Here is a 230,686-nt window from a genome sequence, read left to right on the forward strand (position 1 = left end):
CCCAGTTCATGTGGAGCTCTTTCAAGCCGTTCTTCTGTTTCCAGAGAGGAGTGAATATCATCTAGTGTATGCTTCTCTAATAGTTTCTTTATACCTTTAACCCTTGCTCGGGTTTCTTCCGGGTGTATCGTCAGATACGCTTGAACCCTCTCAGGCAAATATTTAAAGAATCGTGAATACTTGACAGACCGAGGCTTCTTCTCCCAATCTATTAAAATATCATTCCATGGTATCGCTCTTGTTGTATTCATATAAGGGCGGTCTTCCTGGTAAACAATTTCTCCGCCATTCGTAAAACAGGTGAATCGATCCCATTCCATTTTGAGGACCAATCCTTGTTTCATTTTCGCTTTGTGGATAACAATTTTTTCACCGTCAACTTCAATTTCCCCATATTTATTAACCTTTGTGGATTTTACAGAATAAATCGGAAGATCCGTTAAAGGCAAGGCTTTCAAATGTTTTTTATCCTCTTTCCACAACTCATCAATCAACACATTTTTTTCATAGTGGAGGCGTTGCCGATCCTTTTCCATTCCCTCCTTCAACCAGTCCGCTAATTGTGGAAAACTCTTCATTATCGGTGCTGTTGTAAATAGATTATTCCTTGTATAACCAACCTTCTTTTCCACATTTCCTTTCTCATGCCCGCTTGACGGATTACATGGCTGCACTTCAAAACCATAATGGCACTTGAATCTCAAAAATGCGTCAGTGTAGGTCCGTTTGTCCCCTTTGCCAATTGAAATTACTGCCGCAGACAAGTTATCAATACGTAGATAGGTTGGGACCCCTCCAGCCTGGTGAAACAACTCCTTTAGCCCTTCAAGGAAACACTCCGTATTTTCGCTTGGAAGAGGGTAGCTAAATCCAGCATTACTATGTGGAAAACTCAAGATTAGGGCTTTGACATCTTTATACGCTCCGTCTTTTACCACAGTCATGTTTCCGAAGTCCACTTGTGCTTCACCCGGAGGGTGTTCTAAACGCTCATGTCTTTCAACCTTGGCTGCTTTGAGTTGGGGCTTTCGGTGTTGGATATATTCGCATACGGTCCGATACGAACCTTTAAAATCATGGTTGTTTCTAAGTTCTTCATGGATCTTCTTGCTAGTTCTTCGGTTTTTTCTCTTGAGTTTCATGTCCTCCTCAAGCCAACAGTCAACAATTTCTCCGAACCCCTCCTCATACATCATTCCTCTTTTAGTGAACTTGAGTGTTTCTTGAAAACTTTCTCCATCTGCGTATTTTTTAACAGTCCTCCAATTACAACCAGTTTTTCTTGCAATCTCGTTTATAGATAAATCTTCTTCTTCTCTTAAATGTTTGATATAATTTACTTCAGGCATCGCTAGCATCCTTTCATGTCCTCCTACTGTTGTGGTCTCTCAATCAATACAGTAGGGAATTATTATGGGGCTGGCAAGCCTTTTTTTATGCAGTTGAGTTCTGCACAAATTTCTCGCAAACCTCTGTACTTTTATTTTGCAATAAACAAAGAGTGAACCATATAAACAAAAATTAATATCTGAAGAATGGTTTGATTTAGATAGTGAACAATTTAATTTAGTAAAGAAGCTTTATAAATATTTATTTACCAACGATACTCATTATAGCTTTACCAACGATTTATATTTTGATGATACAGTGGTGTTCGAAGCATATTTAGAATGTATAGCTCAATATGATGATTTCGAAGATTATAACAAAGTAGAACTTGCTAATCATAGCAAAAATCATTTAAAGATATTTACAATAAAAGCATCTAATAAATTTGCTGACATGGATAAAGATGAACAACAAACAAGAGAGATATGTGGAAGTGTTCGTGAAGGGATATCACAAGGTTTAGTTCGCCCGTTGTAAATATTTACAATCAAATAATAAAGATTGCTAATTTATTACATATATTGATGAACCTTTTGAAAAGATCATTCCCTAATATGGATAAAGCCTTCCTTAGCTATCACAAAGGTAGTTTATGAATATCAAGTATGGGTAATAAAAAGCCCTGGATACATTAAATTAATCAATCTTTTTTATAAAAACATCTATAACACCAAAACTAAACCCACACATTTTGATCAATCTTTGTTCAAAATGCGTGGGTTTCTTCTATTATAAAATCAACGATTGCTACATATCTTTGATCAAACTTTATTTCAAAGCTACATTTGTTGTGTTTTATAAAAAAATTGATCATTTAAAATAAAGATTGATTAAAATAGCTTCTGTGGATCTTATATCCATAAGAAGCTATTTTTTCTTTTACCTAATATAAAAGCCATTATTCAACTTATTTCTATTAGTTGTATTTATTAGCTACGGTGACATTTTAAAAGGAATTAATCGAACAATCCTTTATAATATCCACCCAAAGAACAATTCATAGTAGAGAAAGAATCATCTCACATAATAAAATGACATTGCTATTGCTACAAAAATTTTGTCCAATAAGCAAAATATTCGTCGGGAAAGGGGAGAAGAACAGTGTATCAAGCCGTTATTTTTGATATGGATGGAACATTGTTTCAAACAGATAAAATATTAGAATTATCACTTGAAGATACCTTTGATTTTCTAAGATCTCAAAATAAATGGAATACAAGAACGCCCATTGAAAAGTACAGAGAAATTATGGGGGTACCTTTACCGAAAGCATGGGAGACTTTGTTACCTAACCATTCCATTGAGGAAAGACAGCAAGTTGATTCATATTTTTTAGATAGATTAGTGGAGAATATAAGAAGAGGAAGAGGAACATTATATCCTAACACAAAAGAAATTTTTGAATATCTACAAGAGATTGATTGTTCTATATTTATAGCCAGTAATGGATTAACTCAATATTTAAGAACCATTGTTAGTTATTATCATTTAGATAAGTGGGTTACGGAAACATTTAGCATTCAACAAATTGAATCATTAAATAAATCTGAATTAGTTAAATATATTCTAGATAAGTTTGATATGCACGAGGGAGCAGTGGTAGGAGATCGTTTATCAGATATAAAGGCTGCTAAGGACAATGACTTAATTTCAATTGGGTGTCATTTTGACTTTGCTCCAGAAGAGGAGCTTTCTCAAGCTGATTTTGTCATTAATGATTTAATAGAACTAAAAGATATATTTCAGGGCCTAAATAAGTAAGCTTCATTAAAGTTATTTCAAAAATTTACATATATACGCTGTATGATAGTAACAGTAGATTATTAAAAAGTTTAAGCCGAACTTACTGATAAAATCTTTATATTCTAACTAAAGGCTTTATTAAACTCCGTCCTTACCGTAGTAGAGTTTTTATGTAATAACTAGTTACTAATAATAAAACTGAATTAGTGCCTCCATATAGAAACAAATTAAAAGCAGCCTGTTCCTTAGCCTGGTACAGGTTGCTTTCTGCCATACAATATCCGTAGAATAACACCTTCAAAAGCTGAGCCTCTTCATTTAATTATGATGAGAGTTCGTTTGATTTTTAGTGGCATAAGCTATTTTAAGTTCTTTATTGGTTTTATAAAAATTGAAAACACTTATAATCATAAAGATGGCCGCTAGAATGACAAAATAGATAGTTGTTAGTGGCGTACTAAATAGCCCAATACTAATGGCTCCTAAAGTCATTCCTGTATATCTAATAAAATTGAATAAACCTAAAGCTGCGCCTTTCAAATCTGTAAATAGGGTTGAAATGATTGTAGACATTAAAGCGGGCGCGATTCCGACTAAGAAACCTAGTGAAAAAGTTAAAATAGCCACAACAAATAAGTTTAAGAACTGTAATAACCCAAATAAAAGTAGAACGATCGGGAAAGCAATCAATAATGAATTTAAAATTTTACTATACATGATTTTTTTAGCGATCTTTTTATAAAAGAGGCTGCCTAGTATCATACTAACAGTCATTGGTAGAAATAGTAGGCCTATAATTGAAGTAGAGATATGATAAGTACCACTTAGTAGCACCGGTAAATAAACTAAAATTGAAAAGTAAGCAAAAAATACAAAGAACCCGAATAATATGATTAAGCAAAACTTTTTATTTTTGAAAAATTGAGCATAATGTACTTTACTCGTTTTATTTGAGTTTTCTTTCTGAATGTTAGGTAATTTGAGTATAAATAGTATGACCAATAAGATGAGTGAAATGATTGATAAAAGTGAAAAAATTCCTGAGTAGCCATATTTATCGCCGATAAAACCACCAATTAAAGGGGCAATAGCTGGAGCACATGATAAAAATATTTGATAATTAGCCATGCTATTGGAAAGACTATTTTGTTCAGTTAGTTTAGCAATTAAAGTAATGCTAATTAAAGGAAGCATGCCACAGCCGATTGCCTGCACCAGTCTGAATAAACTAAAAACGACAAAATTTGTCGTGAATGAGCAAATGATATTAGATATTAAAATAATAAATAAACTAACAATGAACATTCTCTTTTGATTTTGAGAATCAACGTATTTTCCCAATATAATTTGCATGATAGCTACGATAAAAATAAAGCCACCTACCGTAATATTGATCCAAAATAAGGGAACATCAAAAACCGATTGCAGCTCAGGAATAATCGGTGTATAAATATTTTGAATGACTGAAGCGAAGAAAGACAAGAAATATAAGAAAAATAACAGTATAGAATGGGAAGACCGTTCTTCTGCAAGATGCATTATATTTTCCTCCTTTTACTCTTTAAGACTTTTCGTCATACTATCAAGGAAATCAACAATTGTATCAAGCTGATCATTTGTATAATGAGATAAAATCTCGTTGTATTTATTGACAGCTCTTTGATGCAATTCCTCATGAACATGGGCATATTTTTGACCCATTGGAGTTAACGAATAATATCTTTCCTTTTTGTTATCCTTTAGATAAGATTCATCCACAAGCTCTGAAGAAACTAATTTTTTAATAGCCTTGGATATGCCAGGTGCTGAAATATTAAGCTCTTCGGATAATAATTTATTGTTTACTTTTTTATTTTTATCAATAACTTCTATAATGTGAAATTGGGTTAATGATAAATCAAATTCATTATTTTCACTTTTTTCATATATCCTTTTTTTATTAGAATTTTCTCTTTCGATAATAAAATTTTGCAAAGATTGAATAACCATTTCTTTTGTTGCCATAATCCTTCTTCTCCTTTTTGTTAACTGGTTAAGTGTATTAAGCACTAAAATAAATTGATTGCCAATTAAAAAACGATTTCTCCATTTACATTATGTTGATGATTCATAACAAAAATCCAAACAAACACGAGACGATAAGCATATCACTTTAGGAATCAGTCCATTTACGAGTCCTTATTGTAAAGACCATATCATTTAATTAACCGGTTAACAATATTAAACACTAAGATGAATTGGTTGTCAATAAAAAATTATCTTTTATTTACATTATATTGATGATTCATAACAAAATTCCAAGTGAATATGAGACTATAAGCATATCATTTTAGGAATTAGTTCATTTATGAAAAAGCGGTGTAAAGACCATCGGAAATAATTAACCGGTTAACAATATTAAACAACAAAATAAATTGATTGTCAATTCTAAAAATATCCTTGATTTCCATTATATTTTTTGTTAACCTATTAATTGTTAACCGGATAACTTTAATTTTTCTTTAATAATAGGGAGGGGTTATAGCATTTATGGAAGTTGCTGCATTAAAAACCTTTGAAGTTGATTTTTTATCAGAAAATTCAGAAAGAATATACGAGACTAAAGAGCATATCACTTTAGGAATCAGTCCATTTACGAGTAAGTATTCAAAAGACTATATTGATAAGCTTATTACATGGGCAAACGAGAACTTCGCTAATATAACTGTATTATTGGCAGGAAAAGAATCGGTAAATATACTTGAAGGTTTGGGAGTACCCGAATTAAAGGCTGGTAGAAAAGTACGAAAAGAATTGAATAGGCAAAAACGATTTTGCGAAGAATCCTTGATTAAAAATAATTGTGATCCTAATTGCATTTATACTTTTTCGGACTTTGAGGATAACAATGTATATCAAAATTTATATCAAGAAGCTTCTATATGTTTTGATAATGACCCTTATTTTAAAGAATCATGTTTAAAAATGTCTGAGCAAGCGATGAAAAGCAAAGCAAGAAATATGGGTGTATCGGAGGATATCATTACAAAAGAAAAAATTGAATATGCTGCAAAATATGTGTTGGCCGAATTACCTTTTTTCCTAAACGCAGCACCTATATTCAATGTTAAAGAAACCATTCTGTCTTATCATACAGATTGGGAGCTTGGTGAAAAAATTAATAATAATGAGTTCGATTTGAAACTTAGCGATACACAAGGCTACATCACTTTAAAAGATATGGGGGAATAAATCATGCAAACAAAAGATTATAGTATTTTTAATCCTGATTACGAAAAAAATCCAATAGATACTTTTAATTATTTACGTGAAAACGACCCTATTCATTTTGAAAAAGAAATTAATGCATATTTTGCTAGCAAATATGAAGATGTGGAATATATTCTTCAAAATGATGAGATTTTTACTACTAAAACTTTGGCTAAAAGGGCAGAACCTGTAATGAAGGATAGAGTATTGGCTCAAATGACTGGGCATGAACATAAATCGAAGAAGGCTACTATTTTGAAAGGAATAACTGGGCAAAACCTCGAAAGATTAATGCCGCTTATTTCTAAAAGAGTTAATGATATTATTGAACTATATATGGATACAGGTGAAATGGATCTGGTAAATGATTTTGGTAAAGTGTTTGCAGTACAAAGCTCAATGGATTTGCTTGGATTAAATGTAGAAGACCATAAAATTATAGGGGAGTGGCATCATGGTATTGCCAAGTTTATAACCTCCTTTAATCTTACTGAAGAAGAAATCAAATATTCCTTAGAGTGCAGTGATAAATTAGAACAATATTTGATGCCAATAATAAGAGAAAGAAAAAATTCTACTGAGAACGATTTAATTTCTCTCTTACAACAATCAAAAGACGACGAAAATAGTATTACAGATAGTGAGATATTGGCTTTGACTCTCAATATCTTATTGGCTGCCACGGAGCCGGTAGATAAAACTCTTTCATATCTTTTTTATAATTTGTTAAGTGATCCGGAAAAATTTAAACAAGTATATGAAAATAGAAAACTACTTAAAAACTCTATTCAAGAAACTTTACGACTGCATTCACCTGTACAATTTATCCCAAGGGAGCTTAATGAAACCGTTGATCTAAAAGGGACAACATTAAAAAAAGGTGATGTCATAATTTGTATGATTGGTTCTGCAAATAGAGATCCAAAAGCATATAGCAATCCAGATATATTTGATATCCATAGAGGGGAAAAAAATAAGCCTTTTACATCGCATTCTCAGAATTTGGCTTTTGGAAAAGGTGCCCATACATGTGTAGGGGCTTCGCTATCTTTAATCCAACTTGAGATGGTAGCTAACATTCTACTAGATAAACTAGACAATATAAAATTAAAAGAAAATAATCAGCTGATCGAAAAAGGGCTTTATACAAGAGGACCTGAAAAAATGGTAGTACAGTTCAATTAGATTATTTATATTTTTAGTGATAGATACAGATAATTGTTAGGGCATTTATTTGTGATATGCAAAGACAAATGTCGCTTAAAAACCACTTAATAAGACTAGGAGAAAAAGGCTTGCTATAACAAGGTGAAAATTTAAAATCACTTTATTTTGCATAAATATATCAAGCGTGTTGATTATCCAGTCTTTCTTATAAAATATAGCGAATTTGCTGATTTTCGCTCCGGCTTGCTCGCTTTCCTGCGGGCGAACGCTGGCGACAACAGGATGTTGGTCACGGAGTCGTTGCCACAGGACGTGGCGCCCTTAGACTCCGCCCCTTTATCGCTTCGCTGTGGGATCTCAACTATTCGCTTTTCCTGCGGGACATTGAATTTTCTTCCTTGAATCACACCGCACGAAGGAAATGCTTGCATTTTCGAGGAGTCGAGCAAGCCTTCGCTGCAATCTATGGAAATGGAGCCTAAAATACAGATCTTTTTAGAATTATAACAAATATTCATCCTAAATTTTCCCTAATCGACACGCTTGTAAATATATAATTGAAATCAAGCCACTTTACGATGATTTTTTAGATTCATTGAAACTTTTAATAACGCCATATAAAAATAACCCCTACGTATTTGTGTAATCTTTTTTCAAAATACGTAGGGGTTTGTATTATATTTTTACAGGCGTGTTGATTATCCAATTTAATCCATGAAAATAGGGGGATTTGTTGATTTCCGCTACGGCTTGCTCGCTTTCCTGCGGGCGAATGCTGGGGCAACAGGATGTTGGTCACGGAGTCGTTGCCACAGGACGTGGCGCCCTTAGACTCCGTTCCTTAATCGCTACGCTGCGGGGTCTCATCTATTCGCTTTTCCTGCGGGACATTGAATTTTCCTCCTCGAATCACACCGCACGAAGGAAATGCTTGCATTTTCGAGGAGTCGAGCAAGCCTCCGCTCCAATCTATATAAATGGTCTTAAAAATACAGAGTTTTTCAAAAACTATACCAAACAGACACCCCCAATTTTTGTCAAATCAACACGCGTGATATTTTTAATCACTTTATATTATAAGCCGGTCTTAAGCCGCGATGTTTATAAAAAGTTTCACTATTTTGCCCCTTTTGATGTACTTTGCCTATAGGAAATTTTATGGTAAAAATAATATAGTGATCTTCCATAAAAGGATCATTTTGAGAAATGTATAATTCAATCAAATAATCAGTAACTAGAGAGGAATCAATAATGAAAAAATTAATAAGTACAATTTTAAAAACAGTGATCTTTTTTGTGGGATGGGCAGTTTTAATTTCTTTTACGCCTGATATACAAACCAATAATCAGGCATTATTACGACTATGGTGGGAATTTACACCACTTGTTTCGGTCGTTTTATTTTCTGTTATTTTTGTATGGGTAGTAGAAAAGGGTAAAATAAAGATTCCCATAGCTTCAAGATTTCTTAAAAATTTTTTAATAGGTGCCGTCATAGGCGTCTTATGGCTTGGTACCGTGGTAGCTGTTCTTTTACTTACAAAGGCAATGAATATACAAGGTCAAAACAATATTGATGATATATGGATTTGGATTTTGGCATCACTATTAAATGTTGCGATGCAAGAATTGTTGGTGAGAGGTTATCTATATCAATTATGGAAACATCAATATAATGTGATAGTAGCCACCGTTTTAACGACTATTTTATTTTCTATGATGCACGGCGGGACATTTGAGGCAGGTATAATCCCAGTGCTTAATGTGATTTCAATGAGTATATTTGTAACATTATTATTAGAATATACAGGCACAATAGTAGCGCCAATAATTGCTCATTTCATTTGGAACACAATTGGGGCGATTATACTTGGTGGTGTTTCTTTGGCGAGCGATTATCCAAATCTCATGAAAAGTACATTTCAGGGAAATCCATTCATATCAGGCGGCACCTATAAAATTGAAGGTAGTATGATCGTCTTAGTGGTTAATTTAATTCTGATTACATACTTGGTTATAGTAAATAAAAGAAAGGCTAGCTCAAAATGATAATACATAGGTGTAACGTCATTTAATTGAAGGGCTCAAGCGATTTCAACGTGATCATCTTATCCATCAAATACTAGAAAAAACATCTATTATTGAAAGTAAAATGAAGGATGACTATTGACAATTGCGCCAAAAGCAATATGAACAGTTTGAGATTAAAATAATAAGAGCTTTTTTGCCCATTTTTTAGAAGTAGATAAGGAACGTAGATTACTGAACTTTAAAATTTTAAGTTTTAAAGTTCAGTAAAAATATTTTTTATAAAATTTTATTGGAAATAATCATAATGATGTTAATTTTTTTGTTCATTTGGATTACTCCTTTTTATTCGTATTTAAGTGCTTCAACTGGATTTAACTTAGAAGCTCTAAATGCTGGAATAAATGATGCAAGAACACCCAATAGACCACTAAATATGATAATGATAATAAGTTGATAAGCTTCAAATTGAAATAGTTGAAGCGTAGGTTTATTGAATCCCTCTTTAATAATAAAGTTTGCTAATTTACCCAGAATCATTGAACCTATGACACCAAAAATACCGCCTAGAGCACCAATCATAAAGCCTTCAGTTACAAAGATACGTCTAATGTCTGACTTGAATGCACCGAGAGCCTTCAATGTTCCAATTTCGCGTGTTCTTTCCAATACACTAACGTATAGAACAATACCTATCATAATTGAAGAAACTACTAATGAGATAGCAGATAATAATCCAATTGCTACACTAGCCATTGTTACGTAATTTGAAATTTCTTTATTACTATCTTCTTCTGTTTCAGCTATATAACCCTTTGTTTTAAGCTTATTAATAATAGAATCTACTTTATCAATTGAAGAGGGGATAACCGTATATTGCAACGCTTTATTTTGGGTTTCCGGATTTTCGTTTGTTACTTCCATTGCCAAAGGATATGAAAAGCCAGCTGAATCTGTTATAGGGATAGCACTGTTAGCGACAGTACCTGTAACTGTTGCTTCAGTTTGAACAGTTTGATAGATCCCTTTCATTGCCATGAGCTGTGAAACAATTTTGATCTTTTTCCCAATCGCCTTTTTTAGATTATTTCCAAATAATTTTTGTGCAGTGCGTTCAGGAAGAACTAATTCATGATTTTTAGTAGGATATCTCCCGTTTGTTATATAAGAATTTCCATATATCTTTTTATATTTTGGAGGTACTAAAGTATCTGCTGAAACAGTTTCTTTTTTCTCGTTTTTTGATTCAATACTAATTGAAAAGGGATTATATGTATATACAGCTTTAACATCTTTCACTTTTTTAATCTCTTCTGCAACTTTGGGCGATAGTAATTCAGTTCCTTTTTTATAAACACCAATTGAAGAATTGGCCGTTTTTAAATCTAAACTATTTTTAATTTTTTCATTGATCCCATTTCCCAATGCTCCAATAAGTACAATTCCCAAAATTCCAATCGAAGCACCAATCGCCGTTAATGTGTTTCGCCATTTCTTATTTTTTAAATTTCGCAAAGAAAGTTTAACAGTTGTTCCCCAATTTAATTTTTTAGGTTTATTTGAATTCATTTTTTCTTTTTGGATAGGTGAATCATTTTTCACTGTTATTTGCTTAACTTCATTTATTGTACCATCTTTCATTTTGATCACTTTATCTGCAAAATGTAAAAGTTCTTGTGAGTGCGTAACAACCAACACAATTTTTCCTTGCTGAGAAACCTCTTTTAAAATTTTCATGATTTGTTCAGAATTTTCAGAGTCAAGTGCACCTGTTGGTTCATCTGCTAAGATAATATCGGGATTATTAGCTAACGACCGCGCAATGGCCACGCGTTGCTTTTGACCTCCACTGAGCTGATTGGGGAGATGACTTGCTCGGTCTTTAAGACCCACTAATTCTAATAATTCTAAGGCACGTGCTCTACGGTCTGTTTTTGAAAAGCCGTCTAGAATCATACTCATTTCAATATTTTCTAGTGCTGTCAAGTGCGGAATCAAATTAAAAGTTTGGAATACAAATCCTATTTTATTCCGTCTGAAGTATGCCCAATCTTTTTCTTTGAAATTAGTTACATTTTTTCCGTCAAATATATATTCACCGTTGTCGGCTTTATCAATACCACCAAGAATATTGAGCAATGTAGACTTGCCACATCCAGACTCTCCCAATAAGTAAGAAAGTTCTCCTGGATATAATGCTAGATTGATATTATTTAAAACTTTAACAGTTTGATTACTTAGATGATAACTTTTTTCAATAGATTGTAAAGAAATCATTTTGTACTTCCTTTCTTTGGTGAAGTCTTTAATTTAATGATCTTATATAAAAAGGTGCTAAAGATGAAGTCAAAGTATATGTCGCTATTTTATTTTCATAATTATTTATATTAAAATCATTTAGTTTTCTACTTTTTTATTTAACTTACAGAATATGCAATCATTTAATACGAAGGTATAAATCCTCTTAGATAGCTATTCATCGTGCATACTCAGTAAAGGTGCCCTTATTTTTTATATTCAGGCTTATGAACAATCGAATTTATTTTAGTTTGAGTAAATAGATGATTTTTATTTTCTAACATAACTTGTCGTTCGATCTCTTTATCCATTTTTTCATTTTCTACAAAAAGCCCAATAAGATCACGAACAATATTATAGCCATAATTAAAATCTAAAAATTTAGGAGAATAAGGATTAATCATGATGCTTCCACCTTGTTTCTCTATAATATGCTCAACGTTCGGGCCAGCTGGAATATCATTTTGCCAAGTAACCACTACTTCCTCAACGTCTACCTTTATCCCTCTTTGGCGAATAACCTCTATTACATCTGTTACAACTTGACCATAGCGAATCGCATTCTTTTCAGAAATTCCTTTATATCGAATGGGGATTTGTTGAATGTCTACCTCTTTATAATTAGCAGCAACCATCTTCTTCTCGATTTGCCATTGACTAAAAGGAACGAATAAATAGCTTATGATTAAAATTCCTCCTACTGTATATAAGAGGATTTTCTTGTTATGCTCCCAATCGTAGTATCCTCGTAAATAGATGCAAAACATGATTATACTCACTAGGGTAACGGCTATCATATTGGATATGTTTGGATAATCAGGGTACATAAAATTTAAGGTAGGGGCAATGTACACAATACGCTCAAGTTGATAACCATGCATGACAAATAAAATAAAATACACAAGCACACAACAAATCATAGCGTAGTTAAAAGGTAGTATTGCACAGGCACAAGCAAAAGTAATCGCAAAGAGTGTAAGTAGGACTATACAATAAATTAATAAACTGTTCGGTGTATGAGCATACAAGCGTTTTGTTAATACAAATAATAAAACAATCGCTGGTAATGCGCAGATTCCGCAAAACAGGAATTGATGTAATCCCTCCCGAAATGGATGAGTAGACATGGAGCGAACTATCTTTTTCATATGAAATCGGTTATGTAGTCTTAGAATTATTAATGTCATGACGGAGATAAACAATCCGTAAAATGGAATCATCGCCATCTGTTCATTTAATGTAAAAAATAACTGACTAATAAATAAGGCAATTAGGACTAAATAATAGGCCCAAAGATGTTCACTTTTCCAAAGAACAGCAAACCAGGTTTTCCATAGACTAATCATGATGACACCACCTGTCGCACAAATAGAGCTTTAGATGTTAAAAGTAAAATAATAATCCAGCAAAGTAGTGCAAAGCGTTGTATTAAAAAAGAAGGTTCTAACATCATCTGTTCGATAAAGTCTGGATTAAACCAAAGTGCAAACATAGATGAACGAATAAATTGAATGCTAATGATTAAATATAAAATCATTAATATCGTCCCATATATTGTTCGTTTTAATAGAAGTGACAAAAGGCCAGCTAGAGCTACCGCAAACGCTAATGTTAGTATAATTTGTACGATAGTGGAATACCATAGAGTGATAGAAATCTGATCAAACAGTAGCAACCAAAAAACCGTATAAAATAAAACTAAAATACTGCTTATAACAAAACACACCGCAAATAGCTTAGCCATATAATATTCAAAGGGTTTATGTATATGATAAAGAATTAATTGTTTTTCAAATAATTGGATTTTCCCTTTCCAAATACTGTGTAGGATAATCGGTACAATTAACACCGCAACGATCATTTGAAGATGCAATATGGTATACCATGCCTCCCTTAAAGAAAGCCCACTTCCATTTAATGATACAAGAATAAGTGGGACGGCGATAAGTAGAACAAGCATAGCTACGAATATACTTCTTTGTTTCAATAATAATTTCAGTGAAAATAAGATTTGGATATTCAATTTGTACCCCTCTTTCGATTGGTATAAATATACGCATCTTCTAGTGTAGGAGAAACCAATACGCTATTTGCAATCTTATGCTCTGCAAGAAATCGCACTTCAATACCAGTATCTGTTGGGTGTGAACCTATAATAATGCCCTGCTGTTGTATTTCTTTTACTATACTATCTCCTTTATAACGCCATACTTTCCCGCGAACTGATTCAATTAGAGAAGAAATATGCCCAAAGTAATTTACTTTGCCCTTATGAAGAACTAGCACCATATCACTGGTCATTGCTACATCTTCAATAATATGTGTGGATAAAATAATCAGCCGCTCCTGCGCTAAGCTAGAAAGTAGCTGACGAAAAGCAACTCTTTCATGTGGATCAAGTCCTACAGTTGGTTCATCCACTAATAAAATTTTAGGGTTTCCAATCAATGCCTGTGCGATTCCTAATCGCTGTTTCATCCCGCCAGAAAGCATACAAAATTTTTTCTTTTTCTGCTCCTCTAACCCTACTTGTCGTATTTTTTCATCAATTTCTATGGCTCTTTGTTCTTTATTATTGATCCCTTTTAATTTACAGATATAGTAAAGTGCTTCCTCTACTGTTAAGTTCGGAAAAAAATCAAACTTTTGCGGCAGATATCCAATCTGATGCCGAATTTTATATAAGTCATTTTCAAACGTAAAGTCATCATAATAAACGGTACCATCAGTTGGCTTTATTAGCGTTGCAATGATCTCTATGAGTGTTGTTTTTCCGGCTCCATTTTCTCCAAGAAGTCCCAGGATACCACTCTCAACTTCAAAAGATATTTGATTTAAAACTGTATTCTTATATTTTTTACATATATTAGATAAGATCAATTTCATCGTATTCACCCGACCTTGGCAATTTATATGAATAAGAGGGAAAGGAGAGATTTTTCTGCATAAGTTTTGTCAGCTAGATATGAATCGCAACAGTTAGTATACGTTATTAAAATCATTGAACTTGCAACCGGCTTATCCTTTAAACATGATCAATTGAATTCTGCATTAACAAAAGTCAATGATTTTTATGTTATTTTCATGATCAATACTGATAATAATGCCGTCTTCTTCATTAATATCTCTTTTATACTTTCTTAGTTCCTTTTTTTGGTATTTATTGATAGGTAAAATGACTAGTTGTTGTTTTTGTCTTTGTTGATTATAAAAATCTTCATAAATTTTTTTATAATCAAATATGTTTTCTTTGTCTCTTGGATTTTCTTTTGCATTAGTATATATAGCTTCTCGGAAAGTTGTATCTTCTTTTTCTATATGGTTGTAATTTAAAAAATCAATAATGTAGTCGGTTATTTTTATGCCATTCTTGATTTCTAGATCTAAATACATGGGCATACTATTGCATTCAAGCAGGTAAAAATCTCCTCGACTTGTTAATTTAAAATCTAAACCAGAAAACTCAAGACCTAATATTTTTACGGCTTCTATACACAAAGATTGTATTTTTGAAGGAAGATTAATATTTTTATAATTTAAGTGACCATTTTGAAATAAAGGATCTGTTCTATAATCAACTGTAGATTTCTTAATATTGCTTTGAATTTCATGAGCAGATATCACTTTCCCATTTAAAACATAAACTCTAATGTCTTTTCCTTCAATAAATTCCTGGAAAATTACAGGCTCTTTAAAAATTGAGGCTTCCATATTTAACAAATCCTCTTTACTAAATTTTCTACAAAAATATCCACCAGTCAACGGTTTATATACTAATGTTTCCCCTACAGATTTCATAAATATCTCTAATTCTCTATAGGAATTTGTAATACATGTTTTAGGAATAAGCAAATTAGCATTCATAAGTTTATACAGCTGAAGGTATTTAGCGTTTTCTTCAGGAGGATTGATCATTCTAACTCCATTGAGTTCCATAATTTTAAGCCAACAACGTAAATTCTCTATTTGACTTTTGAAGCTTATGTATTCGTTATATGTATCTAAATAAGGAGCATCTAAGTTAGTAGGTGTAAATAACATATTGCCTCTTATATATATTGAACTAACATTTTCTATTAGTTTACCATTATAAATTAATTGATTGTCCCTAAAAGAATATTCATTACAATGTAAAGAGCCTAATTCTATAAAGGGTATATGTCTTTTTTTTAATTTGTATATTAGATAATTACAATGGAAATCATTCACAGGATTAAATATTAATAAAGACATATTATTACACTCCTTATGTATTAGAAGAGGTTATTCCAGATCATAATTCATTACATTCACGGAATTCCTTTTTTATGAAAGATTCGATTTTCATTAATACTTGATTTCGATACCCAAATTACAAAGCCATAAAAGATAAGCTGACTCATATTGAGCAATATTTGCCTTTTTGAGTCAGCCTTTTAAATTATAAATTCCAGAAATGCTCTTCTCCAAGAGCTAGAGTAGTCATAAATCCAGCAAGAGCAGGTTGATCCAGTTCGTTTGTAACTAGTTGAATTTTGTTCAAAGTCAACCCCCCGTATTCTTTTGGATTAATGCAATTTGTTCTTTATCTAGATTAATATTCATGGTAACAACTCCTTTTATAGATTTTCAGGCTATTACATGTATTTGAAAAATTACAATAATTAGCTTGTAATAAAAGATTACCACTCATCATTTCGACATCGCACCGACAAAATTTAGACGGTATACCGACAAAAATATGTCCTTGTTATTTGGTGGTTTTATACTAAAATGATTAAATATGAATAATTGTAAAGATATATTTTTGCAAATTTATTGAAATAAAACTCATATTAATAAAAAGGTTTTTCAAAAAGCTGTTAGTTTCCTAAAACCCAATAATATCTTTTGTTGGCTTTGAAAGACGTATTATCTAATTTTAAATTTTATAGGAAAGAAACTAGAGGAGCTTAGAAAGGGATTGACGAGGAAAAAAGCTTAGTTATTGTGTGTGGCATTTCAGAAAAAACAATAGAAAATATCGAAAAGGGGGATAATATACACCTAATTTACAAACTTTAGTAATGGTGTTACAGACACTAGAGACTGATTTTACTAATTTTTTTAGGAGATTATAAAAAATGAGAAAAAAAGAAGAAAATTTAATTTTATTAATGTTTATAGTATCGTTAATAGCAACACTTGGAAGTTTATATTTTTCGGAAATCAAAGGATTTGAGCCTTGTAAACTTTGTTGGTTTCAAAGGATTTTAATGTATCCTATGGCTATAATTTTATTTATATCCCTAATTTCTAAGAATATTAATATATGCTTATATACACTCGTATTTTCAACTTTAGGAGTAATTTTATCTGGAATTCACAATTTAATAGTAATTTTCCCTTCGTTAATAGAAAAAAATATTAGTTGTGGTTTAATACCTTGTAGTACAGACTATATCTCGTATTTTGGCTTTATTAATATACCATTGATGAGTCTAGTAGCATTTCTAATAATATTTATAATCAGTATGTACATATTTAAACTTAGACAGGAGAAACGCATATGAAAAAGGTCATTTTCTTTACTTCTCTTATAATAATATTTTTTTTGATATTAACATTAGTACATTTTAATAGAGACCAAGCTAGGCCTTCTAGTAACCCATATGGAAATTTAAAAATATCAGATGCTTCTAAAAAATTATTAAAAGATAAAAATTATGATAATGTAATATTGCCTAAAGAATTAAAACAGATTAAAAGTACTTCTGGATATGTTTATTTTTTTAGTCCGTTATGTATTCATTGTAGATACTTTACTCCACTAGTTAATAACACTTTTAACCATCAAAATATTAAAATAAAAAAATTTAATATTTATGAATTTAAAGATTTGGCAAAAACCTATAATATACAAGAAACTCCTACTGTAATTTATTATAAAAACGGGAAAGAAGTGAAAAAAATAGTGGGAGAAACCGATGGAAAGTCCTTATTAAAATGGATAAAAAGTTGAAATGTCTAATTTTAGCTAATTTTTTATGAAGGATAGTTACGTGCAAATTTCCATAAAGTGGTCTTTGAATATCGACCGATTTGTAAGTAGTTGTACTGATTTTTCATTTAGAGATCAGCCTTTAAACAATTCATGATCATAATGATGTGGACTTGATTATGCACCACTTGTTCCTGTACCCACAAAACTTTTTGATGTTCAAATGCTGTTTCCTCTATTTGAAAAACAGTTCAATTACCCAGTGGGGATTGTGAATATCTTCTTTTTAACCCATCTAGACCTGGTTGATTCATTAATAAATACAGTTCATTTCGAATACTTCTGATTGACCATGACCGTGTTCGTTCGCATTGGTAATGCATAGCCCCTTATTGAGGTTTGAAAAAATAAAATAACAAGAGATAAAGAGCTTTTTAGAAGTTGATAAGGAACGTAGATTACTGAGCTTTAAAACTTTAAGTTTTAAAGCTCAGTAAAAATATTTTTTATAGAATTTTATTGGAGATTAATCCCCCAATACCAATGATAATTAAACTTAATATAGGAAAAATAAATAAAGTTTCTGTATCTACAGTTGTGATATCTAAAAATAATAAAAAAATGATTACAAAACTAATTAAAACAAATAAAATAGGAGAAATAACCGCTACGTATGTAGTGATTATTTTTTTACTTCGTTCATCATAAAAAGAAACATCACTTTCTTTTTTTCTTTCATTAATCAAAAAGTAAATAAATAACACTAGGGATCCAACCAACCCACCGAGGATAACAGAATAGTTAACCTCACCTGTGATAAAATTCATTAAATATGCACCAGCTACACTTGTAAGAAATAAAGCTAAGACATACATAATTTTTGTTGAAAATTTCATCATTTATCCTCCTCTAACCAAAATAATTTATCCATAGAAATAGATAAATAATTCGTTAATTTTAATGCTAATTCCAAACTGGGGTTATATTTTCTTTTTTCAATAGCAACAATTGTTTGGCGAGACACTTTTAAATCTAAGGCCATCTGATTTTGAGTGATCCCCTTAATCTCTCTAAAGTATTTAATCTTATTATTTACACTCACAAGTTCTCTCCTCCGTTATTGTTGTTATAAACATAATAATATTTTTAATGCTGAATGTAAAGATATCTTTACATTCAGTGCAAAAAAAAGAGGTTAGAACAAAAAAACTTTTAAAATGAATAAACCGCATAAAATTGAATTTAAAATCCTTGACTTTATGCGGTTTTATTTCATGATTTATCCTAAATCAATTAGTTTTCTACTTATACCTAACCTTTTTTATTTAACTTACAGAACATCCAGCTGCAAATGCTAATTCACATGCTAGACCGGCTGCTATACCAACACCTGGTACAACAGCTGCTAGTCCTCCAAAGGCAGCTGCACATGCTATTATTCCAGATACACTACAAGCAAATGAAATTCCACTAAATTTGAATTTTTTAGCTTTCATAAGCGTTATTTTTGATGGATTATTTTCAGGTTGCCATTCAGTAATTTTATCATTTTTATTGTATTTTTCTAGATCTTCCGAAGATGTATCGTAGACTATTTTAGCATTTTTTAAGTTATTAGTATATTTAACAACTTGATATTGAAGTGGTTCATTATTTTTTAAATCAACTACTACGAAAAATTTATAGAAACTTTTGTTATTCTTTTTAATATAAAAAGCGTTTAAGATACCTACTTTTTCATAGGTTTTACCATCATCATGAGTATAATTTTTTAATATTAAATATGAATTTGCTTCTTGTTTAAATTCAAATCCTTTTTTTTCTATTGCGTTAATACTGGATTTAAAATAATCTTGTGTTTTTATAAAAGAGTTTTCAAGTATAGTTTGATCTTCTTGATTTACATCAAAAATAACATCTGTCCCATCTTTTTCAATCTCTTTAATCAATTCATTAGATCTAATTTCACATTGATTGCAATCATCTTCTGTTGTCTTAGCTTGAACAAAATTACTGCCCAATGTTGATATTGCAAAGACAGTAATTAAAAAAGTAAAGAATAATTTTTTCATTCAATATAGACCTCCCTATAAATTTTAAGGTTTCCATGTACTTGGAAAAATACAATTGTTTGCTAGCAATTAAAGCCTACCATCCATCATTCCGACATCGCAACGACAAAATTCATACGGTATACCGACAAAAATATGTCCTTGCCATTTGGGTATTTTGTGCTAAAATATGTAAATGTAAATAATTATAAAGGTGTATCATTTTTGGTAATAGTATAAGTATATTGAAATGAATTTCGTGATTCCGTCGTTCAATCAATCGAGGATGACATAGAGGATTCAGTGCTAAATACTTTCATTGACTTAGAAACTTTGGAGGAAAATTGCAGAGATCTAATGTGTATCGATATCATGACAAAAAATTAGGTAGTTCTTCACATACACCTCCAGCAAAAGGTTTCGAAAGAATGATAGTAGATTAATATTTAGAAATATATGGATATATTGTATTGAAATTCGTTTTTTAGCCTTTCAAAATGGTATGAGCTATGATATATCAACTTTTATCCTGCGTAACGGGCAAGTAAGACCCCGGACCTCAAGGTTTAGAGAGAAACGAGAAAATAGGTGGGCGATCAACTGCCGCATGAGCCCGATTGGTTCGACCAACAAGATGTTGGTCCCCTCAGGTGTTGCCACAGGACGTGGCGATTTTAACCTGAGTTCCTCTATTTCAACGGGGGATGAAAACCACCCCACTGATGGAAGTGTCATTTTACAGAGAAATGGAGGGATTCAATGGATATTGTTGTCATACAGAATAAGATTAATTTTTTTTAGAAGAAATCATCCAAAATGATAAAGATCTTGAAGAAGACTTAAAAGTATTAATCTCTAACTATGTGCGTACTAAATCTGTAGAGGAACGTCCTTTTGGCACTTTATGTGTGCTCCATTTTGAAAGTTTTTCACAGGAGAAAAATTTAGAAATTTATCTAGCGGCTGCTGCCATTGAAATGCTTATACTATCTTTGGATATCGTGGATGATTTACAAGATCAGGATTCTCAAGAAATTTGGATGAAAAATCCTTCTCATTCTTTGAATACCGTTTTATATATGTTGCATAAATGCATGCTGGTTATTTTAAAAACATCTTTCAAACACAAACACCAAGCATTAGAGATTATATGCAAATATGTCATGCGTAGTATAAATGGACAACAACTAGATTTACAAAATGAGGGCAAAAAAGAAGAGGTTTATTTGAAAATGATTGAAGATAAATCGGGCTCTTTGACAACTCTCAGCTGTCTTACTGGCAAAGTATTAGCGGATGGTCACATTGACGATCATTGTATATCTTATAGTATGGCGTTAGGGGCAATACAGCAAATTAACAATGATATGCATTGCTTAAAAACATGGGATGAAAAGAATGACTTCCTAAATGGGCGATTTTCTCTCCCTATACTCTATATTTTAAACAGATATTCCTTTTTCACTGAATATTTGATTAATGTTTATAAGTGCAAAGGAAAATTATTTATACCCTATAGCAATCCAGTAGATATATTTAACAATAGCTTAGCTTTTCAATATGCAAATCTAATAAAAAAAAGCTATCAGATAAAGGCTACTAAAAATTTGAATCAATTTGATTTAACCTTAGAAGCTAAAAGTTATATAAACAATTTTATAAATAATATAGGAGGAAGGAATTAAAATGTTAGAAATAGTTCAACATATTGAGGAAAACAATTTATTAGAAATTCTAAAATGCGGAAATGCTTCATTAATTGGATATACTACAGATGAACTCAATGAAATTATTAAAGTTCTTGAACTAAGTGATTTGGATATTTCATATGAATCTTATTGGAAATAAAATCTCACTAAATCAAATGATTAAAATTTTCTTTTACATATCTCTAAGTGTGTATATGTTAACCTTTGCATATACACATCCCTATTTAGGAATAAAGCTTGAAAATGTAAATAATTCTTGGCACTTCTCTAAAGACAATAAAGCGGATATATACGCTTCTTGGCTTCAAAAGAATCATATTAAGTATGAAGATGAAATTATGTTGGTAAATGGACAACGTTTAAACCACTCATCACCCTATTTAAAAAATGATGAATTAATGACAGCTTCTACTTTAATTTTGAAAGATAATGAAGGGGATTTTTATTCTGCAAAACTCCAGCCATTTGATATACTCTATTGGTCTTTGTTCACAGTTATAGTCCCAACATTCTATGCGGTATTTAGTTTAATTCTTTCTTTATATTTAATGTTTAAGAAAAAAGAAATTCCATTAATGGATTACTTAATAAATTTTTTACTAAGTACATCTTTAGCTTATACTAGTTCTCATTTATCCAGTTTAGGAAATATACTGGGGAGTATACTTATTTCCAGTTTTATGGTTCTTTCTTTAGCGATACTATGTAATTTCTTGATCCACTATATAAATCTGATTAAAAAAAAGAACTATTCTACTCTATGGACGAGATTGTTATATACCTTGTCGCTAATTCCTTTAGTGATGAATGTGGTTCCTTCTTTAAAAAGAGATGAGCCATCCGTTACTCTAACGATTTTTTTAATTTTGATCGTTTGTTTAATCACTATTACCTTTTATGGCATGTTCTATTTGAAAATACGTCCAATGTATTATATGTTCATAGGCATGTTACTTCCATTTGCACCATTTGTATTTTTTTATATATTACCGTATCTGTTAAATAAAAAGGATATTTTAAATCCCGAATATTGTGTAGTTTTTTTATTGCTTATTCCTTTTAATATTATAGCTTTACATATTGTAGAACAATTGTTCAATTTAACATATTATATTGCTCGTATAATGTACTATAGCTGGATTAGTTTGTTTTTTGTAATTTGGATTGTTTTGGGAACTTCAGTATTTATAAAGTTAGCCTTTTTTAAGGTTGCTTTATTTAGTATTTTCATATACTTTTCTACGATGATTTTCTTATATTTAAAAGAACACTTAGATTTTAAAAACAGAAGTGTTTTATTTACGATGAAGGGGAATCATATGCATGATTTATATAAAAATATTCGTATATTAAGCAAGAGCTATACATTGGAACAATCTTTGCAAAATGTAAAGCAAGTTGTGGAAAAATATTTACATATAAATGATGTGACGATTAGACAAACAGACACCTCCTGTGAAGAAGGCCACCTAGTTATTGGGAAGATGATAATCGAAAAAGAAAAGTACACAAGTTTGATTCATTGTGAGCATTCCAATTCTCTATATATTGATATTCCTAAGAAGTCGATTCATCTACAAAATGAACAAATCGTTTGGCTAGAGCTTTTTTATTCATATGTTGATAATTTTCTGACTAGCACGAAAATTATTGAAGAGCTAATGGAGCAATTACAAAAAGTATCTACAAAAAATGATTTTTTACCGAACTGGCTTAAGAAACTTATTTATATACGGGTGGATGAGGAAAAGTATAAAGTGGCGCAAGAATTGCATGACACCATACTACAAAAGTATTACCATATTGCACGGCAATTAAATATGGTCGTATCTTCTCAACCAGAGTTGAGTTCTATCTATCAGCAATTCATCGAAAGTATTACCAATTTACGTACTTATTGCGAAACATTAAAACCTCCACTTCTTGCAAAGCAAGGATTGCAGCCCGCACTTGAACAGCTTGCAAGAAAAATGGCTCTTGAAAGCGAATTTGATTTGGATTATTCTTTTGATCGGCTCTATTTAGAAAACGAAGATTTACCATTAACCATTTATCGCATTATTCAAGAGCTATTAAATAATGCTCAAAAACACGCCTGTGCTACGAAGATCATGATTCACTTAGAAGAGCTGGAAAATGGATGTATGATTCACTATGAAGATAATGGTGTTGGATTTGACAGAGAGCAGGTGAAAAAGGGCGAAACATTTGGATTGCAAGGAATTCAAGAACGTGTAGAAGCTTTTAATGGTTCAATGGACATCATGACTAAGCGATCAGAAGGAGTTAAAGTGCATATTGTATTTGAGGAGGAGTTTATAAAAAATGATTAGATTGCTTATTGTTGACGATCATCCACTTATTTTAGAGGGGACAAGAGCACTCTTTCAAAACGAAAAAGAAATATGCATATCAACGCAAGTCAATCCCCAAAAAGTCTTATCTCAAATGGCAATCGAAAAATATGATGTTTACCTTGTAGATGTTAATATGTCACTCATTGATGGTCTAACATTAGCTAAAGAAATCCGAGAATATCAACCCCAAGCAGCGATCATCTTATATACAGGTGATGATATTTCCAATTATTACTCATTTGTTTTAAATCAACAAGTGAATGGCGTTTTATCGAAAACGGCTTCCCAAAAAGAATTAATACGAATGGTTTATGAGGTGATGGACGGGAATATCGTCATTTCTAAACATTTTTTAGAATTTGTGAATCATCAGTTAAATCATGCTCAAATGAAAATGAATCTATCCAAAAAAGAACAACAGCTTCTAAGGTATTTAAATCAAGGATACACAAACAAACAAATTTCTGAGAGTTTGTTTGTTGCACAACGAACTGTAGAACGTTATCTTCAACAGTTATATTCGCATTTACAAGTTTCAGGTCGCGACGAAGCCATACAAAAAATGCATCAAGAGAAGTTACTTAAGAGTATGTAGTAAAAGCATTAAAAAGAGGTAAGCATTGAATAATGTCTGTTTAGGGAAGGGGTTTAGAGTTGAGGAATCTATTGAAAATTGCTTTAAAAGTTAGTTTCGGTATTTATTTATTTGCACTAGCAGTCATTTTGTTTATGAGTTCAAGGGGATTAGGATTCGCACATGAGTTGACTTTACTTGAGTATATAAAATATAGTTCAAATTTTGTTCCTTTTAAGACAATTAATACCTATATCAATGCTCTTCAAGATGGAACCATGAATCGAGATATTCCCATTAAGAATTTGTTAGGCAATTTCGTATTATTTTTACCAATGGGAATTTTTCTACCTATTCTGTTTAAGCGTTTAAGTATTTTTAAAAAATACATAATAACAATCATATTGGTATTACTATCAATAGAAATTATTCAAGTCATAACTAGATTAGGAAGTTTTGATATTGATGATTTGCTATTGAACTTACTAGGTGCTATTTTGGGATTTAGCATTTATAAGTTACTTGTACAATTGAAGATCATTAGGTAGGACAGTAACAAAAATCTAACTTAAAACTACTCGTAGAAAATGAGTAGTTTTTGTTTTGGTTCAAGTTTCTTTTTGGCATTCATAAAAGCCCTTGAATTTACCTCCCTCACACCCTTCCTATATTTTTGATGGTATGCATTTCCTTCTTTCTTATCAAGGCTAATTGATGTAATAAAAATAATAACGTCAATTGTATACGGTTGTTAAACTTGTTTTGGTGCTTGGCACGTTTGCTGTTAATGTCAGTGAAATAGTCATTTTACAATTTCTAAAGAATAAATTGAATTATGCGATTGAATCCGAGAGGAGAAATAGTCATGACTTATTTTATATATCCTTATATCGGGTGGAAGAAACAATGTAACAATGTTCCTGTTGTCTTTCCACCGCAGCATCAAGATAGACATCCGGGTTTTGAGTATTTGATGAATCCCCGTCCTTTATCAGAAAATCCTACTTATTTGGGGAGTCAGAAGCTGAAAAATAAGGTGGCGATTATTACGGGTGGGGACAGTGGAATTGGCAGGGCCGTAGCTATAGCGTTTGCCAAGGAAGGTGCTGACCTCGTCATAGCTTATCTAGATGAGCATCAAGATGCGGCAGAAACGAAACAAATCATTAACAATTTAGGCCGTCAATGTTTACTTATCTCTGTAGATTTGAGACAGGAGAGAAACTGTTATGCTGTTGTAGAAGCAGCGCTAAAAACTTATGGAAAACTGGATATTTTAGTAAACAATCATGGTGTTCAGTTTCATCAAAAAAGCATTATGGATATTACAAAAGAGCAGCTGATGAATACATTCCAAACTAATATTATTTCGTTTTTTGATATGACGAAAGCCGCTTTGCCTCATCTTCGTGTAGGAAGCTCCATCATTAATACGACCTCCGATACCGCATTTTCAGGTATGGCCAATATGATTGATTATACGGCTACCAAAGGAGCAATTGTTTCCTTTACCCGCTCTTTATCCCTTTCACTTGCTGATCAAGGCATTCGAGTAAATGCAGTAGCACCGGGACCAACTTGGACGCCGTTAATTCCCTCTGCATTTACGGCAGAAGAAGTAACCACATTTGGAACGGAAGTGCCATTGAAACGCCCAGGTCAACCGTTTGAGTTGGCTCCTGCATATGTTCTGCTAGCCTCAGAGGACTCGTCATACATATCAGGACAAATTATTTTCGTAAATGGAGGTTCCATCGTTACCTGATAAATTATTGGAGTGTATGGGGATTGAAAAAGCCAGGAGTAAATAAATTGGTCAAATTAATTGTTTTGTTGCTTAGCACAGTTTCAATGGAATGATCATAAGCCCTCCCTAAAAAGGATAAGGGGGCTTGTCAATTATAAATGAAATATGGCGTTATCACGTTTGACTAGCCACACTGTTTGATTTTGTTTTCAAGAAGATACCTACTCCAAAAATAGCGAGAACACCACCTATAGTTTGTAATAGGGTGATTCCTTCTCCTAATAGTAAATAGGCTAGAATGATCGCACCAATTGGTTCCCCTAAAATACTCATTGAAATGGTTGTAGCATCTACATATTTCAGTAGCCAGTTGAATAAAACATGACCAAAAATATTAGGGATGAAGGCAAGCAACAGAAATATAATCCAATCATTCTTAGCGTAATGGATCAATGAAACGTTATTAGCAAGATTGTAAAAGAGCAGAATAGTGCCCCCAATCAGGAATACAAATGTGCTATAAATGGAGGGTGGGATTTTTCTGCATAGGTTTTGTCCAGCTAACATATGGATCGCAACAGCTAGTGTACCAAGGATAGAGAGAAAATCGCCATATAAAGCAGTAGAAGATAATCCAATATCTCCAGAAGCGATAATGATCGATCCAGTAATGGCTAAACAGACACTGAATAATCCGATGGGGCTTGTCCTTTCTTTAAAGAGAAAGTATGCACCAATCATTACGAAGACGGGCTCAAGCGTTGTTAAAATCATGGAGCTTGCAACCGTAGTATGTTTTAAAGAATCCATCCAAAATAAAAAGTGAAGGCCTAAAAAAATGCCCGAAATAAAAAGCAACGTCCAATCCTTTATTGTTAGTTTTTTAGAGATATGTTTCATTTGCTTCCAAGGTAGAAAGGGGAAAAGAATGATGATTGTGAAGAACAATCGATACATACCTAAAATAGAAGCAGGGGCTTCAGACCATTTAACTAGAATGGATGAAAAAGAAATGGCAACAACACCGATTAATAATGGTATTGTTGGAGAAACAGGTAACTTGTTTTCAGTCATTTAAATCCCCCTCAATAATAAAGGCGATGCTGAAAACACTGCCTTGTTTTATCTAGCTTTAACGGACAGTAAGACCCCCACCTCAAGATGAAGAGAGAAACGAGAAAGATAGGTGGGGGGCAACTGCCCGTAAAAGTCCGATAGGTTCGGGCCAACAAGATGTTGGTTCCTCAGGTGTTGCCACAGGACGTGGCGCTTTTAACCTGAGTTCTTCTAGCTCAGTGGGGGATGAAGAAAACCCCTACTGATAGAAGCTTCACTTTATTTTGATTTTTAATTATTCTATCGTTGTTGATCTTCCATAAAATCCAGATTTTCTTTAATCCCTAATAATATGATTCCTCTTTTAAGCCATCGATCCTAGTGATCATTGTACTTAGCTTGGAAGGCCTTGTAGTATCTTTTTATTTACTCAATTCTAACATATCATGTATAAATTTGACTCCTATATCTACAGGTAAAAGAAAAAGTTCAATTATTAGGTCCATTAAAATCAATCTCCTCAGATATCCAATCTGTAAGAGGTTGTTTTTTATTTTTTAATAAAGGTACCTGAATCAATTTCATAAATCATTTTCTTCTTAAAAAATACGAACATTTAATAATAACTAATTTTGATAATTGTGGAGCGGAAGACGGCGACTCCTACGGGAAAAGCTTGAGCTGAAAGCCCCGCAGGAACGTAGTGACGAGGAGATTGAAGCCAAGCCCGTGGAAAGCGCCGTCTGGAGTGGAACAAAAACTTCTGAATATTAATGTTCATGTTGATTATAAATGTTCGTGTTTTTCATCTGGATTTTGCATTATGAAATTGATTTACCTAAAAATGCAAAGTTATTTTTAGATAGTGAGTACTAGTCCTAGTCAGCCTAATTAGAATAAAAACCTTCAATTACATGCTATTGTCAGATTTTTTAAGTATCTGACATAGATTCTGTCATTGACAATAAAATTAAAAACGGGTATTATATTTGAGAATGATAATCATTTACATGATAGAGCAGGGGATGATTCTCCATCTAGTTTATGTTTCATTGGTTACCATCACAAATGAAAACTAGAAAGGAATTAGATTACATATGCAAAAAAAACGAAAAGTACCCTTCATACTAATGTTAGTATTTTCAATAGTGGCTATCCTATCATTAGTAGGTTGTTCAAACGATTCATCTAAATCAGATGACAATAAATCTGCTTCTAAAACGGATTCTGAAGCAGCAGATGCTGAATATCCAATTACCATCAAACACGCTTTTGGCGAAACCGTTATTAAAAGTAAACCAAAACGAGTTGCTACGATTCAATGGGCGAACCAAGATGTAGCTTTAGCACTTGGCGTTGTACCTGTAGGTTTCTCGGCAGCTAACTACGGAATTAAGGATAACGACACAGGTATCTTACCTTGGACACAAGAAAAATTAGATGAACTCGGTGCTAAAAGCCCGAATGTTTATCAAGATACGGACGGTCTAGATTACGAAGCAATTGCTGATTCTAAACCAGATGTAATTTTAGCTGCGTACTCTGGAATTACAAAAGAAGATTATAAAAAGTTAAGTGAAATTGCTCCCGTAGTTGCATATAAAGATCAACCATGGGTAACTTCATGGCGTGATCAAGTGAAATACGATTCAATGGGTATGGGTATGGAAAAAGAAGGAGAACAATTAATTAAAGATACTGAAAAATTAATCGCGGATACTGCTGCAAAATATCCAGACATTAAAGGTAAAAAAGCCGCTTTCGGTATGTTCAATACAACAGATTTATCTAAATTCTACATCTACACACCATCAGATCCACGTGGGGAAATGTTAGAAGAAGTAGGGATGGAATATCCTGAAGGTATTAAAAAACAAATTAAAGATGATAGCAGTTTCTATCTTGAATTAAGTGCAGAAAATGCAGATGCATTAAATGATACAGAATTATTAGTTGTATACGGCAATAATACAACATTAAAAACGCTTCAAAAAGATCCTATTTTAGGTAAAGTTCCAGCTATTAAAAAAGGGAATGTTGTTGTCATTGAAGACAATACACCTCTAGCAGCCGCTGGTACACCAAGCCCATTATCAGTCAAATACACAATTGATGACTACTTATCTAAAATCTCAGACGTGGCAAAAAACGTTAAATAATTATGAAAAATATTCCTGAAAAAGGAAATAAGCAAAGGTTACTACCAAAGCATTTAGCAAAGGTAGTAGCCCTTTTGCTCATTTTACTTATTGTTAGTATTGGCATGTCTCTTGCATTTGGTTCTCGTACAATTAGTCTAGAAGGGCTTATAGATGGCTTGTTTCATCCTTCTGTAGAAAGTCATGAAGCAAGTGTTGTGCGGCAACGTATCGCAAGAACAATATTCGGTTTAATTTGTGGGGCAGCTCTCGGTGTATCTGGGGCACTGATGCAATCTGTCACACGAAATCCAATTGCAGATCCGAGTATTTTAGGTGTCAATACGGGTGCATCTTTATTTGTCGTTTGTGGGATTGCTTTTTTAAGCATTCATTCTCCAAGTGAATATATTTGGTTAGCTATTGTTGGTGCGATGTTGACGGCAGTATTTGTCTTCGGAATTGGATCGATGGGAGCAAGTGGCGCTACACCACTGAAACTCGTATTGGCGGGAGCAGCGACGACAGCCATCTTGTCATCACTCGTTACGGCTATTTTAATTCCACGCACGAATGTCATGGATCAATTTCGTTTTTGGCAAGTTGGGAGTGTAGGATCTGCTAACTGGGATTCGGTACATATTTTTATTCCATTTTTCATGGCAGGTATTGTTATTGCGATATTAGTAGCACCTGCATTGAATGCGTTGGCACTTGGTGATGAAGTAGCGACAGGCTTAGGTGTGCGAACAGGAGTTATTCGCATGTTAGCGGCTTTTGCCGGTGTTTTACTTTGTGGGGCAGCGACGGCACTGGCTGGTCCAATCGGATTTATTGGTTTACTTGCTACCCATTTGATTCGATTGGTCGTAGGACCAGATGTTCGTTTCCTGATTCCTTTAGCGGCAGTGTCTGGAGCCATCATTTTATTGATTTCAGACGTATGCGGACGTTTCCTTGGTAGTCCAGGGGAATTAGAAGTAGGGATTTTAACGGCCTTTATTGGCGCACCAATTTTAATATTAATTACAATGAAAGCGAAAATGCGTACAATATGATGAATGAAACGATGAATAAAATTATAAAAGCAAGAAAAAAACGTCGAAATCGCTATGTCGGCATCACGATCATTTTAGCTATTATTACCATTGTTTTATGCTGTACGATGATGATACTCGGGAATACGATTTATCCGGTAGCAGATGTCATCGACGTTTTACTTGGTGAGACAATTCCAGGTGCCTCTTTTGCCATTAACGAAATTCGATTGCCACGAACAGTAGCTGGGTTATTTGCGGGATTTGCCTTTGGAGCTGGGGGCTATATTTTCCAAACAATGCTACGTAACCCATTAGCTAATCCAAATGTTATTGGGATTACAACAGGCTCTAGTGCAGCTGCAGTTTTTTGCATTATCGTTCTGCATACAAGTAGTACGGTTGTTTCGCTTGCTGCAGTTGTCGGAGGACTCGTAACGGTTGCTATCATTTATGGATTATCAAAAGGAACCTCTTTTTCTATCGGTCGATTAATTTTGATTGGTATTGGTATTCAAGCGATGTTAAATGCATTTATTTCGTATTTAATGCTAATTGGAAAAACGAATGACTTACCGAATGCTTTACGTTGGTTAAGTGGGAGTTTAAATGGGGCAGAGCTTGAAATGACGTATCCATTAATCATTGCCGTCGTGATTGTAACACCTGTGCTCATTTATTTTGCGAAACAACTTGAAATGCTAGAGCTAGGTGAGCAAGCGGCGACTTCTTTAGGCGTTAATACGAATAAAACTCGCGTCATATTAATGATTAGTGCGGTATTGATTATCGCTTTAGCTACAGCAACAACCGGCCCAATTGCGTTTATAGCCTTTTTAGCAGGACCTATCGCTCAACGTGTTGTTGGGGTTGGGTTTTCAAATATTCTTCCAGCAGGTTTAATTGGGGTTATTTTAGTGTTAGGTGGGGATCTAATTGGTCAGTTTGCCTTTGAAACCCGCTATCCGGTAGGTGTTATTACAGGGATTATCGGTGCACCATATTTAATTTACTTGCTAATTCGTATTAATCGAAAGGGAGATATTTAATGACAACTCATACATTTGAAACGAAACATATTCAATCCGGATATGACAATAAAACGATTTTAAACGACGTCAACTTATCGATTCCAAGTAATCAAATTAGCATCATTATCGGTGCTAACGGTTGTGGGAAATCAACACTACTAAAAACAATGGCACGTTTAATAAAGCCAACGGGTGGGGATGTGCTATTAGACGGTAAATCCATTCATAAAATGGCACCAAAACAATTGGCGAAAGTATTAGGACTGCTTCCTCAGTCCCCAATCGTCCCAGAAGGCATTACGGTAGCAGATCTCGTCGGTCGCGGCCGTTTTCCACATCAAAGCGTCATGAAGGGCTGGACGAAAAAAGATTATGAAGCAGTAGCAGAAGCATTAGAAATGATGAATATTACCGAATTTGCAGATCGTCATATCGATGAATTATCAGGTGGTCAAAGGCAACGTGTTTGGATTGCAATGGCTCTAGCGCAACAAACGGATATTTTATTTCTTGATGAGCCGACAACGTTTTTAGATATTACTTATCAAGTAGAAATTTTAGATTTACTCACAGATCTTAATCGAAAATACGGTACGACCATTGTAATGGTTCTTCATGATATCAATCTATCAGCTCGTTATGCGGATTATATTTTTGCAGTGCAAAAAGGACAACTCGTGGCAGAGGGCAAGCCATCTGATATTATTACAAGTACATTAGTGAAGGATATTTTTGGGTTGGATTGTGCTGTGATTAATGATCCTATTTCAGCTACCCCTTTAGTGGTGCCAAAGGGGAGATATCATGTTAAATCGTAGGTTTTAATGCAAATAGCCTTTACCCATCTTGATTGAGAAAAATAGCTAAACTGAAGAATGGTGTTCTTCGAGCTTAGCTATTTTTAATTTGGTTTCTTGTATATAAATAGATACTTCACCAAAAGTAGGAGTTGATATTTTAACACACGTGTTGATTTTACAAAAATTAGGAATACATATTTGGTGTAATTTTTAAAAAACTCTGTATTTTTAAGACAATTTATATAGATTGGAGCGGAGGCTTGCTCGAGTCCTCGAAAATGCAAGCATTTCCTTCGTGCGGTGTGATTCGAGGAAGAAAATTCAATGTCCCGCGGGAAAAGCGAATAGATGAGACCCCGCAGCGTAGCGATTAAGGAACGGAGTCTAAGGGCGCCACGTCCTGTGGCAACGGCTCCGTGACCAACATCCTGTTGCCCCCAGCATTCGCCCGCAGGAAAGCGAGCAAGTCGGAGCGGAAATCAATGAATCCCCCTATTTTTATGGATTAAATTGGATAATCAACACGCCTAGTATTTTATAAAGTATGAATTAGAATGGAGCCATTATGATGCTTAGGAGATTAGTGCCTAGATAAAACGAGACCTTAGATTAAACGCAGCGACACCTCTGAAAAACGATAGAATCATCATTTTTCTTCATATAGGTCTATCTTGTTTTTCATTTTAGTCGTCAGTCTATATTTCTGTTAAAATAAAAGGAAAAAGTGAGACTGAAATAATGAAAACTTTTCAATTAAAGTTGCAGCATTTAATCATTGGTGTTGTAGCATTGGCCTTTATTTTAACTATTGCAAGTAGTCTTTGGAGTAGTTATCGCATGAATAAGCAAAATTTAATGAACAATACATTAGAAACTAATCGGGTATATGCTACTAAACTAGCAACTACAGCCACAAATTATTTTGATGAGACGCTGCAAACCTTAACGGTAAACTCAAAGATACTTGCTAAATACATGGATAATGAAAATCGCCTTCTAGAGGAAGCGGATCGCTTAAAAAGGCAAACCAATACATTTAACTCCATATCAATTGTTGATGCAAATGGAGAAGTTCTAGCAACGTCCCCTCAAACGATCAATATTAAAGGAAAAATTTTAACATCTAATGCTATTAAAAATGCATTAAAAAAACAAACACCTATGATATCGGAACCGTATAAAGCTATGACAAATCGTGAAATTGTGTATATATCAGCACCGATTTTCGATAGAACGGGTTGCGGAAATTTTGCGTAAGAGTCTTGAAAATACACCAAGTCCCACAGGTGAAAGTATAACAATTTCTGCTGGCATAGCGGAATATCCAATCACAGAAAATACACCTACTAAATTGATTGAAAAGGCTGACCAATGCTTATACCAAGCGAAGAAACAAGGAAGAAATCGCGTAATCATACCTTAAGGACTTTAAACCAAAAATCATAGAGTGTTGAGATGTTATGAAAGTGACATTTTGACACTCTATTTTCATGGATAAAATAATAGAGTCAATATGGTTTTTTATATGAATCAATTTCATAATACAGAATCTAGATAGAAAAAGGTTTATGAAATTGATTCATGTAACAAAAATTACGGTACTTGATAAACAAATCTTAAGAAATTCTTCAGTTTTTTAATAAGAAATTATTAAGATATTCCATTTATACTGATTGTTAAAAGGGGGAAGATCTATTTGATACATATACAAAATGTCAGCCACACATTTACAATTGGTAAAAAGGGAAGCGAGAAAAAAATTCCCGTATTAAAGAATATTTCTTTTGAAGTCGCTAAAGGAGAGATTATTTCGATTGTTGGGAAAAGTGGTTCCGGTAAGTCGACATTACTCAATGCGGTAGCAGGATTTTTAAAGCCCGAGGAAGGGTCAATTATCATACAAGGCAAAGAAACCACTACACTGACAGAATCAGAGTATGCAATATTTCGTTCTGAGAACATTGGTTTTATCTTTCAAAACTTTCAGCTGATGCCGGGGCTAACGGCTTTCGAAAATATTGAATTGCCGCTGAAGATCCAAGGTATAGATAAGCATAGACGTTTTGAAATAGTGAATAAGATCATTAGAAAGGTAGGTTTGGAAACTGTTTTTGATCATTATCCGAATGAACTATCAGGAGGTCAACAGCAACGTGTATGTATTGCAAGAGCGCTTATAACAAATCCACCAATCATTTTAGCAGATGAGCCGACTGGAAATTTAGACTCGGAAACAGAACAAGAAATTTTACAGTTGATCGCGTTATTAAATGAATCTATGGATATTACGTTTATCATTATTACACATGATGAGGAAGTAGCCAATATAGCACATAGAAAGTTTCTTATGCATGATGGTGTATTAAAGGAGGTTGTGCAACATGCTGTTTAGAGATCAGATTGATTTTGTCAGACAACATGTCAAGAGAAACCGTATGCGTGTTTTTACAACCATACTAGCTACAACGATGGGATGTGCCTTTTTAATCGTATTGGCATCCATTGCATTTGGATTACAGGAATCTTTAAAAAATGACATCTTATCTGATAGTGCTGTGACGAAAATTGAAGTTTATGGGAATGATGAAAAAGGCATTGATCAAAAAGCTGTAAAGGCTATCCCAAACGTTCAAGCATTAGTTGAAACAACACAATTCAATGAGCCGCTTACGGCAAATGTGAAACTCGAAAATCGCTCCGGATCTGGTGAAATGGTATTTACAAATTTTAAAGAACAACAAAAGGCAAAAATCAAATTATCGGCAGGTACATATCCGACAAAAGCAGATGAAATTATTGTAGGGTATAACTTAGGACAAAACTTATTGACGAAAAAGGAAGAACAGAGTGCGAAAGAGGAAGGGAAGAAGGAAGAAAAAAATAACAAAGGTTACCAGCATTCCTTATTAGGTAAAACAATTTCCTTATCCTTTACACTGGAGAATGAAGAAGAGCATACAAAAGTACGACAATATAAAATCGTTGGGATTGGTGAAAAGCCTTCTAAAGAATGGGCTATGGATACCAGTATACAAATCAGTGATGCTATGAAATCCAATATTTTAAATGATTATAATGGTATTGTTGATAAAAAAGTGCAAGAAAAAGACTTTTATAACGTAAGTTACAATGCCTATGCAACTGATATGGAGGCAGTTAAGGGTGTACTGAAAAAGTTAAAAGCGATGAATTTATCTGTCTATTCAGTAACAGAACAATTAGATCAACTCAATGTATTTTTCTTAGCATTAAAAGTGGGGCTTATTTTTGTAGGAACCATTGCAGTGCTCATTGCTTCTATCGGTATTTTTAATACAATGACGATGGCCGTTACGGAACGTACGCGTGAGATAGGCGTCATGAAGGCGATTGGTGCTGGTCCAAAGCTGATTCAGCGATTGTTTATAATGGAAAGTGCGTATATTGGTGTGTTGGGGACGGTTATTGCCATTATTATTTCTTATATCATTAGTTTTTTGGCAAATCTAGCATTGCCGAAAATTTTAGATGCGGTGATATCTGATGGTGGAATTGAAGAGGCAGGAATTCGCTTTTCAACAATTCCTTGGGAGCTTGTAGTCATTGCTTCATTGATCAGCATTGGTGTTGCCGTTTTAAGTGGTTGGCGTCCAGCTCGAAAAGCGACGAAAATAGACGTCATTCAAGCATTACATCAAGAATAAATGTATTTTACATGATGAATTGAGCCCTTATACAATAGAGATTTTCCTGCTCACGAATGCAAGGGCAGCTTTCATCTGAAATAGAAACCCATTTGAAAATATTAAAAGAGATTGGGGCACAGCCCTTTTAAAATAAACCGCATGAAATCAAATGTAAACACCATGATTTCATGCGGTTTTATTTTTAAGTAGCTATCAACTCATGTCCGCGTGCCTCTTTTTACTTTTGGAAAGCCCTTATCTACCTCGCCTATTTATGTTGGGTAATTCCGTTTACAATTTGAGTAAGTGCCTCTTTGATCGGTGTAGCTGGGCGACCGAGGATTTTTTCGAAATCATGGCTAGCGACATTTAATGAGTCTTGTCGAATACTTTTTTGAATGTCAACAAGGATAGGAATAACGAAATCTTGTATTCCTGCAGCCTTCATTATATCGGCGTAAGTGGCATCATCAACTTGTTGAATAGGGACTTCTTTGCCCAATACATCTCCAAGGATAGAAACCAATTCTTCCTGCGTCAAAGGTTTTCCAGAAAGCTCGTAAATCGTATTTTCATGTCCATTACCAGATAATACTGCAGCCGCTGCTTCAGCATAATCTTGTTGTAACGCCCACCCTACTTTTCCATTTCCTGCTGATGTTACCCAAGGAGCTCCTGCTAAGACACCTTGAATGCTTGGGATTTCATTTTCCAAATACCAATTGTTGCGTAAGAAGGAATAAGGAATGCCCGTTTTTTTAATCGCTGCTTCAGTAGGTTTGTGAGCTGGGGCAAATAAATTTTTACTTTCTTGTGCATTCGCTATGCTAGTATACGCAATGAATCGGACGCCTGCTCTTTCTGCTGCTTCTACCGCATTGGCATGTTGGCGGATTCTTGTTTCATTGTCGCCATCCGCAGAAATGATTAATAAGCGGTCAACACCTGCAAAAGCAGAATCCAATGTTTTTGGAACATCGAAATCTCCATGTCGAACTTCTACTCCACGAGCCTGCAAATCCTTCGCCTTTTCTGGATTACGAACACTGACAGCCAGTTGATTTGCTGGTACAGTCTTCAATAACGTCTCTACAACTTTGGTACCAAATTTTCCTGTTGCACCTGTTACTAATAATTTCATGATGATCTCCTCCATTTTTTTATTTCATTTTTAGTCTTAATTTCATATTATAGTCTTAGATGTTTTTTTAAAAGTAGTCATTTTTTTATAACATAGTCGCAAAAATAGTACTATTAAGAAGGAGACGTAGTTATCATGGCACGAAGTCGGTTCATCGGTGATCCCCCAGAGGAACAAATAGAGGTTTGTCCAGTTACACAAGCCCAGGACATCATCGCGGGAAAATGGAAAATCATCATCCTATGGCATTTAAGCAAACAGACAAGAAGATTCAATGAGCTTCAAAGGTTGTTACCTAAAATTTCAAAAGGAATTTTGACAAGGCAATTGAGAGAATTGGAAGAAGACCAAATGGTTCACAGAGAGGTTTATAAAGAAGTGCCTCCTAAAGTAGAATATTCGTTAACACCTTTAGGGCAAAGTTTTATTCCTATACTGGATAGTATGGGCGAGTGGAGCAAAAAACATTTAAAGAGTAGATAAAGTGAAATTTCCATCAGTGGGGTTTTCTTCATCCCCCACTGATGGAGAAGAACTCAGGTTAAAAGCGCCACGTCCTGTGGCAACACCTGAGGAACCAACATCCTGTTGGCCCGAACCAATCGGACTTTTACGGGCAGTTGATCCCCCATCTATCTTTCTCGTTTCTCTCTCAATCTTGAGATGGCGGTCTTACTGCCCGTTAAAGCGGGATAAAGTGAAATTCCACACAATGGAGATTTTCCATATCTCATTTTTAAATTTGTATTTTTAGGAGTTGAAGAAAATGAAGGATTCAGCCCTTTGTCGTTTTGGGGTATCGATGGATAAAAAATTGTTAACAGAGTTTGATCAATTAGTGATTAATAAAGGCTATTCAAATCGTTCGGAAGCTGTCAGAGATTTAATTAGGGAGGCACTAATTCTTGAGGATTGGAAGGACCCTGAACAATTCGTGGCAGGTTCCATTTTACTGTTTTATGATCACGGGCAAAAAGGATTATTAGAACAGTTAACGGCTATTCAACATCATTATCATCATGAAATATTAGCTACTACCCATTTTCACTTGGATGAGCACAATTGTTTAGAACTGATCATTGTTAAAGGAAAAGCTGGTAGTTTGCAAACATTAAGTGATCAACTAGTTTCGATGAAAGGGGTCAAATACGGTAAATTTACCGTAGCACCAGTAAGTGATTTGAAATAATTATTCAGGTATGTTGCCAAACAGGCACTCCTAATTTTTGTAAAATAACACGCGTGATAATTATTCAAAGTATTGTCATTTTTCTTTGCGTGTTACGAATCATCTATTTTGTAACACATGCTATAATTGTCTTAAACAAAAGGTAATCAAAGATCAACTTCATCAATAGATTCAACCTGTTTACCCATCTGGTTTGTAAAGTTTGAATATTAATTATGAAGGAGGATAAATGATGCATATTCCAGATAATTATTTGAGTCCATCTACTTGCATAGTCATGGGGGCAGCAATGGTTCCTGTGTGGGCTATTGCCGTACATAAGGTAAAAAAAGAAGTAACAAGAAGTAAAATCCCGATGATTGGTATTGGTGCAGCATTTTCATTTCTTATGATGATGTTCAATGTCCCACTTCCTGGTGGAACAACGGGTCATGCTGTAGGAGGCACTTTATTGGCCATTCTACTAGGCCCCTATGCCGCCTGTATTGCTATAACTGTTGCTTTATTAATTCAAGCATTACTGTTTGGTGATGGAGGAATACTGTCATTCGGAGCGAATTGTTTTAATATGGCTTTTATCATCCCGTTCCTCGGTTATTTTATTTATAAATTTATTAAAGACCGAACTAAAAGTGAAAAAGGTGAATATGTAGGAATCATAGTGGGATCTTATGTTGGTATTAACATGGCTGCATTGGTGGCAGCTATAGAATTTGGCGTTCAGCCACTTCTTTTTACCAATTCACAGGGACAGCCTCTTTATAGTCCTTATCCGTTATCGATATCTATTCCTGCGATGATGATTCCACACCTCTTGGTTGCAGGTGTTGTAGAAGTTCTGTTTACGACTGCTATCTACACTTTCATCAAAAAGGTTTCTCCCGGCACCATATTTGAAGGGGCAAAACAAAAGATTCATACAATCTATGGCTTGATTGTTGCTTTAATTTGTTTGACGCCACTGGGTCTTCTTGCTACAGGTACAGCTTGGGGAGAATGGGGAGCTGACGAAATCAAAGATGTGGTTCATGGTGGTAAGCAATTAGGCTATACGCCGGCTGGTATGAAGAATGGATTCAGTTTTAATGCGATTATGCCAGACTACTCAGTAAAAGGCCTACCAGAAATAGCGGGATATATATTATCAGCTATTGCCGGAGTCGCTATTATGGTTATTATCTTTAAAATCATTAGTAGTTTTAGTAAAACAAAACCTAAGGACATTTCGAATGAATCATAAGGAAAATCAAAGGAACCTACCTGACTGGCTATTAAAAGATGAAAATTATATTCCTCAGTCAGATAAAGATCAGTTTATCGGCAAAAGTATCCTGTCTATATTGAGAATCCTGTCTAAAATAAAGAGCCAAAGTGAGTATAAAACTGATAAATTTCATGTAAATGCAGCTTTGAAGGTTGCATTTACTTTTTTACTTGTTATCCTTCTGTCGTTATCAACGAGTTATACATTTATATTTGTGGTAGATGTATATCTGCTTGTCGTTCTCAGTTTTATGGACGGAAAAGAAATTATCAAAATTTTGAGCGTCAGCTTGGCTATGGCATTTTTTACATTCATTATTCTCTTTCCATATATACTTTTAGGGAATACTTATACGAGTATGATCATAACTTTGAAAGTACTTTCGACATTGATCGCTGTCAATATTCTATCTCATTCCACAAGATGGAATACGATTACAGGTGCATTAAGAAGGTTTTATGTTCCAAATATTTTTATCCTTGTCTTAGATATTACGATCAAATATATTTCCATGCTCGGGGATTTTTCTCTGAATATGCTTTATTCATTAAAGCTCAGATCTGTAGGTAAAAATAATAGCAAATATGGATCGATTGCAGGGATCGCAGGGACAATGTTTATGAAGTCAAAGGAAATGGCTGAGGAAATGTACGCTGCTATGGAATGTAGGGGATTCACAGGAGAATATACAGTTCGAAGCAAATGGAAATTAACCATTGCGGATTTTATATATATGCTATTAACAATCGGAATGATTGCTGCATTTATTTTATGGGGAAGGATTTAACCTATGATAGATCTAAAAGATGTTTCCTATTCATACGAAGGGATCAATGCCTTGAACAATATCAATCTTCATATTGAGAAAGGTGAAGCTGTGGCATTAATGGGAGCAAACGGCACCGGTAAGTCTACTCTACTGAAATTGATGAATGGGCTTTTGTCCCCAGACCAAGGTGTTTATCGATTCGATCAGGAGGAGATAACGCCCAAAAAGCTTAAAAATACAAAGTTCTCAAAGGCCTTTCATCAAAAAATTGGTTTTGTGTTTCAAAATTCTGATACACAGCTATTTTGTGCGGATGTATACGATGAGATTGCTTTTGGCCCTAGACAGATGGGGATGAATGAAGATGATGTTGAGAAAAGAGTCAATGATTGTTTAGATTTATTAGGTATTCAAAATTTTAAACATAGACAACCTTATCATCTATCAGGTGGCGAGAAACGGAAAGTTGCGATTGCTTGTGTTTTGGCATTAAATCCAGAAGTTTTAGTCCTTGATGAACCGATGAATGGATTGGATCCCAGAACGCAAAGATGGCTGGTTAATTTTCTAAATACATTAAATCGATCTGGAAAGACATTAATAATATCCACTCATAATCTCGATTTAGTACAAGAACTATCCAAAAGAGCCATATTATTTGATGAAAACCACAGCATTGCAGCTGACTTACCAAGTGAAAACTTATTCCAAGAAATCGATCTGCTAAAAAAGATTAATCTCGTTGATGAAAATTATCAACATTATTGATTGAATTAAAGAATTTAAGGAACGGAGTCTAAGAACATCACGTTCTATGGCAACGACTCCGTGACTAACGTTCTGTTGTCCAGAAGCGGTTCATCGGACGTATCTTGGAAACCAACTGGCAGAGTACAAGTTACAGCGATAAACCGCTATTCATGGTATTGGTATTTATCCCGCTTTAACGGGCAGTAAGACCCCCATCTCAAGATTGAGAGAGAAACGAGAAAGATAGATGGGGGATCAACTGCCCGTAAAAGTCCGATTGGTTCGGGTCAACAAGATGTTGGTCCCTCAGGTGTTGCCACAGGACGTGGCGCTTTTAACCTGAGTCCCTCTAGTTCAGTGGGGAGGAAGAAAACCCCCACTGATGGAGTTTCACTTTATTGAATATTTTTCTTCTTTTGGACAAAAAATAATAGGCCATATAAGCAACTCAAGGCAATTGTAAAGAATATAAATACATCTTTAATCCCCTTTAAAATGCTGATTTTGTCTTGATATGTGTCCAAAGTTAGCCATTCTGTGACAGGAACAATAGCAGAATAATTGACGATCGCTATTCCAAGTGCTGTGCCAATCACCATTCCTAGATTTCGTAATAATGCTATAGTCCCGCCAATTTCCCCCATTGCATATGCTGGAACGTATTTCATGATCAGATCATAGTTTGGAGAAGTTAACAATCCCATGGAAATTCCCAACGTAGCTAAAATGATAAAAATAAAATATAAGGAAGTACTCATAGATATCATTGATAAAACTCCAAATGTTCCAATCATGAGCAATAAAGCCATTTGCACAGATTTAAAGGAGCCAAATCGAGCAGTTAATCGCCCGCTTAAAGGTCCGAATATAGACAAAAATAAGGGATATATCATTAAAAATAAACCGGCAACAGTAGCAGAAGTTTGTAAAACACCTCTGAAATAAAAAGGAAGTACAACGATAGCTGCAAAACAAGCTGCATAGCTGCCTATAATAATGAAAGAACCTGATTTAACGATAGGATGCATAAACATTTTGATATCTATAAAAGGGTTTTTATTTGTTTTGGATCTATATAAAAACAAAACGAAACAAATAATCCCCAATATAGAAATCATCAATTGATTTCTGTAAAATACACCTTCACCGATTTCGTTAAGTATATATATAATGCATACTAATGATATGCTGAATATGGATGCTCCCATTAAATCAAATTTACTCTTTTGAGTGGGTGCATCTTTAGGAATAAAAAATATGGCAATTATAAGCACTGTTAAAATAATGGGCAGCTGAATAATAAACAAGGTATGCCAGCTGAACCAACCTATTAATATTCCCCCAATAGGAGCGCCTAAAAAGCCGCCCATTCCAACAGCTGTTCCTATTAATCCTAATGCTTGTACTCTTTTTTCTTTAGGGACGTTATCGACAATGATGACCATGTTTACAGACTGCAACATGGCGGCACCGATCCCTTGAATAATTCTCGAGATTAAAAGAAATACAATGGATGTAGATAAGTATGAAAATAGAATACCTACCCCAAACATAACATAGCCCATGTTATGAATATTTTTTCGACCAAATCTATCCGAAAACTTCCCCATTATGGGCAAAAAAATCATGACAGAAAGTAAATAGCCCGTAACAATCCACTGTGAGAGACTTAAAGAAATATTAAGATCTAATGAAATATCAGTAAGTGCAATATTTACTAATCCTGCAGAAAAGTGTGATAAGAAGGATCCAGGAATAACAGCAAGTAATATAGGGTATATCGAACCGTTAATTTTCTTTTTAGAAAGTGTGGAATCCATTCCTAAAGCGTCAATGGTATTCCTCATAGATAATAACACCTCTTTGTCTTAAAAAATACGAATCATTCTATGGATGATTGATATTTTCATTCACTTCTATACTTGAATAATTGATTTATTGGATTTTATCAATTCTTCGATAACTGAATCAGTATTTGCTACTTCTCCGAAAAAGTCACTGATTGTTTTTAAGGTCATTTCATGTGCTTCTTTTGAAAATGCAGCTGTTCCATCTTCTAAAACAGTTATTTTATAGTCGCGCATAAATCCATCTCGAATAGTACTGTCGACACAAACATTAGTAGCTACACCTGTTATGTACAGATGATCTATTTTTAAGGTTCGTAGTACAGAATCGAGCCGAGTATTATAGAAAGCACTATAGCGATGTTTGTTGACTATGATATCTGTAGTATCTGGAGATAATTGATAAAAATCACTTCCCCAAGTATCTTTACGACAAACACTATTATGTTCTGTATCATTCGATTTTCCTCGAGTTAACCAAACTTCCGAATCTGTAGCATCTTCGTGAATGGTTTGAATAAAGATAACCGGCAATTTAGAATTATGAAATGTAGAGATTAATTTTTTTATATGAGGAATGATGCGATCAACACCTGATGTATCTAATCCTTGACTACCTAAAGCCCCTTTTTCATCACAATAATCATTTTGGACGTCCACTATGATAAGGGCTGAATGTTTGTTTGTGTTTAACATATTTTTCACTCCAGTTATCTATTTATTCGTTTTGTTCACAAATTGCATATCTACTAAATCATCATAGGAATAACCTTTTTTATAAATACCTGTTTTCTTAACAACATCCAATGGTTTAGCGACGGATTCTTTGCTAATAGATCCATCTTTACTCCATAATTTATCTTCATAGGCTCTATCTAAAGCTGCTTGTAAACTTGCTTTATCTGTAGTTGAAAATTCTTTTTGTAAAACTTCCATAGCGATATCATGATCATCATTTACAACTTTTAACGCTTTGACAATTGCGTCTACAAAAGCTTGTACAGTTTCAGGTGATTTTTTTATAGTAGATTCTTTGACGCTTAAAACTGAATAAGCATAATCCCCTAAATCTGTAAATTTATAAAATGGTTCATTCCAAGCACCTGAATCAAGCCCATTTTTAATTTGAGGCTCGGCTCCATTTGCTATATCTGCTTTACCAGATTTAACGAGAGATACTACAGCAGCTGGATCAGCAGGTTCCTCTAACTTTACATCTTTATTTGGATCTAATCCTATATCCATCAATAGCCATCTAGTCAATGCATTTAGACTCCCACCGTATCGGCCAGCAGCAATCGTTTTTCCTTTCAAATAACTTTTCAACTTTTCAGGATCATCTGTTGGTTGTAAATTAAGAGAAGTTGCTCCCATCAAATAGACATTGGCTCTATTAACGACATTTACTACAGACTTGATAGGATCTGAACTTCCTGAATTCCCCATCGCATTAGATTCTGGACCACCTATATTTCCCCAAGCATCACCACTAACAACGGATGTCACATGTCCGCCACCAGTAGCAGTCATTACTTCAACATCAAGACCATTATCTTTAAAATAACCTTTTTGAATCGCTAGATATAATGGAAGATAGCCAATTGAATGTACTGGCTCAGCAATTACGATTTTTTTTGAACTTTTTCCTGTGCCCTTCGAACTTGAATTTGTTCCACAAGCTGCTAAACTTATCACCATTCCCAAACATAATAAAGTTATAAGAATTTTCTTTATTTTTTTCATAAAAGAGTCCCCATTCTATTTAGACTTAATTCCTTTAGTTAAAATTTTTTCTAAGTATATAGTTGCAAAATACATGGTTGTTGATAAAACAGATAGCGCTACTACGCCTACCCAAACTAAATTTGTATCCATTATTTGTCCAGCATATAAAATCATTCGACCAACGCCATAGCGTGAAGAAATAAATTCACCAACAATGGCACCAGCCAATGCTAAGGAAATATTGATTTTTAAGCTGTTCACAATCCATGGCATAGCAGAAGGAACAACGACTTTTGTAAATACTTGAATTTTCTTAGCGCCTAAAGAAAATAGCAACTTTTCAAGATCCGGATCGATAGACTTCACGCCGCTATAAGCAGCTATTGCTGTTACGATGACAACCATTAAGAAAGCAAGTACCACTTTTGAAGAAAATCCGATGCCTAGTAAAATAACTAGAACAGGAGCTAATGCTAATTTGGGTACAGCATTAAAAGCGATTAAATAAGGCTCTGAAATGCGGGAATATAGAGGCGACCACCAAAATGATAATCCTAATAAGGCTCCAACAATAGTTCCTAAAATAAATCCAAGTATCGTTGCTCCAGAAGTGTATAGCATATCAATGAATAGATTTCCTTCAGTTAAAGAAATCCATCCTGTTTTTAGAATCGTTGAAGGCTTACTCCAATAATAGGAATCTAAAATACCTAATCGTGTCAGGATCTCCCATAACAGAACAAATAAAATTCCTATAGAAATTTGTCCTATAATGGTTTGTTTTCGTTGCCTTTTTTCAAGGACTTCTTCATCTTCAATTTGGATGCTATTTTCTATTTCATTCGTAGGGCTATTAAAAATAGGTTTTTTAACAGTTATCTCTGCTGGATTTTTCATATTTATACCTCCTCTAGATAATCCTTTGTCTATTGTCTTCTGGATTATCCTCATCTTTAAGTAGTGCCAATAATAATTGTTTTAGCTCTACATAACTTGTAGATGACATCGTTTCTGCTGTACGCGGTCTAGGTAAATCTACTGTAATTTTTGTTTTGAGACGCCCAGGTCTGGGTGATAATACATAAATGTCATCTGATAGATAAATAGCTTCATCAATATCATGTGTAACAAATAAAATAGTCTTCTTTAAATCAGCCCAAATTTGTAATAGCCAGTTTTGCATCATTAAGCGAGTTTGAGCATCTAAAGCTCCGAAGGGTTCATCTAAAAGAATAATTTCAGAATCATATAAAACGGTTCGTAATAAAGCCGCACGTTGTCGCATTCCACCTGATAATTCATTTGGATAATGATTTTCAAAACCTTTTAATCCATATTTATTAATAAGCGGCATGGCCTTTGCAATATTATCTTTGCGCTTGCCACCTTTAACCTCCAAGCCTAATACGATATTTTCTAATATGGTCCTCCAAGGTAAGAGCAGATCTTTTTGAAGCATGTACCCAACATGTCCTGTTTTTCCCATAATATCTTGTCCATCTAATAAAACCTGTCCATAGGTTGGTTTAGTTAAACCAGCTATGATATTGAATAGAGTTGATTTGCCACAACCACTAGGACCGATAATGCTAATAAAACGACCTTCTGGAATTTGCAATGTAGTATCTTTTAACGCAACAAATTCTTTTCCGTTCTTTTTGAATATTTTCGTACTGTGCAAAATTTCTAATTTGTACGGATTCTTCATTAATCCATTCCTCCTTGTGTTATTTTTTATAACATGTGATAAGCTTAGCATAGGCTCTCTTATTTTGAAATTTCATAATTTTTATATATTTTATTCAAAAATCGAATAAGAAAGATAGAATGTTAGATGATAGACAATTTTATTGTGAAAAAATATAACATTAAAAGGGGCGGGGAATATGGACATAAGATATCTGAGCCATTTTATAACGATTGTTCAAGAAGGGGTAAATATGTCAAAGGCAGCTAGAAAATTGCATATTTCGCAACCCCCATTAAGCCAACAAATGAAGATCATTGAAGAAACATTAGGAGTTAAAATTTTTGAAAGAAGGGGGAAAAAGATTAGTTTAACACCAAGTGGGGACATTCTTTATAAACGTGCTATGAATATCGTGAATTTATATGAAGAATTGCAACTAGAAATGTTTGAAATGGGGCAGGGAGTAAAAGGACATCTCACTATCTCTGTTTCTATATTTTATAGTACGATTTTTCAGTCCTCTATCGTATTTGACCGCATCAAAGCCTTTTGCAAGGATTACCCAAATGTCAAAATAAAGATCGTTCATACAGATGGCACTCGCTTGGTAGAGAGAATGGAAGTGAAAGAGATTGATTTAGCGATCCTCAACTTGCCGATCCAAGAGGAAATTTTTGATTTCATCCGTTTGGAAAAACAAAACTTTTCATTTATTATGCCTGCTAATTTGGATCATGATCATTATAACGATCAATTGAAGTTTGAAGATATCGAGAAGTATCCTTTGATTCTATTAAAAAGAGATATAGGTTACGGACTTTATGAAAAAGTATTGGAGCATTGTGCGAAATTTGGTTTTGAGCCTAATTTAGTAGCGGAAAGCAATAATATTAATACAATTATTTCAATGGTGGATGCAGGAATGGGTACAACCATTTTACCAATCAGTACTTTAAAGCAATTTAAAAGTAAGAACTTAAAAGTAATGGAATTTTCAGATACACAAATATTTTCTGAATCTGTTTTAATGTATCTAAAAGACCGATATCTTTCCAAAACAGCATCGGAGTTTCTGAAATATTTTTAAAAATGGTGTTTTTATGCGCGTATTCAATTCATATAGACGAGAGTTGATAATAGGGGGGAGTTTTTCTGTTTATACTTATATATTTATCCAGGTATGTTGATTATCCAATATGATCCATAAAAATGGAGAGATTCGTTGATTACAGCGAAGGCTTACTCGCTTTCCTGCGGGCGAGCGCTGGGGGCAACAGGATGTTGGTCACGGAATCGTTGCCACAGGACGTGGCGTTCTTAGATTCCGTTCCTTCAATCGCTACGCTGTGGGGTCTCATCTATTCGCTTTTCCCGCGGAACGTTGAATTTTCTTCCTCGAATCACACCGCACGAAGGAAATGCTTGCATTTTCGAGGACTCGAGCAAGCCTCCACTCCAATCTATATAAATATTCCTAAAAATGAATTAATTTCATAATGCAAAATTCAGATGAAAAACACGAACATTTCGAATTAACATGAACATTAATATTTGGAATTTTTTGTTTCGCTCCAGACGGCGCTTTCCACGGGCTTGGCTTCAATCTCCTCGGGTCGACACGATGTTGACCCCGAAGCCGTTGCCACAGGACGTGGCGAACTTAGGCTTTGTCCCTTAAATTGTTCCTGCGGGGCTTTCAGCTCAAGCTTTTCCCGTAGGACTTTGAATAAGCCTCCTTGAACTCACACCGCACGAAGGAAATGCGCATGCATTTTCGAGGAGTCGCCGTCTTCCGCTCCACAACTATCAAAATTAGTTATTCTTAAATGTTCGTATTTTTTAAGAAGAAAATGATTTATGAAATTGATTCAAATACAAGTTTTTTAAAAAATTACACCCAGCAGGTACTTCTATTTTTTGTGAAATCAACACGTGTGACATTTATCCTCACTACCGTCAAATAAAAATAATTTGAATTTTCAGTATTTTTATTTTGCCTTTTAAAAGAAAAAACGAAGGCGCGCAAACGAAGATAGCAAACATCCATTTTTTTACTATATCCTAAAACGAGTGCAACAGACAAAACCTTATGGAACGCTCTCTCCTTGGACTTTTTGGAGCCAAATGTGAGCCACTTCCATAAAGCCGACTTTAAATACGGTTAAACAATACGTGATCATGCGATGTAAAATTGATTAGCACGGCTTGTTCGCTGTAGCCATCAAACTTCTTGATGTTCAAATGTTGTTTCATCCGTTTGAAAAACAGCTCGATTGCCCGTGAGGCTTGTAAATCTCTGCGATTTCATCTGCACTTAGATCCGGTCAATTCGTCAATAAATACAGGATGTGGCCTTTCGAATCCAAGACTTTGATCAAACGAAATACATTTTCAGAACGAATTTTGTGCCTTGCCAATCACGCTGATTTCTTCGGATAGCGCCCTTTGAATCACACGTTTGGCGACGTTTTTCCGTAAATGGGTCAACGAAAAAATACCCTTCTTCATCGGTCATTCGATCGAATCGCTTATAGTCTAAATACCCGCGATCAAACACGTACATGCATTCTTTGTCATCGATGAAGATTTCTAATTGGCCATGATCATGTTCATTCGCATGGGTGAGCACCGCCTTGTCGGGATACGAACACCCTTTTTCCATATAGGCCGAGCGCAGCAAGAGTTTCACCTCTGATTTGGTCGGGCGAAATATGACCTATCGATGGTTGGTCAGGTTGAGTGGTAACGTACTCGAATCAATCATTTTCAGCGGCGTCGTCGTTTTTCGACGGATTTCAAAATCCGTCTTTTGATGAATTCGCGCCACTAAATCAAGAAAAATCGTTTAAAAAAATTCCGTCGGCACTTGATTCAATCATCTTCCTAATTGAGAGAAGCTAATGGAATAAAGATTTATTGTCTTCCGAGAACAGGCCATCACTCAAAGCCCGTAGACTTTCTGTTTCATGAAATTGTGCAAACAACAATAGTTTCAAAAATGAAGTCATATAAAGCTTCTTCGTATAGCGGTTTAATCCATGTTTTTGTACTTGTTCCTGCAATAGTTTGGAGGAAATCGGAGAAAACCATTGTTCAAAAGCTGTTTTTTGTGTAGACTTATCCATGTGTATTTCCTTTATTTTGGATTTGGATGGTTTACTACCTCCAACCATCATAAAGGATTTTTTATGTAAAAAATAAATGACAGAAAAATTTGTTTATACAGATAAAATAAGTTATTTTAATGTGACGTAGTGTATTTCAATATTTAAAAAAGAATAGGATATATATATGGAAAACAAAACTAATCAAAATAACCAAAACTTAAATGAGTTAAGCAAAAAAATAATGCAAAATACAACGGATTGGGTGATGAAATATAAAATATATTGCATCACTCTTTTTAAGCATAACTGTATTGACGATTATTTATCACACCATTTTGATGACACAAAATGCAATTTCAGCCGCAATATTTATGGCTATGCTTGAGTCAATCGTATCATTTATGACCGATGTTGCAACAGTGCTAGGTTATACACTATATTAATAGCTAATAAAGAGAAATTCTTCTTGAAAATTAATTATGGTAACGAGAAAAATGGAAATGATTGTTCGAAATCAGTCAAGTACTGAGGAAGGTAATAAGATTTATCTTTTAGACTATCCAAAAAACGCCTCCTATTTATATAATTAGAGAAAGGGGCGTTTTGAATTTTTTTGCACTCCACATAATGATCTAAAATTCAACTTCTATCAACTATCTGTAATATACTGCATGTGTATTTGGATGAAAAGAAAATTTCTTTTCTTCAGATAAAGTAAACTCAACACCACTTATTGAAATAGATGGAGTAATACCTATAATAGATTCCTGATGAGCATATTGTCCATATGCATCTAAGTGTTTTGTAGAAGTTTCTGTATATACCGTATAATACATATAACTAGATAATTCAACGACATCTTCTGTAAAATAAGAATCGTTATTCGGTAAATTCATTTTTAGTGCATAACCACCTGTACCCTTTTTCCACTTATTACTATCAGTAGTGTAAGTAGCATCTCTATTTCTATATGTTCCGAAATAATCGAGTGTTTTCCAATTTTGTTTACCATATTCACTATCTTTTCGCGGAAACCAATAACTTGAGTTAATTCCAATACCACTAACATCTATATTTCTAGTAAGTGGAATCTTACTCCAAGTAACAGAATTTTTCACTCTAAAACTGACTGAGGATAATTTCGTAATAGTTGTAACCATTTTTTTATAAGAAGTAGATTTGTCATCTGAAGAAAACGTATTAAAAGATGTTTCTGCTACTTCTTTATTGTATTGATCTTCGCTAAGTTCAATTACTTGAAAATTCGGATTTTTATTCGTGTAATTTAATGAATTTCGATTAGATGTTGTATCTTCTATTACCTTTACATATTTTACAGATTCGGACACAACTTCACCATCTAAATTTTTGTTCATCTCATATTCTTCTTTACTCATATTTTCAATTTCATCCTTGGTAAAACCTAAATTACCTAATCTCTCAATTTCTTTTTCACTTAAGTTAAGTTTTACAATTTCATTAGCTTCATCCTCATTCCCTTCAGCAGCATGAACATTTAATACTGGTAACGAAAATGCAATCAAAAAACCTAAAGTAACTAAGACCTTAAAAAATTTTTTTAACAAATAAACAGCCTCCTCATTTTTAATGATATAATCATAACATATATTTAATAAAAATGGATTTTTTTTCATAAAACAAAAGAGAAAGTTGGATTGATTCTATGCAAAATAAAAAAGCGAGATATTCAAAATGGATTTTAATTCTATTATTGATTATTATCATTATTATCAACTTAATTTTCCCCTATAATTTTGTGAGTATTAACAAATCAGTTGGTATTAAACCTAATAGAGATTTAATTAACAATAACATAGAATTATTGAATTCTATGGAACAAAATAAAAATATAAATAATCAAGAGAAAGTTGTATTGGAACAATTAAATACCAAATTCACCAACCAAACTAAAAAAATTAATATAACCAAAAATGATTTAGAACAATTATCTTACGACTTAAAAGAAATGCGCAAAATTATAATCAAAAATTTTTCGTATAACAATAACGAGGATAATATTTACCACTTAAATGTCATAATAGGATTAATAGTGGACTTAGAATTAGATATACAAAATATAAGAAATAGAAATTTTGAAGATGTTTGGTCATTAAAAAGAGAGTTGAAGCATGTTCAAAATCAGTTAAATCAAATTTTAGATACTTATAATGATTTAAAAAAATGAGGTTGGGACAAAAGTATTTTAGCTAAAAAAATCCGAACAATAACGTGGAATTCTATTTAAAATTTCACATTTGTTCGGATTTTCTTATTATTATTATTCTATTGAATCTATTTCATAATGAGGAATTTGTACAAAAAGCATGAACATTTAATATATATTTTTTCGTAACATTCAGTTTTGTGTTCCGTTCCAGACGGCGCTTTCCGCGGACTTGGCTTCATTCAGCTCAAGCTTTTCCCGCGGGAGCATTCCTGTTTAGAAAGTTTTCAAGGTATTGCAAATAAAAATGCCCTCTAGTAGAATGCATGTGTATCAACCATCACATCAATCACATACATCTACTGGAGGACATATATGAATCGTAATATGAATGAGAAAATTAATCAAGTCAATGAAGATACTTTAGTGATCGGAATTGATATTGCTAAGCGTAAACACTATGCTTGTGCGATGGATGATCGTGGACGCGTGTTACAAAAATCGTTTCCTTTTCATCAATCAAGTGATGGATTTATGCACTTTTTACAGCGGATCGGTACTTTACAGACAACACACGCTAAATCTAATATCCTTGTTGGCTTTGAGCCCACTGGTCACTATTGGATGAACTTAGCGGACTTTTTGATGGTAAATGGTATCCCTTTTGTGATGGTTAATCCGATGCATGTCAGTCGCACCAAAGAATTGGACGATAACCTTCAAACGAAAAACGATGCGAAAGATGCCCGTGTCATTGCTCAACTCATCCGTGATGGTCGATACAGTTTTCCACGAATTCTACAAGGCGTGGAAGCAGAGCTTCGCAATGGCTCCTCTTTCCGCTTAAAATGGCAGGAAGATAAGCTGCACTGAAAAATCGCATCATTCGTTGGACAGATCGTTATTTCCCTGAATTTCAATGGGTCTTTAAAGAAATAGGGAAAAATGCTTTAGCTGTTCTGGAGCAAACCCCTTTTCCAACAGATATGCAAGATAAAAGTTTAGAGGAATTATTGCAACTCTATCGACAAGTAGAAGGATTAAAATATCCTTCTTCTCCAAAAATAAAACAATTACAACCATATGCCCATACCTCTATTGGCCTATCTGAAGGGCATGAAATGGCTCGTTTCGAGATTCACTGTCTTCTCGAACAATACAGACAATTACAGGCACAATACGAGGTGTTAGCTGAGCGTTTAACACAATTAGCTAAAGAAATGACGGATTACGAATATCTTCTGTCTATCCCTGGTGTCGGTGAAAATACGGTAGTCGAACTACTAGCTGAAACAGGTCCTCTCACAAATTACAAGCACCCACGCCAATTATTAAAACTAGCGGGGTTAACTTTACGAGAGAACTCTTCAGGACAACATAAAGGACAAAAGAAGATTTCTAAACGTGGTAGAAGAAAACTACGTGGCCTCTTATTTCGAGCCATTTTACCCATGATTCGTTATAACGTTGCCTTTCAAGCCTTGTACGAGTACTATATTACACGCCCTAATAACCCATTGAGAAAGAAAGAAGCGATGGTCGTTCTTTGTGGGAAATTACTAAAAATCGCCCATGCGCTTTGTCAGAAAAAGGTGTACTTTGATGCGCAAACCATGATGAAGGACCTCACTTGTCTGGAACCGTTAGCGTAACTTTTCTTCAAGAAAATTCATGACAATAAGATGACACAGAGAAGCAGGCGCTATAAACGACAATAGACCTTGAGTCCCAGCGGGAGCAAACCACCCGCCTCTGCCTTATGAATAGACCGAACGAAGGAATGTACGCGCTAGACGCCAAGAGACATGGGAGGGTACGTCATCATAAGCATCGCAGAGATCTAATGTGCATCAAATAATGGCAATAGAGTTAATTCATTTCCAATTAACTTTAGCGTAGCGTACACTGACATTGTTATTTATTTAAACAAATGGGAATATCAAACTGGTTCTCACTCTATCTTGGCCAAGAAAAAATTTTTTTCACACGAAAAAACTCTAGCAAACGTTGATATAACAACATTTTAAGAGGGAGTCGTCGTCCTCCACTTCACACCATTCTAAATGATGTTCATCATCGAATAATCGGATTTTCTTAAAGAAAGACGCTTTGTGAAATTGATTTTATTAAGTTCAATTATTCGGTTTTGGGTAAGACCAATTTTGTTCTGTCCCAGCCTCAAATTATTCATAGATTTTCTGTCTTTACCATGAGTATACAGCGTGTGTATTTGGTTTGTGTATTGTAAAACTACTACTAGATGAAATTGAGAATGATGAACCTGATAATGAAAAGCTAGGTACTGCAATGAGATCTTTTTCTTGATGTGCATAATGTCCATATGCATCTATGTGTTTAGTTGAATTTTCTTTATATGCTGTATAATACATATAGCTTGATAACTCCCATACATCCTCTGTATATTCACTATCATTATTAGGAAGATTCATTCTTAGACCATATCCGCCTTGTTTTTTATCCCACTTATTATTAGCATCTGTATAAGTTGCAGAATAGTATCTACTTTTACCCCAGAAATCAACTGTTTTCCAGTTTTGTTTTCCATACTGACTGTTAACTGGATCTACGTCAAGTTTTTGGACACACAAAAGTTTATTTTTGGGTTCTGCGCAACCTCCATTTTGGAGTGTTCCACATCCCAAGTAGGTGGTCAAAGTGAAAAGAGCCTTTGACCATACTTGGGATGTGAAGCGAATAATTCATAAAAGTTGCGCACCAAAATATGGGTAGGGGTTAATCGTTTGCCTTAGTTATTACGCTGAAAGTCGGCATATCTTTTCGGATTCATCTGGATTAAGATAATCAATTCCACTATAAATCCGCTTGTGATTATACTAACCTTCCATATATTAAAATAATGCGGTTCTTGCCTTTTTAAAGGTTCTTTTTTTAATTTCTCCTTTAATATCTATTAATAGGCTAATTGTAAAAGCCAATAAAGAAACAATTATCAGACCAAGTGAATTTACAGAGCTTAAAAAATTACCAGCAATAATTAAGTAAACAATAATACTGGAACAAACAATTAATATTGATATAATTATATTCCTTTTCATACATTATCCTCCTTTTTTAATAATATATCATAGATAAATTGATTAATATATATCATGCTACCGTTGTATATTAATTGAATAATATCTAAAATGCACTTATATCAATACAGTATAAAAATAACTTTGTTGAGTAGGTAATTTGAGAAACTGTATATCGAGTAGTATTTATGGGAGCAACCGAATTTTTACGATATTCAAACATCTATTTATTTAAATGGATGAATGAGGAAATCAAGCCATAGAATATAGAAAGTCAGAGGTCAAAGAAGCGTCATATCACGAATAAAACTAACTCCTCAACCAATTGTGGAAGAGGCGATTTTTTTACAATGGCTGTACTGCATTACCAGAAGCTTCAAGGGTTTTTAATAACAATGGTGACATCTGAATTAATACATACCCTAGACCAACATTCATCAATATACGGTCCTGGATGTATTAAAAATAAGTGTCTAACTTGATATTGTAATTTTTTATTTCTATTTTTTACCTAATTTTAAAGAATTGATAAAGCCTATTAAAATTGAGATTACACCCAAAATAAAACACGCAATTGCATAATAAGTAAACCTGTAATCTTTTAGAGCAACAGCCTCTATACCATGAACTAATTCAGAATTAGCCGTAAAAATGGCAGTAGAATAGAGGATAATAATACCTACTAAAATAGCTACTCCACCAAAAATAACATATCCTTTTTCCATAGTTTCATCTCCCTTTAAAATTAGTTGTTTATAACTTAGAGTATCTGATCATAAAAATCCTCACTAAAAGGATGTAAAAATAAATTAGATCTTCATAAACCGAATAATTTACCTTTATAGAATAAAAAAATTTAAACTAATTTAAAATCCTAAGTGGAATTTTAAATTGGTCTGGATTTCTAGCTACTGAAATACTTTTGCATTAACCTTCTATTTGGCTAAACGCTAATAAATAAGCCATACTCCATATGATCAATAGAAATGATATAGATAGCCATAAAGTGTTTTTTAAAATCTCTTCATTTTTATTCACTTTTTTTAATATAGATACTAGATTTATACAGAACACAATACTTAAGATAGGCGTCAAATATATTGCGATGTATTGGAATAATGTATACATATTCCCACTCCTTACTCATTAGTTATATTTGTTTAAAGAGGTACTTAAATTTAAACATTGAAACAACATAAACTGAGGCTGAAATTACGAAGATAAGTACAGATATTAAACCGAATTTCCTCTCCATATACATTCTCCTCTCTCTATATACTACTATAAACAAAAATGTAAAATATGTTTATAAACATTGGCGTTCTTTCGTGCATCTGTGCTGAAAATTATATTTATGTTGTAGATAAAAGTAATGATCTAAAGTGGTATTTAATTGCTGAATGAGCTCGGTGAATATTCTAACATTGAGAAGAGGGATTCTCTTTTTTTATTATCTGTATAATCCGTAACCGGTAGTGATCAAAAATTTTATTTATGGATCCCCAATGTAATTACCAATAATAATTACCACACCAATAAATAATAATAAAAGCAGTATTATTACAAAATCTCTTTCTAGTTCTTTCTTTTCTTGTAATCGTTTCCTATAAAGATTTTGAATATATTTATTGTACTTATTTTTCATCATAATTTCTCCTTTCTATACGGTTATTGATAAATATCATCCCTTTATTTCTTTTAATATATCTTTTTCATCACTATAAATGCGTAATTTGTAGTTTGAGCTTTTCATCATTTTCTTAGTAGATTTTTTTGAAAAATATTCCTTAAGGGCTTTTTCCATATTATTTACTTTCATTAGTGAATCTTTGTTATTACCTAATTTGGTATATATTTTAATCAATACAGCATTTTCCTCTTCACTGTAGCTTATGCTTTTGATTTGATAAGTTTTTTTCCCTCCTAAAGCAATATATATATGACTGACGATTTTAGGCCATTGAATATTTTGAGTAGGTTTCACTGTGGTGCTTTTGTTTTTGATACTTATATTCTTTTCCTTCATTGACTTCTTTTCACTAATGTTGATTTTATAATCATCAATATGTTCCTTTTCTAAGAATTCATGAATCTTAGGTAATAAAACTTCCTTCTTTTCTTCTAAATTAATTTCAGACGGAATAAGTACAATCCCAAGTGTGAACGGGTTTGGTGATATATTCACACTTTCATAGTCGTAACCCGATTGCTTTATCAGTTTAATGATATTTATATCTATTCTTGATTGCTTGTCATTATTGATATTAATAGGGATTATCTTTTCTACAAACTTGGCAGCTGTAGAGGAATATAGAGGAGATGTTATGATTAAAAGTAAGATACTCACAACCAGACTTATTTTTAATTTGTTTTTCTTTTTTGTAGGTTTTCTCTTTTTAATAGCAGAAATAATCTTTCCTTTTTGCTGCTCACGAACTTTTGGCTTTAGTTGCAATTCAAAGTGTTCTAAATTTGTATTTAGTTTATTTATATCGTTGGATTTCTTCATAATTGAATCCTCCTCTAACCAACTGTTCTTTTAATTGTTCTAAACCTCTTTTTAAATTTGTTTTTACCTTACTTTCGGACCATCCTAATATACTAGCCGTTTCTTTAGTTGAAAAACCCTTAATTTTTCTTAATAGAATAACTTGACGATAGTCCAATTTAACTTTTTGTAATGCATAGTACAATTGTATTTCGTTTTCATTCAATTGAACCACTTCGTCTGGCAATGGTTGTGTGTCTTGTATATTGAATGTGAGTTCTTTAAAATACTTAAAAATATTTTTCTTTCGAAGATAATCTACAGTCGTATTTTGAGTTATTGTAAAAATCCATGTTTTCAAACTTGATTTCTCCTTAAATTCCCCGTAATTTTTATATGCTTTTATAAATACTTCTTGAAGTATATCTTCTGCTAAGTAGTAATCTTTGGTGTTGAAATAAATATATGTAAATATGCTATTTCCAAATTCTTCATACCAATTTGAAATTTGTTCTTCTAAATCCAAACGATTCATCTCCTTTTATAATCGCTCTATAGTATTTAGACGGAATTTGCTCGAATCGGTGACAAAAATAAAATGAGACTCAGAACCATATAAGTAGTAACACTCTAAATATTCTGTTGGATGCCAAGCAAAGACCATTGCCTGGCACATATTGTTTTTAAAATAGAAGGAATTTAACTATCGATTATCCAATTATATTAAGAGAGATGCCCATCGAACTTTAAAAAGGCAACCACTATCATTGCAAATTTTACTTGATTCCACTTGAAAAGCAGTATAAAACAAATAGTTTGAAAATTCACTTATTTATCGTGTGACTACTACATTTGTATAAAGAAATCATGATGGCAGAAAACATATACGTATCAATAAGGGAGGAGGATTTGGTAAAGACATTCTGCTGTGTATGTAGGGAGATGAACTTATGAAGCTGACAGCAAGAGAGCAGGAAAAACTAATGGTCGTACTGGCAAATGATTTAGCAAGGCGACGTATGAAGCGGGGATTGAAATTAAATTATCCAGAAGCAGTTGCCATTATTACGTATGAGGTCATGGAAGGAGCGAGAGATGGAAAATCGGTGTCAGAGCTTATGCAATATGGCAGGCATATTTTAAAAAGGGAAGATTGCATGGAGGGGATACCAGAGATGATCTCGGATATTCAAGTCGAGGCGACCTTTCCTGATGGGACTAAATTAGTAACCGTGCATGACCCAATTCAATAAGACTATAGAAGAGAGGGTGGAAGATGATACCAGGCGAATATAAATTAAAACAAGCCCCTATTATTTGTAACGAAGGAAAGCCATCTATTCAAATAGAGGTATTAAATAGAGGAGATAGACCTGTACAGATTGGCTCCCACTTTCATTTTTATGAGATTAATAAAATGCTTGATTTTGATCGGGAAAAGGCATTTGGAATGAGGTTAGATATTCCAGCAGGTACGGCAGTGCGGTTTGAACCGGGAGATAGCAAAGAGGTGCAGCTGATCCCATTTTCGGGCGAGCGTAAAGTGTATGGTCTGAATAATTTGACCAATGGTGTGTTAGATAAGGAGGAATAAACATGAGTTTTAAAATGTCTCGCCAGCAATATGCTGATATGTTTGGACCGACTGTAGGCGATCAAGTAAGATTAGCCGATACAGAACTGTTTATTGAAATTGAAAAAGATTATACCACTTATGGGGATGAGGTAAAGTTTGGCGGCGGAAAGGTAATACGAGATGGGATGGGCCAACATCCACTAGCGCTGCGATCTGAGACAGTCGATGTTGTTATAACGAATGCGATGATTGTTGATTATACAGGGATCTATAAAGCGGATATTGGTGTGAAAGATGGCATGATCGCAGCAATTGGCAAGGCAGGGAACCCACTATTAATGGACCATATAGACATAGTGATTGGTGCATCGACCGAGGTAATCGCGGGAGAAGGAATGATTTTAACAGCAGGCGGAATCGATACCCACATCCATTTTATTAGCCCGCAGCAAATTCAAACAGCGACTGAGTCAGGTATTACAACGATGATTGGCGGCGGAACAGGTCCTGCAACGGGGACAAATGCAACGACTTGTACACCGGGAGAATGGAATATACACAATATGCTAAAAGCAGCGGAGGCATTTCCGATGAATATCGGATTTTTAGGAAAGGGGAATTCTTCTGGTAAGCAAGCACTTATTGAGCAAATAGAGGCTGGTGCGATCGGGTTAAAACTGCATGAGGATTGGGGGTCAACAGCTTCCAATATTGACACTGCATTATCCGTTGCTGATCAATATGATGTTCAAGTGGCTATACATACTGATACCCTCAACGAAGGCGGTTTCGTAGAGGATACGCTTCGTGCCATCAATGGACGTGTGATTCATACCTACCATACAGAGGGGGCTGGAGGCGGACATGCACCAGATATTATGAAAGCTGCATCTTTTCCAAACATACTCCCTTCTTCAACAAATCCAACGAAACCATTTACCGTCAATACCATTGCAGAGCATCTAGATATGCTGATGGTCTGCCATCATTTAGATCCATCCATTCCAGAAGATTTGGCGTTCGCCGATTCAAGAATTAGAAAGGAAACCATTGCCGCAGAAGATATTCTTCATGATCTTGGGGTGTTTAGTATGATCAGCTCTGATTCTCAGGCGATGGGAAGAGTGGGCGAGGTCATCATCCGAACTTGGCAAACTGCGGACAAAATGAAACGTCAGCGTGGGGAACTCGTTGCTGGAGAAACAAATGATAATGCAAGGGTCAAAAGATATATAGCGAAATACACCATCAATCCCGCGATTACTCATGGAATAGCTGATTATGTAGGTTCGGTAGAAGTAGGAAAATTAGCGGACTTTGTACTATGGCAGCCGGCCTTTTTTGGTGTTAAGCCAGAATTGATCATCAAAGGCGGCATGATCGCATGGAGTGTGATGGGCGATCCGAACGCTTCCATCCCAACCCCGCAGCCAGAGATCTATCGTCCGATGTTTGGCAGCTTTGGACAGGCGAAGCATACGACATCATTTACGTTTCTTTCAAGGGCAGCCTATGAATTAGGGATACATGAAAAGCTGGGATTGAAGAAGCGGATCGCTGTTGTCCATAATACGCGCCAATTAACAAAAAAAGATATGAAATTTAATAGTGAAACACCCAATATTGAAGTGGACCCGCAAACTTATGAGGTGAAGGTAAATGGTGAACTAATCACATGTGCACCAGATGCAAAGGTTGCTTTAGCGCAAAGATATTTTTTATTTTGAGGTGATCCAGATGATAATTGAAAAAGTAGTGGGAAATATTCATAAACTCGATAAACCAACAACGCATATCGAACGGGTATATGTAAGAAGTGACGATTTGCTAAAGAAAATTCTGCGAGTAAAGACCGATCATGGCAACGAATTAGGCATTCGTCTAAAAGAAGGCTCAATACTAAAGGATGGAGATATTTTATATCAGGACGAAAGGAATACGATCATTATCAGTGTGTTAGCGGATGATGTACTCGTCATTAAACCCACCAATCTGACGCAAATGGGTGATATCGCTCATCAGCTTGGCAATCGCCATTTACCCGCACAATTTGAGGATGATGAAATGATCGTGCAATATGATTATTTAGTAGAAAAGCTATTGCAAGATTTAGAGATTCCGTTTGCTCGAGAAAACCGTAAAATGAAGAAAGCCTTTAAACATATAGGACATGCCCATGACTGATCGACTGTTTCAATTACTGCAAATTTGCGATTCCAATTTTCCGTCAGGGATTTTTTCGCATTCTTTCGGGCTAGAAACGTATATTCAAGAAGATAAAATGACCGATAAAGAGTCATTCTTATATGCGTTAAAGCAATATGTTTATAGTCAATGCATTTATACAGATGGTTTGGCTTGCCGCTTAGCCTATGAAGCGATTCAAGAAAATCAATTCCAAAAAGTATGGGAGCTTGATCAAGCCTTATATGCACTGAGTGCTGCGAAAGAAACTAGAGAAGGCAATAAACGAATCGGGCGGCAATTAGCCAAAGTGATGAATGCACTTTATGACATCGAATTGCTCCAACTATATGAGTCGAAAATAAAACAAAAAGAACGACATGGTCATAGTGCGATCGTTTTTGCTATTGTGTGCGAGGCGTTGGAAATCGATCTAAAGACAACGCTATCTGTTTATTTATTCACGACGATATCCTCGCTTATCCAAAATGGAGTAAGAGGTATCCCACTTGGACAAACGGATGGACAAAAAATATTACTGGAAATGCAGCCGTTTTTAAGAAAGCAAGCAGAAACGATTTTACATGCAAAAGAAGAAGACTTTGGAGGTTGTGCACCAGGGTTAGAAATCGCTCAAATGAAACATGAACAACTTTCTGTCCGGCTTTTTATGTCGTGAATTATCAAACGAAAGGATGAAAATTATGGGGGAACCTATCCGAATTGGTATTGGAGGGCCTGTTGGGGCTGGAAAAACACTTTTAGTCGATCAATTGACGCGTGCATTAATGAAGGATATCGAGATCGCCGTTATTACGAATGATATTTATACGAAAGAGGATGCCTTGTTTCTGATAAAAAATGGAGCTCTGCCAGAAGACCGCATTATCGGGGTAGAGACAGGTGGATGTCCACATACAGCTATTCGTGAAGATGCTTCGATGAATTTCGCAGCGATAGATGAATTGAATGAACGTCATCCCCATCTAGAGTTGATTTTTATCGAGAGTGGGGGTGATAATCTTGCTGCGACCTTCTCTCCAGAGTTAGTCGACTTTTCCATTTATATCATTGATGTTGCTCAAGGGGAAAAAATCCCGCGAAAAGGCGGACAAGGGATGATCAAGTCAGATTTATTTATTATCAATAAAATTGATCTAGCCCCATATGTAGGAGCAGATCTGGAGATTATGAAAAAAGATACAATTACGACGCGTGGCGAAAAACCGTTTATTTTTACAAACTTAAAGGATGGTACAGGGGTTGCCGAAGTCGTGGAATGGATTCGTCGTGAAGCATTTCTTATGGGATTAGAAGCATGACATATACAGGCTATTTGCAAGTAGAAGTAGGAAATAAAAACGGTAAGTCGATCATGACCAATAGTTTGTTTGATGGGGTATTCAAAATCACAAGGCCCGTTTACTTATCGAGCGGTATGCCGCTTCTCATCTTGATCCATGTTGGCGGCGGCTATGTAGATGGTGACATGTATCATACAGATATGACTGTCCATGAATCCGCTCGCCTTGCCATTACGACACAAGCTTCAACCAAAGTGTATAAATCAAAAAACTTTGGCGTTAGGCAATCGACCAATTATACGTTAAAAAACAATAGTGAATTATTTGTGAAGCAAGATGCATTGATTCCTTATAAAGACGCAAATTTTATACAGCAAACCCATGTACATATGAGCTCTTCTGCTACGTTCTTTTACTCGGATACCATCACACCTGGATGGGCTGAGGATGGTAGGATGTTTCAATATGAGAGGGTCACATCCAAAATGCAAATCTTTGTTGATGACACGCTTGTTGTGTTTGATCACCTGTTATTAGAGCCAGACGAAAAGTTTGAACAGCTAATGTATTTAGAAGAATATTCTCATATCGGCACACTTTTTTTCATTCACCCCAAGGTCAATGAGCACTTTGTGGAAGATCTTAGAGATAAGCTCGAAGCTTTTTCAAATCAGGCTAGGATTGGCGTAAGTGTGCTAAGTGTGAGGGGAATGACCATGAGAATTTTGGCATCCAGCACGACGATGATCGAGAAAATATTTGCAGCTTGCGAAGAGCTGATTGGCGAACGTTTTTATGTGAATGATGTGATTGAGTGGAGAAAGTGGTAATGGGTTCTGGGAGTTGTGGTTTGCACTATAAAAATATTTTCAGCCTTTTCCCCTTATTTTCTAATAAATTTCAACAAATAAGAATATGAAGATATGCCTATGGCGTGAAATGCAATAAATAGATCGTAAACGTTGAATGAGATGTTGATATTAACGTTCATGATCCAAAAGCTAACGTTTAGTATATAAAAGCAGGATAAAAAATCATGATCGTATTAAGTGAAGCTTTTATTTGTAGTTGCTTGTGTAAACATGCTATTATATTGATTACATATTAAGGAATTTCTATAAAATATTGATTAGTGACGTGTGATCTATTTTAAAAAAGTAAAAAAAGATTCTTCAATGCTGAATTCTAAGAAGGAGGCAGGGGACGGTATGAACAATCACTATATAAAATGGAAACAAGCATTCAATGTAATTAGCTTGATGGTTTGGAGCGTCTGCATTACGGCAATCATTGCTAATTATCAAGCTTTACCTGATCAAGTGCCAAGTCATTATAATGTATTTGGTAAGGCTGATGCATGGGCACAGAAATGGTTTATCTTTTTTATCCCAATAATAGGATTGGCACTTTGGATATTCCTTCATCAATTAGAAAAACACCCAAAATATTTTAATATGCCAGGGTTTGGACCGAAAGCAAATGAAGCGCAAGTAGCGAATGTACAGTTAATGGGTAATGTCATAAAGAATGAAACGCTCCTGTTATTATCATCGTTTTCACTAAAGGATACATATGTATTACTTGGAAACCGCTTATCTTTAGGGATTTGGGAGATAATCATCTTTCTAGGCGTCTATGTGATCACGATCGTTTTCTTTGTTATTCGTAATGTACGATTAAGATAGTGCAATCATAAAAAGGATGTTAGCAGCTGGGCTAATACGCCTTTGTGCCTGATTATATAGATTGAACTATAAAGCGGGAATTAATGAAATCATTGAGATGGGATATGGATGAAAACGAATCATCGTTTTAATGGCAAATGTTTCAATGACTTGTGCAAACGCATAAAGATCCAAGTACGGTTTGAACCCCGAACTCAGATCTGAGAAACTGCCCGAAATGATGTGCTTCATCTGATTGAGTTAGACCATGATCTTTGCGCGAACCCTACTTTTTCTCGTTCATTTAAATACAACTGCCATTTAAGGGCGTGATCATCAATCATCTTGCTTCGTCGATCTTATCATTTTGCTTTCACAAAATTATTTTGAAATAACGTGGTACCCTTCATACGAATTACAACAATGATGTTCGTATTGGTCTAAGCGAGCACTTTCGTTTTCCACTTGGATGGTCGCATGTTCTAAACCAAAAATATCGTGTAATGCTGTCAACGCTTCCTTTAGAACAACATCATGTTGATCGCTGGAGATCACCAAATGACAGCTGATTGATGGAAAGTCAGATGTAATATTCCATATATGAAAATCGTGAATGCCTACAACGTCAGGTATTTGGAGTAACCTTTCTCGAATCATTTTTACATCTAAATGCTCTGGTGTGCCTTCCATTAGCACATGAACAGCGTCCTTTGATACACCGAATCCGCCTTTTAAAATGATGAGTGCTACGATTAAACTAGCGATCGGATCGGCAATTTTCCAATCGAAATACATGATCAGCAAAGCGGCGATAATAGCACCAATTGAGCCGAGTAAATCTCCCAATACGTGTAAGAATGTAGCTCGCATGTTGATATTCTCTTTTGTATCAGCCCTCAATAAAATCCAAGCAACTAGTATATTCACTACGGCTCCAATAGTAGCAACAACTAACATACCATTACTTGACACGCCTTGCGGATTACCGAATCGCTGAATTGCTTCCCACATGATCAATATAGAAATGACGATCAATAAAACACCATTGAATAAAGCTGCTAAAATCTCCATCCGCTGATAACCAAATGATTTTCGTTCATTTACAGCTTTTTCCCCGAACTTAAATGCTAGCAAGCCTACTCCCAATGAAATTGAATCACTTAACATATGCCCGGCATCTGAGAATAATGCTAAACTGTTAGTCATTACTCCGCCGATAAACTCTATGATCATAAATGCTGTAATAATGAGAAAACTCATCAGCAATGCTTTTTTATTTTGCATATGATGTTCCATACATCATCCATCCTCCCAAATTCAATCTCTCCGAATTTAATTGATCCCGCTTTAACAGGCAGTAAGATCCCCATCTCAAGATTTAAAAAGAAACGAAAAAGATAGCTGGGGGATCAACTGACCGTAAAAGTTCGATTGGTTCAACTAACCATCAGTGGGGGATGGAGAAAACCCCCACTGATGGAGCTTCACTTTATCGATTTAATGCTTATAGTAAGAAGAAAATATGGAGAAAGTATGGAAAATATAAAATATGGCACTATTTTTTGGGCTTAGGTAGAATAAATTGGTAGCCTAATCCCCAAACGGTTTTGATAATCTGTATGTCTGGATCTGTTTTTTTGAATTTTAATCGGATATTTTTGATTTGTGAATCTACAGATCGTACATCTCGAAAATCTTTATCCGCCCAAATGTGATCAATTAGTTCTTCTCGTGTAAATACGCGTTCTGGCGATGCTGCCAATAATCCCAACACTTCAAATTCCTTTGCTGTTAATGCTATTTCCTGTTGATTGATAGAGACTGTTCTTCGATTGAAGTCTAATACAAATGTGCCATGATCATACGTAATAACACGGTTTGTATCTTGTTCTCTAGGTGTTAGCCCTGTTCGATGTAATAATGCTTTAATCCGCGCTTGTAATTCTAAAAGTTCAAAAGGCTTCTTTATATAATCGTCAGCCCCTAATTTGAACCCTTTCAGTAGATCCGCTAATTCGGTATACTCTGAAAGTAGAATGATGGGTGTTGCAAAACGTTTTCTCACTTTCTCACAAACGGTCCAGCCATCAATATAGGGAAGTGTGACATCTAATAATATCAGGTCAAAATACTGTTCATCTATTATTTTTAAGGCTTGTATTCCATCCTCAACAAGTGTTAGATGATACATTCTTCGAAGGTGGATATTAAGTAAAGTCCTCGTTTTCTCTTCATCCTCTACCATTAATATACGTTTCATATGATTCCTCCTAGCTGTGCAAAAAATATTTCAAAAGGTTTTAAGTTTATTTATTTGTTATATTGTAAACATGTAAAATTGAAAGATCCTCTATTTTTTTACTTATCTTTGAAGATTTCGTTCAAATTTCACATTTGTTTTATATAATGATACTGCTTTTCAATTAGTTTTACCTCTCAATAACAAGCAGCAAGACTCTAGTCACCAGCACAGAGGGTAAAGTGAAACTCCATCAGTGGGGGTTTTCTTCATCCCCCATTGAAATAGATAGAGGAACGAAAGTGAAAAACGCCACGTCCTGTGGCAACACCTGAGTGACCAACATCATGCCCGCCCGAACCAGTCGAACTTTTACGGGCAGTTGATCCCCATCTATCTTTCTCGTTTCTCTCTAAATCTTGAAATAAGGGTCTTACTGCCCGTTAAGGCGGGATAAATAGGATATAAGATGCCTATATATGCCCATTTGGTTTAGCTAACTTCCAGTGGGATCACTATGGGGCTTATTGGAAAATCAATTTTCATGAAAGTGATTTGTACCAGCTATTGCTGATTTAGGAGAGGGCTAGAAAGGATGTGTGGCATGTTGTCAATAGACAACGGAAAATTTTCAAATAGAGCGATAAGGATGAATGGTGATGGCCGATGTCCACAGTGAAAAGTAAAAAAAATAATTTTTATCGATTAACCAGTCTAATTGGTTTGTTCATGCTGTGTATATATGTAATAACCTTATTTCCAAAGGTAGCATTGGCACACGCTTTTGTCATAGAATCAACCCCTGCGGAGAATGAAATCTTATCTACTTCACCATCAAGCATTCGCATTCAATTCAACGAATCGCTTCAAAATGGTTTTCATTCCATTATTGTGCTAGATTCTTTAGGAAAGAAAGTGCCATTACAGAAATCACAGATCAACAAGGAAAATCAGTCCATTATTGGGACGAAGATAATTAAAAAACTTCCCAAAGGATCCTATACGATGCAATGGAAAGTTGTTTCAGCAGACGGTCACCCAGTACAGGGTGTCATCCCATTTAGCATTGGCACCTCTCACAACAGTTTAAGTATGGTGAAGGCCGAAACTTCGAACTACATACCAAAGTCTGATATGATTTTCCTGCGATGGCTCCTGTTCAGCAGTTTAGCATTATATATCGGAGGCATTATTTTTAATCTTTTCGTTTATCAAGCAAGGCAAGATGAGGTTTTTCAATCCATTCGTTCATGGAGTAAAAAAGTGATTTGGCTATCATTGCTTGGAATGTTTATCAGCTTGCTGTTGAATCTACCATTGCAGACAAAGATTGATGCAGGTGTATCATGGTCAGAGGTATTCAATGTGGATTTGCTAACAGAAACATTGAAACAAACGTCATTTGGTTTTATGTGGGTCATCCAAATGGCCTGTATAGTAGGGCTTTCAATCACGACCTATTTTGCTAGCCGAAACAAATCTTTCTATTCATACAAAAATGGGGCTCTTTGCATACTCTTTTTCATAGCCTTACTTATTACAAAATCTTTAACAAGCCATGCTGCTGTTTCTACGCATAAAATAATGGCTGTTTCGATGGATTTCCTTCATTTATTGGCAGCATCTATTTGGATAGGAACACTTTTCTATTTAGTTTTTCTTTTACCAAAGAGACGTAAAACAGCAATGGATCCAATCGAAAAAGATAGCTATTGGCATGTCATCAATCGATTTTCATTTTTAGCTATAGGAGCGACTGCCCTTATTTTATTAACAGGGATTTACGGCAGCCTGTTATATGTCCCTACATTCTATTCCTTGTTCCATACTTATTATGGGAAGGCATTGATCGGCAAAGTCTTATTGTTTTTGATGATGCTTATTCTAGGTGGCCTCCACTATATGAAAAGTAAAAAACGTGGCAATAAAGATCTTACACGTACAATAACTGTTGAATTTGGAATCGGCTTGGTGGTTATGATGGTGGCAGCAATATTAACAAATCTACCAACATCTATGTCATCACCCGGACCTTTCAAACAAACGATTGCCCTGGATAACGGAGATACGGCAACGTTACAGATTAGTCCTAATATTGCAGGCGTCAATGCATTTAAAGTGGTATTGAAGGATTCAAAGGGTAAATCGGTTACTGATGTTGAAAAGGTACAACTTACATTTACCTCTTTAAATACAGAGCTAGATGCAAGTAACATCGATGTTCCCAAACAAAGGCAAGGCGTATTTCAAACAAAAGGTATGTATATCAATATAGCTGGCAAGTGGAAAATAACCGTGCATTTGTTAACAACATCACTAGACAGCTATGATATCGATTTTAGTCCCGTTGTGGGCAGCCAATAAATTAGTTGTTTCTTATTACTAATATACGAGGAGAGAAATAAAATGAAAACAGTATTTAAAAAATGGACAGCAGGCCTTATGTCATCAGGTCTAGCTTTAATGATCTTTGCGGGAACAGCGAGTGCACACGTAACTGTCAAACCAGAAGTTTCTGCACCAGGAGCATGGGAAACTTATACAATCAAGGTTCCTGTGGAGAAGGAAATCAATACAATAAAAGTTACGCTAAAGGTTCCCGCAGGCACTGAATTTGAATCATATCAACCTGTACCAGGATGGAAGGTTACACTAGCTAAAGATTCATCAGGAAAAACAAAAACAGTTACTTGGCAAGCAACTAATGGAGGAATCACAGCTGGTCAATTCCAACAATTTTCTTTTGTTGCGAAAAACCCTGAAAAAGAAACAGAAGCTGCATGGGATGCCTATCAATACTATAAAGACGGTACTGTTGTAGAATGGACAGGTGACGAAAATGCAGATACGCCTCACTCCATTACTCAAATTACAACAGCAACTGATCATGCGGCCCCAGCAAAAACGACTCAAGATGATACAAAAGCAGAAGTAGAACAAACAAAAAAAGCCGAATCTGCTACTGAAAACGAAAAATCTGGATCCCAAACTACTACCTTAACATTATCAATAGTTGCACTCATTCTTGCTATTATTGCGGTAATTAGATCATTTACAAGAAAAAAATAATTAGAAAAGACCAGCTATTATAGTACAGGTACAAGACATTATCTGATCGTTATATGATAGGCTACCATTCTCCAAAATCTAGTTGGAAAGTGGTAGCCTATTTTTAATGCGAAACTTGTCTTAGCAGTTGCGAATATAGAATGAATAAAATAAGCAAATTGGTTTCATAATTTCTTATTCAAAAGGATCAAATGTAAAATATAAATCCTTGATCTACAAAGAAGTTGATGAGAATTTGAAAAAGATGACTCAAAAAAGAGCCATTTTTTTAAAAGAAAAATGTGAAATTTCATATGATTTTTGGATATCATTTAGTAAAGGTATCAGCAGTTGGTCATGTAACTAAAGACAAAGGGTGAAAAATATGATATTTCTTAAATATGATATAAATGAAGATGAGATAGCAATGTTAAAAAAGGTGTATCAATCTGTTGGATGGATGAAGCATGATGAAAAAATCATAAAGAAAGTATTTGATGCAAGTACACATCAAGTATTTGCAGTAAACAATCATCAAGTTATTGGTTTCGCAAGAGCTTTGTCTGATGGTGTGTTTAATGCTGCGATTTATGATGTCGTTGTACATCGGGAATTTCAAGGACAGGGAATTGCTCGAATGCTTATTGAAGATATGCTGCAGCAGTTAGATTTAGTATCTTGCATACATCTGATCTCAACGGTTCATAATGATACTTTTTATAAAAAATTTGGTTTTAGAAAATTGAAAACCGGAATGGAAATTTATAAAAACGAACAATTAGCTAAAGAATATTTAGATTAAAACTGTAATTTTTTTACGATTCATAAATATGATGATAAAGAAAGTGTGTTAGTGATTAGGCTAACGCGCTTTTCTTTTGCACAGGAATTCATTCAATATAAAGGGTAGCGGAGTGAGGAAAGAGGGATTATCGGATGTGTTGAAAGGGATTTTGTGATTGAACATCCGGTATTTGTTACTTTTGAGAAGGCTAATAACAAGGAATTTAGGGCTTTAATTGTTCGGCTATTGTCAGAATTGTTTGGGTGCTTGGTATGTGTTGTGAACAAACTGTGAAAGTGTATAAAAAGACTTGCCATTTATAGAAATCCGAGTAGAATAAGGATTAGAAAATATGTTGTATAACAGATTGCAAAAGTCATGGGGAAAATAATGATTGTTTTAATACACAATAAATAAAAAGGAGAAATGAAATCATGTGGGTAGTCACTATCTTTAATGATATTAACGACATTCGTATGTTTGAGTACACTAATAGAGAAGCTGCAACAGCAAAAATCGAAGGCTTAGACAATGCCATTTTATCTTATACAAATTATTAGGAGATACCTTATCCAGCTGTAGATAAAGTAGAACTATTGAATAGAGCATCTTTTGAAGTGAAATATTAGAAATTGAAAAGGCGAAAACGTGTTCAATCGACGTTTTCGTCTTTTTTATGCCAAAGTTTTTAACTAAAATGATCCATTTAAAACAATGGCACTTTATTTTTATTAAATTGCGATCAAACCACGAGAGTAAAGATTATTGTTACTTTAAGAAATGCACTAAAAATGCCCTCAGGAGAAATTCTCACTGGGGGCATTTTTGTATCTATGAAAGGAATTATGCTTGCACGGGTTCCTTTACATCAGAACGAATCATATAATCGAAAGCACCAAGAGCGGCTGTTGCACCAGAGCCAATGGAGATGACGATTTGTTTATAAGCTGAATTTGTGCAGTCACCAGCTGCAAAAACACCTGGCATGCTTGTTGCACCGTGTGGATCAACAATAATTTCATTCAATTTATTTAGTTCGAGTGTACCTTGTAAAAACTCTGTATTTGGCAATAAACCGATTTGAATGAATACACCTTCTAGTGTAAGATGGTGTTCCTCATTTGTTTGACGATCAATATATGTTAAACCATTGACCGTTTTATCACCGGTAATTTCCTTTGTTAAAGCATTCGTTAAAATTGTTACATTTGGTAAGCTGCGTAAACGATTTTGTAGAACAGAGTCAGCCTTTAACTCCGGACCACGTTGCAATAATGTTACATGATTGACAACACCCGCAAGGTCAATAGCAGCTTCTACACCAGAGTTACCGCCACCAACAACTGCCACATCTTTTCCTTTGAATAATGGTCCGTCACAATGTGGACAGTATGCGACACCTTTTGTCTTGAATTCTTGTTCACCTGGTACACCTAGTTGACGATAGCGAGCACCCGTTGAAAGAATCACGGTTTTACTTTTTAGGACACCGCCATTTTCTAATGTCACTTCTACTAGATCATTTTTGGCTACTTTCACCACACGTTGGTCTTTTATGATATCAACTGGATAAGCTTCCACATGTGCCTCTAAACTTGCTACAAAAGCAGGGCCTTCTGTTTCTTTAATGCCAATAATATTTTCAATCGCTAATGTGTCATTTACTTGCCCACCGAAACGTTCTGCTACAAGACCTGTGCGAATTCCTTTACGTGCTGTATAAACCGCTGCACTTGCACCAGCAGGGCCACCACCAACAACAAGAACATCAAATGGTTCTTTATCATTAAATTCAGATGGATCAGACGCGGCACCTAATTTATTTAAAATTTCTTCAAGTGACATACGACCACTTTCGAAAAACTCACCGTCTGCATAAACAGTTGGAACACCCATAATATCTTTTTCTTGCACCTCTGATTGATAAGCTCCTCCCTCAACCATCGTGTGTGTAATATTAGGGTTTAACACAGACATAATATTCAATGCTTGAACTACATCTGGACAGTTATGACATGTAAGGCTGACATATGTTTCAAAATGGACAGGTTTCGTAATAGCCTCAATACGCTTAATCGTTGTATCTTCTACTTTTGGCGCACGACCTGATACTTGTAAAAGTGCTAAAACGAGCGAATTAAATTCATGACCAAGTGGTACACCGGCAAACACGACGCCTGATTCTTCAGAGCCTGCTTTATTGATGCTAAAGCTTGGCGTGCGTTCTAATTGTGTATGTTCCACCGTAATCCGTGGTGATAATTCTGCTAGTTCGTTGACAAGTTCCAATGTTTCCTTTGAAACTTTATCATCTCCTACACTCACTTTTAATACTAAATCGCTCTCAAGAAGTGCAAGTAATTGCTTTAATTGACCTTTAATATTTGCATCTAGTGCCATTATCATATCGTCGTTTTACTCGTTGTGCCAGTATCGATGCATGTATTCCGCAATGCTTCATGCTATCGTACAAAGTCACGCATGATGTATTCTCGAAACGACGACTTCTCACCTCTCTTTTATGATTTACACAGAGAATCATGTGCCTATTTTCATGCTCTTCTCTTATAAATAGAGCGACAAATACTAAGGAATCCCTAGTAATTGCCGCCCGCTTGATTGATATATTGCTGTGAAGTTACATTAGTGATTTAGAAAGAAACGAATCAGTCGAATTAGATTTTACCTACTAAGTCGATGCTAGGTGCTAAAGTTTCGCCGCCTTCTTTCCATTTAGCTGGGCAAACTTCACCTGGATGATTACGTACGTAAGTAGCTGCTTTGATCTTATCGATTAATTGAGAAGCGTTACGACCGATACCATCGTTATTGATTTCTAATGTTTGAACAACGCCATCTGGATCGATTAAGAATGTAGCACGTTGAGCAGCACCTGCTTCTTCATCTAATACGTCGAAGTTACGAGAAATTGTATGGTTAGGGTCACCAATCATTGTATATTCGATTTTAGAAATAGCTTCTGAATGGTCATGCCATGCTTTGTGAGTAAAATGAGTGTCTGTAGATACAGAATAAACTTCAGCGCCAAGAGCTTTTAGGTTTGCATATTCAGATTGTAAATCTTCTAATTCAGTTGGGCACACGAAAGTAAAGTCTGCTGGATAGAAGCAAACTACAGCCCATTTACCTTTTAAAGTTTCGTCTGTAACTGTTTTGAATTCACCATTTTGGAATGCTTGTGCAGTGAATGGTAAGATTTCTTTGTTTACTAATGACATAATCGAATTCCTCCTGTATACGTTCATTTTTTCAATAATTATTTTTTAATTAGAATAATTATTGTTTGTACTTAAATTATTATACGAAAAAGGATTTCTGTCAACCCTTTTCCCTTATAGTATCAAATTTCTGTATTATACGTCCAGAAATGTTGATTTAACAATGTTTCAGTACCATTCTCTTTTATAGCATCCAGCCCTATAGCAGCATAATGAAAAATAAAATAAAAAGCTAAAAAACACACCTCATGTATATAAAATGCTACAAAATCATTTTTTTATGTTATAAAAAAGAAATAATAGATTTTATTTTCTCAATCGCTGTCATAATTTTTTCATTTTTTCAATTAAATTTCGCATTTCTCAAAGCAAAAAAGTTGACAATGGAAAAAAGAGTTATTCTATCAATATTTTTATAAAAAGTTCAACTACCACAAGTATAGCTTTGATTAAACACCTTAAGGTCTAGAGCAAATGCTGAATTTTTGAATTCATTATAGATTGTCCAATCTTTGAAAATGCTATACAATCTAACCGTTGTTCATTACTGGAAACATAATAATTCGCCATCTGAAGTATAGTAATCTATTGTTTCTTATCCTGCCTAATGGAAGTTAGATATTACTGTTGGATGTGCACAATTGATATAGAAAAAATATTTCAATATGAGTATGAGAGAAAAAAGGTAGCTAATTTGTATAGATAGGATGTGTAGCATGATTTTGGTCAGTTCTTGTTTAGCCGGAAATCCGGTAAGGTATAATGGCACTTCTTGTATGAATGATATCGTTCAAAAATTAATTGATGAGAAGAAAGCAGTTCCAGTTTGCCCAGAGCTTTTGGGTGGTTTTGTGATACCAAGAGAACCTGCTGAAATTATAGGTGGAGATGGGTTTGATGTTTTAGATGGCAAAGCAAAAGTTATCGAATGCTCAGGGAATGATGTAACAGAATTATATATAAATGGTGCTAGAAAAACTTTAGAGATGGCGAAAGAAATAGAAGCGACACATGTAATATTAAAAGAATATAGCCCCTCTTGTGGAAGTCAAAAAATTTATAATGGAGAGTTTATGGGGAAAAGAAGAGATGGTGCTGGAGTAACAGCCGCTTTGTTAGCAATCAATGGCATCAAAGTTATATCTGAACAGGAGTTAGAAAATTGGAAAGATGAAGTCTAGACAATGATGCCTAACTCTTTGGCTTTGAAATGAGCAAACTGATGATCCTCTAAAAAGGCAAAAGTTATTTTTTATGTTGGTTTTGTATTTTTATCTTTATCTTCATCTTCATTCAGTAGAGAACACTCACAGGTGAACGATATAAATGTGTCCCCATTGTTCACTGAATGAAGGGAAGGTCTTATAAGAGTAATTGTACAAGCCTATTCAAATCCGGATGCAATTACACCAAGGGACAGTGAATAATCAAGCATCTATTTTATGTGAATCAATGATTAAATAATAATGGCACTCCGTGTTTAAAAGGTTTACAAATCGATGTTTTAAGTCTGCCTCGTAATAGATTGAATCCCCTTTTTCTAAAATATAACTTTTGGGTTCCTCGCCTAATTCGATTTTCAATTTTCCACGTGCTACATAAATATGTTCCTGAACACCTCTTTTGTGAGGAGGAAATGTACCTGTCTCTTTTAAAGGGGGAATGATATTTAAGATAAATTCTATACCAATGGCTGAAAAAGATGGAGACAAAAGATGCCTTTCTACACCTGTAGTTTCATCTCTGTAGATCAACTGCTGATTGGAACGGATAACAATCACCTCATTTTCCTGCTGTTCACCTAATAATTTTGAAATAGTTACTTCAAGACCTTCTGCAATTTGAGACGCCACTTGAATGGTCGGGTTTTTTTCACCTCTTTCAATCATGGATAGCATGGATTTACTCACATTGGATCGTTCAGATAATTCCTCTAAAGTAAGCCCCTTCCGCTTTCTTTCTTTTTTAATATTGTAACCAAATTCCATTTTTTATAGCCCCTCTTTTTCACTATAGTAAATTTCTTTATTGACTTTTGACAGGTAAATCAAATAATATAAAATTTACTATAGTGGATTTTTGTTAACTAAATCATAACAGGAAGGGAGAGGATTCACCAGATATAGGGTATGAGCAAATAAAAGTGAGGGACAAAGAAATAGTGGTCCCCACTGGGGGAAGTTTCACTTTATCCCGCATTAGCGGGCAGTAAGACCCTCATCTCAAGATTTAAAGAGAAACGAAAAAGATAAATGGGGGATCAACTGCCCGTAAAAGTCCGATTGGTTCGGGCTAACAAGATGTTGGTCACTCAGGTGTTGCCACAGGACGTGGCGCTTTTAACCTGAGTTCTTCTATTTCAGTGGGGGATGAAGAAAACCCCCACTGATGGAGTTTCACTTTATTGAAATGGAGGGATTTTCCATGATGCTTTTAATGGCTATAATACCGATTTTAAGTGTTCTTATCTTCTTGTTTTTTTTAAAACAGACATCATTACGGGCAGGGGTTTTTTCGCTTATGGTAGTTATTATGATTACTTTTCTCTACCATGGCTATAAGCTTACACCAGAAAATATGGTTCATTCATCCCTTAAGGGGTTATTCATTTCATTTATAGCTGCATACGTTCTCTTTTTTGGCATATTGCTTTTCCACTTCATTGATGGCGTAGGGGGAATTCAATCAATAGCTTCCTTCATATCTCAGGCAACTAATGATCATATTATACAAGTTTTGATCCTAGTGGCTGGCATTTCTCCGCTTATTGAATCAACAAGTGGATTTGGAATAGCGTTTATGATAATTACACCAATATTTGTTGCTCTAGGATTTCACCCTGTAAAGGCTGTTCTATTAGGGCTTGTTAGCTTGCTAGCTGTTCCTTGGGGAGCATTAGCTACAGGGACAGTCATTGGCGCACAATTAGGAGGGATTTCACTTCAAAAACTAGGAACTGGAACGGCTCTTATAAGTATTCCTATTTTTATCTATTTTATGGTTATTGCCGTTTACATAGCTGGAGGGTTCAAGGATATTAAGGCAAAATGGAAAGAGTTAATGCTGTTTTCTATTATTTTTTCTATCTCGATTCTTCTTTTTAATACTTATGTAAGTGTTGAATTGGCAGGTGTATTAGGTGCATTGGTTACAACTGGGATAGGTTTAATGATCATTAAAATTTCTTCACTAAAATTAAATAAAGAAGATAACAATACAGTTATTTCACAAGTATCGGCATCAAAAGAAAAGTACACTAAGGTAAGTATGCTGAAAACAATGAGCCCCTATATCATCTTAACTGTTCTTATCTTCATTTCCCGTTTATGGGCACCCTTTAGACAATTTTTAGAGTCTCATTTTGTTGTGACATTACCGTCTTATGACTTTTCGATGGCTCTACTTTATTCACCAGGCTTTTGGTTATTCGTTACTTGTCTATTGACTATTTTTATCTTCAAAATTAATAAAGATAAGATATTCATCTCATTGGTAAAGACATTCAAACAATGGATACCATTTGTCATTTCAACTGCCGCCTTTGTTTGTATATCTGAAATCATGTCGGAAGCTGGAATGATATCGACTCTTGCTAATACAGCAGGGAATATATTCGGAAATAGTTTTTTATTGATCGCTCCTTTAATAGGAGGAATTGGAGGTTTTCTCACAGGAAGCAATACGGGGTCTAACGCTATGTTTATGAAATTACAAGTTCAAACGGCACAACAAGTTGGACTATCATCAGACTTCATTACATTTGCACAAAACGCGAGTTCCTCACATTCAACTATGGCAAGCCCCGCCAGAGTAACATTAGGTGCAGCACTATGCGGTATTCCATCTCAAGAAAATAGAATATTGAAAAGTATATCTTTCATTGTTTTAGGGTCAATAGCCTTAATTATAATCGCTGTTCTTTGTCTATCGATATTAAGGTAGATGACATTAAAGGTCAATATAAGAGCATGATCCCAAGCGTGTTAAAGGTCCAATTTTATTCCTTAAAATATAGATAATTGGGTAAGATTTCATTTCAATTCATATAAATGAAAGTTAACAATAGGAAATTTACACATTCATGTTCACATGCTTAACTTAATATTTTCCAATCAACATGCGTAATCTTTTTATGTAATAAATCTATTTCACTTTTATTTTATTCAGAAGTAATAATTCGAAAACATACTTGACCACTTAGTTTTATATACATTATAATTGGAATACATTTTCATTATTGGACTGACTAGACAACTAGAGGCCTTCTAAATATTAGAGGGCCTTATTTTTTTTATAGGAACTGACTGGAGTAACGAGAGATTCTTAGAAGAAAATTTAAAAGTGAATTTTTGTTGTTATTGTTTAGACGTTCAAAAGTCTTTTAAGTTCAGGGAAGGGGTGTCCAAAGATGGTTCAACAAAATGAGCTGCAGACAGCAAAAGAACAACCACTGAATAAACTACCAGTGAATTTAAAAAGGAATAAGAAAAAGAGTCTTAAATTTTGGAAAATAGAAACCTTGATTACGATCACTACTTTTTTATTGATCGGGATCATCTGGTTTTTAGTAACGGAGTTTAAAATGGTATCGCCGTTAATTGTACCTTCACCAGCAATTGTATTACATAGTTTTCAAGAGGTATTGTCGACTGGATATAAAGGTATTCCATTATTGGTGCATGTCTTCGATAGTATGAAACGTTTATTATCTGGATATGTTCTAGCAGCCATTTTGGGGGTGCTATTGGGATTAGCGAGCGGATATAGTAGCAAAATCCGTGCTGTTTTTGATCCTATTGTTGAATTCTATCAATCATTACCACCACTTGCCTATTACACCGTATTAATTATTTGGTTCGGCATTGGGGATGTATCTAAAGTGGTATTGCTATTTTTAGCCGCTTTTGCACCTATGTTTATTTCATCTATGGCAGGGGTGAAGAATGTTAAAACGGAGTATATTCAAGGGGCTTTAAATTTAGGCGCTAATCAATGGAAAACTTTTTATTACGTTATACTACCCGCGAGTTTACCATTTATTTTTACAGGTTTACGAACATCGATGGTCGCATCCTATAGTACACTTGTGGCGGCAGAAATGGTAGCAGGTGCAAGTGGTTTAGGCTGGATGGTAATCGATGCAAGTCGATTCTTACGAAGTGACATTATTTTTATGGGATTAATCGTTATGGGGATTATCAGTATTATTTTAGATCGTACATTACGATTTGCAGAAGTAAAGATAGTTCCTTGGAAAGGAAAAGATTAATAAGCAAGGAGCGATTAGATGGTACAGGTTGAAGTAAACGAAAATGTGTTAGAACTCAAAAATATTCAATTAGCATATGAAACACAGGGGGAAGATGTACTAGCACTCCAAAACATTGATTTAAATATAAAGGAAGGCGAATTTGTCTGTATTTTAGGACCATCAGGTTGTGGAAAAAGCACATTGTTGAAAATCCTAGCTGGTTTTATAACGCCGACGGAGGGCTCTGCAAAAATTGATGGTTCTGAAATTAATAGTATCGATTGGAATCGTGGTGTTGTCTTTCAGCAAGCGGCGCTATATCCATGGTTAACTGTTGAACAAAACGTGAACTTTGGATTGAAGATGAGAAAAAAGAAAGATGCTACGACCGTACGGTATTTTTTAGATAAGGTCGGGCTATCACAGTTTAGCCATAACAAGCCATATGAATTATCGGGAGGAATGAAACAACGTGTTGCCATTGCTCGTGTATTGGTAAACAATCCTCGGGTCCTATTGATGGATGAACCATTTTCTGCGCTTGATGCGTTAACGCGAGAACAAATGCAAAACTTGCTTAGAGATATTTGGAGAGAAACGAAAAAAACAATTATTTTCATTACGCATGATGTGGATGAAGCTTTACTATTGGCGACAAGAATAATTGTCATGTCTAGACGCCCAGGCCGCATTGCAAAAGAAATAGATGTAGCTTTTACCAATCATATTACGACTGAAGATAATAGTGTTCGTTTTACCAAAGAGTTTCAAGAAGTTCGGGAACGAATTTTACAGATCATTAATAACCAATCATAAAGTGAAACTTCAACTAGTGGGGGTTTTCTTCATCTCCCACAGAACTAGAGGAACTCAGGTTAAAAGCGCCGCGTCCTGTGGCAACACCTAAGTGGCCAACATCTTGTTGACCCGAACCAAAAATAGGGGTTTTACAAGCGGTTAACCTGCTGTTATTTGGGGTGGGGATAATCGTCCTGCCTGTTACTGCAAGATAAGAAAACTCAGGAGGCACAAAATGACGAATTCGAAACATTGGATAACAATAACTTTTTTAGCTTTAATGACTATACTATTAGTTGCATGCAATAATTCAAAATCCGTGGGTACAACATCTAAAGCCGAAACAACCAACACAGCGGCTAAAGCAGGTGCTAAAGAAGAACTACCGAAAACTGTGAACATCGGTTTTTTTGAATATATTGATGACAATTTAATCGTAAAACAACAGGGATGGCTGGAAGAAAAACTAAGTAAATTAGGAGTCAACGTCAACTGGGTAGCTTTCCAAGCGGGACGTGATGCGAATAACGCATTATTATCAAAATCTATAGATATTCAAATCGGTATTGGTGGTCCACCCGTTAGTATTGCTGTATCCTCAAAGATCCCATACGAAATTTTTTGGGCAGGCCAGACAGTGGGTGAGGCGGAAGCATTAGCCGTTAAAAAGGATAAAGGAATATCAAAAATAACAGATTTAAAAGGAAAACGTATTGCAACAACATCTGCATCTACTTCACATTATAGCTTATTGAGTGCTTTAGAAATTAACGGTCTAAAAGCTGCGGATGTACAAATCATTGATCTGACCCCGCCTGAAATTTTGTCGGCTTGGAAGCGCGGTGATATTGACGCAGCATATACTTGGGATCCAGGTCTAACTGAATTATTGAAGGATGGGACAAAACTTATTTCAAGCGCTGATTTAGCAAAACAAGGTCATCCGACAGGGACTTATGGTGTTGTCCGTAAAGAATTCGGAGAAAAATATCCAAAAATCATTAAATTATATATAGAACAGTTGATTCGTGCACAAAAATTATATGCAGAAAATCCAGATGAAGCAGCAAAAATTTGGTCAGAAGCATTACAAATTACAAAAGAAGATGCGGCAAAACAAGCAAAAGGATCAAATTGGTTAACACCACAACAACAGTTATCCGATACGTTTTTAGGTACAAAAGATAACATTGGAAACACTGCAAAATCATTAAAAAAGATTGGCGATTTTTTAGTAGATCAACAATCGATACCAGCAAAATCAGAGGTGCCTTCATATGAAGCGATTATTAATCCTACTTATTTAGAGAGTGTCATAAACAAATAAAGGGGGTGTTAATGAGATGGTGAAAAAACGATTAAAATTAGGCGTATTCTTCATGTTACCAGGACATCATGTTTCAGCATGGCGTTATCCGGGAACGAAAAAAGAGCATTTATTTAACCTGAAGTTTTTAGCACAACAAGCAAGGCTAGCGGAGAAGGGAAAACTTGATATGATCTTTCTAGCAGATCAGCTAAATAGTGATGATCCGACAGCTGCAGGCTTTGAACAAACACTAAATCTTATGTATGAACCATTTACACTATTAGGGGCATTAGCTGCTGTGACAGATAAGATCGGATTAGTAGCGACTGCTTCTACTACACATAACGAACCATATAATATTGCGCGTAAATTTGCGTCACTTGATCAATTGAGTGAAGGACGTTTAGGCTGGAATGTTGTAACGAGTGGTTTATCATTGGAAGCTCAAAACTTTAATAACCAACCATTAGAACATAGCAAACGATATGAACGTGCAGATGAATTTGTTGAGGTCGTCAAAAAACTTTGGGACAGCTGGGAAGAAGATGCCATTGTTTATGATCAACAAAATGGTGTAGTAGTTGATGCCTCTAAAGTACATACGATCAATCATAAAGGTGATCGGTTCTCTGTACGAGGTCCATTACCAGTGCCAGCATCGAAGCAGCATCGGCCGATTATCGTTCAAGCAGGTTCTTCACAATCAGGTAAAGAACTAGCTGCAAAAACAGCAGAGGTGGTTTTTACTGCAGCACAAAGTATTGAAGATGCTCGACAATTTTATACTGATTTAAAAGGGCGTCTAGCCAAATATGGGCGTCAACCGGATGATTTGAAAATCATGCCAGGTGTATTTCTAATCGTTGGTAAAACAGTAGAAGAGGCACAATGTAAAAGACAACAATTACTCGATTTAATACCGGAAGAAGCCGGTCTAGCAAGACTGAGCGCACATTTAGAATTTGATTTGACAGGCTATCCCTTAGATGAGCCATTACCACCATTGCTACCCATTGAACAGGTCACAGGAACAAGAAGCCGCGTAGAGTTATTAAAAAAGGTAGCAGACGAAAACCATTTTACCATTCGTCAATTGTATCAGCATATTGCGGGCGCACGTGGTCAACGAGAGCTTGTTGGGACTCCTGGGCAAATCGCAGATGACTTACAATTATGGCTTGAAACAGGCGCGGCTGATGGGTTTAACATTTTACCATCCCATTTTCCAGATGGTTTTCAAGATGTCGTGGAATTATTGATACCTGAACTTCAACGACGAGGCCTTTTCCATACAGAGTATGAAGGTGATACATTACGCGAACATTTAGAACTCAAGGCTCCTACACATTATTATGCGAAAGTGCCACAATCATAGTAGCAGCAATTGTCCTTAGGTGCTAATACTCAATATTGAAATAGATATTCTCGTAAAAATTCTAATATCATTTATAATGAAGAAAAACAAGTTATGCTTCATATGAAAGAATAGCTATCAGGAGGTGTTCACTTGGATTCTCGAAGTGAGACAGCTGAAAAAAAAGGGAACGCTTAAGGCAAGAGGAATTAAAAAATAATCCTTCTGGTACGTTGAATGATGGAGTGAATCGTACTGAAAATGGAAATTTGGTAGATTTAGCCGGCAGTTTAGGATGGAAAGGAACTGGTATCTTAATATTAGTATTGTTTATAGGATATGTAATCTATAAATTATTATTTTAAAATTTGCTCCCATTTAAACAAGCAGTAAGCCGTCACTGCAAGGCTTAAAGTAGGGATAGTTTGGAAGATGAAATCCCCAGTATGTAGAGCTTTACTTTATACATCATTAAAAAAAGCGTATTCAACATAAAACTCGAATACGCTTTTGATTTTGAGGGAAAACAATAACAAAGCTTCATAAGGCTTAAAAATCATACATAAACAAGTTTTATTGAGTTTGTCTGCAGTTTGAGACGAGCATTATTTTGATTTTAAAAACTGAAGCTCACACATCATTTCACATGTGTTGATTTTACAAAAATTAGGAATTTTTATTTGGTGTAATTTTTGAAAAACCTTGTATTTTCAGGACCATTTATAACGATTGGAGCGGAGGGCTTGCTCGACTCCCCGCGGGAAAAGCGAGCAAGCCGGAGCGGAAATCAACGAATTCTCCCTATCTTCATGGAGAAAATTGGATAATCAACACGCCTGATATGATAAAAAACAATAATCAAATGGGCATATAAATAAGATCAATGATAATTTGATAAATCATGAGAAGTCAGCAGAGATCATAGTAATTTTTAGAATGTATGACCGAATGATCTAAATCTTGAAAAACAAGAAGACCACTCCACAATCTAAGTGGCCTTTTTGTGATTGTTTAACTTAGTTCATTAATAATCCAAAATTTTTTGTACCATCAATAAACAGTCCTGTGATATTTGAAAAAAATATCGCTATGTTTCAAGAAAATTTAGATTTTTGCCTGAATGTTTTACAACATGTTTCTCCGGAATGACTCGCTTCTTCTTTACGATTTTTAATGTCAAAATCCTGAGAAAATTCCTCTTTACCGTACTTTGATAGATAATCCATGTCCACTGTTATTTTACTCGCTCCACATATATTTCCTTTTGCGTGAAAAAAACAATTTGATACTGTGCAGTTAACTTCTACGTTTGGCATAATACTCCTCCTGAAAATTGGGATCTGAAAAAGAAATGTTCTTAATGTCCCATGATAATTTGCTCTTATCTAAAATGAAATTTGTGATCTGTCTTACTAGTATTTTTTACAGAAAGGGAAAAAATATAACTAGATCTTGACTTATTCATGGAAATTTAAGAATTCATCTTTAAACATCAGTATTAAAGGCTTTCTCGGTACTTTGACTTTTCACTAAATGAATGAAGATATAATCTATTTATGCTAATTTTTAGGTAATAAAATAAAAAGGATTCTTTATATGGTTACTCCAACGAAAAAAAGCTCAATCAAAAAATTAAATGATTGAATGATGGAGGTTCCCTTTCTTCTAATACAGCAGTTACGCGGGGGATGAAGATTATCTATTAAGAATCCCGTATTGCTGTGAATCAAAGGGTCCATACTTCTTTTTTTAAACACACGTGTTGATTTGACAAAAATTAGGGGTGTCTTTTTGACATAGTTTTTGAAAAACTCTGTATTTTTAAGACCATTTATAAAGATTGGAGCGGAGGCTTGCTCGACTCCCGCGGGAAAAGCGAATAGATGAGACCCCGCAGCGTAGCGATTAAGGAACGGAGTCTAAGGGCGCCACGTCCTGTGGCAACGACTCCGTGACCAACATCCTGTTGCCCCCAGCATCCGCCCGCAGGAAAGCGAGCAAGCCGGAGTGGAAATCAACAAATCCTCTTATTTTTATGGATTAAATTGGATAATCAACACGGTTGTTTTTTAAATGTAAAAGTTTATTATGAACTTAGAAATAACAATCTTTTGATAAGAAAGAACGAAGTTAATAAGAAAGGGAGTATTTAGATGGTCCCATCATTGTTTATTGGACATGGTTCACCATACTTAGCAGTTACTCAAAATGACTATTCAGATTTTCTAAAAGAATTAGGCAAACGTATTAAACCAAAAGCAATCGTCATCTTTAGTGCACATTGGGAAAGTCAAACATTATCACTAACGTATACAGATGATATTTTAGATACAGTGTATGACTACTATGGTTTCCCGGAAGAAATGTACAAAATAAAATATCCTGCAAAAGGATCTAAAATGGTAGCAAATATCTTAGAAGATCGTTTTGAAAAAGCTGGCATACAAACAAAACGTGAAGAAGTTCGAGGCTTAGATCATGGTGTGTGGGTTGCGCTTAGTCATATGTACCCGGATGCAGATATTCCAGTCGTCGAATTATCAGTCAATCCATTCCTATCACCAAAGGAGCAGTTTAACATTGGAGCAGCATTAAAAGGTATTGAGGAAGAGAATATACTAGTAATCGGTAGCGGTACAACCGTACACAATTTCCAATGGATGTATCCTGAAGCAACAAGCCCAGTCAAAGAAGCAGTTGAATTTGATAATTGGATTTTTGATCAAGTCCAAAAAGGTGATATCGATACTTTAGATCAATATCGAACTCTAGCACCAAATGCAACCCTTGCAGTGCCAAGACCTGAACATTTTGTTCCATTATTTATCGCAATGGGGAGTGCAAGTGATAAAACAACAAAACCGATAAAAATTAACCAAACATATGATTTTGGAACAATGAGTAATATGTGTATAGAGTTTTAAAGTAGTAAATGTTTGGATATAAAAATTATTAAGTGATTAAAATAAATAGCAACCGATAGAAAAAGGGGCTGTCCGAACAGTTGATTTTTGTCGACTTTTTGGGACAGCCCATTAATATTTATCAACTCAACTTCAGGAAACCGAGCAAGCCGTAGCGGAAATCAACACATACACTATATTTTGTGGAAAATTGGATAATCAATACGATTGATTTGCTACTTCTTAAAGAAAAAAGCCTTATAGATTAAAATAATCGTATACGGTATGATTAAATATAGAATTTTCCGTTTATGGGGGTGAAATAGTATGAATGCAAAGGAATTCCAAGATTGGATTAACGATTATTATCAACAACGTGGCTGGCATGATTTAAATATTTTTATTCGAATTGGGTTTTTATCAGAAGAGACAGGAGAAGTTGCTAGAGCCATCAGAGCACTTGAAATTGGAAGAGATCGACCAGATGAAGCAGATGAGTCATTCGAAGAAAATAAGAAAAATTTAGTGGAAGAATTAGGGGACGTATTAGGAAATGTAGCAGTTATAGCAAACAAGTACGATATTAGTTTAGAGGATATTTTTTTACAACATAAGAATAAATTATCAAAAAGATATGACTGAAAGAAGGTAATTTACGAATGATGCAAAATGTAGCAGTATTTTGTGGTTCAAGTATCGGTAAAGATCATATTTATCTAGAAAGTGCAGAACAGCTAGGAAGGGAATTAGCTGTTCATGGTAAAACCCTTATTTATGGCGGCGCACAAGTTGGATGTATGGGGGCTATAGCTAATGCGACTTTGGAAAATGGTGGACAAGCGATAGGTGTCATACCACAAAAATTAAAGGATGTCGAAATAGCGCATGAAAATTTAACAAAATTATATATTGTTAACTCTATGCATGAAAGAAAAGAGAAAATGGAGAAATTGGCAAACGGTTTTATTGCTCTCCCGGGTGGCGCAGGTACATTAGAGGAATTGTTTGAAGTTTTTACTTGGGCACAATTAGGCTACCATAAAAAACCATGCGGCTTATTAAATGTAAATGGCTTTTTTGAACCGTTGCTGTCGATGTTGGATTATATTATTAGTCAAGAATTCATGAAGAGTGAATATAAAGAATTGTTTATTGTTGATTCGGATCCTGAAAGATTATTGAAAAGAATGGACAGCTATCAACCAACCGTTTTAGCAAAATGGTCTTAATTACATAAGAGGATAAGTAGAAGATGAAGAAACCCTCATTAGGTGAAGTTGCACTTTATAAACACTAATTATTTTAGGAGTGTGTTGTAGATGAGTCATCTAGCTAATACATTTAAAGTACCTTATTACGCAGTGATCTTTGCTTCGGAACGAACAGAGGGGGACAATGGACATCGCGTTATGGCATCAAAAATGGCTGAACTAGCTAGTCAGCAAAAAGGTTATTTAGGAGCTGAAAGTGCAAGAGGTGACGATTTAGGAATTACGGTTTCATATTGGGAACGCTTGAAGATATTGCTGCATGGAAAGACCATGCAGCTCACCAAATCGCTCAAGAGCGTGGTAAAAAAGAATGGTATAGTCGTTTTGCATTACGTGTATGTAAAGTAGAGCGTGATTATGTGTTTGAAATGTGATCATGGAAGTTTCACCAAAGAGATTATTAGATTTTTTTCTTCAATAACGGGACAATTTTTAGAATAAAATATAAACCTTCTCCTAGTTCGAAAAATAGTTGTTTTAAAATAGGGCACTGAAAAACTATAGAATCACCATCTTTATTGATAAGAATCCACCTTTTCTTTCATTTTATGATCTGAAAAAGTTGATTTTTACTATATTTTTGAAGATGAATGGACTTTTTCAGTGACCGCGTTTTAAAATAGGGGTTTTTTAATCGCATGAATGGGCAGTAAATCTTTACTTCAAGATTCTATTAGAAAGCAGGAGGATAAGTTGGTAGGAGCAGCTGTCGTAAAAGCCCCGATTCATTCAACTAACATTCGGTGGGAGATGAATAAACCTTCCACTGGGTGAAGGGTTATTTATAAGATCATATAATTGTTATACAAGATCACCTCAAAACACCGCTTTGCTCCGTCTCTCCATGATGATAGTATCTTGCCATTCCCCATCGCGTCTGGCGATTTTTTCTCTAGTGCCAACGACTCGAAATCCTACTTTTAAATGAAGAGCTAGGCTTGCTTGATTTTTGGAAGATATTGATGATTGCAATGTCCAATAGCCGGCTTCTTCGCTTTTTTGAATCATTTTATTCATAAGTGCTGTTCCAATGCCTTTTCCACGAGCTAACTCACTGATATAAATACTAATTTCCCCTACACCACAATATGCCTTTCGATTGGAGACTTGAGAAAGTGCAATCCAAGCAATAATTTGGTCATTCGTTTCTGCAACAAAACGTAATGTTTTATGGTGAGATGCGTGCCAATCTCCTTTTGTTGGAACGATTGTTTCAAAAGTAGCAATTTTGGTTTCTAAACCTCGCCTATATATTTGAAGCACTTGTTCTAAATCAGAATGTTGCATTTGTCGTATGATCATAGTAATAACCTTCCCTAAGACTTGCTTCTATTTTTATCCCGCATTAACTGGGCAGTAATACTCACACCTCAAAATTCAGCGAAAGTAAAGAAGTTAGGTGGGAGATAAACTGCCACATGCGTCCGATTGGTTCGGGTCAACAAGATGCTGACCAATCAGGTGTTGCTACCACACGACGTGGCGCTTTTCACTTTCGTTCCTCTAGTTCAGTGGGGGATGAAGAAAACCCACAGATTAAAGTTTCACTTTATCTTGCTTAACAACAGCCGCCAATGCCGCTATTACATACACCTGTTTCTGGGAGATTTAATTCCACATGCCTTGAACTATCGATATCACCAGTTAGGTAGGCAACGATTGAGCGAACTTGTTCGTAACCTGTCGCCATTAAAAATGTAGGAGCTCGACCATAGCTTTTGGAACCTACCACATAGAAGTTTGATTCAGGTTGCCGTAATTCAGCTTCACCATGTGGTTTTACGGTTCCGCAGCTATGCTTATTTGGATCAATTAAAGGAGCCAGTGCAGATACACTCTCAGTAGTAGCAGCTATGTCAAAACGAATTTCTGCATTGATTGAATAATCTGGACGATTGCCAGTGTTAACGATTAATCGATCAAAGCCTTTTAACGTATGAGCTTCGTTACATTTTGTACCGATAATTGAGATTTTATCTTCTTCTTTTTTCAAAGAGGAGATAAAGAAGGGTGTTACAACTTGGATTTTATCTTCTTCAACTAATTGCCGAATATGCGTTCCAAGAGATCCACGTGCAATAAGTTCGTCTTTCTGCTCCCCACCATATGCCATTTCAATATGCTCTTTACGTAAAATCCATGTAATGTCAGTTGCTGACTCATCTTCTTTTAATGCAGCCAAATTTAATAAGGAATTAATGGCTGAATGACCACCGCCAATTACCGCTATTTTTTTATTTGCATAAAGAGAATGTTTTTTTTCTATATTGGGTATATGGTAATCAATGTATAGCTGTAATGCCTTTTCACTAGGGAGCCATACACCATTTCCTTGTGCAGGATTTGGATTTCCCCAAGTACCTGTTGCATCTAATACAGCACGTGCTTCAAAAGATTTGATTCGGCCATCTACATTTACATAAAGTACAAACGGATTTTGACTGCGATTTTTTGATTTCATTTTATCACTGAATTTGCGTGTAATTGCAATGATTTGATGGTTTGTATAGATAAAAGGCTTCAGTTCTTTTAATGCGGCCAAAGGTTTTAAATATGAATCAATTAGTTGGTTACCTGTTGGAATATCATCTGCATGTGGCTCTTGCCAATCCGTTTTTTGCAACATTTTTTTTGCAGCGGTATCCATGTTATATTTCCATGGGGAAAATAATGTAACATGCCCCCATGTACGAATATTGGCCCCTACTTCCTTGCCTTTTTCCAATAGTATAAATGCTTGTTTTTTTGAGACTAGCTGTGCCGCTGCGGCTAAACCGACTGGACCAGCACCAATGATGGCTACAGGTAATGTGGATTCGGCAAATGTACAACAATTACTTGAAGGATCGCAACAGGCCGATTGGTTTAAAATTTTCAATGTTTTCATGGGAAAATGCCTCCTATTCATAAGTATCTGCTTATATATATTTTAAAAAAATATTTGAAAATGGATTTTTAAGCAAATCAAGATGTTTCTGTAGCAGTCATCATCCTTGACTGTAATCAAATTAAGAATGTGAAAATTTAGTTTCTAAATAGTGTGCAAGTTTTTTAACAACAATGCGGTACGTAGCCAATTAATAGTAAACCGATTTCGCCATTTTCTTCTTCAGCATGAATGGTTACTTCTTCTAACTCATTCTTTACGAGCGGATCAATCGCTAATGGAATACCGTCAATTGTTAGAACTTCATCAGTAGGATGTGCATCTTCTAAAACTATGCCTAGATTGATACTGCAGCATCCTTGTATTCCATAGAAACGAAGTGTTTTTACTTTAGATTTTTCCAGGACTTGTGATAAATACTTTTTTCCATCAGGTGAAATTTTCATTCGTCAAGCTCCCTTACAAACTGTTTTACACGTTTACCAATCGCATCTCGCACCTCCTGAAACACTTGCCATTTTTCCTGCTCGTTTCCCTGTGCTTTGGCAGGATCTTCAAAGCCCCAATGTTCGCGTTTGACAGATGGTGGTGTCATAGGGCATTTATCCGCTGCATCACCACAAAGTGTGACAACGAGTGTAGCATGTTGCAATGCGTTTAGATCGATAACATCAGAAGTATGGTGAGAAATATCGATGCCAATTTCTTGCATGGCTTTAATAGCATTTGGATTTACGCCATGTGCCTCAATACCAGCGCTCTTAACAGTCCAATCGGAAGGGAGCAGTTTTTCTGCCCATCCTTCTGCCATCTGGCTACGGCATGAGTTTCCTGTGCATAGAAAATACAATGTTTTTGTCATGAGAAGACTCCTTATAATTTGATGGTTTGAAAATATTTTTTCTGCCATTTTAGTGCAACACGAACAAGTCCGATTAATACGGGTACTTCAACAAGTGGTCCAATAACCGCGGCGAATGCCTCGCCACTATGAATACCAAATACAGCGACGGCTACAGCGATGGCTAGCTCGAAATTATTGCTTGCAGCTGTAAAGGATAAAGCAGCTGTAACAGGATAGCTCGCACCTACTTTACGTGAGGCAAAGAAAGAAATGACAAACATGATGAAGAAATAGATCAACAAAGGTAATGCGATACGAAGCGCGTCAAATGGTAATTCTATGATTTGATCGCCTTTTAATGAAAACATCATCACGATCGTAAAGAGAAGCGCCACTAACGTTAATGGTGAAATTTTCGGAATAAATCGTTCTTGATACCATTTCACACCCTTTAATCGGATACCAATCATACGTGTTAAAATTCCTGCAATAAATGGAATTCCCAAATAGGTCAAGACACTTTTCGTAATTTCCCACATAGAAATGGATATGGATAAATTCTCTAAGCCAAACCATCCGGGCATGATATTTAAAAAGAAATAGGCAAATACAGAATAGAATAAGATTTGAAAGATCGAATTGAAGGCAACCAACCCAGCTACGTACTCGGCATCACCTCGTGCTAAATCATTCCATACAATAACCATCGCGATGCAGCGGGCAAGACCTATCAGTATTAAGCCAGCCATATATTCTGGATAATTGTGAAGAAAGAGAATAGCTAGGAAGAACATTAAAAAGGGTCCTAATAACCAATTTTGGATAAGAGATAGTAATAATACTTTCCAATCTTTAAAGACACGCCACATTTCCTCATATTTCACCTTTGCTAGAGGGGGATAGAGCATAACAATCAAACCAATAGCAATGGGTATAGATGTTGTGCCAACAGATAAAGCATCTAAAGTATCTTTCAAATGAGGCGCGCCCACACTTAGTAAAATTCCTAGCCCCATTGCAAGGAAAATCCAAAGTGTCAAATAACGATCTAAAAAAGATAACTGTTTTGTTAAGGATTTTTCCATTATTGATGACCTTCTTCTGAGCAGCAAGAGGGCCCGCAATGATGAATGGATATGGGTTCCAACGTATTAAGAATACTTTGAATATAAGGAGACTGCTTTTCATTTAGTCGGTAATGCTTCCAAGTACCCTTTTTTCTTTCCAAAATAATGCCAGCTTCTTTTAGCTTTCGTAATTGCTGACTAACTGCTGGTTGTGAAACTTCTAATATATCTACTAAATCACATACACAAACTTCGCCTTGCTTTAAACAAGCCAAAAGCTTTAAGCGGTTCGTATCACTAACAGCCTTTAGCTGCTTTTCCATGTTTAACAACGAATCCATGAGAACGCTCCTTTTATATAATTATTTTATTATATAACTATATACTTATATATAGAAGATGGCAACAGATAAATTAACGTCGTTGTTATTTATTTCGTATTAACAGGCAGTAAGGCCCCCCCACACTCACTACAAGATGTTGGGGGAGCTACCTGTAAAAGTTCGATTGGTTCAATTACAATCCCTGTATGAGATCCCACTAGGTGAGGGTTTATTTTGAGACAGGTGTGCGGCTTAAGAGAAAATCAGAGTGAAATTGGATAATCAACGCGGCTGATTTTTATTATTACTTTAATTTTTAAGCTCACACGTAAGCTGATTTATCAATTACGTAATGGCTGAAATTTTTAAGACAGATGATATGCGCGATTTTAAGATGAAAGGAATCTTTAATTAGCAACATCCGCATCTGTAGTGAAGGCACTTTTATCTTTCAATTTAAGTATACTCCGTAAATTTTCACTTACTTGTTGCAAACTGCTCTGTTGTGGGATAAAGTATGAGCCGCCATCTACAGTTTGATCGGCTCCATCAATTTCAAGTGTACTGATAGATGGGTTTTTTAACTTTGAGTATTGTTTTTGCAATGCAAAAATATCCTTTGCACTTAAATCTGTTTCTACATTTTTACCGAGAATATCTGATATTTGCCCAACTTTAAAAATCGTTTTGGCAGACATGGCTTGATCAATTACCGCTTTTAAAAATTGTCTTTGTCTTTCATCTCTAGAATACGTGGCATTCACGTCTCTTTTTCGCATACGTACGAAAGCAAGAGATTCCTCCCCATTTAGAAGAGTTTTTCCCTTTTTGAATTCTATTTTGGAATTATCATAGATATTTTTTTCCCAAAAACCCTCTTTGACATCAATTGTGACACCACCTAAGGTATTAACAATATCGCGAAGTCCATCGAAATTTACTGCAACAAAATGATCGATTGGGATATTAAGGAGCTTTTCGACTGTTTCTATTTGTAGTTTGACAGCCCCATAGCCTGTGATATCTCCATAGGTATAAGCAGCGTTTATTTTATGGATACCAGAGTATTCTCCAGCATTTTCAATACGAACTCTTGTATCCCTAGGTATGGTGACTAAATGGATTTGCTTGGAATTAGGATCTAGCGTAATGACTATTTGGGTATCTGCTCTACCGCTATCTGTATCTTTGGCATAATCTTCAACCCCTATTAACAAAATAGAAATAGGGTCTTTACTAAATGTGATATTATTTTCCCTTAACTCAGATTTATCCCCCTTCCTACCTAAGTCTACCGTTGAATGATCCAAGGCGCTTTTCACCTGTACAAAGGTATAGATCCCATAACTAGATGCAAGTAAAACAATTATTATAGTCGATAATAAAAACCATTTTAGAATTCTTTTTTTAGGTTTCTCTTTTGTTATTTTAGTTCTATGTTTTCTCATAGTATGATCCTCTCTCGAATGAGCTGAAAATAATGTAAAAGATTCATTTAAAAAATATAAACTGAATAAAATAGAAGCCCTTTTTAAATCCAAACGTCTTTTAGAGGTAATATTTGCTGGTATAAATGAAGTCTATCAATCTTCATAGATCGCTAAATAAAGTCATAGCTATGACCTGACCAATCTTCATCTGAAATAAATTAGTTTGAATCTTTTTTGGGCTATTTTTCAAAATAATATTTCATAAATTTATATGATACATGACGCCAATAATGTGCCCATTGTTCCAACAATAAAACTTTTGCAAATAAAAGCATAGCTAAGCCTTTTTTTGCATATTTTAATAGCTTTCAAAAGTGCATTTCTTTTGTTTAACAAGATTTATCCCACGTTAACAGACGGTAAGGCCCCCACCTCAAGGTTTTAGAGAGAAACAAACGAAGAAAGATAGGTGGGGGAACAACTGCCGCATGCGACCGATTGGTATAGCTAACCATGGGGGATGAAGAACCCCCACTGATGGAGTTTCACTTTATTTAAGAAATGATTTCCAATCATGATGGGAGAAAATTAGAGAGGCTAGGATAGCAGTCTATAATACAAGGGAAAGAGAGAAGAGGGATTCTAGTAATGATTTGTCTTATGGGAGAGTGAGTATTGTTTTATCGATAGAACGATGAAAAGACAGCTGTTCAGCTGCCTTTTTTCTTTTTATATTTTTTTTGCTAGCCGTCCTTTTTTGACGTCTCAGTGTATAAATGGCATCGTAAAAGAAATCAGCACATAATGTAAAATGCGGTTCAGCATAAATGACGCAAGCGTTTGTCCTGCTTGTCTACACTATTAAAAGTAGTCCATAATCGTGTCAATATTAAATAAAAAGACACTGGAAGATAAAAATTTCAACCCTTTTAGATCAATTCAGCGACTTTGCTCTGCTTGTTAACAGTTTAAATATGGAAAAAGAGGTGTTGCCGTGAAATTCTACTGGTATAGCTGCTGAATCGATTTTCGAGAATTTGATGAAATTGAATTTATCTCTTTATTATGAGATAAATCGAAAGATAGTGCCACAAATTCATTATAAAAGGATCTATCTTTACACAAGTGATGATTCAAATTGAAAACTTACGCTACTTTTACAAGAAGCCTCATCCAAAACCTGCAATCAGTGAAATTCAGTTCATCAGAGATGAAGCAAAATGTGTTAAGTTTTTTCGCCTATAAACTTAACGAATTAGCTTGAATAGATCATTACCTAGAGTTACAAGTAGAGTAGTTTATGATGAATCGTCTTCATATGAACCACTGTGTAAAAAAATTTATCTTCTCAATGTAAATTTCTTCACATCCCTATTGTAACAACTAAAGCCTTAGGAAAACGATTTTAGTCGTAAATTGCAATAAATTGATCTTAAACGTCAAATTGCTATCATACCGATGACGATTATGATGAAAAATCTAACGTTTATGATATGACGGAGTGGGATGATTTAATTTTTAGAATAATTTTCTAACAAAAGATGTTTTACTTTCTTAAATAATTGTTCTATACAGTTTCTAGGACTCGCTTCTCCTAAAAATCCTTAAAAATTTAATTTCAATAAGCACTATATAGAAGCGGAGTATATGCATTTTTGATAAGTCGAGTAACCTCTGTTTCAAACAAAACTGGTGTTAAAAAAAGAGTATTTCTACGCTTCTATTCAGATAAAACTCTCTTTTTCAAGTGTCCTAACTACAGGTACCATTTTAATGTTCACCCTATTTGTTTTTTAATCAGCACGTACAGCTGAAGAGTTTGTAGTATATTTATTGTAAAATTCTAACATTGTTTGACATAAAAGAAAAGCTACTTCATAATAAATCTATTATGTAGAAACTGGAAAACAAGACATATATCTATATTCAAACATAATATAAAAATTATTTTATATTATGTTGAAGCACTTTTTTGAGGAGGATTTTTTGAATGAAGTTAAAAAGCCGAATCGCAGTTTTTTTCTTGATCATACTTGCTTTATTTGCATCAATGGGCATGACGATTACCGGAATCTTAAAAGATATTAATCTAGGTCTCGATTTACAAGGTGGCTTTGAGGTTTTGTATGAAGTACAACCACTAAAAGAAGGTGGACATGTAACGGAAGAGGATGTAAAAGCAACTAAAGATGCGATCGAAAGACGTATTAATGTTTTAGGGGTATCTGAACCAAGCATTAATATTGAAGGAAAGAATCGTATCCGTGTACAACTTGCAGGTGTTAAAAACCAAAACCAAGCACGTGAGGTTTTATCAAATCAAGCAAATCTAACATTTCGTGATTACAATGATCAGTTATTACTAAATGGTAAAGACTTAAAACAGGGTGGAGCAAAAGCTGGATTTGATGAACAAAATAAACCGATGGTAACATTAACACTAAAAGATGCAGACAAATTTGCGAAAATTACATCAAAGCTATCTCAACGTCCCTCTCCTGAAAATATAATGGTCATTTGGTTAGACTATCAAAAAGGAGACTCATACATAAAAGAGGCACAAAAAGAAAAACCAGCTTATGCCTCAGCAGCAACGGTTGACCAAACATTGAACACAACGGACGTTCAAATTACAGGTAACTTCACTGTCCAAGAAACGAAGGATTTGGCAGGTATTTTAAATGCCGGCGCACTTCCAGCAAAACTGGTTGAAGTTTACTCCACTTCTGTTGGTGCACAATTTGGCGATGACGCGTTAAAAGCAACGGTATTTGCGAGTATCATTGGTGTTGCGGCAATTTTTATCTTCATGTTAGCAGTTTATCGATTACCAGGTTTAATCGCTGATATCACATTAACCGTATTCACATTTATCGTGTTGTGGATTTTTGAGATGATCCATGCGGTCTTAACGCTTCCTGGTATTGCAGCACTTGTTCTTGGGATTGGGATGGCTGTAGACGCCAACATTTTAATGTACGAGCGAATCAAAGAAGAATTACGCGTTGGTAAGTCATCGAAAGTGGCTTTTAAAGCTGGTTCAAAATCTTCATTCACAGCTATTTTTGATGCGAACATTACAACACTTTTAGCCGCGGCTGTTTTATTCCATTTTGGTACAAGTAATGTAAGAGGATTTGCTACAACATTAATCATCAGTGTCATCGTAACATTTGTAACAGCTATTTGGGGGACACGTATTCTATTAGGCTTGCTCGTTAATTCAGGCTACTTGGATAACAGACCTTGGTTATTTGGTGTCAACAATAAACGCATTCACAAACTATCAGAAGGTATCGATACGCTCGATTTAAAAACAAAGTTTGACCGTTTTGATTTCGTCCACAGCCGTAATAAATTCTTCACATTATCAGCTGTCTTGATTTTAGCGGGCATGATTATTTTAGGTATTTTCAAGCTAAACCTGGGTGTGGATTTTACAAGTGGTTCACGTGTTGAAGTACAGACCAATCAAACATTAACGTCTCAAGAAGTTGAAAAAACAGTTATAAGAGATGGATACTCACCAAAAGATATTTCAATTGCTGGTGAGAAATCAGAAACGGCTGTATTACGTTTTACAGATAACTTCTCAAAAGACCAAGTAAAAGATTTTAAAGCACAAATGCAAAAAGAATACGGTGAAGATATACAAATCGCAGTCAGCACAGTATCCTCAACCGTTGGTAAGGAACTCGCAAAAAATGCGATTTATGCATTATTGATTGCAGCGCTTGGTATCATTATCTATGTGGCAGTTCGTTTCGAATGGCGCATGGGTGTTGGAACGATTGTGTCATTACTCCATGATGTATTCTTTATGGTAGCTATCTTCAGTTTATTCCGTATTGAAGTGGATATCACGTTTATTGCTGCAGTACTGACGATTGTCGGCTATTCTATCAACGATACGATTGTTACATTTGACCGTATTCGCGAGAATCTTCATCGTAGCGGCATCATCAAAAACAAAGAGGATTTAGCGAATATCGTTAATAAATCCCTACGTCAAACACTTGGACGTTCTGTTAATACAGTCGTTACGGTATTAGTTGTCGTAATTGCATTAATGTTTTTTGGTGCATCAGCAATTCAAACATTCTCATTGGCGTTACTAATCGGCTTAGTTACTGGTGTTTATTCGTCTATTTATATTGCCGCTCAAGTTTGGTACGTACTTAAAGTGCGCCAAATGAAAAAACAAAAAGGTAAACTAGATGTAGGTAAAAAAGAGCGCAAATGGGGTTCAGACGATCCAGTCGTTTAAAATATAGGGTGAACACCTATTTCTAATTCATTTTCTAGCGCTGTATAAGTAAGTCTAGATCTATCATACCTCCTAATCATTTACTTGTTATGTAATCACCACAGCAAGATTCAATGATTAGGAGGTTTTTAATGTCAACAACATTCCTTCTATTTGTATCTTAAAGGATTCAAAATGACTTTTTTAGAAACGATTTTTGCCGATATAAACGACGCGATGAAAAAAAGCCACTTAATAAAATCTTAGTTACAGCTTGATAAAGTTCCATTTGGAATAGATTAAAATGAATTTGTTCAAAAACCTTTTTTTAAAATAATATTGAGTGTTTCACAAAGTCTCCATAATACAATGACAGCGATTGTCCTGCCTAATGTTCCAATGGCAAAATCCTCACAGATAAAAATGCGGCGAAGATCCTTTCTGTATGCACCAATAGTTTTCAGAATTATTCATTTTACAACATTCACATAAAGAAATAATACCAATCATGATAAAAAACGATTAAGGAGATGACCAATAACCAGCTTAGAAACAAAAATAAATATTTTGATATATTAGTAAATTATATTAAAAATATATATAAATATATCTAATGGATATTTTTAAAAATATTACTATTCTATCGATTAAAATTCCTAAAAAGGGTTTTTTGTAGTAAAATGTAATTAAATGATCATAAACGTTAAATGACTTCATTTTTTACAACGATTATGAATAAAAAATTAACGTTTATGATAAAGAAAAAAAGAGGAAATAATTAAAAAATACCGACTAGTATTGTAAACATTTTAATTTTTTATAAAAATTAGTATGGAAATGGTTGCATATAGTAGATTTGGTGCTATTTTATTAATAAGTGGGAATTTTTATAGTGTTTTTGATGGATAGTGATTGCTGGATTTTCTGTGATTTCAGAACTTCGTAGTGCAACGGTCATATGTCCTGTCAATTAGTATAAAAGGGGATGAAACACATAAATGTCTGGGATGGAGTCCGCTATTGTAAATGCGCTTATTAAGCAACAAAATTATACATCCTTAGATCAGGCTAAAATCCGATATGGTGTTCATATTATTTTAAGTGAACTATATAAAGCAATTATCGTTTATGGAGTTGCTTTGTTGCTCCACTGCCTAGTGCCAACTTTGATTGCACATCTAACGTTTTTGGTACTCCGTCAAAAATCATTCGGCTATCATTTTGCGGGCAAGTTAAGCTGTATAGCATGGAGTATTATTGCATTCCCTTTTCTAGCTGCATTTTTAGGTATTTTCCAACTTCCATATGGGCTTATGCTGGGGATTAGTATGGTTTCAGCAATCATTATTTTTGCATACGCACCTGCTGGAACTTTAAAACATCCTATTGTCAATGATAAACATCGTAGCTATTTAAAAAAGCATACACGCATACGATTATTGGCAATTATCCTATTAATCATTGTTTTACCTTCATCTATCCAACTATTTGTTGTTCAAGGTTTATGTCTTCAAAGTTTAGCGATTCTAATACAAACCATTAAAGGAGAAGATTCAAATGAATGTAAAATTTAAACCGTTCCAATCCACTAAAAGTTTTGTTCTTACGAAATTGTCCAAATTGGCTATGATTGTAGGAGGTCTTGCAGTAGTAAATATTTGTACTTTTTTCTTTCATGAAGAAGAAATACCGAAAGAACTTAAGGAAAATCATCCATTTCTAAAATAAGCGGTAGGGAAGTGTTGGATAGATGAATCACTTCTTTTCTCCAGTAGTTGAATTTTGTGTCATATTCCTTGCCTTAGTTTATACATTAAGGATTCGTATAAACCTTCGAGAAGTTTTGCTTTTTATAGGTCTTGTGGTTTTACCTACAATTAGTGTTTATGTATTTGTTACAAGCTGGGTGGGAATAATAATGTTATTTTTTACCACGGGCCTATTCTTTTATAGGATTTCGGGAAATTTTCGAGCATTGCTAGATGTATGTATTGTCTTTTTTAGTGGTATGTTAGCAGATCTTCTTGCTGAACTTATTGGGCGTTCTTTTATAGCAAATAATATGAATACGTATTTACACTATGTCTTATTTAGTATTTTTTATGTGTTATGTATTTATGTCTATAAAAATATAATAATCGATAAAGTATTGGCTCGTATAGATATTCCGCTACTCATACAAATATCCATTTTTTTGATTGTCAGTGCCACGATTCTTGTTTTTTATTTAAATATCTTTGTGCCTGATAATCGGGACGAAATAGAATTGTTGAAAATCAATTTAGCGATCCAATTGAGCTATTTTCTGTTGATGCTTCTGTTATTTGGTCTCCTTTTGTATGGCATCAAAAAGGAAAATCGCTTAAAACAGCGTGCGATGGAGATGAAGCAATTCTCCATGTATGTAGAAGGGCTCGAACAGATCAATCGTGATATGCAGAAATTTCGTCATGATTATGCAAATATTTTGCTGACGATGCAAGGCTATTTAGATGAAAATAATTTAGAAGACTTAAAGGAATACTTTCAACAACATATTTTAAAAGTAGAGTCGAATACTTTATTTAAAAATAAGGTATTGGCGAATTTGGATAATTTAAAAATAACAGGACTAAAGGGGCTTATAGCGACAAAAGCGCTGCAAGCAAATGAGCAGGGAATTGATGTAAGTATTGAAATACCCGATAAAATCGATAACATCCATATGAATATCATTGACTTAACGCGAATGATAGGCATTTTGATTGACAATGCGATTGAAGCAAATCAATCAGTAGATCATAAAATAATGAACATCGCTTTCTTTAAAACAAATACGGATTCTTTGATTATTATCATTCGAAATACAATGGAAAAAAAGATCCTAAACGTAACAGATATTTATAAAGAATCTTTCTCTACAAAGGGTAAAGGCCGTGGCTTTGGTTTGGCAAATGTTAAGCAGATTGTCGAAAGGTATCCGCAAGTAACGATGAATACAAGAATCGAAGACAATTGGTTTATTCAAGAAATTGAAATTCAGAATTGGGGGCAAATAAATTGAAGGTAATTATTTGCGATGATGATGAAAGACAACTTCAGCTTATTTATACAAAGTTAAAAAATTATGCACTGATTGAACACCCCAGTATAGAGTTTGTTTTAGTAACTTCTAAACCTGAAGATGTTATCACTTATATAGAAAAGGAACGAGCGGATTGTTATTTTTTAGATATTGAACTGAGCAGCCAGATCAATGGGTTAGAGTTAGCAAACAAGATTCGCCAATTTGATCCGCAGTCGAGTGTTATTTTTGTGACAAGTCATGCAGAAATGCTTCAACTCACATTTACATATAAGCTAGCAGCACTCGATTATATCGTGAAAAGAGAAGGGGAAGAGTTAAGTTATCAGCTAGTCACTGCGTTAGAAACTGCATATCGGAGATACGAGCAATTAGGCGCTGTTGATGAAGGTCATTATTTTCAAATTAAAATTGGCGAGTTGATCAAAAACATTCCATACGATGAGATTTATTGCTTTTTGACATCTACTCAAATCCACAAGCTTCAATTACAAACTAAAAATGGGCACTATGAATTTTATGGGAACTTAAAAGATATTATTGAACGTCTCGATGAAAGATTCTATCGTTGCCATAAAAGTTGCATTATAAATACAGAGCATATTCAGCAAATTGACAAAAAAGGTCGAATGGTAACAATGGCTAATGGCGAGATTTGCGCGGTTTCTTTTAGAACTATGCGGGGTTTACTCGAAAAAGTAAAGGAAAATGAGACTATAAGGGTATTATAGATGTAAAGAAGTAGAGTGTCATCTTTGGAAGCGTACATAGAAATTTTTAAAAGTTATTAGATCCATTTATAATACAAAATATATATAGAAGAATGTACTAATGTTTTTAATATAATATTTCATGAAGCTAGTTTTACCCGCGAAAAGTAAAACTAGCTTTATATCTATTTAATGAGTAAAGCATACTTTACATACAGTAAGATTTATATTATTAGTGGGGTGACTACATGAAAAACCGTATAAAGGAGTTCAGAGTTCAAAATGTTTTAACACAAGATCAGTTGGCAGAAAAGTTAGGTGTATCAAGACAAACGATTATTTCTTTAGAAAGAGGACGATATAATCCTTCTATTATACTCGCTTTCAAATTAGCAAGTATTTTCCAATGCCAAATGGAAGATTTATTTATATACGAGGAGGGGAGATGAGGGATGAAAAAAGCACGTGAAAATCAGATGATATATCTATTTGTAGGTGTATTATTAACGGGAGTAGGGACTTATATCAACTATGATGATATCCTACATCTTCGCTTTCCAGATGGTATGATGAGTTTGTTTTTAGGAACCAGTTCATTGATGATGGCTTATTTATCGCCACATTTATTTCCGAGGGATGAACGGACAAGTGAGATTATTGGAAAAAGCATGAGTGTAAATTATTTTGTATTATTTGGGACGATACTGATACTATTTTTAGTTACGGGATCGCTTGGCCCATTATCGCTTACTGCCACACAAGTATTAATAGTTCTATTTTGTGTAATGATTACTTCTATACCTGCGACGATGATTGTTTATTCTAAACGAATATAAGGGAGGAATTCAGTTATGAATCAGAAACGAAATATAGTAGCGTTTATTGCTGCAAGTCTAGATGGTTATATTGCTACCAAAAATGAGTCACTTGATTGGTTATTTAAAGTAGAAGGCGACGGGGATAACGGATTTTCTGATTTTTATGAAACAGTGGATACGATTTTAATGGGAAGAAGAACTTACGATTGGATAATGAAGCAGGACTTAAAAGGATTTCCTTATAAAGGTAAAGAATGCTACGTTTTTACGAGAAATTCTATCGAAGATACGGAAGATGTAAAGTTTGTTCATGGTGATGATTTAACTAAACTTGTAACTAAATTAAAAGGACAACATGGCAAGAAAATATGGATGGTTGGTGGGGGAGAGTTGTTACACACTTTTATCCAAAATAAATTCATGGATGAATTCATCATAACAATTGCCCCAACGATACTTGGGCAAGGGATTCCATTATTTCATGAGGAGGCTGAAGAGCTAGATCTTATATTGAAAGGAACTAACACCTTCAATCAATTTGTTGAATTGTACTATGAAGTGAAAAAATAATATTTTAATAAAATATATAGGGCACGTTAATCTTAAATAAGTACATGTAATGAGAGAATGTCAATGAATTACAACAGCTCTACAACTGGTAATAATGTTCAGATTTACACGTTAACATATACTTTTCTTTTTAAATATTATATGGTGATAATTATTAAAAATAGAATATATATCCTGAATATTAATAAATTAATTATAAAAGTTTGAAACCAATAATGTATACATTCCATGAACTTTAAAATTAATGACTAATCTATACTATTGTTAAATGGATATACTATTGAAAAATGAATGACGTTAAGGGGGGTATCATCATATGAAATTGGTTCAATCCTCAAACAGATGTATTATTTTACTCCATGAGATCTATGGAATAAATGAACATATGAAATTCTATGCCAATTATTTTTTCAAAAGAGGTTATGATGTTTTCATTCCAAACTTACTAGGAAATGAAGAACCGTATCGTTATGATCAAGAACAAGAAGCCTATCAACATTTTATAAAGGATATAGGATTTGAAAAGGCTTATGAGCAGGTTCTTGAATTGGTTCACCAATGCTATGATAAATATGAAAATGTACAAATTGTAGGGTTTAGTATTGGTGCTACTATTGCATGGCTTTGTAGTACAGAAAATAAAATCGCAAAAATTTTCGGCTTCTATGGTTCAAGGATTCGCCAGTATATAACTATTGAACCTCGAACGGCGACTTTTTTATTTTACGGTAAGCATGAAAAAGCATTTAATTCCGAAGTATTGGCAAAGGAATTAAATCGCAAAGAGCTTGTTTCAGTATATACTTTCGATGGTACTCATGGATTTGCAGATCCTTATTCTACAGCATATTGTGAAGCATCCACTCAAGAAATTTTGACAAAATATTTAGTATTGTAACCAGCCTTTTATGGATTTAATGAAAAATTCCTCAGATCATGTCATTAAGTAAATGTATTTGATATTTATCCCGCTTTAACGGGCAGTAAGACCCCCACCTCAAGGTTTGGAGAGAAACGAGAAAGATAGGTGGGATTAACTGCCCGTAAAAAGCCCGATTGGTTTAGCTGACCATCAGTGGGGGACCACTGATGGAGGCTTCACTTTATTGGTCAGAATAAAGTTTTTTCAGGATGGGAGGGGGAAAATTATTGCTTGGGATGAAGGAAGAAATAGTGGCTCACTATTTTAAAACAATTGAATGGGTGAAGGAATTAGAGAATTTATCCGAGACTGTTTGGAGGACCCCTATCCAAAAGGATAAATAGACAATTGCAGAAATAGTTGGTCATTTTAAAGTGTGGGATACATTTGTTCTTTATCAACGTTTACCATATATTTTTGGAGAGAAAGAGCTGCCGAAAGCTCCAAACACCAATGAAGTAAATGCAGAATCGGCAATTCTAAGTAGAAAAAAAGCTATAGAAGTGACGAGTGCCGAATTTATAAAAATTAGAAGAAACCTTATTACAGCGATCATCAATTTAGAGGATCATCTTTGGAATAAAGAATTTTATATAGGTAGCAGTGAATACACTTTGCAAAGGTATTTTAGAGGACAGATAGAACATGACCTGCATCATTTTGAACAGATTCGATGTCTATTAGAGAAAAAAGGATCTTTTGTGGATGGCAAGCTCACTATGGATTAATTTCAACATTCAATATTACACTGACCAGAGAAGTAACATGTGTTTTTTCGCTGTCGATAAAGAAAAAGGTTCACCATTGAAGGTTTCGATGAAGAAATTTTTCATTGCTATTTTAATTATATTATCGTTGATTGCAGTAGGATCGGTGTTTATCTAATATAAATAATAGGCTGTAGTAGAGTGCCGTGAGTTTACGTTTACATAAGAGAGGAAAAAATATATGATAACGATAAAAGCGCCCTTTCTTTTTACTTTTCTAGTAGTATTAATAGTAGTGCTAATAATTAATTTTATAACCTGGACTTATCTAGTAAAAAGAAGCAGTGATAAAAATGAATGGAAAACTTTTATAATAATAGTATTAATTCAAAGTGCTTTAATCACTTTGTTGCTGAACTGGTTATAAATCTTGTCAATATAATAAGATTCATTGAATTGGTTTGAATCACTCATATTTTGCATATATAAAAGGTGGAGAAATGCCATGGGCTATATGATGGATTTGCGGAAAAAAGTAGGGACGGAACCACTGATCATGGTTGGCGCTTGTGTCATTATTCTGAATGAAAGCCATCAACTATTAATGCAATTAAGGGAAGATAATCAATGCTGGGGGCTTATTGGTGGTTCAATGGAGTTAGGAGAGTCGCTCGAAGAAGCAGCTATTCGAGAGATGAAAGAGGAAAGTGGATTGATTCCTGATCAATTAGAATTACTACATACTTTTTCTGGAAGGGATTTTTACTATCAATACCCTCATGGCGATGAAGTTTATAATGTGGTGACTGCCTATACGTGTAGAAAATATAGTGGGAAATTGCAAAATGATGAAGATGAGGCGATTGATTTAAAATTTTTTAGTTTAAAAGAGCTTCCGATAAATATTAGTCCTCCAGATAAGCTTGTTTTAGATTATTATTTGAACACTTCGAAATAAAAGTTGGATCAATTGGATACGCGTACTGTTTAAATAACCTACTATCAATCAAGATGACAATAGGCTATCTGTATGGATAAGAATCGTGAGGGAAAAGATGGTCATCTTCAGTAATAAAGCATGATTATAACAACTGTTTGTTTCCATTTTGGTAGCAAAGTCATTAACAACAAGGTGTTTAGAAAGCTACTTAATGACGTGTTTGATTCACCAAAGATTGTAGCCATCCATTGAGCCATTTTACCTCACTCAATACTCGTGAGTCTGATAGTACATCGCCGGGACGGTTGCCTTCAGCTAAAATATAATGTTCAAATGATGTACCTAGAAACTCAAAAATGTATTGGAATTGTTGAATCATAGGCAATCCTTTTATTGTTGGATTGTCTCCGCCTACAGCTAATACGATTGCTTTTACTGTTCTTAAGTGCTCTGTTAATTGTGGGTAGCGTTCGTCACGAATAGCTTGGCTTAAGCGGTCAATCATGACTTTCATCGTGCCGCTCATACTATACCAATAAATAGGTGTAGCAAAGACAATGACGTCACTTTTTAAAATCTGCTGAATGATTTGATCATAATCATCATCAGGTAATGAAAATCCTTCGAGATCATGCCGTTTATGGGACAATCTTCATATTTTGCAAATGAACCGCTTCGAAATTCAGTCCATTTAATACCTTATTCGCTAATAACGAGCTATTGCTATTTTCTCGAGAACTTCCGTAAAATACAGTAATATTCATATAAAACATCCCTTTCACTTCATTCGCATGGTCAAAATGAAAAAATATTAACTATGGTGTTGATTAGTGGAAAATAGCGTAATCATCACATTTAAAAAATATATCATTGCTATATCTGATATTTATCATAAAAGTTGAAGTTAGAGACAGTCACATGATCCTATTGCTGTATTGCAATCTCAATCATAAGACTAAATTTTTGAGAGGCTTAGTCACAACTATATTACTTTATCACTAAAAGACTATGGTTTATATTCTTCTCCACTTTCAATATATTTTGCGATAAAAGCAAAGGCAGATTCTAATGAGTGGATATCGTAGTTATCTTTTCTTTGGTGTCGATCGTAAGGCACATGGTGATGATGATGTGGTTCGGAATTTACCTTATATTCTTCGGGTGTACTTGGATGATCATGAGGTTCATTTTCCCATGCAGAAATATGACTATAAATGATTCCATACTTTGGAACAAGCACTTTCCATTGATAGTGATATTCTTTTACATAACCATTGTCATCATATTTCTCAGTAGCTTGCAAACCTGTAATTCCATGAATTGGATGTTCCTTTAATGGAAATAAAACGGATAGTTTATCCCGCATTAACGGGCAGTAAGACCCCCATCTCAAGATTGAGAGAGAAACGAGAAAGATAGATGGGGGATCAACTGCCCGTAAAAGTCCGATTGGTTCGGGCGGGCAGGATGTTGGTCACTCAGGTGTTGCCACAGGACGTGGCGCTTTTAACCTGAGTTCCTCTATTTCAGTGGGGGATGAAGAAAACCCCACTGATGGAAATTTCACTTTATAAGAATAACATTTTGGTAATGTATCATATCTATACTTATTTTGCTAAACCTTTGTAAATATGATCTAAATTCCATTTCATCATAGAGTAATAGCTATCGCCATCATTCCCTTTTTCTGCAATGGAGTCTGTAAAGATTTTTGCATAGATTGGAATGTCAGTGTCTTTCGCTACCATCTTCATTGGTCGGTCGTCTACACTACTTTCGACGAATAGTGATTGGACATCTGTTTTCTTTAATTTATCTACAAGATTTTTGATTTGATCGGGTGTTCCTTCTTCTTCCGTATTGATTTCCCAGATATAAGCAGATGGTACATGATAGGCTTTTGAAAAATATTTGAAGCACCCTTCACTTGTGACGATCATTTTCTTACTATCAGGGATGGAGTCAAATTTTCCTTTTGCGGTATTGTCTAACTCAGTCAGTTTTGCAACGTACTCTTTCAAATTTTTCTTGTAAAATTCTTTGTTATCAGGGTCCTTTTCCGATAAATATTTTTCGATATTTTGTGCATAGATCATACCGTTTTCTAAATTCAACCAAGCATGTGGATCCTCTTTTCCTTCCTCGCCTTTTCCTTCTAAATGTAATGCCTCTACACCTTCACTTACAGCATAATAATCTTTGTTTTCTTTTTTATTGGCATTTTCCATTAATTTTGTGAACCATGCATTTCCGCCTGTTTCAAGATTGAGACCATTAAAGAAGATCAGGTCTGCGTCGGTTGATTTTTGGATATCCTCAGGAAGCGGCTCATATTCATGTGGGTCTTTTCCGACTGGTACAATACTGTGTAGGTTAATCTTATCTCCTGCAATGTTTCTAGTCATATCCCAAAGAATTGAATTTGTGACAACAACGTTTAACTTCCCGTTTTTGGATGAATCATTCGCACTTTTCCCATCTTTTGTTCCACATCCAGCTAATAGAAAAAGTGCGGCCATAACGATACTAACGAAAAATGTAGATTTTTTGAATATACTCATACACTTAAAACCTTCTTTCTTAAAATTTGTTGTTTTGGAGAGATAAAGAAACTGATCAAAAATACGATGGCTGATGTAATCACAATGCTTGAGCCAGCCGCAATGTTAAATGAATAACCGATAAATAATCCTATGACAGATGTAGCTCCTCCTAATAAGGATGATAGGAGAATCATTGAACTTAAACGTTTTGTATATAAATAAGCAGTAGCTGCTGGTGTAATAAGCATGGCAACGATTAAAATAGTCCCTACGCTCTGCATAGCAGTAACAGAAACAAGTGTTAGTAAAATCATCAATAAATAGTGGTATGCGTTGACGTTCATCCCAAATGCTTTTGCCATCATAGGATCAAATGATGTAATCAATAGTTGTTTGAAGAAAATAGCGATAATGGCAAGAACGAGAACTGAAATACCAATTGTTAGCCACTTATCAAAATCTTGTACAGCCAATACGTTCCCAAACAGAATATGGAATAAGTCGGTCGAACTGTTGGCAACACCAATCAGTATGACCCCTAATGCCAGGAACGAACTAAAGGTAATCCCAATAGCGGTATCGTTTTTAATCGTACTGTTATTCGAGATAAAGGTGATGATAATAGAGGCCAGTAATCCGAAAGCGATGGCACCTATAAAGAAGTTCATCCCCAAAATATAAGAAACAGCAACACCTGGTAATACGGCATGTGAAATGGCATCTCCCATTAACGACATACCCCTTAAAATAATGAAACATCCAACTGCACCAGAGACAATTCCAATGACCGTCGCTGTGACAAGTGCATTTTGGAGAAAGTGATACTCTATTAACCCATCTATAAATTTGGTAAACATTGTTTTTCACTGCCCTTCACGATAATGGAGCTGCCATAAGCTCTAATCAGATTCTCTTCTGTGAATACATCTTTTGTAGCGCCGCAAGCGATCAAGCGTTTATCGATAATCACGAGTTGATCGAAGTACTGTTCAACTTTGCTCAAATCATGATGAACAATCATAATGGTTTTCCCTAGATTTCTAAAACCATAAAGAATATTCATAATAATCTTTTCACTGGTTGCATCGATACCGACAAATGGTTCATCTAAAAAAATCAAATCTGCACGTTGGATCAGCGTTCGAGCGATTAAAACCCTCTGAAATTGTCCGCCAGATAACTCTCCAATTTGCTTGTTTTTGTACTCCAGCATTCGAACTTTTTCCAATGCTACATCTACTTGTTTCCAATCGGCTGTACTAATTTTTTGAAACATTTTTTTGGAGGGATAGAGACCTAAAGAAACACATTCCTTCACGGTGATCGGAAAGGTGTAATCGATAGCGCTCTTTTGTTCAACATAGGCAATTTTTTTCTGTACTTTTTTAAGAGGAGAATTATTGTAAAAAGTTTCTCCCTGACTGGGAATCAATTTTAAAATTCCCTTGATCATCGTTGATTTTCCTGCACCATTTGGTCCAAGGATTCCCACTAAAGATGGTTGATCAATACGAAAAGATACATTATCGACTGCATTGGATAAACCGTCATATGTAACGGTGATATTTTTGACTTCTAACATTCGTATTACCTCCTAATAATCGTATTTTTAATCGTTTAAAGACGTACTCAGATGATAAATTTCTTGGAATGGTTTAAGTGATGGTAAAGGTAAAAGCAACTCCCAGGAATAATGAAATTTTCTAAACAAACTCCTTTTTTTAAATAGTTTTAGTAACAGTCACGATGTAAGTAAGGTACAGGTATTGACTTTCTTTAAAGACAAAAAGTTTCTTATATACTTTACTTTTTCTTTTATAAAATAAAGTTTCCTTTAGGAAAGTTAAGGATAGTGTACTATTAATCTTTTTATTTGTAAAGGGATTATTGATAACTATTATCATGGAATATTATTTAATTTTATCCATGATAATACAGATCACAAACGGATAAGATGAAGTAAATATGAGGTTTTCACGCATAAGCTATATAGTTCATGATTTTGTCCGGATCAGCACATCTGAAATTCCGTATTTCCTTTGAAGGGCAATATATTTTGCTGTTAGGTAGGGACAGATATTTTTTGAGGAGAATTGGCGGCAGACCTATGCACATGAAACGGTATGAATTCTGCCACAAGGCACAAGTAATAAACAGGGGTCCATTGTCTGTAAAAGAACGATTTGTTTTCAAGAATACACATTGCAGAATTCAGTCTGAAGCTTCATTTTATAGTTAGATGGTCAGCGGAGGATGGTAATTTTGCGATCTATGTGGTAAATATATAAAAACATGTACGGGATGACTCTTGTTATAAAAAAATAAGAAGCACCAGATAGGCACTTCTTAATCCTTCATTATTTTTTAGTTGAACAGGTATTTATTCCGAATATAGTATATAATGGGCAAAATTTAATGAATGCTGTAAGCAAAAGAACGATACCTACTAAACCAATGTACTTCCATCCACCATCTAAAATGAAAAATAAAGATAGTACAATAAGACCTAACACAATCCTTACAATCCGATCGGTTGTTCCCACATTTGCTTTCAAAGTAAACAACTCCTTTATTTTTTCTACCTTTATCATAGATAAAAAAGCTGTTTTCTTCAGTGACTTAGTCACATTGTCAATAACTAGACAATTTTTCTTCCAAACCTGAGCGGTGCATGATTTTCACTTTGCCGCGCGAAAGCTGGATCAATCCATCTCGCTCAAATCCCTTAAGAAGCCTGCTGATGACCTCTCGCACTGATCCAAGTTGCGAGGCTAGTTCTTCATGTGTGATTTGGATAATATCTTCATCATTTTTACTGTGTCTTAACAAATATTCGATTAACCGTTCATCCATCTTGTGAAAAACAATCTCATCGACCAGTGTCATCACTTCAAGTAGTCGTGCTGCTAGTAGTTTATAAATATATTGTTGAAATTCAGGGTTGATGGTCATCAGCTCTTTGAACTGTTGAATAGATAATAAGATGACTTCTGCATCTTCTTCTATAACGGCTGTTGCAGGATAGGAAATATTAGCCAATACACTGGAAATCGTTAAAATACACGAATCTCCACTGCCTAACCGATATAAAACAATCTCTCTCCCATTTTTTCCAATCTTAGATATTCGGATGGAACCGCTTAACAAAAAGGCAACTGTTCCACATTCATCTCCTTCATTGAAAATAACCGTATCTTTTGGAATGGCTTTCTGAATAAATGCGATCGTAGGACTTTCAAAAAACGGAAAAAACTGATGCACTTTTAAAATATCCAAACAGATCCCTCCTTTATCCCACATTAATAGGTAGCAAGATTCTCACACAAGATGTGAAGTCATTGAAAAAGTCAATTCATCTCCAAAAACATGATAAAAATAGCTGGCTTGGTTTATAAAATGAAAGAAAAGATAAATATTTATCCCGCTTTAACGGGCAGTAAGATCCCATCTTAAGGTTTAGAGAGAAGCGAAAAAGATAGATGGGGGGCAACTGCCCGTAAAAGTCCAATTGGTTCGGGCCAACAAGATGTTGGTCACTCAGGTGTTGCCACAGGACGTGCGCTTTTAACCTGAGTTCCTCTAGTTCAGTGGGGGATGAAGAAAACCCCCACTGATGGAGTTTCACTTTATCGCGATATTACGGTTTTCAACGACCTTCAAGATGCGAAAAAAATGGTGGAGAATTAGGCTTAACTGCCACTGAAACCTCATTGGTTCAACTAAGTAGTAGATGAAGTTATCCCTCTTATTTTATCTTAAACTAGATTTGAGCGAAATGATCGTATTTTATAATCTTTTATGTTTAATGGGATTGGGAAGGAGTGTATTGTAAACGGATTGATGGATGCCATTGAACTACAATCACTCATGTTTTTAATATATTTGACTCAAATTTTAAAAAATCAAGACTTTTTAGTTGCAATTTTTAAAAGAATGGTTAAATAAGCTATTGATTTACGAAAATATAATTGCTATAATTTATTTCATTAATTCATAGTTAAATGATAAGAAATATATTTATAATAGTGTTAGAGTTTCTACAGCTATTTTAAGTAATATTTGGCATTTAAAATAGAGCATCGAACATATTTACTATCCATAAGTATAGATGGTAAGCCTGTAAAAGCCGATTGGTTCAACTAATACACAGTGGAGGATAAAGAAAATCTCAACTGTATGCAGTTTCACTTTATTCTCTTCGGAGGGATACATCTTGATAGAATTTGATCATATCGTAAAAGAGTTTCATCAGAAGAAAAAGACAATCATAGCATTAAATGATGTTTCCCTGAAGGTTGAAAAAGGAGATATATTTGGTGTTATTGGTTATAGTGGTGCGGGGAAAAGTACATTGATTCGCTTAGTGAATGGTTTGGAAGAGCCATCATCGGGAAAAGTTATTGTTGATGGTCAAGATATACAACAGCTTAAACCAAATGAAAAGAATTTAAATAAGAAAAAAATTAGTATGGTTTTTCAGCATTTTAACTTATTGGAATCAAAAACGGTTTTTGATAATGTTGCCCTACCATTAAAATTGAAAAACGACAGCAGAGAAAAGATTAAAGAAAAAGTAATAGAAATGCTCTCCTTTGTTGGATTAGAAGACAAGCAAAAAAATTATCCTAGTCAACTATCAGGAGGTCAAAAACAACGTGTCGGCATAGCGAGAGCTCTTGTCACAAATCCTGAGATTTTATTGTGCGATGAGGCAACATCCGCACTAGATCCTAAAACGACAACTTCTATTTTACAGCTTTTAAAAAGAGTCAACGAACAATTTAAAATTACCATTTTATTAATAACACACGAGATGGAAGTTATTCGTGATCTATGTCATAAAGTAGCCGTAATGGAAAATGGGCAAATAATCGAAAAAGGAAATGTCATAGATGTTTTTGGTACGCCTCAACAGCCAACAACAAAGGACTTTGTAAAAACTGTTATTCCCAATAGTATTCCAAAAAATATTGTTGAGAATTTACGAAATAGTCCCAAAGCTTATCAATTATTAAGATTAAAATTTTTAGGTAACAATACATCTGATTCTTTATTGTATAAAATCAACCAGAAATTCAATATTGAAAATAATATTGTATTTGCCAATGTAACGGAATTACAAGGCACAACACTAGGAATTTTCACAATTGCCTTTTATACAGATGAACAGGGGATTAAAAGGATAAAAGAGTTTATTCAAAGCCATAATGTAATTGTTGAGGAGGCGAGTATATGAACCAAGTTACACCTGATATCATATGGCAAGCCATTATCGAAACCGCTTATATGGTTTCAGTATCATTGTTGATTGGTACATTGTTAGGATTACCACTCGCTTTATTGCTCGTATTAACAAGACCAAATGGTATTAAAGAAAATAAATTTTTCTATGCCATTTTAAATACGATCATTAATATTATTCGTTCTCTACCATTCATCATTTTACTGGTAGCCATTGTGCCATTTACAAGATTGATTGTAGGAAAGACATATGGGACAGAAGCTGCTATTGTACCCTTGATTATATATATTGCACCTTTTATTGCCCGATTAGTAGAGACTTCTCTATTAGAGGTCAACCCTGGAATAATCGAATTAGCCAAGTCTCTTGGTGCAAAGCCATTACAAATTGTCCGGTATTTTCTAGTACCAGAGGCATTGGCCTCAATTATTTTAACACTAACAACTGCTACGATTGGTTTGATTGGGGCGACCGCAATGGCAGGAACAGTAGGTGGAGGAGGTATTGGTAACCTAGCTATCTCATATGGTTATCAACGCTTTAATACAGTCGTTATTATTTTGACAGTCGTGATTTTGATTGTGATTGTACAAATTATACAAAGCTTTGGAAATTTCTTAGCTAAAAAAATTAGACATCAATAAGGAGACTCATTTATGAAAAAACTAGTTGCAGCATTTTTAACATTGTCTTTAGTAGTTTTTCTAGCTGCTTGTGGAAACAACAGCTCGGATAAAGGGGCGGAAAGTAAAGAAACCAAAACAATTAAAGTTGGTACTTCACCAGGTCCTTATAGTGAATTATTTTTAGACGTGGTAAAACCAATTCTAGAAAAACAAGGTTTTAAAGTAAAACAAACTGAATTTACAGATTTGCAACAAGCAGACGTAGCATTAGCAGATGGTGGTGTTGACTTAAATGTGGATCAACATACCGCTTATATGAATAATTTCAATAAAGAAAGTGGTTCAAAACTAGTATCTTTAACACCAATCCCAACTGTACCAGCAGCGCTATTCCCAGGTAAAAAAGCATCTTTAGATGATGTGAAAAAGGGTGATGTTGTTGCGATCCCACAAGATCCTTCAAATGCAGCACGCGCTTATGCTATATTGCAAAAAGCTGGTTGGATTAAAATCAAAGATGGTGTAGATCCAATTAATGCGACAGCTAAAGATATTGTTGAAAATAAAAATAATTTAGAGATTAAAGAAATGGATTCTGCTCAAATCCCTCGTATACTACAAGATATCGATTATGGTGTAATACCAGGAAGTATTGTATATTCTTCTGGCATTGATGCGACAAAATCATTATTACAAGAAGATGTTGTAAAAGACTATGAATTAGTTGCCGTAGTAGACGAAAAGAACAAAGATACAAAATGGGCAAAAGCAGTAAAAGATGCTTATAATTCAAAAGAATTTAAAGATTATATAGATAAACATAATAAAGACAATTACTGGTTTATCCCACAACCATAGTAAGTGTCGCCATATTAAAAAGAGGTGCAACTAAATGAATTGCACCTCTTTTTGTGTTTCTTATATAATGCTTATTCAATATCAAGCATTCTTTTCTAAGCAGTTTCATTATGATAGAAGGAATAATTACATAGTGATGACTTTGCAGATTCATTATGGAAAGGGATTCGCACAGATCAATTCATATCTTTGTAAAATCTAATAAGAATAGATTTGAGGGAAGTTCCTCTTAATGCATTGCATTAACGGATCAAGCCTCTCAATTTAAGACGCAAGTAACAAGCTGAGGATAAGCGAGGAATCTATGGTTTGTAAAGGCTCGAATGGCTCAACCAACATCCAGTGGGGATGAAGAAACCCCCACTGGATGAAGTTTCACTTTCTCTAAATCTATGTTGCATTATTTTTCAATATCAATTAAGTAATGATTAATAATACTTAAAAAAGTAGCTCCAATATTAAGTAATGCTTTTTCATCAAAATCAAAATTAGGGTGGTGATGTGGAAATTGAGTAGCTGGATCGTCATTATGTGCGCCAACATGGAAATAAGCACCTGGACGCTTTTGTAAATAATAAGCAAAGTCTTCTGCGCCGAGTACTGCTTGTTTATGGATAAAGGAATCTTGTCCAAATTGCTTTTTAATTAAGTTTTCGACAAGTCTCGTTTCTTTTTCAGGGTTGATCAGTACAGGGTAGCCGTGCAAATATTCTAAATCATAATCAACATGATTAGCTATTTTTAGTCCCTCTAAAATAGCACGAATTTCCTCCTCGATTTGCACACGAACATCTTTATTCAATGCACGAACGGTACCCTCTAATTCTGCTGTATCTGCAATGACGTTAAATGCATTTCCTGCATGTATACTGCCAACAGTTACAACGGCCGCCTCTGTTGGGTTGATGCGACGACTGACAATTTGTTGTAGCTGTTGAACGAGTTGAGTAATAGCAACGATCGAATCTTTTGTTTCATGTGGTCTTGCGCCATGTCCACCTTTGCCCAAGATCGTGACTTTAAATGCATCGACAGAAGCCATTGAGGCCCCAGTACGAGTTGCAAGTTTACCAATAGGAAATTCAGTCGCTAAATGTGCTCCAAAAACATAGTCAACGTCATTTAAAACGCCATCCTCAATCATAAATTTTGCTCCACCAGGTGGTTTCTCCTCAGCATGTTGGAAAATGACTTTGACCGTCCCATGTAAATATTTTTTATGTTTTTGTAGGACTTTACTGACTGCAAGTAGGGAAGCAGTATGCCCATCATGTCCACATGCATGCATAATACCAGATACTGTTGATTTATAAGGAACATCTTTTTGATCGTGGATAGGAAGTGCATCGAAATCAGCTCGTAATGCAATGGTTTTTCCGGGATGCTCACCATGGATAATACCAACTACTCCACGGCCTCCAATATTTTCTTGTACCTCAATATCATATTCTCGTAGATGCGTCGCGATAAACTGGGGTGTTTCCTTTTCTTCAAATGATAATTCAGGATGTTGATGTAAATAACGACGATTCTGAACGATTTCACCGAATTGGTTATGTAAATCATCAACTAAATCATTTAAGTAAGTCATCAAAGTCACTTCTTTCTTAAAACATAGTAATTTTATAGGTTTTATTTAGATTCTACTTTATAATCCTGTTAAAATCAATGAAAATTTAAATAGATAAAATAGAGAGAAATTACTTAGATCTTTCCTAAATCATAGTGTAGTTTTTGTCAGAGCAAATAAAATTGAAAAAAGGAGCGAATAACGACGCCAAGAGAGCGAATAAAGTCTGCAAAATAGGCTGAGATATTTTTACTTGGAGGTGTCTAATAGTAGTTGGAATTTTCTGATTGTTATATAATGTAAAATAATTATTATCAAGAAAAGGTCAATAATAAAAAATAATAAGGACAGGGTGTGCATGGAGTGGGAATTAGAAGAGCAAATATTGAGGATGCAGATGGTATTGCTAAAGCTCACGTTGATAGTTGGAAAACGACTTATAAGGGAATAATTCCAGATGATTTTTTAAATGGTTTATCTTATGAAGATAGAACAGAACTTTGGAAACAAAACATAATTAGAGAAGACAATTATGTAATTATAGTTGAAAATGCACAAGGAAAAATCGTTGGTTTTGCTGATGCGTGGAAAAGAGAAACAAACATTGAAGAAAACACATGTGATTTAACCTCAATTTATTTGTTAGAGGAATATCAAGGAATAGGTATTGGAAGAGCCTTAATGAAAGAATTATTCATTCATTTTAAAAAAATGGGTTATTCAAAGATTTTCGTCGACGTTTTAGAAGATAATAAAACAAAATATTTTTATGAATATTATGGTGCGAAATTTATAAAAAATGTTCAGATAAAAATTGGCGGAAAAGTATTAGATGAATCCAAATATGAATGGCATTCCGTCGATGATATACTTGCGAAACTGTAAATATGACTGTAGATCGAGAAGAAGTTTAATAATTTGTAATTCAAATAAAGTGATATATTTGTGAAATATTACTATCGTTCAACTATTTAGCAATTCAATAGAAATGAAAGAAAATAAAAATGTACGTCACTAAATTGAATTTAGTCATGTACATTTTTATAATATCTATAACATTATAAACAAGTTATCGTGTAATAAACTATCAAGTATTTTAGTAATCTATTTCATCCACTTGTAGAGACGGACCTCAACATTTTTAATGTGCTTCTCCAAGTGCTCGTTTTGCTAGCTTGGCAATCGTCATATCATCCATCGGTGGATTATGAAGACCAGCGCGAACATCTCGGTAATAACGACTTAATGGGTTGCTTGTTTGCAAGCTTTTAGCACCTACAATCCGCATAGCAAGGTCGACAATTTCAATGGCGCTGTTGACAACGATATATTTCGCTGCACCTAATTCATCTGTAATCGTTGCATGGGTAGCGGGATCCTCGAACTTACTTGCCACGCTATATAGAAAATGACGCGCATTCAGTAATTTTAATTCGATTAATCCAATTTTTTCTTGTACATGCGGTAGTTCAGCTATAGGGCCAGGCAAACTGTTTGGTGAATAAGTGTTTGCAAAATGCAGTGCGTAATCGCGAGCTGCCTGTGCAATACCTAAATAGACGGCAGGAATATGCAATACCCAGCCATTAACGTTGTTGCCTCGTGGACCATCATTTATTTCTACTAATGCATCTTTGGGCAAGACGATATGATCTAGCACTAGATCGTGGCTTGCCGTACCACGCATTGATAGTACATCCCAATTTTCTTCGATTGAAACTCCCTTTGTATGACTAGGAATTAAAAAGAAGCCAACTGTATTTTTTTCTTCGATCCAAGCAGCTGTTAAAAAGTGTGTTAGTGCATAAGAAAGTGTCGTAAAGCTTTTTCGCCCAGTAATATGCCATTTACCATCAATGAGTTCGGCATTTGTGCCGGGACGTCCCCCTCGTGTAGGGCTTCCTGTAATCGCTTCACTAACGGCACGATTCACAAGTGCATGGTCATTGACAATTTCTTTTGCAAATTGCTTCAAATGTTCTTCAGACCATATTTTTTTTTCATAAATTTCTCCTACCACGCTAAGTTGCCAGCCGATAGCAAGAGCGGTCGCACCGTCAAAGCTTGCAAGAGTTTCCTGAAAAAGAATCATGTCGTAAATACCGAAGCCTTTACCGCCGTATTCTTTTGGTAGGGTTAATTGATTGTATTGGATGGATGATAAATCTTTGAAATTATCTAAAGGAAATGTGTTTTCACGATCGGCATATTCTCCACGTTGTTGGATGGCTTCTTTTAATGAATTTAATTGATCGATAACATGTTGCTGTTCACTGTTTTGAATAAAATTTTTTAGTGCACTCATTCTACAGCCCCTCAATCCTTAGTTTTTATATAAGAATTATAATACAAGTAATTGTGTAAAAAATCTATAAATGTGACGAAAAAGGAAAACAAAACATACTTTACAGGTATGAATTGTTGTGTTAGATTATCGTTATATTTAAAAAAATAAAACTTTTATATAAATGCTTTAGGGGGGATGGCTTGCATCATGATTAAACTGAACGGTATATATAAGAAATTTAAAGATCACGAAGTATTAAAGGGGATTGATTTAAAAGTTAAAAAGGGAGATGTTTTAACGATTATTGGTCCATCAGGTTCAGGAAAAACGACATTTTTACGTTGTATTAATTTTTTGGAGAAGCCTGATCATGGGACGATTCAAATTGGAGAAAAACTTGTTATTGATGCACATAAACCTTCTAAACGTGATATTCTCCAACTTCGCAGGCAAACAGCGATGGTTTTTCAAAATTACAATCTATTTCAAAATAAAACAGTGCTTGAAAATATAACGGAGGGTTTGATCGTTTCACAGAAGAAAAAGAAGAGTGAAGCGATCCAAATAGCGGAAAGCCTTCTAAAAAAGGTAGGTTTATCTGAAAAAAGAGATGAATTTCCATCTAGTTTATCTGGTGGACAACAGCAACGCGTTGGAATAGCGCGAGCCTTAGCATTAAATCCAGATGTCATTTTGTTTGATGAACCTACTTCCGCACTCGATCCGGAGATGGTTGGCGAGGTGCTAACTTTGATGAAGGAAATTGCACGCGAAGGGATTACGATGATTATCGTAACACATGAAATTGATTTTGCTCGTGAAGTGTCTAATCATGTGGTCTTCATGGAAGGTGGTCATATCGTAGAAGAGGGGACGCCGGAAGAAGTCATCCTTCATCCAACAAAAGAAAGAACGAAGCAGTTTTTGCGTCGATTAAATAAAGAACCGGAATTTGTAATATAACATTTAGGGAGATGAATAGCATGAAATTAAAAAAATTAGGTACATTGGTAGCGGCGTTTGGGTTGACAGCGAGTTTATTAGCAGCATGTGGCTCTTCAAGTTCTTCAGATGGCGCTGAGAAAGAGAAAAATGGTAAAGAGATTGTGAAAGTAGCATTGAGCGATGAAGTAAATCCTCCATTTTTATATACAGATGACAATAACAAAGCAGTTGGCTATGACATTGATTATTTAAACGAAATTGAGAAAAAATTAGGAGATAAATATGAATTTAAATACCAATTTGGTGAAGAGGAAAGTAATTTAATAGGTGTTAGTACAAATAAATTCGACTTCGCGATCAACTGGTTCTTTAAAAATCCAGAACGTGAAGCAAAATTCTTATATGGTGATCCAGAGTATGGTTACTCACTTACAGCGCTTATTACACGTAAAGATACAAACGATATTAAAACCTTTGAAGATCTTAAAGGTAAAAAATTAGCACCAATGGCACCAAGCGGCGGTTTACGAACCATCTTAAATAATTATAATGAACAACATCCTGATAAAGCGGTAAAGATCGAAACAATCGAACAACCATCCAATGCGGATAATTTAAAAGGTCTTGCTGAAGGAAAATATGATGCCGTATTTCTAAACGTTTCAACATTTAATGCAGTACAAAAAGAGTTGAATTTAGATATTAAAGTTGGTGGGATCATTTCAAAGGAACCTATTTATATCGTCTATAACAAAAAGAATGAAAAAATACAAAAAGATATCAACGAAGCAACAAAGGAACTTCAAGAAGACGGTACATTATCTAAATTAGCTACAAAATGGTTCGATGTCGACTTCTTTAAAGATTTAGATTATATCAATCAAAAACAATATAAGTTTGGAAACTAGTTTCATCAATTATCAAGAAGGGAGCAGCATATGGATTCTTCTATACATGAGTGGGGAACGTTGTTTCAACAAGTGCTATCGCGACTACCATTAACATTATTAATGTTAGTCGCTTCACTAATGGTGGGATTATTCCTTGGTACCTTGATTGCCGTAATACGTATTCGTAAAATACCTGTATTGCATCAACTAATGGCGATCTTTATTTCATTTTCACGTTGTACACCTCTTCTCGTTCAGTTATTCCTAATCTATTTTGGTTTGCCACAATTATTATCAGCGTTTGGGATCTATATTAATGATGTTGCACCATTGATCTTTGCAATCGCTACATTTTCGCTACATATTTCCGCTTATTTAGCAGAGGTTATTCGTTCAGCATATATTGCGGTGGGAGAAGATCAGCTAGAGGCTTGCTATAGCGTTGGAATGACCTATTCGCAGGCTCTTCGTCGTGTGATTTTGCCGCAAGCGTTTGTTTTGGCTTTACCCAATATGGGCAATACGATCATTGAGTTGTTAAAAGATACAGTGCTTGCTTTTACTATTGGTGTGGTAGATATCATGGGGCAAGTTCGGATCATTATAGGGAATAACTATGGTTTAGGTATGTTCCAGGTGTATGTAGTCATTTCCATTGTGTATTGGGGAACATGCGCTTTCATTGAAGTGATTATTCATCAATTAGAGAAGCACTTTAAAAAAGGGCGTATAAATGTAGCGAAATCTTAGGGGAGGAATGACATGACAGTTTTTAACATACAATTCGCGATCGAGCATTTTCCTGAGGTTTTGAAAGGCGTACCCATTACATTATCGATCGCGGCGGTATCCATCATCATTGGTTCTGTTATTGGGTTAGGACTAGCTTTAACGCGTGTTTATAAAGTCCCTTTTCTTCAGCAGCTAACAATTGTCTATGTATCTTTTATTCGGGGGACCCCGTTGCTCGTACAATTATATGTATTTTTCTATGGAGTACCAGAATTATTGGATTGGGTGAACAAAACATTCACAACAACGTGGAATGCGGACAATATTTCGCCTATGTGGTATGCGTTTATGGTTTATTCCATGAATGCAGCTGCTTATACAACGGAAATTTTTAGAGCAGCTATCAATTCAATTGCGGTTGGACAAATGGAAGCGTGCCATAGTGTAGGAATGACGACTTGGCAAGGTTTGAGAAGAGTCATCTTCCCACAAATGTTTGAAATGGCATTGCCGAATATGGGGAATATCTTTATCAACTTGATCAAATCAACTTCACTTGCTTTTGCGGTAAAAGTAGTTGAAATTATGGCAATTTCCAAAATGATTGCGAACCAAGGCTACAACTTCTTAGAAATGTATTCCGTTGCGACGATTATCTATTGGATTATTTGTTTACTCCTAGAACTTCTATTCTACTATTTAGAAAAAAATGTAGGCAAACATAGAAGAAAAACAGCTGCTGTAGCCAATTAAAAATGTTGATGGTAGTTGAAGGATACTAACACTTAGTATTGAATCATCTAAATATATAAAAAGAAGAATGCATTTAATGGATTTCCATTTAACATGCATTCTTCTTTTCTTTTCAAAGAGGTATAAAATTTATCCTATTCAATATCGTATGATATAACTAAATTTTCTTTAGAGATTATTAATTTTTTACAGGTGCATTGATTAGGAAGAAATTAGGGGATATATTTGACATAATCCTCAAAAAACATGTATTTTTAGCTCCACTATGTAGATTGGAGCGGAGGTTTGCTCGAGTCCTCAAAAATACATGCGCATTTCCTCCATGCGATGTCGATTCAATGAAGTCAATTCAATGTCCCACAGGAAAGCGAGCAATCCGTAGCGGAACTCAACGAATTCTTCCTGTTTTTTATGGACGAAATTGGATAATCAACACATTATTTTTCTATATATATTATACCATATTTGTAAATTGATTAATAGACTGTTCATTTCCCGCCACGGGCACTATGATGTAGAATACAAGCCAAAACTAAAGGGGTGCACATGGGATGGAATATATGAATAATCATTTCAGTGAAGAACATTATTTGGAACATTGTTTAAAAGTACTTCATCATGAGCTTGAACGATTGGAACGGAATTCTAGTCTCTACAGAACTCAAGTCATCGGTTTGAAAAAGAACTTTTGGGAAGATGTGAAAGTTAATGTAGATTCTGCAGAAGACGCCTTGGAAACATCTATCAGTATCAAGCAGCAGGCAGAGTTACTGTCTGAACGTGAAAGAAATGATGAACGCATAAAAAAACGAATCCATTTGTTAACACGCTTAACCGATTCCCCTTATTTTGCACGAATCGATTTTTTACAGCGTGGACAAAAAAACCCTTTGAAAGTCTATATAGGCATTTCTACATTAATGGATGAAAAAGAGGATCATATACTCATCTATGATTGGCGAGCTCCTATTTCAAGTATGTTTTATGATGCGCTACCTGGTGCTGCAAGCTACGATTCCATAGATGGAACGATTCATGGTGAAATGTTATTAAAACGGCAATTTATCATAAAGAACGGTAAATTGCACACTATGTTTGATACAGGAATAGCTATTGAAGATACGATTTTAAAAGAGATGCTTAGTCAAAATGCGAGTGAACATATGCGCACGATTGTTACAACGATTCAAAAGGAGCAAAATAAAATCGTTCGTCATATGAAAACCCCTTATGTAATCGTTGATGGTGTAGCGGGAAGCGGAAAAACTGCTGTTGCATTGCAGAGAGTCGCTTATTTATTGTACCGATATCGAGATCAGCTAACAGCAGATCAAATTTTACTGATTTCTCCTAATCAATTGTTTAATCGTTATATCAATAATGTATTACCAGATTTAGGGGAAGAAAATATGCAACAGTTAACTTTCTGGGAATATATAGAAAAGAATATAGGGAGTCAATATGAATTAGAACACCCCTATCAGCAGTTAGAAACGATGTTATCTGAGCAAAATGAACAAATTTATAGAAATAGATTACAAATGATCACTTATAAAGCAAGCCTTCATTTTCAACATCTTTTAGATGCCTATGTCTCATTGCTTTCAGAACAAGGTATGCAATTTAAAAATATTATTTTTCGTGGTGAAAAACTAATCAGTGCGGAGCAGATCAAACATTATTTTTATTCACTTGATCGTACTATATCCATTCCAAATCGTTTGCAGCTTGTGAAAGAATGGTTATTGAAGGAGATTGTGAAAAAAGAAAAAATAGAGAGAACAAAAGAATGGGTGGAAGAAAAAAGCGATTTATTAGACACAGAAGATTATACAAAGACGTACAGAGAATTGTTGCAGGAGGGGAAATTTACAGAAAACTCCTTTGATGATTTTGAACAAGAACGCGCAAAGTTAGCCATTCAAATTGTAAAAAAACATTTCAAACCCATAAAGCAAGCGATCCAACGTTTAAAATTTGTAAATGTCTTTCGATTGTACAGTCAATTATTTCAGCTCAATGAAAGCATGCAACAAAAGTTACCGTGTGATTTTCCTGAAAATTGGGAGATGATTTGCAGGGAATCGAGCATTTCATTAAAAAAACGTAATATTTTGTATGAAGATGCTACACCATTTTTATATTTGCAGGATAAAATTGAAGGAAAACGTATAAATCCATATATCCGCCATGTTGTCATCGATGAAGCACAGGATTATTCACCTTTTCAATTATATGTTTTAAAACAGTTATTTCCCTATGCACATATGACGATTTTAGGCGATCATCATCAAACGATTCATCCGCATACATTTCAAAACCCGTCCCTATTGGCACCTGAATTATATGGCAGCGGTGTTGAAAAGATGACGCTAAATAAAAGTTATCGCTCAACAAAACAAATCACACATTTAACATCTAGTATTTTACGACATAAAAAGGAAATTCAGTCATTCAATCGAGACGGAAAACGCCCAACATTGAATGTTGTGTCAGACGAACACCAACTGGTTCAGCAACTAGTGAAACGCATCCAAGATTTAAAGAAAAATTATGAAACAATCGCGGTGATTTGTAAAACAGCGGAGGAATGTAAAAAAGTATATCCAAAATTACAACAATATATGGATATAAAATTAATCGACTACAAAACGACACAATATCAAAAAAGTATTGTGTTGCTACCCGTTTATATGGCGAAAGGAATTGAATTTGATGCGGTATTGATTTGGGATGCATCTGCCACAAATTATCAAAAAGAAATGGAGAGAAATTATTTCTATACAGCATGTTCAAGGGCCATGCATGAGCTTCATATTTATGCGTTAGGAGAAATGACGAAATTCCTTGAAAATGATATCGAATAGATCTCGTGATTTCAGATTTAGCATACAGCTCAAATCTTTACACGCTCTATTTTGCTTGAATCAAGAGGAATCAATGAACAGATCCCAAAAGATTAGAGCACCCTTTTCTTTGATGTGCAAAGGTATGAAAGATTTAAGTCTGCTTTCTGCCTTACAATAACGATTATTGGAACGATTCGAAACAGTGTCAAAAGACACTGTTTTTTTATGTGGAAAACCGTAAAAGGTCCATTAACCCAATGGCTAGGGCCTTTGCTAAGCCATTTGGAGGGGACGTTAAATTTCCTATGTTCTAAAATTGAAGAAATGAATGGAATCAAAGAATTTGTAATAGGGTTGTATGATGACATCTTTCGGATTCAGTTATTATGGAATTCTTTTAACAGCGATATTGTTTTTTGATGTGAAGATAGGTTATAATGATAACGAAAAACAGTTCAATATGGAACTATTTAAAAAAGAACAATACAAAAATCATAATTTTATAAATGAACAATATAATTAAAAAGGATGTGTTAGCAATGGAAAAAGACATAATCGACCAAAGAAATGATCAAACAAAAATGCTGTTGATTTCATTCAGAGAAATCCATAAGCTTTTTCGTAAATGGGGTTTGGCAGTGATCTCAAATAGTGATTTAACGATGCCACAGTTTTGGATTTTGCAAGTAATCCAAGCTGGTGAGATTATGCCGCAAAAAAAATTGGTTGAACAACTACAATTCTCTAAGAGCACACTTAGCACCAGTATTGAGGGATTAGTCTCTGCTGGTTTGATTGATAGAAGCATTCCTAAAAATAATCGCCGAGAGGTACGGCTTCAATTGACGCCAAAGGGAGAACAAAAGGTACAACAAATCTTTGAAGATCCAAATGGGCTATATCAAAAAATGAATGAAGCTTTAATCCATTTAGCGCCTGAAAAAATAGATTCGTTACTAGCTATCCAGAAGGAATTGTACCAGTTACTGTCTGAAGAATAACAAAAAATTAGAATAAAAATTTTTCTGTAGCTACTTATGGTATCACGATGATATTGAGACAGCAATTGCTCTGATACCGTCGACCAAAATAAAATAATCCATGACTCCAGAGCAATCTAGACTCTAGCCATTAGTTGTTCAAGTTGAACTTTTGATCATTCTAAAATGCATCCTGTTAGCTGCTTTTACAGATGATCAGTTGGATTTTTAGGTAGTTATTCATGAATAAAAGTTTTCGAATTATTTTTAAACACTCCATTATATAAGAGGTGAGTATAAGATGCCTTATTATGCTATATGCAGTAGCTGTCGAAAGAAATTTGAGCTTGTTGAGGGGAGTATGCAATACAAGCAATATAAAGAAAGAAAAACAAAATATTTTACCTGTGAAAAATGCAATGAACAAATTCGCTTTGCAGCTATTAAACAGGTGTTTGGAGATAATAATACTTCGGTAATCGATGATCAATGATCCTCAAGTTACTCGAACTTTTGTTTATGGATAATGAAAATCTTTACAGAAGAATATTAGATGTATTGATTGAATCAATTTCAAAATGTAGAATACAGATGGAAAATACGAACTTTTTTCACATATATACTTTTAATATTCAGATTTTTTTGTTCCGCTCCAGACGGCGCTTTCCACGGGCTTGGCTTCAATCTCCTCGGGTCGACACGATGTTGACCCCGAAGCCGTTGCCACAGGACGTGGCGAACTTAGGCTTTGTCCCTTAAAACGTTCCTGCGGGGCTTTCAGCTCAAGCTTTTCCCGTAGGACTTTGAATAAGCCTCCTTGAACTCACACCGCACGAAGGAAATGCGCATGCATTTTCGAGGAGTCGCCGTCCTCCGCTCCACAACTATCAAAATTAATATTATTAAATGTTCGTATTTTCAGGAAGAAAATGATTTATGAAATTGATTCATTAGGAAAAAATTAGAATAAAAATTTGAATATAAATGTAAAAAACCCCTATTCTATATGGATTGGAGCGAAGGTTTGCTCGACTCCCGCTGGAAAAGCGAGCAAGCCGTAGCGGAAATCAATAGGCTATCTAATTTTTATATTAAGAATAGATTTTGGCGTAAAGCCCTTTTTTAATTAGCATCCTTTTTTAATGAAATCTTATACCATTTCAAAATTGTTTAGAAAAAGGCTGAATGGCTGATAACAGGAGCGTATAAAGATTTCAACAATTTAAGAAAATGTTCTATACAAAAAAGCTTAATACTGAAAAGACCCATCGTTAGAAAATATGACATAAAAGAATAGAAATATGATTTTTTATACGTATTTTTATATTAAATCTATAGATGTTATTATATATGTAAAATATATGTTAGAAAATATAACATAAAGTATTGCATTTTTTATTTATATTTTTTATACTTTAGATAAGCTTTAACAAAATACTTACTTCATAATGCTTTTATGCATGATTAAGTAACAAGCTTTCTAGGGTTCCGTTTAAAGATCATTTTAAAGACTGGTCCAAGAGAGAGCGTACAGTATCTACTGTATACACGGAGGGATAAAAGCCCGGGAGAATCCGAAAAGATTCTCTCGGGCTTATTTTATTTTAATTAGGAGAAAGGATGATTATATGGAAGGGCAAACAAGCCTTATAAGGTCCCTTAAAACACCGCAAGTAGTCTTTTTGGGACTTGCATGGATGACACCGATGATTTATTTTACAGTTTATGGTGTGGCATTCAATGCCGCAGATGGACAAATGACTGCAGCCTATATGGCAGCTTTTATTGCTATTTTCTTTACAGCGTATAGCTATAGCCGAATGGTGAAAGCTTATCCTATTTCTGGATCTGCCTATATTTATACGGAGAAGGCGATTCATCCTAAAGTAGGATTTTTAGTAGGATGGGCATTGATTATCGATTATGTTTTTTCGCCTATTATTGCGATATTAACATTTGGTATTTTTATGAATACGGAATTTCCTTCTATCCCGATTTATATTTGGATTATTGTGATGAATATTATTTTAGCGATTGTAAACATACTGGGCATTAAGTCAGCGGCACGAGTTAGTAGTATTTCAGTTTTATGTCAAATCGCCTTTATAGCTCTTTTTTGCATACTGACGATGAAAGACATACTTGTGAATGATGGAGTGAGCTCACTCTTTTCACTGACACCCTTTTTTAATATTGAAAATGGTTCGATAAGTTCTATTTTTTCAGGTGCCTCATTAATATGTTTTTGCTTCTTAGGATTTGATGCTGTTACAACGATGGCAGAAGAAACAATTGATCCACAAAAAACAATTCCAAAAGCCATTTTCTATATTATTTTTATAGCGGCGCTTATGTATATGGCTATTTCGTATTTAACAGCAATTGCCCACCCAGATTTTACGTTCCAAAACCCGGACAATGCGGCTTATAGTCTAGTTCAATTAATTGGAGGTAACTTGCTCAGCTCGTTATTTATTTTAGTGCTGATCATTGCCACTTTTACGCAAGGATTATCCTCTATGACAAGTGTGAGCCGATTCTTCTATGCATTAGGGAAAGAATCGATTTTACCGAAAAAATTTTTTACGACATTGCATCCTAAGTTTAAGACTCCTGTTGCCAATATCATTTTTGTAGCAGTGATTTCCCTTTCAGCTGTTGCTATCAATTTAGATACGGCCGTTTTATTTGTTAGTTTTGGTGCTTTAACAGCGTTCGTATTCGTGAATCTATGCGTTATTGCTCAATTTTATATTAGAGAAAAAAGGCGTTCTGCAAAAGATACGCTATTGTATTTAATTTTTCCGTTGATCGGTGTTGCTTTTATCGGTTGGCTACTAACGCTACTTGACAAATACACATTAAAAGTTGGCATTACTTGGATCATTATAGGCTTTGTTTATCTATTTATAAGGAAGAAGTGGCTGCAAGCTAAAACACCGATTACAGTATCTCAAAATATAGAAAAAAAGAAATATGTTAGATAAAGTAACATATGATAGTTGACTTTATTGAACAAGCATTGTATAGTATTAATATACTGAATATTATGAATATTTATTATATTTAGGCTAAATAAAGGTTTCTACAAATAAGTTAGAAACAAAAAGTTCTCTAGGGTTCCGTTTAAAGATAGGAAATCTTTAAAGGCTGGTCCAAGAGAGAACGTACAACGATATGTTCAAAGTTGTATTCACGGAAGGATAAAAGCCTGGGAGATGATGTCTCCCGGGCTTTTACTATTTTTAAGGAGGAAAAAAATATGCAAAAAACAACTTCAATTTTCAGCAAAACAATCCCAGCAGGTGGGAAATGGTCGAGCTACATTCAAAGAGGAAAGAATATTCGATTTACAGCATTAGCAGATGATGCCAATGTTTCTCTCCTCCTCTATAATGCAGATGATCTAGCAGAGCGTTACAATATGCCAGATTCTTTAAAGGCACAATATACGGCTTTTTTAACAAAGGGCAACGTATTGATGAGTGATAATGGCCGAGTATTAGCTAGCTTTGTGGAGGACTCTGTTGGTTGGCATGACACGATTTCGGGATACAGTACAAAACAGCATATCGAAGAAAAGTATGGTCGAACGACATACCAAGAAATGCGGAATGATTGGTATCGAAACGGTGAAGATAATTTGCTGATTGAATTAGTTCGTAATGGCTTGAAGGTAAATGATTTATCTCCCGTCGTCAATTTATTTTCCAAAGTATACTGCGACGATGAAGGAAGCATGCATTTTGTTGAAGGGCATGCGAAGAAAGGAGATACTGTAACATTGCGAACAGAGATGGATGTTTTGCTTATATTGTCCAATACACCACATCCTTTTGATACCAAGAACACGTATCCATCCGCTCCAATAGAAATAACGATAACAGATGCAGAACCTATTCAATCAGATGATATTTGTTTGAATTATCGTGACGAGAATCGTCGTGCATTTGAAAATACATGGGAATATTTAATGCTTACTAAAGGGGGACATCAATAATGACTGTATTAAATTATGTAGAGAGCGATCGTAAAGTAGAAAATGCTATTTATAACCAAAAACTATTAGCAGGAGAAGGTTGGTTGTATACAATCGAGCCTGGACAAGTTCTTCGAATTCTTGATTTAGAGGGAAATCAAGCAGTAGATACAATCTTTTTTGATGGTGATCATCCTTCTGATCATTATAGTGCTGTGAATACGATTCAACGTCAAAAGAATATTTACTTATCAACAGGTTCTGTGCTTGTTTCAGAATCAAGGAAAGAATTAGTCGAAATCATTGCTGATACATGTGGACGCCATGATACACTCGGTGGTTCTTGCTCGGCACAAAGTAATACAGTTCGTTATTCACATGATACATTGCCGATGCATAATTGTCGGGATACCTATATGTTGCAGTTAGCGAAATACGGAGAGAATCTTACAAAGAGAGATCTATCACCCAATGTCAATTTTTTTATGAATGTTCCAGTGACACCAGATGGCGGCTTGAAATTTGATGACGGTGTTTCGTCCCCAGGTAAATATGTGGAGATGAAGGCGATTCATCGTACAACTGTATTAATCAGTAATTGTCCCCAACTAAATAATCCATGTAATGCTTATAATCCAACTCCTATACAATTACTGATTTGGGACAAATAAATTAAAGGAGTGTTTGATATGTTTAAAAAGGTTTTAATTGCAAATCGCGGAGCAATCGCCACAAGAATTGTAAGAACATTACGGAAAATGGATATTTACTCTATTGTCGTTTATACAAAAGCAGACCAAGATAGTCTATATGTTGATTTAGCTGATGAAGCAGTTTTGATTGGAGAAGGGACTGCAAAAGACAGTTATTTAAATGCGGATCTTATTTTGAAAACAGCGCTCAATACAGGTGCAGAAGCAATTCATCCAGGATATGGATTTTTAAGCGAAAATGCCGATTTTGCTCGAACTTGTCAAGAAAAGGGAATTGTTTTTATTGGCCCTACTCCAGAACAGATCGAGTTATTTGGCTTAAAACATTCGGCACGTAAGATCGCAACAAAGGCAAATGTCCCTCTTTTACCTGGTACGCCGCTCATTCAAAATGTAGAGAGCGCGGTTACTGAGGCCAAACGAATTGGCTATCCTGTCATGCTAAAAAGTACAGCAGGCGGCGGTGGCATAGGGATGCGTATTTGTATGTATGAAACGGCCCTACGTGAAGCTTATGAATCGGTTTGTCATTTAGCAGAGAAGAATTTTAATAATGGTGGTGTTTTTCTCGAAAAATATATTGCCAATGCACGTCATATAGAAGTACAGATTTTCGGTACAGCAAATGGTGAGGTCGTGGCACTTGGAGAGCGAGATTGTTCTGTACAACGTCGCAATCAAAAAGTAGTGGAGGAGAGCCCTGCACCATTACTAAAACCATCTGTACGAGAAAATATGTTAGAGGCTGCTAAACGTTTAGCAAAAGAAGTGGGCTATCGTAGTGCTGGGACAATTGAATACTTATATGATCCAATGACTGAGCATTTCTATTTTCTGGAGGTCAACACACGTTTACAAGTAGAGCATGGAGTAACGGAGGAAGTGCTTGGTATCGATCTAGTAGAATGGATGCTAAAGGAAGCAGCTGATGAACTGCATGGATTAGAGACGTTATATTTCAAGCCAAAGGGTCATAGCATTCAAGCACGTGTTTATGCAGAGGATTGTTTGAATAATTTCCAACCAAGTGTAGGAATTATTGACCAAGTTCATTTACCAGAAAATGCACGAGTTGAAACGTGGGTTCGTGATGGCATTACAGTTACCTCTTTTTATGATCCAATGCTTGCGAAAATCATCGTTCACGCGGCAACAAGAGAAGAAGCGATTCAAAAACTAAGCAATGCTCTTAAAGATACTAGATTCTATGGTATTACGACAAACTTGCAGTATCTTGAGGCACTTTTGAAAGAAAATAATTATAAATCAGGACATGTTTATACAAAAATGCTGAATGGTTTTGCGCCGGACGAAAGTGCAATAGAAGTAATAGATGGAGGTATTCAAACAACTGTACAAGACTTTCCCGGACGCATCGGACATTGGGACGTTGGGGTGCCACCGTGTGGACCTATGGATGCTTTTTCATTTCGTATGGGCAATCAGTTGCTAGGCAATAAAGAAAATGCAGCTGGCCTTGAGTTTACCCTTCGAGGAGGCGCCTATAAATTTCGAACGGATATGTCTATTTGCTTAACAGGTGCGGATATGGAGGCCAAAATAGATGAAGAGACTGCACCGATGTATCAGGTTATTCATGTTAAACGTGACCAAGTATTATCATTTGGAGAAGCAAAACAAGGAATGCGAACGTATTTGCTTGTTGCTGGTGGATTAGATGTACCACTGTATCTTGAAAGTGCTTCAACTTTTACGTTAGGCGGTTTTGGCGGACATGGTGGTCGAGCACTGCGAACAGGTGATATTTTACGTGTCCATACAAATCATACAGCTGTATTTACAGAACTTCCTAAACCATATCAACCTGTTTTTACAAATGAATGGACGATTGGTGTTATGGCAGGGCCCCATTGTACGGAGGAATATTTACTACCTGAATATTTGAACCAGCTAACAGAAACGAGCTGGGAAGTTCACTTTAATAGCTCTCGAACAGGGGTCCGTTTGATCGGTCCTACGCCTCCTTGGACACGTGAGGATGGCGGGGAGGCAGGCTTGCATCCATCGAATATCCATGATAATGCCTATGCGATTGGAACGCTAGATTTAACAGGTGATATGCCTATTTTATTGGGGCCAGATGGTCCAAGTCTAGGAGGCTTTGTATGTCCAGTTACAACAGTTTCTGCTGAATTATGGAAAATTGGACAGCTGCATGCAGGAGATCATATTCAATTTCGTATTTTAACATTAGAAGAAGCTGATGATCTACGCCAATCGCAGGAAAAATTTTTAGAGGAGGTAGGTCAGCATAATGATGATTTCGTAAGGCTTCCTCAGTTTTCAAAGGAATCTAAACCTTTTTCAACGAATGCACCTATTCTTGTTCAATGTACGGCCGGCCGTTTTCCTATGTGTATTCGTGCAGATGGGGATGAGAATATTTTAATCGAATATGGCGATATGGAATTAGATTTGCTGCTACGATTCCAAGTGCATGCATTAATGGAAGCTATTCAATCACAGAAGAATCTTCCTATTATTGATATGACGCCAGGTATTCGTTCATTACAAATTCATATTGATGCAACAAAAATGTCTATTTCAGCATTATGCGAAATCATGCAGAGGTTAAATAAAAATTTACCTTCTCTTGAAGAGATGGAGGTGCCATCACGTATTGTTCGATTGCCACTTTCATGGGACGATCCTGCAACACAATTAGCCATTGAACGTTATCAAAAAAATGTTCGACCAGATGCACCATGGTGTCCAAGTAATTTAGAGTTTATCCGCCGTGCTAATGGGTTGGATGGTATTGCAGATGTGAAAAAAGCCGTTTTTGATGCAAACTATTTAGTCCTTGGCCTTGGGGATGTTTATCTTGGAGCACCTGTTGCAACGCCTATCGATCCGCGTCACCGCCTTGTCACAACAAAGTATAATCCGGCACGTACATGGACGCCTGAAAACGCCGTCGGAATCGGCGGAGCATATATGTGTGTATATGGTATGGAGGGTCCTGGAGGCTATCAATTTGTTGGTCGAACGGTTCAAATGTGGAATCGTTTGCGTGAAACAATCAGTTTTCGATCAGGGAAACCGTGGCTTCTGCGATTCTTCGATCAAATTCAATTTTATCCAGTAGCAGCAGACGAGTTACTGGAACTGCGCGAAAAATTTTTACGAGGTCAATTTAATGTAGCAATTCAGGAAACGACTTTTAAAGTGAAAGATTATATCTTATTTTTAGAAACGATCAAAGAGAGTGCTACTGAATTTAAAACGACACAACAAAGTGCTTTTGAGGCTGAACGTGAAAGATGGCACACACTAGGTCTTGATGAATATGTTTCAGAACATGAAACGATAGAAATAGTGGAGGAACAATTGCCAGAGGGAGCGGAAGCGATACGTAGCGCTTTGCCAGGGAGTGTATGGAAAGTATTAGTTTGTCCTGGGGATGAAGTGAAAAAAGGAGATCCGCTTATTATTGAAGAAAGTATGAAAATGGAATTTCCGCAATATGCACCATTTGATGGTTGGGTAAATAGTGTATATGTATCCTCAGGTGAAGAAGTACAAGCAGGACAACTAATAGTTGCTTTATCAAAGGGAAAAAGAGGTGTGGACCATGCAAACGATGAATCTGCTGCAAAAATTGTCAATCACTGAATTGAAGGAAAAATATCGATCATTAGAAGTAACACCAGAATATATAATAGAGGAAATTCTTAAACGTACGGAACAGTATCAAGATTTTAATATTTGGATTACGCCTCCTACAAAAGAAGCGATTCAGCCTTATTTGGAACATTTAAAGGATATGGATCCTCAACAAGCACCACTTTGGGGAATTCCATTTGCTATTAAAGACAATATTGATTTGCAAGGTGTTCCAACGACTGCCGGATGCCCGATGTTTGCGTACACACCCTCTGATCATGCAACTGTTGTGCAACGTTTAGTCGATGCTGGAGCCATTCCTATTGGTAAAACCAATTTAGACCAATTTGCAACGGGCCTTGTTGGAACGAGAAGCCCTTATGGTGAGACGAAAAATGCTCTAAATCCTGATTTAATTAGTGGAGGCTCTAGCTCGGGATCGGCTGTTGCGGTAGCATGCGGACTAGCTTCTTTTGCCCTCGGTACAGATACAGCGGGCTCTGGTCGTGTACCAGCAGCACTCAACCGTCTTGTGGGCTACAAGTCTAGTTTAGGCGCATGGCCAGTAAAAGGTGTCGTGCCAGCGTGTGCTAGTTTAGATTGCGTTTCTGTATTTACCCATGAGTTGTCAGATGCCATGCTTATAGATGAAGTCGTTCGGGGATTTGAAGCATCCGATCCGTGGTCAAAACAAATAACACGTCACAGAGATGCACTTCCTGAAAAAATTTATATCCTAGAGAAGCCACTGACTTTTTATGGTCCATTTGCTGATCAATATAAGGCAGCTTGGGCAGCTACCATTGAGCGAATCCAACAGTTCAATATTCCGATCGAATATATAGATGGCAGCTATTTATCAGAAGCGGCAGCTATTTTATACGATGGGCCATGGGTGGCAGAGCGTTGGGCTGATTTGGGTGAATTTGTTACAGCTAATAAGGAAGCGGTTTTTCCTGTCACGGAAACAGTACTAGAGTCAGCTACAAAGTCTGGGTACGATGCAGCTTCTGTGTTTAACGCTATACATCGACTGCAAGCATTGAAACAAAGAGCACACCAGCAATTACAAAATGCAGTTTTAATCATGCCTACAGCTGGAGGAACATGGACTAGAGAAGAAGTGAGAAGAAACCCAATCGACACAAATAGTTTAATGGGTCTATACACAAACCACTGTAATCTTTTAGACTTGTGTGCCATAGCACTCCCAGGAGAAGATATAGAACGAAATTTACCGTTTGGGATCACTTTATTTTCAAGTAGCATAAATGAGCATTTAATAAGTGGTTTAGCCAATGCCTTGGTGTATGGAAAATATCCCGAAAAACAAAGGAAAACCGTATTATTAGCAGTATGCGGTCTTCATATGCGAGGATTCGAGCTTGAAAGTCAAATGCTTGAACATGGGGCAGTATTTGTACGTCAAACAAAAAGTGCACCTGTATACAGGATGCTAAAATTGCCTTCTTCCCCTCCGAAACCAGGATTAATACGATCTAACAATAAGCAGGGTACCGCTATTGAATTAGAAATTTGGGAAATGCCTATTGAAAAAGTAGGACATTTTATAACAAATATCCCTGTTCCATTAGGGATCGGAAAAGTGCTGTTGGAAGACGAATCGGAAGTATTAGGATTCATCTGTGAGGCCAATGCTTTAGAAATAGGAGAAGATATTTCCTATACTGGCGGCTGGCGTTATTTAAAATAATGAAATAGCTCTTGTTTGGTGAATGGAGTGTCATTCAGTATGGGAAGACTACTGAAAAAGTTAACTGTTGTGGTTATTAAAAATTAAAAAAGATGAACTTTCATTAATAAAAACGGAGTATAGTTTTTCAGTAGTCTTGCATTGTTCTAGAAGATGTTTTTATTAAAATACGTATGATTTTATGAGTAATATTATATTTTTGCTTATATCTATCCTCATATCTTGTCCATAATTCAGTAGATCACAGGTGAAATAAAAAAGATTCTAATATACTTTCTTTAATGTCAATTACGATTAGTTTCACTTAATTATGCTAAATGTGAATGGTTCTATTTTCGTTTGGCATTTTGAAATTAACCTCCGCTTTGATGTTCTCTCTAGCTTATATATAATTTAAGTAAATAAAAAATTTAATCATGTCTTATGATGCTCTAGCTTACTTTTGCATCTTACTTTATATTAAATGTAAGTCTAAATGACTATATATTTTTAAGAAACTTTTAATTAGACTTGCTGTGAAATTCTATAAAACTTAATGATTCCAAATAAGCTAAACGATTTGAGAAATTTGGTCCTTCTAATATTATTCATTTTGAAAAAATAAATATATAATAAGACTATTTAACTAATTTAATCCTTCTTAATTCATGTTTTTACATTTTTTATATTAATGTATATAAAATTAAGTATAATTAAATGTGAAATTAGGAAGGGAGTGAGATTATTTGAAATTAATTTATAAATATTTTATATGTATAATTTCTGTTTTGTGTTTAGGGCTTCTATTAGATGAGTTTATTCTAAAAAATGATAATAATAACAAAGAGGATAAAATAATTTCTTCCAAAACTATTTATACAAATTCAAGTAACAACACTAAAAAAGGAGATTTATTATCAATTGTAGAAGTTACTGAAACTAAAGTCGATAAAATAGATACTGTATTCAGCGATAATACAGTAAAAGCTAAAAGAAAGCCAGCGACATATAGATATTATACTTACGATGAAGGTATAGTAAAATCTTGGTCTTATTTATCAAAGCCATATTTTATAAAAAGTGTTGCACGAGGTGAAACAACTGAAGAAACTAAAAAAATTCATGCTAGTATTGGACAAAAATTTTCGGGCTTAAAAGGAAGTTTCCTGAAATCGGCTGAATCAACTTATGGAATTTCTCTTGAGATTACTACTAAGGTTTCCTTTACTGGGCCAGATAAAGGATATAAATCAAGGGATTTTTATTATAAAAAAGGAAGACATAAACATAAGATTCGTTTCGGTGTTTGTCAATATAGTTGTCGCAATTAGCTACTTTAGTATTTTTAAAAATATCCTTCATCTCCAGATGCTATTAAGGCTACCGCGCTGCGCTTGCTGGCCTGTTGATCTGAAACGAAAGGAAAAGCTTGCTTTCGTTTCAGATCAACAGGAAAATGGAGATATTATTCCTCCATGAACTGTTTTGTCTTGTCCTCATCACGCATTGGATTGAGTGCGACTTTTTCTTTTGGTGACCAATTTCTTATGCCTTGTGTCCAACGTTCTGGATGCTTTGCTTTTGCCATTTCATATACTTTTTTTCGCTTTTCCAATATCGCTATATGTTCACCTGTATGACATTGTACCGGTGTTACAAAATTTAGCCCACTGTGCAGGTGAATCTCGTTATACCATTGGACAAATTGATGTGCCCATTGTCTTGCTTTTGTAAGTGATGCAAAACCTTTATACGGATAATCCGGTCGATATTTAAGTGTACGAAACATGGCCTCTGAATAAGGATTATCGTTACTCACACGCGGTCTTGAAAAAGAACTTTGAATGCCTAATTTTTCTAGTAAACTTAAGAATGTTTCGGCTTTCATCGGACTCCCATTATCTGAATGTAGTACCAGCGGCGCTCCTTGAATTTTTTCATTGATAACTGCTTTTTTCACAAGCGATTCGGCATGTTTTGCTTCTTCTGTTTCCCAGACTTCCCATCCAACCACTTTTCTACTAAATAAATCGATCATTAAATAGAGGCGATCGTACAAACCTTTTACAGGTCCTCCAAGCCATGTAATATCCCAAGTCCATACTTGATTGGGAGCTGTTGCGAGATGACTTTCAGGAATCCTTCTTTCAGGCTTCTGGCTACGGCCACGATGGTGTTGCATTTTTTCTTCACGTAATACACGATAAAAGGTAGATTCTGAGGCGATGTATGTCCCATTGTCCGCAATTAGGGACAATCTGTGTCGGTGGTAAATCGGCATATTCCCCTTGTTTGACAACTGTTAGTATTTCTTCTCTTTCTTCCGAAGATAACTTGTTTTTTGGCACAGGTCTTTTCACGAGTGGACGCTGATCAACCTTTATACCACCTTCTTTTACCCAGCGCTCATACGTTCGAACACTGATATCAAGTTCCTCACACGCCTTCGCTAATCGCGCACCATTTTGATGTGCCTCTTGGATAAGTTCAACAGCTAATGCGCGATTTGACGGGCTAATCATTCTTCCTCGTCATCCCCCCAAATCGCTTGGGCCTTTTTTCGCAAAAGTAATAATGCCGCAGCCTCAGCTAGCGCTTTTTCTTTCTTTTGAAGCTCTTTTTCTAGTTGTTTAGCGCTCTTTTGTTCATCCTTTAAGGCATCATTCAGCTGTTTTGCTTGATCAAATGCTTGCCCGTTTGCTTGAAGACATACACTTTTCCAAGCTTCTATTTGTTCACGATATAATCCTTTTTTTCGACAATATTCTGCTAATTCCAATTCATTCATGGAGAATGTCTCCATCACAATTAAAAATTTATCTTGGCTACTCCACTTGTCGCTTGTTTGTCCATTTCCAGGTGTTGCCATACCCGCTGTACGAGCAGACTTTCTCCACTTGTACAACGTTACTTCGGATATGCCTTCTTCCTTCGCAATTTGAGCTACTGATTCATTATTCGGTGGCATCATGCGTTTAATAATCATTTCTTTCTGTTCCTGCGAATATCGTACCCTTTTTCTCTCCGTCATATCGATCAACCTCCGTGTTATTCACTAAACTATAACACTAAAATATCGTACGACAACTATCCTAACAGAGAGGGGTGTAGAGAAAGTATTAAAACGACCTTTTGGAAAAAAGAAATTAATTAAGAGAAAATATGGTTATGTTGAAAGAGGAGCTATAAAACATTATTCTATAGATAGGAAAAAATAAATATAAAGGAATAATAATAATGAAAAAAAATGAGTTTAATTTGATTAAATACACATTTTATATAATAGCTTTAGTCTCTTTTGTTTATGTGATTTATCATTTACTGTTTGCATCCTATCAAGCTGGATATATTTTATCAAGAGCATTGCCGGGGGCCATTGTGTTTCTTGCTTCTTCAATAGCAAGTTGTATTTTATTGGTTTATGAAAAGAAATCCTTAGAAAATAAATGATTGTAATGATAGTGAAAATGATCATGGAATCAGGTCGATTAATTTTACGAATAAAGCAGGACGTAGTATCGTAATATATTAATGGTAGTGTATAGCTCCGACTTGTACTTAAGAGAAGTGGATGAATCCAGTTCTCTTTTGATTTTAGGAAAGTATTATAAATTAGCTAGTTTCTTGGTGGGCAAGGGTCATTTCTGTAATGATTGGCTTTCTCTAATTGGGTCTTTTTGTTCAGATAAAAATTTTTAATCATTAATATAACTATTTCTAGTTGACAACTTGGTATTATTTCATTTATTATTCACATTAACCTAATAATTACAATCTGCTATTGTAGATGAAGTCGTAGTGCTGTGAATCGTTACTTTTGAGGGGGAAATCAATGAGTCAGCTTGATTTAATCATTGAAGAACTTGCGCCATATGATAAAGAAAAAGCAGTAGACGTTTTAGTTTCGAGTTATGAACAATATCAAAATAGCTATAGTAATGTTCAAGATTACTATGATTATATGGAGTATATCCGAGCTTCACTTGACAATCCGTTAATTGCAAAGGTATTAATCGCTAAAATAGGACATGAAATCGTTGGTACGCTTCAAATCTTTTCAAATGGGACAGATGCTTACGAAGATTTAAATATGCCAATAAATGCCCCTGTCGTTCGTTTACTAGGCGTGCATCCGAAAATAAGAGGGAGGGGTATTGCAAGAAAGTTACTGGAAGCTAGTATCAATTATGCAAAAGTGCAAGGTGCGAATTCCTTATACTTGCATACATCAGAAAAAATGCAGGATGCCATTCGTCTGTATGAACGATTTGGCTTTGTGCGTAGTTTGGAATATGACTACGATATTCTCGATTTTACAGTTATGTGTTATAAATATGATCTTTAAAAAATATAGAATGATTTTTGGGCCTTCCAATTGCTTAAATAAGCATATGTATGAATTTATTTGTGTTTAGAATGGTACGATCAACATATTTATCTTTTATATCAAGAAAAAATTTCGCTGTTGCCTCTGGTTTTTATTTTTAAATATCCGAATATTTCGTCTATTAAAATATAAGAAATGGGTGTAAATATGAACCAAGCGATTATTGAGAGAGACATTATTCATCAACCGAATGTACCTATTAAGATGCGAGATGGTACAAAATTATATGCAGATATTTATCGTCCAAATGATCAGACAGATTATCCGATTATAATATTGAGAACGCCTTATAACAAAGAAGATGCACAAACTATGAATTATGCACATCCAATTTGGTATGCCGAGCAAGGCTATGTTGTCATTGTCCAGGATACCCGTGGACGTTGGTCTTCTGAAGGCGAGTTTCATCCGTTAGTTCATGAGGGAGAGGATGGATACGATACGATCGAATGGGCAGTTACATTGCCTCATACCATTTCGAAAGTAGGGTTATATGGCTTTTCGTATATAGGTATTTCACAACTCTTAGCAGCAGCAGAACAACCTCCTCATCTTACATGTATAGCACCGTTTATGTGTGGTTCCAACTCATTACGAGTGTCAGAGAATGGCGCTTTTCCATTAGCTTTAAATTTATCTTGGGCAACTTTTATTAGCCAAAATGAAGCAGTACGAAAAAAGGATCTGCAGTGGCTCCAGCAACTGGCGACAACCAATATTCAAGAATGCTATCAATACTTACCTTTACAAAATGTACCGATCATCAAAAATGAGCTTGTTCCATTTTATCAAAAGTGGATTCGGCAAATGAATGAAAGACTTCCTGAATCTCCAGCATTATATGAAAATATTTCAGTTCCAGCTTTACATCTAGGGGGATGGTATGACATTTATGTTGATAAAACGATTGAAAATTTCCAGGGGATTAAAGAGAAAAGTAAAAATAAACTTGCCAGAGAAAATCAATATTTATTTTTAACACCTTGGTATCATATGCCATGGTCTCGATATGTAGGGCAGATAGACTTTGGCAAAAATGCAGAAAATCATGTTGATGAAATACTTATTAAATGGTTTGATAGATGGTTGAAGGATTATCCAACGAGATGGAAGGAAGAATCTGTTCGTTATTTCGTTACAGGAGAAAATGAGTGGCATGTGTCCAAACAATGGCCACTTTCAAAAAGTGAAGAGAAAGTACTGTATTTATCAAGTGAAGATCGGGCGAATTCTATTAATGGTACAGGAAAACTAACTGAGGAGATTTTACAACAAAGCAGTGAGAAAGATATTTATGTTTATCATCCATCCATATATGTACCAGCAATAGGTGGTCGATCTGGCGCAGATCCTATCTTAACACCCATGGGCGCCCAAAATCAACAGCCTATTGAAATTCGTAATGATGTGCTTGTCTATACATCTGAAGCGCTACCAGCAGATTTGGTTGTAGTAGGTGAGGTGAAGGCAACACTCTATGTATCAACCAATGTAGATGATACGGACTTTGTCATTAAGTTAATCGATGTTTATCCGGATGGTCGATCGATTAATATTGCAGAAGGATTACTTCGCGCAAGCGCACGAAATGGTATTCATCAGCGTGAACCATTGATTCCCAATGAAATTTATCCATTAGAAATTTTGGCTGGTTCAATTGCACATCGTTTTAAGAAAGGGCATGCGATTCGAGTGAATATAACAAGTACATTATTTCCGACATTTGATCGACATGGCAATCGGTTTTTACCATTAGCAGAAGTTACCGAACTGACATTTAAAACAGCAACGCAAACGGTTTACCACAGTAAGCTTTACCCATCAAGCATTCAATTGACCATAAAAAAATAGAAGGAGATCAAATATTGATAAACAAATACATTTGGTTTGATATCGGTTATACCCTATTATATCAGCAGCGAGAAAAAATATATGCTCAATATTTAAAAGAGCATCACGTTGAAATACCCATACAAAAAATCGAAGAAGCCTATCATTATGCTGATAAATTATTCATGAGAGAGTATCCAGGTGTTCTTGGAAAAAAGGCAAATCTTTTTTATCCATGGTATTTAGGAGTTGTTAATCATTATTTACAACTTGCATTCGATTTAGAAAGGCAAAACCGTTTTATTCAGGAAAGGATTCAAGAAACTGTTCCATATTGGGCGCCCTTTTCATTTACAAAAGACGTACTGCATACCCTAAAGCAGGACGGGTATCGACTAGGTATTATTAGTAATTGGGATAAAAGCGCACGCCGATTATTAGATCACTATGAATTAAGCGATTATTTCGATCATATTATTATTTCGTCAGAAGTTGGTGCCGAAAAACCAAGTAAATATATATTTGAACTTGCATTTAAGCAAGGAGAAACTAAAAGTGAGGATAGTATTTATGTTGGGGACAATTACTATGATGATGTAGTGGGAAGCAAGAAAGTAGGACTTAAAACACTTTTGATCAATAGATTTGGCTATAAAGGTATTGAAGAGCTTCAGCATCCACACGTCGTAGAATCTATTAACAAACTACCATCATTATTAAAAACTATACATGTTTAAATTAAAAAATGGGAGGGGAAGCGAATGACGACTTTCAATGTAAAGAGAAAGCCATGGTTACTAGCAATTCTATTATTGACTGTCAATTTACTATTATTATCGGCTTGTGGCAGCAGCAATAAGGCGGATGAAAGTGAGAAAGATCGTAAAGGTACTCAAACTGAAAAATCAAAGACAGGTGGAAGTGTTGTAGTCGCGATTCCTCAAGACTTAGATTACTTGGATCCAAATTTAGCGGAAGCTGCTGGGACAAGAGAAGTGATGTTCAATATTTTTGAAGGATTATTAAAAGCAAACACAGAGGGAGGGTTAGACCCAGCTATCGCCGAGTCTTATGATATTTCCGATGATGGCTTGACGTATACGTTCACGATTCGTGATGGTGTCAAATTTCATAATGGACAAACATTGACATCAAAAGATGTTGCCTATTCTTACGCTAAATTGGCCGGTTTAAAAACAGGCAAGCCTTTATCTTCTAGCTTTGCAAATGTCAAAAAAATAGAAACACCAGATGACAAAACAGTTGTCATTCAATTAAAAGAAAAGGAGGCAGCTTTTATTACGGCTGTTACAGCATCAATTATTCCAGCCAATTATAAAGATAGCAATAAAACGCCAATTGGGACTGGACCATTCAAATTTGTGGAATACAAGAAGGGTCAAAGTCTAATTGTTGAGAAAAATAAAGATTATTATGTGAAAGGCATTCCATATTTAGATAAAGTAGAATTTCGTATTGTACCCGATCAAGAAGCAGCATTTTTAGCATTACAATCTGGTGAAATCGATATTTATCCTCGTATAGCTACAGAAAAGGCAGAACAATTAGCAACTGGCTTTAAAACGATCAGTAACGAACAAAATTTAGTTCAATTATTAGCATTTAATAACAAAGTGAAGCCATTTAATCATATTAAAGTTCGGCAAGCGATCAATTATGCAGTCAACAAAGATGAAATTATTAAGGGTGTCGCACTAGGAAAAGGAACGAAAATCGGTTCTAACCTAAGTCCTGTATTAAGTAAATACTACAATAATGAACTAGAAGATTTATATCCAACGGACACAGAAAAAGCGAAAAAATTTCTTAAAGAGGCTGGCTATCCAAATGGCTTTGAATTTACGATTACAGTTCCTTCTGTATACCCATTCCATGTTGATACAGCACAAGTGATTGTCAACCAACTAGAAAAAATCGGTGTGAAAGCGAAAATTGAAAGTGTTGAATGGGGAGTTTGGTTAGAACGAGTTTACAATGGCCGGGATTATGAAACAACCATTATCGGTTTAGATGGAAAACTTGATCCATTTGAAATTCTAAGTCGGTATATATCAACAGCTGATAACAATTTCTTAAACTTTAAAGATCCTAAACTAGACAAAGTGTTATCGAATGCAAAAGTTGAAATTGATGAAAACAAACGTATTACAGATATTAAAGAAGCGCAAAAAATCATTGCTGAGGATGCGGCAGGGGTCTTTATTATGGACCCTCATACAAATGTCACTTTTAAAGATACGATTAAGGGTTATAAAACATATCCAATTTATGTTCAAGATCTGTCATCTGTTTATCTTGACCACCCTCAATAGGTGGTCAGATGAATGCTTGTTTTTCCTGATTCAGCGGGTGTCACGGATTTTGAAGGGGATTTCCCTCGCAAGCTCGAAAAAATCCGGATGCACTTTATCCTGCGTTAATGAACAGTAGCCCCACCCACGCTTCAAAAAGTAAAGGAATAACTGGGAGATAGGTGGGGCTACTGTCTGAAAATCCTGATTGGCTCAACGAACACATAGTAAGAATGGAAAAAGCTCACTAGGTGAAGTTTCACTTGATATGGAAAAAATAGATTGGAGGATATGGAATGGATTATGTACTAAAAAAAACAGTCAGCTCACTATTTACACTATTTGTGGTTATTGTTCTCGTTTTTTTAGCTTTTCGCATCATTCCAGGTAATCCAGCGAATATCATCTTAGGAGTAGAGGCAACGCCTGCACAAGTTGAGGAATTGGAACAAAAACTTGGACTAGATCAAACATTATTTGAACAATTCATCCATTGGTTTAAAGGCGTCCTTGTCCTAGATTTTGGCGAATCTTTGCGTTTTTCCGAACCTGTTCTTTCGCTTATTCATGAAAGGATGGGCGTTACCTTTTCATTGGCTTTTATGGCCATTGTTATCACCATTTTTGTATCGATTCCATTAGGGATTATTGCTGCCAATTATAAAGGAAAATTTTTAGATGTGCTTATTTCAATAGGTACACAAATCGGACTTGCGATTCCGTCTTTTTGGATGGGTATTATTTTAATCATGATTTTTGGTTTAATGTTACACCTTATTTCAGTAGGTGGTTATGTTCCGTGGTCTGAAAATCCTTTGCGGGCTTTTAAGGCATTGTTATTTCCAGCAACTGCTATAGCCATTCCTCAAATAGCTATCCTCGTTAGATATTTAAGAACAACTATGATCGAACAGTTGAATTTTGATTATGTACGGACGGCTAAAAGTAAGGGACTAAAGGATTCTACCATCCTGTTGAAACATGTCTTAAAAAACGCACTCATTCCTGTAATTACTATTGCAGGCTTAAATTTTGGTGCAATTCTAGCAGGCAGCCTTGTAATTGAACAAGTATACGCTTTACCAGGATTTGGCAGGATGCTTATCACTGCAATTGGAGATCGTGATTTTCCACTTGTTCAAGGCATGGTAGTGATGATCGCGATCATTGCCATTACCGTAAATTTACTAGTGGATATTTCTTATCGCTATTTAGATCCCAAAATCAAATTGAAGTAAGGAGGTGCGGTGTATGTTAAAAAAATTTAACCTCGTCACAGGTGGAGCAATTGTACTTTTTTTAATCCTTGTCTTTATAGTGAGTTTCTTTTATGTACCACACAATGTCAATCAAATGAATATTGAAAATCGGCTTATCGCTCCAAACCATAATTACTTATTAGGCACGGATAATTTTGGACGTGATGTACTAAGTCGAATTATGAAAGGAACTCAAACTGCATTTATTGTTGGTGGCGGATCAGTAATTATTGGATTATTGTTTGGTATTTTAATAGGTACGACAGCTGGTTATTTTGGAGGTTGGATGGATGAATTGCTTATGAGGATGATTGATGCGTTATTAGCTTTTCCAGGTATTTTATTGGCACTCATTTTAGTGACGATTTTCCAGCCTAATATAGAAGTCACAGTTATTGCCATTGGTATTATGACAATTCCAAGCTTTTCTCGTGTTATAAGAAGCGGATTTATAAAATGTAAACAGATGGACTTTGTTAGGGCAGCACGGAATTTTGGATCAAGTCATCTACGTATTATTTTTCATCACATTTTACCGAATACGGTTTCTTCTATTATTGTAACTGCTTCTCTTAGTTTTTCCACTGCTATATTAGTAGAGGCTGCATTGAGTTATTTAGGTTTAGGCATACAACCTCCCGATCCGAGCTGGGGAAGAATGTTAAATGAAGCTCAAGGATTTGCGAAGCTTGCTCCCTGGTATACTTTGGCGCCTGGCTTTATGTTAACATTAACAATTCTTGGCTTTAATTTATTGGGTGATGGAATAAGAGATTTACATGATTTTTCAGAGTAAAGTTGATTGTTAGCAAAGGGGGTTGGAAAAATGTCAGAAATCTTGTCCATTCATCATGTGACAGTTCATCTTGAACAAAATCGCCGTAAGTTGACGGTTCTTTCGGACATATCTATAACAGTTCAAAAGGGTGAAATTTTCGGTATTGTTGGTGAATCAGGATGTGGAAAAAGCGTATTATCCAATTCTATCCTAGATTTACAGCCTAAAAAAATGCGTGTATCAAGCGGAGATATCCTATTTGAAGGACAATCCATGTTAAAAAAATCAAAACATCAACTACAAAAGATGAGAGGAAAAGAAATTTCTATGATTTTCCAAAATCCTATGTCATCTTTAAATCCTTCATTGACAGTTGGCTATCAAATCGTGGAAATCATCCGTGCCCATCAAAACATTTCCAAAAAAGAAGCTAAAGGAATAGCTATTGATGTGATGAAGAAAGTTGGTCTACCACGTGCTGAACAGTTGTTTTATGACTATCCACATCAATTATCGGGAGGAATGCAGCAACGTGTTATGATTGCTATCGCTATCGCTTGTCAGCCAAAGTTTCTTATAGCGGATGAACCTACAACTGCGTTAGATGTAACGATACAAGCACAAATTTTACATTTGCTAAAAGAAATACGGCGTGAGCAAAACACGACCATATTACTTATTTCTCATGATTTAGGAGTAATGGGCGATATGTGTGATCGTATAGCCGTTATGTATGCGGGAGAAATCGTAGAGATTGGTACGACAGCACAAATATTTGAAAATCCTAGCCATCCGTATACAAAGGGCTTGATGGAATCAATCCCAACTCCGGATAAAAAGGGAAACCCCCTCTATTCAATTCCCGGAAATGTGCCATCTTTGCAAGAGCGAATGGGAGGATGTCCTTTCGCTAGTCGTTGTCATCTGGCTATTGATATGTGCTTTACATCAAAACCACAGTTGAAAAAGGTAGCAAAAGCTCATGATGTTAGTTGCTTCTTTAGTGAAATGGAGGAGGTGAGCTTTGAGTATGCAAAATCTTTTAGTTGAAGTGGAAAACCTCAAAAAGAATTATACACATCGTAAGTTATATAAAATCCAAGAGCTACCAGCAGTTTCAGATGTCAGTCTTCTATTAAGAAAAGGGGAAACATTAGGATTAGTGGGAGAGAGCGGAAGCGGTAAATCCACTTTAGGCCAATTGATTGGTCAATTATTAGACCCTACTGAAGGAATAGTATTATTTGAAGGACAAGCAATTGAAGATATGACAAGCCAACAGAGAAAACGATTGAAAAAGGATATTCAATATGTTTTTCAAGATGCCTATTCATCTTTAAATCCTAGACACAAAGTTTCAAAACTGATAGAAGAACCACTTATCATTCAAAAAATAGGAACACCAGCAGAAAGAAAAGAATGGGTAAACGACATGCTGAATGAGATTGGATTAGATAAAAGTTATCGTGATGCCTATATTCATGAGCTAAGTGGTGGACAGAGACAACGCATCGGCATTGCGAGAGCCCTTATCTTAAAACCAAAATTGCTTGTTTTGGATGAGCCGGTTTCGGCATTGGATGTTTCTGTTCAATCACAAATCTTAAATTTATTGAAATCCTTACAACAAAAATATCAACTAACATATATGTTTATTTCTCATGATTTAAATGTGGTGCATTATATGAGTGATCGAATAGCAGTCATGTATTTAGGGGAAATTATTGAACTGGCAAATGTAAATGATCTATATGAGCATCCTCTCCACCCTTACACGAAAGCCCTTATTTCTGCCATCCCAACATACAAAAGACAGGGAGAACCGGTGTTATTAAAAGGCGAAATCGCAAGTGCGACGGATATTCCAAATGGGTGCTCGCTCCATCCTCGCTGCCCTTTTGCAACGGAAATATGCCAATTCGAAAAGCCAGTTCTGGAAGAAGTGAACCAGGGACAATACGTTTCATGCCATTTATCCCGCATTAACGGACAGTAAGACTCCCATCTCAAGATTTAGAGAGAACTGAGAAAGATAGATAGGGGATCAACTGCCGCATGCGTCCGATTGGTTCGGGTGGGCGGGATGTTGGTCACTCAGGTGTTGCCACAGGACGTGGCGCTTTTAACCTGAGTTCTTCTATTTCAGTAGGGATGAAGAAAACCCCCACTGATGGAGTTTCACTTTATTGGGAAGAAGGATTTTGGCAATGGCTATCGTGGCGACTTTCATCTTTTTGGTGACATTAGTTTTGGTCATATGGCAACCAAAAGGTTTAAATATAGGTTTAACGGCTTGTTGTGGAGCGATTCTCGCACTAATCATCAGTGTTGTTGACTTTCGAGATGTTCAGCAAGTAGTGGATATTACTTGGAACGCGACCTTAACATTTGTGGCTATTATTCTAATTTCGCTTATATTAGATGAAATTGGATTATTTGAGTGGATCGCATTGCAAATGGCAAGGGTATCTAGGGGCAATGGTATCCGAATGTTTGTGTATGTCAGTATTTTAGGTGCTGTTGTTGCAGCGTTTTTTTCTAACGATGGAGCAGCTTTGATTTTAACGCCCATTGTGTTAGCGATGGTACGTAATTTGAACTTTAAAGAAACTATGATTATCCCCTTTATCATGGCGAGTGGCTTTATTGCGGATACGACATCCCTTCCTTTTGTCATTAGTAATTTAGTAAATATCGTATCCGCAGATTTCTTTGATACCGGGTTTGTAGAGTATGCTGCAAGAATGGTCCTCCCTAACATTTTTTCCTTAATAGCAACGATCATCGTCTTATCTATCTATTTCAGGAGAAATATTCCGAGTAGATATGATTTATCAAAGTTAAAAAAACCGAAAGAAGCGATTCGAGATGTAAAGATGTTTCGCCTTTCATGGATCGTGCTATTGATATTGTTAGTTGGATATTTTACCAGTGAATGGATAGAGATGCCCGTATCGATTATAGCAGGGATTATTGCTATATTTTTATTGATCATGGCTAGACAAAGTAATGCTGTTGATACAAAAGCTGTCTTAAAAGGCGCACCATGGACGATTGTATTTTTCTCAATTGGCATGTATGTGGTTGTTTATGGTGTTGGAAATGCATGGCTGACAAAATCATTAGCAAGCGTGATAGAAAGATTGGCTGCGCAAGGCTTATATGGGTCAACAGTGTCAATGGGTTTCATCGCGGCATTTTTGTCATCTATCATGAATAATTTGCCAACTGTTATGATCGATGCGCTGGCAATTGCAAAGACCCATACGACAGGTGTTGTGAGAGAAGGACTTATTTATGCTAATGTGATCGGGTCGGATTTAGGTCCAAAGATCACACCAATCGGTTCGCTTGCTACATTAGTTTGGCTCCATCTATTATCTGGAAAGGGTATCAAAATTTCCTGGGGCACTTACTTTAAAATGGGTATTATGTTAACGATCCCTATCTTATTGATCACTTTAACAGGACTCTATTTAACATTACTTCTTTTTTAAAACTTCACAATTATTAAAAGTAGCTATCATTATACGTTCGTGCTTTATACATAATTTTGGCATTATGAAATTGATTTGCTTGCATCATTTTTCAAGTAAATTAAAAAATCCCTTTGAAAATGGATCATCTGAAGTGACCCCACCCCAATTGTTAGATAGTGTCTAACAATTGGGATGCAGCTCACATCTCCGTTTTGCAAGGGATTTTTATTTAGAATAGCTTATTTTTCAACGGATTGATTCAAGAAAATTTTAGTTTGTAAAGTAGTAAGCGCTTTTCTGATTTCTTCTAGTTCTTCATTTGAAGAATTTTCAATTAGTTTTTGGAAGCGGGTTTCGATGCAAGTAAAAGCCTCATCCATCATATGTTTTCCTTTTTCGGTAAGGCGAATATAATGTTTTCTTCGATCCTTTGTGTCGTTTATTTTTTCAATCCAATTTTTTTCTCGTAATTTTCTTAATTCCCGGCTTGTATTCGGCATGGACAAATGCAGACAATCACTGACTTCGGTAGGCGTAATGAGCCGATTTATGGTTATATATTCAAGGATTTTATATTGAATCGGCGTAATATCGTCGATTTTTATATTTTTTGTTAAATCATGTGTCACTTGATGCACAGTTGCTGTAAACGCTACAAACTGATGGAATAATTCTTTTTTGTTCAACTTTGTTCACCTCTTACTGACAATAACAAATAACTTATCCAAAAACAATTATCATTTGACAATTAAATTTAACGAGGCTATCATTTAGTTATCAAATGATAAGTATGGAGGTGCAATATGAACACATTAATTGTCTATACATATCCAAATCATAAAAGTCTGAATTATGCTTTTTTGCAGGAAATTATTAAGGGCTGTAACGAAAATCCTCATATAACGGAAATACAGGTTTTAGATTTATATGAGGAGCGATTTAACCCGCTATTAGAATTTAATGAGCAGAAGCGTCGTCGAGATATGTACCGTGATCCAAAGTTAGAAAAATATAGAGAGCAAATTACATGGGCTGATAAAATCGTTTTTGTGTATCCAATTTGGTGGGGGAGACCGCCTGCGATGCTGTTAGGATATATTGATCAATTGTTTGCTACCAATTTTGCTTATCGATATAAAAAGGGCGTATTGTCAGAGGGGCTTCTCAAAGGTAAGTCGGTTGTGTGCGTATCAACTATGAAGGGACCCACAAACTATCCACTTATATGGTTGAATAACGCACATAAAGTATTGATGAAAAGAGCACTATTTCATTTTGTTGGAATTAAAAAAGTAAAGTTTTTCGAATTTGGGAATATGGAAAGTAAGAAGGGAAAACAAACACAAAAATTAAATAAAGTTTATCAATATTTTAGAAAAATAGATGATTAGAACGGGCGTGTTCGTTAGATGGCATAATGTGAAAGATTTTAGTTTTTTCGGCTTCTCACCGAAAGTCTATTTTAAAATGTAGTATAAATGAACTGGAGCCAGTGTAACTCCTAGGGGAATAGATCCAGATGAGACCCCGTAGCGTAGCGATTAAGGAACGGAGTCTAAGGGCGCCACGTCCTGTGACAACGACTCCGTGACAACATCCTGTTGCCCCTAGCATTCGCCCGCAGGAAAGCGAGCAAGCCTTCGCTGTAATCAACGAATCTCCCTATTTTTGTGGATTAAATTGGATAATCAACACGCCTGTCCATATATATTAATTGGAGAAAGTGAAAATCAGTTGATGATTCAAATTTCAATAGATAAAATGGGTTCATCAACATGCCTGATGTGAACGATTACTTAATTGGAATATAAAAATTGTTATCCTTTAAATAAGTAGGTGAAAATGAAAATGCAAGTATTGATCGTTGATGACGAAGAAAAGATTACCCATGTTTTAGCGTCTTATTTTGACCAAAACGGTGATACGACGTATGTTGCGCATACAGGAGAATCTGCCATTCAATTCGTGGATCAAGTACCTATTGATATGATCATTTTAGATTTAATGCTACCGGACATGGCTGGGGAGGATATATGCCAATACGTGAAAAGCAATTATGATATCCCCGTAATTATGCTAACAGCGAAAATTTCTATTGATGAAAAGGTAAAAGGATTTGAGATCGGAGCAGATGATTATGTAGTGAAGCCATTTCATCCTAAGGAAATATTAGTGAGAGCCGAAAGATTGCTGCCCGAATCACATAGAAAGCAGATCATTACGTTTCGACAATTGGAAATACACAAAAACGAAAGACAAGTGTTGTTAAACCGTCAAAGTGTACAGCTTACCCAACATGAATTCAATATTTTGCTATTACTAGCGAAAAACCCTAAAAAAATATTTAGCCGAGATGATATGATTCAAAAAATATTCGGACCTAGTGCGGACATTAATCCTCGTATTATCGATCAGCATATAAAAAATATTCGTAAAAAATTGCACAGGGATTATATTCAAACAGTGTTTGGAGTAGGGTACAAAATGAATGAGAAGGTACAAGAAGATGAAGTTTAACGTGAAAATCGCCTCGATACTAGCGGCCTTTACATTCAGCATGCTTCTTATTATTACAGCAATTTTGCTTTTTAAAGGGCATGAACATTTAATGATGTTGCATATTACAGATTCAGAAGAAGTCATCCATCATTTTGATATGGCATTAAGGGAAACTGCTATTTGGACAATTGCGTTGCTACTGGTCGTCATCTTAATCTCTAGCTTATTGATTGCAAGAGTATTGACAAGGCCGATTCAGGAAATGAATCATTTTGCGCTAAGACTTGTGCGTGGAGATCGTCACTTAAATATTAGCTATAAAATCGACGATCCGATTGGTCAATTAGGACAATCGTTATTAAAATTGGACAATACTTTAAGCACTTATGAGTTACGTCGAAAAGAAATGACACAAGACCTTGCTCATGAAATCCGTAACCCATTAGCCTCTATCAAAAGCTATTTGAGTGCGTTTGAGGATGGAGTTTGGACAGCCACTCCTGAACGTTTACAAGCTTGCGTGGAAGAAATAGATCGTCTGATCATCCTTGTGGGTGAATTAGATACACTCAATGACATTAACAATCCTACTTTTAAAGTTACGACTAAAAAAGAGGCTATTGCTAATTTGATAGAGAAATCGGTCATTTCATTGGCAAGTGAATTACTTGCAAAGGAAATAGAGGTAGAACTAAATTTAGATCGAACCATTTATGCACAAGTAGATGCGCTAAGAATCAATCAAATTTTGCACAACGTTATAAAGAATGCCATGCACCATGTTCAAAAAGAGGGTGTTATCGTCATCAGATTATACAAACAAGGTGGCAACTATGTCATCCTTGTACACGATAATGGAATAGGCATGGATGAAGAAACAAGTAAAAAAGTTTTTGAAAGAAACTATCGAGGTGAAAGTCGATATACTGGTAATGGTATTGGGATGACAATCACTAAAAAGCTAGTAGAGGCACATGGTGGTACGATTTCTGTAAGTAGTGAAAAGAATGTGGGGACAACATTTTCTATAGAAATGCCTTTCTCTACATAATTTCTACACAACTATTCTGTATGCTTAGCGCGAAAGGAATGGTTGATAGATGAAGAAAATAACATTAGCAAGTATGATTGTAAGTCTAGGGTTACTGGGAGCTTGCAGCCAAGAAGATCACTCCTACTCTAATCATGATATGAAAGGTATGGATCACTCTTCCATGAATATGGAGGGAATGGATCATTCGTCTATGGATATGGGGGATGGCAATTCTACAATGGATATGAGCCATGAAACCATCACAAAATTAAAAAGTAGTCTAGGTAATCACGAATTATCTTTTCCAAAGGTTTTGAAACCTGACGACAAGGATAGCAATTCTATTTCATATACAGTACGGGCTCAACAAGGCACTACTGAAATTTTTGATGGTATAAAAACGAACACATATGGTTATAACGGAATTTTTTTAGGCCCTGTGATACGGGTAGAAAAAGGAATGAAGGTCACTATTCATTTAGTCAATGATTTAAACGAAGATACTACTTTCCATTGGCATGGGCTCGAAATTCCTGGCAATGAAGATGGTGGGCCACATAAAGTTTTAAAACCAGGTCAATCCGAAACGATTCAGTTTACTGTTAAACAAGATGCAGCTACTCTATGGTTTCACCCACATCCTATGCATGAAACAGGAAAACAAGTATTTAAAGGTCTAGCGGGGTTACTCTATATTGATGATAAAAATAGTGAAACATTGAATATCCCTAAAACATACGGCGTCGATGATTTACCAATTATTTTACAAGATCGAACATTTACAGATGATCAACAACTCGATTATGATCATACGATGAATGAAGATGGTACTACAGGGGATACGTTGCTGATCAATGGAGTGGTTGACCCAAAACTAACAGTAGATCGCAAAAAAGTTCGCTTGCGTATTTTAAATGGTTCCAATATGAGAAGCTATACGCTGCATTTTAATAATCATATGGCATTTCAACAAATAGCGGGCGATGGGGGTTTTCTAAACAAACCGGATACTACTCAATCGATTGAAGTCGCACCAGCAGAGCGAGCTGAAGTGATTGTAGATTTCACAAAGGTGAAAGGCAACGAAGTCAAATTAGTTACGGAAGATAATGTGACAGTCTTGCCTATTCATTTTAAAGAATCGAAAGCTGAACCTAATACAGCCAAAGCAATGGAGACCTTCAATCACCTTAAAGTTTTAGATGAAGTAAAAAATAAAAAAGTAACAAAAACCGTCAAGTTAGCTGGTATGGGCAAAAATGTGACGATCAATGATAAGAAGTTCGATAAAAACCGAATTGACTTTACGCAAAAACAAAATGAAACCGAAGTATGGGAAATTGAAAATGTAAAAGATTCAATGGGCGGTATGAATCATCCTTTTCATATCCATGGAACACAATTCCAGGTCATTTCGATCGATGGAAAAGAACCTCCGAAAAGTTTATCAGGGTTAAAAGATACAATATCTTTAAAGCCTGGTCAAAAAGCAAAGATTGCTGTGAAATTCCAGCATAAAGGAGTATACATGTACCACTGCCATATCCTTGAACATGAAGATAATGGGATGATGGGACAAATTAAGGTATATTAAAATGAATGTTTCATTACCCGTTCATACCGATAAATAGAGAAGACAGGAATGTTGACTTAGTCATATTTCTGTCTTTTATTTTTTACTTTTTTAGCTAGCAGCCCTTTGAAACAATTTTTATATCTGGAGGTGTAAATATTTTATGTAGATCTTCACTGCGGCTTGTTCGAGTCATCCGAAAGGACAAATAAAGTCCATGAGAGAGCGAATAATCACTTCAAGAGAGAAAATAAAGCTTTCAAGAGAGAAAATAACCTTATGGAAAGAGCGAATAAATCCACGGTAAAAGCAAGTAAATCGTAGCGGCAGTCAGTGAATACTCTATATTTTGATGGATATAGTTAGATAATCAACACGCTTTGTTTTTTTCTCAAAAATTCATTCCTAAAATTTCTTTCAAACAATCAAATAATTGTTTGAATATCTAATCGTGTAGTTCTATAATTTTATTAATCAAATAATCGTTTGAATATTAGAATGTTTGGGGGAAATCAAATAAATGAGAGAAGTTTGTGAAGTAACTTGTATTCATGAAGATAAGGTAAATTATGTGCAAGAACGATTAAATCAACAAAACCCCTCTGATGTAGCCAAAGTTTTTAAAGCACTTTCTGATGATACACGTGTAAAAATTGCTTATGCGCTCACGTTAGAAGCTGAATTATGTGTTTGTGATGTAGCAAATATTATTGGGGCAACAACAGCAACAGCATCGCACCATTTACGCCTGTTGAGGAACTTAGGATTAGCAGAATATCGTAAAGAAGGCAAGTTCGTATACTATTCGATCCAAAATGATTACTTTAAAAATTTAATCAGTGCGGCCTTCTCACAACATAAAGGAGTGGAAAGCATTGGTTGAATCACCACAACAACAAAAAAGTTATCGTGTTGAAGGATTTTCTTGTGCAAATTGTGCAGGAAAGTTTGAGATGAATGTGAAGAATCTACCTGGTGTTGAAGATGCCAAAGTGAATTTTGGCGCATCGAAGATCTCTGTTTCTGGGGAAGCAACAATCGATGAATTGGAAAAAGCCGGAGCATTTGAAAATCTGAAAGTTATGCCTGAAGGGCCAGTTGTATCAACAACATCAGATGCCTTAACAAAAGAGAAAAAGATTCCCTTTTATAAAAAGCATAGCGTGTTGCTATATTCTGCCCTTTTAATCGTATTAGGATATGTATCAAATTTTGTAAATGGTGAAGAAAATCTTGTTACTTCACTACTATTCATTGCAGCAATCGTGATTGGTGGTTATTCCTTATTTAAAGTCGGCTTTCAAAACTTATATCATCTTGATTTCGATATGGAAACGTTAATGACAGTAGCTATCATTGGAGCGGCGATTATTGGTGAATGGGCAGAAGCATCGATTGTAGTAATCCTATTTGCTATTAGTGAAGCATTAGAACGCTATTCCATGGATAAAGCTCGACAATCAATTCGTACATTAATGGATATTGCCCCTAAGGAAGCTCTTGTTCGACGTAACGGTCAAGAGATGATGGTCCGGGTTGATGATATTGCGGTCGGCGATGTTATGATTGTAAAACCCGGACAAAAAATAGCAATGGATGGTGTGATCATTAGCGGTCGATCCACTGTTAATCAGGCAGCCATTACAGGTGAATCTGTGCCCGTTTCGAAAGCAACTGATGATGAAATTTTTGCAGGTACATTGAATGGAGAAGGCTTATTGGAAGTCAAAATCACCAAACTTGCGGAAAATACAACTATTGCAAAAATCATTCAGTTAGTAGAAGAGGCACAGGGTGAACGTGCACCAGCACAAGCCTTTGTCGATAAGTTTGCGAAATACTATACGCCGATCATAATGATTGTGGCAGTACTTGTCGCTATTGTGCCTCCGTTGTTTTTCGAAGCTAGTTGGGTAACTTGGATCTATCAAGGACTATCTGTATTAGTAGTTGGATGTCCATGTGCTCTAGTGATTTCAACACCGATTGCCATCGTCTCAGCGATTGGTCATGCGGCGAAAAAAGGTGTTCTAATCAAGGGTGGTATTTATCTAGAGGAAATAGGCCTATTAAAAGCCATCGCTTTTGATAAAACAGGTACTTTAACAAAAGGTATCCCATCTGTTACAAACTTTAACGTAACCAATAGCCAGTACGATGAAAAAGAATTACTTGCTCTGACGGCGGCTTTAGAAAATCGATCTCAACACCCAATTGCAGCGACTGTTATCGCTGAGGCCGATAAACTAGATGTGGATTATAGATCTGTGGTCGTTAAAGATTTTACGTCTATTACCAGCAAAGGAATTAAAGGGACGATTAAAAACACAGAGTATTTTGTAGGTAGCCCAAGCTTATTTAAAGAAATGTCTGCAACAACTTTTACTAAAAAGTTGGATGATATGGTGTACAGTCTTCAAGCTGAAGGGAAAACTGTGATGGTCATTGGTACGGCGAGTGAGATCCTAGGAATAATGGCTGTTGCTGATGCAGTACGTGCATCAAGTAAAGAAGTCGTTGAAAAACTCCATAAGATGGGCGTTACGAAAACCATTATGCTAACAGGGGATAATAAAGGAACAGCTAAGACGATTGGTGAATATGTTGGTGTATCCGAAATACGAGCAGAGTTAATGCCTGAAGATAAACTTACACTTATCAAGCAATTGCGTGTAGATTATGGAAAAGTCGCCATGGTTGGTGATGGGATCAATGATGCTCCAGCACTAGCAGCTGCTACAGTTGGTATTGCAATGGGAGGTGCTGGTACAGATATAGCACTTGAAACTGCTGATGTTGCCTTAATGGGTGATGATTTATCTAAACTTCCATTTACGGTTAAGCTAAGTCGTAAATCATTAAACATCATCAAAGCAAACATTGCCTTTGCCTTAATGATTAAATTGGCCGCCTTACTATTAGTCATTCCTGGATGGCTGACACTATGGATCGCCATCGCTTCAGATATGGGCGCAACATTAATGGTGGCTTTAAATAGCTTGCGGTTAATGCATGTCAAAGAATAAATGTTGGTTTTAAAAAATTTAGATAAGAATCTCGAATGGTAGGTAGCTATTCGAAAGGAAAAGAAGTGCAATTCAACATCGATTTGAATTGCACTTTTTCGTGATTTCATTTCGCTATAAAAACGTAATCGTTACGATTTATTGATTGATTTGATGAAAAATAGGTGGTAAATTGATTTTATCTATGAATGCAAAATGATTTGATGGAAATGTATTTTATCCCGCGTTAACGGGCAGTAAGACCCCCACCTCAAGGTTTAGAGAGAAAAGAGAAAGGTAGGTGGGGATCAACTGCCCGTAAAATCACGATTGGTTTAGCTAACCATCAGTGGGGGATGAAGAAAACCCTTACTGATGGAAGCTTCACTTTATCTTACTAAACCTTTTAAACATCAGGTAAGAGGGATATTTATAAAAAGCTTTAAAGGAGGGCTTCACACATGATTTTATCTTGTAAAACGATTGACAAGAAGATAAGAGAAAAAGAACTTATGATAGAACCTATAACGCCAGAGCAGTTGCAGCCTGCTTCGGTAGATTTGCGTTTGGGCGGTCATTTTCTACAGCTAGACGAATATGCGTCACCATTGATTTCACTTGAAAAGCCTGCGGTGTATAAAGATATTTATAAGGACAGAATCCTCATACCGCCAAGTGCATTTGTATTGGCGACAACAATGGAATCGATCAAGCTGCCAAATGATATTACTGCTTTTGTAGAAGGAAGAAGTTCCATTGGTCGGTTAGGATTGTTTATTCAAAACGCGGGTTGGGTAGATCCCGGGTTTGAGGGGCATATAACATTAGAGCTTTACAATGCGAACAGGGTGCCCATTGAGCTTGTTGCGGGAAGAAGAATCTGTCAATTAGTTTTAGCCTCTTTGGATCAAGAAGCTGTCCCTTACACAGGAAAGTACAATGGACAGCAGGAAGCGATGGGAAGCAAAATCTATCAAGATACAGAAATACAAAATTTGTACGGCAAAACTAAATCTGAGTCACTTCATGAAGCGTAAGGGATTCGTAAATAGCGGCAATAATGAGTTTACTCTCAAAAAAATAATTTAAATTAACAGGTGTGTTGATTTTACAAAAATTAGGTATGTCTGTTTAGCGTAATTTTTGAAAAAACCTGTATTTTTAGGATCATTTATATAGATCTTCGCTGCGGCTTGCTCGACTCCTCGAAAATGCAAGCATTTCCTTCGTGCGGTGTGATTCGAGGAAGAAAATTCAACGTCCCGCGGGAAAAGCGAATAGATGAGACCCCGCAGCGTAGCGATTAAGGAACGGAGTCTAAGGGCGCCACGTCCTGTGGCAACGACTCCGCGACCAACATCCTGTTGCTCCCAGCATTCGCCTGCAGGAAAGCGAGCAAGCCTTCGCTGCAATCAACGAATCACCCTATTTTTATGGATTATATTGGATAATCAACACGTCTGTTAAATTAACTTGACCAGAAGATTAGCTAAGCGTGTGAAGGAGAAGAGAGAGTCGATTTTCGGAACTAGAAAAATATTGACAAATTCGATTTATAGGTATAACATTCTAAAACGTAATCATTACTATTTTGAAGGAGGCTAAAATGATGCGTGTTCAAGTTACGTTAGCCTGTACGGAAACAGGAGATAGAAATTACATTACAACAAAAAATAAACGCAATACACCAGAACGTTTAGAATTAAAAAAGTATTCTCCACGCTTAAAAAGAGTGACATTACATCGAGAAACTAAATAACAATTCGAGACTGAAGATACTTAGGAAAGAATATTTTCATGGTAGTTTAATATGAACATTTTCAACTCTATATTTTTTTACGCTTTTTTAAATCGTAATAATTACTGTTAAGGAGGACGGATAATGACAAATAAGATCCCGGTTACTGTACTCAGTGGCTATCTTGGTGCTGGTAAAACCACGTTGTTAAACCATGTATTGCAAAACGAGCAAAATTTACGTGTAGCGGTTATTGTCAATGATATGAGCGAAATCAATATCGATGCCTCTCTTGTAGAGCAGGGAAGTGGTATTTCAAGAACGGAAGAGAAGTTTGTCGAACTATCCAATGGCTGTATTTGCTGTACACTACGGGAGGATTTATTGATCGAAGTGCAAAAACTTGCCGAACGAGGAAATATCGACTACATCGTGATTGAATCAACAGGCATTAGCGAACCGATTCCTGTTGCACAAACATTTTCTTATATCGATGAAGAACTAGGGATCGACTTAACGACAAGTTGTACATTGGATACGATGGTAACGGTCGTAGATGCGAACCGTTTCTGGACAGATTTTCAATCAGGTGATAGCTTGCTTGATCGAAAAGAAGCAGTGGGTGAATTAGATGAACGAGATGTTGCTGACTTGTTGATGGATCAAATCGAATTCTGTGACGTTCTTGTTTTGAATAAATGCGATTTGGTTACGGAAGAGCAACTGGAACGTCTTGAAAAAGTTTTACACACGCTACAACCAGAGGCAAAGTTCATTCGTACAACTCATGGTCAAATCGATCCAAAAGAAATTTTAAATACAAAACGATTTGATTTTGAACGTGTGTCAAATTCTGCAGGTTGGCTAAAAGAACTCCAAATCGGTCATGCAAACCATACTCCTGAAACAGAAGAATATGGTATCAGTTCTTTCGTCTATACACGCTCTATGCCATTCCATCCAAAACGTTTCAAAGATTGGGCTGAGGATATGCCTATCGAAATTGTTCGTTCAAAAGGAATCGTTTGGAGTGCCTGTCATTCTGATATTGCGATTCTTTTTTCACAAGCTGGCTCATCTGTCAATATTTCACCACTATCTTATTGGGTCGCAGCATTATCCAAAGCACAGCAGCAGCAGATTTTCGCGCAAAATCCTGAAGTATTGAAAGAATGGGATCCTGAATTTGGAGATCGTAAGACACAGTTAGTCGTTATTGGTATGGATTTACCGAAGGACAAGATCACTAAACAATTGGATGCCTGCCTTTTAACAGATGAAGAATTTAATAGCGATTGGCATACATTAGAAAACCCATTTGATTGGAAGTTGAGATAACGTGCAACAGAAAATAGAGATTGTTATTTTGAGCGGGTTTTTAGGTAGCGGTAAGACGACTTTACTACAAAATCTATTAGTACAAGAGCAAAAAAATGGTCGTCATGCAGCTGTTTTAATGAATGAGATTGGGGAAGTTTCGATCGATGGCAATTTACTACCTCCTAATTTATCAATCGAAGAAATTACGAACGGGTGTATTTGCTGTACAGGAAAAGATCAGTTAGAAAGAGGATTATTAGCTCTTTATACAACCAAAAGACCAGATGTCATCTATATTGAGAACTCTGGACTGGCCCATCCTCTCGATGTTGTTGATGCTTGTTTGTCTCCCATTATAGCAAAAGATATTGACATCAAAAGTGTCATAACAGTATTAGACAGTGTTAGATGGTGTCACCGAAATGAGTATAGCAAACCGGTCCAACGCTTAATGGAAGAGCAAGTGAAGTATGCGGATCAGTTGCTTATTAATAAGGTCGATTTGATTCAGCAGCAAACATTTGCTGAGATTATAGAAGATATTCAAAACATTCAGCCTCATATCGATTTTCAGATGACAACATTTGCAAGAATGGAATTGAATACGATTCAACCTTCTACGCATGAAAGTCCAGAAGAACATCAGCATTTACATGTCCATCATCACTTGCATACAAGTCATTTAGTTTATACATTCACTAAATCTATTGAAAAAAACGATTTCGAGGCATGGGTGCGACAATTACCTTTGAGCGTTTTTAGAATAAAAGGATTTGTCCGGTTTAATGATACACCTACAAAAACGACTTTGTTTCAATATGCTTATGGGGTCCCTATGCATATTGACCAAGAAATTGCTTTTCCTACAAATCTAGTGATTATTGGGGAACATTTAGATATTGAAAATTTAACAAAACAGTTAAGACAGTTGGAAAGTTAAAACTTTTAAAGGAGAGGAATAAAATGAAAAAGCACGTATTTGCAGCAGCTTTACTTGTAACATCTGTTCTATTTGCAGGTTGTCAGTCTACAAGTAAATCTGGCGATACATCAAAAGAAAGCAAAATCGACATTGTAACAAGTTTTTATCCTATGTATGAATTTACAAAAGAGGTGGCAGGGGATAAAGCAAATGTTTCTATGCTTATTCCTTCCTCCGTCGAACCACATGATTGGGAACCAGCAGCAAAAGATCTAGAACAAATCCAGAAATCAGATGCGCTCGTTTATAATAATGAAAATATGGAAACTTGGATTGACGATGTGAAAGATACAGTAGATTCGAAGGATTTATCGATCATTGATGCATCTAAAGGGATCGATCTTCTTCCTTTCACAGCCGAAGAGCATGAGGAAGAGGCTGAAGAGCATGAGGAGCATGCACATGAAGAACATGAACATGAATTCGATCCGCATTTATGGTTAAGTCCTAAGATGGCTATAAAAGAAGTTGAAAACATTGCAGATGGGTTAATCAAACTAAACCCAAAAAACAAAGCGGTGTACGAAGAAAATAAAAACAATTACATTCAAAAATTAGAAAAAATAGACCAACAATATACAGAAACATTAAGCCATGTCAAAAATAAAGAAATCATCACACAGCATGCGGCTTTTGGCTATTTAGCAGATTCTTACGGATTAAAACAAGTGCCGATTGCGGGGTTATCACCTGACAATGAACCAAGTGCTAAAGAATTAAAAGAGCTAAAAGAATTTGCGAAAGAACATAACATCAATACGATTTTCTTTGAAGAAAACGCATCTTCTAAGGTAGCGGAAACATTAGCGAACGAATTACATGCAAAGACAGCTGTGTTAGATACACTAGAAGGTTTAAGTGAAAAGGATCAAAAGAATGGTGAAACCTATATCACTATTATGGAAAAGAACTTAAAAGTACTGCAAAAAGCTTTGAACTAAAGGATGAATAGAGAATGACAAAGTCGATAATTGGTTTAAAAAATGTTACATTTGGCTACTCGCAAAATGCTGTAATAGAGAATCTTTCTTTTTCAATTGAACAAGGTCAATTTGTAGCGATGACAGGTGAAAATGGTGCAGCCAAAACAACTGCTATGAAATTGTTAGTAGGACTGTTAAAACCATGGAAAGGACTACGACAATGGCCCAGCCATTTAAGAGTAAGTTATGTACCTCAACAAATTTCATCAATTGAACAAGATTTTCCTAGTACAGTTTTTGAATTCATCGTATCCGGTTTGTGGGAATCGAAAAAATGGTATCAACGGATATCAAAAGATGATAAAAAAAGAGCTAGAGAAATGATTGATAGATTTGAATTACAAAGTGTAGTAAATCAACCTATCGGAAAATTATCTGGTGGTCAAAAACAAAAAGCATGTGTGGCAAGAGCATTTATGTCGAATCCAGATATTCTATTATTAGATGAGCCAACTACTGGGATGGATGAAAAAACGCGCCATATGTTTTATAAAATAGTAAAGAGCATGTGCCCTCAAGTGACAATTGTTATGATTACACACCATATTCATGAACTTAATCCATATATCGACCAAATCATTCATCTTGAAAGAAGGCATGAACCTTGTTTGAATTAGCTTTTATGCAACGAGCATTACTAGCAGGAATGCTTATAGCAGTGATTGCACCGATTATTGGCGTATTTTTGATTATGCGGAAACAATCACTGATCGCCGATACATTGAGCCATATTGCTTTAGCAGGTGTGGCAGTAGGTTTAGTGCTAGGAAGATCTCCTGAATGGATGAGCGTGATGATCGTTGTTTTAGGTTCTTTGCTGATTGAATTTTTACGATTTCGTTTTAAAAGTTACTCCGATGTTTCGATTGCGATTATGATGGCGGCTGGCTTATCCATTGCCCTTTGTTTAATGTCTATTAGTCCAAGCGGTACAAAAACGATGAATCAATATTTGTTTGGCTCGATCGTAACAGTTACTCAACACCAGATTAATGTGTTTTTCCTAGTAACAATCGGTATTTTCATCTATTTTGCGGTGACAAAACGTTCACTGTATACGATGATTTTCAATGAAGATGTTGCAAGGGTGGCAGGTATCTCAACAAAGATTCTCTCTTTCTCATTTAGCGCAGTAATTGGGCTGTTGATTTCAATGATGATCCCAATGATCGGCATGCTTCTTGTTTCAGCCATTATTATCTTACCGGCTGCTATAGCCATCCAATTAACGTCAAGATTTCGTTTTGTATTTATAATTGCAACGCTTGTTTCTATCGTTTGTACGTTTTTAGGCCTAGTAAGCTCTTATAAAATAGGAACACCACCCGGGGCAAGTATTGCTCTTTGGATGGTCTTTGGTGTCTTACTAACATTACTCTATAAAAAAGCAAAAGAATTACTTTTTAAAAGAATGGGAGAATAATATGGATAAAATACCTGTTACGGTGCTTAGTGGTTATCTAGGAGCAGGAAAAACAACGATTTTGAATCACTTATTGGATAATCGTGAAGGAAAAAAACTAGCTGTTATTGTGAATGATATGAGTGAAGTCAATATCGATATGCAATTGGTGGAAAACCAAGGCTTTTCAAGAACAACAGAAAAACTAGTAGAACTATCAAATGGTTGTATTTGTTGTACATTACGGGAAGATTTAATGATTGAAGTTGAAAAATTAGTTCAGCAAGGGGACATTGATGGCATCGTTATTGAATCAACAGGAATTAGTGAGCCAATCCCCGTGGCGCAAACCTTTACGTATATCGATGAAGAAACAGGGATCGATTTAACACCACATTGTTATCTAGATACAATGATTACGGTCGTTGATGCCAACCGATTTTGGCACGATTATGAAAGCGGTGAAACGTTATTAGAATGTCGGCAAACCGATGATCCTGATGATCAACGGGATGTCTCGGATTTGTTGATTGACCAGCTCGAGTTTGCCAATATTTTATGTATTACAAAATCAGATTTAGTGACACCAGAATATTTGGAAAGATTTCAGGCCTTTTTAGCAAAAGTGAATCCTATAGCTGAGCAGCATATCGTTCGTAATGGATCCATTTCACCCAATCTATTATTAAATCGCCATTTATTTGATTTTGACCAAGTAAGTGAAGGTGCTGGCTGGATCAAAGAGCTAAATGAAGAGCATACTCCTGAAACAGAGGAATATGGTATATCGTCATTTGTCTATCGTAGAAAGCGGCCATTTCATCCGCAAAGATGGTTCGAATGGTTAGAAAATTTATCTTCTGAAATTGTACGAGCAAAAGGTTTCTTTTGGCTGGCAACCCGTGATATACCTGGAATGATTTCGCAGGCAGGTGCATCTATTCAGCTTCAGGGTGCTGGCGAATGGATAGCAAACTTATCTCCTGAAGAACAAGAGGCGGAATTTTATGAAGACCCTACCCTAAAAGAAAGATGGGATCCGGTTTATGGAGATCGCCAAACCGAGATTGTGTTAATAGGAATAGGGATAAATCAAGATCAAATTGAGCAACAATTAGATCGATGTTTATTAACCGATCTTGAAATGAACGAGGACTGGTCCAAATTAGATGATCCTCTCCCAAAGTTTAACGCACATTAACGGGCAGCAAGATCTTTGTATGAAGATTTGTTCGTTAACACGATTGAATAACGTAAATCTGAGTTTTTCAACTGAGTACAAAATGGAGCTGTACTCAGTTTTTTTGCATGTCCATATTGACGGCAACAAGAAGCGAAAGTTTAATTGCAGATTGGATAGTAGAGCTCAAAGTGAAGAAAATGATTACCATTGAAAAAAGTATAAGGTTTGAACAAAATTATTTAAAAGTAAAAAAGAGGATATTTTACAATTATATATAAAATTGCATGTATTATTTAATCTAAATTTACAATATTTATGTTATTATATTTTTAGGAGGTGTTACTATTTTAGAAATAGACAATGTGAGCTTTTTTTATAAAAAGGACAATCCTGTATTAAAGAATATTAATCTGAAGATCAATAAAGGAGAATTTACCGCAATTGCTGGACCAAATGGTTGTGGCAAGACTACTTTGATCAAACTGATTTGTAATTTATTAAAGCTAAAAGAAGGGAAGATTCAATTTAATGGATTATCAATGCAGGATATAAGAGTTAAATGTGGAATATTTTACTTACCCAGTGATGATTATCTCCCTGAATTTTTAAATGGTATGGAATATATCCATTTACTGGGACGTCTTTATCATAAGAAGATCGCTCAAGAGGAAATTGATTTCTTCCTTCGTTATCTAAAATTGGATGATGCTTGTTATGAAATAATTGAAACCTATTCATTTGGGATGAAAAAAAAGTTACAAATCATTTGTGCTCTTTTAGTCAATCCTGAATTGTTAATCATCGATGAAACCCTAAATGGTATTGATGTGGAATCCAAAATGATCATAAAGTTACTCCTAAACAATTATGTAAAAGAAGGTGGTACGATACTCTTTTGTTCACACGACTTAGACTTAGTAGAGGAGTTATGTGAAAGGGTGGTTATTTTGTATGATGGTAAAATATACTTAGATCAGCTTACACAAGACATAAAAAATACGACGTTAGAAAAAATATTCATGGACTTAATAAATATGGATGTGGTTAAAAGTGAGATCGAGTCAGGTCTTCAATCTTTTTCAAATTATTAAGTTATATTTTATAAGAAAAGTTTTAAATTTAGGACCTTTAAAAAATCCCTTGTTTCGATTTTCTATTATTTTTGTTTTTTTGCTGATACTAAGTGGTTTGACATTTATCATTTATACTTTTTTTGAAGGAATAGAAAATCAGACTGCTGGAATCAGATTAATCCTGACAGTATATACGGTTACTATATTATTATGGACCCTCATCATTTTTATTTTTGTTAAAATGTTGTTCATGAAATCAACTGATTTTTTAAAATTGACTTTTACATTTCCTGTGACGATGCAAGAACGTAATACCGCACTTTTAATTTTTGAAATGGCTATATCCATTTTGCTGATATCGATATTGTCATCGTCGGTCATTATTTCTTTAGTGATTAAATATCATTTTCAATTTCTTCCACAATTGATAACTTGTATTTTTTTTACAAGCATCACTGCATATCTATTATTACAGGTAGTTACAAAAATACTCTTATATATCATCAATATTTTTAAATTAGTAAAATTAAAAGATGTTTTCATTATTATATTCTTTTCTTTGATTTTTTTTGAACTATATGCTAATTCAAGATTCATAGTAGAGGATATAATCCTTTCCTATCTAGATCACAAAGATCCATCTTTTCATATCGCCATTATATGGCCATGGATTATGTGGAATTCTAATCTTTTCATTACATCTTTAATCTTTTTAGCGGTTAGCATTTGTTTCGTTATTTTGGTGATTATAATACCTGACAACTCTTATATGTCCTCACAGAAATATGTATATGTATCCATACGAAAAAAACAAATCAATTTGTTCACAAGTTATCTTTATAGCATTATGAGAAAAGAAGATACCATGAATTATGTGGCGATTTCTTACTTAGTTTTTTTTATCCTCTTTGCTAATGGTTACCATGAATATTTATTATATTCGCTATTACCTATCGCTTTTAATGGTATCTATCATTTTGTGAATACAAATCCATTAAGAAAATTAACTCAGCAAATAGATTATAGCGTTTTAAGAGATTATATTTATTTGATAGGCAGCCAATTGATCAATATCGTATTTTATTCGATTCCGATGCTTATATGCATGGTGGTTTTAGGGTTATTCGATAGGCATAGTATAGAGGCGTTAGCAGTGATTGTCGTATCTGTATTGATGTTTTCATTAGTTGGAATATTGTTCCCTCCTTATGAGGATAATCCATTCTCGATTATGATCAGCTTTTTCATCATTTTCTCTTTAGGTATTTTTTTAGCCTTTATGATTTTTATCTTGCAGTTATCTGTTTTATACAACATCATCCTATTTATGATGCTAGTGTGTATGGTCGTTTATTTGAGCATGTTAGGACTTGTAAAATTGAAGGAGGAGAGTTTTTGAAGAATTTAATAGTGATTATTAATTCAATCATTGCCGCATTTGTGGCTACATTAATAACATTGACCGGAGCGTTTCTCTATATGTTATTCAATGGAGGGGGAGAGGTAGGAAAAAGAACGATATTCTTCAAGGCACTATTTTTTGATAATGTTGAAAAAAAGGATGGGACAGTAAAGTTAAATTTTGGTGTTGAGAATTTTACGCCTATTATTATCGTATTTGCTGTATATGTCGTCATTTTTATTGTGTTTTTCCAAATATATAATATGCTAAAAAATAAACAGGATCAATTAAGAAAAGAGATTAATCACCTATAATGCTAAAAAAGACAAGTATAGATAGGATCAACTTACTGAATTTCTTTTTGATTTTTTTAAAATTTTATAAATATGAACTGTTGTTCCTGACGATTTTCTTTATAGGTATTTATATATTTTTAGCATATTTCGGGGTAGCTGAACTTGCTATCTACTATGCAGTGCTTAGTGTAGGATTAGTGATTTCTTATTTATTGCATGAATATAGTCATATTATCGTTTTTAAAATAATAAATAAGACTGGTGAAATGACAATAGAAAAAAATTGGCATAGGATTTCTATTGTTCCTTCCTATAAAGTTAGCGGAAAAAATCTGGTTCTTGTAGCAATCTCTGGTCCTTTGATATGTGGATTCATAGGGTTTCTTCTTTTGTTTAGTCCCTACTTGATCATTCAAATTGTAGGAGGTTTTTTTCTAATCCACTTGCTTTTTGTTCTTCCTCCGTTTGGAGATGGAATGATGATGATAAAAGGGATACTTGAAATGACATCGAAAGGAGGTGAGAAAAATGGTAGCGACAACCGTTAATAGCATTTTTGTTTACATTATGTCTTTTTTCAATACGCTAAAAGCAAGAGCCACTAACTCTTTTGAAAACAAATTAGTTAAATGTGATGCTTGGTATCTTGTATTATTGGCAGTACTAATGACACTAGCATTCACAATCTATGCAGGCTTAATGATTTGGTGTGTTGTTTACAAAGGCAAAAGTTTTACCGGCAATTGGCAGTGGAGCACATCAGGCGTATCAATAAGTGCTGAGTGTAAATAACCGAAAGACTAATTGTTACGTAGAAAGAGTGGTCTAGACTCTTTCTATGTAACATCCCTATGTAAACAACAGATGAACTTAAATTTAATGTATACTCTTCTATTTGTCAACTTATAGGCACCTTTTATCCCACATTAACAACTAGTAAGGCCTTCATTTTAAGATTCCAAGTGTTCTTTCATAAGCGATTGCTTATAACTTATACATAAAAAGCAGAGAACCAAGTAGGAATCAACTGCTTGTAAAAATCTGATTGGTTTAACAGTAGGAAAAATTCCTGTGTTCCTTTCACTTTATGTCATCATGTGGTTTTGTATGTTTATTTATCCTAATGAAAATAACTAAGAGTTTAATATAAAGCAAATGATATCACGCGTGTTGATTTTACAAAATTAGGGGGTGTCTGTTTGGTATAGTTTTTGAAAAACCCTGTATGTTTAAGACCATTTATATAGATCTTCGCTGCGGCTTGCTCGAGTCCTCGAAAATGCAAGCATTTCCTTCGTGCGGTGTGATTCGAGGAAGAAAATTCAACGTCCCGCGGGAAAAGCGAATAGATGAGAACCCGCAGCGTAGCGATTAAGGAACGGAGTCTAAGGGCGTCACGTCCTGTGGCAACGACTCCGTGACCAACATCCTGTTGTCCCCAGCGTTCGCCCGCAGGAAAGCGAGCAAGCCTTCGCTGCAATCAATAAATTCCCCTATTTTCATGGATTAAATTGGATAATCAATAGGCCTGAAATGATATAGTAGTATTCTTTTTTATTTTTTCCTAATGGGTGTAATAATATTATGTATAAGATGGCAGATAGGAGAATTTTTATAATGACATATTCTATGCAAGCGACTAATCAGAAGGAAAAGAAAATCATCGAACGAAAAATTCGATATGATTCAACGATTGTAGAAACAGATTGTGTTCTATTAGAAGTAAAAGATCAAAAAATCACGCTTTTTCACAAAATCGAAGAATCTTTTACGATGAAAGGGAACTCGTATGAATTGACCATCCCAAAAGGAAGTTACACGCTTGCTTATTATTGGAAGGATCGTCCTTATAATTTGTATATTTGGAGAGACAAAAATGGTGCTTATTTAGGCTCTTATTTTAATATTGTCAAAAACACTCATTTTACAGATGTGATGTTATCCTTTGAAGATTTGATCATTGATCTTTTAGTTTTTCCTAATGGAGACTATTTTATATTAGATGAGGATGAGCTACCTGTGCCTTTCCATCAATTTGAGAATGGAGTTGTGCAGCAATCACTACAGGATTTGATCCATTCGCTTCCTATTTTTACATCTCAGACTTTACCGCTAAACAGAGAAAAATATAGCCACGAAGAACTTCTCCATTTATACCGCTTTAACGAGCAGTAAGACCCCATCTCAAGATTTAAAGAGAAACGAAAAAGATAGATGGGGGATAAACTGCCTGTAAAAGTCCGATTGGTTCGGGCTAACAAGATGTTGGTCCTTCAGGTGTTGCCACAGGACGTGGCGCTTTTAACCTGAGTTCCTCTATTTTAGTGGGGGATGAAGAAAACCCCCACTGATGGAGTTTCACTTTATACCAAGCCAACTAGTAGTATATATCTCTCCACAAGACTTGAAAACAACATATTTTAATGGATGAAATTGGATAATCAGTGTCTGATCGATTATCTAATGATTGAGAGTCGGGCATTTCATAAAATCCTTTAGTAGCTTTTAGGGTGAATTATATTACACAAGCAACTGTCTTATGCGGATAGTTGCTTTTTTTACTCTTGTACTCTTGTTGTTTCGTAAGAATATTGGTAATATACTAAAATTACTATATAAAATAAAAAATTTAAGTAATAAGGAGATTCGTTATGCCATCAAAAATATCTTTCTCAACATATGCAGTTATCGGAACAATGCTTTTCGGCATGTTCTTTGGAGCAGGTAATTTAATATTCCCGATTCAGCTTGGACAGCTATCAGGTACACATTTCTGGCCTGCACTCATTGGATTTTTAGTAACCGCGATCGGTCTACCATTTATGGGCATTTTAGCAATTGGTTTATCCAATAGTAATGGTTTACGTGATCTAGGAAGTCGTGTTCATCCAATATTCGGACTTGTTTTTTCATTAGCTCTTTATTTGACGATAGGACCATTCTTCGCCATTCCACGTACAGCTACAGTACCGTTTGCAGTAGGATTTGAACCATATGTTTCGTCCGATCATGTTGCACTAGCACTCGGGTTATTTAGCCTGGTGTTCTTTGCAATCGTCTATTACTTTTCACTAAATCCAGCGAAAATTATGGATTATATCGGTAAATATTTAACACCTGCATTTTTAGTGTTTTTATTTATTTTGATTATTACAAGTTTTATTTTTCCAATGGGGAGTTTTAAAAATCCAGTAGGAGATTATGTCAACCAAGCCTTCATGACAGGTTTCAAGGAAGGATACAATACGATGGATGCTCTTGCATCATTGGCTTTCGGTGTTGTTGTGATCAATGCGATCAAGGGGCAAGGTATTACAAGTACAAAGGAAATTGCAAAGGCGACCTGGAAATCAGGGATTTTTGCTATGGCACTTATGATGCTTATTTATGGTTTTATCACATTTATGGGGGCAACAAGTGTTAAAGTGGTTGGATCACTTGAAAATGGTGGTCTTATTTTTGCGGCTGTTGCGAAACATTACTTTGGTTCATTCGGTGGTGTCCTACTAGCAATCATTATTGTTTTAGCATGTTTGAAAACAAGTATTGGCTTGATCACTTCATGTAGTGAATTTTTCCATGAAGTGTTCCCACAAATAAGTTATAAGTGGTTTGTGTTCATCTTATGTTTCGTGTCATTTGTTATTGCAAACTTTGGTTTAAATAATATTATTCAATTCGCCATTCCTGTATTAATGTTTTTATATCCATTAGCGATTGTACTTATTTTATTAACATTGATGGCACCTCTCTTTAAAGCACGTCGAAGTGTATATGCAACATCTATGTTTTTAACATTTTTTGTAAGCTTGATTGACGGATATAAATCGTTGGTTGCAAGCTTGCCAGAAGCGCAAGTAGGCTTTTTAGATTCAATTGAAAAGTTCTATGCTAGTGTGTTGCCATTTTACGAAATGGGCCTAGGTTGGGCAATCCCAGCGATTGCCGGAGCATTGATTGGCTATGTCTACGCATTCATCAAAAAGGCATAACTTCTATTCATGGCCTGTAAAAATATAAAATCTAATCAGATGTGTTTCTTATCCAGTTTTTTTCATTAAATAGGGTGTATTCGCTGATTTCCATTACGGCTTGCTCGCTTTCCTAGGGGAGTCGACCAATCTACATGTTTTTTAAGAATTACGCCAAATTTCCCCTAATGAATACACCTGATTAAAAAAGCCTCTTGGAATGTTGAGATGTCCTTTAAAAAGGTACATTAATGTAATTCTAAGAGGCTTTTTTATCAGATTTTAAATAGAAATATGAGGTGGCAATAAATTTACGAATAAACGCTATGCTTCTACTAGAATCATGCAATTGGCAATATAACCGAAAAGGCTGTCCCCACTTGAACTTCACTATGAACAGTAATACGCCCATTATGCATATCCATTATTTTTTTTACAATGGATAGACCCAGCCCACTCCCGCTTTTGGAGCGTTCCCTAGCTTGATCAGCTTTATAAAATCGCTCGAATATATGTAGCTGATCCTTTTCAGAAATGCCAATGCCGGTATCTGAAATGGTAACGATAGCCTTGTCCCCCATTTGATTTAATTGAATCTTCATCTTGCCCTTTGCCGGTGTAAATTTAATACTGTTATGAATAAGGTTTACCCAAACTTGGCTCATCAAATCTTCATCTGCCCATACGGTGACCTTATCTAAAGAAATTTCTAGCTCCAGATCTTTTTGTAACCAATTGGGCTCGCTCGATAAGATAATAGAACGAATTTGTTGGTCAAGGCGATATTGGTTCTTCTCAAAGGGCTGATGATCAGACTCCAGTGATGTCAATTTTAATAAATTATCACTAAGCTTAGACAAGCGACGGCTTTCTGTTTCGATGATACTAAGGTAATGATTTCTTTCTTCAACAGATAAATGATTATGCTGAAGAGCTTGCGTAAATCCAACAATGGATGTAAGAGGGGATTGAATTTCGTGAGAAACGTTGGAGATGAATTCTTGACGCATATCCTCCATTTGTTGTAATTGTCTCACCATATGATTAAAATGATCTGCAAGTTCCTTGAACCCATTTCTTTGATCTAAATTAAAATCTAGATAAACATTAAAGTCACCATTTGCAATTTTATGAAGGGCCGCAATGATTTCTACATACATATGTTGGTGCCTCTTCCTTGTAAACAAATGAATGATAGCCCCAAATACAATCATCAAGCTTATACCTGCAACTATCGAGATGATATACCGCACATAATCAGAAAGTTGGAAATGGAGCAATCCAATTAAATAGAAGGAAAGTGAAAAGCTCCCTACTAAAAATAATATGAATAGGAAACTATGCAAAAGTTGTCTCATCCATTGCTTGACCTTCATTTCATCAACTCCAAACGATAGCCTAATCCCCAGATAGTTTTGATACGGAATGGGAATTCTTTCTCTGAAAATCGTTCTCTTAATCTTTTAATATGCACGTCAACTGTTCGTTCATCCCCTTCATAGTCATATCCCCAAATATCCTCTATTAAGTCTTCACGCGAGAAAGTTTTTGAGGGATAACTTCCTAGTTTAAATAACAATTCGAATTCTTTTAAGGGAATGGTGTATTCTTGATCTCTAAATATGATCTCATGCGTTTTTCGATTCATTTTAAGTTCGTCAATCTGAAGGGATTGAGAAATTGTGATATGATATCGCTTCAATAATGCTTTAACACGCATTACTAATTCTATTGGTTCAAAAGGCTTTACAAGATAATCATCTGCTCCTAGGCTAAAACCTTTTACCTTTTGTGCAGTTTCGCCTTTTGCTGTCAGCATCAATATAGGAATATCACTGAAATCACGAATTTCTTTGCATAGCTGCCAACCATCCATATTGGGCATCATGATATCGATGATAGCTAAGTCGATTTTTATCTTATCTAATAGTGTCATTGCTTCTACACCATCGGAGGCTTCGTAAAGATCGAAACCTTCTTTTTTGAGAAAGAGTTGTAAAAGCTCTCGAATATGACAGTCATCATCAACAATCAATAGTTTTGTCATCTTTTTCATCCCCTTCGATGGAACTATTCCATTTCGATTTTGTGTAACTGTTGATCTGCGAATTCATGGTATAAATCATGTGATTGATATAATTCCCGATGTGTTCCGCTACCTGTGATTCTCCCTTTTTCAAGGAAAATAATTTGGTCAGAATCGATAACCGTTGATAAACGATGGGCAATAACAATTGTTGTGCGGCCTTTCATCAAGTCATTTAATGCCTGCTGAACGACTTTTTCGGATTTGCTATCAAGACTTGAAGTTGCTTCATCAAGCATTAGAATTTTAGGATTTCTCAAAAATGCTCGAGCGATTGCTATTCTTTGACGCTGTCCGCCAGATAGCTTCATCCCCCTTTCGCCCACTTCTGTGTCGTATCCATTTGGAAGGTCAGCGATAAATTGATCTGCATACGCCATTTTTGCAACGGTAGCGATCTCTTCATCAGTTACTTCGCGATTCATGCCGTAGCAGATATTATCGCGGATTGTTCCAGATACGATGGGGCTCTCTTGTGATACATAGCCAATTTGACTTCTCCAAGAGGAAAGAGAGAAATCGTTGATAGATTTACCACCGATTGAGATTCTTCCGCTATTTGGACTATAGAAGCGTTCAAATAGTGAGAATAGAGTCGTTTTACCACTACCGCTTGGTCCAACAATAGCAGTGACTTTACCCGCTTCTATGTTAAAGTTGATGTCTTTTAATATTTGATCTTTCATGTTATAGCTATAGTTTACATGTTCCACTTTGATGGATTCATGTATATTTTGTACTTCTTCAGCTGCATCAAGTTCTTTTTCAGATTCCAAAATAGCAATGATACGTTCAGTTGCACCTGTTGCTTTTTGGAATTGAGTGAAGAAATTAGCCATTTGTGCCATTGGCATAATGATTTGAAATAAATACATGATAAAAGCCACTAAAGAACCTGCAGTTAAAGCTCCAGATGATACGCGCATGCCACCGTAGCCTAATAATAAAACAAGAAGAATCATCATGACTAGGGTGATGATGGGGCTGATCAATGATTGCACTTTTGCTTCTTTTAAGCCAAAGTGCAATAGATTGGTAATGCCGCGTTTCCCATTGCCATATTCCTTTTCTTCGGCATTGGAAGATTTAACAAGGCGGATTTCCGATAATACCTGTTGAAGTATAGCGGTAAATTTTGCTGTTTCATCTTGGGTGCCTTTTGAGATTTTGTACATTGATTTTCCTAATGGCACTAGGATTAACGCTGCTAAAGGTATGGAGATGAACATCATTAATGTCATTTTCCAGTCAAGGATGAACAATACAATAATTGAACCTATTATTGAAATAATCCCTGCGACAAAATTGGCTAAATGATCGGATATTAATTCTTTTACGACAGATGTATCATTTGTCATGCGACTAACCGTTTCTCCTGAAGGATGTTCGTCAAAATAACTAACTGGTAGTACCAGTAGCTTTTTCCATAGTCTATCGCGAATACTTGCTACAACTGATTGACCGATTCGATTCAATAAATAAATAGAAAATCCGCTAGCTAATGCTTGTGCAAGAATAGCGATAACGAGAAACGAGACATTTTTGGCATTTAATGCACTCATAGAAAAATCATTCACGAGATTTTTAGTGAAAAGCGGTACTAATAATCCGACACCTGTGGTAGTTAAACTCAATATGAGAGCGATTCCTATCATTAATTTGGAAGGTTTCGTTTGCTGGACTAATTGCAAGAATTGGCGCCATCCCTTTTTTTCTTTGGTTTGTTTCATATAAATATGCTTCCTTTCTAGCTTTGTTATAAAGAGTATATAAAAAAGTTATGAACTGAATATGAATTACTAGATAGTTTAATCTTATTCTGCATGAACAGCGAGTAACCACTCATTTCAAAATTTAAGTCCACTTTCATAATTGGTTTTTTCTGCCCCGTACATGAGTTTTTATATAGAAAATCTACATGACCGTCAATAGACGACATCATTAGCATGAAAAAGGTATGTGTTGCAGGAATATATTACCAAAAATACCGATTGGTTACACTTTCGCTGTGCCCATTTTTCATTGTTGTATTTCCAGCATTGCCTAACTGGGGGAGTGAAGAAAAACTCCACTAGGCGAAGTCCACTTTATCACGAAAATGATAGAAAGAGAAAGATTATGTATAATTGGTAAAGCAAATTAAATGAAATAGGGAATGGTGAATTATTAATGATTAAAAGATGCACATGGGCAAAGGAAAAAAACCCTTTATCCCGCATTAACGGGCAGTAATACCCCCCTACCTCAAAATTCAGCGAAAGTAAAACAGTTAGGTGGGAGATCAACTGCCCGTAAAAGCCCGATTGGTTCAACTAATAATCAGTGGGAGATGAAGAAAACCCCCCACTGATTAAAGTTTCACTTTATATGTGGCGTATCATGATAAAGAATGGGGGGTTCCTGTTTATGATGATCGGCTATTGTTTGAAATGTTATGTCTAGAAGGGGCGCAAGCCGGACTTAGTTGGTGGACGATCTTGCAAAAAAGAGAAAATTATCGAGATGCTTTTGACCAATTTGAAGCTGAAAAAATTGTTATGTATACCGATGAGAAATTACAATCACTGCTAGAAGATAAGGGGATCGTTCGCAATAGGATGAAAATCCAAAGTGTCGTAACAAATGCAAAGACATTTTTGAAAATTCAAAGGGAGTATGGTTCATTTTCTAGTTATATATGGAGCTTTGTCGATAACAAGCCCATTATAAACAATTGGGAGACAGAAAAAGAAGTCCCTACCACCAATGAAATAAGTGATCGAATGAGCAAAAAGTTAAAAAAGGATGGATTTAAGTTTGTTGGCAGTACAATTTGTTACTCCTTTATGCAAGCTGTAGGAATGGTAAATGATCACACAATCGAATGTTTCTGCCATCCTGCTTCTCATAAAGATGTAAGATAGGTTAGTGATTCGGAAAATCTATACAAAAAAGCAGAACGAAAAGAAAATCTTCGTTCTGCTTTTTACGATAATAATGCTAAATTGTCGCATGTTTGGTGATTTTTTTAAGCTTCATTTCAACAAGTCCAAGTAAGATAAATCCAAGGATGCAGCAAATAATCATGATCCCAACAACACCATTCCATCCGCTTGTATCGTAAAAGTTCCCACCAATTGTTCCAATAACACTTGAGCCAATGTAGTAAAACAATAGGTAAAGAGAAGATGCATAAGCTTTTGCGGCTGGAATAGCGGAGCTACTTACCCAACCGCTTACTAGGTTGTGCCATGCGAAAAAGCCACATGATAAGATAAATAATCCCATTAATACAATAGGTAAGAAATGTACAGCTGTTAGACTAATACCGATTAGGGCACTAACTAAGCTTGCACAGAGCATTTGTGCACGAGAAAAGCGATCACTTAATTTACCGACTGTCATGGAACCTATAGAACCCATTAACTGGAAGATAAAGATAAAACCAACTAGTGTTTGACTTAGGCCGAAATCCTTTATTAAGGGGAAACCGATATAGTTGAACATAGCCACATATACACCGAGTGCTAGGAAACCAAGTCCGTAGAAATACCAAAGCTTTGTATCCTTACATGCAGCAATGATACCACCGATCCAGTTTTTTATCGAAAATTCCTGCGGTACAAAATGTTTGGATGGCTCCACTAAGAATATAAAAATAATAGATAAAATCATCGTCAAAGTACCAAGCACAAATACAGCTATATGCCAATTTGATAGATCAAGAACAGAGCTAGAAACGATTCGACCGAAGAAGCCCCCAAAACCACTACCTGTGATATAGACAGCGAGAGATTTAGGAAATTGGTTGCCAGATAGCTCTTCTGCTAAATACGTAACAGCAATTGCTGGGAACCCGGCTAACGCAAATCCTTCAAGAGCGCGAATGGTTAGTAGGATTTCGAAGTTTGGTGCAAATCCGACGAGTATATATAGAATGGACGAACCAATTAGTGAAAATACCATTATATTTTTTCGTCCCCATGTATTTGAAATAGCCGCCATCACTAGCATACCAAATGCGAGCGTGAATGTTGAAATCGATAATACTAAACTAGATTCAGATGCACTCATATGAAAATCATGGGTGAAATGTTGGATAAATGTTTGAGGACCATAAAGGTTGGCAAACGTAACAAGACTTCCGATTAGCATCCCCCAAGTAATTTTATTTGTTTTTGCTTCGTCTGTAACATCCATAAAAAAATTCCCTCCTACAGCTATTAATGTACGCCGATCTATTCATAACGTCTAATATTGAGTTATTATTGATTTAATAACCATTGTTTATCGAAGGAGAGTGTTATGATTGGAAATGCACCAGCTTCGTTATTTTCAAGCGATTGCACAGACGAAAAATTATAATCATGCCGCTAATCTGCTGCATGTATCACAACCTGCGTTAACGAAAGCTATTCATAAATTAGAGGAAGAACTTGGCGTTCCATTATTTAATCGTATAGGACGTTCCATCGAGATCAGTCTTTATGGAGAAAAATTTTTAGAATTTGTCGAGGAAGGACTGCAATCATTGGATCGTGGTGTACAACAATTGCAAAGTATGAAAGATCCTTTGCAAGGAACGATCCGCTTGGCATTTTTGCAATCGATTGGTACGACGATTTTGCCAAAGATTCTTAGAAAGTTTAAGGAACGCTATCCAGATGTGCAATTCGATTTACAACAATGTAATTCACAAAGAGCGTTGGAGCTTGTGGAAAACAATGAAGTCGATTTATGCTTAGCTACTAATTTTAGTCGTTCTTTTAATCAATCTAATTGGGTACGTATCAAAAATGAACAGCTATATGGCTATTGTTCCATTACCCATCCATTCCATAAGGTCAAATCCCTATCGATTCAAGATTTGCGCGATGAACCTTTTATTGGATATAAGGATTATTTATTGATGCAAAAACAAGTGATGAAATGGTGTCACGATGCAGGGTTTACGCCGAATATTGTTTTCCAAGGAACAGATGTACCAACAATGGCAGGGCTCATTTCTGCCAATTTAGGTATCGGTATTTTGCCTTATTATTCAGGCTTAGAGGCATTACCTATTCATCGATTTGAAATTGCGGACATCCATTGTGAGCGAGAAGTTGGCCTTGCGTGGAAGGCGGATGCGATATTGAGTGCTTCTACACAATTGTTTATAGAGTTCACAAGTTCAAATTATGAATAATGGTGAAATACGTTATATCTATAAAAATTCTATGACCTAGTTTTAAAGGGCTAGCTTGTTGAAATATTTTGAATGAAATAATCACGATTTCTATTGTATTGAGGTTGAAGTTTTTTAGCATGTATGCTTGAGGAAGCGCGAATTTTAAAATAGGGTTCAATGTAAAATATGGAAAGAGGTGATCACATGATAAATGCTGTTGTATTATTTATTCTAGCTGGTATTGCAGAAATTGGTGGAGGATATTTAATTTGGTTATGGCTAAGAGAGGGTAAGCCTTTATATTGGGGAATTGTAGGAGGAATCGTATTAGCGATCTATGGTGTAATTGCTACATTTCAGAATTTTCCTTCCTTTGGTAGAGTTTACGCAGCTTATGGAGGGGTATTTATTGTTCTTTCTATTTTATGGGGATGGGGAATCGATAAAAAAACACCAGATTTATATGATTGGGTCGGAGCAGCTATCTGTATTGTAGGCGCTTCCATTATCCTTTTTGCACCACGACACTAAAAACGAAACACTTTCATCATTATGATTAAAAATAGATGTGAACTGGAGAAATAAGATGGAATTTTTCTATGTTACAAAGATTCATTATTTACGAAGAAATCGTTATTATAAGATTTACGTTCAAGATAAAGAACTGTGGCTTGGCCAAATTGGTCGGCAATTGTATGGGGTAAAAGAATATTATGGGAGTTCAATCATTGTTGGAATCTTATTTTGGTTATTGAAAAAAATATGGATTATTCCAAGAGGTAAAAAGAGAGAATCTGAATTAGATCATATTACTTCACGTGAACGGTTTTTAAGACGAAGAGGAAATGTAATTATCAGATTTGAAGATATTACAAAAGTTAAAATCAATGAGTTGTCATCAATGCAGACGAGTCAACCAAATAGCGGAACACTAACGTTGATATTGGATGAACAAAATGAAATAGAGCTTGTTTTAGAGGAGCAAACGAATTTGGAAAAACTAGAAGCTATTTTGCTCCGATTCCTGTTAAACGAGTCGATTATTGGTGGTAGATGCTGAACCATTGAATGATATAGTTGTTGATATACCAGACTTGTAATTCCAAATGCCAACATTTTTCTACATACATACTTCATGTTCAGATTTGTTTGTTGCGCTCCAGACGACGGCTTCCAAAGGGCTTGGCGTTAATTTTCAGTTAGAAAAGGTTCAATGCTCTTTTTTTCATGTGAGGATAACACGATGTTAGTAGATGGTGTACCATATGGCATTGAGGCATCGATGAATTGCTCTAAAGTTTCCACAGAATTTGTTGCTAATTTTACGATATAACTGATTTCTCCTGCTACACGGTAACATGTTAAGACATCTGGATGGTTATGGCAAAATGTTGCTAACGCTTTACAATCTTTAGATTCAAATAAAATAATGGCTTGAATGGGGCGGTCTATTTTTTTAAAATTTAGATGAGCATGATAGCCTTCGATCACTTGTTGTTCTTCTAGTTTTCGAACACGTTCAATAACTGCCGGAGAAGACAGGTGGATATTTTCGGCTAACTCTTTCATGGATATTTTTGCGTTTAACTGCAATTCTTTTATAATTTGTTGGTCAATTTGATCCAAATCGTTCATCTCCTTTTTTTATCCCGCTTTAACGGGCAGTAAGACTCCCATCTCAAGATATAGAGAGAAACGAAAAAGATAGATGGGGGATCAACTGCCCGTAAAAGTCCGATTGGTTCAACTAGCCATCAGTGGGGGATGAAGAAAACCCCCACTGATGGAGTTTCACTTTATTAATCAGACGAAACATATTTCTTTATAATTTAAAGATAAATCAAAAAATAAACTTTGTCAGCTTATGTAAGAATCTCGATTGCTTTTATAAAATGATGCAAAAGGAGGTTTTTGGATGAAAAAAATATTATTATTATTGGCTGATGGTTTTGAAGCAGTGGAGGCAAGTGTATTTACAGACGTATTGGGATGGAACAAATGGGAGGGCGATGGTTCAACGGAGGTAGTGACAGTGGGTTTGCACAAGCAACTAACTTGCACTTGGAATTTTACAGTTGTACCAGAAAAAACGATTGATGAAATTCAACTAGAGGACTTTGATGCCCTTGCTATTCCTGGGGGATTTGAGGAGGCCGGTTTTTATAAGGATGCATACCATGAATCATTTTTAAATGTTATTAGACATTTTGATAAACAGCAAAAGCCGATAGCTAGTATTTGTGTGGCATCGCTTGCATTGGGGAAAAGCGGAATTCTAAAGGGAAGGAAAGGAACGACCTATCATCATCCAACGAGCATTAGAACGCAGCAATTAGAGAATTTTGGAGCAGATGTACAAAACAAGCGGATCGTTCAAGACCAGCACATTATCACATCATCCAATCCTAGTACAGCATTCGATGTAGCCTTTTTGTTGCTTGAAAAATTAACATCAAAAGAAAATGCCGCACATGTAAAAGACTTGATGGGTTTTACTTAAACATTGGGTACTCGTTATACGATATTGTCTGCAACTTCAAAACTCGGATAGAAAATAGATTATATTCTATCCGAGTTTTTATTGTGAAAATTTTGGTGTCTTGTTTAGAATTTATGGCGATAAGCGTTTGCTTTTAATGGTTTTCTTTGTATTTTATCAAACCATATTTTATCTTTTTCTTCTTGCTTAAGGGTATGGGTAATTGATTGAGAGCATTCTCTACAGATTTTTGAATGATTCGTTAAATTTCCACATTTTTCACATGGTGCACCAAGATTAGGGAAAAGAGATGAATTCAATTTCCCGGATTTTACCCACTTAAAAATCAAATCAGAAGAAATTCCTGTTTTTTCGATTAATTGATCATTTGAAAAAAGTCGATTGTTTTTTCTAAGTAGAAAATGAGTTACTTCTGAAAAGATATCCTCTTCTGTTATACCTAATTGAATTGAGTTTTTTGATATCATAAAAATATCTCCTTTAAGCAATGATATGGTTAGCCTTCATTCACATTCTTCTCTTTTTTAGCCGTATTATATTTATAATCTTCCCAACGATTACGAGCTAGCTTTTTATATTTATCTGAAACATCTCGACCTGAGATTAGATGAGAAAATCCTTTTTTAGCTTCTTCTGTTTCACCAATGCGTAGGCTTAATTCCGCATACAGAAAATGAATTCTTTCTTCTCCTTCCTTATTGGAAGCGAATGCTTGACCGTAAAAATCTCTAGCAGAGCGTAAATAATGGATTTCTAATTTTTTTTCTTCTTTTAGACGGTATAACCATGCAATTTTAATCGCAATATTTGCCATAACGAGTGATTCTTCCATTGAAGCTTTAGCTACAAGATAAGCTAACTTAAAACTAGCGATCGCATCATCTAATGTTCTTTCTTGGCAAATGGACATTGGTTTTTGAAGCGGTTTGATATAGATTTCTCTAACAAATTCCATAAAAGGTCCAAATGTGCGAACCATTGATTTATGATAGGCATATCCGCAATGAGGGCAGACTGCAACTTCATATAACATTGGATTTAGCCCGTCGTATATAGGCATAAAGTCTGTATCTTGATCAACTACTTTATAACGGTTTGGACGTACTTTATATGTAGTGAATTTCTTTTGACAACATTGACATTCAATTTTGCTCTCATAATAATAGATATTAATTCCTATTTAATACCTCTCCTTTTTAGTACAGAAGTATAAATTTATTTTACAATATTTTGTCTATTAATAGGTGAAAAGAACTTTTATATAATAAATATTTTTTAAGTTATCTTCCATAGAAGATTCATTATTGTTGTGCATAGAAAAATATGAAATAGCAGTACTCTTTACAAATTCTCATCTGTGTTATATATTCATATAACAGTATATTCAAATAATCAGATATTCAATTATTGAAAGATACAAAAGGAAGGATGATTATGCTGAAAAGGTTAGAGTTCTCAGGGAGATATGCGGATTACTCCTTGCAGAAATTTCAAAAGGATTTATTATCAGGTGTAATCGTAGCTGTTATTGCTATTCCATTAGGGATGGGGTTCGCCATTGCTTCGGGAGTAAAACCTGAATATGGAATATATACAACCATTATTGCTGGAATTTTGATCTCACTATTAGGAGGCTCAAAATTTCAAATAGGGGGTCCTACAGGAGCGTTTATACCAATCCTATTTGGTATTGTCCTATCATATGGTTATGAGGATCTATTAGTAGCTGGATTTTTAGCTGGAATTTTGCTTATTTTGATGGGTGTTTTTAAACTTGGATCGCTGATAAAATTTATTCCAAGACCTGTGACAATAGGATTTACAACAGGGATCGCTGTCACCATTTTTGTTGGGCAAATCGCTAATTTTTTAGGACTTCAAAATGTTGAAAGTAAGGAATTATTTATAGATAATTTGAAAGAAATTGCCGCTCACTTATATACAGTGAATATTTATAGCATTTTCACCGCCGCCATTTGTTTGTTATTGATTCTATTTATCCCAAAATGGATTCCCAAAATACCTGGACCTCTGATCGGTATTGTCGTTTCTACAATTATTGCGACCATTTTTTATCCAACAGAGGTTGCAACGATCGGTTCTAAGTATGGGGAAATTCCAAGCTCTTTACCCCAGTTCCAATTTCCTGATATAACATGGGAAAAAATTGTTCATCTATTAAGACCCGCTTTTGTCATTGCTATTCTTGGAGGGATTGAATCATTATTATCTGCGGTTGTAGCTGATGGCATGACCAATAGCAAACATCATAGTAATCGAGAACTGATTGGACAGGGAGTAGCAAATGTGGTAACACCACTTTTTGGGGGTATACCTGCAACTGGTGCTATTGCGAGAACGGCTACGAATATTAAAACCGGCGCTGTATCACCGATCTCTGGTATTGTTCATGGCTTAGTTGTATTGCTCGTATTAATACTGTTTGCGCCATATGCAACGAATATTCCGCTTTCCAGTATGGCACCAGTTTTAATGATTGTCGCATGGAATATGAGTGAAAGAAAGGTATTTTATCAAGTACTAAAAACGAAAACGGGTGATTCTTTAGTTATAGCAGCTACATTTTTGTTAACGGTTTTTATTAATTTAACAGTAGCAGTAGAATTTGGTCTTCTCCTAGCCGTTATTTTGTTTATAAAGAATATGAGTTATCATATGGTTACGAAAAAAGCTTTACCAAATCACACTAGAAAAAATGCGAAAGTTGAAGTGCAAGCGACAACTTCTCAGTATGGCTGCCCACAAATTAGTATTTTCAATATTGAGGGGCCATTGTTTTTTGGAGCTGCACAATCATTTGCGGACAATATTATAAATTCGATTCACTACAAACCAAAAGTATTGCTCCTAAGGATGAATAAAGTACCTTTTATCGATACAACTGGAAATTATTATTTAACCAGTATTGTCAAGAATTTTTCAAAACATGGAATTGTTTTAATCTCTGGGTTAAAAGATCAACCGATAGCGTTTATAAAACAAACTGGATTATATCATATAGTTGGGGAAGAGCATTTTTTTGATCATACAGGTGAAGCAATCGATTATGCTCTGTTACAATTAGATAAAAATAGATGTATTGGCTGTAAGAGATTTGTTTTTAATGAATGTACAGCATTATCTTGTGCTGGGGATCTTCAAAAAGTAAAAAAGAAAAATGATCAGGTTCGTAAAAAGTCATTGATGACTCATGAATAATATTTTTTGTCAGGGTTCAGTGAGAGATAAAAAAGCTCTATGCATGAAAAGTTTGATTATGTTCGATGACGTCTAGAGAATATATTTTATATCTAGAAAGTGAGGAATTAAATTGAATGCAGGATTACAACAGTTTAAGGCAGATTTTTTTAAAGCGCTTGCTCATCCATTAAGAATTCAAATTCTCGAGGTTTTAGCAGAAGGTGATCGAAGTGTCAATGAAATCCAAAGTCAGTTAGGCAGTGAAGGCTCCACTGTTTCCCAGCAATTAACAGTTCTTAGAGCAAAAAATATTGTTTATGGCACGAAAGATGGAAATCGCGTGATTTACTCATTAAGAGACCCAATGATTATTGAATTATTAGAAGTGGCCAAGCAAATTTTCAACAATCATCTTGTAAATGCGATTACATTGCTCGATCAAATGAAAGAGGAATAATAAATAAAGAAGATTCAAATCACAAGACTTGTTGAATTGGCGACATTTTTGTTATCTGAATATTAGCGTCAGAAGAAAATGCCGGTTATGTATAAAAGCTAATGAAGTCTGTAGAAATGAAACAATAACCTAACTTAACTCCCTTTACGTTCGTCTTTACATTCGTATATAATAAATTTGTATATTTGGTAAATATCGATTGTAATACCATATTAAACGTGATTAAGGTATTTACATTGTGTAAAAGGGGGTACTATTTTGAAACAAGCACTACTTGTCATTGATGCGCAACAAGAATTAATGGATGGTGGACCACAACAGCAAGGTGTTTATGAGAAAGATAAAGTAATTAACAATATCAATCGGGTTATTGAACAGGCTTTAAAGAAAAAAGTGCACATTGTTTTTATAAGAGACAAAGATGTTTCAAATGGGAAGGGTAGCGGCTTTCAAGTACATAAAGATATTAGCATACCACTGGATGCTGTCATCTTTGATAAAGAAGCGACCAATTCTTTTTATGGTACGCCGCTACTTGAGTATTTAAATGAAAAAAACATCCAACATCTTGTTATTATGGGATGTCAAAGCGAATATTGTATTGATACGGCAGTAAGAACTGCAACTGTTCATCATTTTGATGTGACGTTAGTGGGAGATGGTCACTCCACAGTGGATTCTAAGATTTTATCTGCAAAACAAATCATTCAACATCACAATGAAACATTGCATGGACATTATAATGTCGATCATTTTTCGATTGTTAGAAATGCGGACGAGGATTTATTCACACCTACTCATAATACTTATCGATAATTGGTGGAGTGGGTGAATTATGTATTTTGAGATAAGAAATGTTTCCTACTTACCTACGATTAAATAATTTTAAGAAGTCATCCCTATTGAAAAACTCGGATAGAATTGTAGAGGTTCTACCCGAGTTTTTATATATTTTTTGGTTATTGGCAAATATTTATTGTAATATCATATTAGAATAACAGTAAATATGGAATGTCGTATAGAGATTAGGGGGGAGTTGATGAATATTAAATTAGATGATTTGTCTAGTGAAAAAGTGGTGCAATTAATAGGTGGACACCTTCAAAATATGACTTTGCATTCCCCTCCAGAGAGTATTCATGCTCTGGGTGTTGAACAGTTGAAGAAACCTGATATGACATTTTGGAGTGCTTGGGAACAAGATGAATTAGTCGGATGTGGTGCATTGAAAGAGCTAGATACTAGACATGGAGAAGTAAAATCTATGAAAACATCTCCTAATCATCTAAGAAAAGGTGTCGCAAGGAAAATATTGCAACATATTATAAAAGAAGCAAAAATTCGTGGTTACAAGCAATTAAGTTTGGAAACTGGTTCAATGGATGCTTTTATTCCTGCTAGAAACCTGTATGAAGAGTCAGGTTTTCGATATTGTGAACCTTTTGCGGACTATAGAGATGATCCAAATAGTGTGTTTATGACCAAAAAGCTTTAATAGTATGGTTTCAATTTTAAGGACTAGATGATGAATACTATTGTCCCAATACTACTTACAAATATTCATAAAAGTAAAAGCAGCTTGCTAAAAGGCAAACTGCTTTTGGTGTTAGTTGCTCATTATATGGTTGATAGAGAGTGACTAGAATGCCCAATCTCCATTACGGAAAATCGGAACAACTGTGCCATCTAGTTTAATGCCATCGATATCCATCTTGTTGGAACCAATCATAAAATCAACGTGTACAGTGGAGGTATTCATTCCGTTTGCTTGTAATTCTTCTTGGCTCATTTTTGTCCCACCTTGGATCGTAGTAGGGTAAGCTGCACCGATTGCTAAGTGGTTAGATGCATTTTCGTCGAAAAGAGTTGAAAAGAATGTGATACCAGATTGTGAAATCGGTGAAGGATCTGGAACTAGAGCAAGTTCTCCTAAGCCTGTGGCTCCTTCATTGTCATGCACTAATTTTTTGATCGTTTCATTACCTTTTTCGGCTGAAATATCCGCGATTTTGCCATCTTTAAAGTGTACTTCAATCCCTTCGATCAGTGTACCCGCATAGCTCAATGGTTTTGTGCTACGTACGACACCTTCCATATGACGTGTGTCGGGTGCAGTGAAGACTTCTTCCGTAGGCATATTGGCGATAAATTCTTCGCCTTTAGGATTGTGACTGCCTGCACAAGCCCAAATATGATTTTTGGGCAATCCTAATGTTAAGTCCGTGCCAGGCGCTGTGTAGTGTAATGCGTCAAATTGGATTTCGTTTAGTTTTGCTGCTTTTTCATTTAATGTTTTTTTATGTTCATCCCATGCAGCGATTGGATCATCTGCGTAGACACGGCAGGTTTTGAAAATTTGATCCCATAGAGCGTCTACTTGTTCTTCAGAAGTAGGTAAATCAGGAAATACGTGTGCAGCCCATCCTGCGCCAGCTGCTGCTGCCACTGTCCATTTTAAATCATCATTTTGAGTCGCTTTGCGTTGCGCGTTGAACGCCTTACTAGCAATATTTTGATAAGCAGCAACTTTGGCAGGATCAATATCATTTAAAAGTCCTGGGTCACTTGAAAGAATAGAAAGTCGGCTGACATGGTGATTCAAAACATGGTCTTCAGATTCTTGAATTTCGTAATCTGGGATGTTCGTCAATACTTCCTCAGGTTGATGTAAATAATGTAGCTTGCTGATTTCATCATCAGACCATTTCACAATTACTTTTTCAGCACCTAATGCATAAGCTTCTTGAGTGATGAGACGAGCTAAAGGCGCTTGGTCAATAGCGATCGTCATTTTTACCCAATCGCCTGGTTGTACATTAATTCCTTTTGCAACTAAAAGTTTCGCATATTTCAATAAATTTTCCTCAAAATTAGCTAACATTTCCTTTACCCCCAACGATTATTTTCACTGATTATATTATCACACCAAAATCAAAATACCTAAATATTTAGTCTATCTTATTATTCGGTTAATGAAGTAATGAATGACGACACTTATGTGAGAAATTATTTCTTATTTTTAGCAAGCAGTAAACTGCGTTAATTTTAATTTATACAAGGAGAAATCAACTGTTCCTTTTATGGATAAGTTGAATGATCAATGTGTTTAAATTGTACTTATTAGCATTGCAAAAAATACTTTTTTTATTTATATGAATTAATTTTATAAATCATTTTCTTCTTGAAAAATACGAATATTTAGCAATCACTAATTTTGATAGTTGTGGAGCGGGAGACGATGACTCCTCGAAAATGCATGCGTATTTTCTTCGTGCGGTGTGAGTTCAAGGAAGCTTATTCAAAGTCTTACGGGAAAAGCTTGAGCTGAAAATAATTTAAGGGACAAAGCCTAAGTTCGCCACGTCCTGTGGCAACGGCTTCGGGGTCAACATCGTGTCAACCCGAGGAGATTGAAGCCAAGCCCGTGGAAAGCGTCGTCTGAAGCGGAACAAAAATTTCTGAATGTTCATGTTGATTTGAAATGTTCGCGCTTTTTATCTGAATTTTGCATTATGAAATTGATTGATATGATGTTGTTTTAAAAGAATTTCCAAAACATTAAATGTAAATTCTTTTAGAGCATAATTTATCGAGTTCAGCAGATATTAAAGTCACAGTGTTTTTGAATTCCAAAAATTTTTGATGGGGGTGATATTTTGAAACGAAACAATATAATAATTTTGACTGTTTGCGTTTTGGTCATCTCTATTTGTTATGCGACTTTTAGTTATGCAGCGGATAAGGGAAGAAAATATTATGAGCAAACTGGACAAGTTTTGTGGGATGTTCAAACGAAAGAAAAAGTCATTGCCTTAACATTTGATGATGGACCAGATCCAAGATATACATCACAAATTTTAGAAGTATTAGCTAAATACGATGCAAAGGCAACTTTTTTTATGTTAGGGAAAAGTGCTGAAAAGTATCCTGAAATTGTGAAGCGTCAATTTAATGAAGGACATGAATTAGCCAATCACACGTATTCTCATCCGTTTAAAATAGGCGGGTCAAAATTGAAGGAGGAGCTAAAAAAGACGAACGATATTATTTATAATATTACAGGATATGCTCCTACATTATTCCGTCCTGTGGGTGGTATTTATACGGATGATATTATCAATACTGCTAAAAAAAGTGGATATAAGGTGGTTATTTGGTCGTGGCATCTTGATACTCAAGATTGGAAAAGCCCAGGTGTTCGGAAAATTTCTAAAAAAGTATTAGATGGCGCATCACCGGGAGATGTCGTTTTATTTCATGATGGGGGAGGAAATCGTACACAAACGATAAAGGCCCTCGAACAAATTTTACCTGTGCTGAAGAAGAGGGGCTATAAGTTCGTAACCGTTTCAGAATTGATGGCTGCTAAAAATCAGGAAATCAGTAAATGATGCTATACAGAGTAAGGATAACCGAAAAGGTCATTCTTACTCTTTTTTGAAATATCTCGAATTCTAAGCATTTTTCTTGAGCCTCTTTTTATTCAATAGTAAAGTGGTAATTGAGATTGGTTTAACATTAATATTTAGGAGGAATCCATATGAAAGTAGTAGCAATAGTAGGAAGTATTCGTAAAGAATCTTATAACATGATGTTAGCAAAATTCATTCAAAAACGTTATGCTGATAAATTTGATCTAGAAATTTTAAAGTTGAATGATATTCCTATGTATAACCAAGATATTGAAAATGATGCTCCGCAAGTTGTACTTGATTTTAAAGCAAAAGTAAAAGCGGCTGATGCGGTACTTTGGGTTACACCAGAATATAATGCATCCATACCGGGTGTTCTTGGGAATGCTATCGATTGGTTATCACGTGTGGATAAAGTCATGATTGGCAAACCTTCCTTCATCATGGGTGCATCAATGGGTCATCTTGGTACAGTTAAAGCACAAGCACATTTACGTGATATTTTGTTTGCGATTGGTCTTGGCTCACCTGTACTACAAGGCAACGAAGTATATGTTGGCGCTGCCCATACAAAATTCGATGCAGAAGGTAACCTAACAGACGAAGGTACAGTGAAATTCCTAGATTCAGTAATTGATAGCTTCATAGAATGGATGAAATTGTATATTTAATGTGAAAAGTCGGTTTGCAAAGATGGCTTCTGCAGATGCAGAGGTCATTTTTTATAGTTCGATCTATAGGTAAGTAGCCGGTAAAGGACTTAAATTGTTGCAAGAGCGAATAAACAAGTGAAAAGAGCGAATAAATGGGCAGAGAGAGCGAATAAGCGGGTAGAAAGAGCAAATAAGCAGGCAGAGAGAGCAAATAAACAGTTCCAGAGAGCGAATAAATAGTCTCAGGGCAAATAAACCAGACAAAAGAGTGAATAAATTTCAAAATCTGTTTCCAAACAGCTGCTAGTTGAATAAATTTGATACAATGACATTGAATATTTTGAAAAGTTCTAATTCAGGAGGAATGTCTATATGAAAATAGCATCACTTCAAGCGCTTCCAAAAGATAAAATCATCCATTTTTTTGTTCAACATTGGGGAAGTACGGAGATGGTGATTTCAACTGGTATTTATGATTGCAGTCAGCTAGAAGGCTATGCCTGTTTCAACGATCAACAAGAGATGATGGGTCTGATTACATATATCATTCGACATCAAGAATGCGAGATCATTTCATTAGATAGTGTGGAAGAAGGAAAAGGAATCGGCACGAGGCTTGTTCAGGAAGTTGAGCATTTGGCACTTACAAAAGATTGTAGAATCATGACATTAATCACAACCAATGATCATCTACATGCTTTAAAATTTTACCAAAAGCGTGGATATTATTTAACCGAGCTATATCCAAACGCAGTAGAAAAAGCTAGACAGTACAAGCCGGAAATTCCTTACTTTAGTGAAGATGGCATCCCGATCAGAGATGAGATAAAACTTCAGAAAATTTTGATAGGAGAAATATAAATGGAAACAGAATGGCTTAGAACCTTTTTGATTGCAGCGAAAACAGAGAACTTTGGAGAAACAGCAGAAAAGCGTTTTTTAACACAATCAACAGTGACCAAACATATTCATCATTTAGAAAAAGAACTAAAGACATCATTATTTGAAAGAAGTGGAAAGAAAGTTCGATTAAATATAGCAGGAGCATATTTCTTCGATAAAGCAGAAAAAATCATCGAAGCACTTGATGTTGCATTAAAGGGGACGCAGGCGTTCTTAGAAGGCTACACCTCACAGTTAACAATCGGCGTTGCACCACAAATTGCGAACTCCACCTTGCCTAAGATTATGGAACATTTTAAAAAACATAAGCCTTATATACAATTGTCGATTGAAATTTTAAAATCAAATGAGATCGGAGAAGCCGTTTATCGTGGGTTGGTCGACATTGGTTTATCAAAATTATCATCCGCGCGTGATTTGCAAATACATATGATTGCCGATGAAGCCATTCAATTGATCGTCCCACCATCCAAGCTTCATATGAGTACTCCAGAATTATTAACAACCGACCCCATATTAACGCACGAATTTGCGCCTTATTGGGAAAATATTCAGCATTTGCTAAGAAGTCGATTTCCTTCTCATCAAACAATGAAACTGAATCAAACAGAAGTGATAAAAAACTTTGTTAAACAGGGATTAGGCATAGCTTTTTTACCACAGAGCGTTGTTCAAAAAGAGGTGGAGGATGGAACACTAGCTATTCATTCATTGAAGGAATTTCAAAATATAACATCGCAAACGTATTTGATATCAAAATATATATCAAGTGACATCCAGGCATTTTTGGAAAGTAGTAAAAGCGCTTATGAAGGAGCTAACGAATAGAAAGTCCCGTTTAACGAAATTAATCATAAAAGTCAATAAACATTTCCCCCTCCCCCATCTGAAACAGTAGTAAAGATTTTTATACCAAGATTTAGGTGAAAAGAATATGACCAATAAGTTCGTAAAAGCCCAAATGGTCAACTATAACACGCAGCGGGCGATGAAAAACTCCACTGTGTGAAATTTCACTTGGACACATCAAGGCTTAAATTCCATTAGATTCAAATAAAAACAGAGGGAGCAACTGCCAGCAAAATCCCCAATAGTTCAACTAACACCGAGTGGGGAGATAAAGAGTCCCCCACCGAGTGAAGTTTCACTTTCTATTATCCTTCTCTTTTGATGGCTACAAAACGCAGTCTTCTATAATCAGCCACCCACGTATTGTTTTGATACAATTGTGGCTTTAATTTTCTTACACATAAGCGACAAACCTCTTCCTTTTCACTTGCTGTTAAGTCTTGAAAAATACTGTTGCTGAACATATGGAGCCAATTTTGAATACCATTTTCACCAACCAATGGTGTAGGGCGATCGTATAATGTTATCATTTCAATTCGGAAGCCCGCTCGTTGTAATAACTCACTATATTCTTCTTCAGTTGGAAAGTACCACGGAAAATAACTTTCGATATATGGAAGACCTAATTCCTCCATGCTAGCTTTCATAGCAGTTACAATAGAAGAAATATTGCCATCCCCACCCATTTCAGCAACAAACCGACCATTCGGCTTTAATGCGTCATAAACATGCTGAACGACAGCTTTCGGGGATTTCATCCAATGTAGGGCAGCGTTAGAGAAGACTGCATCAAATTGCTGGTGGACAAAAGCTTGTGTAGCATCCTGGACTGTAAATTGAATTTCGGGATATTTTGTTTGTGCCTGTTGAATCATTGTTTTAGATGCATCCATACCGTGTACTATCGTTTCATATTTGGAGATCTCATATGCTAGATCTCCAGTGCCGCAACCTAAATCTAAAATGCTCTCTCCTTTTTGAGGTGAAAGTAAATCTACTAAATGTTCACCAAATTTTGAAACAAAATGATGTTTTTGATCGTATAAAACTGCATTCCATTCACTCATCTAATCATCTCCTTTCTTTGAGCATAACAAAAAAATAGATCAAACAGATATGATGGTTGATAGGCTTATCGATTCCAAAGTGGAATATAGAAGGGGAAATTCATCCTTGAGCACTTGGATAAGAAATGCTACGATTAAAATAACTTAAATGTTTGCGGGGGGACGCATATGCGTTGAGAAGGTTAAAACCTGACCCTTAGAACCTGACAGTTAACACTGGCGTAGGGAGCAACGAATCATTTTCAGTCTCTATGTCTTCATGAACATAGAGACTTTTTTGCGTCTGCGTCCACTATAAGGAGGACTTAGAATGACATTTTGTGAAGAGGTAAGAAAAGAGACCGATTTATATTGGAAAGGAAGTTTTGAGCATCCATTTGTAAAAGGCCTGGTTGAAGGGACATTGCCTATTGAGAAATTCAGATTTTATATTATGCAAGATGCTTATTATTTGAGAAATTACACGAAAGTATTAGCTATTGCTGCATCAAAAGCAACGACAAATGAAGATATCAACCATTTTCTAGAAACAGCTCATCATATCAACGAAGCAGAACTAGCATTACATCGAACTGTTTTTAAGGAGCTTAATGTTAGTGAGCAGGAATTGGAAGAATTTGAACCTGCACCAGCTGCCTATAATTATGTGAGTCATATGTACAATGCAGCTTATACTGGCGATGTTGCTGAAGCGTTTGCAGCTATGCTGCCCTGCCCTTGGCTATATCAAGAAATTGGTGAAAAATACAAAGATAAAAAACCAAGCGTTAAATTCTATGAGGAGTGGATCGCTATGTATAGTGATCCTGCGTATAAAGAAAAAATCGAGGTCCAAAAAACATTGCTGAATCGTTTGGCAGAAGGACAACCAGAAAAAGTTTCCGTATTAAAGTCTCATTTCAAAAAGAGTTGTTTCTATGAATGGAAGTTCTGGGAAATGCCTTGGAATTTAGAAGATTGGAAAGGTGAAGTGGTCAATTATGAGTTTATCTAAAATTCGAAAAACAAGCCCTCTTGTTCATTGTATAACCAATTATGTCGTTGCCAATTTTACGGCTAATGGACTTCTTGCGATCGGGGCTTCCCCTGTCATGGCAGATGAAGCATCAGAAGTCGAAGAAATGGTATCGAATGCATCTGCATTATTGTTGAATATCGGAACGATCAATAGTCGTACGAAGGAAGCGATGATACTGGCAGGTCGTAAGGCAAATGAAAAAGAAATACCTGTTGTACTGGATCCCGTGGGTGTAGGTGCTACATCATTTCGAAAACAAGCCGTTCAAGAATTGCTGGAAGCAGTGAAATTTGATTTGATTCGTTGTAATGCAGGAGAACTAGCAACGATTGCAGGTGTTAAATGGCAAGTGAAAGGTGTTGATAGTGGGGAAGGAGAGATCGATGTAGAGCAAGTGGCAAAACAAGTAGCACAGCAATATCATTGTTTAGTTATTGTAACAGGACCTTCAGATCTACTAACGAATGGCGAGAACACTGTCAGCGTTGCAGGAGGACATGAGTTGATGACTCAAGTGACAGGAACAGGCTGTTTACTTAGTGCAGTTTGTAGTGCGGCATTAGCGGTGGAAGGAGATTCACTATCCACTCTACGGGATGTTCTACAGGATTATAAGACTGTTGCAGAACATGCAGCCGCAGCAACAAACTCATTGGGATCTTTCCAAGTAGAAGTGCTAGATGCATTGCATGAAATTTCAAGAGGTGAATCATGATGAATATTGTGATGACGATAGCTGGTTCAGATAGTGGCGGTGGAGCTGGCATTCAAGCTGACTTGAAAACGTTTCAAGAGTTAGGCGTTTTCGGCACATCTGCCATTACGGCATTAACTGCTCAAAATACTTTGGGCGTAGAAGGTATTTTCCCTGCAACGGCTGCATTCGTACAACAGCAAATCGAAGTGGTGATGCAAGATTTACCTGTAAAAGCAGCCAAAACAGGAATGCTTTTTTCTGCTGAAATCATTGAAGCTGTTGCACAAAGCTTAAAGGATCGACATATTCAGCTCGTTGTTGATCCAGTGATGATTGCAAAAGGGGGTGCATCTCTTCTTCAGCCAGAAGCGGTTACAGCTTTAAAGACCTCCTTATTGCCCCTTGCTACTGTAGTAACACCCAATATTCCAGAGGCGGAAGTAATCAGTGGAGTTACGATCCAAACAGCTACAGACATTGAAAAAGCGGCAGGAATTATTGTAGATATGGGTGTTGACTGCGTTGTGATAAAAGGCGGACATTTAAAAGATGAGAATGCTATGGATACAATATTTTTCCATGAAGGTTCATCATTTTCTGTACAAACAAAACGTATCAACACCCAACAAACACATGGGACGGGTTGCACATTTTCATCTGCTATCACAGCGTTCTTAGGACAAGGCTATCCATTGCGTGAAGCGATTATCGAAGCGAAGAAATATGTCCAGTTGGCCATTCAAAATCCCTTGAATATTGGCCATGGTCACGGTCCTACAAATCACTTTGCATATAAAAAAGAAAATGGGATTTGCGAGGTGAACATCATTGAAACGAACTGACTTAGCTGTTTACTTTATAATGGGAACCGCTAATTGTACGAGCGATTCGCTTATAGTACTGGAGGAATCATTAAAGGCAGGTATCACCATTTTTCAATTGCGAGAAAAGGGAGAACATGCATTAAAAGGGCAGAAGTTAGAGCATTTTGCCATAGCTTGCCAAACTCTTTGTAAACAATATCATGTGCCCTTTATCGTGAATGATGATGCAGATCTTGCCTTGAAGATCGATGCAGATGGAGTTCATGTAGGACAAGATGACAAAGCACTTGAAGAAATCCGTACAAAATTCAAGGGAAAAATAGTTGGGGTATCCGTCCATACAAAAGAAGAAATGATGATGGCGGTGGGAGGAGGAGCTGATTATGTTGGTATTGGTCCGATCTATCAAACAAAATCAAAGCCAGATGCAAAGAAACCAGCAGGTGTCACCTTTTTGCATCAAGCAAGGATTATGTATCCTGAATTTCCCGTTGTTGCGATTGGTGGTATAACAGAGCAAAATGCTTCAGAAGTTGTCCAAGCCGGGGCAGATGGGGTCGCTGTTATTTCTGCGATTTGTGAAAGCCCTAATATACCAGCCACTGTCCAATCATTCCATTCATTATCGCAGGATTTTAAATAGAGGGGTTGATCCACAAGAATGTGGGCGGGGCAAAACCCTTTTAAAATGAATAAACCGTATGAAATCAAATGTAAAAGCCTTGATTTCATACGGTTTTATTTTCATGATTAGCCTCATTATTAATATATCTGCATAGCTGCTTGCCAGAAAAAGGAGCAGAGAGTCAGGTTGATATGATTCATACCCTTGTCCTTGTCCGTGTAAAGCGCAGCAGATTCACTTTTTCAATCCAATAATCAATGCTTTACCAAAATATCTTCATCGATTTTTTCAACATATGAATATTTTCCAAAGGCAGGCTTTTCAGTTAAAGTTTCAAGCGGGATGATATCTTGTGATTCTATTGAAACGCGAATGCCAAGTAGGTCAGATAGTTCTTTTTGGATAGAATCAATATCTACCTCAGCCACAAATTGCAAAATGAAAACAATAGCCTCATTTTTAACTTGAAGCTTCCACATAAATGGAACGTGACTCAGTGAATATACAGCCTCTTGAATTTCATGAAGACTGATTACTTGGTCATTTACAACGATTGCATCATCTTGACGCCCATAGTGGACAACGATAGGGTTTTTATCACCACAACTACAGTCATGCGCTTCAAGGATTTCGATTCGATCATTGTTATAATATCGGAGAAGAGGCATTCCTTCTCTAGCAGAAGATAGGACACAATTACCTATCGTATTGGACTGTACGGGATCTCCCTGATCATCCACCACTTCTACTTTTATTTGAGGATGGTTGGCATGGTAGTGCCCAGCCTCGCAAGTCACAAATAATCCTCCCGTTTCCGTGCTACCAAATAGTAAATAAGCAGGAACGCCCCACAAATCTTCAATATATTTTTTCCTAGCTGGAGAAACTAATTCTCCAGCTAGGATCAGTGCTCTTAATCCTTGAACTGGAAATCGTTGACCCATTTGTTTCCCAGCCTGATACAGTTTCACTGCTTCTGTAGGACCTAAAGCTAAAATGGTAGGAGAAGTCCTGCTTATGATTTCTACTACTCTTTTAAGAGGTGTTGCTTTACTCCATTGATCAACGCCTATGTGACCTGCTTGTACTTTATTTGCTGCCCAATATAAGATAAAGGCAGGTAAAGCCACCGCAAATGGGAATCGGTTTAAAATGAGATCTTTTTCATTTAGATTAAGATCAGAACGTAATAAAACATCAGCTTCTTGTTGGATATCGTTATAGCTAAACCAACTTGGGGTTGGTGTTCCAGTAGTTCCACTTGTTTCATGATATGTTGCGACGTCTTGCAGATCGACACCCAGCACGTCATATGTATCTACATTTCTAAGATCATCCTTGGTGGTAAAAGGAATGTTGTACCAGTCTTCTAAATCTACATGCGCTAATTTTTCTTGATAAAATTTAGATTTCAACGCTTTCTCTATAAAGAATCTATTACTCATAATGAATCCTCCTAAGAATTTTGTTGATATAATTGAAATTTCCTGGTTGTTATGAACAAGGATATTCGAAAATCTTTTTATGGATTATGGAACAAAAGTTGATTTTTACCTCATTTTTGGAGGCAAACTTCCTATTAGCTTTCAATCAACTAATCGGTTTTTTCGATATTGGCAACATGTTCATGAATAATTGAATGAAGTTCCTCAATCATATTAGTTCCGCTGTCTTGAACCTTTTTGGTGAATTCTACAGTTTTAGTGATTTCTTCTGAACCGGCAGCTAATTGTTGGATTGCTGCTGAAACATCCGTAATTTGGTTGGATACTTCCATGATTTCGTTTTGAATCGTACTGAAGGTTTGTTTGATATCGTTGGCACCTTGTACACCATAATTCACTTTTTGTTTACCTTCTTCGATCAAGTCCACAGATTTATCAACATTGCTTTGAATAGATGAAACCATTTCTATAATTTGATTGGATGAGTTTTTTACCTCTTCTGATAATTTTCTTACTTCGTCTGCTACGATAGCAAAACCTCGTCCATGTTCACCTGCTCGTGCGGCTTCAATCGCAGCATTCAGTGCTAATAGATTGGTTTGATTTGAGATTTCTGTTATTGTATTAACGATTTGCCCAATTTCTTTAGAGAATCCCGACAAATCCGTAATAACGGTTGAGAGGTGTTCAACAGAGGTATTGATAGCATCCATTTGTCCTAATACAACGTCAAGTGATTCAAATCCTTTGACCGTTGTTTCACTGGTCGCTTGTGAAGAGTTCGCAGCGGCTTCTGTACTTGTCGCAATTTGCTCTATATTCCCCGAAATATCAATCATTAGACCTGTACTTTTTTCTAGATTCTGAGATTGAATATTAGCACCATTTAAGATATTTTCTGATATTTTATTCAATTTTTTGAAATCTATTTCGAAATTTTGAACCGTTGCAGCTGCCTCGTTCAATGCATGGAGGGAGTCTACCTCGTCCGTGTTTCCTTCTTCTTTCTCCGATGGCAATTCAATGATTTCCTCAACAGTTTCTTTTTCCGTTTTGAAAATGGATGGGATAGTAGCGAAAAGAAGTAAAGAAAACACAACAGAAGAGATGATAGAAAGTACAATTAGTAAATTAAACTCATGAGTGATTGCACTAGCTAGTAACAAGGCATTTGGAATGATAAAAAGTAGCAGCCCAATCACATAGAGCCTCTTTTTTTGAGTCATATATAAACCGCGCCTACCTTTCTTAATATATTGGTTAAATAGGAGGATAATTCCTTTTTACATTATCTATCTTTTGGTCTATTTTGTCTACAGAAAAAGAAACTTAATTATGAATTAATGCTTTGTATTTAATTTATAAAATTTAGGTATTTATAACTATTAAAATGTAACTGAGAGATTTTCGATATACAGATAAAATCCGCGTAGATAAAAAGAAGAAAAGCAATAAGATGTTGAAAAGACCAAATTACTTCTAAAAAACATAATAAAAATTTGATTTTTTGTTTCATGAAGTGAAATAAAAACTGATAGATATGAATATTTTTTGAAATTTTTATAGTGTCATATTCCTCTAAGGTATGGATTAGGCATGTGGAAATTTTAAGTAAATGGGTTCAATAAGTAAATAAATCAAAAGGTTTTTAGAGGAAATTATGTAAAGTAGTATTATCTAAAAGTTATTAGTTTAAGAAATGGCTTTAGATAAAACATAAAATGGATGATAAACTTATTGCTTTTAACCAAAAAGGAGCCAAAAAATATGAAAATAGAGAAACTACATCTAGAAAAGGACAGAAGAGTAATCTTTATTTCGGATGTACATGCAAGTTTAAACCTCCTTTTGAACAACTAGATGAATAAGGATATCGAAAACAGAGTAACCAAACGAAATATTCCATTTGTATCTCGTTTGGTTTTGAAAATTTCTTTTTCCCCTATCAATTTGATTAAAAATAATACAGATAATATAACAATGCTATTTTTGATTGGATACTACAAATATTTTAAGATGTTTCTATGCCCTATACTAAATAATGTGAAATACGAATCGTTTCATTGATAATTATGATATTTTTTTGATTATTTTAAAATAAATAATCAAATATAATACTTTTTATTATCCGATAAGCATACTATATAAAAGTGTTATCTAACGAAAAACATGTTTATTAAGTTATTAATGATAAAAATGCATTAACATTCTTTTTGATCTGTTATATAATAGTTACAATCTAAATATTCTTTGTTTTCTAATAGTTAAAATTAGGAAACAGATGTATTTTTATTTTTATATATGTCAAAGGAGATGAGAAAAATGAATGCGGTTTCAGTAGTGATTGGTTCTATTTGTATTTTAGTTATTGCTTATCGTCTTTATGGATATTTCTTTACGAATAAGGTCTTAAAAATCAATGAATCGGAACCAACACCAGCACATGAATTAGAAGATGGCAAGGACTATGTTCCAACAAACAAATGGGTGACGTTTGGACATCATTTTGCAGCAATTGCAGCGGCAGGTCCACTAGTTGGCCCTATTTTGGCGGCCCAATTCGGATACTTACCTGGATTGCTTTGGCTATTGATCGGAGCCGTAATTGGTGGGGCTGTTCATGATGCAGTTGTATTATTTGCCTCGATGAAGAAAAAGGGGAAATCTTTATCGGAGGTAGCAAAAGAAGAACTTGGACCTGTAGCGGGTTTTTGTACAGGTTTAGCCATGTTATTTATCATCACGATTACAATGGCGGGGTTATCAATGGTCGTATTAAATGCGCTTGTGCATAATCCTTGGGGAACGTTTGCAGTAGGCATTACGATTCCCATCGCAATGCTTGTAGGGATTGCTTATAAAAAGACTGGAAACCTAGTAGCCACGTCTACACTAGGATTTATCTTATTAATGCTGGGTGTATTTATGGGACCATATATTAAAGATACAGCATTAGGTGAATTTTTGAATTTTGATCTAAAAACGCTAGCCATTATTTTGCCTGTCTATGCATTCTTTGCGGCAGCATTACCAGTGTGGTTATTATTAGCGCCTCGTGATTATTTAAGTAGCTTCATGAAAATTGGTGTGTTTGTCGCATTGATCATCGGTGTATTCTTTGTTAATCCGGTGATTCAATTTCCAGCAGTTACTGACTTCATCCATGGTGGCGGTCCTGTTATTGCAGGTCCTGTATGGCCGTTCGTTTCCATTACAATTGCTTGTGGTGCGATTTCTGGGTTCCATGCCTTCGTCGGATCCGGTACAACACCAAAGATGATCGATAAATGGGAAGATATCAGAGCAGTAGGCTTTGGCGCAATGCTTGTAGAATGTTTAGTAGGGATCATGGCGTTGATTGCAGCAACTGCCCTTATGCCAGGAGACTACTTTGCGATTAATTCTTCACCAGAAGTATTTAAAACATTAGGTATGCAAACGGTTCATCTACCTGAGCTTTCACAAGAAATTGGGATGGATTTAGAGGGAAGAACAGGTGGAGCTGTTACTTTAGCTGTAGGCATGAGCTATATATTTGCGAAGATTCCTTGGTTCTATGATTTAGCCTCTTATTTCTATCAATTTGTTATTATGTTTGAAGCCGTATTTATCTTAACAGCCATCGATGCGGGTACTCGTGTTGCGCGATACTTAATCCAAGATTTCTTTGGAGATGTTTACAAGCCATTAAAGCGAGTGGACTGGCTACCGGGGTCTATCTTTGCTAGTGCTCTTGCTTGTTTCATCTGGGGATATCTACTATATTCCGGAGATATCAGTTCGATTTGGGCGTTGTTTGGCGTATCCAATCAGCTTATGGCATCTATCGGCTTAGTCATCGGAACAACGGTCGTTTTGAAAATTGCAGATAAGCGTTGGTATGCGCTTACTTGTATCGTGCCGTTAGTGTACTTATATGTGACTGTGAATTATGCAGGCTATTGGATGATCAAAAATGTTTATTGGAATAGTGCATCTGCCGGCTATAAACCGTTAAATGGAATTTTATCCGTGATCATGTTGGCACTCGGCCTTGTAGTAGTCATTTTAGCCATTAAAAAATGGGTGGAATTGTGGAAGAGTCCTAGATTTGAAAAAGTAACAGAATCGCAAACAAAAACTGCCTAATTTTTTATCATAGATTTGAAAGATAAAAAAAGCATTCTAACCGATGATTGATTAAGTTAGAGTGCTTTTATCATTTTTCTTTAAAATCTATGTTTTTTAATATATATACTTCTAAATGCTATTCTTCGAGACTATAAATATAGTATAGAAAATAATGATAGAGGAGGAGCTGCTATTTTAAAGAAATTCCTTATGATATTGATCCAACTTCTACTGTCACTTGCTTTTATGTACTTCGGCTATTTGAAATTGACCTCCCATCCTATGCCTGTAGCAAATTTTACTGAAGTGTATGGCTATGGAAAGACGATTATGTACGGTATAGGTGCCATTGAAGTCACATCAGCGATCGGACTGCTTATAGGCTTTTTTAAAAAAGGTTTTCTTCCCATTTCAAGCGGTGCATTAGCGGTTGTCATGGTTGGTGCGATAACAACCCATTTGAAAATAGGAGAAGGGTTTGAAGTGGCTTTAAAACCCTTTATATTTTTTGTATTAAGCGTCATTATATTTTTAGTATCAACTAGTGATAGTGTAGAAGACTAATAGTACTATTAAATGCATAATAGAAAGTTTGACCAGGATTGGTACTTTCTCTACTATAAAGGGCTATCTTGAAAATTTATGAGATGTCCTTTTTTATGCTGGAAAATGTATGTATAATTAAAAAATCTTAAACTATTAGATTTTAGTAAAAGGAGGAGAATGTGAAATGGTAAATGAACGATATCCTATTGGGCAATTTGTATGTGATGAGGTTATTTCAAGTGAACAAGTTGCAGAATGGATAGAGGAAATACGATTACTACCTGCTCAATTATGTGAAGCTGTCACAGGATTAAATGAGGAAGATCTCAACAAAACATATCGCCCGAATAGTTGGACAATCCGTCAACTTGTGCATCATATTGCGGACAGTCATATGAATGGATATATTCGGATCAAACTTGCACTAACAGAAGATGGGCCGACGATTAAACCATTTGAAGAGTCGGAATGGGCAAAACTACCGGATTATGACCTACCTATATCTGTCTCCTTGCAGCTGATCGAAAGTCTTCATGAAAGATGGAGTTATTTGCTTCAAAGTCTCACGAATAATCAGTCGAAAAGATTTTTTGATCATCCTGATTCGGGCACGCTATCAATAGAAAAGTCCATAGGCATTTATGCATGGCATGGTAAACACCATTTGGCACATATTCGTCATGCATTAAAACAGAGAGGTGAATAAGATGAAAATATATATCATTCAACATGTACCATTTGAATCACCAGGAATTTTAGAGCAGCTTCCAAATTATGAATTGATCAAGATGTATGAATCATTTACTTTTCCGCGAATAGAAGATGTGGGGTTGTTAATCGTGATGGGCGGACCAATGGGGGTTCATGATTCTATAGATTGGCTACGCCAAGAAAAAGATTTTATCCGACATGTGATCGAGCAGGATAAACCTGTACTAGGCATTTGCTTGGGGGCGCAATTGATTGCTGAAGCCATTGGCGGAGAAGTCATGCCAAATGCTGAAGGGAAGGAAGTAGGCTGGTGGCCGATTCATAAATCATCAGATGATGCAATGTTTGATTTTCTGCCAGATACTTTAGAAGTTTTACATTGGCATGGGGATACATTCACGTTACCAGAAGCAGCGACAACATTTTATAGTTCAGCCATTTGTAAAAACCAAGCGTTTTTGTATAAGCATAATGTCATTGGTTTGCAATTCCATTTTGAAACCACCAATGAAAGCTTACGTTCATTGGTAGCAGCTGATGAGGATTACTTAGATGGTGGGGCGTATGTACAAAAGAAAGAAGAAATATTAGCGAAAAGCCCATCTGAACAAAATGCAGCAGTATTATCTAGATTAGTCGATTATTTAATAAAGTATGCATAAACTCTGATGGGGAAGAAAAAATGCGGGCCGCGGGTATTGATACAGATGCCTTGAAGAACAAATGGTTGTAGCAATTTCCTAATTAGAGGGTGAAATTATTGTTTAGACGAATATGAGATTTCCCTTTCTTTATTAGTTGTTGAGGAGAAGGGGAAAAGGATTTTCGTTATATAAGGGTGTTTTTTACGAGTAAGCATTTGCTTCGAGAGTCGGATGGCAGATGCGAGTGTCACTTTCCTCATCTTCCCTTCTCATTTTAATAGAGACGGGAAATTGGACTTTACACATTTAAATTTATTTTGCTAATTCCATTAGTTATTGGGACGAAATGAAGTGATAGATTTTTGTTACATAGGGGTGATTGTGTATATTTTATTCATATATCTACATACATAGTTAGAACAGGATTACTTTTAATGTACGGTTTGAAAGTATGCCATATTTTTGAACGTCAGATTAGAAACCCATTTTGATATTTTCAATGTTTTTTATTGTCCTTGAGACATAAGAAATCCTTTATATCTTTCATCAAATATTTCCATCCTTTTTACTTTGAATTTTTTTGTGCTTGACGGAAAAGTTCTTTTGTTTTAAAGCCTTGACTTAAAATATCCTTCATTTCATCCAAGCGTTTCTGTTGAGTATTTTTTCTTTTAGCACTATAAACATAACGTGCCCAATCTTTTTGGTAGCCTGGTGTGAGCGTTTCATAAAAGGAAAGTAATTTTGGGATTGTCGATAAATATTCCTTCAGTTGAGGGATCATTTCAATATAGTCATCTACACATTGACTTTTCACTGTTTTCTTCTTTCCTTTTTGTTGACGATCAACCTTTATAGAAAGGATAGAAAATGTTTCATTTAAAGAAGTTAGAGCAGCAAATTTATAATAACTATCTGCGATATATTTTTGTTCGTCGAACGTAATGGCAGGGAAAATAGCGTCACGATGAATATAGCTCTCATATACTTTATTTCCTTTTTTAGGATATACTAAAAAGAGATAGCCTTGTTCTGTGACTAGCTGTTCATCAATACAGTATTGTAAATAAGAAGTTAGTTCTTCAATAGAAAATACAAATGCAATAACACGCTCAAAAGGTTTGGTTGAGGCTGAAGTAATATCTTTAAGTGAAAATGTATCGGGTGCATTGTGAATATGAACCTTTGAGTTTTCTGTTAATTTGAATTTGGAATTCATCTTGATCTCTCCTTTTTATCCGCTTTAACTGGCAGTAAGATGTTTACTTTATGATATTATGCCATAATATTTGTCATTTTCCTGTCATTTTCTTTTAATTTTTTCGTCGTTTACGTTACTTATGTTTATATATAATAAAAAGGGGAACTGTAAGTATATAAATCAAAAGATGGATAAAAGAGGTGCAACATATGAAATATTCAAAACCATTATTAAGCTGTATGCTAGTTGTAGGGTTACTAAGTGCTTGCTCTACGAATAAGGATAATAATGATTCAGCTACAAAGACAGAACAAACAGATCAAGGTGAAACAGGCACACAAACAACAGAAGAAACAACTCAAACAGATGATGAAACTGTTACTGAGCAGGATCCAACTAACGAAGATGAGCAAACAACCAATTCAAATGACGATCATTCATCTGAAACCATCAATAATGAACAAGTCGACATCATTAATACGATTAAAAAACAACTAAAAACAGATTTACCCGTAAAACTTCCAACATTTTTACCATTAAAAGATGGAAAATATTTAACTGCAACAACAAAGGTTGAGAAAAATAAATATATGGTTACATTTTATGAAACGGATCAAAAAGTAAAAATAAATGACTCATCCTTGAAAAAGCTTTCCCAAAAATCGAGGATAGCTTCCTATAAAGTCGTAAAATACGATAGCGTCCAAAAGGCAAATGAAGTGATTTCCTTTGAAAATTTCAGCAAAGCTGGTGGCCAAAAGGTGAATCTTGGTCATAACATTATAGGTTATCAAGATGCAGGAGCAGGAGCACTTTGGACGGGGTGGAATGAAGGACGCTGGGCACTTGCTACCCACACTAGAACAACGAAACCAGAGCAAGGGCTTGAACTTGCCAAACAAGCTGTAGATTTTTTAGAAGATAATATGCTACCTATCCCGAAACCAAACGGCTCTATCCATTTAGATGCCATATCACCATCCACAGAAAATAATGTGAAATGGCAAAATAATAATACCGTGTTCACTGTAGAAAAAGTAAAAGATCCGATAGATGCGCTAAAGATTGCTACATCTATTAAATAAAAATAATGATGACAAAATGGGGCTCCTCCCTAGAGCCTCATTTTTGTTTTATCTTAATTCAGCAAATGTTTTTATGCAACGAAAGCAATAGCGACAGCAGTAAATGTTTTTTTGTACTGAAAGCGCAAATACAATTTAAAATAGAGCGAATAGAGAGAGCGAGTAAACAGGCCCAGAGAGCGAATAAACTCTAGAAGAGAGCAAATAAAACGTCCTGAAGAGCGAATAAATCCCATAAAAGAGCGAATAAACCATCAAATGGAGAAAGGATATCATAGAATGACCATCATCTATTTGGTTCGCCATGCCCATTCCATTTATACACCAGATGAAAAAGGAAGATCTCTATCAGAACAAGGCTTTCGTGATGCAGATAAATTAACGAAGCTGTTGATATAGTAATCGCAAGTCCATATCATCGGGCTATTCAAACGGTGGAAGGAGTAGCAAAAACGATTAAAAGTGACGTTCTTATTTATCCCGCTTTAACGGGCAGTAAGACCCCCACCTCAAGATTTAGAGAGAAACGAGAAAGATAGGTGGGGGATCAACTGTCCGTAAAAGTCCGATTGGTTTAGCTAACCATCAGTGGGGGATGAAGAAAACCCCCACTGATGGAAGCTTCACTTTATCCGGATTTCCGTGAAAGATTACTTGCTGCTGAACCTGTGGAGAATTTTGAAAAGGCGATTTTTCAAGTGTGGGAAAATCCAATGTTCTCATATCCAGGTGGAGAATCTAATCAAGAAGCGCAAAAAAGAGGTGTAGATGTAATTTTAAAAATCCTTTCACAGTATGAAGGAAAGAAAGTAGTCATTGGCACACATGGAAATATAATGACGCTGATTATGCAATATTTTGATAACCGTTTTGATTTTTCGTTTTGGCAACAGTTAACCATGCCGGATATATATAAATTAGTCTTTAAACAGAATAAGTTAAATTCGATTCAAAAAGTTTGGCTAGGATAAAATGGGGACACTGGAGAACTCAATATTATCCTTTTATGAATAAAATCCATCTTTTCTTTCATTTTATGAACAAAAAAAGATTTTATCATATTTTGGAGGTGAAAATATGGAATATAAAAATAAGAAATTACCCTGGTATTTGAGAAAAGGTTGGTCGCTTTTTTTGTTTTTATTTGTCCTCCGATTGCCTATTTGATGATTATATTTAATTTAAAAAGAATGGATTATGAAACGAAAATGGATCGATTATTTTTTGCTACAATTATGACCTCCATATGGTTGTTAAAATTCCTTCCTCATAATCCATTTACTTTATTTATTTTCATTTTGTGTTTTGCTGGTTCTACATTTCTTATGTTCTATAAATTTTTAGGAAAGAAATAGACTACACACGCATTTGTGGATTAGTTGTCCATTCTCTAAATGCATTTTCATGAGCGTACTCCCAACTTATCATGAAGGATTTTTTGCGCAGAAAAAAGAGGAATTTCATGAAAGATTACTATTTATCGAGCCGATAGAAAATTTCGAAAGTGTTATTTCTCAAATATTTTCACCATCTTTTTTCTATCCACTTCTCTTATTTTTTGGTATAAATAAGGAGTATTGGAGGAATTGCTTTGAGTAAATATCAAACATTATTATTTGATGCGGATGCTACATTAATTGATTTTTCTGCGGCAGAAAACAGGGCATTACATCTTTTATTTGCGGAAAAAGGTTTAACGTTGACAAAGGATGTAGCCAATTGCTACAGAGAGATTAATGGGGGCTTATGGTCTGCGTTTGAACGTGGTGAAGTTTCTCGGGATGACATTGTGAATACCCGTTTTGAGCTTCTTTTTGAAGCATATGGGAAGAAAGCTAATGGCAAACAGTTAGGCGACCGTTATCAGCAATTACTATCAGAAAATCATGATTTAATAGATGGGGCAGCAGAGCTTGTTAAAAGTTTAGCACCACACTATGAACTGTATATTGTGACCAATGGAGTTTCTAAAACTCAATATAAACGTTTAAAAGAATCAGGTCTTTATACGTTTTTCAAAGATGTCTTTGTTTCTGAGGATGCTGGTTACCAAAAGCCTATGAAGGAATACTTTGACTATGTCTTTTCGCGTATCCCTTCATTTGGCCAGGATGCTACATTAATCGTTGGCGATTCATTGTCATCGGATATAAAGGGGGGATTAAATGCTGGGATCGATACATGTTGGTTTAATCCGCAACGTAAAGTGAACAATACCCCTGTTTTACCAATGTATGAAATCCAACATTTGAAAGAATTACATAGGGTTTTGAGCAAATAATCTAGACTTAATAAAACTGCATTATCCTTGTCAAGGTAGAAAAGGTGGTGCAGTTTTGTATTGACAAGGGTGATCTAAAACATTTAGTCGTGAAAAACAGCTGGATTCTTGAATATAATTTTTTTCTGTATATAAAAACTTATTGAAAATAAAATGATTTCTGTCAGTATTTTGCTTATAAAAAGTGATAAGTGAACCCCTGATGTAAAGGCTTTGAGTAAAAGATAGTTCATACAAAGGATAAGAACCACTAAAACATAATAGTTCAACATTGATTTTGAAAGAACAGGGCGTCTTTCGTGAAAAACGAGATATTTGTTAAAAATATAATTACATAATGAGCTAATGATACGAGCGCCGATAACCGAAAAAAGTAGATTGCTAGTGAACCAATTTAAAACAAATAGCATGACAAAATCTATGATTCCACAAGAGAACGAGGATAACGCGAATTTTAAAAGAGGTAAATATATTCTGATCGAATCAAGAATTGGACGAAAATGGCTATCATTATTGTTATTTTCATAGATCGTTTTTATAGGTACACTATAAATTTCAAAACCTGCAGATTTTGCTTCTAATAATTGGTTCATCTCGTATTCATAATGATCGCCTTTCACTTGAACGAGCCATTTAAGCAGGGTGTTTGAAAAACCTCTGAGTCCGGTTTAAGTATCCTCTAATTGATGACCAGATACAACAGAAAAAATGGCTTTTGTCATTTTGTTGCCAATTAAACTTTTTAGCAGAATAGTACCTACAAACTCTCTACATCCCAGTACAATTGTTTGTTGATGAGTTGAAACAGCTTTTGCGACTTTTTGTATGTCTTGCCAAGAATGCTGTCCATCGCAGTCTGCACAAACAATATTTTCCAATGGATAGTTCGCTAATATATATGAAAAGGCTGTTTTTAGCGCAGCGTCTTTTCCTTTATTGATCGCATGTGCGAGTACTGTACATCCTTTCTGCTGGGCTCTCTCAAAAATATTACGACAGCTTTTCGAACTCCCATCATCTACAATAACTATTTTGTAGAAACTATTTTGATGGATTAGTTCAACTAATTGTAGCAATCGTTCATTGGGCTGATATGCAGGAATGACGATAATCAGATGAATCACCTCTTCTAATTGATATAGATAATATCACTAACACCACGTTCTTCGTGTTTTCCGAGAGGGTTATTGACCACTCTACCCATGAAATACATTGTTGAAGAACCACCTCCGTCAAGATTATAGGCATCCGTACAACCTAGGTCCTCAAATATTTTTGCGAATTCATCTAGTGTGAAACCATCGCTATAATTGCGACTTCTGCCATCAACAACTATAAAAACAAAATGGTTAGGAGAAATAATTCCAATACCTGTTCGTGGATTTGAATCTTCAATAGAACGATTTCCAAAATTCTTATCAATACTTAATTTTCCAAAGTCCTTAGTCGTTTTAGAGTTTTTCACGAGTATTGGTCCGAATGAGAAGGTTTGTGTTACACCACTAGAAAGTAGTTCTGATGCGGATGTATCAGTTTCTTCATATGTTTTCATCGAGCCATTTTGATACAATGCGAGCCCAGTTCTTGCTGGCTGATCTCGAAATACTTTGCTGTTGCGAATGGTGATCCCATCATCCCGGAATCCATAATAGTCTCCATTTATAGCGAATATAGCGTTATTTTCTTTAGCGATATCTGAAGTGAATTCAATAATATTGTTGCCAAATTGATTTTTAGCAAATGCAGATTTTAAACTACTCGCGTCTTTTAGTTGAACATCAGCTACAAAATAGGTCGTTTTGTGCCCTGATGCGCTGGTGGTTCTTTTTTTAATGGTAATTTTCTTGGAGTCACTTGCATAACTCCAATTATCTGCTGTAAAGTCTTCTGCATATTGATTTGATTTGGTAGAAGTGTTATTGGTGATGGCATTCTTTACTTCTACATGCTCAATTAAATAGCGATCTGCTAATTTATATAGAATCATGCTTATTACCACTAAAAAAATGGTGAAGTAAAGAAGAATTTTCCGATGGCTAATCCGTTTTTTTCGTACTTTCAACTTGGACATCCTCTCGATTATATGGTGGAAAAATGTGTTCCTAAGTCCTGATGCGGTATGTACTTTAACATTAATGCTAGAATATGTCTGATATATGTCGAGAGGAGAGTTTTATGGATTTAGACTAAAAAACAGAGTATGATTGCATTTTAAATAAGTGATTTTGAAATTTACCATGTATTTAGTAGTGTTACAGAATAAGCTATGTGGTTTCAGAGGAAGAAGGTTAAATGGTGTTAGAAGAACGGAAAAATCAGAAAGCAACTCGAAACCTCTATACTTTTTTGGTTAGTAAAATGATATCCTCTGTAGGGTTTGGAGTTTTTAATTTTGGTATTAGTTTATATATTTTATCTGTAACTGGCTCTGCTCTAAGTTTTGCAACGAATATTGTGTTCAATGTACTGCCAAGGGCACTAGCGGCACCTTTAGCTGGTTATGTAGCGGACCGATTTTCAAAAAAGCGTGTTGTTGTGGCGAGTATGGCGGGCATCACTGTATCTGTGGCTGCCCTTATTGTCTATACATTTATGTTTGGGTTTTCAGTATCAGCCATTTATACGATTACAGCCATTTTCTCAACCATTGGTGCATTTAATGGTGTGGCTTTTTCTAGTGCACTTCCTAATCTTGTTGGGAAACAGCGTTTACAGAAAGCGATGTCTTATAACCAAGTGTCTTACTCAATAGGTTCTATTGGTGGTCCAGCGATCGGCGGTATGATGTTTGGCTTTGTTTCGATGAAAGTATTTTTATTTGCAATGATGATCGCTTATTTTATTGCATTGTGTTTAGAAGCTACGATGGATTTTGCTTTATATGAAACAAAGGTGAAAGTCAAAAAAGAGTCCGTACTCACAAGTATGAAAGAGGGCTTACACTATTTAAGTGGCAAACCTCTTGTGAAAACATTGCTAATGGTGACTCTATGTATGAATTTTTTCTTTTCAGCCGTTAGTGTAGGACTTGTCTTTGTGCTAGTTCAAAAGTTAGGAGTCCCTTCAAATCAGGTTGGATTAATCGAAGGCTCTGGAGCAGTTGGCATGTTGGTCATGTCCCTCTACTTATCGTCTAGAAGCGATTTACGATCACCATTATATTTTGCTAAAAAATCAGCATTTACCATGTGTATCATAGTGGCTTGTATTACGCTTCCCTTATTTTTCTCATTAAGTAGTCTACATACATTTATCTTTTATATGCTTTTAATGGTTTTGTTCTCTGCGTTTGGCGTCTTAGCCAACACTCCAATAGGGATTGTCATTCAAAATGTTATTGATGATGAATATCGTGGGCGTGTTTTTGGTATTATTGAAACGTTGTCTGTAGGAATGGGTCCCATTGGTTCAGTTATATTTGGTGCATTATTTGATAGGATGGATGCAAAAGTCATTTTCATCTGTACGAGTTTGTTTCTTTTGTTATGTATAACATGGCTGATGAGACCATCTAAAATCGGGTATGATCATGATGAATTCATTTCGTAAAAAAGTCGTAAATACTCTTTCTTAAGTATTTACTTTTTCAAAAAATGGGAGTAGTATGGTTTCACAATTAAGTTTCATATTTCTAAATCGCTGAAGTAAATACACGGGGGAACCAATTTTGGATGTATAATTTATATCCTTGGGGTGAATCCTTTTGAAGAGAGTAGGGCTACTCATGGTCCGAATCCGACAGCTAACCTCGTAAGCGTTATAGGAGAAGAAAAATGGAGCTTGCTAGGCAAACCCAATATGTCTACAAGTCGTTTTTGTGATGGCTTGTAGATTTTTTCTTTTTCTCTCAGAAGTACGAAACACATTTTTTTTCGGAGAAGGTGTTTTAGTTGAAATTTTCATTAAAAAGAATGTTAATAGGTAGACCATTAAAGTCTACAGAGTTAGGAGATCAAAAGCTAAGCAAAACAAAGGCACTCGCCATTTTATCTTCTGATGCATTGTCTTCTGTTGCTTATGGACCTGAACAAATATTAATTGTCCTAATGGCGTTAGGTGCTGCGGCTTTCTGGTATTCTATTCCGATTGCGGCTTTTGTTATCGTGCTCTTAGTAGCTTTAATCCTCTCTTATAGGCAAGTGATTTTCGCGTATCCGCATGGTGGTGGAGCCTATGTTGTATCAAGGGAAAATTTAGGAGTGAATGCGGGGCTAGTATCAGGTGCCTCACTATTAGTCGATTATATTTTGACAGTAGCGGTTAGTGTGTCAGCAGGGACAGACGCAATTACATCAGCATTTCCTGCATTGCATGCCTATAGTGTAGAGGTGTCAGTTCTATTTATCCTGATTCTAACCATTATTAACTTACGAGGAATAACCGAATCGGCATCTGTATTAGCTTATCCTGTTTACCTCTTTGTTGCCTCTTTACTTGTGTTAATTATCGTTGGCGTCTATCGGATTATGACAGGTCAAATATCGCCAGATCTTCATACAGCAATTGGTACACCTGTTGCAGGGATTAGTTTATTTATCTTGTTAAAAGCTTTTGCCTCAGGCTGTTCTGCTCTAACAGGGGTAGAAGCGATTTCCAATGCTATTCCGAATTTTAAAGAACCAGCACCACATAATGCTTCCAAAACTTTAATCGCAATGGGGATATTATTGGCTATTCTATTTTCAGGAATTGTTTTTCTTGCATATTATTTAGGAATTGGCCCAAGTCCAACTGAAACCGTCGTATCACAAATTGCCAAGGAAAGCTTTGGCCATTCTATACTTTATTTTGTTATTCAAGGGATGACGGCACTTATTTTAGTGCTTGCAGCTAATACCGGGTATTCTGCTTTTCCGTTACTTGCCGTCAATCTATCGAAGGATAAGTATATTCCAAGGATGTTTCAAGTTCGAGGGGATCGTTTAGGTTATTCAAATGGCATTATTTTCTTAGGGGCATTTGCGATCCTCCTTATAATAGTGACACAAGGTTCAACAGAAAAATTAATCCCCTTGTATGCAGTTGGGGTATTTATACCATTTACGTTAGCGCAAACAGGTATGATGGTGAAGTGGTGGAGAGAAAAGCCAGAAGGCTGGATTGGTAAATTTGCTGTTAATACAGTTGGGGCCTTTATTTCTTTTGTGGTAGCTATGATTTTCTTTATCACCAAATTTGATCATGTTTGGCCAGTTCTTATCTTTTTACCAGCACTCATTTTTATTTTTCATCGTATTCAAAATCATTATAATTTAGTCGGTGAACAGCTGCGAGTGGATAAATTGAATAATGTGCTGCCAACTATCGATGGTAATGTTGTATTAGTACCTGTAGGAGGTATTAGTAAGGTAGTGGAACATTCGTTAAGCTATGCAAAGCTACTAAATCCAGAACATTTAATCGCCATTTATATAGCATTTGATAAAGAAGAGATGCATGCATTTGAAGAAAAATGGAAGAACAGATTTCCAGATGTAAAACTATTGACGTTATACTCACCATATAGAAGTTTAATATCGCCACTAACAAAAATAATCGATAAAGTCGAACATAAGGCAAAGCAGGAGAATCGTCAAGTTTCTGTTGTTATTCCACAATTTATCCCTAAAAAAGGGTGGCATAATATATTGCATAACCAATCTAGCTTGTTGATCCGTACGGCTTTGTTATATAAAAGGAATGTAGTTTTAATCACAGTTCCGTATCATCTTACGAAATAATACCGATATTAATATAAATGATTTGCTCAGGCAGTTCATTCCCCACTTATCCTCTCTGCTTGTATCTAGAATCTTGAAGAGAGGATTTCATTAATACATGATATTTAAAAGAGTGTCATCTTAAGATTATTGTTGGAATGAGGTGATGAGATGTTTGCGCGATTCGAAGAGATTGATGGCTTTATCGTAAAAGGATACGCAATAAACAATGGGCAGCATGCAGATGTTCCGATGATAAGGAATAAACTGAAGCAGGAACTAGACAATATGCATGTATGTCCTAAAACTACGTATGGTGTATATACATCAATGGGTGACGAAGGTTTACATTATGTAGCAGGAATCGTATCCCATATGGTTAAAGAGTTAAATGCTACTGATCAGGTACTGGTTGCAGCTGGTCGTTATCTAGTTGGAATCGTGGAGCATGGTATTGAAGATATTCCAGCGAGCATTGAAGCATTACTAAATGTTAAAGGGATTACTTTTCGACACGCGCCATGTTTTGAAAAATATCTTTTTGGTGAAGAAGTAGAGCAAAATGAGATTGAAATTTGGGTACCTATTCAATAGTTTTTGAACTGTCCCAAAAGTGGTATGTAGGCATTTTGATTCCAGATTGTTCTGCTCAATCAATAGAAGCAGCAATACGCCTTTTTAATACGAAATTACCAAAAGATGCTATAAAAACAGTCATAACAGATTGTGACAAAGAGTTTAGCTGTTACAATCTGTTAGAAAAGGATTTGAACATCCAAGTGTATTTCGTAGATCAGATACCTATTTTTTCTAGCAACGTGGCAGTAGCGAAAATGGAAATGGCTTACTACGGAGTTCTTTCCAAAGAAAACGGATTTTGATACCTTACGGATATAATCCCAGATCGCCTAATCAACCACCTTTTTTATTTAAATGATAATGTCACACAATAATCAATTAATCACCGCCATAAAGTTGCAAGATAGTACTCTTTAAAGGCCCTCAATTAAAAAAAGATTAACTCTTATGGACAAGTTGCTGCACTTTGTAATCTTCGGTAAACCCTTCAGGTGTTATATTACAATATCTAGAAATTATTTTAGTGTCCTAATATCCTCGACCGTTAGATGCTCTTGATCAAAGCATCTTTGTTTGTTCTCGTTTATTTACATAAGTATTACTAAACAAATCATATACCGATTATTACACATTAACTCTAAACGTAATCGCGTTTTATTGTCCTTTGAGTTATAAAGCTTATTCGCAGATGCTTGACGACTGTCCTCTTAATGGTTATCTTCTTCTGATAATGTTGTTGCCATATAACGCCCTTATAAACAAATAATTCTACTATCAGAGTCCTATCTACCTCCTTCTTTTTTGGACATAAAAGGTACCCTCTTTTTGTTCGAAATGTACTTGAAATTGCTATTCTAAATATTCCAATATGTGTAAAAATATAATTGAAGGATATTCAATGCTCCCAATTATCTTTACCGGTTTTCAAGCAATCTAGTAATTCTTTTTAGCTATGTTCAGAAGAAATTACTAGTTAAATAATAGAAATCTATACATATTTTTAAATCCTAAATTTTTTCAAGATATATCCACCTGCTACAAACGTTTGAACTGTTCTAGGTGTTAACTTTAAAATCCAAAATATTGCTGAAATAGTGGCAATGGTTAAATAATAGACTTTTTCACTATGTCCATTTTCATCCGTATCTTTTAATTTATCTAGGTTTAATAGCACTATTACATAACCTAATACAGGTATAACAATACAGAAAAAATAAATCCAAAATGTTTTCAAATACCATGGTTTTTTCATATTTTGTAAAATTCCCCTTGATTTTATTTGAATATAAAGTATAATTAATTTTGTAAAAAATAAATTATTTTTCAAATTATGGAGGTAAAGTAATGAAAAAGGTTTTAGTAGTAACATTAGCAACTACGTTAGCAAGCCCCTATAGTATCTCAAGCTGATACTGATATTAATGAATACAAACAACAAGAAGAACAACAAACATTAGAAAAAGAATTGGAAAAAGCAAATATTACACAAGATGATATAATTCTAGGTCTACAAACAGAATTGAATAAAAATTACATAGAGCAAGAACCTCAATTCGCAACTTTTGGTGTAAAATCACAGGCAGCAAAAGTTGCAGGAAAAGCAATGTTGAAAAAGATAAAATCTATAGGCTCAACTGCTTGGAACAAAACAATTAGTGAATATGTTGATAAATTTCAATACCTCAATTCTTAAAGAATCTACATTTTGTAGATTCTTTTTTATCAATAAAAATAAAATAGAAGTAAATAAATGTTTGCTCTTTTGTCTCTATATTTTTCAAAATACGGTTATAGAGTTTGCGATTAATTTATAGAAAAATATATTACATACTAGAATATATCACTTGTTTTGTAATAAGTAAAACAGTATTTTCCTTATATGGAAATAAAATAGTGGGTTGGTGTGTAGGTATTTTTATTCCAGATCCTTCTACTAGATCAATGGAAGCACAGTCCCCCCTCTTCATATGAAATTACCAAAACACTATGAAACAGACATAATAGACCATGATAAAGAGTTTAGTTGTTACAATGTGCTGAAAAAGAATAGAATATCCAAGTACATTTCACAAAGCCTGTGTTTCTGATAACATGGTAGTAATGGAAATGCCTTGGATGGAAAACAGCACACGGGGCTTTCGTGAGCAAATTGTTGCATTTAATTTGATAAATCATTATATGAAAAAGCCTAGTATAGCTAGTATAGATGCTATTTCATCAGCATCTGTACTTTTTGTGTTTATCTTGATTCAGCAATGTTTTTTGTACAGAAAGCGTAGCGGCAGGTACAGAAGACCCCCCCTCAATAGGTGGTGAGATGAATGCTTGTTTCTCCTCATTCAGCGGGTGTCACGAATTTTGAAGAGGATTTCCCTCGCAAGCTCGAAAAAATCTGGATCCGTAATTGATCCAGAATAAAATAATATGTGGAGCAGTAAAAAAGTAACCGGTTTTGTATAAGCTGAATGGGTTATTCTATAGATCAATGATAACAAGATATTTCCTAAAAATCTTCACTTATGAGTTTTGCACTTTTTTAGAGGTTGGTAGAAAAATGTTATCATCTAGAAATCAAGAAATAAGGTGTTATTAGAGAGGAATTTGAGATTGAATGTATCAGCGATGTTGAAAATGACACTCGCGATGGCCATTTTTGGATCTATTGGATTTTTTACAGTGAATACAGGGATTCCTTCAGAAGAGTTGGTTTTCGTGCGTTGTATTTGTGCAACACTATTTCTTGGGGGGATGTGGTTTTTCACTGGTAATTATAAAGTAGAAAAATGGTCTCGTAGAGAAGTTTTCCAAACCATGATTTGTGGTGTTTTTCTTGTTTTGAATTGGGTGTTTTTATTTAAAGCCTTTGAAGAAATGTCCATTTCAGTGGCTATTTCTATTTATAATCTAGCCCCCATTTTTGTACTGATTTTAGGAAGCCTTTTTTTAAAAGAAAAAATGTCGATTGGTGCGATTATTGCGGTAGTTATTTGTTTTGTGGGGAGCGTTTTTATAATTGGCATGAAGCAGTTTGCGTCACTGACTGTTTTGTTTAATTCGGGTTTTATATGGGCGATATTTTCAGCGATTTGTTATGCGATGACGATGTTTGTTGGAAAAGGTATCACGCAGTTAAGTGCATATGCTATGACTTTTATACAGACAATTGTTGGGATTGTGATGTTGTTCCCGATTATGAATTTTGGTGTGTTCCATGGATTGACTGGATGGAATTGGTTTTATATTCTTGGAACAGGATTGGTACATACCGGTTTTGTGTATTATTTATTTTTTGATAGTTTGCGTCATTTACCGACGATTGTTGTTTCGGCATTAGTGTTTGTAGATCCGGTCGTTGCCATTTTACTTGATATTGTTGTTTTAGATTTTAGGCCAACTGTATGGCAAACACTTGGGATTTTCCTTATATTTGGAGGGATTATTTATACTTTAGTGAAGCCAAATAAATCTTTAAGAGAATAAGTATGATATATGCAAAAGTTTTGGACTCTATAGATCATTCGATAAAAACAGCTGGGGAAAATGATTTTTTTCATCCAACTGTTTTTAATCTTTATCCCGCTTTAACGGGCAGTAAGACCCCCATCTCAAGATTTAGAGAGAAACGAAAAAGATAGATGGGGGAACAACTGCCCGTAAAAGTCCGATTGGTTCGGGCCAACAGGATGTTGGTCACTCAGGTGTTGCCACAGGACGTGGCGCTTTTAACCTGAGTTCCTTTGCTTCAGTGGGGGATGAAGAAAACCCCCACTGATGGAGTTTCACTTTATTATTTAACTGATTTTACCATTAATACATGTTCGATACCTGCATCTAGGAAGACACCAGATTTGACTTCATAGCCCAATTTTTCATAAAAACCTTGTGCTTGTATTTGACCATCTAGTTTTACTTTGGAAGCACCAAGTTCTTTCGCTTTATCTTCTAAGGCTTGTATGATAATGCGACCAATGCCGTGTGAACGATATTCTTCTAGTACAGCTACACGTTGTAGTTTGCCGATACCATCTACTAATCGGACTCTACCTGTCCCAATTGCTTGATCTTCATCTGTTGTGACTAGGAAGTGATAGCATTCTCCACCAAGATGATCGTAGGAATCAATTTCTTCTTCTTTGGGAACTTTTTGTTCTTCCACGAAAACTTTTATACGAATGTCGAATTCTCTTTGTAAATCTTCCTGTGTTGTAATTTCGAATACGTTCATGAATTTCTTCCTCTCTTATTCATTTGGATGCTTAGGTTATCTTTTGAAAAAAGCACTTGTTGCATATTATATATGAAAAATTTTAAAAGTAGAATAATAGAGGCTTTCAGCTATCATACTTTCAGCTATCATATTTGTATAAAATGAAATATTCTTATCAAGGTATTGATTATCCAATTTTATTTGAATTTTGTATTATGAAGTAATTTTTAAACCTATAGTAGCGATCAAGATCATGGTGATAAATACAATCCGTTTCCAATCCTTCGATTCACCAAAAAAGAACATACCAATGAGTGCGCCGCCAGAGGCACCGATGCCTGTCCAGACGGCATATGCGGTTCCCATAGGAATGGTATTCATTGCATAAGACAATAGGATGAGACTGAAACCAAAGCTGATGACTAAAAAAACAATAGTAGAGATAGATCTCTTCTCTTGCCAACGGTTCATCATAGCCACACCAAATACTTCACAAAAACCAGCGAGAATAATTGCTAGCCAAGCCATTATGCCTCACCTTCTTTTTGTTTTTTTGAAGTGACCGTTTTTAATCCCATAACACCCACTAGTAAAAGTATCAGTAGCAAGACTTTAACAATACTTATAGATTCATTGAAAAAGAAAATCCCCACGATAACAGTCCCAGCAGTACCAAGTCCAGTGAAAACAGTATAAACAGTACCAACAGGTAAAAAACGATTTGCTAGCAATAAGAGATAGAAGGTTAAGCATAAAGCTAGAATCGTTGCACTCCAAGCCAAAAGATTGTGAGAATGCTTTAACCCTATAACCCATAAAATCTCAAATACTACCGCCAATAAAACAATCGACCAGTGTTTTTTCATATTACATCACCCTTTCGACATAAAAAAACTAGGAGATTACTGATAGACAGTGATCTCCTAGGCTTTTATCCTTCCGTGGCATAGCATGTAGCTATGTGATTTCTCTTGGACCTGACCAAGCTATACTTGCGGAACCCTAGAAATCATAGTTGCTATTAAGTTGACTTTATCTTAACAAAATGAATAACAGGTTTCAACTATTGGAGTATGCTTCATCCTTTATGAACAAGCAGTAAGCCCGCACATCAAGTCCTTCATAACAAGCACAGCGAATAAAGAAGAGAACAATGTCTTGTAAAGCCCAATTCCATTCAACGAATATTCAAATGGAAGATGGAGAAAATTTCCCAGTAAGTAAGTTCATTTTATCAATGGACCACATTGATATTGTATTTTTCAAACCAAATATGAGTTTGGATTAAATAGGCAAGCAGCTGCGGACCGGTCATTAATTGACCAAACCATGGTGCTGTAAAGGATGAACCACCTGATTCAATAAGCGCCTGTAGTTGTTTTTTGTCAAAAAGCTCAAGAAGTATGGAGTTCTTATTTTCCAAAATCGAAGAGAGCCATTTTCCGACCCCTTCTGCATAGGCAGGGTTATGCGTTTTAGGATATGGATTCTTCTTGCGGTATAGTACTTCTTTCGGCAATACATCTTCCATTGCTTTGCGTAGAACACCTTTCTCCATATTTCCGCAATTTTTGATTTCCCAGGGAATATTCCACACATATTCGACAAGATGATGATCGGCAAAAGGCACTCGTACTTCAAGACCAGCCCTCATTGTAGTGCGATCTTTACGGTCGAGCAATGTCGGCATGAACCAAGTCATATTGAGGTAAAATAATTCTCTTCTCTTTGCATCAGCAGGTGACTCATCTTCTAAAGTAGGAGTTTCTTTTATGGCTACTTCATAAGCCTGTTGCACATAATCTTCAATCTCCAACTTTTGTCGCCATTCAGGTCTTAATAGATGGATCCTTTCTTTTGTAGAGCGCATCCACGGGAATCCTTCTGTTTCTTTCGCAAAAAACCAAGGATAGCCACCAAAAATTTCATCCGCACATTCACCAGATAAGCCGACTTTGAAATTCTTTTTAATCTGTTTACTAAACCATAATAGAGAAGAATCAATATCGGCCATACCAGGCATATCTTTGGCATAAACAGCTTCTGTCAACTCGTTTATAAGAGTTTCTTGTGGGATGATTTCTGAATGGTGTATAGTCTGGAAGGTTTCAGACATTTTCTGGATCCAGAAAGTATCATCTGATCGTTGGAAATCATTTGCCTTGAAGAATTGAGCATTGCCCTCGTAGTTAATCGAAAACGTGTGAAGAGGAGATTTGTCAGTTCCTTTGAATTTATTTGCAGCAATAGCTGTAATAATACTTGAATCAAGTCCACCAGACAAAAATGTGCAAACAGGTACATCCGATACGAGTTGTCGTTCTACGGCGTCAATAACGTAATTTCGAACTTTTTGGACTGTATCATTGAAAGAATCTTCATGTGCTTTACTGGTCACATTCCAGTAGCGACGTATTTTTAGACCGTTTACGTCGTATTTTAGAAAATGTCCTGGGCGAAGTTCTTGGATATGTTTGTAGATCGTTTTGCCAGGTGTATGGGAAGGACCTAAACCGAATAGTTCAGCTAATCCTTCATAGCCAACAGTTGCGGGGATATCAGGATGGGCAAGCAATGCTTTTATTTCTGAAGCAAACAATAACTGGTTTTGCACCTCACAATAATATAAAGGTTTTACGCCAAGTCGATCACGTACTAGGATTAGACTGTTTTCTGTAGAATCCCAAATGCCAAAGGCGAAAATACCATTGATTTTGTCGACACATTGTTCGCGCCATTCGATATAGGAAACGAGCAAAACTTCGGTATCAGAAGTTGTATGAAAGTGATACCCTTTTTGTTGTAATTCTTTTCGTAAGTCATCTGTATTGTACAGCTCTCCGTTATACGTAATCGTATAATGATGGCCTTCTTTTTCATAAGTCATCGGTTGTTTGCCGCCCTCAAGGTCGATGATGGCTAAACGTTGATGCCCAAAAGCGATAGGACCATCACACCAAATTCCATCTGCATCCGGTCCTCTTTTTTGTAGTGTATTTGTCATTGTATGTAATAATGATAATTGCGTTGTTAGGTCTTCTTTCAAATTACACCAACCTGTAATTCCACACATATGTTCACATCCTTATTCATTTTCATTCTGCATTATATGTAAAGACGATGAAAAAGGAGCATAAATCAAATCAGGTTTCAAAAAATTTATGAAAATATAGTAGTGGTTCGATGCCAGTGTAAAATTTCAATCAGCGGAGTTCGTCGTTAAAGAAGCATTTTTGGCATGGATGAAAAAAATCAGTTAAGATAGAATAGTCGTTGTATATAAAGATTGAAAGGAAGTAAATGATGAGTAACGATCGTAATCAGCAAATAGAGGAGATTAGTAAAGCAAAGCTTATGTGGCAATTGACACGACCACATACATTGACAGCAACATTTTCACCAGTCATTTTGGGAACAGTTTTGGCTATGTTCGATGTCGAGATCAATTGGTTATTATTTACCGCGATGCTTGTATGCTGTCTATGTCTCCAAATTGCTACAAACTTATTTAACGAATACTACGATTTTAAACGTGGTTTAGATACAGCTGAATCTGTGGGGATTGGCGGTGCATTAGTACGTCATGGCACAAAACCTCAAACGATATTAAATTTTGCTATATTATTATATGCAATTGCTGTTGCTTTAGGCGTTTATATTTGTATGAGTAGTAGCTGGTGGCTCGTGGCTATTGGTGTTGCAGGTATGGCAATTGGCTATTTATATACAGGTGGGCCATATCCAATTGCATATACACCATTTGGTGAACTATTTGCAGGACTTAGCATGGGTGTTGCCTTTATATTAATATCTTATTTTATACAAACAGGGAATATAAATATGACCAGTTTCCTTGTCTCCATTCCTGTAGGGATTTTGGTTGGCGGCATTAATATGTCTAACAATATTCGAGATATTCAAGAAGATACAATTGGTGGTAGAAAAACATTGGCAATCCTTCTGGGAAGGAACAAAGCGATTCATGTTTTAGGGCTTTCTTTTATCATCGCATATGCATGGATGATCGTTTTGATTGCTACAGGTGTTGTAAGTCCATGGTTATTGGTAGTGTTTGTCAGCGTTCCAAAACCGATAACAGCCATCAAAAGTTTTAAAGAGGGAGAAAAGGAACCTATAAAACTTGGACTAGCCATGAAATCTACAGCCATGACGAACACATTTTATGGTTTACTTTCTTCAGTAGGGTTGATTTTAAGTTACTTTTTTGCATAAAAGCTTAAAAGTTGTTGAGAAGTTTTGTTTCGTATTAACGGGCAGTAAGACCTCATTTCAAGATGCAAGCCAGGAGTAGAGAATAAGTGAGGGATGAACTGCCTGTGCCTGTAAAAGCCTGATGGATTCTACTAACACACAATGAGGAGGAAGAAAAAACCCCATTGTGTGAAAGATTTACTTTATATTTGCATCTATTTAAATTCGTCGGAAAATCGGCGGATTTTTTTCATATTCGATAGCATCGTAGAGCATGATGTGATACGATACATTTTGTTTCAAAATATGAAAAAGAAAGATGGGCGATGATATGGGACAAGTAACGAAGGAATACCATGCTAAAGAAAAATTAAGCTTATTCCATTTAACATGGCCAATTTTTTTAGAAGTATTTCTATTTATGTTGATGGGTCTAGCTGATACTTTTATGTTGAGCGCTTTGGCAGATGATGCAGTAGCGGGTGTAGGTGCGGCCAATCAATTTATTCAAATCACGATATTAATATTAGAAGTAATCGGTAATGGTGCTTCGATTGTTGTGGCACAATATTTAGGCTCTAGAAGATATGAAGAAGTTCCTAAAATTACGGCTGTTGCTATTACGATGAATCTTGTTATTGGATTTGTTTTAAGTATGCTTTTTGTATTTTTCTCAAAGCAAATGATGATGGCAATGAATTTGCATGGTGATGTATTGAATTATGCAGATAAGTATTTAGTCATTATTGGTGGAGGGATCTTCTTACAAGCATTGATCAATGCAGCAGCGGCTATTGTGCGTGTACATGGCTGGACGAGACAAACCATGTATGTATCTGTTGCGATGAATGTATTACATATTACAGGTAACTATATTTTGATCTTTGGTAAATGGGGTTTTCCAGAGTTGGGTGTGCAGGGGGCTGCCATTTCTTCCGTTATTAGCCGCGCCATTGCCCTTGTGATATTTTTCTGGCTTCTGTATCAAGCATTGGAATTTCGTATCTATTTTAAATATTATTTAGCCTTGCCAAAGGAATATATAAAAAAGATATTGGCAATCGGCATACCTTCAGCCTTTGAGCAAGTCATGTATCAAGGATGCCAAATCGTATTTATGTTTTATGTTACTTTTTTAGGTTCTGAAGCTTTAGCAGCAAGACAATATGCTTTCAATATTTCCATGTTTACCTATTTATTTGCTGTAGCGATTGGTTCTGGAACAGCGATTATTGTGGGGCGATATGTTGGTGCTAATCGCAAAGATGATGCTTATCAGCAACTATGGAGTAGTGTCAAATGGGCCATTACGTTTACGCTTGTGATGGTTGCATTCGTGATGATTTTCCGCTACCCATTAATGCGGCTATTTACCGATAATCCAGAAGTCATTCAAATAGGGGCCTCTGTATTGCTGCTAAGTATTTTATTGGAAACAGGTAGAACTTTTAATATCACGATTATCAATACTTTGCGTGCAACAGGTGATGCGAGATATCCTTTAATTATTGGTTTCTTTTCAATGATTTGCATGAGCCTACCACTTGGTTATTTCTTAGTTTTCCACTTACATCTAGGACTTGTCGGAGTTTGGCTTGCGATTGCCGCGGATGAGTGGTGTCGCGCGATTTTGGTATTTTTTAGATGGAAGAGTCGTAAATGGGAACGCTATGCACTTGTATCACCCAATAAAAACTAAAGAATTTGTATGAGGTATAGAATGATTAACTCTTTTGGTAAACGCTATGTTAAGTATATTTACCAGGATATGTGAAGCTCAGTGTATACTAATGAAAGATGAGTCTAAATGAGGTGTTTTGATGGGACTATCAAGAAAAATAGCAAGTGCTCATTATATGACAGAACAGCAATCCATCTTTGCCTGTCCTGTTTGCGGTGAGAAAATGAAAATAACTGATCAATGTGTAGTAACCTGTGAAAATCATCATACATTCGATATTGCCAAACAAGGGTATGTCAATTTCATGACGCATCCAACAACATCAATGTATGGAAAAGATTTGTTCGAAGCTCGTAAACAAATTATTGAAAGTGGACTTTATGCACAGCTGCATCATACAGTAGTAGAATTGTTACAATCATTTGGACGGGATATGACAGTTTTAGATACGGGCTGTGGGGAAGGATCACATTTAGCAAAAATTAAACAACAATTTGAAAAAACAATGGATCAAAAAATGGTCGCCGTAGGAATTGACATTGCAAAAGAAGGGGTTGTTGCGGCAAGTCGAAATTATGAAGGTATGATTTGGTGTGTAGGAGATTTGGCGAAGTGTCCATTTCAAAAATCCAGTTTTGATGCCATTTTAAATATTTTATCACCAGCAAATTATACGGAATTTAAGCGGCTTCTGAAGCCAAATGGCTGGGTTGTAAAGGTAGTTCCACAAAGTGGTTATTTATATCAATTGCGAGAATTATTTTTTGCAGATTCCGATAAAGAGTCTTATTCCAATGCCCGTACAGTAGACCGATTTAAAGAAAACTTTAGCGATGTAACGATAAAGCGTATTACGCAAAAAGTTGTGATCCCCCAGAATCTTGTACCAATGCTAATGCATATGACTCCGATGGGATGGCATCAAACAACCGATATTGACCAGACTAAAGTAAAAGAAATAACGATTGATCTGGATATATTAGTGGGAAAATTGTCATAATAGATTGTCTGGATCGGAACATAAAAACTGTAGATTGGAACCTGAATATTCATTCAATATTCGTATCTTTTCTATAAATACATGATGAATCATGAAAAAGCCACAGAAGATTTAATTGAAATCCTGCGGCCTTTTTTGTATGAGCAATCTAATACATTGAAAAATTACTAAAAAAGTAGTAGCGCCTGAAGTATCTAGCAAGACATCTTGAAGGGAAGCTGAACGACCTAGCGTAAAATATTGGTGAGTTTCATCGATCGTTGCTAAAACGAATGTCAGTAATATAGAAGTAACTATTCGATATTTCAATTTAGGAAATGCCACATAAAGTGCCACTCCTATTGCACCAAATGTAACGAAATGGGTTGCTTTTCGTATTAAAAATTCCAAAAAATAATAGTAGCCTCTAGAATCTACAGACATATTTATCCCATAATATTGAAAATGTAATTTAGATAAAAGCGGTTTATATGGTTCATTTGGAAAATAGTGTTGCAATGTTGGAACGATTGATTGTTGCTCATACGTTTGACCGGACGAGATAAAAATAGCCAACAATAAGAGTAGAAGTGGTATATATTTTTTCATGAATCAAACATATCATACTTGATAAAAATTTTCATGAGTTTTGTGATGAGAGAGGTCTTTGATTGCTTTATGTAAAGGGATTTCATCTAGTTCCTTTCAAAATCACTTACTCTAACAGTAGCCATAATTTGATAAAATGAATATTTAGAATTTTTAGAACAATTTATGTTATAATAAAAAAATCTAGAATTTCCAAATATGAAGGAGTAATTTAGATGGCTGGATATACCCTGCAAGGAAAGTATTTTCCCCTGTATGAATATTTATTAAAGCAAAAAGAAAGACATATCGTACTCACATTTGAAGAGATCGAAGAAATTTTACATGCAAAATTGCCGAAATCTGCTTATAAGTATCAGGCATGGTGGGGAAATACAAGAAGTGGCACTTATGTACAGGCAGCTGCGTGGATTGAAGCAGGTTTTCGTGTCGATCTTGTTCAATTTGGGCGCTGTGTTGAGTTTGTAAAAGTATCCAAGGAAATTTTGACGAAAAAAAAGAATAAGGTTATGAGAGAAGCACTTACTCCAAAAACAACACCAGTAGAAGATACGACATTCACAGAAATGGAATCCTTCCATAGAATCACTCAGAAGATGGATGCTGCTCAACAATTTTTTAAGAATAATAGTTATCGCCATTTTTCGGAGGAATCTTTAGTGTCTCAATTTGAAGTATTTTGCCAATGGAGACGACTTTTTGGGAAAATCGAACAAGATGTTAACTATTTAGCAACACAATTAATGCAGGCATTTTTACTAGAAAAATATCATTTAGAATCCATTCATTCTCATATTAAACAACAAGATGAATATACTTTTATATTTGAAGAGCAGACATCAACAGGAGAGAAAATTGCAGCGATTTTAAAAACTACTCCACCAGCTTTATCTTCGGATTTTGCTCCAAGTCAACGAAGTATCTTTTTGCAGGATTGCCGTTTGTTGAGTAGAACGAATGCAACTATACAATATTATTTTGTATCAGATGCATGTACTTTTAATATTATAGAAAAAAAGTATAAACAGTATCTTGGAACGATCCAACTTATTTTATTACCAAAAGCGATTGCTGATCAGCATTCACTGCATGCATAATGATTTCTTTAGGAAATTCATCTAACTAAAGGAAAGAGGTGTGGCGATTGTTCAAAGCTAAAGGGCTACCATTTTTTATGGTTTTAATTGCTATAGGTTCTCTTAGTATCACATTTGCAGTAACGAAGGATATACCGCTTAGTATGCAATGGATCTTGCTAATTATCGGCACTTTACTAAATATTCTTAGTTTAATCGCACTCATGATCTTTCTTACAAAGGAGGCTAATGATAGTTAACAGTAACTTATAAAATGAAATTTCATCCCCCTTTAATGGGCAGTAAGATACCCATCTCAAGATTTAGAGAGAAAAGGGGAAGAGAGATGGGGGATTAACCGCCCGGAAAAATCTGATTGGTTTACTAACCATCTGTGGGGGATGAAGAAAACCCCACTGATGGAAGCTTCACTTTACCCCTTCATACAGTGAGAGTCTTGCTGCTCGTTAATATGAGATCAAGGCAAGGTTATCAATCACTGTTAGAAAGAAGGGATTTTGATGATCAAGTCCATTCAAATCAGTTGAAGCCCAACTATCAAGTTGATTAGCTGCATCAATAATATTTGTTGCTGGATGCTATATCATTTTTACTTATTTAACCTAAAATTTTTGAAAAAACAAACTATTTTCAATGAATTTTGCGCATTGGGTACACATTTTGAAAATTTAGACTACAATATAAAGTAAGGGAAATAGAGATGGATTCATGGAAGTCAACTAATTTAATGGGTTATTAATTTAGTATGGCGCGTATAGGATGTAAAGGTGTGGAAGAAATATAGTGGACAGGTAGGGTTTGCTATGTTTCTTAAAAATTAAGAGTAAAATTTTTTATAGATTTGTAAGGCGGTTTGTTACTAAATTCTTAGGTTTGTTTAATAAGATAAAGATTGATAATAAGCAAAATATGCCAGCAGAGGGTGGTTATATAATTGCTTGTACACACACTGGATGGATTAATATTTTGAATCTTGGTGTTTCTATTTGCCCGAACCCAATTCAATTCATGACGAAGAAACAACTCTTTGATTATAAACTACTAGGTCGGTTTATAACAAAGATGAAAGCTTTCCCAGTAGATCGTGAAAATCCATATCCTAGCGTTGTGAAAGTACCTATGAATTGGATTCAAGAAGGAAAAGTTATAGGGATTTTCCAAGTGGTACAAGGAATATAGAAGGTACGTCTTTAAAACAAGGTGCTATTCAATCACTCAGCTTTTAAAAGCACCTATGAGATCCCAGTTGTTTAATAGATGCCAATAGCCCAAAAGAGGTCTCACTTGTAAAAAGGGTTGTATGGAAAATCTTTCTATGTTACAGCAAGAGGAAGAGGCAGAGAGAAATTTACACATTACTTGGAAGAGCAGTTAGTTACTTTAAAAGAGAAACTAGAAGAAAAGATTTTACGAAAAGAGCATTTCGATCTTGAGAACTAGATGGTGTATCTTATGTCAATATTATTTCTTCTAAGTTCGGCAATCTTGAAAAGTAACGCAATCAAAGAATACTGTAGAACACAATTTCTTTTAAGGAGTGGTTAGATGGTTTCTGTAGGTTTATTTGAACAGGAAGATAATAATGTTGAGCGGGAGAAAACTCCTTTAGAAGTGATGGCAGAAAAGCGAAGTCAAATCATTTTTAAACAACGTATGTCGGTAGGACTAACACAATCAGAATTAGCAGAGCGAGCGAATGTCACGCAAAAAACGATCAGCCGCATTGAACGTGGTGACAGTAAAGTCAGAGAAACTACTCTACAAAAGGTGTATGAAGTTTTAGGTATCACAGAAAAGCATTTAGAAACTCTGAAAGAACAGCAGGATACGTAGTTGTAAAAAATTCCGAAGAAACTGTCTATTAAGTCATATTTGACCTAATAGATGGTTTCTTTTTTGCCAGACAGTATATTCTTCACCTCAAGATTCAAGTAAAAAGCAGAGGAAGAGTGTGGTGAAACGGATCATAAAAATCCGAGTGGCTTAACGAATGAACAATGTAGATGAAGAAAAGAAGATCCCAATAAATGAAGTTTCACTTGACCTCGCACAACTATCAACAAGTCACTCACTTTGAAATAGATGAGGAAATATTCACATAAATGGAAGTTTTACTTTGCCATATGTTAAAATTAGAGAGTGGTAGTACAGTTTTTTATATTTTTGATCATTATTCAATGACAGAATTTATCTAAGGGTGGCATAATATTGAATAGCTATGAAAGTAAAGCCACAAATTAGAGGGTGATATAAAATGGAAAAAAGAAATCTAAGCAAGGAAATTTTATCATGGGTATGGCCTATTTTAATTGCAGTAGTTATTGCAGTTTTATGTAGACAGTTCCTGTTTTCACCAGTAACAGTAAAAGGTGAATCAATGGAGCCAACATACGAAAATAATAATAAGATTATTATTAGTAAGACAAGCCACATTGACCGTTTTGATATAATCGTTTTTCAATCTCCTGTAGAAGATGATCATTATATAAAACGTGTTATTGGTTTACCAGGAGATACTGTTAAAGTGAAAAATGACAAGCTCTATATTAATGGTAAAGAATATAAAGAATCTTACTTAAAAAAAGGGATTCGAGAGTACCAAGAAATGGGCGATCATTTCACGGAAGATTTCACACTGAAAGAAGTAACTGGTGAATCCAAGGTTCCGAAAGATTCTTATTTTGTATTAGGCGACAATCGTCAAAATAGTAGTGATAGCCGCGAATACGGTTTTATCAAAAAAACAGCGATTACAGGAGAAGTGAAATTTCAATTTTATCCAATTCAATTTTAATATTAGTAGATTTTAGAGGAGCTTTATTATGAAAATAGGTATATTATTTGTTTGCTTAGGAAATATTTGTCGCTCCCCGATGGCTGAGGCCATATTTCGAGGCCTTGTACAAGAACTGGAAATAGAAGATCGATTTGATATCGATTCGGCGGGTACAGGTGACTGGCATATAGGAGATGGGCCGCACCAAGGAACCGTTCAGAAGCTTGCTGAACATAATATTTCTACTGAAGGTATGTATAGCCGACAGCTAAGATTAGAAGACTATGATCGCTTTGACTATATTGTATGTATGGATAATAGCAACATAGAAAATGCATTACCAATGTTAGGACAGCCTGAGAGTTCAAAGGTATTTCGATTACTTGATCTACTAAAAGATCCTAAAGATGTACCAGATCCTTATTTTACAGGTGATTTTGAAGAAACATATCAGCTATGTGTAGAAGGTTGTAAAGCCTTGTTGCAAAAAATTAGAGAAGATGGAGGAAGTCACTCATAAGGGGGCTTCTTTTTTTATACTGAATAAACAGTCAGTAATCCCTCCTATTCAAGATTTGAGTAATAAAGATCGATGGAGGAACAACTGCCTGTAAAAACCCGATTGGTTCGGGCGGGCAAGATGTTGGTCACTCAGGTGTTGCCACAGGACGTGGCGCTTTTAACCTGAGTTCCTCTATTTCAGTGGGGATCAAGAAACCCCCACTGGGTGAAGTTTCACTTTATCCAAATATACAAATTATGAGGATTATAGTGTATAATACAACAGTGAATTATTGTCCTATACTATGTGGGGCTGCCCACTCGTAAATTATATATATATTATTTTGAAAGAGAGTGAATCCAATGGGACGTAAATGGAATAATATTAAAGAGAAAAAGGCTGCAAAAGACCAAGGTACAGCACGTATC

218 protein-coding genes, 7 pseudogenes and 5 riboswitches (1 of these 230 only partly in view) are annotated in these 230,686 nt (G+C 35.4%); of the genes and pseudogenes, 153 read left to right on the plus strand and 72 right to left on the minus strand.

Annotated features, from left to right (window positions below):
* Nucleotides 1-1,358: IS21 family transposase (gene istA / locus FEU33_RS01050; protein ID WP_244950949.1), on the minus strand; the 1,358-nt coding region annotated here is incomplete at its 3' end.
* Between the two features lie 292 nt (nucleotides 1,359-1,650).
* Between istA and FEU33_RS01055 the strand changes: the two genes are divergently transcribed.
* A complete protein-coding gene (locus tag FEU33_RS01055) occupies nucleotides 1,651-1,866 on the plus strand; it encodes a hypothetical protein (protein ID WP_146547611.1) in 216 nt (71 codons plus the stop codon).
* 591 nt (nucleotides 1,867-2,457) lie between these two features.
* Nucleotides 2,458-3,150, plus strand: a pseudogene (locus FEU33_RS01060) (HAD family hydrolase); the annotation flags it as partial.
* A gap of 300 nt (nucleotides 3,151-3,450) precedes the next feature.
* On the opposite strand, the gene FEU33_RS01065 reads toward FEU33_RS01060, so the two are convergent.
* A complete protein-coding gene (locus FEU33_RS01065; protein WP_146547613.1) occupies nucleotides 3,451-4,671 on the minus strand; it encodes an MFS transporter in 1,221 nt (406 codons plus the stop codon).
* Nucleotides 4,672-4,686: 15 nt separating this feature from the next.
* Nucleotides 4,687-5,136: a MarR family winged helix-turn-helix transcriptional regulator gene (locus FEU33_RS01070; RefSeq protein ID WP_146547614.1), complete on the minus strand. Its 450-nt coding sequence runs from the start codon at nucleotides 5,134-5,136 to the stop codon at nucleotides 4,687-4,689.
* A 525-nt stretch (nucleotides 5,137-5,661) separates the two neighbouring features.
* Between FEU33_RS01070 and FEU33_RS01075 the strand changes: the two genes are divergently transcribed.
* From FEU33_RS01075 to FEU33_RS01090, 3 genes are all read left to right on the plus strand, one after another.
* On the plus strand, nucleotides 5,662-6,363 hold the full coding sequence (locus tag FEU33_RS01075; RefSeq protein ID WP_146547615.1) for a tRNA-dependent cyclodipeptide synthase: 702 nt from the start codon (nucleotides 5,662-5,664) through the stop codon (nucleotides 6,361-6,363).
* 3 nt (nucleotides 6,364-6,366) lie between these two features.
* On the plus strand, nucleotides 6,367-7,566 hold the full coding sequence (locus FEU33_RS01080) for a cytochrome P450, cyclodipeptide synthase-associated (protein ID WP_146547616.1): 1,200 nt from the start codon (nucleotides 6,367-6,369) through the stop codon (nucleotides 7,564-7,566).
* Nucleotides 7,567-8,799: 1,233 nt separating this feature from the next.
* A complete protein-coding gene (locus tag FEU33_RS01090) occupies nucleotides 8,800-9,597 on the plus strand; it encodes a CPBP family intramembrane glutamic endopeptidase (protein ID WP_146547618.1) in 798 nt (265 codons plus the stop codon).
* A 324-nt stretch (nucleotides 9,598-9,921) separates the two neighbouring features.
* Here the strand turns inward: FEU33_RS01090 and FEU33_RS01095 are convergent, their stop codons facing one another.
* From FEU33_RS01095 to FEU33_RS01115, 5 genes are all read right to left on the minus strand, one after another.
* A complete protein-coding gene (locus FEU33_RS01095) occupies nucleotides 9,922-11,853 on the minus strand; it encodes an ABC transporter ATP-binding protein/permease (RefSeq protein WP_146547619.1) in 1,932 nt (643 codons plus the stop codon).
* 227 nt (nucleotides 11,854-12,080) lie between these two features.
* Complete coding sequence (locus FEU33_RS01100) at nucleotides 12,081-13,220, minus strand: hypothetical protein (RefSeq protein WP_146547620.1); 1,140 nt, start codon at nucleotides 13,218-13,220, stop codon at nucleotides 12,081-12,083.
* Entirely contained in the window at nucleotides 13,217-13,897 is a 681-nt protein-coding gene (locus FEU33_RS01105) for a hypothetical protein (protein ID WP_146547621.1), read from the minus strand. The genes FEU33_RS01100 and FEU33_RS01105 overlap by 4 nt, the downstream gene beginning before the upstream one ends.
* Nucleotides 13,894-14,760, minus strand: coding sequence for an ATP-binding cassette domain-containing protein (locus tag FEU33_RS01110; protein ID WP_146547622.1), 867 nt, complete (start codon nucleotides 14,758-14,760; stop codon nucleotides 13,894-13,896). Before FEU33_RS01110 ends, FEU33_RS01105 begins: the two co-directional genes overlap by 4 nt.
* Before the next feature lie 165 nt (nucleotides 14,761-14,925).
* A complete protein-coding gene (locus FEU33_RS01115; RefSeq protein WP_146547623.1) occupies nucleotides 14,926-16,107 on the minus strand; it encodes an ATP-grasp domain-containing protein in 1,182 nt (393 codons plus the stop codon).
* A gap of 869 nt (nucleotides 16,108-16,976) precedes the next feature.
* Between FEU33_RS01115 and FEU33_RS01120 the strand changes: the two genes are divergently transcribed.
* Both FEU33_RS01120 and FEU33_RS01125 read left to right on the plus strand, forming a co-directional pair.
* The gene (locus FEU33_RS01120) at nucleotides 16,977-17,405 is read left to right on the plus strand and encodes a disulfide oxidoreductase (protein ID WP_146547624.1); all 429 of its coding nucleotides are present in this window, start codon (nucleotides 16,977-16,979) and stop codon (nucleotides 17,403-17,405) included.
* A complete protein-coding gene (locus tag FEU33_RS01125; protein ID WP_146547625.1) occupies nucleotides 17,402-17,854 on the plus strand; it encodes a thioredoxin family protein in 453 nt (150 codons plus the stop codon). Before FEU33_RS01120 ends, FEU33_RS01125 begins: the two co-directional genes overlap by 4 nt.
* 485 nt (nucleotides 17,855-18,339) lie before the next feature.
* On the opposite strand, the gene FEU33_RS01130 is transcribed toward FEU33_RS01125, so the two are convergent.
* The 3 genes from FEU33_RS01130 to FEU33_RS01140 all read right to left on the minus strand — a co-directional run bounded on the left by FEU33_RS01130 (nucleotide 18,340) and on the right by FEU33_RS01140 (nucleotide 19,905).
* Nucleotides 18,340-18,729: a hypothetical protein gene (locus FEU33_RS01130; RefSeq protein ID WP_146547626.1), complete on the minus strand. Its 390-nt coding sequence runs from the start codon at nucleotides 18,727-18,729 to the stop codon at nucleotides 18,340-18,342.
* A complete protein-coding gene (locus FEU33_RS01135) occupies nucleotides 18,729-18,935 on the minus strand; it encodes a helix-turn-helix transcriptional regulator (RefSeq protein WP_146547627.1) in 207 nt (68 codons plus the stop codon). The genes FEU33_RS01130 and FEU33_RS01135 overlap by 1 nt, the downstream gene beginning before the upstream one ends.
* Nucleotides 18,936-19,158: 223 nt before the next feature.
* Nucleotides 19,159-19,905, minus strand: a complete 747-nt coding sequence (locus FEU33_RS01140) for a putative immunity/bacteriocin fusion bifunctional protein (RefSeq protein ID WP_146547628.1) — start codon at nucleotides 19,903-19,905, stop codon at nucleotides 19,159-19,161.
* A gap of 586 nt (nucleotides 19,906-20,491) precedes the next feature.
* Between FEU33_RS01140 and FEU33_RS01145 the strand changes: the two genes are divergently transcribed.
* The 7 genes from FEU33_RS01145 to FEU33_RS01170 all read left to right on the plus strand — a co-directional run bounded on the left by FEU33_RS01145 (nucleotide 20,492) and on the right by FEU33_RS01170 (nucleotide 26,289).
* Complete coding sequence (locus FEU33_RS01145) at nucleotides 20,492-20,704, plus strand: hypothetical protein (RefSeq protein ID WP_146547629.1); 213 nt, start codon at nucleotides 20,492-20,494, stop codon at nucleotides 20,702-20,704.
* Between the two features lie 43 nt (nucleotides 20,705-20,747).
* Nucleotides 20,748-21,569, plus strand: a complete 822-nt coding sequence (locus FEU33_RS01150) for a polyprenyl synthetase family protein (protein WP_186731279.1) — start codon at nucleotides 20,748-20,750, stop codon at nucleotides 21,567-21,569.
* Between the two features lies 1 nt (nucleotide 21,570).
* On the plus strand, nucleotides 21,571-21,732 hold the full coding sequence (locus FEU33_RS18605) for a competence pheromone ComX (RefSeq protein WP_186731280.1): 162 nt from the start codon (nucleotides 21,571-21,573) through the stop codon (nucleotides 21,730-21,732).
* Nucleotides 21,713-23,926, plus strand: coding sequence for a sensor histidine kinase (locus FEU33_RS01155; RefSeq protein WP_146547631.1), 2,214 nt, complete (start codon nucleotides 21,713-21,715; stop codon nucleotides 23,924-23,926). Before FEU33_RS18605 ends, FEU33_RS01155 begins: the two co-directional genes overlap by 20 nt.
* Nucleotides 23,919-24,545 (plus strand): response regulator transcription factor, encoded by a 627-nt coding sequence (locus FEU33_RS01160; protein WP_146547632.1) that lies wholly within the window; start codon nucleotides 23,919-23,921, stop codon nucleotides 24,543-24,545. The genes FEU33_RS01155 and FEU33_RS01160 overlap by 8 nt, the downstream gene beginning before the upstream one ends.
* A gap of 59 nt (nucleotides 24,546-24,604) precedes the next feature.
* Entirely contained in the window at nucleotides 24,605-25,072 is a 468-nt protein-coding gene (locus FEU33_RS01165; protein ID WP_146547633.1) for a VanZ family protein, read from the plus strand.
* Between the two features lie 317 nt (nucleotides 25,073-25,389).
* The gene (locus tag FEU33_RS01170; RefSeq protein ID WP_146547634.1) at nucleotides 25,390-26,289 is read left to right on the plus strand and encodes an SDR family oxidoreductase; all 900 of its coding nucleotides are present in this window, start codon (nucleotides 25,390-25,392) and stop codon (nucleotides 26,287-26,289) included.
* A 156-nt stretch (nucleotides 26,290-26,445) separates the two neighbouring features.
* Here FEU33_RS01170 and FEU33_RS01175 read toward each other — a convergent pair whose 3' ends face one another.
* Nucleotides 26,446-27,345: a DMT family transporter gene (locus tag FEU33_RS01175; protein WP_146547635.1), complete on the minus strand. Its 900-nt coding sequence runs from the start codon at nucleotides 27,343-27,345 to the stop codon at nucleotides 26,446-26,448.
* A 1,079-nt stretch (nucleotides 27,346-28,424) separates the two neighbouring features.
* Here FEU33_RS01175 and FEU33_RS01180 point away from each other — a divergent pair.
* The 8 genes from FEU33_RS01180 (at nucleotide 28,425) to FEU33_RS01215 (ending at nucleotide 36,016) form a co-directional block, all read left to right on the plus strand.
* Nucleotides 28,425-29,486: an iron-siderophore ABC transporter substrate-binding protein gene (locus FEU33_RS01180; RefSeq protein WP_146547636.1), complete on the plus strand. Its 1,062-nt coding sequence runs from the start codon at nucleotides 28,425-28,427 to the stop codon at nucleotides 29,484-29,486.
* A gap of 2 nt (nucleotides 29,487-29,488) precedes the next feature.
* A complete protein-coding gene (locus FEU33_RS01185; RefSeq protein WP_146547637.1) occupies nucleotides 29,489-30,523 on the plus strand; it encodes a FecCD family ABC transporter permease in 1,035 nt (344 codons plus the stop codon).
* Nucleotides 30,520-31,551, plus strand: coding sequence for a FecCD family ABC transporter permease (locus FEU33_RS01190; protein WP_146547638.1), 1,032 nt, complete (start codon nucleotides 30,520-30,522; stop codon nucleotides 31,549-31,551). The genes FEU33_RS01185 and FEU33_RS01190 overlap by 4 nt, the downstream gene beginning before the upstream one ends.
* Complete coding sequence (locus FEU33_RS01195; protein WP_146547639.1) at nucleotides 31,551-32,351, plus strand: ABC transporter ATP-binding protein; 801 nt, start codon at nucleotides 31,551-31,553, stop codon at nucleotides 32,349-32,351. Before FEU33_RS01190 ends, FEU33_RS01195 begins: the two co-directional genes overlap by 1 nt.
* A 720-nt stretch (nucleotides 32,352-33,071) precedes the next feature.
* Nucleotides 33,072-33,590, plus strand: coding sequence for a PDC sensor domain-containing protein (locus tag FEU33_RS01200; RefSeq protein ID WP_146547640.1), 519 nt, complete (start codon nucleotides 33,072-33,074; stop codon nucleotides 33,588-33,590).
* Nucleotides 33,583-33,756, plus strand: a complete 174-nt coding sequence (locus FEU33_RS01205; RefSeq protein ID WP_186731281.1) for a diguanylate cyclase domain-containing protein — start codon at nucleotides 33,583-33,585, stop codon at nucleotides 33,754-33,756. Before FEU33_RS01200 ends, FEU33_RS01205 begins: the two co-directional genes overlap by 8 nt.
* A gap of 273 nt (nucleotides 33,757-34,029) precedes the next feature.
* Nucleotides 34,030-34,725: an ABC transporter ATP-binding protein gene (locus FEU33_RS01210; protein WP_146547642.1), complete on the plus strand. Its 696-nt coding sequence runs from the start codon at nucleotides 34,030-34,032 to the stop codon at nucleotides 34,723-34,725.
* Nucleotides 34,715-36,016 carry an ABC transporter permease gene (locus FEU33_RS01215; protein ID WP_146547643.1) on the plus strand — a complete coding sequence of 434 codons (1,302 nt, stop codon included), beginning with the start codon at nucleotides 34,715-34,717 and terminating at the stop codon, nucleotides 36,014-36,016. Before FEU33_RS01210 ends, FEU33_RS01215 begins: the two co-directional genes overlap by 11 nt.
* Nucleotides 36,017-36,266: 250 nt before the next feature.
* On the opposite strand, the gene FEU33_RS01220 is transcribed toward FEU33_RS01215, so the two are convergent.
* Nucleotides 36,267-37,139, minus strand: a complete 873-nt coding sequence (locus FEU33_RS01220; protein ID WP_146547644.1) for an SDR family oxidoreductase — start codon at nucleotides 37,137-37,139, stop codon at nucleotides 36,267-36,269.
* A gap of 135 nt (nucleotides 37,140-37,274) precedes the next feature.
* Here FEU33_RS01220 and FEU33_RS01225 point away from each other — a divergent pair, with 135 nt between their 5' ends.
* From FEU33_RS01225 to FEU33_RS01245, 5 genes are all read left to right on the plus strand, one after another.
* Nucleotides 37,275-37,622, plus strand: coding sequence for a winged helix-turn-helix transcriptional regulator (locus FEU33_RS01225; RefSeq protein WP_146547645.1), 348 nt, complete (start codon nucleotides 37,275-37,277; stop codon nucleotides 37,620-37,622).
* Between the two features lie 283 nt (nucleotides 37,623-37,905).
* Nucleotides 37,906-38,328: a nickel-responsive transcriptional regulator NikR gene (nikR, locus tag FEU33_RS01230; RefSeq protein ID WP_146547646.1), complete on the plus strand. Its 423-nt coding sequence runs from the start codon at nucleotides 37,906-37,908 to the stop codon at nucleotides 38,326-38,328.
* Between the two features lie 232 nt (nucleotides 38,329-38,560).
* Nucleotides 38,561-39,568, plus strand: a complete 1,008-nt coding sequence (gene cbiM / locus FEU33_RS01235; RefSeq protein ID WP_146547647.1) for a cobalt transporter CbiM — start codon at nucleotides 38,561-38,563, stop codon at nucleotides 39,566-39,568.
* Nucleotides 39,558-40,379 (plus strand): energy-coupling factor transporter transmembrane component T family protein, encoded by an 822-nt coding sequence (locus tag FEU33_RS01240; protein WP_146547648.1) that lies wholly within the window; start codon nucleotides 39,558-39,560, stop codon nucleotides 40,377-40,379. The genes cbiM and FEU33_RS01240 overlap by 11 nt, the downstream gene beginning before the upstream one ends.
* Before the next feature lie 3 nt (nucleotides 40,380-40,382).
* Nucleotides 40,383-41,129 carry an energy-coupling factor ABC transporter ATP-binding protein gene (locus FEU33_RS01245; RefSeq protein ID WP_146547649.1) on the plus strand — a complete coding sequence of 249 codons (747 nt, stop codon included), beginning with the start codon at nucleotides 40,383-40,385 and terminating at the stop codon, nucleotides 41,127-41,129.
* Between the two features lie 377 nt (nucleotides 41,130-41,506).
* Here the strand turns inward: FEU33_RS01245 and FEU33_RS01255 are convergent, their stop codons facing one another.
* The 5 genes from FEU33_RS01255 to FEU33_RS01275 all read right to left on the minus strand — a co-directional run bounded on the left by FEU33_RS01255 (nucleotide 41,507) and on the right by FEU33_RS01275 (nucleotide 46,391).
* Nucleotides 41,507-42,958: an MFS transporter gene (locus tag FEU33_RS01255; protein WP_146547650.1), complete on the minus strand. Its 1,452-nt coding sequence runs from the start codon at nucleotides 42,956-42,958 to the stop codon at nucleotides 41,507-41,509.
* A 69-nt stretch (nucleotides 42,959-43,027) separates the two neighbouring features.
* Entirely contained in the window at nucleotides 43,028-43,654 is a 627-nt protein-coding gene (locus FEU33_RS01260) for a cysteine hydrolase family protein (RefSeq protein WP_146547651.1), read from the minus strand.
* Nucleotides 43,655-43,672: 18 nt separating this feature from the next.
* Nucleotides 43,673-44,701 carry an ABC transporter substrate-binding protein gene (locus FEU33_RS01265; RefSeq protein WP_146547652.1) on the minus strand — a complete coding sequence of 343 codons (1,029 nt, stop codon included), beginning with the start codon at nucleotides 44,699-44,701 and terminating at the stop codon, nucleotides 43,673-43,675.
* A gap of 15 nt (nucleotides 44,702-44,716) precedes the next feature.
* A complete protein-coding gene (locus tag FEU33_RS01270; protein ID WP_146547653.1) occupies nucleotides 44,717-45,580 on the minus strand; it encodes an ABC transporter permease in 864 nt (287 codons plus the stop codon).
* 13 nt (nucleotides 45,581-45,593) lie between these two features.
* Nucleotides 45,594-46,391: an ABC transporter ATP-binding protein gene (locus FEU33_RS01275; RefSeq protein WP_146547654.1), complete on the minus strand. Its 798-nt coding sequence runs from the start codon at nucleotides 46,389-46,391 to the stop codon at nucleotides 45,594-45,596.
* Nucleotides 46,392-46,569: 178 nt separating this feature from the next.
* Here FEU33_RS01275 and FEU33_RS01280 point away from each other — a divergent pair, with 178 nt between their 5' ends.
* A complete protein-coding gene (locus FEU33_RS01280; protein ID WP_146547655.1) occupies nucleotides 46,570-47,460 on the plus strand; it encodes a LysR family transcriptional regulator in 891 nt (296 codons plus the stop codon).
* 1,000 nt (nucleotides 47,461-48,460) lie between these two features.
* Here the strand turns inward: FEU33_RS01280 and FEU33_RS01285 are convergent.
* Both FEU33_RS01285 and FEU33_RS01290 read right to left on the minus strand, forming a co-directional pair.
* Nucleotides 48,461-49,498, minus strand: a pseudogene (locus tag FEU33_RS01285) (IS4 family transposase).
* A 635-nt stretch (nucleotides 49,499-50,133) separates the two neighbouring features.
* Nucleotides 50,134-51,066 (minus strand): hypothetical protein, encoded by a 933-nt coding sequence (locus tag FEU33_RS01290; protein WP_146547656.1) that lies wholly within the window; start codon nucleotides 51,064-51,066, stop codon nucleotides 50,134-50,136.
* Between the two features lie 98 nt (nucleotides 51,067-51,164).
* On the opposite strand from FEU33_RS01290, the gene FEU33_RS01295 reads away from it, so the two are divergent.
* Nucleotides 51,165-51,686, plus strand: a complete 522-nt coding sequence (locus FEU33_RS01295) for a hypothetical protein (RefSeq protein WP_146547657.1) — start codon at nucleotides 51,165-51,167, stop codon at nucleotides 51,684-51,686.
* A gap of 354 nt (nucleotides 51,687-52,040) precedes the next feature.
* Nucleotides 52,041-53,317 (plus strand): annotated as a pseudogene (locus FEU33_RS01300) (IS110 family RNA-guided transposase).
* Nucleotides 53,318-53,869: 552 nt separating this feature from the next.
* On the opposite strand, the gene FEU33_RS01305 reads toward FEU33_RS01300, so the two are convergent.
* From FEU33_RS01305 to FEU33_RS01325, 6 genes are all read right to left on the minus strand, one after another.
* Nucleotides 53,870-54,340, minus strand: coding sequence for a hypothetical protein (locus FEU33_RS01305; protein ID WP_146547658.1), 471 nt, complete (start codon nucleotides 54,338-54,340; stop codon nucleotides 53,870-53,872).
* Between the two features lie 195 nt (nucleotides 54,341-54,535).
* Nucleotides 54,536-54,742, minus strand: coding sequence for a hypothetical protein (locus FEU33_RS01310; RefSeq protein ID WP_146547659.1), 207 nt, complete (start codon nucleotides 54,740-54,742; stop codon nucleotides 54,536-54,538).
* Between the two features lie 479 nt (nucleotides 54,743-55,221).
* Nucleotides 55,222-55,446 (minus strand): hypothetical protein, encoded by a 225-nt coding sequence (locus tag FEU33_RS01315; protein ID WP_146547660.1) that lies wholly within the window; start codon nucleotides 55,444-55,446, stop codon nucleotides 55,222-55,224.
* Between the two features lie 767 nt (nucleotides 55,447-56,213).
* The gene (locus FEU33_RS18610; RefSeq protein ID WP_186725934.1) at nucleotides 56,214-56,366 is read right to left on the minus strand and encodes a hypothetical protein; all 153 of its coding nucleotides are present in this window, start codon (nucleotides 56,364-56,366) and stop codon (nucleotides 56,214-56,216) included.
* A 36-nt stretch (nucleotides 56,367-56,402) separates the two neighbouring features.
* Nucleotides 56,403-57,230 carry a hypothetical protein gene (locus FEU33_RS01320; RefSeq protein ID WP_146547661.1) on the minus strand — a complete coding sequence of 276 codons (828 nt, stop codon included), beginning with the start codon at nucleotides 57,228-57,230 and terminating at the stop codon, nucleotides 56,403-56,405.
* Complete coding sequence (locus tag FEU33_RS01325; protein WP_146547662.1) at nucleotides 57,205-57,735, minus strand: RNA polymerase sigma factor; 531 nt, start codon at nucleotides 57,733-57,735, stop codon at nucleotides 57,205-57,207. The genes FEU33_RS01320 and FEU33_RS01325 overlap by 26 nt, the downstream gene beginning before the upstream one ends.
* A gap of 424 nt (nucleotides 57,736-58,159) precedes the next feature.
* Here FEU33_RS01325 and FEU33_RS01330 point away from each other — a divergent pair, with 424 nt between their 5' ends.
* The 8 genes from FEU33_RS01330 (at nucleotide 58,160) to FEU33_RS01365 (ending at nucleotide 63,958) form a co-directional block, all read left to right on the plus strand.
* Entirely contained in the window at nucleotides 58,160-58,462 is a 303-nt protein-coding gene (locus FEU33_RS01330; RefSeq protein WP_146547663.1) for an urease subunit gamma, read from the plus strand.
* Between the two features lie 23 nt (nucleotides 58,463-58,485).
* A complete protein-coding gene (locus tag FEU33_RS01335; protein ID WP_146547664.1) occupies nucleotides 58,486-58,803 on the plus strand; it encodes an urease subunit beta in 318 nt (105 codons plus the stop codon).
* 2 nt (nucleotides 58,804-58,805) lie between these two features.
* On the plus strand, nucleotides 58,806-60,512 hold the full coding sequence (ureC, locus tag FEU33_RS01340; RefSeq protein WP_146547665.1) for an urease subunit alpha: 1,707 nt from the start codon (nucleotides 58,806-58,808) through the stop codon (nucleotides 60,510-60,512).
* Between the two features lie 10 nt (nucleotides 60,513-60,522).
* Entirely contained in the window at nucleotides 60,523-60,969 is a 447-nt protein-coding gene (gene ureE, locus FEU33_RS01345) for an urease accessory protein UreE (protein WP_146547666.1), read from the plus strand.
* Nucleotides 60,962-61,648, plus strand: coding sequence for an urease accessory protein UreF (locus tag FEU33_RS01350; RefSeq protein ID WP_146547667.1), 687 nt, complete (start codon nucleotides 60,962-60,964; stop codon nucleotides 61,646-61,648). The genes ureE and FEU33_RS01350 overlap by 8 nt, the downstream gene beginning before the upstream one ends.
* A gap of 25 nt (nucleotides 61,649-61,673) precedes the next feature.
* A complete protein-coding gene (gene ureG / locus FEU33_RS01355; RefSeq protein ID WP_146547668.1) occupies nucleotides 61,674-62,291 on the plus strand; it encodes an urease accessory protein UreG in 618 nt (205 codons plus the stop codon).
* Nucleotides 62,288-63,103: an urease accessory protein UreD gene (locus FEU33_RS01360; protein WP_146547669.1), complete on the plus strand. Its 816-nt coding sequence runs from the start codon at nucleotides 62,288-62,290 to the stop codon at nucleotides 63,101-63,103. The genes ureG and FEU33_RS01360 overlap by 4 nt, the downstream gene beginning before the upstream one ends.
* Before the next feature lie 378 nt (nucleotides 63,104-63,481).
* Nucleotides 63,482-63,958, plus strand: a complete 477-nt coding sequence (locus tag FEU33_RS01365; protein WP_186731283.1) for a DUF1648 domain-containing protein — start codon at nucleotides 63,482-63,484, stop codon at nucleotides 63,956-63,958.
* A gap of 360 nt (nucleotides 63,959-64,318) precedes the next feature.
* Here the strand turns inward: FEU33_RS01365 and FEU33_RS01370 are convergent, their stop codons facing one another.
* A complete protein-coding gene (locus FEU33_RS01370) occupies nucleotides 64,319-65,233 on the minus strand; it encodes a cation diffusion facilitator family transporter (RefSeq protein WP_146547671.1) in 915 nt (304 codons plus the stop codon).
* Between the two features lie 259 nt (nucleotides 65,234-65,492).
* Complete coding sequence (locus FEU33_RS01375) at nucleotides 65,493-66,197, minus strand: response regulator transcription factor (RefSeq protein WP_146547672.1); 705 nt, start codon at nucleotides 66,195-66,197, stop codon at nucleotides 65,493-65,495.
* 645 nt (nucleotides 66,198-66,842) lie between these two features.
* Between FEU33_RS01375 and FEU33_RS01380 the strand changes: the two genes are divergently transcribed.
* From FEU33_RS01380 to FEU33_RS19235, 4 genes are all read left to right on the plus strand, one after another.
* The gene (locus tag FEU33_RS01380; protein ID WP_146547673.1) at nucleotides 66,843-68,540 is read left to right on the plus strand and encodes a copper resistance protein CopC; all 1,698 of its coding nucleotides are present in this window, start codon (nucleotides 66,843-66,845) and stop codon (nucleotides 68,538-68,540) included.
* A 42-nt stretch (nucleotides 68,541-68,582) separates the two neighbouring features.
* On the plus strand, nucleotides 68,583-69,245 hold the full coding sequence (locus FEU33_RS01385) for a YcnI family copper-binding membrane protein (RefSeq protein WP_146547674.1): 663 nt from the start codon (nucleotides 68,583-68,585) through the stop codon (nucleotides 69,243-69,245).
* Between the two features lie 364 nt (nucleotides 69,246-69,609).
* On the plus strand, nucleotides 69,610-70,026 hold the full coding sequence (locus FEU33_RS01390; protein WP_146547675.1) for a GNAT family N-acetyltransferase: 417 nt from the start codon (nucleotides 69,610-69,612) through the stop codon (nucleotides 70,024-70,026).
* 416 nt (nucleotides 70,027-70,442) lie between these two features.
* On the plus strand, nucleotides 70,443-70,568 hold the full coding sequence (locus FEU33_RS19235; RefSeq protein WP_255473181.1) for a hypothetical protein: 126 nt from the start codon (nucleotides 70,443-70,445) through the stop codon (nucleotides 70,566-70,568).
* A 283-nt stretch (nucleotides 70,569-70,851) separates the two neighbouring features.
* On the opposite strand, the gene ahpF is transcribed toward FEU33_RS19235, so the two are convergent.
* On the minus strand, nucleotides 70,852-72,408 hold the full coding sequence (gene ahpF, locus FEU33_RS01395; RefSeq protein ID WP_146547676.1) for an alkyl hydroperoxide reductase subunit F: 1,557 nt from the start codon (nucleotides 72,406-72,408) through the stop codon (nucleotides 70,852-70,854).
* Between the two features lie 275 nt (nucleotides 72,409-72,683).
* Nucleotides 72,684-73,247: an alkyl hydroperoxide reductase subunit C gene (ahpC, locus tag FEU33_RS01400; protein WP_146547677.1), complete on the minus strand. Its 564-nt coding sequence runs from the start codon at nucleotides 73,245-73,247 to the stop codon at nucleotides 72,684-72,686.
* Nucleotides 73,248-73,963: 716 nt separating this feature from the next.
* Between ahpC and FEU33_RS01405 the strand changes: the two genes are divergently transcribed.
* The gene (locus FEU33_RS01405; RefSeq protein WP_146547678.1) at nucleotides 73,964-74,428 is read left to right on the plus strand and encodes a 2-thiouracil desulfurase family protein; all 465 of its coding nucleotides are present in this window, start codon (nucleotides 73,964-73,966) and stop codon (nucleotides 74,426-74,428) included.
* Between the two features lie 246 nt (nucleotides 74,429-74,674).
* Here the strand turns inward: FEU33_RS01405 and FEU33_RS01410 are convergent, their stop codons facing one another.
* Complete coding sequence (locus tag FEU33_RS01410; RefSeq protein ID WP_146547679.1) at nucleotides 74,675-75,235, minus strand: helix-turn-helix domain-containing protein; 561 nt, start codon at nucleotides 75,233-75,235, stop codon at nucleotides 74,675-74,677.
* 436 nt (nucleotides 75,236-75,671) lie between these two features.
* Here FEU33_RS01410 and FEU33_RS01415 point away from each other — a divergent pair, with 436 nt between their 5' ends.
* The 3 genes from FEU33_RS01415 to FEU33_RS01425 all read left to right on the plus strand — a co-directional run bounded on the left by FEU33_RS01415 (nucleotide 75,672) and on the right by FEU33_RS01425 (nucleotide 79,314).
* The gene (locus FEU33_RS01415; protein WP_146547680.1) at nucleotides 75,672-77,189 is read left to right on the plus strand and encodes an L-lactate permease; all 1,518 of its coding nucleotides are present in this window, start codon (nucleotides 75,672-75,674) and stop codon (nucleotides 77,187-77,189) included.
* Nucleotides 77,190-77,655: 466 nt separating this feature from the next.
* Entirely contained in the window at nucleotides 77,656-78,516 is an 861-nt protein-coding gene (locus FEU33_RS01420) for an ABC transporter permease (protein ID WP_146547681.1), read from the plus strand.
* A gap of 18 nt (nucleotides 78,517-78,534) precedes the next feature.
* A complete protein-coding gene (locus FEU33_RS01425) occupies nucleotides 78,535-79,314 on the plus strand; it encodes an ABC transporter ATP-binding protein (protein ID WP_146547682.1) in 780 nt (259 codons plus the stop codon).
* A 13-nt stretch (nucleotides 79,315-79,327) separates the two neighbouring features.
* Here FEU33_RS01425 and FEU33_RS01430 read toward each other — a convergent pair whose 3' ends face one another.
* Nucleotides 79,328-79,549, minus strand: coding sequence for a hypothetical protein (locus FEU33_RS01430; protein WP_146547683.1), 222 nt, complete (start codon nucleotides 79,547-79,549; stop codon nucleotides 79,328-79,330).
* On the opposite strand from FEU33_RS01430, the gene FEU33_RS01435 reads away from it, so the two are divergent.
* The 3 genes and pseudogenes from FEU33_RS01435 to FEU33_RS18990 form a co-directional block, all read left to right on the plus strand.
* Complete coding sequence (locus FEU33_RS01435; protein ID WP_146547684.1) at nucleotides 79,532-80,623, plus strand: taurine ABC transporter substrate-binding protein; 1,092 nt, start codon at nucleotides 79,532-79,534, stop codon at nucleotides 80,621-80,623. The two genes, FEU33_RS01430 and FEU33_RS01435, sit on opposite strands and share 18 nt — an antisense overlap.
* Before the next feature lie 16 nt (nucleotides 80,624-80,639).
* Complete coding sequence (locus FEU33_RS01440) at nucleotides 80,640-81,980, plus strand: LLM class flavin-dependent oxidoreductase (protein WP_146547685.1); 1,341 nt, start codon at nucleotides 80,640-80,642, stop codon at nucleotides 81,978-81,980.
* Nucleotides 81,981-82,138: 158 nt separating this feature from the next.
* Nucleotides 82,139-82,324: pseudogene (locus tag FEU33_RS18990) on the plus strand (DUF6366 family protein); the annotation flags it as partial.
* A 729-nt stretch (nucleotides 82,325-83,053) separates the two neighbouring features.
* On the opposite strand, the gene FEU33_RS01450 reads toward FEU33_RS18990, so the two are convergent.
* Nucleotides 83,054-83,275 (minus strand): DUF1540 domain-containing protein, encoded by a 222-nt coding sequence (locus FEU33_RS01450; RefSeq protein WP_146547686.1) that lies wholly within the window; start codon nucleotides 83,273-83,275, stop codon nucleotides 83,054-83,056.
* Nucleotides 83,276-84,112: 837 nt separating this feature from the next.
* Here FEU33_RS01450 and FEU33_RS01455 point away from each other — a divergent pair.
* From FEU33_RS01455 to FEU33_RS01470, 4 genes and pseudogenes are all read left to right on the plus strand, one after another.
* A complete protein-coding gene (locus FEU33_RS01455; protein WP_146547687.1) occupies nucleotides 84,113-84,883 on the plus strand; it encodes a DODA-type extradiol aromatic ring-opening family dioxygenase in 771 nt (256 codons plus the stop codon).
* Between the two features lie 306 nt (nucleotides 84,884-85,189).
* On the plus strand, nucleotides 85,190-85,504 hold the full coding sequence (locus tag FEU33_RS01460) for a MazG nucleotide pyrophosphohydrolase domain-containing protein (RefSeq protein ID WP_146547688.1): 315 nt from the start codon (nucleotides 85,190-85,192) through the stop codon (nucleotides 85,502-85,504).
* Between the two features lie 17 nt (nucleotides 85,505-85,521).
* Nucleotides 85,522-86,091, plus strand: coding sequence for an LOG family protein (locus FEU33_RS01465; RefSeq protein ID WP_312755577.1), 570 nt, complete (start codon nucleotides 85,522-85,524; stop codon nucleotides 86,089-86,091).
* A gap of 90 nt (nucleotides 86,092-86,181) precedes the next feature.
* Nucleotides 86,182-86,507, plus strand: a pseudogene (locus FEU33_RS01470) (antibiotic biosynthesis monooxygenase family protein).
* A 442-nt stretch (nucleotides 86,508-86,949) separates the two neighbouring features.
* Here the strand turns inward: FEU33_RS01470 and FEU33_RS01475 are convergent.
* Nucleotides 86,950-87,435: a GNAT family N-acetyltransferase gene (locus tag FEU33_RS01475; RefSeq protein WP_146547689.1), complete on the minus strand. Its 486-nt coding sequence runs from the start codon at nucleotides 87,433-87,435 to the stop codon at nucleotides 86,950-86,952.
* 116 nt (nucleotides 87,436-87,551) lie between these two features.
* Between FEU33_RS01475 and FEU33_RS18615 the strand changes: the two genes are divergently transcribed.
* Nucleotides 87,552-87,695, plus strand: coding sequence for a hypothetical protein (locus tag FEU33_RS18615; RefSeq protein WP_186725930.1), 144 nt, complete (start codon nucleotides 87,552-87,554; stop codon nucleotides 87,693-87,695).
* Here FEU33_RS18615 and FEU33_RS01480 read toward each other — a convergent pair.
* From FEU33_RS01480 to FEU33_RS01505, 6 genes are all read right to left on the minus strand, one after another.
* Entirely contained in the window at nucleotides 87,692-89,020 is a 1,329-nt protein-coding gene (locus tag FEU33_RS01480; RefSeq protein ID WP_146547690.1) for an NAD(P)-binding domain-containing protein, read from the minus strand. The genes FEU33_RS18615 and FEU33_RS01480 overlap by 4 nt on opposite strands.
* A gap of 164 nt (nucleotides 89,021-89,184) precedes the next feature.
* Complete coding sequence (locus FEU33_RS01485) at nucleotides 89,185-89,466, minus strand: iron-sulfur cluster assembly accessory protein (protein ID WP_146547691.1); 282 nt, start codon at nucleotides 89,464-89,466, stop codon at nucleotides 89,185-89,187.
* Nucleotides 89,463-89,882 carry an arsenate reductase (thioredoxin) gene (gene arsC, locus FEU33_RS01490; protein ID WP_146547692.1) on the minus strand — a complete coding sequence of 140 codons (420 nt, stop codon included), beginning with the start codon at nucleotides 89,880-89,882 and terminating at the stop codon, nucleotides 89,463-89,465. The genes FEU33_RS01485 and arsC overlap by 4 nt, the downstream gene beginning before the upstream one ends.
* 11 nt (nucleotides 89,883-89,893) lie before the next feature.
* Nucleotides 89,894-90,952: an ACR3 family arsenite efflux transporter gene (gene arsB / locus FEU33_RS01495; protein ID WP_280524848.1), complete on the minus strand. Its 1,059-nt coding sequence runs from the start codon at nucleotides 90,950-90,952 to the stop codon at nucleotides 89,894-89,896.
* Nucleotides 90,949-91,272 (minus strand): ArsR/SmtB family transcription factor, encoded by a 324-nt coding sequence (locus tag FEU33_RS01500; protein WP_146547694.1) that lies wholly within the window; start codon nucleotides 91,270-91,272, stop codon nucleotides 90,949-90,951. Before FEU33_RS01500 ends, arsB begins: the two co-directional genes overlap by 4 nt.
* A 389-nt stretch (nucleotides 91,273-91,661) precedes the next feature.
* Nucleotides 91,662-92,702, minus strand: a complete 1,041-nt coding sequence (locus FEU33_RS01505; RefSeq protein ID WP_146547695.1) for an LCP family protein — start codon at nucleotides 92,700-92,702, stop codon at nucleotides 91,662-91,664.
* A gap of 1,972 nt (nucleotides 92,703-94,674) precedes the next feature.
* Here FEU33_RS01505 and secDF point away from each other — a divergent pair.
* The 11 genes from secDF to FEU33_RS01560 all read left to right on the plus strand — a co-directional run bounded on the left by secDF (nucleotide 94,675) and on the right by FEU33_RS01560 (nucleotide 104,679).
* Nucleotides 94,675-96,951 (plus strand): protein translocase subunit SecDF, encoded by a 2,277-nt coding sequence (gene secDF / locus FEU33_RS01510; RefSeq protein ID WP_146547696.1) that lies wholly within the window; start codon nucleotides 94,675-94,677, stop codon nucleotides 96,949-96,951.
* A gap of 977 nt (nucleotides 96,952-97,928) precedes the next feature.
* Nucleotides 97,929-98,504, plus strand: coding sequence for an accessory gene regulator ArgB-like protein (locus tag FEU33_RS01515; protein ID WP_146547697.1), 576 nt, complete (start codon nucleotides 97,929-97,931; stop codon nucleotides 98,502-98,504).
* Nucleotides 98,488-98,658 (plus strand): cyclic lactone autoinducer peptide, encoded by a 171-nt coding sequence (locus FEU33_RS01520; protein WP_146547698.1) that lies wholly within the window; start codon nucleotides 98,488-98,490, stop codon nucleotides 98,656-98,658. The genes FEU33_RS01515 and FEU33_RS01520 overlap by 17 nt, the downstream gene beginning before the upstream one ends.
* 190 nt (nucleotides 98,659-98,848) lie before the next feature.
* Nucleotides 98,849-99,973 carry a sensor histidine kinase gene (locus tag FEU33_RS01525; RefSeq protein WP_186731284.1) on the plus strand — a complete coding sequence of 375 codons (1,125 nt, stop codon included), beginning with the start codon at nucleotides 98,849-98,851 and terminating at the stop codon, nucleotides 99,971-99,973.
* Nucleotides 99,970-100,725 (plus strand): LytR/AlgR family response regulator transcription factor, encoded by a 756-nt coding sequence (locus FEU33_RS01530; protein ID WP_146547700.1) that lies wholly within the window; start codon nucleotides 99,970-99,972, stop codon nucleotides 100,723-100,725. Before FEU33_RS01525 ends, FEU33_RS01530 begins: the two co-directional genes overlap by 4 nt.
* A 227-nt stretch (nucleotides 100,726-100,952) precedes the next feature.
* A complete protein-coding gene (locus tag FEU33_RS01535; protein WP_146547701.1) occupies nucleotides 100,953-101,153 on the plus strand; it encodes a helix-turn-helix transcriptional regulator in 201 nt (66 codons plus the stop codon).
* Nucleotides 101,154-101,156: 3 nt separating this feature from the next.
* Nucleotides 101,157-101,540: a hypothetical protein gene (locus FEU33_RS01540; protein WP_146547702.1), complete on the plus strand. Its 384-nt coding sequence runs from the start codon at nucleotides 101,157-101,159 to the stop codon at nucleotides 101,538-101,540.
* Between the two features lie 15 nt (nucleotides 101,541-101,555).
* Nucleotides 101,556-102,092: a dihydrofolate reductase family protein gene (locus tag FEU33_RS01545; protein ID WP_146547703.1), complete on the plus strand. Its 537-nt coding sequence runs from the start codon at nucleotides 101,556-101,558 to the stop codon at nucleotides 102,090-102,092.
* A 316-nt stretch (nucleotides 102,093-102,408) separates the two neighbouring features.
* Nucleotides 102,409-102,990: a dienelactone hydrolase family protein gene (locus tag FEU33_RS01550; RefSeq protein ID WP_146547704.1), complete on the plus strand. Its 582-nt coding sequence runs from the start codon at nucleotides 102,409-102,411 to the stop codon at nucleotides 102,988-102,990.
* Nucleotides 102,991-103,388: 398 nt separating this feature from the next.
* The gene (locus FEU33_RS01555) at nucleotides 103,389-103,742 is read left to right on the plus strand and encodes a hypothetical protein (RefSeq protein WP_146547705.1); all 354 of its coding nucleotides are present in this window, start codon (nucleotides 103,389-103,391) and stop codon (nucleotides 103,740-103,742) included.
* 484 nt (nucleotides 103,743-104,226) lie between these two features.
* Nucleotides 104,227-104,679 carry an NUDIX hydrolase gene (locus FEU33_RS01560; RefSeq protein ID WP_146547706.1) on the plus strand — a complete coding sequence of 151 codons (453 nt, stop codon included), beginning with the start codon at nucleotides 104,227-104,229 and terminating at the stop codon, nucleotides 104,677-104,679.
* 190 nt (nucleotides 104,680-104,869) lie between these two features.
* Here FEU33_RS01560 and FEU33_RS01565 read toward each other — a convergent pair.
* From FEU33_RS01565 to FEU33_RS01595, 7 genes and pseudogenes are all read right to left on the minus strand, one after another.
* A pseudogene (locus FEU33_RS01565) lies at nucleotides 104,870-105,425 on the minus strand (flavodoxin family protein).
* A gap of 242 nt (nucleotides 105,426-105,667) precedes the next feature.
* Nucleotides 105,668-106,027, minus strand: coding sequence for a DUF6516 family protein (locus FEU33_RS01570; RefSeq protein ID WP_146547707.1), 360 nt, complete (start codon nucleotides 106,025-106,027; stop codon nucleotides 105,668-105,670).
* 241 nt (nucleotides 106,028-106,268) lie between these two features.
* Nucleotides 106,269-107,222 carry a metal ABC transporter substrate-binding lipoprotein gene (locus tag FEU33_RS01575; RefSeq protein WP_186731285.1) on the minus strand — a complete coding sequence of 318 codons (954 nt, stop codon included), beginning with the start codon at nucleotides 107,220-107,222 and terminating at the stop codon, nucleotides 106,269-106,271.
* Nucleotides 107,219-108,061, minus strand: coding sequence for a metal ABC transporter permease (locus FEU33_RS01580; protein ID WP_146547708.1), 843 nt, complete (start codon nucleotides 108,059-108,061; stop codon nucleotides 107,219-107,221). Before FEU33_RS01580 ends, FEU33_RS01575 begins: the two co-directional genes overlap by 4 nt.
* Nucleotides 108,043-108,786: a metal ABC transporter ATP-binding protein gene (locus FEU33_RS01585; protein ID WP_146547709.1), complete on the minus strand. Its 744-nt coding sequence runs from the start codon at nucleotides 108,784-108,786 to the stop codon at nucleotides 108,043-108,045. Before FEU33_RS01585 ends, FEU33_RS01580 begins: the two co-directional genes overlap by 19 nt.
* Nucleotides 108,787-109,561: 775 nt before the next feature.
* Entirely contained in the window at nucleotides 109,562-109,759 is a 198-nt protein-coding gene (locus tag FEU33_RS01590; protein ID WP_146547710.1) for a YgaP family membrane protein, read from the minus strand.
* Nucleotides 109,760-109,835: 76 nt separating this feature from the next.
* The gene (locus FEU33_RS01595; protein ID WP_186731286.1) at nucleotides 109,836-110,480 is read right to left on the minus strand and encodes a Crp/Fnr family transcriptional regulator; all 645 of its coding nucleotides are present in this window, start codon (nucleotides 110,478-110,480) and stop codon (nucleotides 109,836-109,838) included.
* Between the two features lie 937 nt (nucleotides 110,481-111,417).
* On the opposite strand from FEU33_RS01595, the gene FEU33_RS01600 reads away from it, so the two are divergent.
* The 3 genes from FEU33_RS01600 to FEU33_RS01610 are packed head-to-tail and all read left to right on the plus strand — an operon-like array spanning nucleotide 111,418 to nucleotide 113,930.
* Nucleotides 111,418-112,440 carry a methionine ABC transporter ATP-binding protein gene (locus tag FEU33_RS01600; RefSeq protein ID WP_146547712.1) on the plus strand — a complete coding sequence of 341 codons (1,023 nt, stop codon included), beginning with the start codon at nucleotides 111,418-111,420 and terminating at the stop codon, nucleotides 112,438-112,440.
* Nucleotides 112,437-113,090, plus strand: a complete 654-nt coding sequence (locus FEU33_RS01605; protein WP_146547713.1) for a methionine ABC transporter permease — start codon at nucleotides 112,437-112,439, stop codon at nucleotides 113,088-113,090. The genes FEU33_RS01600 and FEU33_RS01605 overlap by 4 nt, the downstream gene beginning before the upstream one ends.
* A 12-nt stretch (nucleotides 113,091-113,102) precedes the next feature.
* A complete protein-coding gene (locus FEU33_RS01610; protein ID WP_146547714.1) occupies nucleotides 113,103-113,930 on the plus strand; it encodes a MetQ/NlpA family ABC transporter substrate-binding protein in 828 nt (275 codons plus the stop codon).
* Nucleotides 113,931-114,330: 400 nt separating this feature from the next.
* Here FEU33_RS01610 and FEU33_RS01615 read toward each other — a convergent pair whose 3' ends face one another.
* Nucleotides 114,331-115,521 (minus strand): M20 metallopeptidase family protein, encoded by a 1,191-nt coding sequence (locus FEU33_RS01615; protein WP_146547715.1) that lies wholly within the window; start codon nucleotides 115,519-115,521, stop codon nucleotides 114,331-114,333.
* Nucleotides 115,522-115,863: 342 nt separating this feature from the next.
* Between FEU33_RS01615 and FEU33_RS01620 the strand changes: the two genes are divergently transcribed.
* Nucleotides 115,864-116,385: a GNAT family N-acetyltransferase gene (locus FEU33_RS01620; RefSeq protein WP_146547716.1), complete on the plus strand. Its 522-nt coding sequence runs from the start codon at nucleotides 115,864-115,866 to the stop codon at nucleotides 116,383-116,385.
* Nucleotides 116,386-116,641: 256 nt separating this feature from the next.
* Here the strand turns inward: FEU33_RS01620 and FEU33_RS01625 are convergent, their stop codons facing one another.
* Nucleotides 116,642-117,805 carry an acyl-CoA dehydrogenase family protein gene (locus tag FEU33_RS01625; protein ID WP_146547717.1) on the minus strand — a complete coding sequence of 388 codons (1,164 nt, stop codon included), beginning with the start codon at nucleotides 117,803-117,805 and terminating at the stop codon, nucleotides 116,642-116,644.
* A gap of 189 nt (nucleotides 117,806-117,994) precedes the next feature.
* On the opposite strand from FEU33_RS01625, the gene FEU33_RS01630 reads away from it, so the two are divergent.
* The 13 genes from FEU33_RS01630 (at nucleotide 117,995) to FEU33_RS01690 (ending at nucleotide 136,279) form a co-directional block, all read left to right on the plus strand.
* Nucleotides 117,995-118,750 (plus strand): amino acid ABC transporter ATP-binding protein, encoded by a 756-nt coding sequence (locus FEU33_RS01630; protein WP_146547718.1) that lies wholly within the window; start codon nucleotides 117,995-117,997, stop codon nucleotides 118,748-118,750.
* A 20-nt stretch (nucleotides 118,751-118,770) separates the two neighbouring features.
* Nucleotides 118,771-119,640: a transporter substrate-binding domain-containing protein gene (locus tag FEU33_RS01635; protein WP_146547719.1), complete on the plus strand. Its 870-nt coding sequence runs from the start codon at nucleotides 118,771-118,773 to the stop codon at nucleotides 119,638-119,640.
* A gap of 30 nt (nucleotides 119,641-119,670) precedes the next feature.
* A complete protein-coding gene (locus FEU33_RS01640; RefSeq protein ID WP_146547720.1) occupies nucleotides 119,671-120,372 on the plus strand; it encodes an amino acid ABC transporter permease in 702 nt (233 codons plus the stop codon).
* Nucleotides 120,373-120,384: 12 nt separating this feature from the next.
* Complete coding sequence (locus tag FEU33_RS01645) at nucleotides 120,385-121,107, plus strand: amino acid ABC transporter permease (RefSeq protein WP_146547721.1); 723 nt, start codon at nucleotides 120,385-120,387, stop codon at nucleotides 121,105-121,107.
* A gap of 551 nt (nucleotides 121,108-121,658) precedes the next feature.
* Nucleotides 121,659-123,974: an RNA polymerase recycling motor HelD gene (gene helD / locus FEU33_RS01650; RefSeq protein ID WP_146547722.1), complete on the plus strand. Its 2,316-nt coding sequence runs from the start codon at nucleotides 121,659-121,661 to the stop codon at nucleotides 123,972-123,974.
* Nucleotides 123,975-124,495: 521 nt separating this feature from the next.
* Entirely contained in the window at nucleotides 124,496-124,957 is a 462-nt protein-coding gene (locus FEU33_RS01655; protein ID WP_186731287.1) for a MarR family winged helix-turn-helix transcriptional regulator, read from the plus strand.
* A 280-nt stretch (nucleotides 124,958-125,237) separates the two neighbouring features.
* Complete coding sequence (locus FEU33_RS01660) at nucleotides 125,238-125,429, plus strand: DUF2197 domain-containing protein (RefSeq protein WP_146547724.1); 192 nt, start codon at nucleotides 125,238-125,240, stop codon at nucleotides 125,427-125,429.
* 976 nt (nucleotides 125,430-126,405) lie between these two features.
* A riboswitch (guanidine-I (ykkC/yxkD leader) is annotated at nucleotides 126,406-126,509 on the plus strand.
* A gap of 55 nt (nucleotides 126,510-126,564) precedes the next feature.
* Nucleotides 126,565-127,923 (plus strand): APC family permease, encoded by a 1,359-nt coding sequence (locus FEU33_RS01665; RefSeq protein WP_146547725.1) that lies wholly within the window; start codon nucleotides 126,565-126,567, stop codon nucleotides 127,921-127,923.
* A 116-nt stretch (nucleotides 127,924-128,039) separates the two neighbouring features.
* Nucleotides 128,040-128,156: riboswitch (guanidine-I (ykkC/yxkD leader) on the plus strand.
* Nucleotides 128,157-128,198: 42 nt separating this feature from the next.
* Complete coding sequence (locus tag FEU33_RS01670; RefSeq protein ID WP_146547726.1) at nucleotides 128,199-128,936, plus strand: urea amidolyase associated protein UAAP1; 738 nt, start codon at nucleotides 128,199-128,201, stop codon at nucleotides 128,934-128,936.
* Nucleotides 128,936-129,586, plus strand: coding sequence for an urea amidolyase associated protein UAAP2 (locus tag FEU33_RS01675; protein WP_146547727.1), 651 nt, complete (start codon nucleotides 128,936-128,938; stop codon nucleotides 129,584-129,586). The genes FEU33_RS01670 and FEU33_RS01675 overlap by 1 nt, the downstream gene beginning before the upstream one ends.
* 18 nt (nucleotides 129,587-129,604) lie before the next feature.
* A complete protein-coding gene (uca, locus tag FEU33_RS01680) occupies nucleotides 129,605-133,264 on the plus strand; it encodes an urea carboxylase (protein WP_146547728.1) in 3,660 nt (1,219 codons plus the stop codon).
* Nucleotides 133,224-134,969, plus strand: a complete 1,746-nt coding sequence (gene atzF, locus FEU33_RS01685; RefSeq protein WP_146547729.1) for an allophanate hydrolase — start codon at nucleotides 133,224-133,226, stop codon at nucleotides 134,967-134,969. Before uca ends, atzF begins: the two co-directional genes overlap by 41 nt.
* Nucleotides 134,970-135,694: 725 nt before the next feature.
* Nucleotides 135,695-136,279: a hypothetical protein gene (locus tag FEU33_RS01690; protein WP_146547730.1), complete on the plus strand. Its 585-nt coding sequence runs from the start codon at nucleotides 135,695-135,697 to the stop codon at nucleotides 136,277-136,279.
* Between the two features lie 134 nt (nucleotides 136,280-136,413).
* Here FEU33_RS01690 and FEU33_RS01695 read toward each other — a convergent pair.
* Nucleotides 136,414-137,979 (minus strand): annotated as a pseudogene (locus tag FEU33_RS01695) (IS3 family transposase).
* Between the two features lie 206 nt (nucleotides 137,980-138,185).
* Here FEU33_RS01695 and FEU33_RS01700 point away from each other — a divergent pair.
* From FEU33_RS01700 to FEU33_RS01750, 11 genes are all read left to right on the plus strand, one after another.
* A complete protein-coding gene (locus FEU33_RS01700) occupies nucleotides 138,186-138,398 on the plus strand; it encodes a hypothetical protein (RefSeq protein ID WP_146547731.1) in 213 nt (70 codons plus the stop codon).
* Nucleotides 138,399-138,780: 382 nt separating this feature from the next.
* A complete protein-coding gene (locus FEU33_RS01705; RefSeq protein ID WP_146547732.1) occupies nucleotides 138,781-139,293 on the plus strand; it encodes a GNAT family N-acetyltransferase in 513 nt (170 codons plus the stop codon).
* Between the two features lie 189 nt (nucleotides 139,294-139,482).
* Nucleotides 139,483-141,186, plus strand: a complete 1,704-nt coding sequence (locus FEU33_RS01710; protein WP_146547733.1) for a CocE/NonD family hydrolase — start codon at nucleotides 139,483-139,485, stop codon at nucleotides 141,184-141,186.
* A gap of 14 nt (nucleotides 141,187-141,200) precedes the next feature.
* Nucleotides 141,201-141,902: an HAD family hydrolase gene (locus FEU33_RS01715; protein ID WP_146547734.1), complete on the plus strand. Its 702-nt coding sequence runs from the start codon at nucleotides 141,201-141,203 to the stop codon at nucleotides 141,900-141,902.
* Nucleotides 141,903-141,926: 24 nt separating this feature from the next.
* Complete coding sequence (locus FEU33_RS01720; RefSeq protein WP_146547735.1) at nucleotides 141,927-143,498, plus strand: ABC transporter substrate-binding protein; 1,572 nt, start codon at nucleotides 141,927-141,929, stop codon at nucleotides 143,496-143,498.
* 275 nt (nucleotides 143,499-143,773) lie between these two features.
* Complete coding sequence (locus tag FEU33_RS01725) at nucleotides 143,774-144,715, plus strand: ABC transporter permease (protein ID WP_146547736.1); 942 nt, start codon at nucleotides 143,774-143,776, stop codon at nucleotides 144,713-144,715.
* 13 nt (nucleotides 144,716-144,728) lie between these two features.
* Entirely contained in the window at nucleotides 144,729-145,532 is an 804-nt protein-coding gene (locus FEU33_RS01730; RefSeq protein ID WP_146547737.1) for an ABC transporter permease, read from the plus strand.
* A 30-nt stretch (nucleotides 145,533-145,562) separates the two neighbouring features.
* The gene (locus FEU33_RS01735) at nucleotides 145,563-146,564 is read left to right on the plus strand and encodes an ABC transporter ATP-binding protein (RefSeq protein WP_146547738.1); all 1,002 of its coding nucleotides are present in this window, start codon (nucleotides 145,563-145,565) and stop codon (nucleotides 146,562-146,564) included.
* Nucleotides 146,545-147,510, plus strand: a complete 966-nt coding sequence (locus FEU33_RS01740; RefSeq protein ID WP_146549860.1) for an ABC transporter ATP-binding protein — start codon at nucleotides 146,545-146,547, stop codon at nucleotides 147,508-147,510. Before FEU33_RS01735 ends, FEU33_RS01740 begins: the two co-directional genes overlap by 20 nt.
* A 59-nt stretch (nucleotides 147,511-147,569) precedes the next feature.
* The gene (locus FEU33_RS01745) at nucleotides 147,570-147,755 is read left to right on the plus strand and encodes a hypothetical protein (RefSeq protein ID WP_146547739.1); all 186 of its coding nucleotides are present in this window, start codon (nucleotides 147,570-147,572) and stop codon (nucleotides 147,753-147,755) included.
* Nucleotides 147,722-149,011 (plus strand): arsenic transporter, encoded by a 1,290-nt coding sequence (locus tag FEU33_RS01750; RefSeq protein ID WP_186731408.1) that lies wholly within the window; start codon nucleotides 147,722-147,724, stop codon nucleotides 149,009-149,011. Before FEU33_RS01745 ends, FEU33_RS01750 begins: the two co-directional genes overlap by 34 nt.
* Before the next feature lie 221 nt (nucleotides 149,012-149,232).
* Here FEU33_RS01750 and FEU33_RS01755 read toward each other — a convergent pair whose 3' ends face one another.
* Nucleotides 149,233-149,679, minus strand: a complete 447-nt coding sequence (locus FEU33_RS01755) for a MarR family winged helix-turn-helix transcriptional regulator (protein WP_146547741.1) — start codon at nucleotides 149,677-149,679, stop codon at nucleotides 149,233-149,235.
* A gap of 117 nt (nucleotides 149,680-149,796) precedes the next feature.
* Between FEU33_RS01755 and FEU33_RS01760 the strand changes: the two genes are divergently transcribed.
* The 21 genes from FEU33_RS01760 to brnQ all read left to right on the plus strand — a co-directional run bounded on the left by FEU33_RS01760 (nucleotide 149,797) and on the right by brnQ (nucleotide 171,474).
* The gene (locus FEU33_RS01760) at nucleotides 149,797-150,384 is read left to right on the plus strand and encodes an NAD(P)H-dependent oxidoreductase (RefSeq protein WP_146547742.1); all 588 of its coding nucleotides are present in this window, start codon (nucleotides 149,797-149,799) and stop codon (nucleotides 150,382-150,384) included.
* Nucleotides 150,385-150,841: 457 nt separating this feature from the next.
* The gene (locus FEU33_RS01765) at nucleotides 150,842-151,510 is read left to right on the plus strand and encodes a response regulator transcription factor (protein ID WP_186731288.1); all 669 of its coding nucleotides are present in this window, start codon (nucleotides 150,842-150,844) and stop codon (nucleotides 151,508-151,510) included.
* Complete coding sequence (locus FEU33_RS01770; RefSeq protein ID WP_186731289.1) at nucleotides 151,500-152,543, plus strand: sensor histidine kinase; 1,044 nt, start codon at nucleotides 151,500-151,502, stop codon at nucleotides 152,541-152,543. Before FEU33_RS01765 ends, FEU33_RS01770 begins: the two co-directional genes overlap by 11 nt.
* Before the next feature lie 49 nt (nucleotides 152,544-152,592).
* The gene (locus FEU33_RS01775; protein WP_146547745.1) at nucleotides 152,593-154,119 is read left to right on the plus strand and encodes a multicopper oxidase family protein; all 1,527 of its coding nucleotides are present in this window, start codon (nucleotides 152,593-152,595) and stop codon (nucleotides 154,117-154,119) included.
* A 499-nt stretch (nucleotides 154,120-154,618) separates the two neighbouring features.
* The gene (locus tag FEU33_RS01780) at nucleotides 154,619-154,981 is read left to right on the plus strand and encodes an ArsR/SmtB family transcription factor (RefSeq protein WP_146547746.1); all 363 of its coding nucleotides are present in this window, start codon (nucleotides 154,619-154,621) and stop codon (nucleotides 154,979-154,981) included.
* On the plus strand, nucleotides 154,974-157,124 hold the full coding sequence (locus FEU33_RS01785) for a heavy metal translocating P-type ATPase (RefSeq protein ID WP_425328569.1): 2,151 nt from the start codon (nucleotides 154,974-154,976) through the stop codon (nucleotides 157,122-157,124). Before FEU33_RS01780 ends, FEU33_RS01785 begins: the two co-directional genes overlap by 8 nt.
* A gap of 440 nt (nucleotides 157,125-157,564) precedes the next feature.
* Complete coding sequence (gene dcd, locus FEU33_RS01795; protein ID WP_146547747.1) at nucleotides 157,565-158,140, plus strand: dCTP deaminase; 576 nt, start codon at nucleotides 157,565-157,567, stop codon at nucleotides 158,138-158,140.
* A gap of 572 nt (nucleotides 158,141-158,712) precedes the next feature.
* Complete coding sequence (gene rpmG, locus FEU33_RS01800) at nucleotides 158,713-158,862, plus strand: 50S ribosomal protein L33 (protein WP_146547748.1); 150 nt, start codon at nucleotides 158,713-158,715, stop codon at nucleotides 158,860-158,862.
* Between the two features lie 123 nt (nucleotides 158,863-158,985).
* The gene (locus tag FEU33_RS01805; RefSeq protein ID WP_146547749.1) at nucleotides 158,986-160,179 is read left to right on the plus strand and encodes a GTP-binding protein; all 1,194 of its coding nucleotides are present in this window, start codon (nucleotides 158,986-158,988) and stop codon (nucleotides 160,177-160,179) included.
* 1 nt (nucleotide 160,180) lies between these two features.
* Nucleotides 160,181-161,101 carry a CobW family GTP-binding protein gene (locus FEU33_RS01810; RefSeq protein WP_146547750.1) on the plus strand — a complete coding sequence of 307 codons (921 nt, stop codon included), beginning with the start codon at nucleotides 160,181-160,183 and terminating at the stop codon, nucleotides 161,099-161,101.
* Between the two features lie 23 nt (nucleotides 161,102-161,124).
* The gene (locus FEU33_RS01815; protein ID WP_146547751.1) at nucleotides 161,125-162,084 is read left to right on the plus strand and encodes a metal ABC transporter substrate-binding protein; all 960 of its coding nucleotides are present in this window, start codon (nucleotides 161,125-161,127) and stop codon (nucleotides 162,082-162,084) included.
* Nucleotides 162,085-162,098: 14 nt separating this feature from the next.
* On the plus strand, nucleotides 162,099-162,743 hold the full coding sequence (locus FEU33_RS01820; RefSeq protein WP_146547752.1) for a metal ABC transporter ATP-binding protein: 645 nt from the start codon (nucleotides 162,099-162,101) through the stop codon (nucleotides 162,741-162,743).
* Nucleotides 162,731-163,549, plus strand: a complete 819-nt coding sequence (locus FEU33_RS01825) for a metal ABC transporter permease (protein WP_243881224.1) — start codon at nucleotides 162,731-162,733, stop codon at nucleotides 163,547-163,549. Before FEU33_RS01820 ends, FEU33_RS01825 begins: the two co-directional genes overlap by 13 nt.
* Nucleotide 163,550: 1 nt before the next feature.
* Nucleotides 163,551-164,729: a GTP-binding protein gene (locus FEU33_RS01830; RefSeq protein ID WP_146547753.1), complete on the plus strand. Its 1,179-nt coding sequence runs from the start codon at nucleotides 163,551-163,553 to the stop codon at nucleotides 164,727-164,729.
* Between the two features lie 344 nt (nucleotides 164,730-165,073).
* Nucleotides 165,074-165,802, plus strand: coding sequence for an ABC transporter ATP-binding protein (locus tag FEU33_RS01835; protein ID WP_244950951.1), 729 nt, complete (start codon nucleotides 165,074-165,076; stop codon nucleotides 165,800-165,802).
* An 847-nt stretch (nucleotides 165,803-166,649) separates the two neighbouring features.
* Nucleotides 166,650-167,183, plus strand: a complete 534-nt coding sequence (locus FEU33_RS01840; RefSeq protein ID WP_146547755.1) for a hypothetical protein — start codon at nucleotides 166,650-166,652, stop codon at nucleotides 167,181-167,183.
* Entirely contained in the window at nucleotides 167,180-167,500 is a 321-nt protein-coding gene (locus FEU33_RS01845) for a hypothetical protein (RefSeq protein WP_146547756.1), read from the plus strand. The genes FEU33_RS01840 and FEU33_RS01845 overlap by 4 nt, the downstream gene beginning before the upstream one ends.
* Nucleotides 167,500-168,030: a hypothetical protein gene (locus FEU33_RS01850; RefSeq protein WP_146547757.1), complete on the plus strand. Its 531-nt coding sequence runs from the start codon at nucleotides 167,500-167,502 to the stop codon at nucleotides 168,028-168,030. Before FEU33_RS01845 ends, FEU33_RS01850 begins: the two co-directional genes overlap by 1 nt.
* Nucleotides 168,011-168,274, plus strand: coding sequence for a hypothetical protein (locus FEU33_RS01855; protein WP_208220457.1), 264 nt, complete (start codon nucleotides 168,011-168,013; stop codon nucleotides 168,272-168,274). Before FEU33_RS01850 ends, FEU33_RS01855 begins: the two co-directional genes overlap by 20 nt.
* A gap of 837 nt (nucleotides 168,275-169,111) precedes the next feature.
* Nucleotides 169,112-169,657: a DUF402 domain-containing protein gene (locus FEU33_RS01860; RefSeq protein ID WP_146549864.1), complete on the plus strand. Its 546-nt coding sequence runs from the start codon at nucleotides 169,112-169,114 to the stop codon at nucleotides 169,655-169,657.
* A 476-nt stretch (nucleotides 169,658-170,133) separates the two neighbouring features.
* On the plus strand, nucleotides 170,134-171,474 hold the full coding sequence (brnQ, locus tag FEU33_RS01865; protein WP_146547758.1) for a branched-chain amino acid transport system II carrier protein: 1,341 nt from the start codon (nucleotides 170,134-170,136) through the stop codon (nucleotides 171,472-171,474).
* A gap of 320 nt (nucleotides 171,475-171,794) precedes the next feature.
* Here the strand turns inward: brnQ and FEU33_RS01870 are convergent, their stop codons facing one another.
* The 3 genes from FEU33_RS01870 to FEU33_RS01880 form a co-directional block, all read right to left on the minus strand.
* Nucleotides 171,795-172,613, minus strand: a complete 819-nt coding sequence (locus tag FEU33_RS01870; protein ID WP_244950953.1) for a sensor histidine kinase — start codon at nucleotides 172,611-172,613, stop codon at nucleotides 171,795-171,797.
* A gap of 212 nt (nucleotides 172,614-172,825) precedes the next feature.
* Nucleotides 172,826-173,500 (minus strand): response regulator transcription factor, encoded by a 675-nt coding sequence (locus FEU33_RS01875; RefSeq protein WP_146547760.1) that lies wholly within the window; start codon nucleotides 173,498-173,500, stop codon nucleotides 172,826-172,828.
* A gap of 23 nt (nucleotides 173,501-173,523) precedes the next feature.
* Nucleotides 173,524-175,269: an ABC transporter ATP-binding protein gene (locus FEU33_RS01880; protein WP_146547761.1), complete on the minus strand. Its 1,746-nt coding sequence runs from the start codon at nucleotides 175,267-175,269 to the stop codon at nucleotides 173,524-173,526.
* A gap of 639 nt (nucleotides 175,270-175,908) precedes the next feature.
* Here FEU33_RS01880 and FEU33_RS01885 point away from each other — a divergent pair.
* On the plus strand, nucleotides 175,909-176,442 hold the full coding sequence (locus FEU33_RS01885; protein ID WP_146547762.1) for a DNA-3-methyladenine glycosylase I: 534 nt from the start codon (nucleotides 175,909-175,911) through the stop codon (nucleotides 176,440-176,442).
* 76 nt (nucleotides 176,443-176,518) lie between these two features.
* On the opposite strand, the gene FEU33_RS01890 is transcribed toward FEU33_RS01885, so the two are convergent.
* Nucleotides 176,519-177,718, minus strand: coding sequence for an MFS transporter (locus FEU33_RS01890; protein ID WP_146547763.1), 1,200 nt, complete (start codon nucleotides 177,716-177,718; stop codon nucleotides 176,519-176,521).
* A 115-nt stretch (nucleotides 177,719-177,833) separates the two neighbouring features.
* On the opposite strand from FEU33_RS01890, the gene FEU33_RS01895 reads away from it, so the two are divergent.
* The 3 genes from FEU33_RS01895 (at nucleotide 177,834) to FEU33_RS01905 (ending at nucleotide 179,748) form a co-directional block, all read left to right on the plus strand.
* Nucleotides 177,834-178,706 (plus strand): LysR substrate-binding domain-containing protein, encoded by an 873-nt coding sequence (locus FEU33_RS01895; RefSeq protein WP_244951030.1) that lies wholly within the window; start codon nucleotides 177,834-177,836, stop codon nucleotides 178,704-178,706.
* Between the two features lie 186 nt (nucleotides 178,707-178,892).
* Entirely contained in the window at nucleotides 178,893-179,219 is a 327-nt protein-coding gene (locus FEU33_RS01900) for a YnfA family protein (protein ID WP_146547765.1), read from the plus strand.
* A gap of 55 nt (nucleotides 179,220-179,274) precedes the next feature.
* Nucleotides 179,275-179,748: a hypothetical protein gene (locus FEU33_RS01905; protein WP_146547766.1), complete on the plus strand. Its 474-nt coding sequence runs from the start codon at nucleotides 179,275-179,277 to the stop codon at nucleotides 179,746-179,748.
* Nucleotides 179,749-179,876: 128 nt separating this feature from the next.
* Here FEU33_RS01905 and FEU33_RS01910 read toward each other — a convergent pair whose 3' ends face one another.
* Entirely contained in the window at nucleotides 179,877-180,314 is a 438-nt protein-coding gene (locus FEU33_RS01910; protein ID WP_146547767.1) for an Lrp/AsnC family transcriptional regulator, read from the minus strand.
* A 289-nt stretch (nucleotides 180,315-180,603) separates the two neighbouring features.
* On the opposite strand from FEU33_RS01910, the gene FEU33_RS01915 reads away from it, so the two are divergent.
* Nucleotides 180,604-181,188, plus strand: coding sequence for a DJ-1/PfpI family protein (locus FEU33_RS01915; RefSeq protein WP_146547768.1), 585 nt, complete (start codon nucleotides 180,604-180,606; stop codon nucleotides 181,186-181,188).
* 104 nt (nucleotides 181,189-181,292) lie between these two features.
* On the opposite strand, the gene FEU33_RS01920 is transcribed toward FEU33_RS01915, so the two are convergent.
* Together FEU33_RS01920 and FEU33_RS01925 are read right to left on the minus strand one after the other, a co-directional pair.
* Nucleotides 181,293-181,655 carry a hypothetical protein gene (locus FEU33_RS01920; protein WP_146547769.1) on the minus strand — a complete coding sequence of 121 codons (363 nt, stop codon included), beginning with the start codon at nucleotides 181,653-181,655 and terminating at the stop codon, nucleotides 181,293-181,295.
* A gap of 29 nt (nucleotides 181,656-181,684) precedes the next feature.
* A complete protein-coding gene (locus tag FEU33_RS01925) occupies nucleotides 181,685-182,368 on the minus strand; it encodes a DUF2225 domain-containing protein (RefSeq protein ID WP_146547770.1) in 684 nt (227 codons plus the stop codon).
* 254 nt (nucleotides 182,369-182,622) lie between these two features.
* Here FEU33_RS01925 and FEU33_RS01930 point away from each other — a divergent pair, with 254 nt between their 5' ends.
* The 4 genes from FEU33_RS01930 to FEU33_RS01945 all read left to right on the plus strand — a co-directional run bounded on the left by FEU33_RS01930 (nucleotide 182,623) and on the right by FEU33_RS01945 (nucleotide 186,341).
* Entirely contained in the window at nucleotides 182,623-184,407 is a 1,785-nt protein-coding gene (locus FEU33_RS01930) for a SulP family inorganic anion transporter (RefSeq protein ID WP_146547771.1), read from the plus strand.
* Between the two features lie 112 nt (nucleotides 184,408-184,519).
* The gene (locus tag FEU33_RS01935) at nucleotides 184,520-184,846 is read left to right on the plus strand and encodes an ArsR/SmtB family transcription factor (protein ID WP_146547772.1); all 327 of its coding nucleotides are present in this window, start codon (nucleotides 184,520-184,522) and stop codon (nucleotides 184,844-184,846) included.
* 258 nt (nucleotides 184,847-185,104) lie between these two features.
* Entirely contained in the window at nucleotides 185,105-185,662 is a 558-nt protein-coding gene (locus FEU33_RS01940; protein ID WP_146547773.1) for an isochorismatase family protein, read from the plus strand.
* A 223-nt stretch (nucleotides 185,663-185,885) separates the two neighbouring features.
* Nucleotides 185,886-186,341 carry a GNAT family N-acetyltransferase gene (locus tag FEU33_RS01945; RefSeq protein WP_146547774.1) on the plus strand — a complete coding sequence of 152 codons (456 nt, stop codon included), beginning with the start codon at nucleotides 185,886-185,888 and terminating at the stop codon, nucleotides 186,339-186,341.
* Between the two features lie 144 nt (nucleotides 186,342-186,485).
* On the opposite strand, the gene FEU33_RS01950 is transcribed toward FEU33_RS01945, so the two are convergent.
* A complete protein-coding gene (locus tag FEU33_RS01950) occupies nucleotides 186,486-187,727 on the minus strand; it encodes an aminopeptidase (protein ID WP_146547775.1) in 1,242 nt (413 codons plus the stop codon).
* A 775-nt stretch (nucleotides 187,728-188,502) separates the two neighbouring features.
* Between FEU33_RS01950 and FEU33_RS01955 the strand changes: the two genes are divergently transcribed.
* From FEU33_RS01955 to FEU33_RS01970, 4 genes are all read left to right on the plus strand, one after another.
* Nucleotides 188,503-189,237, plus strand: a complete 735-nt coding sequence (locus FEU33_RS01955) for a polysaccharide deacetylase family protein (RefSeq protein WP_146547776.1) — start codon at nucleotides 188,503-188,505, stop codon at nucleotides 189,235-189,237.
* Between the two features lie 149 nt (nucleotides 189,238-189,386).
* A complete protein-coding gene (locus FEU33_RS01960) occupies nucleotides 189,387-189,929 on the plus strand; it encodes an NADPH-dependent FMN reductase (protein ID WP_146547777.1) in 543 nt (180 codons plus the stop codon).
* A gap of 354 nt (nucleotides 189,930-190,283) precedes the next feature.
* A complete protein-coding gene (locus FEU33_RS01965; protein WP_146547778.1) occupies nucleotides 190,284-190,772 on the plus strand; it encodes a GNAT family N-acetyltransferase in 489 nt (162 codons plus the stop codon).
* The gene (locus tag FEU33_RS01970; RefSeq protein WP_146547779.1) at nucleotides 190,773-191,642 is read left to right on the plus strand and encodes a LysR family transcriptional regulator; all 870 of its coding nucleotides are present in this window, start codon (nucleotides 190,773-190,775) and stop codon (nucleotides 191,640-191,642) included.
* Between the two features lie 326 nt (nucleotides 191,643-191,968).
* Here the strand turns inward: FEU33_RS01970 and FEU33_RS01975 are convergent, their stop codons facing one another.
* Nucleotides 191,969-192,730, minus strand: a complete 762-nt coding sequence (locus FEU33_RS01975) for a class I SAM-dependent methyltransferase (RefSeq protein ID WP_146547780.1) — start codon at nucleotides 192,728-192,730, stop codon at nucleotides 191,969-191,971.
* 146 nt (nucleotides 192,731-192,876) lie between these two features.
* A riboswitch (TPP riboswitch) is annotated at nucleotides 192,877-192,975 on the plus strand.
* Between the two features lie 65 nt (nucleotides 192,976-193,040).
* Here FEU33_RS01975 and tenA point away from each other — a divergent pair.
* From tenA to thiE, 4 genes are read left to right on the plus strand one after another with little or no spacing between them, the layout of a single operon-like run.
* Nucleotides 193,041-193,724: a thiaminase II gene (gene tenA, locus FEU33_RS01980; RefSeq protein WP_146547781.1), complete on the plus strand. Its 684-nt coding sequence runs from the start codon at nucleotides 193,041-193,043 to the stop codon at nucleotides 193,722-193,724.
* On the plus strand, nucleotides 193,711-194,463 hold the full coding sequence (thiM, locus tag FEU33_RS01985; RefSeq protein ID WP_146547782.1) for a hydroxyethylthiazole kinase: 753 nt from the start codon (nucleotides 193,711-193,713) through the stop codon (nucleotides 194,461-194,463). Before tenA ends, thiM begins: the two co-directional genes overlap by 14 nt.
* Nucleotides 194,463-195,287, plus strand: a complete 825-nt coding sequence (thiD, locus tag FEU33_RS01990; protein WP_146549865.1) for a bifunctional hydroxymethylpyrimidine kinase/phosphomethylpyrimidine kinase — start codon at nucleotides 194,463-194,465, stop codon at nucleotides 195,285-195,287. The genes thiM and thiD overlap by 1 nt, the downstream gene beginning before the upstream one ends.
* Nucleotides 195,274-195,912, plus strand: a complete 639-nt coding sequence (gene thiE, locus FEU33_RS01995) for a thiamine phosphate synthase (protein WP_146547783.1) — start codon at nucleotides 195,274-195,276, stop codon at nucleotides 195,910-195,912. Before thiD ends, thiE begins: the two co-directional genes overlap by 14 nt.
* A gap of 236 nt (nucleotides 195,913-196,148) precedes the next feature.
* Here thiE and FEU33_RS02000 read toward each other — a convergent pair whose 3' ends face one another.
* Both FEU33_RS02000 and FEU33_RS02005 read right to left on the minus strand, forming a co-directional pair.
* Nucleotides 196,149-197,339 carry a phenylacetate--CoA ligase family protein gene (locus tag FEU33_RS02000; RefSeq protein WP_146547784.1) on the minus strand — a complete coding sequence of 397 codons (1,191 nt, stop codon included), beginning with the start codon at nucleotides 197,337-197,339 and terminating at the stop codon, nucleotides 196,149-196,151.
* A 149-nt stretch (nucleotides 197,340-197,488) separates the two neighbouring features.
* Entirely contained in the window at nucleotides 197,489-198,541 is a 1,053-nt protein-coding gene (locus tag FEU33_RS02005) for a methyl-accepting chemotaxis protein (protein ID WP_186731290.1), read from the minus strand.
* Between the two features lie 1,120 nt (nucleotides 198,542-199,661).
* Between FEU33_RS02005 and cstA the strand changes: the two genes are divergently transcribed.
* From cstA to FEU33_RS02025, 4 genes are all read left to right on the plus strand, one after another.
* Entirely contained in the window at nucleotides 199,662-201,467 is a 1,806-nt protein-coding gene (cstA, locus tag FEU33_RS02010) for a carbon starvation protein CstA (RefSeq protein WP_146547786.1), read from the plus strand.
* A gap of 192 nt (nucleotides 201,468-201,659) precedes the next feature.
* Entirely contained in the window at nucleotides 201,660-202,013 is a 354-nt protein-coding gene (locus FEU33_RS02015; protein WP_146547787.1) for a DoxX family protein, read from the plus strand.
* Nucleotides 202,014-202,179: 166 nt separating this feature from the next.
* Entirely contained in the window at nucleotides 202,180-202,701 is a 522-nt protein-coding gene (locus FEU33_RS02020) for a YfiT family bacillithiol transferase (protein WP_146547788.1), read from the plus strand.
* 1 nt (nucleotide 202,702) lies between these two features.
* A complete protein-coding gene (locus FEU33_RS02025) occupies nucleotides 202,703-203,368 on the plus strand; it encodes a type 1 glutamine amidotransferase (protein WP_146547789.1) in 666 nt (221 codons plus the stop codon).
* A gap of 547 nt (nucleotides 203,369-203,915) precedes the next feature.
* On the opposite strand, the gene FEU33_RS02030 is transcribed toward FEU33_RS02025, so the two are convergent.
* Nucleotides 203,916-204,569, minus strand: a complete 654-nt coding sequence (locus FEU33_RS02030; protein WP_146547790.1) for a YdeI/OmpD-associated family protein — start codon at nucleotides 204,567-204,569, stop codon at nucleotides 203,916-203,918.
* 191 nt (nucleotides 204,570-204,760) lie between these two features.
* On the opposite strand from FEU33_RS02030, the gene FEU33_RS02035 reads away from it, so the two are divergent.
* The 3 genes from FEU33_RS02035 to FEU33_RS02050 all read left to right on the plus strand — a co-directional run bounded on the left by FEU33_RS02035 (nucleotide 204,761) and on the right by FEU33_RS02050 (nucleotide 207,917).
* Entirely contained in the window at nucleotides 204,761-205,636 is an 876-nt protein-coding gene (locus FEU33_RS02035) for a hypothetical protein (RefSeq protein WP_146547791.1), read from the plus strand.
* Between the two features lie 614 nt (nucleotides 205,637-206,250).
* Nucleotides 206,251-206,607 (plus strand): histidine phosphatase family protein, encoded by a 357-nt coding sequence (locus FEU33_RS02045; protein ID WP_146547792.1) that lies wholly within the window; start codon nucleotides 206,251-206,253, stop codon nucleotides 206,605-206,607.
* A gap of 620 nt (nucleotides 206,608-207,227) precedes the next feature.
* Nucleotides 207,228-207,917: a YjjG family noncanonical pyrimidine nucleotidase gene (locus tag FEU33_RS02050; RefSeq protein WP_146547793.1), complete on the plus strand. Its 690-nt coding sequence runs from the start codon at nucleotides 207,228-207,230 to the stop codon at nucleotides 207,915-207,917.
* 83 nt (nucleotides 207,918-208,000) lie between these two features.
* Here FEU33_RS02050 and FEU33_RS19380 read toward each other — a convergent pair whose 3' ends face one another.
* From FEU33_RS19380 to FEU33_RS02065, 3 genes are all read right to left on the minus strand, one after another.
* A complete protein-coding gene (locus tag FEU33_RS19380; RefSeq protein ID WP_425328602.1) occupies nucleotides 208,001-208,510 on the minus strand; it encodes a GtrA family protein in 510 nt (169 codons plus the stop codon).
* Between the two features lie 75 nt (nucleotides 208,511-208,585).
* Nucleotides 208,586-209,041, minus strand: coding sequence for a glycosyltransferase family 2 protein (locus tag FEU33_RS02060; RefSeq protein ID WP_146547795.1), 456 nt, complete (start codon nucleotides 209,039-209,041; stop codon nucleotides 208,586-208,588).
* A gap of 5 nt (nucleotides 209,042-209,046) precedes the next feature.
* The gene (locus tag FEU33_RS02065; RefSeq protein ID WP_146547796.1) at nucleotides 209,047-209,988 is read right to left on the minus strand and encodes a phosphodiester glycosidase family protein; all 942 of its coding nucleotides are present in this window, start codon (nucleotides 209,986-209,988) and stop codon (nucleotides 209,047-209,049) included.
* A gap of 224 nt (nucleotides 209,989-210,212) precedes the next feature.
* Between FEU33_RS02065 and FEU33_RS02070 the strand changes: the two genes are divergently transcribed.
* The 4 genes from FEU33_RS02070 to FEU33_RS02085 all read left to right on the plus strand — a co-directional run bounded on the left by FEU33_RS02070 (nucleotide 210,213) and on the right by FEU33_RS02085 (nucleotide 214,497).
* On the plus strand, nucleotides 210,213-211,466 hold the full coding sequence (locus FEU33_RS02070) for an MFS transporter (protein ID WP_186731291.1): 1,254 nt from the start codon (nucleotides 210,213-210,215) through the stop codon (nucleotides 211,464-211,466).
* Nucleotides 211,467-211,544: 78 nt separating this feature from the next.
* Nucleotides 211,545-211,690: riboswitch (cyclic di-AMP (ydaO/yuaA leader) on the plus strand.
* 117 nt (nucleotides 211,691-211,807) lie between these two features.
* Nucleotides 211,808-213,637 carry an APC family permease gene (locus FEU33_RS02075; RefSeq protein ID WP_146547798.1) on the plus strand — a complete coding sequence of 610 codons (1,830 nt, stop codon included), beginning with the start codon at nucleotides 211,808-211,810 and terminating at the stop codon, nucleotides 213,635-213,637.
* Nucleotides 213,638-213,787: 150 nt separating this feature from the next.
* On the plus strand, nucleotides 213,788-214,210 hold the full coding sequence (locus FEU33_RS02080) for a GyrI-like domain-containing protein (RefSeq protein WP_146547799.1): 423 nt from the start codon (nucleotides 213,788-213,790) through the stop codon (nucleotides 214,208-214,210).
* Nucleotides 214,192-214,497 (plus strand): hypothetical protein, encoded by a 306-nt coding sequence (locus tag FEU33_RS02085; RefSeq protein ID WP_146547800.1) that lies wholly within the window; start codon nucleotides 214,192-214,194, stop codon nucleotides 214,495-214,497. Before FEU33_RS02080 ends, FEU33_RS02085 begins: the two co-directional genes overlap by 19 nt.
* Nucleotides 214,498-215,195: 698 nt before the next feature.
* Here the strand turns inward: FEU33_RS02085 and FEU33_RS02090 are convergent.
* A complete protein-coding gene (locus FEU33_RS02090; protein ID WP_146547801.1) occupies nucleotides 215,196-215,447 on the minus strand; it encodes a hypothetical protein in 252 nt (83 codons plus the stop codon).
* Nucleotides 215,448-215,660: 213 nt separating this feature from the next.
* Between FEU33_RS02090 and FEU33_RS02095 the strand changes: the two genes are divergently transcribed.
* Both FEU33_RS02095 and FEU33_RS02100 read left to right on the plus strand, forming a co-directional pair.
* Nucleotides 215,661-215,888, plus strand: a complete 228-nt coding sequence (locus FEU33_RS02095; protein ID WP_146547802.1) for a hypothetical protein — start codon at nucleotides 215,661-215,663, stop codon at nucleotides 215,886-215,888.
* Nucleotides 215,889-216,802: 914 nt separating this feature from the next.
* A complete protein-coding gene (locus FEU33_RS02100) occupies nucleotides 216,803-217,675 on the plus strand; it encodes a DMT family transporter (protein ID WP_146547803.1) in 873 nt (290 codons plus the stop codon).
* 307 nt (nucleotides 217,676-217,982) lie between these two features.
* Here FEU33_RS02100 and FEU33_RS02105 read toward each other — a convergent pair whose 3' ends face one another.
* The 4 genes from FEU33_RS02105 to asnB all read right to left on the minus strand — a co-directional run bounded on the left by FEU33_RS02105 (nucleotide 217,983) and on the right by asnB (nucleotide 221,475).
* On the minus strand, nucleotides 217,983-218,420 hold the full coding sequence (locus FEU33_RS02105; RefSeq protein ID WP_146547804.1) for a GNAT family N-acetyltransferase: 438 nt from the start codon (nucleotides 218,418-218,420) through the stop codon (nucleotides 217,983-217,985).
* Between the two features lie 195 nt (nucleotides 218,421-218,615).
* Nucleotides 218,616-218,930: a DMT family transporter gene (locus FEU33_RS02110; protein ID WP_146547805.1), complete on the minus strand. Its 315-nt coding sequence runs from the start codon at nucleotides 218,928-218,930 to the stop codon at nucleotides 218,616-218,618.
* Nucleotides 218,930-219,268, minus strand: a complete 339-nt coding sequence (locus FEU33_RS02115; RefSeq protein ID WP_146547806.1) for a DMT family transporter — start codon at nucleotides 219,266-219,268, stop codon at nucleotides 218,930-218,932. Before FEU33_RS02115 ends, FEU33_RS02110 begins: the two co-directional genes overlap by 1 nt.
* Before the next feature lie 52 nt (nucleotides 219,269-219,320).
* Nucleotides 219,321-219,419, minus strand: a riboswitch (guanidine-I (ykkC/yxkD leader).
* Between the two features lie 217 nt (nucleotides 219,420-219,636).
* The gene (gene asnB / locus FEU33_RS02120) at nucleotides 219,637-221,475 is read right to left on the minus strand and encodes an asparagine synthase (glutamine-hydrolyzing) (RefSeq protein WP_146547807.1); all 1,839 of its coding nucleotides are present in this window, start codon (nucleotides 221,473-221,475) and stop codon (nucleotides 219,637-219,639) included.
* A gap of 230 nt (nucleotides 221,476-221,705) precedes the next feature.
* Here asnB and FEU33_RS02125 point away from each other — a divergent pair, with 230 nt between their 5' ends.
* From FEU33_RS02125 to FEU33_RS02135, 3 genes are all read left to right on the plus strand, one after another.
* On the plus strand, nucleotides 221,706-222,635 hold the full coding sequence (locus FEU33_RS02125) for a 1,4-dihydroxy-2-naphthoate polyprenyltransferase (protein WP_146547808.1): 930 nt from the start codon (nucleotides 221,706-221,708) through the stop codon (nucleotides 222,633-222,635).
* A 310-nt stretch (nucleotides 222,636-222,945) separates the two neighbouring features.
* Nucleotides 222,946-224,313 (plus strand): MATE family efflux transporter, encoded by a 1,368-nt coding sequence (locus FEU33_RS02130; RefSeq protein WP_146547809.1) that lies wholly within the window; start codon nucleotides 222,946-222,948, stop codon nucleotides 224,311-224,313.
* A gap of 121 nt (nucleotides 224,314-224,434) precedes the next feature.
* Entirely contained in the window at nucleotides 224,435-225,295 is an 861-nt protein-coding gene (locus tag FEU33_RS02135; protein ID WP_146547810.1) for a putative RNA methyltransferase, read from the plus strand.
* A gap of 111 nt (nucleotides 225,296-225,406) precedes the next feature.
* On the opposite strand, the gene FEU33_RS02140 is transcribed toward FEU33_RS02135, so the two are convergent.
* A complete protein-coding gene (locus FEU33_RS02140) occupies nucleotides 225,407-225,883 on the minus strand; it encodes a VanZ family protein (RefSeq protein WP_146547811.1) in 477 nt (158 codons plus the stop codon).
* 215 nt (nucleotides 225,884-226,098) lie between these two features.
* On the opposite strand from FEU33_RS02140, the gene FEU33_RS02145 reads away from it, so the two are divergent.
* From FEU33_RS02145 to FEU33_RS02175, 6 genes are all read left to right on the plus strand, one after another.
* Nucleotides 226,099-226,980, plus strand: coding sequence for a DUF7662 domain-containing protein (locus tag FEU33_RS02145; RefSeq protein WP_146547812.1), 882 nt, complete (start codon nucleotides 226,099-226,101; stop codon nucleotides 226,978-226,980).
* A gap of 873 nt (nucleotides 226,981-227,853) precedes the next feature.
* On the plus strand, nucleotides 227,854-228,159 hold the full coding sequence (locus tag FEU33_RS19050) for a lysophospholipid acyltransferase family protein (RefSeq protein ID WP_243881324.1): 306 nt from the start codon (nucleotides 227,854-227,856) through the stop codon (nucleotides 228,157-228,159).
* Between the two features lie 366 nt (nucleotides 228,160-228,525).
* On the plus strand, nucleotides 228,526-228,813 hold the full coding sequence (locus FEU33_RS02160; RefSeq protein WP_146547814.1) for a helix-turn-helix domain-containing protein: 288 nt from the start codon (nucleotides 228,526-228,528) through the stop codon (nucleotides 228,811-228,813).
* Nucleotides 228,814-229,234: 421 nt separating this feature from the next.
* Complete coding sequence (gene lepB, locus FEU33_RS02165) at nucleotides 229,235-229,774, plus strand: signal peptidase I (RefSeq protein WP_146547815.1); 540 nt, start codon at nucleotides 229,235-229,237, stop codon at nucleotides 229,772-229,774.
* A 28-nt stretch (nucleotides 229,775-229,802) separates the two neighbouring features.
* On the plus strand, nucleotides 229,803-230,276 hold the full coding sequence (locus tag FEU33_RS02170; protein WP_146547816.1) for a low molecular weight protein-tyrosine-phosphatase: 474 nt from the start codon (nucleotides 229,803-229,805) through the stop codon (nucleotides 230,274-230,276).
* Nucleotides 230,277-230,620: 344 nt separating this feature from the next.
* Nucleotides 230,621-230,686, plus strand: the start of a protein-coding gene (locus FEU33_RS02175; RefSeq protein ID WP_146547817.1) for a YebC/PmpR family DNA-binding transcriptional regulator. The gene runs 648 nt beyond the window's last position; only the first 66 of its 714 coding nucleotides appear in the window; the start codon lies at nucleotides 230,621-230,623; its stop codon lies beyond the right edge, outside the window.

Origin of the sequence: Rummeliibacillus suwonensis (genome assembly GCF_007896435.1) — a bacterium.
Classification (GTDB): Bacteria; Bacillota; Bacilli; order Bacillales_A; family Planococcaceae; genus Rummeliibacillus; species Rummeliibacillus suwonensis.

What these genes read in the sequence shown, in the direction of transcription:
- FEU33_RS01640 (WP_146547720.1), top strand. Translation starts at nt 119,671, where the DNA reads ATGGATTCTTCTATACATGAGTGGGGAACGTTGTTTCAACAAGTGCTA.
- FEU33_RS01575 (WP_186731285.1), bottom strand. Translation starts at nt 107,222, where the DNA reads ATGAGTATATTCAAAAAATCTACATTTTTCGTTAGTATCGTTATGGCC.
- FEU33_RS01950 (WP_146547775.1), bottom strand. Translation starts at nt 187,727, where the DNA reads ATGTTAGCTAATTTTGAGGAAAATTTATTGAAATATGCGAAACTTTTA.
- FEU33_RS01415 (WP_146547680.1), top strand. Translation starts at nt 75,672, where the DNA reads ATGATGCTTTTAATGGCTATAATACCGATTTTAAGTGTTCTTATCTTC.
- FEU33_RS01545 (WP_146547703.1), top strand. Translation starts at nt 101,556, where the DNA reads ATGAATCAGAAACGAAATATAGTAGCGTTTATTGCTGCAAGTCTAGAT.
- FEU33_RS01310 (WP_146547659.1), bottom strand. Translation starts at nt 54,742, where the DNA reads ATGAAAAGGAATATAATTATATCAATATTAATTGTTTGTTCCAGTATT.
- FEU33_RS01260 (WP_146547651.1), bottom strand. Translation starts at nt 43,654, where the DNA reads ATGTTAAACACAAACAAACATTCAGCCCTTATCATAGTGGACGTCCAA.
- FEU33_RS01840 (WP_146547755.1), top strand. Translation starts at nt 166,650, where the DNA reads ATGAATTATGTGGCGATTTCTTACTTAGTTTTTTTTATCCTCTTTGCT.
- FEU33_RS01465 (WP_312755577.1), top strand. Translation starts at nt 85,522, where the DNA reads ATGATGCAAAATGTAGCAGTATTTTGTGGTTCAAGTATCGGTAAAGAT.
- FEU33_RS02065 (WP_146547796.1), bottom strand. Translation starts at nt 209,988, where the DNA reads ATGTCCAAGTTGAAAGTACGAAAAAAACGGATTAGCCATCGGAAAATT.
- FEU33_RS01335 (WP_146547664.1), top strand. Translation starts at nt 58,486, where the DNA reads ATGATACCAGGCGAATATAAATTAAAACAAGCCCCTATTATTTGTAAC.
- FEU33_RS01770 (WP_186731289.1), top strand. Translation starts at nt 151,500, where the DNA reads ATGAAGTTTAACGTGAAAATCGCCTCGATACTAGCGGCCTTTACATTC.
- FEU33_RS01740 (WP_146549860.1), top strand. Translation starts at nt 146,545, where the DNA reads ATGCAAAATCTTTTAGTTGAAGTGGAAAACCTCAAAAAGAATTATACA.
- FEU33_RS01385 (WP_146547674.1), top strand. Translation starts at nt 68,583, where the DNA reads ATGAAAACAGTATTTAAAAAATGGACAGCAGGCCTTATGTCATCAGGT.
- FEU33_RS01275 (WP_146547654.1), bottom strand. Translation starts at nt 46,391, where the DNA reads ATGAAGAATCCGTACAAATTAGAAATTTTGCACAGTACGAAAATATTC.
- FEU33_RS01405 (WP_146547678.1), top strand. Translation starts at nt 73,964, where the DNA reads ATGATTTTGGTCAGTTCTTGTTTAGCCGGAAATCCGGTAAGGTATAAT.
- FEU33_RS01195 (WP_146547639.1), top strand. Translation starts at nt 31,551, where the DNA reads ATGACAACTCATACATTTGAAACGAAACATATTCAATCCGGATATGAC.
- FEU33_RS01820 (WP_146547752.1), top strand. Translation starts at nt 162,099, where the DNA reads ATGACAAAGTCGATAATTGGTTTAAAAAATGTTACATTTGGCTACTCG.
- FEU33_RS01215 (WP_146547643.1), top strand. Translation starts at nt 34,715, where the DNA reads ATGCTGTTTAGAGATCAGATTGATTTTGTCAGACAACATGTCAAGAGA.
- FEU33_RS01100 (WP_146547620.1), bottom strand. Translation starts at nt 13,220, where the DNA reads ATGATTAGTCTATGGAAAACCTGGTTTGCTGTTCTTTGGAAAAGTGAA.
- FEU33_RS01265 (WP_146547652.1), bottom strand. Translation starts at nt 44,701, where the DNA reads ATGAAAAAAATAAAGAAAATTCTTATAACTTTATTATGTTTGGGAATG.
- atzF (WP_146547729.1), top strand. Translation starts at nt 133,224, where the DNA reads ATGCAAACGATGAATCTGCTGCAAAAATTGTCAATCACTGAATTGAAG.
- FEU33_RS01580 (WP_146547708.1), bottom strand. Translation starts at nt 108,061, where the DNA reads ATGTTTACCAAATTTATAGATGGGTTAATAGAGTATCACTTTCTCCAA.
- FEU33_RS01480 (WP_146547690.1), bottom strand. Translation starts at nt 89,020, where the DNA reads ATGAAAACATTGAAAATTTTAAACCAATCGGCCTGTTGCGATCCTTCA.
- FEU33_RS01420 (WP_146547681.1), top strand. Translation starts at nt 77,656, where the DNA reads ATGGTTCAACAAAATGAGCTGCAGACAGCAAAAGAACAACCACTGAAT.
- FEU33_RS01145 (WP_146547629.1), top strand. Translation starts at nt 20,492, where the DNA reads ATGAGCCCGATTGGTTCGACCAACAAGATGTTGGTCCCCTCAGGTGTT.
- FEU33_RS01720 (WP_146547735.1), top strand. Translation starts at nt 141,927, where the DNA reads ATGACGACTTTCAATGTAAAGAGAAAGCCATGGTTACTAGCAATTCTA.
- FEU33_RS02000 (WP_146547784.1), bottom strand. Translation starts at nt 197,339, where the DNA reads ATGAGTAATAGATTCTTTATAGAGAAAGCGTTGAAATCTAAATTTTAT.
- FEU33_RS02140 (WP_146547811.1), bottom strand. Translation starts at nt 225,883, where the DNA reads ATGAAAAAATATATACCACTTCTACTCTTATTGTTGGCTATTTTTATC.
- FEU33_RS02125 (WP_146547808.1), top strand. Translation starts at nt 221,706, where the DNA reads ATGAGTAACGATCGTAATCAGCAAATAGAGGAGATTAGTAAAGCAAAG.
- ahpF (WP_146547676.1), bottom strand. Translation starts at nt 72,408, where the DNA reads ATGGCACTAGATGCAAATATTAAAGGTCAATTAAAGCAATTACTTGCA.
- FEU33_RS01365 (WP_186731283.1), top strand. Translation starts at nt 63,482, where the DNA reads ATGAACAATCACTATATAAAATGGAAACAAGCATTCAATGTAATTAGC.
- FEU33_RS01945 (WP_146547774.1), top strand. Translation starts at nt 185,886, where the DNA reads ATGAATATTAAATTAGATGATTTGTCTAGTGAAAAAGTGGTGCAATTA.
- FEU33_RS01610 (WP_146547714.1), top strand. Translation starts at nt 113,103, where the DNA reads ATGAAAAAACTAGTTGCAGCATTTTTAACATTGTCTTTAGTAGTTTTT.
- FEU33_RS01560 (WP_146547706.1), top strand. Translation starts at nt 104,227, where the DNA reads ATGGGCTATATGATGGATTTGCGGAAAAAAGTAGGGACGGAACCACTG.
- FEU33_RS01675 (WP_146547727.1), top strand. Translation starts at nt 128,936, where the DNA reads ATGACTGTATTAAATTATGTAGAGAGCGATCGTAAAGTAGAAAATGCT.
- FEU33_RS02170 (WP_146547816.1), top strand. Translation starts at nt 229,803, where the DNA reads ATGAAAATAGGTATATTATTTGTTTGCTTAGGAAATATTTGTCGCTCC.
- FEU33_RS01115 (WP_146547623.1), bottom strand. Translation starts at nt 16,107, where the DNA reads ATGTCTTTATTAATATTTAATCCTGTGAATGATTTCCATTGTAATTAT.
- FEU33_RS02145 (WP_146547812.1), top strand. Translation starts at nt 226,099, where the DNA reads ATGGCTGGATATACCCTGCAAGGAAAGTATTTTCCCCTGTATGAATAT.
- FEU33_RS01615 (WP_146547715.1), bottom strand. Translation starts at nt 115,521, where the DNA reads ATGACTTACTTAAATGATTTAGTTGATGATTTACATAACCAATTCGGT.
- FEU33_RS01120 (WP_146547624.1), top strand. Translation starts at nt 16,977, where the DNA reads ATGAGAAAAAAAGAAGAAAATTTAATTTTATTAATGTTTATAGTATCG.
- uca (WP_146547728.1), top strand. Translation starts at nt 129,605, where the DNA reads ATGTTTAAAAAGGTTTTAATTGCAAATCGCGGAGCAATCGCCACAAGA.
- FEU33_RS01860 (WP_146549864.1), top strand. Translation starts at nt 169,112, where the DNA reads ATGCAAGCGACTAATCAGAAGGAAAAGAAAATCATCGAACGAAAAATT.
- FEU33_RS01765 (WP_186731288.1), top strand. Translation starts at nt 150,842, where the DNA reads ATGCAAGTATTGATCGTTGATGACGAAGAAAAGATTACCCATGTTTTA.
- FEU33_RS01850 (WP_146547757.1), top strand. Translation starts at nt 167,500, where the DNA reads ATGCTAAAAAAGACAAGTATAGATAGGATCAACTTACTGAATTTCTTT.
- FEU33_RS01700 (WP_146547731.1), top strand. Translation starts at nt 138,186, where the DNA reads ATGAAAAAAAATGAGTTTAATTTGATTAAATACACATTTTATATAATA.
- tenA (WP_146547781.1), top strand. Translation starts at nt 193,041, where the DNA reads ATGACATTTTGTGAAGAGGTAAGAAAAGAGACCGATTTATATTGGAAA.
- FEU33_RS01225 (WP_146547645.1), top strand. Translation starts at nt 37,275, where the DNA reads ATGGCACGAAGTCGGTTCATCGGTGATCCCCCAGAGGAACAAATAGAG.
- FEU33_RS01435 (WP_146547684.1), top strand. Translation starts at nt 79,532, where the DNA reads ATGACGAATTCGAAACATTGGATAACAATAACTTTTTTAGCTTTAATG.
- FEU33_RS01665 (WP_146547725.1), top strand. Translation starts at nt 126,565, where the DNA reads ATGGAAGGGCAAACAAGCCTTATAAGGTCCCTTAAAACACCGCAAGTA.
- cbiM (WP_146547647.1), top strand. Translation starts at nt 38,561, where the DNA reads ATGCATATTCCAGATAATTATTTGAGTCCATCTACTTGCATAGTCATG.
- FEU33_RS01570 (WP_146547707.1), bottom strand. Translation starts at nt 106,027, where the DNA reads ATGCGGGATAAACTATCCGTTTTATTTCCATTAAAGGAACATCCAATT.
- FEU33_RS01160 (WP_146547632.1), top strand. Translation starts at nt 23,919, where the DNA reads ATGATTAGATTGCTTATTGTTGACGATCATCCACTTATTTTAGAGGGG.
- FEU33_RS01815 (WP_146547751.1), top strand. Translation starts at nt 161,125, where the DNA reads ATGAAAAAGCACGTATTTGCAGCAGCTTTACTTGTAACATCTGTTCTA.
- FEU33_RS01455 (WP_146547687.1), top strand. Translation starts at nt 84,113, where the DNA reads ATGGTCCCATCATTGTTTATTGGACATGGTTCACCATACTTAGCAGTT.
- FEU33_RS01425 (WP_146547682.1), top strand. Translation starts at nt 78,535, where the DNA reads ATGGTACAGGTTGAAGTAAACGAAAATGTGTTAGAACTCAAAAATATT.
- FEU33_RS01220 (WP_146547644.1), bottom strand. Translation starts at nt 37,139, where the DNA reads ATGAAATTATTAGTAACAGGTGCAACAGGAAAATTTGGTACCAAAGTT.
- FEU33_RS02130 (WP_146547809.1), top strand. Translation starts at nt 222,946, where the DNA reads ATGGGACAAGTAACGAAGGAATACCATGCTAAAGAAAAATTAAGCTTA.
- helD (WP_146547722.1), top strand. Translation starts at nt 121,659, where the DNA reads ATGGAATATATGAATAATCATTTCAGTGAAGAACATTATTTGGAACAT.
- FEU33_RS01875 (WP_146547760.1), bottom strand. Translation starts at nt 173,500, where the DNA reads ATGACAAAACTATTGATTGTTGATGATGACTGTCATATTCGAGAGCTT.
- FEU33_RS01460 (WP_146547688.1), top strand. Translation starts at nt 85,190, where the DNA reads ATGAATGCAAAGGAATTCCAAGATTGGATTAACGATTATTATCAACAA.
- arsC (WP_146547692.1), bottom strand. Translation starts at nt 89,882, where the DNA reads ATGACAAAAACATTGTATTTTCTATGCACAGGAAACTCATGCCGTAGC.
- FEU33_RS01625 (WP_146547717.1), bottom strand. Translation starts at nt 117,805, where the DNA reads ATGAGTGCACTAAAAAATTTTATTCAAAACAGTGAACAGCAACATGTT.
- FEU33_RS01880 (WP_146547761.1), bottom strand. Translation starts at nt 175,269, where the DNA reads ATGAAACAAACCAAAGAAAAAAAGGGATGGCGCCAATTCTTGCAATTA.
- FEU33_RS01190 (WP_146547638.1), top strand. Translation starts at nt 30,520, where the DNA reads ATGATGAATGAAACGATGAATAAAATTATAAAAGCAAGAAAAAAACGT.
- thiM (WP_146547782.1), top strand. Translation starts at nt 193,711, where the DNA reads ATGAGTTTATCTAAAATTCGAAAAACAAGCCCTCTTGTTCATTGTATA.
- FEU33_RS01515 (WP_146547697.1), top strand. Translation starts at nt 97,929, where the DNA reads ATGTCTGGGATGGAGTCCGCTATTGTAAATGCGCTTATTAAGCAACAA.
- FEU33_RS01710 (WP_146547733.1), top strand. Translation starts at nt 139,483, where the DNA reads ATGAACCAAGCGATTATTGAGAGAGACATTATTCATCAACCGAATGTA.
- FEU33_RS02030 (WP_146547790.1), bottom strand. Translation starts at nt 204,569, where the DNA reads ATGAATTCCAAATTCAAATTAACAGAAAACTCAAAGGTTCATATTCAC.
- ureE (WP_146547666.1), top strand. Translation starts at nt 60,523, where the DNA reads ATGATAATTGAAAAAGTAGTGGGAAATATTCATAAACTCGATAAACCA.
- FEU33_RS01540 (WP_146547702.1), top strand. Translation starts at nt 101,157, where the DNA reads ATGAAAAAAGCACGTGAAAATCAGATGATATATCTATTTGTAGGTGTA.
- FEU33_RS01410 (WP_146547679.1), bottom strand. Translation starts at nt 75,235, where the DNA reads ATGGAATTTGGTTACAATATTAAAAAAGAAAGAAAGCGGAAGGGGCTT.
- FEU33_RS02110 (WP_146547805.1), bottom strand. Translation starts at nt 218,930, where the DNA reads ATGGCTTGGCTAGCAATTATTCTCGCTGGTTTTTGTGAAGTATTTGGT.
- FEU33_RS02160 (WP_146547814.1), top strand. Translation starts at nt 228,526, where the DNA reads ATGGTTTCTGTAGGTTTATTTGAACAGGAAGATAATAATGTTGAGCGG.
- FEU33_RS01930 (WP_146547771.1), top strand. Translation starts at nt 182,623, where the DNA reads ATGCTGAAAAGGTTAGAGTTCTCAGGGAGATATGCGGATTACTCCTTG.
- FEU33_RS01375 (WP_146547672.1), bottom strand. Translation starts at nt 66,197, where the DNA reads ATGAAACGTATATTAATGGTAGAGGATGAAGAGAAAACGAGGACTTTA.
- FEU33_RS02025 (WP_146547789.1), top strand. Translation starts at nt 202,703, where the DNA reads ATGAAAATATATATCATTCAACATGTACCATTTGAATCACCAGGAATT.
- FEU33_RS01450 (WP_146547686.1), bottom strand. Translation starts at nt 83,275, where the DNA reads ATGCCAAACGTAGAAGTTAACTGCACAGTATCAAATTGTTTTTTTCAC.
- ahpC (WP_146547677.1), bottom strand. Translation starts at nt 73,247, where the DNA reads ATGTCATTAGTAAACAAAGAAATCTTACCATTCACTGCACAAGCATTC.
- FEU33_RS01760 (WP_146547742.1), top strand. Translation starts at nt 149,797, where the DNA reads ATGAACACATTAATTGTCTATACATATCCAAATCATAAAAGTCTGAAT.
- FEU33_RS01550 (WP_146547704.1), top strand. Translation starts at nt 102,409, where the DNA reads ATGAAATTGGTTCAATCCTCAAACAGATGTATTATTTTACTCCATGAG.
- FEU33_RS01475 (WP_146547689.1), bottom strand. Translation starts at nt 87,435, where the DNA reads ATGATCATACGACAAATGCAACATTCTGATTTAGAACAAGTGCTTCAA.
- FEU33_RS01090 (WP_146547618.1), top strand. Translation starts at nt 8,800, where the DNA reads ATGAAAAAATTAATAAGTACAATTTTAAAAACAGTGATCTTTTTTGTG.
- FEU33_RS01070 (WP_146547614.1), bottom strand. Translation starts at nt 5,136, where the DNA reads ATGGCAACAAAAGAAATGGTTATTCAATCTTTGCAAAATTTTATTATC.
- FEU33_RS01660 (WP_146547724.1), top strand. Translation starts at nt 125,238, where the DNA reads ATGCCTTATTATGCTATATGCAGTAGCTGTCGAAAGAAATTTGAGCTT.
- FEU33_RS02045 (WP_146547792.1), top strand. Translation starts at nt 206,251, where the DNA reads ATGGAAGCTTCACTTTATCCGGATTTCCGTGAAAGATTACTTGCTGCT.
- FEU33_RS01605 (WP_146547713.1), top strand. Translation starts at nt 112,437, where the DNA reads ATGAACCAAGTTACACCTGATATCATATGGCAAGCCATTATCGAAACC.
- FEU33_RS01900 (WP_146547765.1), top strand. Translation starts at nt 178,893, where the DNA reads ATGATAAATGCTGTTGTATTATTTATTCTAGCTGGTATTGCAGAAATT.
- cstA (WP_146547786.1), top strand. Translation starts at nt 199,662, where the DNA reads ATGAATGCGGTTTCAGTAGTGATTGGTTCTATTTGTATTTTAGTTATT.
- FEU33_RS01430 (WP_146547683.1), bottom strand. Translation starts at nt 79,549, where the DNA reads ATGTTTCGAATTCGTCATTTTGTGCCTCCTGAGTTTTCTTATCTTGCA.
- FEU33_RS02080 (WP_146547799.1), top strand. Translation starts at nt 213,788, where the DNA reads ATGTTTGCGCGATTCGAAGAGATTGATGGCTTTATCGTAAAAGGATAC.
- FEU33_RS01870 (WP_244950953.1), bottom strand. Translation starts at nt 172,613, where the DNA reads ATGTATGTAGAAATCATTGCGGCCCTTCATAAAATTGCAAATGGTGAC.
- FEU33_RS01670 (WP_146547726.1), top strand. Translation starts at nt 128,199, where the DNA reads ATGCAAAAAACAACTTCAATTTTCAGCAAAACAATCCCAGCAGGTGGG.
- FEU33_RS01170 (WP_146547634.1), top strand. Translation starts at nt 25,390, where the DNA reads ATGACTTATTTTATATATCCTTATATCGGGTGGAAGAAACAATGTAAC.
- FEU33_RS01915 (WP_146547768.1), top strand. Translation starts at nt 180,604, where the DNA reads ATGAAAAAAATATTATTATTATTGGCTGATGGTTTTGAAGCAGTGGAG.
- FEU33_RS02015 (WP_146547787.1), top strand. Translation starts at nt 201,660, where the DNA reads ATGATATTGATCCAACTTCTACTGTCACTTGCTTTTATGTACTTCGGC.
- FEU33_RS01065 (WP_146547613.1), bottom strand. Translation starts at nt 4,671, where the DNA reads ATGCATCTTGCAGAAGAACGGTCTTCCCATTCTATACTGTTATTTTTC.
- FEU33_RS01535 (WP_146547701.1), top strand. Translation starts at nt 100,953, where the DNA reads ATGAAAAACCGTATAAAGGAGTTCAGAGTTCAAAATGTTTTAACACAA.
- FEU33_RS01140 (WP_146547628.1), bottom strand. Translation starts at nt 19,905, where the DNA reads ATGAAAAAATTATTCTTTACTTTTTTAATTACTGTCTTTGCAATATCA.
- FEU33_RS01830 (WP_146547753.1), top strand. Translation starts at nt 163,551, where the DNA reads ATGGATAAAATACCTGTTACGGTGCTTAGTGGTTATCTAGGAGCAGGA.
- FEU33_RS01180 (WP_146547636.1), top strand. Translation starts at nt 28,425, where the DNA reads ATGCAAAAAAAACGAAAAGTACCCTTCATACTAATGTTAGTATTTTCA.
- brnQ (WP_146547758.1), top strand. Translation starts at nt 170,134, where the DNA reads ATGCCATCAAAAATATCTTTCTCAACATATGCAGTTATCGGAACAATG.
- FEU33_RS01775 (WP_146547745.1), top strand. Translation starts at nt 152,593, where the DNA reads ATGAAGAAAATAACATTAGCAAGTATGATTGTAAGTCTAGGGTTACTG.
- FEU33_RS01500 (WP_146547694.1), bottom strand. Translation starts at nt 91,272, where the DNA reads ATGGATTCGTTGTTAAACATGGAAAAGCAGCTAAAGGCTGTTAGTGAT.
- FEU33_RS01725 (WP_146547736.1), top strand. Translation starts at nt 143,774, where the DNA reads ATGGATTATGTACTAAAAAAAACAGTCAGCTCACTATTTACACTATTT.
- FEU33_RS01360 (WP_146547669.1), top strand. Translation starts at nt 62,288, where the DNA reads ATGACATATACAGGCTATTTGCAAGTAGAAGTAGGAAATAAAAACGGT.
- FEU33_RS01890 (WP_146547763.1), bottom strand. Translation starts at nt 177,718, where the DNA reads ATGGATGTTACAGACGAAGCAAAAACAAATAAAATTACTTGGGGGATG.
- FEU33_RS01525 (WP_186731284.1), top strand. Translation starts at nt 98,849, where the DNA reads ATGTTATTTTTTACCACGGGCCTATTCTTTTATAGGATTTCGGGAAAT.
- FEU33_RS01505 (WP_146547695.1), bottom strand. Translation starts at nt 92,702, where the DNA reads ATGAGAAAACATAGAACTAAAATAACAAAAGAGAAACCTAAAAAAAGA.
- FEU33_RS01330 (WP_146547663.1), top strand. Translation starts at nt 58,160, where the DNA reads ATGAAGCTGACAGCAAGAGAGCAGGAAAAACTAATGGTCGTACTGGCA.
- FEU33_RS01240 (WP_146547648.1), top strand. Translation starts at nt 39,558, where the DNA reads ATGAATCATAAGGAAAATCAAAGGAACCTACCTGACTGGCTATTAAAA.
- FEU33_RS01245 (WP_146547649.1), top strand. Translation starts at nt 40,383, where the DNA reads ATGATAGATCTAAAAGATGTTTCCTATTCATACGAAGGGATCAATGCC.
- FEU33_RS19380 (WP_425328602.1), bottom strand. Translation starts at nt 208,510, where the DNA reads ATGAACCAATTATTAGAAGCAAAATCTGCAGGTTTTGAAATTTATAGT.
- FEU33_RS01155 (WP_146547631.1), top strand. Translation starts at nt 21,713, where the DNA reads ATGAATCTTATTGGAAATAAAATCTCACTAAATCAAATGATTAAAATT.
- FEU33_RS01970 (WP_146547779.1), top strand. Translation starts at nt 190,773, where the DNA reads ATGGAAACAGAATGGCTTAGAACCTTTTTGATTGCAGCGAAAACAGAG.
- dcd (WP_146547747.1), top strand. Translation starts at nt 157,565, where the DNA reads ATGATTTTATCTTGTAAAACGATTGACAAGAAGATAAGAGAAAAAGAA.
- FEU33_RS01705 (WP_146547732.1), top strand. Translation starts at nt 138,781, where the DNA reads ATGAGTCAGCTTGATTTAATCATTGAAGAACTTGCGCCATATGATAAA.
- FEU33_RS01630 (WP_146547718.1), top strand. Translation starts at nt 117,995, where the DNA reads ATGATTAAACTGAACGGTATATATAAGAAATTTAAAGATCACGAAGTA.
- ureG (WP_146547668.1), top strand. Translation starts at nt 61,674, where the DNA reads ATGGGGGAACCTATCCGAATTGGTATTGGAGGGCCTGTTGGGGCTGGA.
- asnB (WP_146547807.1), bottom strand. Translation starts at nt 221,475, where the DNA reads ATGTGTGGAATTACAGGTTGGTGTAATTTGAAAGAAGACCTAACAACG.
- FEU33_RS01735 (WP_146547738.1), top strand. Translation starts at nt 145,563, where the DNA reads ATGTCAGAAATCTTGTCCATTCATCATGTGACAGTTCATCTTGAACAA.
- FEU33_RS01730 (WP_146547737.1), top strand. Translation starts at nt 144,729, where the DNA reads ATGTTAAAAAAATTTAACCTCGTCACAGGTGGAGCAATTGTACTTTTT.
- FEU33_RS01905 (WP_146547766.1), top strand. Translation starts at nt 179,275, where the DNA reads ATGGAATTTTTCTATGTTACAAAGATTCATTATTTACGAAGAAATCGT.
- ureC (WP_146547665.1), top strand. Translation starts at nt 58,806, where the DNA reads ATGAGTTTTAAAATGTCTCGCCAGCAATATGCTGATATGTTTGGACCG.
- FEU33_RS01175 (WP_146547635.1), bottom strand. Translation starts at nt 27,345, where the DNA reads ATGACTGAAAACAAGTTACCTGTTTCTCCAACAATACCATTATTAATC.
- FEU33_RS02020 (WP_146547788.1), top strand. Translation starts at nt 202,180, where the DNA reads ATGGTAAATGAACGATATCCTATTGGGCAATTTGTATGTGATGAGGTT.
- FEU33_RS01585 (WP_146547709.1), bottom strand. Translation starts at nt 108,786, where the DNA reads ATGTTAGAAGTCAAAAATATCACCGTTACATATGACGGTTTATCCAAT.
- FEU33_RS01920 (WP_146547769.1), bottom strand. Translation starts at nt 181,655, where the DNA reads ATGATATCAAAAAACTCAATTCAATTAGGTATAACAGAAGAGGATATC.
- FEU33_RS01645 (WP_146547721.1), top strand. Translation starts at nt 120,385, where the DNA reads ATGACAGTTTTTAACATACAATTCGCGATCGAGCATTTTCCTGAGGTT.
- FEU33_RS19235 (WP_255473181.1), top strand. Translation starts at nt 70,443, where the DNA reads ATGTGGGTAGTCACTATCTTTAATGATATTAACGACATTCGTATGTTT.
- FEU33_RS01780 (WP_146547746.1), top strand. Translation starts at nt 154,619, where the DNA reads ATGAGAGAAGTTTGTGAAGTAACTTGTATTCATGAAGATAAGGTAAAT.
- FEU33_RS01370 (WP_146547671.1), bottom strand. Translation starts at nt 65,233, where the DNA reads ATGGAACATCATATGCAAAATAAAAAAGCATTGCTGATGAGTTTTCTC.
- secDF (WP_146547696.1), top strand. Translation starts at nt 94,675, where the DNA reads ATGAAGTTAAAAAGCCGAATCGCAGTTTTTTTCTTGATCATACTTGCT.
- FEU33_RS02135 (WP_146547810.1), top strand. Translation starts at nt 224,435, where the DNA reads ATGGGACTATCAAGAAAAATAGCAAGTGCTCATTATATGACAGAACAG.
- FEU33_RS02115 (WP_146547806.1), bottom strand. Translation starts at nt 219,268, where the DNA reads ATGAAAAAACACTGGTCGATTGTTTTATTGGCGGTAGTATTTGAGATT.
- FEU33_RS01965 (WP_146547778.1), top strand. Translation starts at nt 190,284, where the DNA reads ATGAAAATAGCATCACTTCAAGCGCTTCCAAAAGATAAAATCATCCAT.
- FEU33_RS01895 (WP_244951030.1), top strand. Translation starts at nt 177,834, where the DNA reads ATGCACCAGCTTCGTTATTTTCAAGCGATTGCACAGACGAAAAATTAT.
- FEU33_RS02105 (WP_146547804.1), bottom strand. Translation starts at nt 218,420, where the DNA reads ATGAACGTATTCGAAATTACAACACAGGAAGATTTACAAAGAGAATTC.
- FEU33_RS01380 (WP_146547673.1), top strand. Translation starts at nt 66,843, where the DNA reads ATGTCCACAGTGAAAAGTAAAAAAAATAATTTTTATCGATTAACCAGT.
- lepB (WP_146547815.1), top strand. Translation starts at nt 229,235, where the DNA reads ATGGAAAAAAGAAATCTAAGCAAGGAAATTTTATCATGGGTATGGCCT.
- thiD (WP_146549865.1), top strand. Translation starts at nt 194,463, where the DNA reads ATGAATATTGTGATGACGATAGCTGGTTCAGATAGTGGCGGTGGAGCT.
- FEU33_RS01125 (WP_146547625.1), top strand. Translation starts at nt 17,402, where the DNA reads ATGAAAAAGGTCATTTTCTTTACTTCTCTTATAATAATATTTTTTTTG.
- FEU33_RS01130 (WP_146547626.1), bottom strand. Translation starts at nt 18,729, where the DNA reads ATGAAATTTTCAACAAAAATTATGTATGTCTTAGCTTTATTTCTTACA.
- FEU33_RS01635 (WP_146547719.1), top strand. Translation starts at nt 118,771, where the DNA reads ATGAAATTAAAAAAATTAGGTACATTGGTAGCGGCGTTTGGGTTGACA.
- FEU33_RS01960 (WP_146547777.1), top strand. Translation starts at nt 189,387, where the DNA reads ATGAAAGTAGTAGCAATAGTAGGAAGTATTCGTAAAGAATCTTATAAC.
- FEU33_RS01185 (WP_146547637.1), top strand. Translation starts at nt 29,489, where the DNA reads ATGAAAAATATTCCTGAAAAAGGAAATAAGCAAAGGTTACTACCAAAG.
- FEU33_RS02090 (WP_146547801.1), bottom strand. Translation starts at nt 215,447, where the DNA reads ATGAAAAAACCATGGTATTTGAAAACATTTTGGATTTATTTTTTCTGT.
- FEU33_RS01520 (WP_146547698.1), top strand. Translation starts at nt 98,488, where the DNA reads ATGAATGTAAAATTTAAACCGTTCCAATCCACTAAAAGTTTTGTTCTT.
- FEU33_RS01110 (WP_146547622.1), bottom strand. Translation starts at nt 14,760, where the DNA reads ATGAAATTGATCTTATCTAATATATGTAAAAAATATAAGAATACAGTT.
- FEU33_RS01270 (WP_146547653.1), bottom strand. Translation starts at nt 45,580, where the DNA reads ATGAAAAATCCAGCAGAGATAACTGTTAAAAAACCTATTTTTAATAGC.
- rpmG (WP_146547748.1), top strand. Translation starts at nt 158,713, where the DNA reads ATGCGTGTTCAAGTTACGTTAGCCTGTACGGAAACAGGAGATAGAAAT.
- FEU33_RS01095 (WP_146547619.1), bottom strand. Translation starts at nt 11,853, where the DNA reads ATGATTTCTTTACAATCTATTGAAAAAAGTTATCATCTAAGTAATCAA.
- FEU33_RS01805 (WP_146547749.1), top strand. Translation starts at nt 158,986, where the DNA reads ATGACAAATAAGATCCCGGTTACTGTACTCAGTGGCTATCTTGGTGCT.
- FEU33_RS01745 (WP_146547739.1), top strand. Translation starts at nt 147,570, where the DNA reads ATGCGTCCGATTGGTTCGGGTGGGCGGGATGTTGGTCACTCAGGTGTT.
- FEU33_RS01390 (WP_146547675.1), top strand. Translation starts at nt 69,610, where the DNA reads ATGATATTTCTTAAATATGATATAAATGAAGATGAGATAGCAATGTTA.
- FEU33_RS01975 (WP_146547780.1), bottom strand. Translation starts at nt 192,730, where the DNA reads ATGAGTGAATGGAATGCAGTTTTATACGATCAAAAACATCATTTTGTT.
- FEU33_RS18615 (WP_186725930.1), top strand. Translation starts at nt 87,552, where the DNA reads ATGCGTCCGATTGGTTCGGGTCAACAAGATGCTGACCAATCAGGTGTT.
- FEU33_RS18605 (WP_186731280.1), top strand. Translation starts at nt 21,571, where the DNA reads ATGTTAGAAATAGTTCAACATATTGAGGAAAACAATTTATTAGAAATT.
- FEU33_RS01440 (WP_146547685.1), top strand. Translation starts at nt 80,640, where the DNA reads ATGGTGAAAAAACGATTAAAATTAGGCGTATTCTTCATGTTACCAGGA.
- FEU33_RS01485 (WP_146547691.1), bottom strand. Translation starts at nt 89,466, where the DNA reads ATGAAAATTTCACCTGATGGAAAAAAGTATTTATCACAAGTCCTGGAA.
- FEU33_RS01280 (WP_146547655.1), top strand. Translation starts at nt 46,570, where the DNA reads ATGGACATAAGATATCTGAGCCATTTTATAACGATTGTTCAAGAAGGG.
- FEU33_RS01075 (WP_146547615.1), top strand. Translation starts at nt 5,662, where the DNA reads ATGGAAGTTGCTGCATTAAAAACCTTTGAAGTTGATTTTTTATCAGAA.
- FEU33_RS01315 (WP_146547660.1), bottom strand. Translation starts at nt 55,446, where the DNA reads ATGGAAAAAGGATATGTTATTTTTGGTGGAGTAGCTATTTTAGTAGGT.
- FEU33_RS02035 (WP_146547791.1), top strand. Translation starts at nt 204,761, where the DNA reads ATGAAATATTCAAAACCATTATTAAGCTGTATGCTAGTTGTAGGGTTA.
- FEU33_RS01255 (WP_146547650.1), bottom strand. Translation starts at nt 42,958, where the DNA reads ATGAGGAATACCATTGACGCTTTAGGAATGGATTCCACACTTTCTAAA.
- FEU33_RS01350 (WP_146547667.1), top strand. Translation starts at nt 60,962, where the DNA reads ATGACTGATCGACTGTTTCAATTACTGCAAATTTGCGATTCCAATTTT.
- FEU33_RS01295 (WP_146547657.1), top strand. Translation starts at nt 51,165, where the DNA reads ATGCAAAATAAAAAAGCGAGATATTCAAAATGGATTTTAATTCTATTA.
- nikR (WP_146547646.1), top strand. Translation starts at nt 37,906, where the DNA reads ATGAAGGATTCAGCCCTTTGTCGTTTTGGGGTATCGATGGATAAAAAA.
- FEU33_RS01855 (WP_208220457.1), top strand. Translation starts at nt 168,011, where the DNA reads ATGGTAGCGACAACCGTTAATAGCATTTTTGTTTACATTATGTCTTTT.
- FEU33_RS01750 (WP_186731408.1), top strand. Translation starts at nt 147,722, where the DNA reads ATGGCTATCGTGGCGACTTTCATCTTTTTGGTGACATTAGTTTTGGTC.
- FEU33_RS01080 (WP_146547616.1), top strand. Translation starts at nt 6,367, where the DNA reads ATGCAAACAAAAGATTATAGTATTTTTAATCCTGATTACGAAAAAAAT.
- FEU33_RS01655 (WP_186731287.1), top strand. Translation starts at nt 124,496, where the DNA reads ATGGAAAAAGACATAATCGACCAAAGAAATGATCAAACAAAAATGCTG.
- FEU33_RS18610 (WP_186725934.1), bottom strand. Translation starts at nt 56,366, where the DNA reads ATGAAAAATAAGTACAATAAATATATTCAAAATCTTTATAGGAAACGA.
- FEU33_RS01200 (WP_146547640.1), top strand. Translation starts at nt 33,072, where the DNA reads ATGAAAACTTTTCAATTAAAGTTGCAGCATTTAATCATTGGTGTTGTA.
- FEU33_RS01320 (WP_146547661.1), bottom strand. Translation starts at nt 57,230, where the DNA reads ATGAAGAAATCCAACGATATAAATAAACTAAATACAAATTTAGAACAC.